This window comes from Polynucleobacter sp. Nonnen-W13 (genome assembly GCF_018881735.1).
Taxonomy (GTDB): Bacteria; Pseudomonadota; Gammaproteobacteria; order Burkholderiales; family Burkholderiaceae; genus Polynucleobacter.
Window position 1 is genome coordinate 456,220 of the sequence record NZ_JACVPU010000002.1, and the last position, 181,116, is coordinate 637,335.

General features: G+C 46.1%; 194 protein-coding genes, 2 tRNA genes, 1 other RNA gene and 1 pseudogene (1 of these 198 only partly in view). 66 read left to right on the forward strand and 132 right to left on the reverse strand.

Features of this window, described 5'->3' with window-relative positions; genetic code table 11:
* Together ICN27_RS07620 and ICN27_RS07625 are read right to left on the reverse strand one after the other, a co-directional pair.
* Positions 1-770: the 5' portion of a homoserine dehydrogenase gene (locus tag ICN27_RS07620; protein WP_215307996.1), read on the reverse strand. 541 nt of this gene lie to the left of the window's left edge; only the first 770 of its 1,311 coding nucleotides appear in the window; its start codon is at positions 768-770; its stop codon lies off the left edge, out of view.
* Positions 767-2,035: an aminotransferase class I/II-fold pyridoxal phosphate-dependent enzyme gene (locus ICN27_RS07625; protein ID WP_216269552.1), complete on the reverse strand. Its 1,269-nt coding sequence runs from the start codon at positions 2,033-2,035 to the stop codon at positions 767-769. The genes ICN27_RS07620 and ICN27_RS07625 overlap by 4 nt, the downstream gene beginning before the upstream one ends.
* A 79-nt stretch (positions 2,036-2,114) precedes the next feature.
* On the opposite strand from ICN27_RS07625, the gene ICN27_RS07630 reads away from it, so the two are divergent.
* The 11 genes from ICN27_RS07630 (at position 2,115) to ICN27_RS07680 (ending at position 12,599) form a co-directional block, all read left to right on the forward strand.
* Entirely contained in the window at positions 2,115-2,492 is a 378-nt protein-coding gene (locus tag ICN27_RS07630; protein ID WP_215307999.1) for an Mth938-like domain-containing protein, read from the forward strand.
* Positions 2,492-4,186, forward strand: a complete 1,695-nt coding sequence (locus ICN27_RS07635) for a glycosyltransferase family 39 protein (RefSeq protein ID WP_216269553.1) — start codon at positions 2,492-2,494, stop codon at positions 4,184-4,186. The genes ICN27_RS07630 and ICN27_RS07635 overlap by 1 nt, the downstream gene beginning before the upstream one ends.
* 16 nt (positions 4,187-4,202) lie before the next feature.
* The gene (locus tag ICN27_RS07640) at positions 4,203-5,375 is read left to right on the forward strand and encodes a DegT/DnrJ/EryC1/StrS aminotransferase family protein (RefSeq protein ID WP_216269554.1); all 1,173 of its coding nucleotides are present in this window, start codon (positions 4,203-4,205) and stop codon (positions 5,373-5,375) included.
* A gap of 31 nt (positions 5,376-5,406) precedes the next feature.
* Positions 5,407-6,378, forward strand: a complete 972-nt coding sequence (locus tag ICN27_RS07645; protein WP_216269555.1) for a glycosyltransferase — start codon at positions 5,407-5,409, stop codon at positions 6,376-6,378.
* Positions 6,379-7,248, forward strand: coding sequence for a formyltransferase (locus tag ICN27_RS07650; RefSeq protein WP_216269556.1), 870 nt, complete (start codon positions 6,379-6,381; stop codon positions 7,246-7,248).
* A gap of 46 nt (positions 7,249-7,294) precedes the next feature.
* On the forward strand, positions 7,295-8,341 hold the full coding sequence (locus tag ICN27_RS07655) for a bifunctional UDP-4-keto-pentose/UDP-xylose synthase (protein ID WP_216269558.1): 1,047 nt from the start codon (positions 7,295-7,297) through the stop codon (positions 8,339-8,341).
* Between the two features lie 22 nt (positions 8,342-8,363).
* Positions 8,364-9,281 carry a polysaccharide deacetylase family protein gene (locus ICN27_RS07660; RefSeq protein ID WP_216269559.1) on the forward strand — a complete coding sequence of 306 codons (918 nt, stop codon included), beginning with the start codon at positions 8,364-8,366 and terminating at the stop codon, positions 9,279-9,281.
* 48 nt (positions 9,282-9,329) lie between these two features.
* Positions 9,330-9,797, forward strand: coding sequence for a peroxiredoxin (locus ICN27_RS07665; RefSeq protein WP_215308013.1), 468 nt, complete (start codon positions 9,330-9,332; stop codon positions 9,795-9,797).
* Positions 9,798-10,031: 234 nt separating this feature from the next.
* The gene (locus ICN27_RS07670; protein WP_215308015.1) at positions 10,032-11,708 is read left to right on the forward strand and encodes a PhoH family protein; all 1,677 of its coding nucleotides are present in this window, start codon (positions 10,032-10,034) and stop codon (positions 11,706-11,708) included.
* Complete coding sequence (locus tag ICN27_RS07675) at positions 11,689-12,219, forward strand: C40 family peptidase (protein ID WP_216269561.1); 531 nt, start codon at positions 11,689-11,691, stop codon at positions 12,217-12,219. Before ICN27_RS07670 ends, ICN27_RS07675 begins: the two co-directional genes overlap by 20 nt.
* A 113-nt stretch (positions 12,220-12,332) precedes the next feature.
* Complete coding sequence (locus ICN27_RS07680) at positions 12,333-12,599, forward strand: hypothetical protein (RefSeq protein ID WP_216269562.1); 267 nt, start codon at positions 12,333-12,335, stop codon at positions 12,597-12,599.
* A gap of 81 nt (positions 12,600-12,680) precedes the next feature.
* On the opposite strand, the gene dnaB is transcribed toward ICN27_RS07680, so the two are convergent.
* From dnaB to ICN27_RS07710, 6 genes are all read right to left on the reverse strand, one after another.
* A complete protein-coding gene (gene dnaB, locus ICN27_RS07685) occupies positions 12,681-15,176 on the reverse strand; it encodes a replicative DNA helicase (RefSeq protein WP_370624495.1) in 2,496 nt (831 codons plus the stop codon).
* A 24-nt stretch (positions 15,177-15,200) separates the two neighbouring features.
* The gene (rplI, locus tag ICN27_RS07690) at positions 15,201-15,653 is read right to left on the reverse strand and encodes a 50S ribosomal protein L9 (protein WP_215308019.1); all 453 of its coding nucleotides are present in this window, start codon (positions 15,651-15,653) and stop codon (positions 15,201-15,203) included.
* A 13-nt stretch (positions 15,654-15,666) separates the two neighbouring features.
* Complete coding sequence (gene rpsR, locus ICN27_RS07695; RefSeq protein WP_011902267.1) at positions 15,667-15,939, reverse strand: 30S ribosomal protein S18; 273 nt, start codon at positions 15,937-15,939, stop codon at positions 15,667-15,669.
* Between the two features lie 13 nt (positions 15,940-15,952).
* Positions 15,953-16,246, reverse strand: a complete 294-nt coding sequence (priB, locus tag ICN27_RS07700; protein WP_215308021.1) for a primosomal replication protein N — start codon at positions 16,244-16,246, stop codon at positions 15,953-15,955.
* A gap of 59 nt (positions 16,247-16,305) precedes the next feature.
* Positions 16,306-16,680: a 30S ribosomal protein S6 gene (gene rpsF / locus ICN27_RS07705; protein ID WP_215304752.1), complete on the reverse strand. Its 375-nt coding sequence runs from the start codon at positions 16,678-16,680 to the stop codon at positions 16,306-16,308.
* Between the two features lie 133 nt (positions 16,681-16,813).
* A complete protein-coding gene (locus ICN27_RS07710) occupies positions 16,814-17,890 on the reverse strand; it encodes an asparaginase (protein WP_216269563.1) in 1,077 nt (358 codons plus the stop codon).
* Positions 17,891-17,951: 61 nt separating this feature from the next.
* Between ICN27_RS07710 and lexA the strand changes: the two genes are divergently transcribed.
* A complete protein-coding gene (gene lexA, locus ICN27_RS07715) occupies positions 17,952-18,671 on the forward strand; it encodes a transcriptional repressor LexA (RefSeq protein WP_215308025.1) in 720 nt (239 codons plus the stop codon).
* Positions 18,672-18,767: 96 nt separating this feature from the next.
* Here lexA and ICN27_RS07720 read toward each other — a convergent pair whose 3' ends face one another.
* The 5 genes from ICN27_RS07720 to uvrC form a co-directional block, all read right to left on the reverse strand.
* Positions 18,768-19,229 carry a hypothetical protein gene (locus ICN27_RS07720; RefSeq protein WP_215308027.1) on the reverse strand — a complete coding sequence of 154 codons (462 nt, stop codon included), beginning with the start codon at positions 19,227-19,229 and terminating at the stop codon, positions 18,768-18,770.
* A gap of 30 nt (positions 19,230-19,259) precedes the next feature.
* Positions 19,260-19,333: transfer RNA gene (locus ICN27_RS07725), tRNA-Cys, on the reverse strand.
* Positions 19,334-19,383: 50 nt separating this feature from the next.
* A tRNA-Gly gene (locus tag ICN27_RS07730) sits at positions 19,384-19,459 on the reverse strand.
* 117 nt (positions 19,460-19,576) lie between these two features.
* Positions 19,577-20,152: a CDP-diacylglycerol--glycerol-3-phosphate 3-phosphatidyltransferase gene (pgsA, locus tag ICN27_RS07735; protein ID WP_215308029.1), complete on the reverse strand. Its 576-nt coding sequence runs from the start codon at positions 20,150-20,152 to the stop codon at positions 19,577-19,579.
* A 36-nt stretch (positions 20,153-20,188) separates the two neighbouring features.
* Entirely contained in the window at positions 20,189-22,129 is a 1,941-nt protein-coding gene (gene uvrC, locus ICN27_RS07740) for an excinuclease ABC subunit UvrC (RefSeq protein WP_216269565.1), read from the reverse strand.
* Between uvrC and earP the strand changes: the two genes are divergently transcribed.
* On the forward strand, positions 22,128-23,207 hold the full coding sequence (gene earP / locus ICN27_RS07745; RefSeq protein WP_216269566.1) for an elongation factor P maturation arginine rhamnosyltransferase EarP: 1,080 nt from the start codon (positions 22,128-22,130) through the stop codon (positions 23,205-23,207). The genes uvrC and earP overlap by 2 nt on opposite strands.
* 87 nt (positions 23,208-23,294) lie before the next feature.
* A complete protein-coding gene (efp, locus tag ICN27_RS07750; protein ID WP_046330550.1) occupies positions 23,295-23,855 on the forward strand; it encodes an elongation factor P in 561 nt (186 codons plus the stop codon).
* A gap of 49 nt (positions 23,856-23,904) precedes the next feature.
* Here efp and nagZ read toward each other — a convergent pair whose 3' ends face one another.
* From nagZ to ICN27_RS07835, 17 genes are all read right to left on the reverse strand, one after another.
* On the reverse strand, positions 23,905-24,981 hold the full coding sequence (gene nagZ, locus ICN27_RS07755) for a beta-N-acetylhexosaminidase (RefSeq protein ID WP_216269567.1): 1,077 nt from the start codon (positions 24,979-24,981) through the stop codon (positions 23,905-23,907).
* Positions 24,982-25,026: 45 nt separating this feature from the next.
* A complete protein-coding gene (gene acpS / locus ICN27_RS07760) occupies positions 25,027-25,419 on the reverse strand; it encodes a holo-ACP synthase (RefSeq protein WP_216269569.1) in 393 nt (130 codons plus the stop codon).
* A gap of 15 nt (positions 25,420-25,434) precedes the next feature.
* The gene (gene pdxJ, locus ICN27_RS07765) at positions 25,435-26,178 is read right to left on the reverse strand and encodes a pyridoxine 5'-phosphate synthase (RefSeq protein ID WP_216269571.1); all 744 of its coding nucleotides are present in this window, start codon (positions 26,176-26,178) and stop codon (positions 25,435-25,437) included.
* A gap of 12 nt (positions 26,179-26,190) precedes the next feature.
* A complete protein-coding gene (gene recO, locus ICN27_RS07770; RefSeq protein WP_215308040.1) occupies positions 26,191-26,925 on the reverse strand; it encodes a DNA repair protein RecO in 735 nt (244 codons plus the stop codon).
* Between the two features lie 6 nt (positions 26,926-26,931).
* Positions 26,932-27,825, reverse strand: a complete 894-nt coding sequence (gene era / locus ICN27_RS07775) for a GTPase Era (protein WP_216861270.1) — start codon at positions 27,823-27,825, stop codon at positions 26,932-26,934.
* 44 nt (positions 27,826-27,869) lie between these two features.
* The gene (gene rnc / locus ICN27_RS07780; RefSeq protein WP_215308043.1) at positions 27,870-28,661 is read right to left on the reverse strand and encodes a ribonuclease III; all 792 of its coding nucleotides are present in this window, start codon (positions 28,659-28,661) and stop codon (positions 27,870-27,872) included.
* 4 nt (positions 28,662-28,665) lie between these two features.
* Positions 28,666-29,472, reverse strand: coding sequence for a signal peptidase I (lepB, locus tag ICN27_RS07785; protein ID WP_215308045.1), 807 nt, complete (start codon positions 29,470-29,472; stop codon positions 28,666-28,668).
* Complete coding sequence (gene lepA / locus ICN27_RS07790) at positions 29,472-31,277, reverse strand: translation elongation factor 4 (RefSeq protein ID WP_215310378.1); 1,806 nt, start codon at positions 31,275-31,277, stop codon at positions 29,472-29,474. Before lepA ends, lepB begins: the two co-directional genes overlap by 1 nt.
* Positions 31,278-31,419: 142 nt before the next feature.
* Complete coding sequence (locus ICN27_RS07795; RefSeq protein ID WP_216269573.1) at positions 31,420-32,868, reverse strand: DegQ family serine endoprotease; 1,449 nt, start codon at positions 32,866-32,868, stop codon at positions 31,420-31,422.
* Between the two features lie 71 nt (positions 32,869-32,939).
* Complete coding sequence (fabF, locus tag ICN27_RS07800; protein WP_216269574.1) at positions 32,940-34,187, reverse strand: beta-ketoacyl-ACP synthase II; 1,248 nt, start codon at positions 34,185-34,187, stop codon at positions 32,940-32,942.
* Between the two features lie 28 nt (positions 34,188-34,215).
* Positions 34,216-34,455, reverse strand: coding sequence for an acyl carrier protein (gene acpP / locus ICN27_RS07805; RefSeq protein ID WP_046330561.1), 240 nt, complete (start codon positions 34,453-34,455; stop codon positions 34,216-34,218).
* Between the two features lie 102 nt (positions 34,456-34,557).
* The gene (gene fabG, locus ICN27_RS07810) at positions 34,558-35,301 is read right to left on the reverse strand and encodes a 3-oxoacyl-ACP reductase FabG (RefSeq protein WP_216269576.1); all 744 of its coding nucleotides are present in this window, start codon (positions 35,299-35,301) and stop codon (positions 34,558-34,560) included.
* A 51-nt stretch (positions 35,302-35,352) separates the two neighbouring features.
* Positions 35,353-36,288 (reverse strand): ACP S-malonyltransferase, encoded by a 936-nt coding sequence (fabD, locus tag ICN27_RS07815; RefSeq protein WP_216269577.1) that lies wholly within the window; start codon positions 36,286-36,288, stop codon positions 35,353-35,355.
* A gap of 41 nt (positions 36,289-36,329) precedes the next feature.
* On the reverse strand, positions 36,330-37,316 hold the full coding sequence (locus tag ICN27_RS07820; protein WP_216269578.1) for a beta-ketoacyl-ACP synthase III: 987 nt from the start codon (positions 37,314-37,316) through the stop codon (positions 36,330-36,332).
* A 2-nt stretch (positions 37,317-37,318) separates the two neighbouring features.
* A complete protein-coding gene (gene plsX / locus ICN27_RS07825) occupies positions 37,319-38,329 on the reverse strand; it encodes a phosphate acyltransferase PlsX (protein WP_216269579.1) in 1,011 nt (336 codons plus the stop codon).
* 84 nt (positions 38,330-38,413) lie between these two features.
* Complete coding sequence (gene rpmF / locus ICN27_RS07830; RefSeq protein WP_011902241.1) at positions 38,414-38,593, reverse strand: 50S ribosomal protein L32; 180 nt, start codon at positions 38,591-38,593, stop codon at positions 38,414-38,416.
* A 105-nt stretch (positions 38,594-38,698) separates the two neighbouring features.
* The gene (locus ICN27_RS07835) at positions 38,699-39,277 is read right to left on the reverse strand and encodes a DUF177 domain-containing protein (protein WP_216269580.1); all 579 of its coding nucleotides are present in this window, start codon (positions 39,275-39,277) and stop codon (positions 38,699-38,701) included.
* A 13-nt stretch (positions 39,278-39,290) separates the two neighbouring features.
* On the opposite strand from ICN27_RS07835, the gene ICN27_RS07840 reads away from it, so the two are divergent.
* The gene (locus tag ICN27_RS07840) at positions 39,291-39,914 is read left to right on the forward strand and encodes a Maf family nucleotide pyrophosphatase (RefSeq protein WP_370624496.1); all 624 of its coding nucleotides are present in this window, start codon (positions 39,291-39,293) and stop codon (positions 39,912-39,914) included.
* Complete coding sequence (locus tag ICN27_RS07845; protein ID WP_216269581.1) at positions 39,914-40,687, forward strand: SAM-dependent methyltransferase; 774 nt, start codon at positions 39,914-39,916, stop codon at positions 40,685-40,687. The genes ICN27_RS07840 and ICN27_RS07845 overlap by 1 nt, the downstream gene beginning before the upstream one ends.
* A 32-nt stretch (positions 40,688-40,719) precedes the next feature.
* Here ICN27_RS07845 and ICN27_RS07850 read toward each other — a convergent pair whose 3' ends face one another.
* Genes ICN27_RS07850 through ICN27_RS07860 form a run of 3 tightly spaced genes read right to left on the reverse strand, consistent with a single transcriptional unit; the run spans position 40,720 to position 43,399 of the window.
* On the reverse strand, positions 40,720-41,679 hold the full coding sequence (locus tag ICN27_RS07850; protein WP_215308058.1) for a S49 family peptidase: 960 nt from the start codon (positions 41,677-41,679) through the stop codon (positions 40,720-40,722).
* A gap of 21 nt (positions 41,680-41,700) precedes the next feature.
* Positions 41,701-42,387: an HAD-IIIA family hydrolase gene (locus ICN27_RS07855; RefSeq protein WP_216269582.1), complete on the reverse strand. Its 687-nt coding sequence runs from the start codon at positions 42,385-42,387 to the stop codon at positions 41,701-41,703.
* Entirely contained in the window at positions 42,380-43,399 is a 1,020-nt protein-coding gene (locus tag ICN27_RS07860; protein ID WP_216269583.1) for an RluA family pseudouridine synthase, read from the reverse strand. Before ICN27_RS07860 ends, ICN27_RS07855 begins: the two co-directional genes overlap by 8 nt.
* Before the next feature lie 460 nt (positions 43,400-43,859).
* Between ICN27_RS07860 and ICN27_RS07865 the strand changes: the two genes are divergently transcribed.
* From ICN27_RS07865 to ICN27_RS07885, 5 genes are all read left to right on the forward strand, one after another.
* Positions 43,860-46,502: an Rne/Rng family ribonuclease gene (locus tag ICN27_RS07865; protein ID WP_216269585.1), complete on the forward strand. Its 2,643-nt coding sequence runs from the start codon at positions 43,860-43,862 to the stop codon at positions 46,500-46,502.
* 82 nt (positions 46,503-46,584) lie between these two features.
* Complete coding sequence (gene moaA, locus ICN27_RS07870) at positions 46,585-47,697, forward strand: GTP 3',8-cyclase MoaA (RefSeq protein WP_216269586.1); 1,113 nt, start codon at positions 46,585-46,587, stop codon at positions 47,695-47,697.
* Complete coding sequence (gene mobA / locus ICN27_RS07875) at positions 47,697-48,302, forward strand: molybdenum cofactor guanylyltransferase MobA (RefSeq protein WP_216269587.1); 606 nt, start codon at positions 47,697-47,699, stop codon at positions 48,300-48,302. The genes moaA and mobA overlap by 1 nt, the downstream gene beginning before the upstream one ends.
* A complete protein-coding gene (gene glp, locus ICN27_RS07880) occupies positions 48,299-49,621 on the forward strand; it encodes a gephyrin-like molybdotransferase Glp (RefSeq protein ID WP_216269589.1) in 1,323 nt (440 codons plus the stop codon). The genes mobA and glp overlap by 4 nt, the downstream gene beginning before the upstream one ends.
* An 11-nt stretch (positions 49,622-49,632) precedes the next feature.
* Complete coding sequence (locus tag ICN27_RS07885; RefSeq protein ID WP_015421612.1) at positions 49,633-49,926, forward strand: hypothetical protein; 294 nt, start codon at positions 49,633-49,635, stop codon at positions 49,924-49,926.
* An 8-nt stretch (positions 49,927-49,934) separates the two neighbouring features.
* Here the strand turns inward: ICN27_RS07885 and ICN27_RS07890 are convergent, their stop codons facing one another.
* Positions 49,935-50,948 carry a D-glycerate dehydrogenase gene (locus ICN27_RS07890; RefSeq protein ID WP_216861260.1) on the reverse strand — a complete coding sequence of 338 codons (1,014 nt, stop codon included), beginning with the start codon at positions 50,946-50,948 and terminating at the stop codon, positions 49,935-49,937.
* Positions 50,949-51,066: 118 nt separating this feature from the next.
* On the opposite strand from ICN27_RS07890, the gene fdxA reads away from it, so the two are divergent.
* Genes fdxA through ICN27_RS07915 form a run of 5 tightly spaced genes read left to right on the forward strand, consistent with a single transcriptional unit; the run spans position 51,067 to position 55,536 of the window.
* Positions 51,067-51,390 (forward strand): ferredoxin FdxA, encoded by a 324-nt coding sequence (fdxA, locus tag ICN27_RS07895; protein WP_216269591.1) that lies wholly within the window; start codon positions 51,067-51,069, stop codon positions 51,388-51,390.
* A gap of 1 nt (position 51,391) precedes the next feature.
* Entirely contained in the window at positions 51,392-52,435 is a 1,044-nt protein-coding gene (locus ICN27_RS07900) for an NAD(P)/FAD-dependent oxidoreductase (RefSeq protein ID WP_216269592.1), read from the forward strand.
* 38 nt (positions 52,436-52,473) lie between these two features.
* Positions 52,474-53,268, forward strand: a complete 795-nt coding sequence (locus ICN27_RS07905; protein ID WP_216269594.1) for a thymidylate synthase — start codon at positions 52,474-52,476, stop codon at positions 53,266-53,268.
* A gap of 14 nt (positions 53,269-53,282) precedes the next feature.
* Positions 53,283-53,780: a dihydrofolate reductase gene (locus ICN27_RS07910; RefSeq protein WP_216269596.1), complete on the forward strand. Its 498-nt coding sequence runs from the start codon at positions 53,283-53,285 to the stop codon at positions 53,778-53,780.
* A 55-nt stretch (positions 53,781-53,835) separates the two neighbouring features.
* Positions 53,836-55,536: an amidohydrolase gene (locus ICN27_RS07915; protein WP_216269597.1), complete on the forward strand. Its 1,701-nt coding sequence runs from the start codon at positions 53,836-53,838 to the stop codon at positions 55,534-55,536.
* A gap of 88 nt (positions 55,537-55,624) precedes the next feature.
* Here ICN27_RS07915 and ICN27_RS07920 read toward each other — a convergent pair whose 3' ends face one another.
* Complete coding sequence (locus tag ICN27_RS07920) at positions 55,625-56,707, reverse strand: TRAP transporter substrate-binding protein (protein WP_216269598.1); 1,083 nt, start codon at positions 56,705-56,707, stop codon at positions 55,625-55,627.
* A gap of 63 nt (positions 56,708-56,770) precedes the next feature.
* Positions 56,771-58,072, reverse strand: coding sequence for a metalloprotease PmbA (gene pmbA / locus ICN27_RS07925; RefSeq protein ID WP_370624500.1), 1,302 nt, complete (start codon positions 58,070-58,072; stop codon positions 56,771-56,773).
* Between the two features lie 71 nt (positions 58,073-58,143).
* Between pmbA and mog the strand changes: the two genes are divergently transcribed.
* On the forward strand, positions 58,144-58,767 hold the full coding sequence (gene mog / locus ICN27_RS07930) for a molybdopterin adenylyltransferase (RefSeq protein WP_216269601.1): 624 nt from the start codon (positions 58,144-58,146) through the stop codon (positions 58,765-58,767).
* A 77-nt stretch (positions 58,768-58,844) separates the two neighbouring features.
* Here the strand turns inward: mog and orn are convergent, their stop codons facing one another.
* Positions 58,845-59,432 (reverse strand): oligoribonuclease, encoded by a 588-nt coding sequence (orn, locus tag ICN27_RS07935; protein WP_215308085.1) that lies wholly within the window; start codon positions 59,430-59,432, stop codon positions 58,845-58,847.
* Positions 59,433-59,447: 15 nt separating this feature from the next.
* Between orn and ICN27_RS07940 the strand changes: the two genes are divergently transcribed.
* Positions 59,448-60,698: a M48 family metallopeptidase gene (locus ICN27_RS07940; protein WP_215308087.1), complete on the forward strand. Its 1,251-nt coding sequence runs from the start codon at positions 59,448-59,450 to the stop codon at positions 60,696-60,698.
* A gap of 22 nt (positions 60,699-60,720) precedes the next feature.
* Positions 60,721-61,734, forward strand: a complete 1,014-nt coding sequence (gene rsgA, locus ICN27_RS07945; protein ID WP_216269603.1) for a ribosome small subunit-dependent GTPase A — start codon at positions 60,721-60,723, stop codon at positions 61,732-61,734.
* Here rsgA and ICN27_RS07950 read toward each other — a convergent pair.
* The 6 genes from ICN27_RS07950 to rpsP all read right to left on the reverse strand — a co-directional run bounded on the left by ICN27_RS07950 (position 61,679) and on the right by rpsP (position 65,636).
* Positions 61,679-62,638, reverse strand: a complete 960-nt coding sequence (locus tag ICN27_RS07950; protein WP_215308091.1) for a CobD/CbiB family protein — start codon at positions 62,636-62,638, stop codon at positions 61,679-61,681. The genes rsgA and ICN27_RS07950 overlap by 56 nt on opposite strands.
* Positions 62,635-63,372 carry a CoA pyrophosphatase gene (locus ICN27_RS07955; RefSeq protein WP_216269604.1) on the reverse strand — a complete coding sequence of 246 codons (738 nt, stop codon included), beginning with the start codon at positions 63,370-63,372 and terminating at the stop codon, positions 62,635-62,637. The genes ICN27_RS07950 and ICN27_RS07955 overlap by 4 nt, the downstream gene beginning before the upstream one ends.
* Positions 63,373-63,438: 66 nt before the next feature.
* The gene (gene rplS / locus ICN27_RS07960; RefSeq protein WP_114653724.1) at positions 63,439-63,837 is read right to left on the reverse strand and encodes a 50S ribosomal protein L19; all 399 of its coding nucleotides are present in this window, start codon (positions 63,835-63,837) and stop codon (positions 63,439-63,441) included.
* A 125-nt stretch (positions 63,838-63,962) separates the two neighbouring features.
* Positions 63,963-64,709: a tRNA (guanosine(37)-N1)-methyltransferase TrmD gene (gene trmD / locus ICN27_RS07965; RefSeq protein ID WP_216269733.1), complete on the reverse strand. Its 747-nt coding sequence runs from the start codon at positions 64,707-64,709 to the stop codon at positions 63,963-63,965.
* 24 nt (positions 64,710-64,733) lie between these two features.
* Complete coding sequence (gene rimM, locus ICN27_RS07970; protein WP_215308099.1) at positions 64,734-65,297, reverse strand: ribosome maturation factor RimM; 564 nt, start codon at positions 65,295-65,297, stop codon at positions 64,734-64,736.
* 93 nt (positions 65,298-65,390) lie between these two features.
* A complete protein-coding gene (gene rpsP, locus ICN27_RS07975) occupies positions 65,391-65,636 on the reverse strand; it encodes a 30S ribosomal protein S16 (RefSeq protein WP_011902362.1) in 246 nt (81 codons plus the stop codon).
* Positions 65,637-65,890: 254 nt separating this feature from the next.
* On the opposite strand from rpsP, the gene ICN27_RS07980 reads away from it, so the two are divergent.
* Positions 65,891-66,415, forward strand: a complete 525-nt coding sequence (locus ICN27_RS07980) for an META domain-containing protein (protein WP_216861261.1) — start codon at positions 65,891-65,893, stop codon at positions 66,413-66,415.
* A gap of 42 nt (positions 66,416-66,457) precedes the next feature.
* Positions 66,458-66,904 (forward strand): hypothetical protein, encoded by a 447-nt coding sequence (locus tag ICN27_RS07985; protein WP_216269606.1) that lies wholly within the window; start codon positions 66,458-66,460, stop codon positions 66,902-66,904.
* A 41-nt stretch (positions 66,905-66,945) separates the two neighbouring features.
* On the opposite strand, the gene ICN27_RS07990 is transcribed toward ICN27_RS07985, so the two are convergent.
* Genes ICN27_RS07990 through ICN27_RS08010 form a run of 5 tightly spaced genes read right to left on the reverse strand, consistent with a single transcriptional unit; the run spans position 66,946 to position 73,151 of the window.
* Complete coding sequence (locus ICN27_RS07990; RefSeq protein ID WP_216269607.1) at positions 66,946-68,733, reverse strand: acyl-CoA dehydrogenase; 1,788 nt, start codon at positions 68,731-68,733, stop codon at positions 66,946-66,948.
* Between the two features lie 53 nt (positions 68,734-68,786).
* The gene (locus tag ICN27_RS07995) at positions 68,787-69,722 is read right to left on the reverse strand and encodes an electron transfer flavoprotein subunit alpha/FixB family protein (RefSeq protein ID WP_215325482.1); all 936 of its coding nucleotides are present in this window, start codon (positions 69,720-69,722) and stop codon (positions 68,787-68,789) included.
* Positions 69,723-70,472, reverse strand: a complete 750-nt coding sequence (locus ICN27_RS08000) for an electron transfer flavoprotein subunit beta/FixA family protein (protein WP_216269608.1) — start codon at positions 70,470-70,472, stop codon at positions 69,723-69,725.
* A gap of 57 nt (positions 70,473-70,529) precedes the next feature.
* Positions 70,530-72,182 carry an acyl-CoA synthetase gene (locus ICN27_RS08005; protein ID WP_216269609.1) on the reverse strand — a complete coding sequence of 551 codons (1,653 nt, stop codon included), beginning with the start codon at positions 72,180-72,182 and terminating at the stop codon, positions 70,530-70,532.
* A 48-nt stretch (positions 72,183-72,230) separates the two neighbouring features.
* Complete coding sequence (locus ICN27_RS08010; protein ID WP_216269610.1) at positions 72,231-73,151, reverse strand: histone deacetylase family protein; 921 nt, start codon at positions 73,149-73,151, stop codon at positions 72,231-72,233.
* A gap of 83 nt (positions 73,152-73,234) precedes the next feature.
* Between ICN27_RS08010 and ICN27_RS08015 the strand changes: the two genes are divergently transcribed.
* A complete protein-coding gene (locus tag ICN27_RS08015) occupies positions 73,235-74,503 on the forward strand; it encodes a lytic transglycosylase domain-containing protein (protein ID WP_216269612.1) in 1,269 nt (422 codons plus the stop codon).
* An 18-nt stretch (positions 74,504-74,521) separates the two neighbouring features.
* Here ICN27_RS08015 and cysM read toward each other — a convergent pair whose 3' ends face one another.
* The 15 genes and pseudogenes from cysM to gyrA form a co-directional block, all read right to left on the reverse strand.
* Positions 74,522-75,433, reverse strand: a complete 912-nt coding sequence (cysM, locus tag ICN27_RS08020) for a cysteine synthase CysM (RefSeq protein ID WP_216269613.1) — start codon at positions 75,431-75,433, stop codon at positions 74,522-74,524.
* A gap of 41 nt (positions 75,434-75,474) precedes the next feature.
* Positions 75,475-75,870 (reverse strand): helix-hairpin-helix domain-containing protein, encoded by a 396-nt coding sequence (locus tag ICN27_RS08025; RefSeq protein ID WP_216269614.1) that lies wholly within the window; start codon positions 75,868-75,870, stop codon positions 75,475-75,477.
* 97 nt (positions 75,871-75,967) lie between these two features.
* Entirely contained in the window at positions 75,968-76,987 is a 1,020-nt protein-coding gene (gene rfaD / locus ICN27_RS08030; RefSeq protein ID WP_216269615.1) for an ADP-glyceromanno-heptose 6-epimerase, read from the reverse strand.
* A complete protein-coding gene (gene rfaE1 / locus ICN27_RS08035; RefSeq protein ID WP_216269616.1) occupies positions 76,984-77,913 on the reverse strand; it encodes a D-glycero-beta-D-manno-heptose-7-phosphate kinase in 930 nt (309 codons plus the stop codon). The genes rfaD and rfaE1 overlap by 4 nt, the downstream gene beginning before the upstream one ends.
* Before the next feature lie 49 nt (positions 77,914-77,962).
* On the reverse strand, positions 77,963-79,327 hold the full coding sequence (locus ICN27_RS08040; protein ID WP_216269617.1) for a UDP-glucose/GDP-mannose dehydrogenase family protein: 1,365 nt from the start codon (positions 79,325-79,327) through the stop codon (positions 77,963-77,965).
* Between the two features lie 46 nt (positions 79,328-79,373).
* Positions 79,374-80,585 (reverse strand): lipopolysaccharide assembly protein LapB, encoded by a 1,212-nt coding sequence (gene lapB, locus ICN27_RS08045; RefSeq protein WP_216269618.1) that lies wholly within the window; start codon positions 80,583-80,585, stop codon positions 79,374-79,376.
* A 108-nt stretch (positions 80,586-80,693) separates the two neighbouring features.
* Positions 80,694-80,990: pseudogene (locus ICN27_RS08050) on the reverse strand (integration host factor subunit beta); the annotation flags it as partial.
* Between the two features lie 52 nt (positions 80,991-81,042).
* Complete coding sequence (rpsA, locus tag ICN27_RS08055) at positions 81,043-82,716, reverse strand: 30S ribosomal protein S1 (RefSeq protein ID WP_215304875.1); 1,674 nt, start codon at positions 82,714-82,716, stop codon at positions 81,043-81,045.
* Between the two features lie 143 nt (positions 82,717-82,859).
* Positions 82,860-83,522 (reverse strand): (d)CMP kinase, encoded by a 663-nt coding sequence (gene cmk / locus ICN27_RS10445; protein WP_255535074.1) that lies wholly within the window; start codon positions 83,520-83,522, stop codon positions 82,860-82,862.
* A gap of 12 nt (positions 83,523-83,534) precedes the next feature.
* A complete protein-coding gene (aroA, locus tag ICN27_RS10450; protein WP_255535096.1) occupies positions 83,535-84,854 on the reverse strand; it encodes a 3-phosphoshikimate 1-carboxyvinyltransferase in 1,320 nt (439 codons plus the stop codon).
* Positions 84,855-84,862: 8 nt separating this feature from the next.
* Complete coding sequence (locus tag ICN27_RS08065) at positions 84,863-85,744, reverse strand: prephenate dehydrogenase/arogenate dehydrogenase family protein (protein ID WP_216269619.1); 882 nt, start codon at positions 85,742-85,744, stop codon at positions 84,863-84,865.
* A gap of 32 nt (positions 85,745-85,776) precedes the next feature.
* Positions 85,777-86,907, reverse strand: a complete 1,131-nt coding sequence (gene hisC / locus ICN27_RS08070; protein ID WP_216269620.1) for a histidinol-phosphate transaminase — start codon at positions 86,905-86,907, stop codon at positions 85,777-85,779.
* Positions 86,904-87,998, reverse strand: a complete 1,095-nt coding sequence (gene pheA, locus ICN27_RS08075) for a prephenate dehydratase (protein WP_216269621.1) — start codon at positions 87,996-87,998, stop codon at positions 86,904-86,906. The genes hisC and pheA overlap by 4 nt, the downstream gene beginning before the upstream one ends.
* On the reverse strand, positions 87,998-89,095 hold the full coding sequence (serC, locus tag ICN27_RS08080) for a 3-phosphoserine/phosphohydroxythreonine transaminase (protein WP_216269622.1): 1,098 nt from the start codon (positions 89,093-89,095) through the stop codon (positions 87,998-88,000). The genes pheA and serC overlap by 1 nt, the downstream gene beginning before the upstream one ends.
* Positions 89,096-89,126: 31 nt before the next feature.
* Positions 89,127-91,850, reverse strand: a complete 2,724-nt coding sequence (gene gyrA / locus ICN27_RS08085) for a DNA gyrase subunit A (RefSeq protein ID WP_216269623.1) — start codon at positions 91,848-91,850, stop codon at positions 89,127-89,129.
* A gap of 160 nt (positions 91,851-92,010) precedes the next feature.
* On the opposite strand from gyrA, the gene ompA reads away from it, so the two are divergent.
* The 8 genes from ompA (at position 92,011) to ICN27_RS08125 (ending at position 98,561) form a co-directional block, all read left to right on the forward strand.
* Entirely contained in the window at positions 92,011-92,592 is a 582-nt protein-coding gene (ompA, locus tag ICN27_RS08090; protein ID WP_216269624.1) for an outer membrane protein OmpA, read from the forward strand.
* A gap of 100 nt (positions 92,593-92,692) precedes the next feature.
* The gene (gene ubiG / locus ICN27_RS08095) at positions 92,693-93,382 is read left to right on the forward strand and encodes a bifunctional 2-polyprenyl-6-hydroxyphenol methylase/3-demethylubiquinol 3-O-methyltransferase UbiG (protein WP_215308134.1); all 690 of its coding nucleotides are present in this window, start codon (positions 92,693-92,695) and stop codon (positions 93,380-93,382) included.
* Positions 93,379-94,056, forward strand: coding sequence for an HAD family hydrolase (locus ICN27_RS08100; RefSeq protein ID WP_216269625.1), 678 nt, complete (start codon positions 93,379-93,381; stop codon positions 94,054-94,056). Before ubiG ends, ICN27_RS08100 begins: the two co-directional genes overlap by 4 nt.
* Before the next feature lie 69 nt (positions 94,057-94,125).
* Positions 94,126-94,484, forward strand: a transfer-messenger RNA (tmRNA) gene (gene ssrA, locus ICN27_RS08105).
* 291 nt (positions 94,485-94,775) lie between these two features.
* Positions 94,776-95,768: a tripartite tricarboxylate transporter substrate binding protein gene (locus tag ICN27_RS08110; protein ID WP_216269626.1), complete on the forward strand. Its 993-nt coding sequence runs from the start codon at positions 94,776-94,778 to the stop codon at positions 95,766-95,768.
* Positions 95,769-95,770: 2 nt separating this feature from the next.
* The gene (locus ICN27_RS08115; protein ID WP_216269627.1) at positions 95,771-96,184 is read left to right on the forward strand and encodes a hypothetical protein; all 414 of its coding nucleotides are present in this window, start codon (positions 95,771-95,773) and stop codon (positions 96,182-96,184) included.
* Positions 96,185-96,350: 166 nt separating this feature from the next.
* Positions 96,351-97,325 carry a tripartite tricarboxylate transporter substrate binding protein gene (locus ICN27_RS08120; protein ID WP_216269628.1) on the forward strand — a complete coding sequence of 325 codons (975 nt, stop codon included), beginning with the start codon at positions 96,351-96,353 and terminating at the stop codon, positions 97,323-97,325.
* A 9-nt stretch (positions 97,326-97,334) separates the two neighbouring features.
* Positions 97,335-98,561, forward strand: coding sequence for a CaiB/BaiF CoA-transferase family protein (locus ICN27_RS08125; protein ID WP_216269629.1), 1,227 nt, complete (start codon positions 97,335-97,337; stop codon positions 98,559-98,561).
* 273 nt (positions 98,562-98,834) lie between these two features.
* On the opposite strand, the gene ICN27_RS08130 is transcribed toward ICN27_RS08125, so the two are convergent.
* A complete protein-coding gene (locus tag ICN27_RS08130; protein ID WP_216269630.1) occupies positions 98,835-100,586 on the reverse strand; it encodes an IlvD/Edd family dehydratase in 1,752 nt (583 codons plus the stop codon).
* Positions 100,587-100,618: 32 nt separating this feature from the next.
* On the reverse strand, positions 100,619-101,608 hold the full coding sequence (locus ICN27_RS08135) for a tripartite tricarboxylate transporter substrate binding protein (protein WP_216269631.1): 990 nt from the start codon (positions 101,606-101,608) through the stop codon (positions 100,619-100,621).
* Positions 101,609-101,715: 107 nt separating this feature from the next.
* Between ICN27_RS08135 and ICN27_RS08140 the strand changes: the two genes are divergently transcribed.
* Positions 101,716-102,138 (forward strand): VOC family protein, encoded by a 423-nt coding sequence (locus tag ICN27_RS08140; protein WP_216269632.1) that lies wholly within the window; start codon positions 101,716-101,718, stop codon positions 102,136-102,138.
* A 41-nt stretch (positions 102,139-102,179) separates the two neighbouring features.
* Here the strand turns inward: ICN27_RS08140 and ICN27_RS08145 are convergent, their stop codons facing one another.
* From ICN27_RS08145 to ICN27_RS08170, 6 genes are all read right to left on the reverse strand, one after another.
* Positions 102,180-104,237 (reverse strand): TonB-dependent receptor domain-containing protein, encoded by a 2,058-nt coding sequence (locus ICN27_RS08145; RefSeq protein WP_216269633.1) that lies wholly within the window; start codon positions 104,235-104,237, stop codon positions 102,180-102,182.
* Positions 104,238-104,330: 93 nt separating this feature from the next.
* Positions 104,331-104,471 (reverse strand): hemin uptake protein HemP, encoded by a 141-nt coding sequence (gene hemP / locus ICN27_RS10470; RefSeq protein WP_216269634.1) that lies wholly within the window; start codon positions 104,469-104,471, stop codon positions 104,331-104,333.
* 37 nt (positions 104,472-104,508) lie between these two features.
* Complete coding sequence (locus ICN27_RS08155) at positions 104,509-105,012, reverse strand: energy transducer TonB (RefSeq protein ID WP_216269635.1); 504 nt, start codon at positions 105,010-105,012, stop codon at positions 104,509-104,511.
* A 205-nt stretch (positions 105,013-105,217) separates the two neighbouring features.
* Entirely contained in the window at positions 105,218-106,417 is a 1,200-nt protein-coding gene (locus tag ICN27_RS08160; RefSeq protein WP_216269636.1) for a class I SAM-dependent methyltransferase, read from the reverse strand.
* A gap of 3 nt (positions 106,418-106,420) precedes the next feature.
* Positions 106,421-106,972 carry a carboxymuconolactone decarboxylase family protein gene (locus ICN27_RS08165; RefSeq protein WP_215308150.1) on the reverse strand — a complete coding sequence of 184 codons (552 nt, stop codon included), beginning with the start codon at positions 106,970-106,972 and terminating at the stop codon, positions 106,421-106,423.
* Between the two features lie 9 nt (positions 106,973-106,981).
* Entirely contained in the window at positions 106,982-107,980 is a 999-nt protein-coding gene (locus ICN27_RS08170; protein WP_216269637.1) for a tripartite tricarboxylate transporter substrate binding protein, read from the reverse strand.
* An 89-nt stretch (positions 107,981-108,069) separates the two neighbouring features.
* Here ICN27_RS08170 and ICN27_RS08175 point away from each other — a divergent pair, with 89 nt between their 5' ends.
* Positions 108,070-108,837 carry a sulfurtransferase gene (locus ICN27_RS08175; RefSeq protein ID WP_216269638.1) on the forward strand — a complete coding sequence of 256 codons (768 nt, stop codon included), beginning with the start codon at positions 108,070-108,072 and terminating at the stop codon, positions 108,835-108,837.
* 12 nt (positions 108,838-108,849) lie between these two features.
* Here ICN27_RS08175 and ICN27_RS08180 read toward each other — a convergent pair whose 3' ends face one another.
* A complete protein-coding gene (locus tag ICN27_RS08180) occupies positions 108,850-109,152 on the reverse strand; it encodes an antibiotic biosynthesis monooxygenase (protein ID WP_216269639.1) in 303 nt (100 codons plus the stop codon).
* A gap of 90 nt (positions 109,153-109,242) precedes the next feature.
* On the opposite strand from ICN27_RS08180, the gene ICN27_RS08185 reads away from it, so the two are divergent.
* From ICN27_RS08185 to ICN27_RS08210, 6 genes are read left to right on the forward strand one after another with little or no spacing between them, the layout of a single operon-like run.
* Positions 109,243-110,244, forward strand: coding sequence for a tripartite tricarboxylate transporter substrate binding protein (locus ICN27_RS08185; protein ID WP_215308157.1), 1,002 nt, complete (start codon positions 109,243-109,245; stop codon positions 110,242-110,244).
* A 52-nt stretch (positions 110,245-110,296) separates the two neighbouring features.
* Positions 110,297-111,670: an MmgE/PrpD family protein gene (locus tag ICN27_RS08190; RefSeq protein ID WP_216269640.1), complete on the forward strand. Its 1,374-nt coding sequence runs from the start codon at positions 110,297-110,299 to the stop codon at positions 111,668-111,670.
* A 26-nt stretch (positions 111,671-111,696) separates the two neighbouring features.
* Positions 111,697-112,671, forward strand: coding sequence for a D-2-hydroxyacid dehydrogenase family protein (locus tag ICN27_RS08195; protein WP_215308161.1), 975 nt, complete (start codon positions 111,697-111,699; stop codon positions 112,669-112,671).
* Positions 112,629-113,213, forward strand: coding sequence for a chromate transporter (locus ICN27_RS08200; protein ID WP_255535077.1), 585 nt, complete (start codon positions 112,629-112,631; stop codon positions 113,211-113,213). Before ICN27_RS08195 ends, ICN27_RS08200 begins: the two co-directional genes overlap by 43 nt.
* Positions 113,213-113,734: a chromate transporter gene (locus ICN27_RS08205; RefSeq protein ID WP_216269641.1), complete on the forward strand. Its 522-nt coding sequence runs from the start codon at positions 113,213-113,215 to the stop codon at positions 113,732-113,734. The genes ICN27_RS08200 and ICN27_RS08205 overlap by 1 nt, the downstream gene beginning before the upstream one ends.
* Positions 113,731-114,720 carry a tripartite tricarboxylate transporter substrate binding protein gene (locus ICN27_RS08210; RefSeq protein ID WP_216269642.1) on the forward strand — a complete coding sequence of 330 codons (990 nt, stop codon included), beginning with the start codon at positions 113,731-113,733 and terminating at the stop codon, positions 114,718-114,720. Before ICN27_RS08205 ends, ICN27_RS08210 begins: the two co-directional genes overlap by 4 nt.
* A 15-nt stretch (positions 114,721-114,735) precedes the next feature.
* On the opposite strand, the gene crcB is transcribed toward ICN27_RS08210, so the two are convergent.
* The 4 genes from crcB to ICN27_RS08230 are packed head-to-tail and all read right to left on the reverse strand — an operon-like array spanning position 114,736 to position 116,261.
* Entirely contained in the window at positions 114,736-115,113 is a 378-nt protein-coding gene (gene crcB, locus ICN27_RS08215) for a fluoride efflux transporter CrcB (RefSeq protein WP_215308168.1), read from the reverse strand.
* 9 nt (positions 115,114-115,122) lie between these two features.
* The gene (gene ygiD / locus ICN27_RS08220) at positions 115,123-115,902 is read right to left on the reverse strand and encodes a 4,5-DOPA dioxygenase extradiol (RefSeq protein WP_216269643.1); all 780 of its coding nucleotides are present in this window, start codon (positions 115,900-115,902) and stop codon (positions 115,123-115,125) included.
* Positions 115,903-115,911: 9 nt separating this feature from the next.
* On the reverse strand, positions 115,912-116,049 hold the full coding sequence (locus ICN27_RS08225) for a hypothetical protein (RefSeq protein ID WP_170217005.1): 138 nt from the start codon (positions 116,047-116,049) through the stop codon (positions 115,912-115,914).
* 44 nt (positions 116,050-116,093) lie between these two features.
* Positions 116,094-116,261: a hypothetical protein gene (locus ICN27_RS08230; protein WP_015421675.1), complete on the reverse strand. Its 168-nt coding sequence runs from the start codon at positions 116,259-116,261 to the stop codon at positions 116,094-116,096.
* Positions 116,262-116,289: 28 nt separating this feature from the next.
* Between ICN27_RS08230 and ICN27_RS08235 the strand changes: the two genes are divergently transcribed.
* Together ICN27_RS08235 and ICN27_RS08240 are read left to right on the forward strand one after the other, a co-directional pair.
* On the forward strand, positions 116,290-116,952 hold the full coding sequence (locus tag ICN27_RS08235) for a site-2 protease family protein (protein ID WP_216269644.1): 663 nt from the start codon (positions 116,290-116,292) through the stop codon (positions 116,950-116,952).
* 59 nt (positions 116,953-117,011) lie between these two features.
* Positions 117,012-117,464: a cytochrome c gene (locus tag ICN27_RS08240; RefSeq protein ID WP_215308174.1), complete on the forward strand. Its 453-nt coding sequence runs from the start codon at positions 117,012-117,014 to the stop codon at positions 117,462-117,464.
* Here the strand turns inward: ICN27_RS08240 and ICN27_RS08245 are convergent, their stop codons facing one another.
* The gene (locus ICN27_RS08245) at positions 117,465-118,145 is read right to left on the reverse strand and encodes a cytochrome b/b6 domain-containing protein (protein WP_216269645.1); all 681 of its coding nucleotides are present in this window, start codon (positions 118,143-118,145) and stop codon (positions 117,465-117,467) included.
* A gap of 44 nt (positions 118,146-118,189) precedes the next feature.
* Between ICN27_RS08245 and ICN27_RS08250 the strand changes: the two genes are divergently transcribed.
* Entirely contained in the window at positions 118,190-119,395 is a 1,206-nt protein-coding gene (locus tag ICN27_RS08250) for an MFS transporter (protein WP_216269646.1), read from the forward strand.
* Positions 119,396-119,412: 17 nt separating this feature from the next.
* Here ICN27_RS08250 and ICN27_RS08255 read toward each other — a convergent pair whose 3' ends face one another.
* Positions 119,413-120,354, reverse strand: a complete 942-nt coding sequence (locus ICN27_RS08255) for a 3-hydroxyacyl-CoA dehydrogenase family protein (RefSeq protein WP_215308180.1) — start codon at positions 120,352-120,354, stop codon at positions 119,413-119,415.
* A gap of 84 nt (positions 120,355-120,438) precedes the next feature.
* Here ICN27_RS08255 and ICN27_RS08260 point away from each other — a divergent pair, with 84 nt between their 5' ends.
* The 4 genes from ICN27_RS08260 (at position 120,439) to ICN27_RS08275 (ending at position 125,375) form a co-directional block, all read left to right on the forward strand.
* A complete protein-coding gene (locus tag ICN27_RS08260) occupies positions 120,439-121,368 on the forward strand; it encodes a 2-hydroxyacid dehydrogenase (protein WP_216269647.1) in 930 nt (309 codons plus the stop codon).
* Between the two features lie 12 nt (positions 121,369-121,380).
* Complete coding sequence (locus ICN27_RS08265; RefSeq protein WP_216269648.1) at positions 121,381-122,307, forward strand: dihydrodipicolinate synthase family protein; 927 nt, start codon at positions 121,381-121,383, stop codon at positions 122,305-122,307.
* Positions 122,308-122,335: 28 nt separating this feature from the next.
* Entirely contained in the window at positions 122,336-123,286 is a 951-nt protein-coding gene (locus ICN27_RS08270; protein ID WP_215308185.1) for a TAXI family TRAP transporter solute-binding subunit, read from the forward strand.
* Between the two features lie 76 nt (positions 123,287-123,362).
* Complete coding sequence (locus tag ICN27_RS08275; RefSeq protein WP_216269649.1) at positions 123,363-125,375, forward strand: TRAP transporter fused permease subunit; 2,013 nt, start codon at positions 123,363-123,365, stop codon at positions 125,373-125,375.
* A gap of 77 nt (positions 125,376-125,452) precedes the next feature.
* On the opposite strand, the gene ICN27_RS08280 is transcribed toward ICN27_RS08275, so the two are convergent.
* The gene (locus ICN27_RS08280) at positions 125,453-126,586 is read right to left on the reverse strand and encodes a mandelate racemase/muconate lactonizing enzyme family protein (RefSeq protein WP_216269650.1); all 1,134 of its coding nucleotides are present in this window, start codon (positions 126,584-126,586) and stop codon (positions 125,453-125,455) included.
* Between the two features lie 131 nt (positions 126,587-126,717).
* Between ICN27_RS08280 and ICN27_RS08285 the strand changes: the two genes are divergently transcribed.
* Positions 126,718-128,151, forward strand: a complete 1,434-nt coding sequence (locus ICN27_RS08285; RefSeq protein WP_370624497.1) for a M23 family metallopeptidase — start codon at positions 126,718-126,720, stop codon at positions 128,149-128,151.
* 62 nt (positions 128,152-128,213) lie between these two features.
* Here ICN27_RS08285 and ICN27_RS08290 read toward each other — a convergent pair whose 3' ends face one another.
* Entirely contained in the window at positions 128,214-128,654 is a 441-nt protein-coding gene (locus tag ICN27_RS08290) for a universal stress protein (RefSeq protein WP_215308189.1), read from the reverse strand.
* An 87-nt stretch (positions 128,655-128,741) separates the two neighbouring features.
* Between ICN27_RS08290 and ICN27_RS08295 the strand changes: the two genes are divergently transcribed.
* Both ICN27_RS08295 and ICN27_RS08300 read left to right on the forward strand, forming a co-directional pair.
* Complete coding sequence (locus ICN27_RS08295) at positions 128,742-129,143, forward strand: DUF2177 family protein (RefSeq protein ID WP_216269651.1); 402 nt, start codon at positions 128,742-128,744, stop codon at positions 129,141-129,143.
* Positions 129,144-129,156: 13 nt separating this feature from the next.
* Positions 129,157-130,794 (forward strand): SulP family inorganic anion transporter, encoded by a 1,638-nt coding sequence (locus ICN27_RS08300; RefSeq protein WP_216269652.1) that lies wholly within the window; start codon positions 129,157-129,159, stop codon positions 130,792-130,794.
* Here the strand turns inward: ICN27_RS08300 and ICN27_RS08305 are convergent.
* Entirely contained in the window at positions 130,791-131,522 is a 732-nt protein-coding gene (locus ICN27_RS08305; RefSeq protein ID WP_215308192.1) for a sulfite exporter TauE/SafE family protein, read from the reverse strand. The genes ICN27_RS08300 and ICN27_RS08305 overlap by 4 nt on opposite strands.
* Positions 131,523-131,587: 65 nt before the next feature.
* Between ICN27_RS08305 and ICN27_RS08310 the strand changes: the two genes are divergently transcribed.
* Complete coding sequence (locus ICN27_RS08310) at positions 131,588-132,343, forward strand: helix-turn-helix domain-containing protein (protein ID WP_215308193.1); 756 nt, start codon at positions 131,588-131,590, stop codon at positions 132,341-132,343.
* A gap of 7 nt (positions 132,344-132,350) precedes the next feature.
* Here ICN27_RS08310 and ICN27_RS08315 read toward each other — a convergent pair whose 3' ends face one another.
* From ICN27_RS08315 to ICN27_RS08370, 12 genes are all read right to left on the reverse strand, one after another.
* Complete coding sequence (locus ICN27_RS08315) at positions 132,351-132,608, reverse strand: hypothetical protein (RefSeq protein WP_215304954.1); 258 nt, start codon at positions 132,606-132,608, stop codon at positions 132,351-132,353.
* The gene (locus ICN27_RS08320; protein WP_215308195.1) at positions 132,605-132,808 is read right to left on the reverse strand and encodes a FixH family protein; all 204 of its coding nucleotides are present in this window, start codon (positions 132,806-132,808) and stop codon (positions 132,605-132,607) included. Before ICN27_RS08320 ends, ICN27_RS08315 begins: the two co-directional genes overlap by 4 nt.
* Positions 132,809-132,840: 32 nt before the next feature.
* Complete coding sequence (gene ccoG / locus ICN27_RS08325) at positions 132,841-134,298, reverse strand: cytochrome c oxidase accessory protein CcoG (protein ID WP_216269653.1); 1,458 nt, start codon at positions 134,296-134,298, stop codon at positions 132,841-132,843.
* A 3-nt stretch (positions 134,299-134,301) separates the two neighbouring features.
* A complete protein-coding gene (gene ccoP, locus ICN27_RS08330; protein ID WP_216269654.1) occupies positions 134,302-135,225 on the reverse strand; it encodes a cytochrome-c oxidase, cbb3-type subunit III in 924 nt (307 codons plus the stop codon).
* A complete protein-coding gene (locus tag ICN27_RS08335; RefSeq protein ID WP_216269655.1) occupies positions 135,222-135,389 on the reverse strand; it encodes a cbb3-type cytochrome c oxidase subunit 3 in 168 nt (55 codons plus the stop codon). Before ICN27_RS08335 ends, ccoP begins: the two co-directional genes overlap by 4 nt.
* 5 nt (positions 135,390-135,394) lie before the next feature.
* On the reverse strand, positions 135,395-136,045 hold the full coding sequence (ccoO, locus tag ICN27_RS08340) for a cytochrome-c oxidase, cbb3-type subunit II (protein ID WP_216269656.1): 651 nt from the start codon (positions 136,043-136,045) through the stop codon (positions 135,395-135,397).
* An 11-nt stretch (positions 136,046-136,056) separates the two neighbouring features.
* Positions 136,057-137,499: a cytochrome-c oxidase, cbb3-type subunit I gene (ccoN, locus tag ICN27_RS08345; protein ID WP_216269657.1), complete on the reverse strand. Its 1,443-nt coding sequence runs from the start codon at positions 137,497-137,499 to the stop codon at positions 136,057-136,059.
* 169 nt (positions 137,500-137,668) lie between these two features.
* Entirely contained in the window at positions 137,669-137,848 is a 180-nt protein-coding gene (gene ccoS / locus ICN27_RS08350; RefSeq protein WP_215304965.1) for a cbb3-type cytochrome oxidase assembly protein CcoS, read from the reverse strand.
* 9 nt (positions 137,849-137,857) lie between these two features.
* On the reverse strand, positions 137,858-140,353 hold the full coding sequence (locus ICN27_RS08355; protein WP_255535080.1) for a heavy metal translocating P-type ATPase: 2,496 nt from the start codon (positions 140,351-140,353) through the stop codon (positions 137,858-137,860).
* Complete coding sequence (locus ICN27_RS08360; RefSeq protein WP_215308201.1) at positions 140,304-141,548, reverse strand: MFS transporter; 1,245 nt, start codon at positions 141,546-141,548, stop codon at positions 140,304-140,306. The genes ICN27_RS08355 and ICN27_RS08360 overlap by 50 nt, the downstream gene beginning before the upstream one ends.
* Positions 141,549-141,554: 6 nt before the next feature.
* Positions 141,555-142,310, reverse strand: coding sequence for a 2OG-Fe dioxygenase family protein (locus tag ICN27_RS08365; RefSeq protein WP_215308203.1), 756 nt, complete (start codon positions 142,308-142,310; stop codon positions 141,555-141,557).
* A gap of 29 nt (positions 142,311-142,339) precedes the next feature.
* Positions 142,340-143,641 (reverse strand): TAXI family TRAP transporter solute-binding subunit, encoded by a 1,302-nt coding sequence (locus tag ICN27_RS08370; protein WP_216269658.1) that lies wholly within the window; start codon positions 143,639-143,641, stop codon positions 142,340-142,342.
* A 115-nt stretch (positions 143,642-143,756) separates the two neighbouring features.
* Here ICN27_RS08370 and ICN27_RS08375 point away from each other — a divergent pair, with 115 nt between their 5' ends.
* Positions 143,757-144,518 carry an SDR family oxidoreductase gene (locus tag ICN27_RS08375; RefSeq protein ID WP_216269659.1) on the forward strand — a complete coding sequence of 254 codons (762 nt, stop codon included), beginning with the start codon at positions 143,757-143,759 and terminating at the stop codon, positions 144,516-144,518.
* Here the strand turns inward: ICN27_RS08375 and ccmI are convergent, their stop codons facing one another.
* The 19 genes from ccmI to ICN27_RS08470 all read right to left on the reverse strand — a co-directional run bounded on the left by ccmI (position 144,519) and on the right by ICN27_RS08470 (position 159,182).
* Complete coding sequence (gene ccmI, locus ICN27_RS08380) at positions 144,519-145,709, reverse strand: c-type cytochrome biogenesis protein CcmI (protein ID WP_216269660.1); 1,191 nt, start codon at positions 145,707-145,709, stop codon at positions 144,519-144,521.
* On the reverse strand, positions 145,702-146,199 hold the full coding sequence (locus tag ICN27_RS08385) for a cytochrome c-type biogenesis protein (RefSeq protein WP_216269661.1): 498 nt from the start codon (positions 146,197-146,199) through the stop codon (positions 145,702-145,704). The genes ccmI and ICN27_RS08385 overlap by 8 nt, the downstream gene beginning before the upstream one ends.
* Positions 146,199-146,723: a DsbE family thiol:disulfide interchange protein gene (locus ICN27_RS08390; RefSeq protein ID WP_215308212.1), complete on the reverse strand. Its 525-nt coding sequence runs from the start codon at positions 146,721-146,723 to the stop codon at positions 146,199-146,201. Before ICN27_RS08390 ends, ICN27_RS08385 begins: the two co-directional genes overlap by 1 nt.
* Complete coding sequence (locus tag ICN27_RS08395) at positions 146,720-148,639, reverse strand: heme lyase CcmF/NrfE family subunit (protein ID WP_216269662.1); 1,920 nt, start codon at positions 148,637-148,639, stop codon at positions 146,720-146,722. The genes ICN27_RS08390 and ICN27_RS08395 overlap by 4 nt, the downstream gene beginning before the upstream one ends.
* The gene (gene ccmE, locus ICN27_RS08400) at positions 148,639-149,070 is read right to left on the reverse strand and encodes a cytochrome c maturation protein CcmE (protein WP_216269663.1); all 432 of its coding nucleotides are present in this window, start codon (positions 149,068-149,070) and stop codon (positions 148,639-148,641) included. The genes ICN27_RS08395 and ccmE overlap by 1 nt, the downstream gene beginning before the upstream one ends.
* Positions 149,067-149,255, reverse strand: coding sequence for a heme exporter protein CcmD (gene ccmD / locus ICN27_RS08405; protein ID WP_215308218.1), 189 nt, complete (start codon positions 149,253-149,255; stop codon positions 149,067-149,069). Before ccmD ends, ccmE begins: the two co-directional genes overlap by 4 nt.
* The gene (ccmC, locus tag ICN27_RS08410) at positions 149,255-150,025 is read right to left on the reverse strand and encodes a heme ABC transporter permease CcmC (RefSeq protein ID WP_216269665.1); all 771 of its coding nucleotides are present in this window, start codon (positions 150,023-150,025) and stop codon (positions 149,255-149,257) included. The genes ccmD and ccmC overlap by 1 nt, the downstream gene beginning before the upstream one ends.
* On the reverse strand, positions 150,022-150,687 hold the full coding sequence (gene ccmB, locus ICN27_RS08415) for a heme exporter protein CcmB (protein WP_216269666.1): 666 nt from the start codon (positions 150,685-150,687) through the stop codon (positions 150,022-150,024). The genes ccmC and ccmB overlap by 4 nt, the downstream gene beginning before the upstream one ends.
* Positions 150,684-151,331 (reverse strand): cytochrome c biogenesis heme-transporting ATPase CcmA, encoded by a 648-nt coding sequence (ccmA, locus tag ICN27_RS08420; RefSeq protein ID WP_215308223.1) that lies wholly within the window; start codon positions 151,329-151,331, stop codon positions 150,684-150,686. The genes ccmB and ccmA overlap by 4 nt, the downstream gene beginning before the upstream one ends.
* A 165-nt stretch (positions 151,332-151,496) precedes the next feature.
* Positions 151,497-152,468 (reverse strand): tripartite tricarboxylate transporter substrate binding protein, encoded by a 972-nt coding sequence (locus ICN27_RS08425; RefSeq protein WP_216269667.1) that lies wholly within the window; start codon positions 152,466-152,468, stop codon positions 151,497-151,499.
* 19 nt (positions 152,469-152,487) lie between these two features.
* On the reverse strand, positions 152,488-153,222 hold the full coding sequence (locus ICN27_RS08430) for a transporter substrate-binding domain-containing protein (protein WP_216269668.1): 735 nt from the start codon (positions 153,220-153,222) through the stop codon (positions 152,488-152,490).
* Positions 153,223-153,253: 31 nt separating this feature from the next.
* Entirely contained in the window at positions 153,254-154,111 is an 858-nt protein-coding gene (locus ICN27_RS08435) for a metal-dependent hydrolase (protein WP_216269670.1), read from the reverse strand.
* 174 nt (positions 154,112-154,285) lie between these two features.
* The gene (locus ICN27_RS08440) at positions 154,286-155,266 is read right to left on the reverse strand and encodes a zinc-binding dehydrogenase (protein ID WP_216269672.1); all 981 of its coding nucleotides are present in this window, start codon (positions 155,264-155,266) and stop codon (positions 154,286-154,288) included.
* A 28-nt stretch (positions 155,267-155,294) separates the two neighbouring features.
* The gene (locus ICN27_RS08445) at positions 155,295-155,747 is read right to left on the reverse strand and encodes a DUF2452 domain-containing protein (protein ID WP_216269674.1); all 453 of its coding nucleotides are present in this window, start codon (positions 155,745-155,747) and stop codon (positions 155,295-155,297) included.
* Positions 155,748-155,835: 88 nt separating this feature from the next.
* Complete coding sequence (locus tag ICN27_RS08450; protein ID WP_216269675.1) at positions 155,836-157,362, reverse strand: cryptochrome/photolyase family protein; 1,527 nt, start codon at positions 157,360-157,362, stop codon at positions 155,836-155,838.
* Between the two features lie 50 nt (positions 157,363-157,412).
* A complete protein-coding gene (locus ICN27_RS08455) occupies positions 157,413-157,967 on the reverse strand; it encodes a DUF3833 domain-containing protein (RefSeq protein WP_216269676.1) in 555 nt (184 codons plus the stop codon).
* Entirely contained in the window at positions 157,968-158,516 is a 549-nt protein-coding gene (locus ICN27_RS08460; RefSeq protein ID WP_216269677.1) for a chalcone isomerase family protein, read from the reverse strand.
* Positions 158,517-158,520: 4 nt separating this feature from the next.
* Positions 158,521-158,907 carry a thiol-disulfide oxidoreductase DCC family protein gene (locus ICN27_RS08465; RefSeq protein ID WP_215308243.1) on the reverse strand — a complete coding sequence of 129 codons (387 nt, stop codon included), beginning with the start codon at positions 158,905-158,907 and terminating at the stop codon, positions 158,521-158,523.
* A 5-nt stretch (positions 158,908-158,912) separates the two neighbouring features.
* On the reverse strand, positions 158,913-159,182 hold the full coding sequence (locus ICN27_RS08470; protein ID WP_215308245.1) for a TIGR03643 family protein: 270 nt from the start codon (positions 159,180-159,182) through the stop codon (positions 158,913-158,915).
* Positions 159,183-159,241: 59 nt separating this feature from the next.
* On the opposite strand from ICN27_RS08470, the gene ICN27_RS08475 reads away from it, so the two are divergent.
* The 3 genes from ICN27_RS08475 to ICN27_RS08485 are packed head-to-tail and all read left to right on the forward strand — an operon-like array spanning position 159,242 to position 160,945.
* Entirely contained in the window at positions 159,242-159,937 is a 696-nt protein-coding gene (locus tag ICN27_RS08475) for an SDR family NAD(P)-dependent oxidoreductase (protein WP_215308247.1), read from the forward strand.
* A gap of 13 nt (positions 159,938-159,950) precedes the next feature.
* A complete protein-coding gene (locus ICN27_RS08480) occupies positions 159,951-160,529 on the forward strand; it encodes a histidine phosphatase family protein (protein ID WP_215308249.1) in 579 nt (192 codons plus the stop codon).
* Positions 160,530-160,564: 35 nt separating this feature from the next.
* The gene (locus ICN27_RS08485) at positions 160,565-160,945 is read left to right on the forward strand and encodes a DUF2237 family protein (protein ID WP_215308251.1); all 381 of its coding nucleotides are present in this window, start codon (positions 160,565-160,567) and stop codon (positions 160,943-160,945) included.
* Here the strand turns inward: ICN27_RS08485 and ICN27_RS08490 are convergent.
* Together ICN27_RS08490 and ICN27_RS08495 are read right to left on the reverse strand one after the other, a co-directional pair.
* A complete protein-coding gene (locus ICN27_RS08490) occupies positions 160,927-162,171 on the reverse strand; it encodes a DASH family cryptochrome (RefSeq protein ID WP_216269678.1) in 1,245 nt (414 codons plus the stop codon). The genes ICN27_RS08485 and ICN27_RS08490 overlap by 19 nt on opposite strands.
* A complete protein-coding gene (locus tag ICN27_RS08495) occupies positions 162,172-162,357 on the reverse strand; it encodes a DUF2256 domain-containing protein (protein ID WP_215308255.1) in 186 nt (61 codons plus the stop codon).
* A gap of 55 nt (positions 162,358-162,412) precedes the next feature.
* Between ICN27_RS08495 and ICN27_RS08500 the strand changes: the two genes are divergently transcribed.
* Both ICN27_RS08500 and ICN27_RS08505 read left to right on the forward strand, forming a co-directional pair.
* The gene (locus ICN27_RS08500) at positions 162,413-163,315 is read left to right on the forward strand and encodes a histone deacetylase (protein WP_216269679.1); all 903 of its coding nucleotides are present in this window, start codon (positions 162,413-162,415) and stop codon (positions 163,313-163,315) included.
* 91 nt (positions 163,316-163,406) lie between these two features.
* The gene (locus ICN27_RS08505; protein WP_216269680.1) at positions 163,407-164,219 is read left to right on the forward strand and encodes a transporter; all 813 of its coding nucleotides are present in this window, start codon (positions 163,407-163,409) and stop codon (positions 164,217-164,219) included.
* Positions 164,220-164,246: 27 nt separating this feature from the next.
* Here the strand turns inward: ICN27_RS08505 and ICN27_RS08510 are convergent, their stop codons facing one another.
* The 10 genes from ICN27_RS08510 to ICN27_RS08555 all read right to left on the reverse strand — a co-directional run bounded on the left by ICN27_RS08510 (position 164,247) and on the right by ICN27_RS08555 (position 171,445).
* Positions 164,247-164,705, reverse strand: a complete 459-nt coding sequence (locus ICN27_RS08510) for an ion channel (protein ID WP_215308260.1) — start codon at positions 164,703-164,705, stop codon at positions 164,247-164,249.
* A gap of 33 nt (positions 164,706-164,738) precedes the next feature.
* Positions 164,739-165,143, reverse strand: a complete 405-nt coding sequence (locus ICN27_RS08515; RefSeq protein ID WP_216269681.1) for a translational machinery protein — start codon at positions 165,141-165,143, stop codon at positions 164,739-164,741.
* 49 nt (positions 165,144-165,192) lie between these two features.
* Positions 165,193-165,459 (reverse strand): DUF1488 family protein, encoded by a 267-nt coding sequence (locus ICN27_RS08520; RefSeq protein WP_216269682.1) that lies wholly within the window; start codon positions 165,457-165,459, stop codon positions 165,193-165,195.
* A 76-nt stretch (positions 165,460-165,535) separates the two neighbouring features.
* A complete protein-coding gene (locus tag ICN27_RS08525) occupies positions 165,536-165,820 on the reverse strand; it encodes a cupin domain-containing protein (protein ID WP_216269683.1) in 285 nt (94 codons plus the stop codon).
* A 9-nt stretch (positions 165,821-165,829) separates the two neighbouring features.
* Positions 165,830-166,222 (reverse strand): VOC family protein, encoded by a 393-nt coding sequence (locus ICN27_RS08530; protein ID WP_216269684.1) that lies wholly within the window; start codon positions 166,220-166,222, stop codon positions 165,830-165,832.
* Between the two features lie 14 nt (positions 166,223-166,236).
* Positions 166,237-167,223: a tripartite tricarboxylate transporter substrate binding protein gene (locus ICN27_RS08535; RefSeq protein ID WP_216269685.1), complete on the reverse strand. Its 987-nt coding sequence runs from the start codon at positions 167,221-167,223 to the stop codon at positions 166,237-166,239.
* A gap of 30 nt (positions 167,224-167,253) precedes the next feature.
* On the reverse strand, positions 167,254-168,180 hold the full coding sequence (locus tag ICN27_RS08540) for a hydroxymethylglutaryl-CoA lyase (RefSeq protein ID WP_216269686.1): 927 nt from the start codon (positions 168,178-168,180) through the stop codon (positions 167,254-167,256).
* A gap of 29 nt (positions 168,181-168,209) precedes the next feature.
* Positions 168,210-169,403 carry a CaiB/BaiF CoA-transferase family protein gene (locus ICN27_RS08545; protein WP_216269687.1) on the reverse strand — a complete coding sequence of 398 codons (1,194 nt, stop codon included), beginning with the start codon at positions 169,401-169,403 and terminating at the stop codon, positions 168,210-168,212.
* A 66-nt stretch (positions 169,404-169,469) separates the two neighbouring features.
* Positions 169,470-170,771 (reverse strand): lipase family protein, encoded by a 1,302-nt coding sequence (locus tag ICN27_RS08550; RefSeq protein WP_216269688.1) that lies wholly within the window; start codon positions 170,769-170,771, stop codon positions 169,470-169,472.
* Positions 170,772-170,791: 20 nt separating this feature from the next.
* On the reverse strand, positions 170,792-171,445 hold the full coding sequence (locus ICN27_RS08555) for a cupin domain-containing protein (protein ID WP_216269689.1): 654 nt from the start codon (positions 171,443-171,445) through the stop codon (positions 170,792-170,794).
* 191 nt (positions 171,446-171,636) lie between these two features.
* On the opposite strand from ICN27_RS08555, the gene ICN27_RS08560 reads away from it, so the two are divergent.
* Positions 171,637-172,554 (forward strand): MBL fold metallo-hydrolase, encoded by a 918-nt coding sequence (locus ICN27_RS08560; RefSeq protein WP_216269690.1) that lies wholly within the window; start codon positions 171,637-171,639, stop codon positions 172,552-172,554.
* Between the two features lie 44 nt (positions 172,555-172,598).
* On the opposite strand, the gene leuD is transcribed toward ICN27_RS08560, so the two are convergent.
* The 8 genes from leuD to ICN27_RS08600 all read right to left on the reverse strand — a co-directional run bounded on the left by leuD (position 172,599) and on the right by ICN27_RS08600 (position 180,873).
* Positions 172,599-173,240, reverse strand: coding sequence for a 3-isopropylmalate dehydratase small subunit (gene leuD, locus ICN27_RS08565; protein ID WP_216269691.1), 642 nt, complete (start codon positions 173,238-173,240; stop codon positions 172,599-172,601).
* A complete protein-coding gene (leuC, locus tag ICN27_RS08570) occupies positions 173,233-174,654 on the reverse strand; it encodes a 3-isopropylmalate dehydratase large subunit (protein ID WP_216269692.1) in 1,422 nt (473 codons plus the stop codon). The genes leuD and leuC overlap by 8 nt, the downstream gene beginning before the upstream one ends.
* Complete coding sequence (locus tag ICN27_RS08575) at positions 174,654-175,553, reverse strand: alpha/beta fold hydrolase (RefSeq protein WP_216269693.1); 900 nt, start codon at positions 175,551-175,553, stop codon at positions 174,654-174,656. Before ICN27_RS08575 ends, leuC begins: the two co-directional genes overlap by 1 nt.
* Before the next feature lie 198 nt (positions 175,554-175,751).
* Complete coding sequence (locus ICN27_RS08580; protein WP_216269694.1) at positions 175,752-177,254, reverse strand: amidohydrolase family protein; 1,503 nt, start codon at positions 177,252-177,254, stop codon at positions 175,752-175,754.
* A gap of 255 nt (positions 177,255-177,509) precedes the next feature.
* On the reverse strand, positions 177,510-178,265 hold the full coding sequence (locus ICN27_RS08585; protein WP_304608942.1) for a hypothetical protein: 756 nt from the start codon (positions 178,263-178,265) through the stop codon (positions 177,510-177,512).
* A 25-nt stretch (positions 178,266-178,290) separates the two neighbouring features.
* On the reverse strand, positions 178,291-179,274 hold the full coding sequence (locus tag ICN27_RS08590; protein WP_215308287.1) for a tripartite tricarboxylate transporter substrate binding protein: 984 nt from the start codon (positions 179,272-179,274) through the stop codon (positions 178,291-178,293).
* Between the two features lie 75 nt (positions 179,275-179,349).
* A complete protein-coding gene (locus ICN27_RS08595) occupies positions 179,350-180,030 on the reverse strand; it encodes an RraA family protein (protein WP_215308289.1) in 681 nt (226 codons plus the stop codon).
* Positions 180,031-180,051: 21 nt separating this feature from the next.
* Entirely contained in the window at positions 180,052-180,873 is an 822-nt protein-coding gene (locus tag ICN27_RS08600) for an aspartate dehydrogenase (protein ID WP_216269696.1), read from the reverse strand.
* Between the last annotated feature and the right edge of the window lie 243 nt (positions 180,874-181,116).

Below are 181,116 nucleotides of genomic sequence, written 5' to 3' on the forward strand. Positions count from 1 at the left end.
GTAGTTGTCTTTTTCGCAATCCCAAGTAACTTAATGCGATAGCCTAACTGCTCAGCATATTGAATATCGATGGCATCTAACTTGGTAATACCCTCAACGTGCGCTTTCTCAAATTGCATGGGAATACCAAATGCAATTGCACTCATGATGGTGGCCTTGTGGGCAGCATCTACACCTTCAATATCAAACGTCGGATCTGCCTCTGCGTAGCCCAAACGCTGCGCTTCTTTCAAGACCGTCGCAAAGTCTAAGCCTTTGTCACGCATCTCAGAAAGAATGAAATTGGTTGTGCCGTTGATGATGCCAGCAATCCACTCAATGCGGTTCGCAGTCAAACCTTCACGAAGTGCTTTGATAATTGGAATACCGCCAGCAACAGCAGCTTCAAATGCAACCATCACGCCCTTTTCGTGGGCAGCTTTAAAAATCTCATTGCCATGCACCGCGATCAAAGCCTTATTGGCTGTAACCACATGCTTGCCAGCTGCGATTGCCTCAAGCACTAAGTCCTTAGCAATACCATAACCACCAATCAACTCAACAACGATATCAATTTCAGGATTGTTAATAACGGCACGAGCATCACTCACAACTTGAGCGCGATCTTTGACTAACTCCTTAGCACGCTCTACATTAAGGTCGGCAACAGTGTTAATACGAATGCCACGACCAGCACGACGGGTAATCTCATCTTGGTTACGTTCGAGAACAGTAAATACACCACCACCTACAGTGCCAATACCTAATAGACCTACTTGAATCGGTTTCATGATGCCTTTGTTGCTGTTGAATTAGTCGAATTAGTTACCTTGCGACTATGTTTTTGACGATAACGCTCCAAGAAGCGTGCCAGACGACCAATGGCCTCCTTCAGCACATCCTCATGAGGTAAGAACACTACACGGAAGTGATCTGACTTGACCCAATTAAAACCAGTGCCTTGCACCAGCAATACTTTTTCTTCTTTCAGAAGATCAGCTACAAATTGCTGATCATCTTCAATTGGGTACATTTCAGAATCGAGTTTTGGGAATAAATACAAAGCGGACTTTGGTTTCACGCAAGTCACACCCGGAATTTCGGTAATGAGTTTCCAGGCGAGATCGCGCTGCTTGGCTAAACGCCCGCCTTCGTTGACCAAATCATTGATGCTTTGATAGCCACCCAAAGCTGTCTGAATAGCATACTGACCTGGCACGTTGGCACACAGGCGCATAGAGGACAACATATTGAGGCCTTCGATGTAATCACGAATCATCTCTTTATCTCCAGACACGACCATCCAGCCAGCACGGTAGCCGCAAGAGCGATAGTTTTTGGATAAACCATTAAAGGTAATTGTCACTACATCAGTAGATAAGGACGCCAATGAGACATGCTTCTCTTTGTCGTACAACATCTTGTCGTAAATCTCGTCGGCAAACAGAATCAAGCCATGTTCACGGGCGATAGAGGTTAACTCTGTCAGTACTTCTTTGGAATAGATGGCACCTGTTGGATTGTTGGGATTAATCACCACAATCGCTTTAGTGCGGGGCGTAATTTTTTTACGTAAATCCGCTAGATCCGGGGCCCACTCTTTCGACTCATCACATAAGTAATGTACTGGGGTACCACCAGACAAGCTGACAGCAGCTGTCCATAATGGGTAGTCAGGTGCCGGCACCAAGACTTCATCACCGTTATTGAGCAATGCATTCATTGCAAGAACGATTAATTCAGAAACCCCATTACCGGTATAGATGTCATCCAAAGTAACACCCTGAATGCCTTTTTCCTGGCAATATTGCATGATGGCCTTACGAGCCGCAAAAATTCCCTTGGAATCAGAGTACGCTGAGGCATTACCCAAATTACGGATCATGTCCAACTGAATCTCTTCTGGAGGATCAAACCCAAAAACACCCACGTTGCCGATGTTGAGTTTGATGATTTTGTGACCCTCTTCTTCCATGCGCTGAGCAAGCTCCAGCACGGGTCCACGAATGTCATAACAGACGTGATTGAGTTTTTCGGACTTTAGGATCGGTTTCACAATGAATTAAAGGATAAGTTCTTGAAATCTAGGAAAAAACAGCTAGCTATAATCACCACAATTATGACAGAGAGTCCATGTGAAGCTTCAATCTGACCCCCATTCCGGAGCCAATACGATCACCGGTTACGGCGATGGCTACATCGAGATCAATAAGATCCCCTATAGTCACGCGGTTTTGCTGAGTTCTGATGGTGAAATCCTGGAATGGGCAATCAAGTCCTTTGAGGAGCTGAGTTCAGCAGATTTCACTCAAATGGCCTCCCTTAAGCCTGAATTAATCATTATTGGCACTGGTAAACGGCAGCGCTTCCCAAGGCCTGAACTTTTAAAAACCTTGATTGAAGCCAAGCTTGGTTTTGAGGTGATGGATTCTCAGGCCGCTTGTCGCACTTACAACATCCTTGTTGGCGAAGGTCGCCAAGTCCTTCTTGCTCTGATTGTGGAGGCCGCCTGATGCAGTTTGACCAAATTCGGCAGTCAAGCACCCTCAAACCAGTAAGTATTCTGATTTTGGTTTTGATCTATGCCTTGATCTGGTTTGGCACCTTAAATTATCGTCACCTCATTCCGTCAGATGAAGGACGTTATGCCGAGATTGCTCGTGAGATGCTCGTCACTGGAGATTGGGTCACACCTCGCTACAACGGGTATAAGTATTTCGAAAAACCCCCTTTACAAATTTGGGCCACCGCTACCGCCTTCAATATATTTGGCATTGGTGATTGGCAAGCGCGCTTGTGGACTGCGCTTACTGGATTTCTAACGATTGTGTTTATCGGATTTACTGGCGCACGTATCTACAGTCCACGAGCAGGCTGGTTAGCTTCAATCGCTTTAGCTTCGAGCCCAATGTGGGTAATTGGTGGACATATCAACTCACTCGATATGGGATTATCAGCATTTTTAGTCGCTGCACTCTGCAGTCTTTTATTGGCCCAAAGCTCCCAAAACTCGAGCGATACCAGGAGGTGGATGTGGGCCTGCTGGGCCTTTATGGCCTTAGCAACGCTATCCAAAGGTGTGATTGGAGTCGCCATCCCCGGAATGGTATTTGCTATTTATTCGATTACTGCGTGGGACTGGAAGATCTGGAAGCGACTACACATCATTAGTGGCGCGATTTTATTTTTAGTCATTACTGCGCCTTGGTTTATTCTGGTGGCGCAACGCAATCCAGAATTTTTGGAGTTCTTCTTTATTCATGAACACTTGCAACGTTTTACACAAACAGCCCACAGCCGCACTGGTCCAGTTTATTACTTCATACCACTGTTAATAATTGGCTTTTTGCCATGGATTGCACAAATTCCCGGAGCTCTTACTCAAGCTTGGCAAGAGCGTAATCGTGAGTTTTCTAGCGGATGGTTACTCACCTGCTGGTTTGCCGTGATCATGGGATTTTTTAGTATCTCTCAATCAAAATTGCCTGGCTACATCATCCCAGTCTTTCCGGCGCTGGCAATGCTTGTTGGCCATTCCGTAGATCGCAATCTGAGCCTTGGTAATGAACTGGGCCTACCCTGGAAATTACAAGCCCTCTTCTTTGCCATCTTAGGTGGCCTTGGATTTTTCTTCTTAGGCGAAGTGAGTAAGCAAGCAAGACCGGATGAAATTGAATCTTATGCTCAATATACTTATTGGATAGTTGCAGCGCTGATTGCATTAATTACATTTAGCCTCCTGTCATTCATACAAAGTAAACGTAATGGCCTAAGTAGCATCACTAGTTTTGCAGTAGGATTTTTTCTCTGCGCAATCATTGCGGGTACGGGCCACGAAACTTTAGGTCGTGCAGTATCCGGCATCGACTTGGTGGAAAAAGTGAAAGCCGGCATTCCTGAAAAAGTGAATTTTTACTCCATCAGAATCCTAGACCACACAGTACCCTTCTATCTCGGCAGAACGATGATCATGGTGGAGTCTCCGGATGAATTGGAATTTGGCGTTAAGCAAGAGCCTGAGTTGTGGATCCCCACCTTTGCTGCTTTTATCGAACGCTGGAAAAAAGATCAGACGGCTTATGCATTGATGGTTCCAGAGCAATATATCGAGCTGCAGAAACTCAATGTACCAATGCAAGAAGTGGGTAGAGATTCTCGGCGCGTCATTGTTAAACATCCGGATTTACAAAGCAGCTCCGCACAATAAGTTTTTAAGGTTCATCATGTCCACTACTGAAAATACCCTTCCCTTCATCCCATTTACGCGCCCACACTTTAATCAAGAAACGATTGATGCAGTTGCCGAGGTTTTGCGTTCAGGTTGGGTTACCTCAGGTCCGAAGCTAGCGGAGTTTGAAGCGACCTTAAGTGACTATTTCGGCGGTCGACCTGTGCGTTGCTTTGCCAACGGCACCGCCACTATGAAAATTGCTTTGCAGGTAGCCGGTATTGGAACTGGGGATGAAGTCATTACCACTCCTATTTCTTGGGTAGCCACCTCGAATGTGATTCTGAGCGTGGGTGCAACACCCGTATTTGTCGATATCGATCCCGTTACACGCAATATTGACTTAAATAAAGTGGCTGCAGCAATTACACCAAAGACGCAGGCCATCATGCCCGTTTATTTGGCTGGGTTGCCTATCAATATGGATCAACTCTATGGCCTGGCTAAGCAATATCAATTACGCGTGATTGAAGATGCAGCGCAAGCTTTTGGGTCGCAGTGGAAGGGTCAAAAAATTGGCAGCATGGGTGATCTCGTGAGCTTTAGCTTTCAGGCCAATAAAAATTTATCAACTGTTGAGGGCGGCTGTCTTGTTCTTAACAATGCTGACGAAGCAAGGCTTGCAGAGAAGTTTCGTCTTCAAGGTCTCACACGCCAAGGTATGGATGGTATGGATGTTGATGTACTAGGTGGCAAAGATAATTTGACTGACGTGAATGCAGTTATCGGCCTGCATCAACTTAAACAATTGCCAGCATTTCAAGCGCGTAGAAGTGCTTTGGCTAAACAGTATTTCGATGCCATTCGCCATGAAATGAAATCAGCGGACCTAGGTAATCTCAATTTAGAATTACCAGTAGAAAACTTCACTGATAGCAACTGGCATATGTTCCAAGTTGTACTGCCGCTTGAGCAATTGAACGTAGATCGTGCGCAGTTGATGCTTGAACTTAAAGAGCTGGGTATTGGTACCGGCGTCCATTACCCGTTGATTACAGGGTTCACGCTTTACCAAAAGCTGGGGTACCAAGCTGAAGCCACTCCCATAGCAAAGCGTATTGGTCGCTCCATTTTGACCCTCCCCCTTTTTCCAGGGATGGCAGATGAAGATATTGGCCGTATAGCCAAGGGTTTGACTGGAATTCTGAAGAAACATCGTAAAAACTAATACCGAGAGCGGAATCAGGCAAAATTGCAGCATGACTGCAAATTTAGCTACCCAAGCCTGCAATCCGACACTCAGCATTGTCATTCCCGTTTACAACGAGGAAGATGGCCTACAAGCCCTCTTTGATCGCTTATATCCTGCGCTAGATGTCATGGCTAATAAGCGCAACATTGCTTATGAAGTGGTGTTTGTGAATGATGGCAGTAAAGATCGCTCCGCCGGTATCCTGGCTAAGCAAGTTGAGCTGCGCCCAGATGTCACACGTGCGGTGTTATTTCATAGCAACTTTGGTCAGCACATGGCGATCATGGCTGGCTTTGAATACTCCCGCGGCGAATACATCATCACCCTCGATGCTGACTTGCAGAATCCCCCGGAAGAAATCGATGCATTGGTAAATGAGTTACTGAAAGGTCATGACTACGTTGGCACTATTCGTGCCGATCGTCGCGATAGCTTCTTCAGAAAATTTGCTTCACGTGCGATGAATCATTTGCGCCAGAAAATTACTCGCATTACGATGACTGATCAAGGATGTATGCTGCGTGGCTATAGCCGACGTATTGTTGATCTCGTACGTCAGTGCGATGAAAGCAACACCTTTATTCCGGCACTGGCTTATACATTCGCATCCAACCCAACTGAAATTACCGTCAAACATGAAGAGCGTTTTGCTGGTGAGTCAAAATACAGCCTCTATCAACTCATTCGTTTGAACTTTGACTTAGTGACCGGCTTTTCCGTCATGCCTTTGCAGATTTTCTCGATCCTGGGCATGTTGCTGGCAATGGCTGCGGGCAGTCTGTTTATCTACCTTCTGGTTCGCCGCTTTGTGCTCGGCGCTGAGGTTGAAGGGGTATTCACCCTCTTCGCTCTCACCTTCTTCCTGATTGGCGTGATGCTATTTGGTCTTGGTCTGCTCGGTGAGTACATCGGCCGTATCTACCAACAAGTTCGCGAGCGTCCACGCTATGTTGTGCAAACTGTTTTAGAGAAAAAATAATTGCACGCAGTCGTCTTTGCTTATCATGATGTTGGCGTTAACTGCCTTAAGGCATTGCTAGGTGCAGGCATTCAGGTTGATCTAGTGATTACCCATCAAGATGATCCTCATGAGAATGTCTGGTTTGGAAGCGTTGCGAAACTGTGTGATGATCAAAAGATTCCTTACATCACTCCAAATGCGAATCAGCTGATGGAGCTCATACCGCAACTTCAAAAACTAACACCTGATTACCTTTTTTCTTTTTACTACCGCCACATGATTCCGGCAGAACTCTTGGCCTGCGCCAAGATTGGTGCCTTGAATATGCACGGCTCATTGCTGCCAAAGTTCCGTGGGCGGGCGCCTGTTAATTGGGCTATCTTGCACGGCGCAACAGAAACAGGCGCAACATTGCACATGATGGAAGTTAAGCCGGATGCGGGTGACATTGTGGGACAGTCAGCCGTTTCGATTGGGCCCAACGAAACTGCCACCGATGTCTTTGGCAAAGTCAGTCGGGCAGCCATCACGGTAATCAACCAGGCTCTACCCGAGCTTATTCAAGGCCGCATCCCTAGAAAACCCAATAATCTGGCTCAGGGAAGCTATTTTGGGGGCCGCAAGCCTGCCGATGGGCAAATTCTGTGGCATCAGACTGCTCAGCAGGTTCATAACCTCGTCAGAGCCGTAGCACCCCCTTATCCAGGCGCTTTTACAGACTGGCAAGGTCAGCGCAGAATTGTGGCTCGGACCAGCCTAGAGGGCCCATTTCCGAGCCAGCTAGATCTTCAGGCTCCCGGCATCCAAGTGGTTGATAATCAGGTATTCGGCGTTTGTGGGGACCAAAAAGCGGTAGCGATACTGGACTGGTTCCCAGCAAATAGCTAACTAATTACCAGTAGCACTCTTTAGATTAAAAAACGAGGCAGTAAAGATGAAAAAAGTACTCATTCTTGGCGTAAACGGCTTTATTGGCCATCACCTTTCAAAGCGCATCCTGGAGACAACCGATTGGCATGTCTATGGCATGGATATGCAGAACGATCGCCTTGGTGATTTAGTAAACCATCCTCGCATGCACTTTTTTGAGGGTGACATCACCATCAATAAAGAATGGGTTGAATATCACATCCGTAAATGCGATGTCATCTTGCCCTTAGTAGCCATTGCAACACCAGCAACTTATGTTCAGCAACCATTAAAAGTATTTGAGCTCGACTTCGAAGCCAATTTACCAATCGTGCGCTCGGCAGTTAAATACAAAAAGCATTTGGTGTTTCCATCTACATCTGAAGTCTATGGCATGTGTGAAGATGGTGAGTTTGATCCCGCGAAGTCGAATATGGTTTATGGCCCAATCAACAAACCACGCTGGATCTATGCTTGCTCTAAACAATTGATGGATCGCGTGATCTGGGGTTACGGCATGGAAGGTTTGCGCTTCACCCTCTTTCGCCCATTTAACTGGATTGGCCCAGGACTAGATAGCATCTACACACCAAAAGAAGGCTCTTCCCGTGTTGTTACTCAGTTCTTGGGTCATATCGTTCGCGGTGAGCCCATCAATGTAGTTGATGGTGGCGCGCAAAAACGTGCCTTTACTTATGTTGATGATGGTATCGACGCCTTAATGCGCATCATCGATAACAAAGATGGCATTGCAAACGGCAAGATCTACAACATCGGTAATCCAAAGAACAACCACTCTATTCGTGAACTCGCCAATCAGATGCTCGATATCGCTCGCAGTATTCCTGAATACGCAAAGACAGCAAATGAAGTGAAGATAGTAGAAACCACTTCCGGTGCTTACTACGGTGAAGGCTATCAGGATGTCCAGAACCGTGTCCCTGCAATTGACAACACGATGACTGAACTGGGCTGGAAGCCAACTATCAATATGAGCGATGCGCTGAAGAATATTTTTGAAGCCTATCGACATGACGTTGAAAACGCACGTCATTTAGTTGATAAAGAATAAGCGAAATTACGTTTAAGGCTTCATGGCTAAGATTGCACTCAAAGTAGATGTTGATACTCTGCGCGGGACCAAAGAAGGTGTCCCCAACCTAGGGCGGACGCTTGAACGCTTTGGCCTGAAAGCCACCTTCCTATTTAGCCTCGGCCCCGACCACACTGGCTGGGCGCTCAAGCGAGTCTTCAAGCCAGGCTTTCTAAAGAAAGTGAGTCGCACTTCCGTTGTTGAACACTACGGCATTAAGACTTTGCTATACGGCGTCCTGCTTCCTGGTCCCGATATTGGCAAACAAGCTGCTACTGAAATGCGCGCCATAGATACAGCTGGTCATGAGACTGGCATCCATACTTGGGATCACGTTGCTTGGCAAGATGCTGTGCGCAATCGCGACGCTCATTGGACCAAAGCGCAGATGCAAAAAAGTTGGGATCGTTTTGTAGAAATATTTGGCCACCCACCAGTCACTTATGGTGCGGCTGGCTGGCAAATGAATGAGGCTGCTTTTGAGCAACTCGACCAATGGGGCATTCAATATTCTTCCGATGGCAGGGCTGAGCCTAACTTAATGCCATATCGTTTTGACCTACCTTCTGGCAAAGCAAAACATGTTCAATATCCAACTACCTTACCGACTTTTGATGAGTTGATTGGAATAGATGATGCTGATGAATTTGGTGCTGTAAAGAAGCTCCTAAAAATCACCCAAAGCAATCCGAATGATCAAGTGTTCACTCTGCATGCAGAGCTTGAAGGTCAGAAGCTTCTACCCGCCTTTGAGCAACTACTAGCAGGCTGGTTAAATCAAGGGCACGATCTCGTTACCATGGGTGAACTTCATCAATCTTGGGCAGCTACTAAGCAACTAGATAAAATAGCGGTACAGCCAGTGACCTGGGGGGAAATACCCAATAGAAGTGGCGAGCTCATTTTGCAAACGGTATAAGTAAGCTCAGAATACGTAATACATCAAGTTAAATAAGAGAGTCCTATCATGACAGTAGAAATTGGTAAACCAATGCCCCAATGTGCAATCCCAGCAACATCAGGATTGACCTTTACCCCAGACTCAGCCAAAGGCAAAAAACTGGTTGTCTACTTTTACCCAAAAGATATGACTCCAGGTTGCACTGCGGAGTCTGGTGAATTTCGGGATAACATTGATGCCTTCACCAAAGCCAATACCTTGATCGTTGGCGTATCTCGGGATAGCATCAAGTCTCACGACAACTTCCGAAGCAAACTGGAATTACCATTCGAACTCGTTGCCGATACCGAAGAGACCTTATGCCAGCTATTTGGCGTCATGAAAATGAAGAATATGTATGGCAAACAAGTTCGCGGCGTAGAACGCAGCACCTTCCTCTTTGACTCTTCAGGCAAGCTAGTAAAAGAGTGGCGTGGCCTTAAGGTTCCCGGACATGTGACAGAGGTATTACAAGCAGCCCAAGCAACTAAATAATTTTTTAATTAATTTAATCTGGGGCACTTGCAAAGCCCAAAATTTGGGGTAAAGTAGTTCTTATGCACCGTAAACGACGGGAAAGTCTCACAATCCGTTTGACTCAACAGCCTGAACACTTAAGAGCAGGCTCGGTAAACAACCCCCGCCGTTTTATAGATCGTTTTACACTCAGTTTCGTTATAAACCGTCAATGCAATCCGCTTGACGGTTTTTTCTTTTAGGAGAGTCTGCATGCCATTGCCCCCAATCCCAACTCAAATTGCTGACCAAGTAAAAATTAGTGGCAAGGACACCCCGAATTTAAAGAAACGTCCTGCACCAGCAAAAACTGTTGTGATGGACCGCCATACTCCAGATTGGGCAACAGATGTAGAGGAAGATCTATCTGCTGCTGAAATAGCGCTTGAGAAAATTAAAAGTGATCACAACCCAGTAGTTGTGCGTAGTGTGCGCAGTGATAACAAAATAGCGAATGTTCCAGAAAAACCAAAGCGGATTATTCGTACTGGTCCTCCGAGTCTATTTGTCTTAGATACCAATGTATTGATGCATGATCCAAGCTCTCTGTTTCGCTTCTCTGAACATGATCTCTTCTTACCAATGACTACTCTTGAGGAATTGGACAATCATAAGAAAGGTATGACGGAGGTTGCTCGTAACGCCCGCACAGTCAGTCGCTCCTTAGATCAATTAGTAGCAGGTACTAGCGGCACATTAGATGAAGGCATCCCCCTAAATAAGCTTGGCAATCAAGATGTGTCTGGTCGACTCTTTTTCCAGACAAAACTGACTACCCAAGCGCTACCAGAGGGCTTACCTGAAGGTAAGGGCGACAACCTCATCTTGGCAGTGGTCAGTGAGCTACAAAAGACGCGTAAAGGCCAAGAAGTTGTTCTGGTATCGAAAGATATCAATATGCGCATCAAGGCTCGTGCCTTAGGTCTGCCTGCTGAAGACTATTTCAATGACCAGGTCTTAGAAGATCGTGACTTAATGTATTCCGGAGTCATGGCATTACCTGCAGACTTTTGGCCAAAGCACGGCAAAGATATGGAGAGCTGGGCGGACGGCAAATCAGGAACGATGTTTTATCGTGTCACTGGCCCCTCAGTCCCCAGCATGTTAGTAAATGAATTTGTCTATCAAGAAAATCCAGATGGATCAACACCGTTCTATGCTCAAGTTAAAGAGATCAATGGCAAGACTGCCCTACTTCAAACCCTGAGGGACTTCTCTCATCAGAAAAATAATGTATGGAGTGTGACAGCACGTAATCGCGAGCAGAACTTTGCCATGAATCTACTCATGAACCCGGATGTAGATTTCATCACATTACTGGGGCAAGCGGGCACTGGTAAAACTCTGCTGGCCTTAGCTGCTGGGTTGGAGCAAGTGTTGGATAGTAAGCGCTACAACGAAATCATTATTACCCGAGCTACAGTTCCTGTAGGTGAGGATATTGGCTTTTTACCAGGCACCGAAGAAGAGAAGATGCAGCCTTGGATGGGTGCATTTGATGACAACCTTGAGGTGCTTCAACGCAACGAAGACGGTAGCGCTGGTGAATGGGGTCGCGCCGCAACCCAGGAATTGATTCGTTCACGCATTAAAGTGAAGAGCATGAACTTCATGCGCGGCAGAACTTTTGTCAGTAAATTTGTGATTATTGATGAAGCGCAAAATTTAACTCCAAAGCAAATGAAAACCTTGGTTACTCGTGCAGGCCCAGGAACCAAGATTATTTGTTTAGGTAATATTGCTCAGATTGATACACCTTACTTAACCGAAGGTTCTTCAGGTCTAACTTATGTGGTGGATCGCTTCAAAGGCTGGCGTCATGGTGGGCATGTGACTCTGGCTCGCGGTGAGCGCTCACGTCTTGCGGATCATGCTGCTGACGCACTCTAAGCAAACTGTCTCATGCCGCACTCTGATGGGGTGCGGCATTTTTATTTGCGCCCTTCTCTTGCTTACGGGGTGTAGCAGTTTTGGCTCAAAAAATAGTGCAGCTAAGCTTACCCAATTCCAACAAGATACTACCGTAGGTACTGAAGATATCTCGATTGCTGCAGTGGGTTTGGTCGGCGTGCCCTATCGCTATGGCGGCAATAATCCCAATGGGGGGTTTGATTGCAGTGGATTAATTGCTTATGTCTACAACAAGTCTGCGAACATCAAGTTACCAAGGACTATTCAAGAGATGAGTAATCGTGGCCAAAGCGTAGACAGTGGTCCGCCTGCACCTGGTGATCTTGTCTTCTTTAATACGACTGGCGCAAAGTATTCACACGCAGGCATCTATGTAGGTCAGGGTAGATTTGTGCATGCCCCAAGCGCAGGCGGGACTGTGCGTCTAGAGTATATTTCTTCACCTTACTGGGCGGCCAGATTTACTGAGGCTAGAAGATTGACGCCTTAACTATTAGCCTTCAGGTGGATAGCATTAACACCGTATTCCCAAAACACTCAATATTGTTTACATTTGTAAGTAGAACAATTGGTTCTTTAGATTACTCATTGGGGGTGGCTCGTATGAAGAAAATCATTATCGCTTTTAGTATTGTATTTAGCCTTGCAATTCCGTCTGTTGCTTTTGCAGATCAAGTAGCTTGTGAAGCTAAGGCAGTTAGCAAAGAAGGTAAACCGCTTTATGGTGCAGCTAAAGATGCCTCAATCAAGAAGTGTATGGGTGATGCCAAGCCCAATGATTGCGAAGCTAAGGCAGTAAGCAAGGATGGCAAGCCGCTTTATGGTGCCGCCAAAGCCGCATCCATTAAGAAATGTGAAGGCGGCAACTAAATACCTTTCCCATCAATTTAAAAAGCCTCGCAATGCGAGGCTTTTTTTACTCTTAATTGCTGCTTATTATTTTCTTTTGAATTAGAACGGCTCGTATCCACCAGAGGAGTAACCTACTGATCCCATCGCCAAGTTGTCGAACTTGGTATATGGACCTTGCCAGCTCAAGCGCACAGTACCAATTGGTCCATTACGTTGCTTGCCAATGATGATCTCCGCCATGCCCTTATCTTGGGTTGTATCTGGGTGATACACCTCATCACGATAGATGAACATAATTAAGTCAGCATCTTGCTCGATCGCGCCCGACTCCCGCAAATCAGACATGATGGGGCGCTTATTAGGGCGCTGTTCTAGTCCACGGTTTAACTGCGACAAAGCAACTACTGGACACTGTAATTCTTTTGCGAGTGACTTGAGTGAGCGCGAGATCTCAGAGATCTCTGTTGCACGGTTCTCAGAACCAGAGCCACTCATCAACTGCAGGTAATCAATCACAACGAGACCAAGCGTTCCGCCAAAGTTACGAGCAATACGACGTGCACGTGCACGCAACTCCAAACTGGAAAGAGCGCCAGTCTCATCAATCAAAATTTGGGTATTACTTAGACGAGCAATCGCATCCGTGACACGTGGCCACTCGTCATCCTGTAGCTTGCCGGTACGCATACGACCTTGATCAACGCGCCCTACTGAACCTAATAAACGGGCCGCCAATTGCTCACCCGACATCTCCATTGAGAAAACAACGACCGGCAAACCTTCAGCTAATGCGACGTTCTCGGCGATATTAAGCGCAAATGCAGTGTTGTGGGTTACTACGTAATCATTAGTTATATAGGTTCTATCTGGGTGACTAACGGAGATACATTGCGCCTCAGTCACTCTGGATGGCTCGATACTCTTAAATGACAGTCTGCGTTGGCGATCCCAGCTCGCTCTGAGTCTTTCTTTCTTTTCAGGCAAAGTAAATGCTTGAAAGCCTGGGCCAAAACTCATATTTAAGACGTAGGCCAAACGACCCTGCTTCTTCTCGCCTTTGTAAGTGTAGCTTGACTGTTTTTGTGCGATTGAGCAAAAGCCGCCTAATGATCTAGCCAAAGTGGCAACATCTTCTGATAACTGTTTACTTGCAGTACAAAAACGAATAGAGCCCCACTTCTCAATCCAGCCATCAGTGTCCATCAAACCCTGAAACAGTGCGAGACGAGAATTCTTATTGGCCTCAAGGTAAGTAGCGGGGATATATTTATCAAAACTTCTGCAGCCTAGAACACCCAAATCCTGCAAGGCAGAGCGGAAATAATTCGTTGGCACAGATTGACGTTGGCCATTAGCCGCAATTCTGGTTTTGGAGACCAATCTCCAGTCATATGCGTTGGCATGAACTAACTCCATCTCATATCCAGCTAGAGCATTCATGCGCTCAATTAGCTCAGGAGATTTGGTGGAGAATGAAACACTTTTATGAGAGAGAGCTAAAGTTCCGTCACCAAGTAATGCACCTAGCACCCAAGGATTTATTGGTAATGTATTTGAATGACCAAAATCCCCTGAAACAGTCTCTATCCACAGACGATTCTGGTATCGAACACAAGAAAGCATTTCAATTAAACGCGCAGTATTAATAACTTTGGGAGCATCCCAGTCGCGGTACATCACCCGCCAGAGATGTTCATCGCAACACTCAGCCTCACGACCATCAGAGAAGGTGACTTTATAAATCTGCTTCATGCCTTGCGGATAGATGCCGGTCACCATGGAATGCTGGCCATCTACAGAGGCAAGGCGATCGCCAAACCGCAAGTCACCCATCAACTTCCAGCCATCAACTGTTTTTACTTTGGCATCCAGCGGTTGCGCTTTACCCATTGAAGGTCTACCAGCAACAATCACCAAGTCACCTTTTTGCAGACCGCTAGTTTGTTTATCTAGATCAATGAATCCAGTTGCAATACCAGTGATGTCACTGCCACCTTGACGGTTATATAACTCGTCAATCCGGGCAACAACGGTTTTAAGTAATGGTTCGATCTCGAGGTAGTCAGCTTTGCGACTACCCTCTTCACCAATTTGTAGAATACGTGACTCCGCTTCATCCAAGAGCGTTCTGACTGAACGGCCCTCTGGAACAAATGCAGAGTTCACAATGTTGTCAGATACTTCGATGAGGCGACGCAGAATGCTACGATCACGAACAATATCGGCATAGCCTTTGATGTTGGCTGCACTTGGAGTGCTTTGCGCTAATGAATTGAGGTAATCAATACCAACTAAGTCACCACCCTGCTCGGACTTAACAGCCTCATGAACAGTAATGACGTCAGCGGGATGATTGTCGCCAACTAAACGCTGAATGACCTTATAGATCAGAGCATGTTCAGGGCGATAGAAATCTTTATCAGTTAATACACCACCTAGGCGATCCCAGGCTGTGTTGTCGATCAATAGACCGCCGAGCAAAGATTGCTCGGCTTCTACAGAATGCGGTGGTACTTTTAAAGCCTGCAAGGCTGCATCCCCAGAACCCATCATGCCAGGACTTGGCATAAGAGAGCGTGAGCGGGATTCAGCCATGAGGCTAGATTACAGATCTAAAACTTACGCTTGCTCGCCAACTACACGGATAGTGATGTCAGCCACTACATCGGTATGAACTGCTACCGCTACAGGGTGATCACCAACCATCTTCAACGGGCCAGTAGGCATGCGTACAGAAGCTTTTTCGATTGCAAAGCCTTTGGCTTTCAAAGCATCAGCGATGTCATGGTTTGTTACAGAACCAAACAAACGACCATCGACACCAGCTTTTTGACCGATTTCGAGAACCAAGTCCTTGAGCTTTGTGCCAACCGCTTCGGCAGCAGCCAATTTCTCAGCAGCCAACTTTTCCAACTCAGCGCGACGTACTGCAAAGTCAGCGATGGCTGTTTCAGTTGCACGACGAGCTTTGCGTTGTGGGATTAGGAAATTACGAGCGTAACCGTCTTTAACACGAACGATGTCACCGAGATTGCCCAGGTTAATTACTTTTTCTAAAAGAATGATTTGCATTGAGGGCTCCCAATTATTTCTTGTGTTGATCGGAGAATGGCAACAAAGCCAAGTAACGAGCACGCTTGATAGCAGTGTCTAACTGACGCTGATATTTAGCTTTTGTGCCTGTCAAACGTGCAGGAGTGATCTTAGCGTTTTCGCCAATAAAGTCCTTCAATGTATCTACGTCTTTGTAATCAATCTGTTCTACGCCAGCAACAGTGAAACGGCAATAACGCTTACGCTTGAACAATGGGTTCTGAGCTGGTTTCTTTTTGAAATCGGGTTTCTTTCCAAACGCCATGATGATTTCCTCTTTAATTTTTCAATTGAATATGGGTAATGTGGAAAACAAGTCTTTGATTACGTAGAGTCTTAGGTGCTAAGAATCCTTCAAACACTGCCTCGGCCCCTAAATCCATTTGCTCTAAGCCCTTTTGTATCGGACCAATTGCTATGGCTTCAACACTCATCTGAATTTTCCTGGCTACTCCTACCTCGTTTACTTCGCCGCTATGCTCTAGCTGGCAATGCATCACCGGTATTCCTGCTGGTGTAAATCGAATCGCGTCTTTAGATACCAAGAATGCAGTTAGGGTGAAATGATTCAACGCCACTCCGTCACTCTGATACGTTTTCTAGTCTGTGTATTCCTCTTCAAATTTCTGACTTAAGCCGCTACTACAGGAGCGTCGGATTGAGCTGATTTGCGCGCTTCTTCACGTTGCACTTCTTTCATCATGATGGAAGGCTCTGTTTCAGCTTTCTTCGTCTTGATGATGAGGTGACGCAAAACAGCATCGTTAAATTTGAATGCGTGCTCGAGCTCGTCCAGAGTTTTCTGGTCGCACTCAATGTTCATGCAAACGTAATGGGCTTTAGCAAGCTTGTCGATCATGTAAGCCATCTGACGACGACCCCAATCTTCCATGCGGTGAATTTTGCCGCCAGCAGCAGCTAATGTCGCTTTGTAGCGATCGATCATCGCAGGCACTTGCTCGCTTTGGTCCGGGTGGACGATAAAGACGATTTCATAATGACGCATCTAACACTCCTTAAGGATAAAGTCACCTGGGCGTCTTGCTAACTTCCGATGGTTTTAAAGTTAGCGCCAGTGTGACAAGGTAGTAACAAATTGTAGGTAAAACTAACTACACATATTTACAGCTTTTAAGTCCTCACCGAATTTCAGGTAAGTCCGCTATTCTAGCAAAAAAATCCTGCCAAGTCAGGGGCTTACCGGCTTTATTTGCCTGTTTTGCCGCATTTAGAGCTAATTGAAGTGCAATTCTGGCCCTAGGGGCGGTTAAGGTGCCTGAAGCTCGGCATCCAAGGGGGTCTAACTCAGGAATATTTGGCAAAGTAGCGCCAGCACCAGTTCTAGTAGTTCTCACCAAAGCAATGCCCTGAACCATCGCCTGATCTAAAGGTTTGACCCAGTCATCATGGAAACCACCATGCCCCGAACCTGCAATAACAAAACCCTGGACAGCGCTACTAAGCCAATTTGCGATGGTTTCAGGGCGAGCACCCGCATGACTAGTCAGAATCTCGACCCAAGGCCACTCACCCTCCCCGGGAATAGGTAAATCTTCACTCCAAGCTGCCTGCACGGCCTTCACGCCAGATAACCACGAGGGGTTAATTAAGCCTACCGAACTGGATGGGGCGTTTTGTAATGGCGCATTCAAAGCCGTAGCGTGGCGCTTAGCTAGATCCATTGCCATACATCCGCGCCCGTCCATCACCGCATAAATGCCACCAGGACAGTTATCAATGGGCGTGGAAGCCCAGCGCATGGCATCCAATAGATTAGAGGGTCCATCAGCTCCAGGTGCATTACTCGGCAGCATGGCCCCAGTCAAAATAACCCTCTTAGACTGAGTCTGCGCTAACTTTCCACAGCTTGCCTGCAAAAATAAGCCCGTTTCCTCAATCGTATCGGTGCCGTGGGTAATCACAACCCCCTTTACAGCAGCGTCTAGCAAGGCCTCTCTTACAGCAAGCCCAAGGCTAGTAAGGTGCGCATCAGTCAGATTGCGACTATTGACATTCGCCATCTGACGAGAAACCAGCTTAACCCCCTCAGGCACTACTGACTGGACCTGCGCGACTAAAGCGTCAACCCCGACTTGGCCAGCTTCGTATTGAAGGGGGCTTTCTTTTGGATTGGGGGCGAGACCTGCAATGGTGCCACCCATACCTAAAACTAGAAGATGGGGTGTATTTTCAGAAATACTGGATTTTGAGCTCATCCCTTCATTATCCGCCTCCAAATTACTTGAATATTCAAAAAGTGCTGTATACAATCCCAGTATGGACATAAATACAGTCGATTTTCCAGAGGAGCTGACTGCCCTCCCTAAACTCACCTCACGTCAAAGTGAGATTTTGGAATTGATTACCAAGGCCATCGATGAAAGCGGCTCTCCCCCTACTCGCGCTGAAATTGCAACGCAACTGGGCTTTGCTTCTGCCAACGCTGCTGAAGAGCACTTACGCGCATTAGCAAAAAAAGGGTATATCGAACTGACACCGGGAACGTCCCGCGGCATTCGTATTCCACAACGATTTAATCAGACACACAATCCCAATAAATATCGTCAGATGTCATTACCTTCTGGCGCGCTTCAGCAACTCACACTGCCACTCATTGGTCGTGTTGCTGCAGGCTCACCGATCATGGCTGTTGAACACATTGAAAAACAAGTGCCAATTGATCCAAGTTTGTTCAGCAAAGGTGCCGATTACTTACTGAAGGTGGTTGGCATGAGTATGCGCGATGCTGGCATTTTGGATGGTGACTATCTTGCAGTACGAAAAACTTCCGAAGTTCGTAACGGCGATATCGTGGTTGCGCGATTGGATGATGAAGTCACAGTAAAACGTTGGAACCAAAAGAAAACTGCGGATGGTATGGTGATTGAATTACAAGCCGAGAATCCAGACTTCAAAAATATCTTGGTAGACAGACGTCAACCAAACTTTGCTGTTGAAGGTCAAGCCGTTGGCTTGATCAGAGCTGGCGGACTCTAGCCCAAGACTGCTGAAACAAAAGGCCTCTATACGAGGCCTTTTTCAATTGCAGAGTGGGGCTAAAGCATTCTTGCCGCTCTATCTTTTTTCTATGATTTATTTTTTACTAGGCGCAACTATATTTGCATTCTTCGGGGATGCAGTAATAGTAATGATTGTCTTTGGACCAGTGAATGGACCCTCATTTAATTCTACTGTTGAGGTACGATCACCTTTCGTGAAAACCAAAATACTGGTTTTTGATTTCACGGCACTCACAGTGGTCCAACCAGCCCTTGGATATTCAGCTTGGAAGAATGCATAAATATCCGTTGGCGTTTGCACACCAGATAAAACAACGCGCCCTACCCAGTTATCACCGCGGCCAATAATCAGTGAATCAGAGCCAATAATTTTTGATGCCGCAGGCAATGGCATATCACCTAAAAGTTGCGATTGAATTTCTTGGACTTCACTTGGCGTACCTGTTGGAGAGTCGCCAGAAGATGCACATGCTGCTAGCAAGATGGATAGCGCTAAGGCTATTGAAAATTGATGGAATCGTTTAAGTTGAATCATGTTCTTGCCCTGGTAATCAATCTACATTACTGGAGGCGCGTGAGGGAATCGAACCCCCGTACGAAGCTTTGCAGGCTCCTGCCTAACCACTCGGCCAACGCGCCATATGCTTGAATCAAAAATGGGAAGCTTTTTTAGGGCTTCCCATCGAACTTGGAGCGGGAAAGGAGGTTCGAACTCCCGACCTATACCTTGGCAAGGTATCGCTCTACCAGCTGAGCTATTCCCGCATAACAGGGCAACAGTTTAGCAAACAATTTGAGAGCGCGCATTATTCGTGAAGAAGACTGCCCATCAGCCGATCTGATGTTTATACCAAGCCCTTATAAGCCATGGGTTTGTGGACATTAGTCGGCTTTTTCAACTAGCTGAGGCAAAGCCTTTTTCATGTAATAAAACATTGACCAAAGTGTCAAAAAAGATGCAATCCAGATTAACCAAGTACCAACTTGTGCGCAATTGAGCCAACCAAAAATGGTGTCGTTCAACAATAAAAACGGAATTGCTACAAGTTGGGCCGTGGTCTTCAGCTTGCCGACCATATGCACAGCAACACTTTTCCCAGCACCTAAGAGCGCCATCCACTCCCTCAGGGCGGAGATGGTAATTTCACGTCCAATGATGATGAGGGCAACCCAAACCTGCACACGGTCCATATTGAGGAGAACCAATAATGCAGCAGCAACAATTAACTTGTCTGCTACAGGATCTAAGAATTGACCAAATGCCGACTCTTGCTTCATTTTGCGAGCTAAGAACCCATCCAACCAATCAGTCACTGCAGCAAAAATAAAAATGACTGTAGCTGTGAGATTCTTATCAAAGGGAGTAAGCCAGCTATCAGGCAAATAGAACACTGCGACGACAAGCGGAATTGCAGCAACGCGCAACCAGGTCAAGGCAATGGGTAAATTAAAAGGCATGGCTCAAGCATAAACTAATGCGAGTGAGCTGGGCAATCAATGGAGTTGCCTATAGATTTGCTCTGCCAATGCAGTTGATATCCCTTCCACGCTGGAGAGTTCTTCGATAGTGGCATTAGAAACGCCACGTAAACCCCCAAAACGGGCGAGTAATTTTTGACGACGTTTCGCTCCGATACCCTCAATCTCTTCTAACTGAGAAACTGTTCTGGCTTTTGCCCGCTTTGCACGCATGCCAGTGATGGCAAAGCGATGTGCCTCATCCCGGATTTGTGCCACCAATAACAAAGCTGCGCTGTCAATGCCTAGTTCGAGGGATTTCCGTCCGTCCGCAAAAATAAGCGTCTCAAGACCTACCTTACGCCCCTCCCCTTTAGCAACACCAACAATCAAACTGATATCCATGCCAAATTCAGAGAGAACTTGTCTTGCCATCTCAACCTGGCCTTTGCCACCGTCAATCAAAATCACTTGTGGCATCTTCTCAACAGGAAGCTCTTGGAAATTTGCATAACGACGCTCTAAGACCTGACGCATGGCAGCATAGTCATCGCCTGGTGTGATGTCATTAATATTAAATCGTCGATATTCACTAGGCTGCATCGCATTTTTTGAATACACCACGCAAGAAGCTTGCGTGGCCTCACCAGAAGTATGGCTAATGTCAAAACACTCAATACGCAACTGCTCAAGACTTTCCAACTCCAAAGCTAAAACATCAGCCAGCGCTCGCGCTCTTGCTAGCTGTCCACCAGTCTCGACCAAACGCTTTGCAATTGCAATCTTGGCATTGCCCTCAGCCATCGCCAACCAATGCCGTCTCTGCCCTTGTGGCTGATGCAGGAAAGTAACGCGCTTACCAGCTTGCGCATTGAGCAAGTCATGCAAACCCTCAGGGGCTGATTGCTCAGGACTATCTTCAGCAGTTTCTTCTGGCGCCGCAATATCATCAACCAACCTTCTTAAAGGGTGATTCAGAATCAATACGGGTGGAATTAAATTGGTAGTCGCCTCACCATCACCCGACTTCTCCTCTAGGTAATGTTGCGCAATAAAGGCTTCTAAAATTTCTGCGGGGGGTGGCAACTCTCCAGAGCTTGAACGCAAACCCTTAGGGAAATATGCTCGATCACCTAAATGGCGTCCACCCCGAATCATTGCCAAATTGACGCAAACCACACCCTCCATTTGAGCGACAGCGATGACGTCGACATCACCTTCACCATCAGCAACGGTATCCATGGACTGCTGCTGCAAGACACTAGAGAGGTCTGCAATTCGATCTCTTAGTACCGCAGCCATTTCAAATTCCATAGCATCGCTATAGGCATGCATCTTTTTTTCAAGCTCAGAGAGCACGCGACTATGATCGCCCTCTAAAAAACGTGTTGCCTGTGCTACGTCCTGCCCATATTGATCTGCGTTCAGACGACCAACACAAGGTGCGCTACAGCGATGAATTTGATGCAATAAACAAGGACGACTACGATTTTTGAATACCGAATCTTCGCAAGTTCTCAGGCGAAAGACTTTCTGCAAAATCTGCACGCTATTGCGTACTGCCCATGAATTAGGAAACGGTCCAAAGTAGTGATTACGCTTATCTGTTTTTCCTCGATAGGAGGCCAGACGTGGAAACTGGTGCCCCGTCAACATCACATAGGGATAGGACTTATCATCTCGGAAGAGAATATTGAATGGAGGAGCTAACTCCTTAATCAAATTGTTCTCTAGAATTAAGGCTTCGGTTTCCGAGCGTGTTACTGTAGTTTCGTAGCGGGCGATTTTTCCCACCATCAGCTCTATCCGTGGTGAAAGCTGAGTTCGCTGGAAGTAACTAGATACCCGCTTTTTGAGGTTGCGCGCTTTGCCGACATACAAAATATGTCCCGCCTCATCAAAGAAGCGATACACCCCCGGCAATCCGGGTAGCCGTTTAACATCCTGCTGAAGGGTTTCAAAAAGCGAATTACTCATGCGTTGGGATATTTTCTGTCAAATCGTAGACAACTATGGTGATGCCGGTGTTTGCTGGCGCCTAGCAAGAAGCTTAACAAGTCTTCATGGCCAAGACGTGCGCATTTTCTGTGACGATCTCCCAACCCTTAATTTACTCGCTTCTGGGGTTGACCCAGAAATCAAGCGTCGCATCGATATCCAGCCCTGGGAAGCAAGTCATAACAATAGCCGTCATCCAGTTGAGGCACCCGATGTGGTGATTGAGGCATTTGGGTGCGATCTACCAGAGCGTTACCTTGCGGGCCTACTGATTGCACCCAAAAAACCTATCATCATTAATCTGGAGTATTTAACTGCCGAGCCCTGGATTGTGGACTTTCATCAGAAAGCATCCCCGCAGGCACACGGTATTCCGAAATATTTTTTCTTTCCTGGATTCCAGGCTAATGCAGGTGGAATTTTGATGGATCCAATTCCTCAAGAGTCATCACTGACAGAACAATGGGTTCCCAAGAGCCTCAGTGTAAGCTGGAGACTCTTGCGAGCTAATGCAAAACGTATCAGCGTCTTTTGCTACCCAGGAGTACCGCTCCTGAAATGGTTGGAGGATCTAGCAACATTAGATGAGAACTTTGACATCGTCCTGACGCATGGTCAGATTGAGCAATTGCAGTTCAGCTCTGGTCATCCAACTAAGGCACTTGTCCTGCCCAACTTGATTCAACTCATCTCAATTCCTTTTGTCTCTCAAGATGAATATGATTGGGCTCTCTCTCAATGCGACTTCAATATTGTTCGGGGCGAGGATTCTTTTGTCCGAGCGCAGTTGGCTGGGAAACCCTTCATCTGGCATATTTACCCACAAGAAGATCACGCGCACGAAACCAAGTTGGCTGCATTTTTAGATCTCTATCTTGAAGATGCATCTCAAGAACTTAAACATGCCGTCATTGCCGCAATGACTTGGGCAATGCCTAGCAAGTGGCACCAATCCATGGATGACTGGAATACGCATTCCAAGGCTTGGCGAGCAGATTTATTAGAAAAACAAGCCGATGGTGGCCTAGCCGCCCGTCTAATGAGCTTTGTAGCCTGATCTTGGGCTAAATATGCCTGCGGGCGGTTACAATCTTGTTTTTGATAAAAACCGCAGAAAAACAGCTCTGCACCCAGGAATAGCAAGATGAAAACAGCACAAGAACTCCGCGTTGGTAACGTAGTCATGATCGGCACTGATGCCATGGTCGTTTTAAAAGCAGAATACAGCCGCTCTGGCCGTAACTCCTCTGTTGTGAAAATGAAATTCAAGAACTTGTTAACTGGCGCGCCTAATGAAGGCGTATTTAAAGCAGATGACAAGTTTGATGTGGTGATCTTGGATAAAAAAGATTGCACCTATTCTTACTTCGCAGATCCAATGTATGTATTTATGGATACCGAGTACAACCAATATGAAGTGGAAGCTGAATTCATGGGCGATGCATTGCATTACCTAGAAGAAAGTATGCCTTGCGAAGTCGTGTTCTACGAAGGTAAAGCACTCTCTGTAGCAATGCCAAACTCGTTGGTTCGTGAAATCATTTACACAGAGCCAGCAGTTAAAGGCGATACCAGCTCAGGCAAAGTCTTGAAGACTGCAAAATTAGCTACCGGCTATGAATTGCAAGTGCCATTGTTTTGCAACACCGGCGACAAAATCGAGATCGATACTCGCACAGGTGAATATCGTAGCCGCGCTAACTAATTAGATCACTCGATATGCAATAGCCCGGTACGCCGGGCTTTTTTATTGCCTAGGCAATAAGCTTCAATTGCTTGAGCAAGCCTTTCGCATGCTGGTATTGCGCTTCGCCTTGTAATTCATCCCAAGTAGGAGCTTCAGCGCTTGGCATCAAGCGATTTAATCGAGTTGCAGATTCAGCCTGTTTTGTTTTGGAAACTTTTAGCTGACTCAGCAATTGATCTGCGAGATCAGGGCGATTGCAAATTAATACTGCATCGCATCCTGCCTCAAGTGCCATATCAGCGCCTTTAACTACAGAACCAGCCACACTGGCGCCTTCCATTGAAAGGTCATCGCTAAAGATCACACCTTCAAATCCCAACTCTTGACGCAAGATGGAGTGCAGCCAAATCTTAGAAAATCCCGCTGGATTTTTATCTACTTGTGGATAAATCACGTGAGCTGGCATTACTGCAGTCAAACTCAAATCTAACCACTCGTAAGGCTTAGCATCGTCATCTAAAATCTTTTGTAGTGAACGCTCATCAACTGGAATGGCCACATGCGAATCTGCCTCTGCCCAGCCATGACCCGGAAAATGCTTGCCACAATTCGCCATACCCGCCAGTCGTAAGCCTTCGTTCAAACTCTTAGCCAATGCAAAGGTGATTTGTGGATCACGACTAAATGCACGATCACCAATTACACCGCTACGACCAAAGTCTAAATCTAGGACAGGAGTAAAGCTAAAATCCACGCCACAAGCCCTTAATTCGGCAGCTAAGATATATCCACAGGCAGTTGCAGCTGCCATAGCGATGGCAGCAGATTGAGCGCTATGGATCGATTTATTTTTAGCACCCCATAGCTCGCCAAGCTTGCGCATAGTAGGCAAATGGGTGAAGCCATCCGTTCTGCAGCGCTGCACTCGTCCACCCTCATGATCAATCGAGATCAACACATCGGAACGGATTTTTTTAATTTCCGAAGTCAGCTTTGTGATTTGCTTGCGATTTACAAAATTTCTACCAAATAAAATCACACCACCAGTAAGTGGGTGCAAGATGCGACGACAATCCTCCGCGTTTAACTCGAGACCAGCAACATCTAAAGTAACAGGGCCTGGTTTCATAGTCGACTTGCTCATGTATTCCTCGAAATTTTTTAGTTTGATATGCTCTTGAGAGTTGTTTTATTTTTGAACTACGATGACGTGGGCTATTGCCATATCTTGCTCATCACTAACAGTGACCTGAGCTTCCCAGTTTTTATCCTGCATAAATTGCGCAAGTGCACCCAAATACGATGTCACTGGTTTCCCGCTAGGCTCATTTAGCGTTTGGAGCGATCTCCAAGTCATTGGCATTCTCATGCCTAAGCCGATTGCTTTGGAAAATGCCTCTTTTGCAGCAAAGCGCGTTGCCAAGAAAGCAATGCCCCGTTTGTGATTTCTGGCTAAGCGATGTTTAAAAATCAGCATCTCATCTGGCCCTAGGATCTTTTCAGCCAGACGGCCATTGGTGCGATCGTAAGCAGCTTGAAGCCGCTCGATTTGCAAGATGTCTGTGCCGATGCCAATGATCATTTGATATTGAATCTTTTAAGCCTTAGCCCTGCCCTGAGCCATCAGAGCTTTCATGTCCGTAATTGCTTTTTGCCAACCCTTAAAGAGCGCTTCAGCAACAATGGCGTGTCCAATATTGAGCTCAGAGAGCTCGGCAATAGCAGCAACTGGAATTACATTGCCCTCGTGCAAACCATGGCCTGCATTGACTCGCATACCAATGCTTTTTCCAAACTGGGCTGCTTTTCTGATGCGCTCGAGCTCTTGCTTCTGTTGATCACCAGCCAGATCTGCGTAACGACCAGTATGCAATTCGACTACTGTTGCACCTACATCTTTAGCCGCCTGGATTTGCCGCTCTTCAGGATCAATGAAAAGTGAAACCCGTATGCCGGCAGCTTTTAATTGTGTAGTTGCCGCCTTCACCACCTCAAAGTGACCTATGACATCTAAACCGCCTTCAGTGGTGACCTCCTCACGCTTTTCAGGAACAAGACAAACATCCTGTGGCTGAATCTGACAGGCGATATTAATCATCTCGGGAGTAACGGCGCACTCTAGGTTCATACGCGTCTGAATCAAAGGACGAAGTGCCATTAAATCTGTATCTTTAATATGGCGACGATCTTCGCGTAAATGCAAGGTAATTAAATCAGCGCCAGCCTCTTCAGCCAAGCGAGCAGCTTTTAATGGGTCGGGGTAGATCGTGCCACGTGCATTACGTAGAGTAGCGACGTGATCGATATTAATGCCTAACTCAAGGGTATTAGGATTACTCATACTGGTAGGTTACTAGATTTTCTTTAGATCAATCAAAATCTGACGAGTGGTCAGTACTTGATCTTGGAGATGTAAGCCCAATAAAAAGCGCATTAACTGCTTACTCTCAGAAAGCGTTTCTGAATCAGAAAAGTCTCCCGCTGCGATAGCTAGCAGGGATTTACCGCTCAAGACAGGCCAGTGACCTGGGTCGTCTCCTTGAGCAGGCCTGACTCCACGTTCTGGCTGATAGACGTACTGCTCATTTGAGATGGGGGCACTATTGGTTTCAACACAGCGATCGAGTGCTGCCGCATAACCCGTTTCTTGCAAGAGTGTTAATTCAAATGGACGCAGAATCTCCTCTAAGCCCTTAGATTCTAATTCGAGATTAGATAGGGCCGAGATGGTATCGGTGTAATGGTCGTAAAGTTTTTCATAGTCGTCTTCACGCGCCAAAAACTTGACTAACAACTCATTGAGATAGAAGCCGCAGAGCAATGCATCGCCCACTAAAGAGGGTGTTCCACCAACCCACTCTGATTTCGTTAAAGTACGGAGCTCAGACTTGCCGCTCCAAGAAACCAATAGCGGTTGAAAACGTTGTAAGACTGGACGTAATACCGAATGTGGACGCTTAGCGCCTTTAGCAATCAGCGCCATGCGGCCATATTGCCGTGTAAACACATCCAGAATTAAGCTGGTTTCCTTATAAGGAATGCTGTGCAATACAAAAGCGGGTTCGTCAGCAACACGAATGGAGGCCATGAATAATTACTCTAGTCCCTGCGCTCGTAATTCAGCACGATCATCTGCCCAGCCGCGCTTGACCTTAACCCAAGTCTCCAAAAAGACTTTGCCATCAAAAAGTTTTTCCATGTCAATGCGTGCATCGGTTGAGATTTTCTTCAGTCGTTCACCCTTAGCGCCAATAATCATCGCTTTATGGCTATCGCGATCAACCAAAATCGTTGCTGCAATTCGGCGCATCTTGCCATCCATCTTGAATTGATCAATGACGACTGTGCTGGTGTAAGGCAACTCCTCACCAGTGAAGCGGAAAACCTTCTCGCGCAAAATCTCAGCGGCCAAGAAGCGCTCACTGCGATCAGTAATGGTATCGCCATCGTAGACTGCCGGCGCTTCAGGTAAATAACCCTCAAGCACATCTAATAATCTTTCAATATCGCCAGGGCTCTTGGCGCTCATCGGTACGATTTCAGCGAACTCGCACTTCTGATCTTCATGGCTACCCAATTCACACCAAGGCTGGCTCATTTCTTTCATGAAATGAAGTAAGGCCTGATCACGCTCAGACGGAGTCTGAAAGCGACTATTAAAGAGATCTAATTTATTTAAAACCAAGACAACGGGTAAGTCATCTGGCAGCAATTTCAAAACCTTCTTGTCATCCTCACCAAAATAACCGGCCTCTACTACAAAGCAAGCCACATTCACATCTTGTAAGGCGGTAGTGACCGTACGATTCAATGCCTTATTGAGGGTATTCATCAAACGCGTCTGAAATCCTGGTGTATCAATAAAAATGAATTGCGCTTCTTCACGATTCTGAATACCTAAAATACGATGACGCGTGGTTTGCGCCTTACGCGAGGTAATACTGATCTTCTGCCCAACTAAGGCATTTAAGAGGGTCGATTTGCCCATATTGGGGCGGCCAACAATGGCAATGGTGCCGCATCTAAACACGATTAGCCCTTCAGCTTAAGATTTAACTGCTCTTCAGTTGCCACTTTTTTTGCTGCTTTCTTTTTGGCCGACCGAGTCTTTTTGGGCTTACCCAGCGCCTGCGGCAAGGCCTTCAGCGCTGAGATGAGCGCTAGCTTTGCTGCCGCTTGCTCTGCCGCACGTCGAGAGGCGCCCTCACCCTTCACGGCAACCTTGAGGTTTGGTATTAAACATTCCACTTCAAACTGCTGATTGTGGGCTGCGCCACTAGTACCAGTGACGTTATAGGTAGGCAGTGGTAACTGATAGCTTTGCAAACACTCCTGCAATAAAGTTTTATCGTCTTTACCGAGAGTTTTAGGATCAACGTTGACTAGGATGATTGAGTAGAGTTTACGCAAACAGGCCTTAGCAGCATCAAACCCGCCATCTAAAAATATTGCACCTGTGACTGCCTCAAGCGTATCAGCCAGAATAGATGGGCGACGAAAACCGCCGCTCTTTAATTCCCCTTCACCCAAGCGCAGGTAGTCTGATAGCGATAATGTTTGAGCAATCTCATAGAGCGCTTGTTGCTTCACCAAGTTAGCACGTACACGAGAAAGATCGCCTTCATCTAGATCAGAATAACGCTCATAGAGCATTTCAGCGACAACGCAATTGAGGATCGAGTCACCCAAGAACTCAAGGCGCTCATTATTTTTCTTGCTGTGACTACGGTGCGTTAGAGCTTGATTAAGCAGCTCTAGTTTTTTAAACGTGTAGCCTAGTTGCGCTTGCAGCGGTGCAGTTTCGATGACGGCGCGGGCGTTCATGATCTTATTCGAAGCCGCCAATACGGCCCAGATTTCCGAGGTTCAACCAAACAAAGAATGCTCTACCAACAATATTCTGATCTGGTACAAATCCCCAGTAACGAGAATCAGCACTGTTATCGCGGTTATCACCCATAGCAAAATAATGCCCCGTAGGCACCTTACAAGTCAGGCCGGCATTAATGTACTGGCAGTTTTCAAACCCAGGAAAACGCTCTGCAGGGAACATGCCGGCAGGGCGATCAGGGTCATTCAAAATCTCATGCCGATTACCGCCTAAGTCTGCAGGAAAAGATTCTGCAAACCGCTTGGCGTAACGCATATTTTCTGGATCTAGATAAGCCTCGCCGCCACTATATTGCAATGGCTGACCATTTACTGTTAAACGTTTGTCTTGATAAGTAATGGTGTCGCCTGGCAAAGCCACAACACGCTTGATGTAATCAATTGATTCATCGCGGGGGTAGCGGAATACCACGACATCGCCTCGTTTTGGAGAACCTAGATCAACGACCTTCTGGTTAATCACCGGCAGACGAATGCCGTAAGTAAATTTATTCACGAGAATAAAGTCACCAATCTGGAGGGTTGGAATCATCGAGCCCGAAGGAATTTTGAAGGGTTCCACAATAAATGAGCGCAATACAAAGACCGCACAAATTACTGGGAAGAAGCCAGCCGTGTATTCCAACCACAATGGCATGCGATCGATGCCTGCTTTACGTCTTTGCGGGGCGAAGTAATAGCGGTCAGCAATCCAAGCAATGCCAGAGACTACTACCAAGATAAAAAGGATGAGGGCAAAGTTCATTAATCGTCTACCTGCAAAATGGCTAAGAAGGCTTCCTGTGGAATCTCCACATTACCCACCTGCTTCATGCGCTTCTTACCTTCTTTTTGTTTCTCTAATAATTTACGCTTACGAGAGATATCACCGCCGTAACACTTAGCCAATACGTTCTTGCGTAGCGCCTTGACGTTTTCACGGGCAACGATGTTGCTACCAATTGCCGCCTGAATAGCCACGTCAAACATTTGACGCGGAATAATGCCGCGCATCTTGGCAACCACTTCACGACCACGATGTTGACTGTTGCTACGGTGAACAATCACCGATAGGGCATCCACTCGCTCACTATTAATGAGGATGTCAACCTTAACCACATCAGCCGGACGATATTCTTTAAACTCGTAATCCATAGATGCATAGCCACGTGAGATCGATTTCATTTTGTCGAAGAAATCCAAAACAATCTCGGCCATGGGTAACTCATATGTAAGTTTTACTTGGCGACCAAGGTAATTCATATCCATCTGAATACCGCGCTTACCAACGCACAGGGTAATAATCGCGCCCACGTACTCTTGCGGCATATACAGATTGACTGTGACGATCGGCTCAAGAATCGTATTGATCTTGCTAGCCTCAGGCATCTTTGATGGGTTATCGACAGATAAGATGCTTCCATCAGATTGCTCTACCTGATACACCACCGTTGGTGCGGTTGTGATGAGATTCATGCCGTACTGGCGCTCTAAGCGCTCTTGCACGATCTCCATGTGAAGTAAACCCAAGAAGCCGCAACGGAAGCCAAAACCAAGCGCTTGTGACACCTCGGGCTCATACAAGAGTGAGGCGTCATTTAACTGCAACTTCTCTAAGGACTCACGCAGTTGATCGTATTCACTTGACTCTACTGGGTATAGTCCAGCAAAGACCTGAGGCTTAACTTCTTTAAAACCCGGAAGTGGTGCTGTTGCAGGAGTGCGGCCTTGCTGTCCTGGGGTATGTGTGACTGTATCACCCACCTTAGCAGCTTTTAACTCCTTGATGCCAGCAATTACAAAGCCCACCTGACCAGCAGACAGCTCTGGACGATCCACAGACTTCGGACTAAATACACCAACATGCTCAACTAAATGACTTGAACCATTGGACATTAAGGTAATTTTTTCTTTTGGCTTGAGAGTGCCATTCACAACACGCACTAACATCACCACACCAACATAGTTATCAAACCAAGAATCAATGATCAAAGCTTGTAAGGGATCTGCGGCATTGCCTTTTGGTGGAGGCACACGAGCGATCATTTCTTCAATGACATCCTGCACACCTAATCCAGTTTTAGCTGAACAAGTCACCGCTTCCGATGCATCAATGCCAATCACATCTTCAATCTCTTGTTTAGCGCGCTCAGGATCAGCCTGTGGCAAATCAATCTTATTGAGGACGGGCACAACTTCTACGCCCAACTCCAGCGCCATATAGCAGTTAGCAACTGTTTGGGCTTCAACGCCTTGACTGGCATCAACCACTAGTAATGCACCTTCGCATGCTGACAAGGAGCGGCTAACCTCATAGGAGAAGTCGACGTGCCCTGGGGTATCAATCAAATTGATGTTGTAGGTTTTGCCGTCTTTGGACTTATAAGTCAGTGCGGCTGTCTGCGCTTTAATAGTAATCCCACGCTCACGCTCGATATCCATCGAATCCAGAACCTGGGCTTCCATTTCACGATCAGAGAGGCCACCACAAAGCTGAATGATGCGATCAGCAAGCGTCGATTTGCCGTGATCGATATGGGCGATGATAGAAAAATTGCGGATTAAATCCATAGCGTCTTTGTAGTCTTCAAAAAACGCCTTGTCAGAACGCACCACGATGATGCGCTGCAAAAAGTCGTCTTAAAGTGATTGTAATGGGTGGCGCCAAATTAGCGCCAAACCCCCTTATTTCATCCAAAAACAAGGTTTTGGCTTATTTTGGCCTTACTGGAATAATCAAGGTGCTATCAGCCCGACGAACAAAAACGGGAACCGACTTATTGGGATCCAAACCCTTCACAAGACCCTCAAACTGCTTTACCCCAGTGATATCGGTATCGGCAATTCGAATGAGGACATCCCCGGGACGCACTCCTGAGCGCGCTAAGGGCCCATCCCCTAAACCAGTAACCTCGACACCCCCGCGGATATTGAGTTCCTTTTTCTTGCTATCGGAGGGCTCAGAAACTGCCACCCCAAGAGAATTGGCATTACTGCTAGATGAACCTGAGTTTTCAGACTTTTTCACGGCAGCTTGACCTGCTTCGGTATCCACTACAGAAACCATCAAATCCTTAGTGGAGCCTTTACGCCAAACCTGTACGTTGGCGCTAGTTCCTGGCTTTGTTTCCCCAACGGCTCTTGGCAGATCAGTAGACTTACCAATATCACGACCATTAAAGCTCAAAATCACATCACCAGACTCAATGCCACCCGCTGCTGCTGGGCCACCTGGCTCCACATTGCGAACATAGGCTCCACGCGGTTTACCCAGTCCCAAACTTTCTGCAATCTCCTTGGTCATCTCCCCCAGAGCAACACCGATGCGACCACGAGTCATTTTTCCATTGGTGCGCAGTTGCTCTGCAACACGCATCGCCTCATCTATTGGAATGGCAAAAGAGATGCCCATATATCCGCCAGAGCGACTAAAGATTTGCGAATTAATACCAATCACTTGTCCAGCGGTATTCAATAAAGGGCCGCCGGAGTTACCAGGATTAACAGCTACGTCAGTTTGAATGAAAGGCAAGTAATCCCCAGTGTCACGACTCTTGGCAGATACGATGCCAGCAGTCACGGTGTTTTCTAAGCCAAATGGGGAGCCAATTGCCAATACCCACTCGCCCACCCTCACTCGAGAAGAGTCACCGAGCGGCAACTTAGGCAAATCACGCGCATCAATTTTGACAACCGCCATGTCGGTTCGCTTATCCATACCCAATAACTTAGCTTTGTACTCACGCTTGTCTGTCAAGGTGACATAAATGGTATTCGCGCCCTCGACTACGTGAGCATTAGTCAAAATTAAGCCATTCGATTCAATAATGAAGCCAGAGCCTACGCCGCGATCAGCCTCTTGAGGTTTGCCAGAATTTGGTTGTGCTTGCTTAGGTCCGCCAGGCAATCCTGGAATAGGCACACCAAAGAAACGACGGAAGAATTCGGCCTGATCCTCGGGCATCCCAGGAATACCGCCCTGAGCTTGCTGCTGCATTACCTTTTCAGTAGTTCGAATATTCACCACCGCAGGACTAGCTCGCTCAACTAAGTCGGCAAAGTCAGGAATAGAGACACGTGGGCTCTGGGCGCAGGCCTGGGGGATAAGCGCGATTTGCCCCAAGCTAAAGATAGCCAAGAGCGCAATAAGATACTTTTTCATAATGCTATAGACCTGCTTGGTAAAAACCAATAAATGAAGAAAAAAGGAAAGGAAACTGCCTAATAAGGATATTAGGTCAATTTGCCAAAAATCAAGGTACCGTTAGTACCCCCAAAGCCAAAGTTGTTTTTCACGGCATGGTCAATCTTCACATCCCGAGCAGTATTGGCGCAGTAGTCCAAATCGCACTCTGGATCCTGATTGAAGATGTTGATTGTTGGTGGAGATTTCTGGTTGTGTAGCGCCAAAATAGTAAAGACGGATTCCAATCCACCAGCACCGCCTAAGAGGTGGCCAGTCATGGATTTGGTGGAGTTAATCAAGGTCTTCTTAGCGTGATCGCCAAGGGCAGCCTTGATGGCGCCGGTTTCGTTCTTGTCACCTAAGGGTGTAGAGGTACCGTGTGCATTGATGTATTGAATTTGATCTGGATTTAAACCGGCATCGCGCATGGCGTTGACCATACAGCGACGTGGTCCATCCATATTTGGGGCGGTCATGTGATACGCATCACCACTCATACCAAAACCCAAGAGCTCACAGTAGATTTTTGCACCACGTGCTTTAGCGTGCTCGTACTCTTCTAACACCACAACACCTGCGCCCTCACCTAGAACGAAACCATCGCGGTCCTTGTCCCATGGGCGTGAAGCTGTTGCAGGATCATCGTTGCGAGTGGATAGCGCACGAGCTGAAGCAAAGCCACCAACACCCAATGCAGAAATCGTAGATTCAGCACCACCAGCAAGCATCACATCGGCATCGCCATACTGAATCAAACGTGCGGCTAATCCAATGCTGTGTAAACCGGTAGTGCAGGCAGTCACCGCAGCGACGTTTGGACCCTTCAGACCAAACAAGATACTGAGATGACCAGAAATCATATTGATGATGGAGCCTGGTACAAAGAATGGGGAGATGCGACGAGGGCCCCGAGCTAACAACTCAGCGCCAGTCTCTTCGATCATTGGCAAACCACCAATGCCTGAACCAACCATGACGCCAATGCGCTCGGCGTTCTCTTCAGTTACCTGTAAACCGCTATCGCGAATTGCTTGCGTACCAGCAGCGATACCGAAATGGATAAAGGTATCCATATGGCGCGCCTCTTTGGCAGAAACATATTCTTCGACATTAAAGTCTTTCACCTCGCCAGCAAAATGCACGCTCAGCGGAGTGTGGTCAAACTTCGTAATGGTAGCGATGCCTGATTTGCCCGCGAGCAGATTAGACCAAGCTACATCAACCGAGTTACCAACTGGTGAAATCAGGCCCAAGCCGGTAACAACAACCCGGCGGCGGCCATTTGATACTGACACAGTGATAGCTTTTAACTAAGCTAGGGAATTAACCCTGAGCTTTTGACTGAGCAAAATCGATAGCGAGCTGAACAGTAGTAATTTTTTCAGCTTCTTCATCCGGAATTTCAATCCCGAACTCATCTTCCAAGGCCATTACCAATTCAACAGTGTCAAGAGAGTCTGCGCCTAAGTCATTCACAAAAGAAGATTCATTCTTGATCTCTGCTTCTGCGACGCCCAATTGCTCAGCGACGATCTTCTTAACGCGTTGTTCGATGTTATCCATTAATTCCCCCAAGGGTTGTAAAAAAACGATGAAAAGGATTTTATCAGCTTGGCAGGCTAAATTAGTAAATCCGCCAAAAAATGATCAATTCCTGCTTTCTGATTAGGCTAAATAGAGCCCGCCATTGACATGCAAGGTATTTCCAGTGATGTATCCGGCTGCTGGAGAGGCTAAAAACGCCACCGCCTGGGCTACATCTTCTGGACTGCCTAGACGCGCCAAAGGAATGTTCGCTTTTAGGGCATTTTGCTGCTCTTCACTCAAAGCACGAGTCATATCTGTGTCGATAAAGCCGGGGGCAACGCAATTCACAGTGATATTGCGGCTACCGATTTCTCGAGCCAAAGCGCGGGTCATCCCTGAAACACCGGACTTAGCAGCAGCGTAATTAGCCTGCCCAGGGTTGCCCATATGGCCAACAATCGAAGTGATATTAATAATGCGGCCAGTACGCGCTTTCATCATGGGGCGCATTACCGCCTGCGATAAACGGAACACCGCGCTTAGATTGGTGTCGATGACATCAGTCCACTCATCGGTTTTCATGCGCATTGCTAGGTTGTCGCGAGTGATGCCTGCGTTGTTCACCAAAATACTGATGCCTCCAAAATCTTTGACAATCAAATCAATGATGTCTTCGCAAGCCTTTGGATCAGTCACGTTTAATAGTTCGCCACGGCCACCGCTCGCATGTAAACGGGTATTGATTGCTTTAGCGCCATCTTCAGAAGTTGCAGTGCCAATTACCTTAGCACCACATTTCACTAACTCATCCGCAATTGCCTGGCCAATACCGCGCGATGCGCCGGTCACTAATGCAATTTGTCCGCTTAAATCGAGATTCATATTTATCTTCCGTCGTTTATTTCGTGTTTCTTCTATTGCTGATTCGTATTGTTACTTTACGGCAGCCAAAGCTTCATTGAGGCTGAGCTCATCGAAGATGGGTAGCCCAACAACATTTTCATTGATTCGCTTAGTCAGCCCAGCCAATACCTTGCCGGGACCGCATTCCACTACTTGAGTAATGCCCTGCTTAGCCATCGCATTAATAGTCTCTTGCCAACGCACGGGCTTTGCGGCTTGACGCACTAGAGCGTCTTTTATGGCTGCTGGATCATTCAATACATTGACATCAACGTTATTAACTACAGAGATGGTCGGAACCTTAAATTCAATATTCGCCAAGTAAGCTTGGAGTTTTTCAGAAGCAGGCTGCAACAATGATGAATGAAATGGCGCAGATACTGGCAATGGCAGAGCGCGTTTTGCGCCAGCTGCTTTTAGCAATTCACAGGCCTTACTCACTGCGTCACTGCCGCCAGCAATAACCACTTGGCCTGGAGCATTGAAGTTCACGGCCTCTACTACACCACCAGAGGCTGTAGCAGCTTGAGCACAAACCGTCTTCACAATCGCATCATCCAAACCCAAGATTGCGGCCATACCGCCAGTACCTACTGGCACAGCAGTTTGCATGGCTTGTGCACGAAAGCGCACTAAAGGTACTGCATCTTTAAAAGAGATTACGCCTGCAGCAACCAAAGCAGAGTACTCACCCAAACTATGGCCAGCCATCATCTGCGGAACGGCGCCACCAGAGGCCAACCAAGCACGATAGAACGCGATCGCCGCAGTCAACATCACAGGTTGCGTATTCGTTGTTAAGGACAATGCTTCAGCAGGGCCTTCAGCAATCAGTTTTGCAACATCTTCACCTAAAGCTTCTGAAGCTTCCTGCAAAGTTGCGCGGACTTCAGGGCGATCAGCAATAGAGTTGAGCATCCCAACAGATTGGGAACCTTGGCCAGGGAATACAAATGCAAATGTCATAGGAATAATCGCTGAAAAATGGTTATTAATGTATTTTTGCTTTAGTACTTAATGACTGCTGCACCCCAAGCAAAGCCACCGCCCACACCCTCTAGCAAGAGATGCTGGCCACGTTGAATTTGACCAGAGCGAACGCCGACATCGAGCGCAAGCGGAATAGATGCAGCAGAGGTATTACCGTGCTCATGGACAGTCACAATGACTTTATCCATTGACATGCCCATCTTGCGAGCCGTGCTCTCCATAATGCGGATATTGGCTTGGTGTGGCACCAACCAATCAATTTGCTCTGGTTTGAGATTGGCTTTTTCTAAAGCCTCATGAGCGACTTGCTCAAGCACTTTAACGGCCAACTTAAATACTGCAGGGCCATCCATGGTTAAGTAGGCAGTTCCCTCAACGCTACCCTGCTTAGCGCGCCCTGGTACACACAGAATATCGCGTTGACTACCATCTGCATGCAAGGCCGTAGCCAAAATACCTGGCTCGGTAGAAGCTTCCAGCACAACTGCTCCAGCGCCATCACCAAACAAAACGGAAGTAGTGCGATCTTGGAAATCCAAAATGCGGGAGAAAGTTTCTGCCCCGAGTACCAATACTTTTTTATAGGTGCCCGTACGAATAAATGCATCTGCAATAGCGAGAGCATAAGTAAATCCGGCACAGACCGCCTGGACATCAAAGGCTGCGCAATTGGTATGAGCGCCTAGCTTGTCTTGCACTACGCAAGCTGTGCTTGGAAAACCGCCCAGATGATCTGGTGTGGATGTTGCCAAAATAATTAAATCAAGATCCTCTGAGGTACAGCCAGCCGCTTCTAATGCTGCTTGAGCAGCTTTGACTGCCAAGTCACTCGTGAGTTGATTTTCTGCAGCAAAGTGACGAGCAGAAATTCCACTACGAGTCACAATCCATTCATCGCTAGTTTCCAGACCAATCTTGGCTAAACGCTCGACCAGGTCCTGGTTGCTTAAGCGCTGCTCTGGAAGGTAACTTCCGGTTCCGGCTATCCGCGAATAGATGCTCATGATTATTTTGTCTCCGCCGCAAAAGCTTGAGCGATACGCTCCACCATGCGATTTTTTGCTGCTTCATATGCGCGCTCGAGCGCAAAACCAAACGCAAAGCGATCCGCTGAACCGTGACTCTTAATCACGCAACCGCGTAAGCCTAATAATACTGCCCCGTTATAGCGACGATGATCTACCCGCTTGCGAACACGCAATAAAGGTACCATGGCGCAGATCGCCATCAGTTTAGTCAGCCATGAATGATTAAATTCTTGTTTAATTAAGCCGCTCATCATCTTTGCCAAGCCTTCGCTTGCCTTAAGGACAACGTTGCCAACAAAACCGTCGCACACCACGATATCCGTAGTGCCCTTAAAAATATCATTGCCTTCTACGTTGCCATAAAAGTTCAGGCTTGTTTGACGCAGCAGCTCGCTGGTCTGCTTCACTACCTCATTACCTTTAATCACTTCTTCACCAATGTTTAGGAGGCCGATGGAAGGATTTTGTGTGCCATCGACCACTTGAACCATCACGTTAGCCATTTGTGCAAATTGCACCAAATGCATGGGCTCGCAATCTGCGTTAGCACCAAGATCCAACATAGTGGTGCCACGCCCTTTTTCATTGGGAATCGCAGTGGCAATTGCGGGACGGTCAACACCATCCAGCGTTTTGAGAATGTAGCGGGAGATCGCCATCAAGGCACCCGTATTGCCAGAAGAAATAATCGCGTCAGCCAAACCGTCCTTAACCTGCTCGATGGCAACGCGCATAGAAGAATCTTTTTTACGACGCAATGCCACCTCAATGGGGTCATCCATCAAGACGACTTCGCTAGCGGAAATAATTTGAATACGCTCCATTGGCGCTTTTGGAATTTGACTCAAGGCTTGCTTGAGCACTTCCAGATTACCAACCAAGGTAATCTTCACATCAGCGTGTTTTTCGAGAAAATCGCAACATGCGGGGACGGTAACAACGACCCCATGATCTCCGCCCATGGCATCGATAGCAAGTGTGACGCTCATAAAATCAAGTATTGCTGCAAGTGATTTTTTTCAAAGAAAAAAGCGGCTTTTATTGGAGCCGCTTCGATCTTTTAGACTAAGAGATTAGTCGTTTTTTGTTTTGACAACTTTACGACCACGGTAGTAGCCGTTTGGTGAAATGTGGTGGCGCAAATGAGCCTCACCAGTTGTGGCTTCAACAGCCGTAGCAGGTGCGGTCAAAAAGTCGTGCGCACGGTGCATGCCACGTTTGGATGGGGATTTTTTATTCTGTTGGACGGCCATATTGAACTCCTAAGCAAGGCGACATTCTAGCATGTAAATTGAGATAAATGCCCGATCAATTGATAAAACGGGTTTGAAATGGCGCTCCAAATCCTTGTGGTCAAATCAATTTTTCTTCATATTTTTCAATATGTTAAAGGGATTTTGAGGTTTTTCAGAGGCATCGGAAGCTTCACCTACTCCACCAAATGAAGAGATATGCGGCTGGCAAGCGCCCTCTGGATGCTTTGGAATTAAGGGTATAGAAAGGAGGATTTCATCCTCAATGAGCCCTAGAAGGTCAAAGTGCTGACTTGCTACCAAGGGCTCTTGTTGGTCATCCTCCATAGGAAAAGTGTCAGCCTCCTCCTCAGTGGCCACGATGACAAATCGACTCTGTTGAGCTAAATCCAGGCCGCAATCCTGCAAACAACTCTGGCAAACCAGGTGAATACGGCCTTTTACGGCTAATTCCAGAATTTGCTGGGGTTCAGAACCTGGAGAATTCGCAAAATGGGTCTTAACCTCCCACTGAAATCCATCCCCCGACTCGATGCAAGAAGCCTCCTCAGCCACCCTTGGCAAGGCTGAAATCTCCAAAAATCCCGCCCCTTGATAGGATTGAGGGGCGCAAAAATCGATCCGGCTCAGGACCTTTGGATCACTAGATAGCTCAACTTGAGGTAAAACTTGATTACGATTCATGACATCAGTCTAAATGAAGGCTTCAGCGAAAGTACAAGTAGTGATGAGTAATTCTGCAAAAAAACTAATCCTGGCATCCACCTCGGTCTACCGCCGGGAACTCTTAGATCGCTTACGCATCCCTTTTAAAGTCATCTCCCCTCAGGTGGATGAAACCCCCCTACCTGGTGAAAGCACTCTAGCTTTAGCTTTGCGCTTAGCCAAAGCGAAAGCTGCCGCAGTTGCGAAAGATCACCCCGAGGCATGGGTTATTGGCTCAGATCAAGTGGCCGATCTGTGTGGTGCCGCTATTGGTAAGCCAGGAAACTTTGAGCGCGCCATGGCACAACTACAACTCATGCGCGGTGCTACCGTGACTTTTCAAACGGCGCTCTGTCTGATGCATGGCGATGTCGAAACAACCATCAATATTCCTACGGAAGTGACCTTTCGAAAACTATCGGATGATGCTCTAGAGGCATACCTCCATGCCGAAGAGCCCTACGACTGTGCTGGTAGCGCCAAGTCTGAAGGCCTGGGAATCTCACTCTTGGAATCCATCAAGAGCGATGACCCCACCGCATTAATTGGCTTGCCATTAATTGCGCTGAGCGGTCTTTTGCGTGAAGCTGGCTTTGTTATGCCAGGTAAAAAATAATGGGCTCAACACTAGGCACCCTCTTTTTAATTCCCAATACTTTGGGTAATGATGCTCGTGTAGAGCAATTGCCTTGGGTTTTACCAAGCGAAACCATTGTCCAAACTGCCAAGCTCATCCATTGGATTGTGGAGGATGCAAAAACAGCTCGTGCTTTTTTAAAAGCGGTCGATAGCGTTTCGCCCTTAGCCTGCACTATTCAAGAAATGCAGATGAGTGAGTGGCGTGGCGTTGCTCGCAATGCCAAGTTTGGTGATGCCGTTAAACCAATGGATTTACTCAAGCCGCTCATCGCCGGTAAAGACATGGGGCTCATGTCAGAGGCAGGTGTTCCCGGTGTTGCAGATCCTGGCGCAGAACTTGTACTGGCAGCACATAAGTTGGGCGCTAAAGTAAAACCTTTAGTAGGTCCAAGCTCCATTTTGCTAGGCCTCATGGCTAGCGGTTTGAATGGTCAGCGCTTTGCCTTTCAGGGCTACATTCCCCATGATGCTCAAGACCGCATCGCACGACTGAAACAGTTGGAAATCGAATCTAGAAAACTACAGCAAACGCAAATTTGGATTGAAACACCGTATCGCAATATTGCAATGCTGATGGCTTGTCTAAATGCATTGTCGCCGCAATCTATGCTTTGTATGGGCATGGACCTCAGCCTGCCAAGCGAAACCATCACCACACTCTCCATTGCTGACTGGCGTAAGCGTTTCCCAAATGAAGCTGCTTGTGCTTCATTGCAAAATAGGCCAGCAGTATTTCTATTGCTGGCCTAAGTGTTTTTTGTGACTTTGTTGATCTATCGTTTTTACTTTAGATCGGGTGTTTTAATTAAAGCCTTACCTGCTGCAGCGCCAACTTCAGCGCCGAAACGCTTAGCAACACGCTCAGCAAAATTCTCTTTCATGGTGTAGTCCAGAATATCCGGCGCCTTAAAGACATCGCGCGCTACAGTCTCTACTGTTCCATAGCCATCTACCAAACCAATTTTGATTGCCTGCTCGCCATTCCAAACGCGGCCCGAGAACATCTCTGGAGTTTCTTTTAGACGATCACCGCGACCTGCTTTCACTACCGCAATAAATTGCTGATGAATCTCATCGATCATAGTTTTAATCATTGCTACTTGTTGTGGATTTTCTTTGGAGAACGGATCCATCATGCCCTTATTTGAGCCCGCGGTAACCATGCGACGAGTCACGCCCAACTTATCCATCAGACCAGTAAAACCAAAGCCCTCCATGATCACCCCAATAGACCCCACCAAGCTGGCCTTATCAACCAAAATTTGATCGCCCGCAACTGCAACATAGTAACCACCTGAGGCACAGATATCCTCCACTACGACATAAAACGGTTTGTTTGGATAGAGTTTGCGTAAGCGATGAATCTCATCATTCATCATGCCAGCCTGAACTGGAGAACCGCCAGGACTATTGATACGCAGGACTACCCCTGCACTGTTTTCATTTTCAAAAGCAGCCGTAAGGGAAGAATTGATATCCAAAGCATTGGCCATCGAACTTGAAGAAATCTCCCCCTCTAGCGTCACTAAAGCAGTGTGTTTCTCCATCCCCATGCCACGCCCAGGTATGTGGAAATCAAATACCGCCAGTATTACGCCGACAAAGACAAGAAGAGTGAGAATGCGAAAGACTGCTTTCCAACGACGGGCCTTGCGGGTCTCCTTGAGATTTTCTAACAACAAATGCTCGAGCGCTTGACGCTCCCAATTTTGATTTGCGTTCTCAGATTGATTGTGATCCATCTTTTAATCCTTGGTTACTAACTAGTTTTTAACAGTGAGATTTTGATTTAGCCAAGTGGCTAACTGTGATACATCATCCACATGAATCAGCGATGGCGCTTCTTTTAAAGTGCTCGGAGGATGCGCGCCATACGTTACCGCTACTGCATCCACACCTGCATTGGCAGCCATATCTAAATCATGAGTAGTGTCCCCAATCATCAGCATGCGACGCATCGGCACTTGCATCACATCTGAGAGCTCTAAGAGCATGCCGGGATGGGGCTTAGAAAAAGATTCATCCGCAGTACGAGTTTCATGGAACATCTGCTCCAACTGATGGTGCTTTAAAGATCGATCCAATCCAACGCGAGATTTACCTGTCGCCACACCTAGCAAATAGCCGTCCTCACGCAAGCTGTGTAGTAATTCACGAATACCTGGAAATAAATCGAGCTCATGATCTTTAGCCAGATAGTGGAATCGAAAGCGCTCCGTTAACTTAGGAAAATGCGCTGGTTCAATCCACGGCACCGCTCTTCTCAGTGAATCCTGAATACCCAAACCAATGACCGAACTAGCCAAAGTGTCGTCAGGCTCCTTGAAACCCAAATCCCGGCAAGCTTGCTGAATACAGTCAACGATTGTCGGCGTGGAATCCATGATGGTTCCATCCCAGTCCCATACGATCAAGTCGTAGCGTCTATCGGGTTTTTGTTCTTCAGGCATTGTTGGACGCTTCAAAAGTTTTTATCATCGCGGTAAATTCAACAGGTAGCGGGGACTCGATACGCATTTTCTCGCCAGTACGCGGATGAGTAAAGCCTGCTAAGTGGGCATGTAAATATAGGCGTTTGGATTTCACAAGCTTGTCCTGATCTTCAAAGCCATATTTATCATCACCTAGAATCGAGTGGCCCAGTTTTTGTAAGTGGACTCGAATTTGGTGAGTTCGTCCCGTTTTAAGTTGAGCCTCGGCTAGAGTAATTGCTACTTCTCCACGTTTCATTACTTTAGAGACACGCAAAGCGGTATGGCTTGGCAGACCATCAGGGTCAACACGAACACGTCGCTCGCCATTGGCTAATAGGTATTTATGTAATGCAAACTTGAGTTGCATCGTGCCTGCGCCCTGAGCAATTTCCCCGTGCGCCAGTAAGTAATAGCGCTTATCTGTTTGCCCTTCGCGAATTTGACGATGCAGTTCCACCAAAGCACTGCGCTTTTTAGCTAATAGCAACACGCCTGATGTGTCGCGATCCAAACGGTGAACCAATTCCAAGAATTTGAGCTCGGGGCGGGTAATGCGCAGAGTTTCAATCACACCAAGCGCAATTCCAGAACCCCCATGAACTGCTAAACCTGCTGGCTTATTCACTATTAATAGCGCTTCATCCTCAAACAAAATGGGCATTTTGTCGGAATACCCCTGCGCGCGAGACTTGGTTTGGGCGGTATTGACTGCTGCCATTTGGGCTGGCTCAGCAATACGCACCGGCGGGACCCTAACCACATCCCCCTCAACGAGGCGCGTGGTCGGCTCAGCTCTTTTCTTATTTACCCGAACCTCGCCAGAGCGAATAATCCGATAAACGTGACTTTTAGGGACCCCTTTTGCCCAACGTAGTAGATAGTTATCGAGTCTTTGGCCAGCCTCTTCTGGACCAATAGTCTGGAGGTGAACTGCGACTGGAGGACTGGTTTTGACCTGCGAAGGCTTGAAAATGGGTTCGGATTTCATGATTTATCTCTCTTGCCACCCCGACGGGGGTCGACAAGGGACTTAACAATACCCCATTGTCCTTCAACTTGTGCCGTATAATCAACGCTCTAGCCAATTTATTGGCCCGAGACTGACCTGATTCAGGTTTGGATCGTGGAGCTTGGAGTCGCCCTTAATAGACTCCCGGGGTTGCCCCTCCCCCGTTGTAATGAGGCGCAGGGTTGGTGTGCCGTATGCCGCGACCCGCGATTAGAAGACAGTTTTCAGGCGCGCGCCTGCATTGATGACCTAAAGGAGGTCTCTGCGGCGATCGTCAAGTGTGGCACCGGTTTGACAACCTTGAACCTGGTGTACTAGGCAGTAAATGCCTAGATTTGCTTGATCCACACTCCAAAGCCGCCAATGGGCTATGCTCCAAGCGGTATCTAACTTGTCCCTAACGCAGCGCGCAACGACACATTCCCAATAGGAGAGTGTTATGAAACGCATGTTATTTAATGCAACTCAACAAGAAGAGTTGCGAGTTGCCATCGTCGATGGTCAAAAACTCATTGATATTGATATCGAAGCTGCCGGTCGTGAACAACGCAAAGGCAATATTTACAAAGGTGTTATTACCCGCATTGAGCCTTCGCTCGAAGCGTGCTTTGTAAATTACGGCGAAGAACGCCATGGCTTCCTGCCATTTAAAGAAGTTGCGCGCACCTACTTTAAAGAGGGTATTGACGTACGTAATGCCTCTATTAAAGATGCCCTACGCGAAGGCCAAGAAATCATTGTTCAGGTAGAAAAAGAAGAGCGCGGCCAAAAAGGCGCTGCCCTTACCTCTTTCGTCTCATTAGCAGGTCGCTATTTAGTATTAATGCCAAACAACCCTCGTGGAGGCGGTGTTTCTCGTCGTATTGAAGGTGAGGACCGTCAAGAACTCCGTGAGGCGATGTCTCAATTAGAGGTGCCAGATGGCATGAGCATCATTGCTCGTACCGCCGGTATCGGCCGCGACGCTACTGAATTGCAATGGGATTTAAGTTATCTCATGCAGTTGTGGACAGCAATTGATGAAGCCGCTAAAGGCAATTCAGCACCACTATTAATCTATCTCGAATCTAGCTTAGTGATTCGGGCGATTCGTGATTACTTCCAGCCAGATATTGGCGAGATTCTCATCGATACCGATGACATCTATGAACAAGCTGCCGCATTTATGTCGGTAGTGATGCCGGATAACTTGCCAAGAGTGAAGCGTTACCAGGATGATGTTCCATTGTTCTCCCGTTTCCAAATTGAGCATCAGATTGAAACTGCATACTCACGTACCGTGCCACTACCTTCAGGCGGCGCGATTGTGATTGACCATACCGAAGCTTTGGTTTCAGTCGACGTCAACTCCGCACGTGCAACCCGTGGCTCTGATATTGAAGAGACCGCCACTCGCACCAACTTAGAAGCTGCCGATGAAATCGCCCGTCAAGCGCGTTTACGTGACTTGGGCGGTTTGATCGTGATCGACTTCATTGATATGGAATCAAGTAAGGCGCAGAAGGATGTGGAGAATCGCTTACGCGATGCTCTGCGTCATGACCGTGCTCGCGTTCAGATGGGCAAGATCTCCAAGTTTGGTTTGATGGAAATGTCCCGTCAGCGTTTACGTCCCGCTCTCTCTGAAGGTAGTCACGTCACCTGTCCACGTTGTAATGGTACTGGTCATATTCGCGATACCGAATCTTCTGCTTTGCAAGTCTTGCGCATCATCCAAGAAGAGGCAATGAAAGAAAATACTGCTGCTATTCATACGCAAGTTCCAGTTGAAGTGGCCGCATTCTTACTCAATGAGAAACGCGCTGAAGTAATCAAGATTGAGTCACGCTTCAAAGTAAATGTCTTGATGGTTCCGAATAAGCATTTAGAAACACCCCATTACAAGCTTGAGCGTTTACGTCATGATGATCCACGTCTTGACGATCAAAAAGCCAGCTACGTGATGGCCGAAGAAGCTGCGCGTGAACTCGAAACAGATACTGCTGTTAGCCGTAAAGATGCTGACGTTAAAGTTCGCCCTGAAGCTGCTGTCAAAGGCATTACGCCCAATGCACCAGCGCCTGTAAGTCAGCCACGTCCCGCACGTACTGAAAAGGCAACTACAGAAACTGCTAGCACTGGTGGATTCTTCGGATTCATTAAGAACCTATTTTCTTCAGCACCTAAACCAGAAGCACAGCCTGCTCCTAGCGCACCACGTGGTCGCAATCCAAACAATCGCAACGGCAATAACCGCAATCGCGGTCGTCGTGGCGAGCGCAACGATCGTGCTGAGCGTCCAACTGAAGGTGCGGCAAGTGCCGAAGGTACAAATGCACCACGCGAGGCAGGTTCAGGTAGGGGCCGTCAAGATGGTCGTAACCGTAATGGCAATAGCAATAACCGCAACCAAAACAATCTAAAACCAGAAAATCAAGCTGCGGTAACTCCAGCTACGGAAGCTGCTCCTGGAACTGACATCACTCCTAGCGCAGATGGCGAGGAGCGTCGTGGTCGTGGCCGCAACCGTCGTGGTCGTGGTCGCGGTCAACGTGGCGAGCGCACTGAGTCCAATGGCGATGCAGCAATTGCTTCAGTTGTTGCAGTAGCAACTTCATTCTCAGGTCCTCCAGTAGGTATGGCGGGAGCGTCTGCTTCAATGCCGATTCAGAACCTTGCCCAAAGCTTTGGACATACGACTGCGCCTGTAGCTTCTAACGAAGTGAAAGAGCGGGCACCACGTGCACCTAGAGAACCAAGGGAGCAACGTGCACCACGTCAAAGTAATCGTACTGATCAGGCTGCTCCTGTAGCTACTCCAGTAACTGCACCAGCACCAGCAATGGAAGTGATTGCTAAACCGATGCCTGAGCTACCTAAGGTAGCCTTCCAGGCACTTGAAGAGACTCCATTGCACAGCGTAGTTCAGTCTGCCGGTATGGTCTGGGTTGCAACGGACTCCAGTAAGCATCAAGAAGCACAATCACAAATCAAAGCAGAGCCAGAAATTTTGCCAACAGGCAGAACTCCTAAAGCACCTGTTAGCTTGCAAAATGGTCCAATGGTTTTAGTTGAAACCGGCGGCCAAGAAAAAACGGTTTAATCCAATTTCTCCAGACTGCTATTTATCCCATAAGGATATTTGGCAGTTTGGCAGAAACACGGTTTCACAGCCATAATTACGCATGGTTGAAAAAGTCATCCCCATACGTTTAGATGAAGGTAAAGGCCTTACGCCGTCTATACCGGGACAGCTCTTGGCTGCGAGAACATCAACCAAAGATACCCGCGGACGCCCACTACGAGATTTACGCATCTCCGTTACTGATCGCTGTAATTTCCGCTGTACCTATTGCATGCCCAAGGAAATCTTCGACAAAGACTATCCCTATCTCTCGCATCATGAATTACTCAGCTTTGAAGAGATCACCCGTTTAACAACTATTTTCGCTTCACTGGGAGTAGAAAAAATTCGTCTCACTGGTGGTGAGCCTTTGCTTCGCAAAAATCTCGAAGTGCTAATTGAGATGCTAGCTAAGATTCGCACCACGGCAGATCAAGCCCTTGATCTCACCCTGACTACTAATGGCAGTATTTTGCGTAAGAAGGCAGCTGCATTAAAAGCGGCAGGCTTGCATCGCCTAACCATTAGCCTTGATGGCCTGAATGATGACATCTTCAAAAAAATGAATGATGTCGACTTTCCAGTCACGGATGTACTTGATGGTATTGCAGCAGCTCAAGAGGCTGGCTTTACTAATCTCAAAGTAAATATGGTTGTTAAGAAAGGCACAAACGACCAAGAGATTATTGGTATGGCTAAGCACTTCAAAGGCACTGGCGTGACACTGCGCTTTATTGAATTTATGGATGTCGGCAGCTCTAACGGCTGGGATATGTCTCAGGTACTTCCCTCTCAGGAAGTTGCCAATCGCATTCATGCTGTCTTTCCGATAGAAGCTATTGAGGCTAACTATCCTGGTGAAGTGGCTCAGCGTTGGCGTTATGTTGATGGCTCGGGTGAAATTGGCTTTATTTCTAGCGTCACACAAACTTTTTGTCATGAATGCACGCGTGCGCGTATCTCCACAGACGGTCAGCTGTATCTTTGCCTTTTTGCAAACGAAGGTTTTGATTTCAAAACGCTATTGCGTTCTGGTAGAAGTGATTTAGAAATTGCCAACGCCATTATGTCGACATGGTCAGGACGTAATGATCACTACTCAGAGATTCGAGGATCTAACACTGTTGAATCGAATTGTGCTCGCAAAGTAGAAATGTCTTACATCGGCGGCTAATGATTACCTCAGAACACATTACTGGACTCATTTTGGCAGGGGGACGCGCCCAAAGAATGGGCGGTATTGATAAGGGGTTCATTGCTTTTCATGGCAAGCCTCTCATTGAATCTGCCATCAGCCGACTCAAGCCCCAAGTCAGCACTATCCTAATTAATGCTAACCGTAGCATTACGAAGTATTCACACTATGGCTATCCAGTTCTCATGGATGAAACTCCTGACTTCTCCGGACCATTGGCTGGCTTCGCAGTTGGACTGAAGCATTGCAAAACGCCCTACTTGCTGACATCGCCTTGCGACTCTCCTTTGTTCCCAACTGACCTTGCTGAAAAAATGGCAATCGAACTGGAGGGTAATCATTTAGAGCTCGTCTTTGCTTCTTCAAAAGAAGATGACGGCAAGATTTGGTCGCAACCCGTCTTCTGTTTAATGAAAAGTAATTTGCAAGATTCTTTGCATGCCTTTTTAAGCAAAGGGGACTTGAAGATTGATCGCTGGTTTAAAGAATTACGATCTGGCACCGTGGTGTTTGAACACTCCCAAGCATTTGCCAATGTGAATACTCCGGAAGAGCTGGCTGCCTTAGAAAAAGTATCGTCATGACAGACTCAATCAAGCACTCTCCAAATAACCCCATTCTCTTGACTGCCTCACTCCATGTGGATGAAGCACGCAAGGCGATCTCAGACCTAGTCAATGAATTACTTCAAGAGTCACGCAAACTGAATAATGCAAGCGATATTGAGTTAGTCTCTCTAGATCAAGCAATCAACCGCATTCTGGCACAAGATTTACTTTCCCCGATTGATGTCCCTGCTGCCGATAACTCCGCCATGGATGGCTTCGCCTTTAATGGCGATTGCCTGGGAAATAGCGAAGCCATAGCCACCTTGAAGATTATTGGCACCGCTTATGCTGGCAAGCCTTATGAAGGGCTTGTTGGCCCAGGTGAATGCCTCAAGATCATGACTGGCGCCCTCATGCCCAATGGCTGCGATACCGTCATTCCTCAGGAATTTACAGAATCCGCAAGTGAGTCAACCGTAGGTTTTAAACAAAACCAAGTAAAGCGTGGAGAGAATCGCCGCTTACGTGGCGAAGATTTACAAAGCGGTAAAGCGGCTATTGCTGCTGGTCGCTTGTTGCGACCGTCAGATCTTGGTCTAGCCGCATCACTAGGCATTGACAGACTCAAGGTGCATCGCAAACTCAAGGTTGCCATCCTCTCTTCTGGAGATGAATTGCGCCCTATTGGGCAAGCTCTTGATGCGGGTAGTATTTATGACAGTAATCGCTATAGCCTGACAGGTCTACTCAATCGACTGAATATAGAGATCGTGGATTGCGGGATTGTCCGTGATGATCCTGCCTCACTGAAAGCCGCCTTCCTAGATGCAGCCTCTAAAGCAGATGTTCTGATCTCTTCTGGCGGAGTCTCGATAGGTGAGGCAGACTTTACCAAGCAAATCATGCAAGAACTGGGCGATGTAGGCTTTTGGAAGATTGCCATGCGTCCAGGTCGCCCTATGGCCTTTGGAATGCTTAAGCCAGTTAATGGGTCAAGCCGCAAAACCCTTTTCTTTGGCCTGCCCGGCAACCCTGTAGCCGTTATGGTGACTTTCTACCAATTTGTTCGCTCCGCTTTGTTACAACTGAATGGTGCAAGCCAGACTGAGCAGTTAATGACCCAAGCGATTGCCGAAGCACCGATTCGGAAAAAACCAGGTCGGACAGAATTTCAGCGTGCCGTTATGGGGCGTGGTCCCGATGGGAAGCCTATGGTCAAGCTGACCGGCAGCCAAGGCGCTGGAATTTTGCGATCGATGAGTGAGGCAAACTGCTTTGTAATCCTCTCACATGACCAAGGAAATGTGGCGGCTGGTGACTGGGTAGATGTGGCGCTTTTCGACGGACTGCTTTAAGATTGCACCTCATGAAACTCACCAAAAAAGAAATTGCCTTCGTAGACCCAATGCATACCGCCAAAACTCTGGTTTTGGTTTATCTCTGCTTCTCCGTTCCAATCGTTTTGCTAGCCTTATTTGTAGCTTTTATTCGTGACGGCGCCATTCCTGGATTTACCGTACTCTCTGCATTAATTCTGAATGCACTACTTGGCTTTGCTTTACTGTGGATTGCTTGTAAGGTCTACAACTGGGTCGCAGGTAAATTCGGTGGAATCGAACTTGCGCTTCGCGAGCTCCCAGAAGAAATTGAAGCAGATTAAGTTTTTAGCTAAGCTTTAAATACTTCTGCATTAATCAGGCTTGGTGGTTTCTTACCATCCAGCGCGGCTCGCAAATTTTCCACCGCAAGATCCACCATTGCTCTACGTGTTTTTTCTGTAGCACTGGCAATGTGCGGAGCCAACACAATATTGCTGCACTTGAGCAACTCTGAATGTACCTGTGGCTCGCCTTCAAAAACATCCAATCCTGCCGCAAAGATCTTGCCACTTTGCAAGGCTTTTGCTAAGGCCGCATCATCCACAATACCGCCACGAGCAATATTGATCAGGGTTGCAGTCGGTTTCATCATGGCGATTTCGGCGGCGCCAATCGTGTGGTGATTTTGCGCGGTGTAAGGCAGCACCAACACCACATGGTCGGCAGTTCGCAGTAATTCCTCTTTGGAAACGTAAGTAGCACCGCAAGATTTTTCATCGGCATCCGAGAGGTGGCTGCGGTTGTGATAAATCACTTTCATACCAAAACCTAAAGCACGTTTTGCAATGCCCTGACCAATGCGACCCATGCCAATAATGCCTACGGTACTGTGGTGTAGATCCATACCCAATGGGTTATTCACAATCGACCATTGATCCCACTTGCCCGCTCGCACCCAATGCTCGGATTCTGTAATACGCCTAGCAGTTGCCATTAACAAGGCAAAGCCAAAATCCGCCGTTGTATCCGTAAGAACATCAGGGGTATTTGTTGCCATGACGCCAGCAGCAGTCATCGCTGGAATGTCAAAGTTGTTGTAGCCAACAGAGATATTGGCCACCACCTTTAAATCTTTGGCTTGAGCTAAGGCGGAAGCGTCAATTCGCTCGCTTCCTACCACTAGGGCACCCTGCACTTCTGAAAGCGCTTTTTGCAACTCTTCCGAGCTTAATATTTTGTCAGACTGGTTGGAACGAACCTCATAGGATTCCTCTAATTTGGCTAGCGCCTCAGGAAAAATGGCCCTTGCGACCAAAATTTTGGGTTTTGAGATACTTTTGGAGGTGTTTGCTGGAGTGTTCATAACATGACTTTACCTCAAGTAAATTGAGGCTTTTGCCTGAAAAATAAGCTGATTCGGCTAAAATGGGCTTTTATAACTTGGCAGTCCATTCACCCGGACCCTTACCTAAAAAACCATCATGACTTACGTTGTTACCGAAGCTTGTATCCGCTGTAAATACACTGATTGCGTTGATGTCTGCCCAGTCGACTGTTTTCGCGAAGGTCCTAACTTTTTAGTAATCGATCCAGATGAATGTATCGATTGCGCAGTCTGCGTACCAGAGTGCCCAGTCAATGCCATTTATGCGGAAGATGATGTGCCGGGAGATCAACAGTCTTTCATCAAATTAAATGCGGATCTTTCTCCAGGATGGACATCTATCACCAAATCCAAAGCCGCCCTTCTAGATGCGGATGAGTGGAAAGACGTTAAAAATAAAATTGATCAACTGGTAAAGTAAATTGCACCCCCCCATTGAAACCGATGCAGTCATTATTGGCGCTGGTCCGGTGGGGCTCTTCCAAGTATTTGAGCTTGGTCTTTTAGAAATTAAAGCGCATGTCATTGACTCCCTACCTGAAGTGGGAGGTCAATGTATCGAGCTCTACCCAGATAAACCCATCTATGACATCCCAGCAATTCCGGTTTGCACTGGTCGTGAGCTAGTCAGCAATCTACTAAAACAAATTGAGCCATTCAAACCACAGTTTCACTTAAATCAAGAGGTCTCCACCCTTGAGAAACAAGCTGATGGTCGTTTTCTGATTCGCACATCCCAAGATCAGCATTTTTTGAGCAAGGTAATTTTTGTTGCTGCTGGCGTTGGTGCATTTCAACCGCGCACGCTTAACCTAGATGGCATTGAAGCTTTTGTCGATAAACAAGTTTTCTATCGTGTCAGAAATCCTGAGCAATTTATAGGCAAGCGCATGGTGATTTGTGGTGGCGGAGATTCCGCACTGGATTGGGCATTGCATTTTGCCGATCAAGCTATCAATGTAACACTCATACATCGCCGAGATGAATTCAAAGCAGCCCCTCAGTCAGTTGCTAAGATCCGAGCTCTTTGCGCTGCCGGCAAGATGCAACTTCTCATTGGACAAATTACGGGCATTGAATCCACTAATGACAAACTGACTGAAATTGCCGTCACCAATATTGATGGCGTAGTTCAGATAATTGCATTAGATGCACTCTTACTCTTTTATGGTCTTTCCCCTAAATTAGGCCCTATCACCGACTGGGGCTTAGATATCGACCGTAAGCAAATTGCCGTGGATACTGCCTGCTTTCAGACTAGCACTCCCGGCATATACGCCGTGGGGGATATCAATATCTACCCGGGCAAGAAAAAACTGATTTTGTCAGGCTTTCATGAAGCAGCCTTGGCGGCCTTTGCAGCAGCCGCCTATCTAGCCCCAGAAAAGCAGATTCAACTCCAATACACCACCACATCCCCAAAGCTTCATAAGGCGCTTGGGGTAAGCCCATCGACATTCGAGTAAGCTCCTAACATCACTGAATTATTTGACTGAATAAACCTATGCGTCAATATCACAATCTCATGAAGGAAGTCCTTGAAAAGGGCGTCCAAAAATCCGATAGAACCGGAACTGGAACTATCTCCATCTTTGGCCATCAGATGCGCTTTAATTTGGCCGAAGGCTTTCCGATGGTGACGACGAAGAAGTTGCATCTGAAGTCCATTATTTTGGAACTGCTCTGGTTTCTGAAAGGCAGTACTGACAACAACTGGCTTAAAGAGCGAGGTGTTTCCATTTGGAATGAATGGGCAGCCCCAGATGGTGACCTTGGCCCGATTTACGGCTATCAGTGGCGCTCATGGCCGGCACCGAATGGTGGGCATATTGACCAGATCGCTGAAGTTGTAGAAACCCTAAAAAAGAATCCAGACTCTCGTCGCATGATTGTTTCTGCTTGGAACGTAGCCGATATTCCTCGTATGGCTTTGGCACCTTGCCACGCTTTCTTTCAGTTTTACGTTGCTGATGGCAAGCTATCTTGCCAACTCTATCAACGTAGTGCGGATATCTTCTTGGGTGTACCCTTCAATATTGCTAGCTATGCCCTACTAACCCACATGCTGGCGCAGCAGTGTAATTTAGAAGTTGGTGACTTTGTGTGGACTGGTGGTGACTGTCATCTTTACAGCAATCATTTAGAACAAGTCGATCTTCAGCTCTCAAGAGACTTCTTCCCGCTACCTAAGCTCAATATTTTGCGCAAGCCAGACTCAATCTTTGATTACGAGTTCGAAGATTTTGAAATCGCCGGCTATGAATCCCACCCCGCTATTAAAGCTCCTGTAGCTGTTTAAGAAATTAGATCCTCATGACCGTAGCTAAAAACCCTGCCATCTCCATGATTGTTGCCCGCTCACGCAATCACGTGATTGGCAAAGACAACCAAATGCCTTGGAAGATTTCTGCTGATCTGCAATTCTTCAAAAAGGTAACGATGGGACACCCTGTCATCATGGGCCGCAAGACTTGGGAGTCTATTGGCCGCCCTCTTCCGGGACGTCGCAATATTGTGGTGAGTCGCAATACTGAACTCAAGTTAACTGGTGCGGAAGTAGTTCACTCTCTTGATGCAGCTCTCTCTACACTGAAGGAATTTCCTCGGGTATTTGTGATTGGTGGAGAGCAGCTTTTTACTCAGGCCTTTCCCAAAGCAGATCGCCTTTTCATCACCGAAATTGATATTGACGTAGATGGTGGTGATACCTTCTTTGAAGTTCCCAATCAATCCGCATGGAAAGAAGTAGAACGCACTCCAGCCTCTGAGGGTGAAATTAGATTTAATTTTATTACGCTTGAGCGCACATAAAGATACCGCTCCACCCACTCTTTGTCTTTAACCGGTTTTTAAAAAGGAAGTGCCCATGAAATTTTCGTCAAAATTACTTTCTGCTCTACTGATGGCCCAATGTGCTTTTGTTTTTGCGAAAGGCGATGCAGATGCTATTTTTTATGGTGGTGACATAGTCACTATGAATAAATCCCAACCTACCGCTGAGGCTGTAGCAATTCAGAATGGGAAAATTATTCAGGTTGGCCCTCTGTCTAAGCTCAAGACTTTACAAGGGCAAGGTACGAAGCTGATTAACTTGAATGGTCAGACTTTAATGCCTGGTTTAGTTGAGCCACATGTACATATTATGGGAACGGCATTTTCAGAGGAGATCTTTCTCAATCTCTCCAACTTCACGATGCCCCATGACACCTTAGATAGTTTGGTGGCGAAGCTAACTGCATACAGTAAAAACTTTAAAGACGGTGAATGGATTAATGCCTTTGGTGTTGACCCATCTAGAACAGAACCATTTATGTCTGAATTAACTGCAGACATATTAGACAAGGTATCCACCACCAAGCCCATCTTTGTTATGAATCAAAGTATGCATATTGCATACGTGAATCATAAGGCACTAGAAATGGCAGGGTTAACTGATTCCAGCCCAGATCCCAAAGGTGGTAAGTTACTTAAAGATAGCAAGGGGCGCTTAACTGGTGTAGTTTATGAAGCGCCAGCTTTTTATCTGTTCCTGGATAAGATGCCGCCGCCCACTCAAGAGGTGGTAGAACAAGCTGTTGCTAAAGTTGGTCAACGACTAGTCAGCAAGGGCGTTACTACTTCAGCAGAAATCACTGTTGGCGGGTACCTTGGTGTTGATAAAGAATATGCCCTGTTTAATGCAATGACCCATAGTGGCAAGCTGCCAGTTCGAGTGAGGGGTTATATGTATTCAAATGCATACCCAACTACGAATAAGAGCTATAAACCAGGGCAAGGTGATGACACCTTTAAATTAATTGGCGTCAAAATTGTGGCTGATGGCTCCAATCAAGGCTTGACTGGTGCGATGAGTAAGCCATACGACTACCCAGCCGGCACAAGTAATACCGGCACCCTCAACTTCACTGAGCAAGAACTTTATGATCTTGCAAAACCCAGATTTGATGAGGGCTGGCAACTTTCTGTTCACTCAAATGGTGATAAGTCGATTGAGCAGACTTTGAATGTTTTTGCGAAGTTGGTCACAAAACCAGCTGATACTAAAACCAGATTAAGAATTGAGCACTTCACTGTTCCAACTGAAGCACAGATTGATAGAGCAGCAAAGCTTGGGGTTGTTGCCGGTTTTACCATTGGGCACACCGACTATTGGGGTGAGGCATTTCATAACCATCTCCTAGGAGCCGAAAGAGCAGATCGAATTGATCCCAGTGCCAGCTTGATTAAAAGAGGTATGCGTTTTGCATACCATAGCGACTCCCCCGTATCACCGATTCATCCACTCAAGTACGCCTCCGAAGGTGCTGCTCGCTTATGGCAAGTCTCACCCCAAAAGGTGCTTAATCCGAGCCAGAAGATTTCCATCAATCATGCTCTAAAAGCCGTCACGATTGATGCTGCTTATCAGTTGAAGATGGATGACAAGATTGGATCGATTCAAGAGGGAAAATATGCGGACTTCGCCATCGTTAATCAGAATCCGATGAAAACAGATGCCTACAAAATTCGAGATATTGAAGTGAATGAAACCTGGGTTAATGGAAAACAGGTATTTAAGAGACAGTAAATATTTTTATATCACCTCAAACAAAGAAAGCCACCCAAGGGTGGCTTTCTTTATCTGCAGAGGGAATGCTATTCCCAGAGTCTCGGTTTTAAAGCTTCTTAGCAAAACTATATTGTGAGAACGCTTGCTCGGCGACATTGAACCACTGAGCTTCCATGTTTCTGAACACCCGATAGTCTTCGAAGATTTTCTTGAATTGGGGGTTCTTGGCAGACTCTTCGGCATACGTTTCTTGGCTTGCCTTAAAGCAGGCATCCATTACAGAGTTATTGAACTTACGCAATACCGCACCACCTTGGACTAAGCGTTGTAGCGCTGGTGGATTTAAGGCATCGTACTTGGCACACATATCAACATGCGCTTCAAAGCATGCCGCTTCCCATGCAGCTTGGTATGAAGGTGGCAGTGCATCCCACTGCCTCTTATTCACCAAGAATGAGAGTCCAGCCGCACCCTCCCAAAATGCAGGGTAGTAATAATTTTTTGCTACCTTGGCTAAACCCAACTTCTCATCATCATAGGGCCCAACAAATTCAGCGGCATCAATCGTACCTTTTTCTAGTGCTGAGTAAATTTCACCAGCAGCTAACTGTTGGGGCACCACACCTAACTTTGCAAGCACTTGCCCTGCAAAACCAGCGATACGGAATTTAAGTCCCTTGAGATCTTCTGGAGATTTAATTTCTTTACGAAACCAACCACCCATTTGAGTACCAGTTTGTCCGCCTAAGAAATTAACAATGTTGTAGCTGGCATAGAGCTCACGCATCAGCTTCATCCCATTGCCGTGCAACATCCAGGCAGTTTGCTGGCGAGCTGTCATGCCAAAAGGTGCTGCCGTATCAAAAATAAATGCACTGTTCTTACCCAGGTAGTAATAGCTTGCGGTATGGCCGCACTCTACTGTGCCGTTTTGTACCGCATCCAATACCTGCAATGCTGGAACTACTTCACCAGCGGCAAATACTTTGACATTGAACTTACCATCAGTGGCTTTGCGTAAGGCGCTAGCAAAAACTTCTGGGGTACCAAATAAAGTATCTAAAGATTTAGGAAAGCTAGAGACCAAACGCCAATTCAGCGTGGGTAGACTCTGAGCAATCGATGGAGCAGCTAGCGCTGCTGCACCTGCACCGATAGTGGCTTTCTTTAAAAAGGAACGTCTTTGCATCGTCTTCTCCTCCAAAATAGTTTTTCTTATTTATGTTCTCTGTATTTTTATGATGTTGTTGTTTTATTTTCCACCAACAGTCATTGACCCAATCAGAATGGAACCTGTTTCCTTGGTACCCCGAATCAGTGTATCGCTACCAATCATCTGAATATCCATCAACATATCTCGCAAGTTACTGGCAATCGTAATACCCTCAACCGGATATTGAATCTCTCCGTTCTCTACCCAGTAACCAAAGGCACCGCGAGAGTAATCCCCAGTGACGTAGTTCACACCCTGCCCCATGAGTTCTGTAACCAGTAAACCCGTGCCCATCTCTTGAAGGAGTGCAGGTAATCCACCCTTCGGCGTCTTACGACTTTGTAATGTCAGATGATGAGAGCCGCCCGCATTACCAGTCGTCTTCATTCCGAGTTTTCTGGCGGAATAAGTAGATAAGAAGTAACCTTGCAAAATTCCTTTTTCAACCACAGTTCTCGCCGATGTCTTCACACCTTCTTCGTCAAAAGGTACACTTCCCGTCATTGCCTTGAGGTGAGGGTTTTCAAAAAGGCTGACATGCTTTGGTAATACTTGTTTACCTAAACTATCCAATAAAAAACTAGAGCGGCGGTATAGAGCACCGCCAGACACCGCTTGTACTAATCCGCCCAATAGGCCAGCAGCTAAGGGGGCTTCGAAAATGACTGGGCAACGGCGAGTTGTGAGCGATCTTGCCTTAAGGCGTGAAAGTGCACGCTCTGCAGCGTATTTACCAATGGCAGCTGGATTAGCCAACTCTCCAGGAATCCGTGAACTGGAATACCAATCATCTCTTTGCATAAGCGACTTTTTGCCACCCTCATTTGCAATGGGTGCGCAAGAAATATAGTGGCGTGAGAATGGGTAGCCACCCATAAATCCGTGACTAGTTCCCATCATAAAATGCGCATGATGTGCCGATACCGAAGCGCCATCACTATTTTGAATTTGCTTGCTGACAGCAAAGGCAGCGCCTTCAGCAGCGCGCGCAATCTCGATTGCTGTTGCCGAGTCCAAATCCCACGGATGAAATAACTCGAGATCTAGCGGATGTTTTTCGAGCAGCTCTTTTTCAGCAGGGCCGGCACATAAGTCTTCCGCCGTATGCTGAGCGATATGATACGCAGCCTCAACGGTTGCTCTTAAAGAATCCTTGGAAAAATCGCTAGTACTGGCATTACCTCGACGATGACCTAAATATACCGTTACGCCCACCTGCTTATCCAAGCTTTGCTCAATTGTCTCGACCTCGCCCTTGCGAACAGTAACCGAGAGACCTTGGCCTTCAGAAACTTCAGCCACGGCATCTGAGGCGCCCCGTCTTTTGGCTTCTGTGAGCATGAAATCGATGATTTCTTGAAACTGGTTTGATGAGTGTGTAAACATGCCTTAATAATAGCTAGAATAGAAACATGAAGCATACCGAAGCTCGAAAAAGATCCTCTCCCAACGAAATCAAAATTGGCTTAATATCGATCTCCGATAGAGCTAGTAAGGGCGTTTATACCGATGAGGGTATTCCTGCCCTGCAATTGTGGCTACAGACCGCCGTTAGCACCCCCTGCGTCTTTCATGAACGCCTGATCGCGGATGAGCGGGAGGTTATTACCGAAACGATCGTAGAGCTGACCGATGATCTCGGTTGCGATTTAGTCCTCACCACGGGTGGGACAGGCCCCTCCCGAAGAGATGTCACCCCTGAGGCCACAATTGATGCTGGAACCCGGGAAATGCCCGGATTTGGCGAGCAAATGCGCCAAATTAGCCTGCGCTTTGTACCAACGGCAATTTTGTCACGCCAGACCGCAGTTTTACGAGAAATCGAGGGGCATACCGCCCTCATCATCAATTTGCCAGGTCAACCCAAATCCATCAGAGAAACCCTTGAAGGATTGAAAGATGCCGAGGGTAAATCTATCATTCCAGGCATCTTTGCTGCCGTACCCTATTGCATCGACCTGATTGGCGGCCCTTACATCGAGACCAATGAAACCATCGTGAAAGCCTTTAGGCCTAAGAGCGCAATCAAGAAATAAGCTGCCAATCATTTTAAGGAAAGCAAAAGGGTCTGTTACTAGACCCTTTTTTCATCACTTATTAATTGATTGCAGAATTACTCTGGCAAAGGCACGATGAACTTTTCTCGGTAGTACTTGAGCTCTTCAATAGACTCCTCAATATCAGCCAAGGCGGTGTGTGCTTGCTTTTTGGTGAAACCCTTAACTAACTCAGGATGCCAACGCTTACATAGCTCCTTGAGTGTTGAAACATCAATATTTCGATAATGAAAGAACGCCTCTAGTTTTGGCATGTACTTCGCCATAAAGCGTCGATCCTGACCAATCGTATTGCCACACATTGGCGCAATACCGGGCTTAATATATTTTTTCAAAAAGGCAATGCATTCTGCTTCGGCGGTGGCTTCATCCGTGGTTGAGGCTTTGACCTTGTCAATGAGGCCAGAGCGGCCATGAGTACCCTTATTCCAGGCATCCATCGCATCCAATAAAGCGTCCTCTTGGCGGATCACCCAAACAGGAGCCGTAGCGATGGTATTGAGGTGCGCATCAGTCACGATCACGGCGATTTCCAAAATACGCTCTTTTTCAGGATCTAGGCCTGACATCTCCATATCTACCCAAATCAGGTGCTCATTGGCTGGCGGCGCCTTTGGTGCTGGAGTACTTGTTTTTTCACTCATATCTATAATCATCTCATGACATTCACAATTGTTTTTCTAATCGCCTTCATCGCCAGCTTTGGTCTACGCCACTGGTTATCCCAACGCCAAATTCGGCACGTCGCTATCAACCGCGATGTGGTACCCGCTGAGTTTTCATCTCAGATTTCTTTGGCAGAACATCAAAAGGCTGCAGACTACACGATCGCCAAGTTGCGCCTAGGTATCTTAGAAAATGGCGTCAGTGCAATTATCCTCATCGGCTTCACGCTCTTGGGTGGTTTACAGATTTTAAATCTATCGCTTCTGCAGCTCTTGGGCGAGGGCATTGCTCAGCAGATGGCCCTACTGATATCTATTGTCTTGATCTCCGGAATTCTTGATTTGCCTTTCTCTTGGTACAAACAGTTTTACCTAGAAGAGCGCTTCGGTTTTAATCGCATGAATGCCAAACTCTTTTTTAGCGATATGTTTAAGGGTTTAGGTGTTGGTGGCGCAATTGGCGTTCCCCTCCTCTGGGTCATCCTTAGCCTGATGGCTCAAGCAGGTGACTTTTGGTGGCTGTGGGCTTGGGGCGTACTCACGGCATTTAGCCTATTAATGCAGTGGATATTTCCGACCTTTATTGCACCGATCTTTAATAAGTTTCAAGCGCTGGAAGAAGGGCCACTGAAGACCCAAATCGAAGCCTTGTTAAGCCGCTGTGATTTTGCCAGCCAAGGTTTATTTGTGATGGATGGTAGCAAGCGCAGTGCGCACGGTAATGCATTTTTTGCAGGCATGGGCAAAGCCAAGCGTATTGTCTTTTTTGATACCTTGATTGAGAAGCTCAATCCTGGCGAAGTAGAGGCGGTCCTAGCCCATGAACTGGGTCACTACAAGTGCAACCATATCCGTAAGCGTTTACTAGTCTCCTTTGCCATGAGCTTTCTAACATTTGCTCTCTTGGGGTGGATTAGCACTCAGCCATGGTTCTACAGCGATCTGGGTGTAATGCCCAATCTAAATGGCTATAACGGTGGTTTGGCTTTGGCACTCTTCATGCTCGTTGCACCAGTATTTAGCTTCTTCCTGACGCCGCTATCTAGCCTAGCATCACGCAAACACGAATATGAGGCAGACGGTTTTGCTGCAGACAAATCTTCTGCAAGCGATTTGATTTCTGCCTTAGTCAAGCTCTATCAAGACAATGCATCAACCCTAACGCCAGATCCGATCTATACCGCTTTTTATAGCTCGCATCCACCTGCTCCATTGCGTATTGCCAATCTCAAGCGATTTAACTAAGCAATCTGGAATTGTTTAATTAATGGAACAATTTCATGCGCTACTGACTGCCTCCTATGGAAGGCATTATTTAGCGCAGCGCTTAGTTAAAGACGGGCATGGAAATGAATCCCCTGTCGGTGAATTGCTTCAAGTCAGTACCCCAGCAAAGCAGCACGTTGGCGCCGTAGGTGATCGCATGTTGTTGGAGATGACCTCAGTTGATCAAGCACGCATTATCCGCATTGAGCCTCGAGAAAATTTACTCTATCGATCCGACGCTTTTAAAAGTAAACTCATTGCCTCCAATGTCGATCAAATTTTAGTCGTGCTAGCTACGCAACCAGCTTTCTCTCCCGATCTTTTGGGAAGAGCAGTTGTTGCTGCAGAGACCAATCAAATTGGTTTGCATATCTTGCTAAATAAGTGCGACCTAAAAGATAAGTTAGAACACGCACGCAAAATCGTGGCGCCTTATGCTCGTATGAGCTACCCCGTTACTGAGGTTTCCGCCAAATTTGATGAGGCCTCCATAGAGGCATTGCGCCCTGCCATTAGCGGCAAAGTTTCCGTATTCGTAGGTCAATCTGGTATGGGCAAATCCAGCCTCCTGAATGCCTGGGTTCCTAATGCGGCTGCTATTACTCAAGAGTATTCAGTTCGACTAGATACCGGCAAACACACCACAACTGCTTGCCGATACTTTGAGCTCCCGGAAGCTTGGGGGCGTGATGCTAGCGGCAAATTAGGCGCTTTAATTGATTCGCCTGGCTTTCAGGAGTTTGGTTTGGCACATATGTCGGTTAGTGAGCTAGAGCATGCCTTTAGGGAGTTCCATGACCTGCTAGGCAAGTGTCGCTTTCATAACTGTGCGCATCAATCAGAGCCAGATTGCGCAATACGAGAAGCTGTCGACAAAAATGAAATAGCACCAGAAAGACTGGCGCTATTTAGGCAATTGCGTTCTGACTCAAAAACTGCTGATACGCAGATTCAAGGCATTAGCCAAGCCAAAGAGCGATGGTCAGCATTAGCAATAAAGCCATCCAAGCGATAACTAAACGCCATACCAAGCCAACAGCGGAACGCATAGTGCGCTCATTTGGCTCTAGACCTACTTCGTAAAAAACAGGCTCACCAGCTTCGGCCATACGCAAAGCTTCGTCGCTATCAGGTTCGCTCATGGGTTCGCCCAAGCGAACACCCAAGGCACCGCTTCCAGATGCCAAGATCACTGCTGACAGAGAGTCAGACCATTTGCCAGTCAGGTGACGCCATGCATAGACAGCACCTTCGAAGTTCCCCACAATCGCAAAGCCCATTGCAGTGATGCGTGCAGGTACCCAATCTAATACATAAAAGAAATGGCGCGCTGCCTCACTCAAATTAAAGTCGCCTTTTTCTGACCAGCGCTGAGCGGCAGTATCAGCTAGACGATACAACACTACACCTGCAGGACCCATGGGCATCAAGAACCAGAACAAGACACCGAATACATGATGGTGCGAACCAATGATGGCGCGCTCTAGTGCAAGTGAAATCACTTCAGTCTCAGTGAGCTCAGAAGCATCTAATTCAGGGCCATACCACTGCGCCAGCGCTAAGCGAGCTGCTGGCAAATCATGATTTGCAATAGCCTCATGCACTAGCGTGAAGGAATGACTAAATTGGCGAAAGCCAAAGAATAAATAAGCAATTAATACGTTCCATAGGAATCCCAGAATAGGGAAAGTCACCATGAAGACAACATACAGCAAGAAGACCAGGAATGTTGGCAGAATAAACGCCACCAAGCAGGCCATGCGGGCACCTACAGGACTTGCACCTTCTTCAGTCTTGCTACCGAATTCACCGGCAACCCAATCAAGCCAGCGAGCACTGATGCGTGCGATCCAATGATTCGAGGTTACTGGGCGATATTGCTCAGCAATGAGTGCGAAGAGAATAGAAAAGAAAGTCATACTTTTAATAAATGATAAAGGTTACGCAACATTCCAGCAGTAGCACCCCAGATAAAACGATTCTCATAGGGCATTGAATAAAACCGACGACTACCCTGATCACTCTCCCAGACCCGCACTTGATGATTTGCAGGATCCATCAAAAAATGTAAAGGCACCTCAAAAACATCCGCCACTTCAAATGCATCTAAAGCATATTCTGCCTGAGGTTTTACCAAGCCCACAACCGGCGTCACACTATAGCCCGAAACCGTTAAATATTGAGGTAAATGCCCAATGACCTCAACCCCCTGCGGATTCAAACCGATTTCCTCTTCACTTTCCCGTAAAGCGGTGTGATTAGGATCGAAATCACTCGGATCCATCCGCCCGCCTGGGAAGCTAATTTGACCGGCATGGTCATGTAAATGATCTGTTCTTTGGGTAAGCAGCACAGATAGCCCATCCTTCTTCATAAGCAAGGGAATTAACACCGCTGCCCGGGTCACTTTTCCAGCGGCCTGACGCTTAGAGATAATATCTGCAGCGATAACATGTCGATTCTCATCGGTAATCTCCGGCTGCCAAACGGGGGGATTCTGAAAGCGATGCTTTAGGATGGATGGATCCAAATGACGTGCAAGCACTTTGGGCTGATCCGTACAAACCTCATGAATTGGAATCGCCTGCGCATCAAAATTCAATGGCGTAGTGATACTCAATTCTGTCTCTTGGGGTTTGAAATTCTTTGGCATCTGTTTTTATTTTAGGGCAATAAAAAAGGCAGCCTAGGCCGCCTTCTTTTTGGATTAAAGCAAACCTTATTCCGCTGCTGTCTCAGCAACTGCCTTGACTTTGCGAGCAGGAAGCTTTTCTTTAATACGCGCAGACTTACCTGAACGATCGCGCAAATAGTACAGCTTCGCACGACGTACATCACCGCGACGCTTCACTTCAATACTAGCGATCAATGGTGAGTAAGTTTGGAATGTACGCTCTACGCCTTCGCCAGATGAAATCTTGCGAACGATAAAGCTGGAATTCAGTCCGCGATTGCGCTTCGCAATCACAACACCTTCAAAGGCCTGAGTACGCTTACGTGTACCTTCAACTACGTTTACACCAACAACGACTGTGTCGCCAGGAGCAAAAGTGGGAAGCACTTTGTTAGCACTTAAGCGAGCAATTTCTTCTTGCTCAATTTTTTCGATCAAATTCATTATTAATCCTTAAACATCTTGTCAGCGTTTATCCCGAGACTTTCATCAACGGACCAGACAGAGGATGCAGTTAAAACCATTTCACTAAATCAAAACACAAACACTTCGTTCAAAACCATAATTACTTACAGCGTTTGAAGAAATTGCTCATCTTCCTTACTTAGCAACCCATTAGCTCTTGCTGATTTAATTAAATCAGGCCGAAGCCTTAACGTCAGCTCTAAAGACTTCTGCCGACGCCAATCCGCTATTTTAGCGTGATGTCCGCCTAAAAGCACGTCCGGAACAGATAAATTTTCATATATTTCAGGGCGGGTGTAGTGCGGATAGTCCAAAAGGCCATTAATAAAGCTGTCTTGGACAGCAGATTCACCATCCCCCAATGCCCCTGGAATAAGGCGAATGACCGCATCCATCATGGTCATAGCAGGCAATTCCCCGCCAGAAACCACAAAATCCCCAATTGAAAGCTGTAAATCGACGTTTCGATCAATGAAACGCTGGTCAACGGCCTCATAGCGACCGCAAATCAAGGTTGCATTGCCATGGTTCAGAATATCTGTCGCCATCTTCTGAGAAAAGACCTCTCCTTGTGGAGCAAGGAGGCAGATTGGGCCAGAAACGACGTTTTGGGACTGGTGAGCCGCTTTAACAACCGATATCGTATCTTCCAAGGGTTTTGCCATCATGACCATGCCAGGGCCGCCACCATACGCCCGATCATCCACCGTCTTGCGAGGGTCAGCGCAGTAATCCCGAGGATTCCAGAGGTTCACACTGGCAAGATCTTGTTCACAAGCGCGCCCAGTAATACCCCACTGCGTTAAAGCAGAGAACATTTCAGGGAATAAGGTGACTACATCAAAACGCATATGGGAGATCAATGACTTTTCTAATTACCAGTCGGGTTGCCAGTCTAAGGTAATCAGTCTATTTGGCAAGTCAACATTTTGCACCGCTTCTTTTACGAAAGGCACTAACTGTTTTACTGTTTTGGTTTGCGCATCGCCAAGCGCAATGATTCCATGAGCACCATTATCGTTGACCTCAAGTACTTCACCCAGACTTTCGCCCTGAAGATTGATAGCCTTACAACCGATTAGGTCAACCCAGTAGTAACTATCGCTATCCGTCTTGGGAAATACCTCACGCGCCACTAAGATTCGAGCACCTTTTAAGGCTTCGGCCTGATCGCGGTCGGAAATACCATCCAAGGAAATGACTACAGTGCCGCTATGCATCTTGGCTTGCTTCACCTGATACAAAGTTAATGAAGCTTGCTCATGCGATGCAGCAACACCGGCACTCCGACGAGGAATGAGGGACAACCAAAGTTCTTTGCTAGATAAGAGCGCTACGGGATCGGAGGAATGAGGGCGAACCTTAATCTGACCCTGTAAGCCTTGAGCGTCTTGGACTGCACCGAGCTCAATCAAATCATTTAGGGAGGGTGTATTCATATCGAAGTCACCTCAATTCCCCAAATAACACTACTAGTAAATTCTGCTACCAAAGACTTCATCAACAAGAGAAAGTCTTTGGATTTTGAAGGTTTAAACCGCAGGATTATTTTTGATCAAGCGAACTACAGTTGGAGAGATCTGCGCGCCAACACCAGTCCAATAGGTCAAACGATCTTGAGCAATACGCATTGCTTGCTCTGTCGCTGCCGCCTGTGGATTGAAGTAACCAATACGCTCGATAAAGTTCGAGTCGCGACGATTGCGCTTGTCTGTAGCCACGATGCTATAAAAAGGGCGCTTCTTTGAACCGCCGCGTGCCAGTCGAATGACGACCATACTTATTCCTTAAAATCTAAAATGAAAACAGGTTGATTACAACCCAATGAAATTACTACAAAAATCTTGGGCTCCAACTAACTGAGCAAATTAACAAAACAAATGCACGGTATAGCGGAAAACCTCATATTCTAGACGAAAACCCCTACTTGATCCACCTATTTAAGCGAACGCCTCCTTAGCTTCGACAGTAGAATAGAACCCAGCAATTTATAAAATAATCATTAAAAACAATAACTTACAGAAATATTACTATGAGAATAGCCACTTTTAGACCCTCTAAAGGCCCTATAAAGCGCTTTTTTCTCATTCTTTCATTCCTCGGTTTAGGCTTTTTGACGGCTTGCGCCAATGTCATCCCGCCCTGCACTGCTAAAACCAGCCCTCCAAGTAGCGAGTTTCGCAACACGAAATGGGAGCTCGTTCGTTGGAATCTCGCACCCAACAGCAAAGGTGAAGTGCGCGCTCGGCAAATCCCCCAAGGCGACAATAGCAACCCCATCCAAATCACTTTTGATGCCAATGGTGAGCGCGTGAGCGGATCAACTGGCTGCAATCGCTTTACTGCACGCATTACCGAAGATGCCAGAGGCTTTACGCTCGATCAAATCGCTAGTACAAAGATGGCTTGTACCCCTCAGCGCATGGAATTAGAAAATGATTTCCTTTATGAATTAAATGATTACCGCTCGATTGTGCGCAACGGCGACCAACTACTGATGATTGGGGCGGATCGCGAGGTTTTAAGTTTTATCCAAAAAAGTAATTCATCGAAATAAAAAATAGTTCACCATTGCAATAGCTTATTACTGAAAGTCTGAATGAAAAAATACAAACTCCTATTCTGCTCACTTGGATTATTTTTTCCTGGAACCGGCTTGAACTGTTTTTATTTACAAGGATTGAAATCCTTCTGGGGCTGGGCACAACTATTCTCTTTTATCGGCGGTATCGCTGGTTGGTTAATTCTCAAAGATACACACTTCCACTCTGCACCAGGTTGGGTGCTCATCACCTTCGGCTTCATCACCCTTGAAGCCAGTTGGTTGACCACCATCACTTATGGATTACGTGCTGATGAAAAGTGGGATGCCCAATTTAATCCAGGTTTAGAGCCCAGCAGGGCAACTCAGTCTGGTTGGCCAGTCGTACTAACTGTCATCTTTTCTTTAGTCTTTGGTGCCGGTGTGATGATGACCTTCTTGGCCATTGCGTTTGAACAATTTTTCATCTCCCAACTTCAAGAAGCAAGAAAGCTATCCCAGTAATACGGATAGCTTTTTGATGGGCAACAATAGTTATTGAAAGCTTAAAACTGCTCCGCTGTCAGTGCATTAGTAGATTGTCCACTCTCTAAGATGGAGGTGGCGAGAGCTTGAGATTGTGGCAATAGATTTTCTGCAAAGAATCGTGCGGTAGCAATCTTGGCATCATAGAAATTCGGGTCTCCTGCACGCAACTCTTGTGCAGCCAGTAAAGCACGTGCCATTTGCCATGCCCCTAATACCAAGCCACACAATCGCAAGTACGCAAAACTACCTGCATATACTGCCTTGATGTCTGTTTTAGCATTCGCCACAATGTAATCTACCGAAGCATCAAACGCTTCTCGCGCTGGAGTTAACTGCTTCAATACCGCCTTTGCATCTGCGCTGCCGCTAATTGCTAAATCTTTTTCAGTTTGCTGGATTCTGCCTGAGAACAGCTTCGCAGTTGCGCCACTATCCCGCACCGTCTTTCTACCAATCAAATCATTTGCTTGAATAGCTGTAGTGCCTTCATAGATGGTCAGGATACGAGCATCACGATAATGTTGTGCTGCACCAGTCTCCTCAATAAAGCCCATACCACCGTGCACTTGAACGCCCAAACTCGCAACATCAATCGACATCTCAGTCGAAAAGCCTTTCACAATTGGCACCAAGAATTCATATACCGCTTGATTCTGCTTGCGAGCTATTTCATCAGGGGATGCATGTTGCGCATCATAAGCAGCTGCCGCGTAATACGCTAAGGCTCTAGATGCCTCAATATAGCCGCGCATAGTCATCAACATCCGCTTCACGTCAGGCTGATGAATAATTGCTACAGGGCCTGGGGAGCCAGCTAGATCACGACTCTGAACTCGGTCTTTAGCGTATTGCACTGCTTTTTGATATGCTCGCTCTGCAACTGCAATACCCTGCATACCGACCGCAAAGCGGGCAGCATTCATCATGACGAACATGTATTCCAGGCCACGATTTTCTTCGCCCACCAAGTAGCCGGTTGCACCACCGTGATCGCCAAACTGTAAGACTGCAGTTGGGCTGGCCTTAATGCCCAGCTTGTGCTCAATCGAAACGCAGTGCACATCATTACGCTCACCAAGCGTACCATCTGCGTTTACCAAACACTTCGGAACTACAAACAAGGAAATACCCTTCACGCCCTCTGGTGCATCTGGTGTTCTAGCTAGTACGAGATGGACAATATTTTTTGCCATATCGTGCTCACCATAGGTGATGTAGATCTTGGTCCCAAAAATTTTATATATGCCATCGGCTTCAGGTACAGCGCGAGAACGCACCATCGATAGGTCGGAACCTGCCTGAGGCTCTGTGAGGCACATGGAACCAGTCCATTCCCCAGAAATCATCTTGGGCACATAGCGCTCTTGCAACTCAGGGCTTGCTGCAGTCAATAAAGCCTCAATCGCACCATCAGTCAGCATGGGGCATAAAGCAAAAGACAAGCTAGCCGAGTGAACCATCTCAAAGCATGCCGTAGCAATCAGTTTTGGCAAACCTTGACCACCAAACTCTATGGGGTGCACAACACCCTGCCAACCTGCTGCAGCAAATTGCTCAAAAGCCTCTTTAAAGCCAAGGGTAGTAGTGACTACGCCATTCTTGAGTGAGCTAGGGTTTTGATCGCTAGGCCAGTTGAGAGGCGCTACAACATCTTGATTAAATTTGGCAGACTCTTCTAGAATCGCCGGGGCTAAATCTACATCAGCGCCCGCCTCAGTATAGGAGGGGTAGGCAACAATCTCAGCTAGCCCCGCTAATTCGTTCATCACAAATAGCATGTCTTTTACTGGGGCTACATACGGCATACGTACTCCTATAGATCGGGTGTGAAGGCAGTTAAAGCGAGCTCTTAAATGCCTTAAGTAAGTAAGTTAGTTAATTCAGGGACGGCGGTATTAAGGTCTGCAACTAAACCATAATCAGCAACACTAAAGATTGGCGCCTCAGGATCTTTATTAATCGCTACGATCACCTTAGAGTCCTTCATGCCAGCTAAATGCTGAATCGCACCAGAGATGCCAACGGCAATATACAACTGCGGTGCAACGATCTTACCGGTCTGACCCACTTGATAATCGTTTGGAACATAACCTGCATCAACTGCAGCACGTGAGGCACCCAGAGCGGCGCCAAGCTTGTCAGCCAAGGGCGCAATAATTTCTTGATACTTCTCACCAGAACCTAAACCACGACCACCAGACACAATGATTTTGGCGGCAGTAAGTTCAGGACGATCTGACTTAGTGAGTTCACGACCAACGAAAGATGATTTACCAGAAACCTCAGTAGCCGCTTGCTTTTCTACTGCAGCGGATCCACCACTTGCGGCAACAGGATCAAAACCGGTTGTGCGAACCGTAATTACTTTAATTGAGTCAGAAGATTGCACGGTAGCAATCGCATTGCCTGCATAAATTGGACGCTCGAAAGTATCTGCAGAGATCACTTTAGTAATGTCAGATAACTGAGCCATATCTAACTTAGCGGCAACACGTGGCAAGACATTCTTACCATTGGCAGTTGCTGGCGCCAAAATATGACTATAGCTATTAGCAATAGATAAAATTTGAGCGGCTAAGGGTTCGGCGAGCTGATCAGCTAACGATGCTGCATCTACCTGAATGACCTTACGTACTCCAGCAATTTGTGCCGCAGCAGTAGCAGCGGCATCGGTACCACTACCGGCTACCAACACATCCACCTCAGGGGAGCACTGCAAAGCAGCAGCTACCGCATTGAGCGTTGCTGCTTTTAAGGATTGATTGTCGTGTTCAGCAATAACAAGTGCGGCCATTTAAATCACCTTCGCTTCATTTTTAAGTTTATCTACTAAAGCTGCTACATCAGCCACCATCACACCAGCAGAGCGCTTTGGTGGCTCCTCTACTTTGAGAGTTTTGAGACGCGGGGTAATGTCAACACCAAGCTCTTCAGGCTTCAGGATTTCCAAAGTTTTCTTTTTAGCTTTCATGATGTTTGGCAAAGTCACATAACGTGGCTCATTCAAACGCAAGTCAGTTGTGATGACTGCGGGCAAAGTAATTGCAATTGTTTCTAAGCCGCCATCCACCTCGCGAGTCACAAGCGCTTTACCATCGGCAACTATTACTTTGGAGGCAAAAGTTGCTTGGGGAATATCCATCAAGCTAGCTAGCATCTGTCCCGTCTGATTACTATCGTCATCAATCGCCTGCTTACCCAAGATGACGATCTGCGCTTGCTCTTTCTCAGAAAGCGCTTTGAGAATTTTTGCAACAGCTAAGGGCTGTAATTCAGTATCGGTTTCTACTAAGATGGCACGATCCGCACCAATCGCTAAGGCAGTACGCAGCGTTTCTTGACATTGAGTGGGGCCAGCAGAAACCACCACTATCTCAGTAGCAACACCAGCTTCTTTTAACCGAACCGCCTCTTCTACTGCAATCTCATCAAATGGATTCATACTCATTTTGACGTTTGCCAGATCGACACCGGAGTGATCTGATTTCACCCGAATTTTGACGTTGTAATCAACAACCCGTTTTACTGCCACTAAGATTTTCATGCTGGATCTCTATTTTTGAGTAACTTTTCTATTTTATCCGCCTAGCCCCAATTAGAGCTAGACATCGATTGCTGAAGCCGAGCCCGCCTGCTTGCGAAGTTCGAACTTCTGAATCTTGCCAGTAGAGGTCTTGGGTAACTCACAAAACACAATGGCTTTGGGCACCTTAAAGCCAGCTAGATGCTGCTTGCAATGGGCAATGATGTCAGCAGGTGTAACCTCCATTCCAGGCTTAATTTCCAAGAAGGCGCAAGGCGTTTCTCCCCACTTAGGGTCTGGCTTCGCAACCACTGCAGCAGCCATAACAGCTGGGTGGCGATACAGAACATCTTCAACCTCCACGGAGGAAATATTTTCGCCACCAGAGATGATGATGTCTTTGCTACGATCCTTCATCTTCACATAGCCGTCGGGGTTCATCACTGCCAAATCACCCGAATGAAACCAACCACCCTCAAAAGCCTCTTTACTTGCCTTCTCATTTTTAAGGTAGCCCTTCATGGCAATATTGCCCTTAAACATAATCTCACCCATCGTTTCGCCATCAGCAGGAACAGGCTCGAGAGTTTCGGGATCAAGAACGGCAATCGCCTGCTGCAGGTGATACCGAACACCTTGTCGCGCATTGAGGCGAGCCCTCTCACCAATATCAAGGTCATTCCATTCATCTTGCTTGACACATACCGCTGCTGGTCCGTAGGTCTCCGTTAATCCATAGACATGCGTTAGATCAAAGCCCAGTTGCTCCATTCCCTCAATGATGGATGCAGGAGGTGCAGCGCCTGCAATTAAGCCTTTGACGCCTGCCGGAACTCCTGCTTTTAATTCGTCAGGAGCATTAACTAACAGGTTATGCACAATTGGAGCGGCGCAGTAATGGGTTACACCGTGATCTTTAATAGCGGCAAATATATGTTGCGCATCCACGCGACGTAGGCAAACATTAATGCCGGCGCGTGCCGCTACCGTCCACGGAAAGCACCAGCCATTGCAATGGAACATCGGTAGCGTCCAGAGATAGGTGGGGTGCTTACTAATATCCCAGTCCAAAATATTCGAGATAGCATTGATCGCTGCGCCACGATGGTGATACACCACCCCCTTTGGATTACCAGTAGTACCGGAGGTGTAGTTCAAGCAAATAGCTTGCCATTCATCTGCAGGGACTTGCCAAGCGAATTGAGGATCGCCTTCAGACAAGAACTTTTCATACGTGAGTTTGCCGAGCTTTTCACCAGGAACATCAAACTCTTTTTCCTCGACATCAATCACTAGAAACTCGCGACCACTTGCTTTCTTGGCTATCTCAAGCGCTTTTTTCATCACCCCCGAAAACTCGGGATCTACGATCACGACTTTTGCTTCACCATGATTGAGCATAAAAGCTATGGACTCGGGATCAAGGCGAGTATTTAAGGCATTTAATACTGCCCCAGACATCGGAATCCCAAAATGCGCCTCAACCATTGGTGGCGTATTGGGCAACATGACAGCTACAGTATCACCCAAGCCAATGCCCTGCTTTTGCAAGGCGCTTGCTAAGCGACGACAACGCTCATACGTCTGACTCCAGGTCTGACGTAATTTGCCATGAATGATTGCCAAGCGATCTGGATATACTTCGGCAGTTCGCTCAAGAAACAATAGCGGTGTGATCGGGGTGAAGTTTGCTGGGTTACGCTCCAAACCCTGCTCAAAAATATTAGCCATGTATTCCTTGAATATTGATCTTTTTTGATTCTAGATTGCAGACTTCGCTTAAATATCAGCAAGCGCTTTGACATGCGCCACCACGCTACGACCTAGGGCGGAAAGGTTATAGCCACCCTCGAGACAGCTAACGATACGGCCTTGAGCGTATTGATTTGCAATCCTTTTAAGCTGCTTAGTAATCCACGCATAGTCGTCTTCCACTAAACCCATTTGCCCTAAATCATCCTCACGGTGAGCATCAAAGCCTGCAGAGATAATGATGAGTTCTGGCTCAAAATCCCTTAGACGTGGCAACCATTGCTCTTCGACGATTGAGCGGACCACATCTCCTCGAGTAGACGCTGGCAAGGGAACATTCACCATATTGTTTGCCCCGTCTAATCCGCTATAGGGATAAAACGGATGTTGAAAGAAACTACACATGAGCACATTGGGGTCATTAAAAAATGCTGCTTCAGTCCCATTACCGTGATGCACATCAAAATCAATAATGGCTACCCGTGCAATACCGTACTCTTCCATAGCGTAACGCGCAGCAACAGCAACATTATCAAAGACACAAAATCCCATTGAGCGGGTTGGCTCTGCATGGTGCCCCGGAGGGCGAACCGCACAAAACACATTTTCAACTTCACCCTTCATTACCGCATCAACGCCCGCAATGGCAGCACCGGCTGCACGTAATGCAGCACTCCAAGTATGGGGGTTCATAATGGTGTCACCATCGAGCATAAAGTAACCGCTCGCTGGTGAACGCTCTTTTACAAAAGCAATGTGATCTGGGCTATGCACTAACTCTAGTTGTTCTTCAGTTGCCAAGGGGGCATCTAGGTGATGCAGAAAGCGATCGATACCACTACGAATTAACTGATCATTGATTGCCTGAATCCGCTCCGGGCACTCAGGATGATGGCTGCCCATCTCATGTTTTAGAAAATCTGGATGAGTTATGTATCCTGTTGTCATTACTAGAAATCCTCAATAGCAATACTGTAGTTTTTATAATCTAATTTAATTTGCCAACTCTTCAAAAACCCATCCTCATATCCATGAATTTTTGCTTCTCCTATCTTGCTTCAACACTATTAGTAGCACTATTACTTAGCGCCTGCTCCAGCACACGTGTTCAGCAAGTTAGCCCTACAGAGACTATCGTAAACCAGTCTGAGGATGATGTGACAGAAGCCCGTTTTAGCCAAAACCTCAACCAATTAATCGCTCAAATTGCTCAAACCCAGGGAATCCCTCAGGCAAGCCTTGAATCAGGCTTCTCAGATGCTAAAACGATTCCCTCTATTCGAAAATTGGTGTTACCCCCATCGGGCAGCTTTAAAAAGAATTGGGTAGCCTATCGCAAGCGCTTTATTGAGCCTTTTCGCCTGAAGGCCGGCAAGGCTTTTTGGGAACAAAACCAAGTATTCCTTAGTAAGGTTGAGCAAGAATCTGGCGTTCCGGCTGAAGTCATTGTGTCCATTATTGGAATTGAAACCATCTATGGCCGTCAAACCGGAAATTTTCGAGTAAAGGATGTGCTTTCTACGCTAGCCTTCAGCTATCCCGATACCCCCAATAAAGCGAGCAGAGAGCAACTCTTTAAAGATCAGCTTCAAGAACTCATCCTCATGTGCTGGACTGAGAGCGGTGCTAGCCTCCCCGCAAGGAACGGTAGTCAAGGGATGAACTCGGTACGCTTTAATGCCTGCCTTAATCAAAACAGCTCCTATGCAGGTGCCATTGGTTTACCGCAATTTATGCCTGGCAGCATCCGTAACTTTGCAGTGGATGGCGATGGAGATGGTCGGATTGACCTTAAGCAAAGTCCCAAAGACGCCATTGCTAGCGTTGCCAATTTTATGAAAAAGCATGGCTGGCAAGCTGGCATGCCAATTTACTTCCCTGTGCAAGAGGGGGCAATTAGCGAAGCAAGAGTCCTGGCTGATGGTGAGCCACAACTCAAATACTCTGTTCAAGAACTCATCACTAAAGGTATCCTCACTCAAGAGCAAGGCGACCTTCAGGCAGGTGGCGTTGAGCCCCAAAGCAAAGCGCTCATTGTTGATCTCCCCTATCCAGACAAAGATGATAACGATCAAGTTCGCTACGTAGTGGGCTTAAATAATTTCTTGACGATTGTGCAATACAACCGTAGTTACTTTTATGCACAAAGTGTTGCAGAGTTTGCGGAAGCCCTGGGTTACAAGAATCAAAGCGTGTTGGCGGTCAGCACACCTAAAGCAAAGTCTGAAACAAAGGCAAGCGAACCAGCTAAATCTAAATCCAAGAAAACTGCTAATAAGAAAAAATCGAAGCAGACTTAATGCTGTGGTTTAAATATCTTAAGCTGGAAAAACCCCAGTAGATAGATAGCGATCACCGCGGTCACAGACGATAAAGACAATCGTGGCATTTTCAACCTGACGAGCGATTCGCAAGGCAACCACTAAAGCACCGCCCGCAGAAATGCCACAAAAGATACCCTCTTCAGCCGCAAGGCGACGAGCCATCTCTTCAGCATCTGCTTGGCTGACATACTCAATACGATCAACCTTATCACCTTGGTAAATCTTAGGCAGATACTCTGGAGCCCATTTACGAATACCTGGAATTTGCGAACCCTCTTCAGGTTGAGCACCAATAATCTGAATATTGGGGTTCATCGTTTTTAAGTAAGTAGAGACTCCGGTAATGGTTCCAGTGGTACCCATCGATGAGACAAAGTGCGTCACCTGGCCGTCGGTATCACGCCAGATTTCTGGGCCAGTTGTCTCAATGTGAGCACGTGGGTTATCAGGATTCGCAAATTGATCTAACAATCTACCGCGACCCTCCTTCTGTAATTGCAATGCATAGTCACGCGCAAACTCCATGCCACCAGAGGCTGCTGTCAGAATGAGCTCCGCTCCATAGGCAGCCATACTTTGTCGACGCTCAATACTCTGGTTCTCAGGCATCACTAAAACCATCTTGTAGCCTAACATCGCAGCAGTCATCGCTAAAGCGATACCAGTGTTGCCGCTAGTAGCCTCAATCAGCGTATCACCAGGTTTAATTTCGCCGCGCTCTTGTGCGCGTAGGATCATCGACAGCGCAGGTCGGTCTTTAACCGACCCCGCTGGATTGTTACCCTCCAACTTTCCTAAGATCAGATTATTTTTGGAATCGTTTTCAGCACCAGGAATACGTTGCAAACGAACCAGGGGTGTATTACCCACGGTCTGAGAAATAGTTAAGTAAGAAGGTGTATTCATGAAACCATTTTAGCCATAAGCTAGGCTAGACGTAAAAGGGCTTAATTTCGGCGACTTGGTTCCGTACGATCCGTATGATGGCGAGAACCACTTTGACCGCGTGAGCCACGTCTGCTAGCCTTGGAGCCCTCTTTATTGGTGCGACCATGTGGCTCACGAAAAGAACTTGGCGCCTCGATAGTTAAGCCGTTATCCACCATCTTTTCCACAGATTTCATACCAATTCCACGAACACGCTTTTGCAGGTCATTGGCATCCTGAAAGTGTCCACCGTCTAAGCGCTCAGCAATAATTGTCTTGGCTTTAGAGGGTCCAATCCCCTTAATACTCTCAAGCTCAGACTGAGTAGCGGTATTGACATTAATTGGCGAGGCGGCAGCTAAACCTGAGACAGCTACAAATACTGAAAATACTAAAGACTTTAATAATTGACTCATTTAATCTCCATTAGTTAATAAAAAATCCACCTACACAAAGTGCAAGTGGATTAGTTACAACGAATCAAGATTTAGTCGGTTGACTGCTTTTAGCTTGCTAGAGTGGACTTGCCAAGAAATCCGCATTAGCTGATAACCAGGCAATATAACGACCGACACCCTGCTCCACATTGAGGAAGGGTTCTGAGTATCCAGCGGCACGCAGCTTAGTTAAATCTGCTTGTGTAAAACACTGGTACTTTCCTTTGAGCGCATCCGGGAATGGAATGTACTCAATCGCCTTTTCTTTGACCAACTCTTCTAGGCTGGCAGGGTTAGCTTTATCGATTTTTCGCATAGCATTGGCAACTGCATGAGCAACATCATTAAATGGTTGTGCGCGGCCACTGCCGAGATTAAAGATACCGCTGATTTCTGGATGATCCAAGAAATATAGGTTCACCTTCACTACGTCTCCAACTGATACAAAATCACGACTTTGCTCACCAGCACCATAGCCACCATACTCACCAAACAGCTTAACTTTGCCATTCAATTTGTATTGGTGATACTGGTGAAATGCCACTGAAGCCATACGACCCTTGTGTGATTCACGTGGACCATAAACATTGAAGTAACGGAAACCAACGACCTGGGCAGTATTGGCTTTTTCAGAAAAGCGCTTGCGCATCACTTGATCAAATAAGAACTTGGAGTAGCCATAAATGTTCAGTGGCTTTTCATGCTCACGACTCTCTATGAATACATCAGAACCACCATAGGTCGCCGCTGAAGAGGCGTAGAGTAGTTGCACTTTTTGTTCTGTGCAGATATCGAGTAAATCCATGGTGTATCGGAAATTATTCGCCATCATGAAGATGCCATCAGTCTCCATCGTATCGGAGCAGGCCCCTTCATGAAAGACTGCTCTTACCTTACCAAAGCGACCACCTCTAAATGCCTCTAGGAACTCGTCTTTATCTAGGTAATCAATAATGTCTAAATCCGCAAGATTGCGATACTTATCGGCTGGGCGCAAATCATCGACTGCAATAATATTTTTCTCGCCACGGGCATTGAGCGCTTGAACAATATTGGCGCCAATAAACCCAGCTGCGCCGGTCACGATAATCGTCATTGCAATTCCTCAGAAGTAACGGTGGCTGTACCTAACTTACCAACCACAATACCACCAGCCCGATTAGCTAAAGCCATCGCTCTTTCCAGTGGCCAGCCAGCTGCCAATGCCACTGCTAACGTTCCAATAACAGTATCACCCGCACCTGATACATCAAACACTTCGCGCGCCTGTGCCTTCACATGACTCACGCCCGCATCGGTAAATAAGCTCATGCCCTCCTCGGAACGGGTGAGGAGAAGCGCCTCGAGGTTTAATGACTTTCTGAGATCTTGTGCTTTCTTAGTTAGATCATCTTCATTGGCCCACTTACCAACTACTTGACGCAGCTCGCTTCGGTTAGGCGTCAGTACAGTGGCACCGCGATACTTAGCATAATCATCACCCTTAGGATCGACTAGGATCATTTTCTTTTGAGCACGTGCCTGCTCAATCATCAAAGCTACTTGACCTAAGGCGCCTTTACCATAGTCAGACAAAATGACCACGTCAGCATCACCAAGCAACTTCTCGTAACGCTCCAACTTGTGAGCTAAAGCTGCCTCACTAGGGGCCTCCTCGAAATCCAAGCGAATGAGTTGCTGCTGTCTTGCAATGACGCGCAACTTCACAGTAGTCGGCACTTTGCCATCAATCTCTAATTGACTGTTAACACCACTGGATTTCAGGAGATCAGTAACGCGTCGTCCTGGCTCATCATCACCAATCACACCCAAAATCGTTGTCTTCGCACCAAGAGCCGCAACGTTACGTGCCACGTTGGCAGCACCACCTAAACGCTCATCAATCTTGCCTACTTGAACAACTGGCACTGGTGCCTCAGGAGAAATCCGATTCGTATCACCAAACCAATAGCGATCAAGCATGACATCACCCACCACCAATAGGCGGGCTTTAGAAAACTGTTCTCGGTTAGCTTTTTCCACGATGTAACTAATCCCTCTAATCTTTTTAATGGATTCTTTTTTACTGGTATTAATTATGACGACCAATGCCTTGGTACTCAATACCTAATTCTTGCATAGCTTGTGGCTCATACAGATTACGGCCATCAAAGATAATGGGATTTTTCAGTTTAGCTTTAAGCAGATCAAAATCTGGGCTTCGGAAGGCCTTCCACTCGGTCACGATGACAAGAGCGTCAGCATCTTGGATAGCCGCCATTGGATCATCTACCAAAGTGACTTGCTTGAGACCTTCTGGGTTAGCTTTGAAGTCTATCTCGAGGCAATGCTTAGTTTCTGGCATCGCTACTGGGTCATGAGCGACAACTTGAGCGCCACGTTTAACTAGCTCCTGGATGATGACTCGGCTTGGTGCTTCGCGCATATCGTCGGTATTCGGTTTAAATGCTAAGCCCCACATAGCGAACTTCTTGCCATTCAGGTCAGAACCAAAGCGTTTTTCAATTTTTTCTACCAAGATATATTTTTGAGCTTCGTTTACCGCTTCGACAGCATCTAGAATCTTCAGATCGCGACCATACTCAATCGCAGTCTTTGATAGGGCTGAGACGTCTTTCGGAAAGCAAGAACCGCCATAACCTGTACCGGAGTACAGAAATCCATAACCAATACGCGAGTCTGAGCCAATACCTTGACGCACTGCTTCAATATCAGCGCCGACTAAATCAGCAAGATTGGCTAGCTCATTCATGAAGGAGATACGAGTCGCCAACATCGCATTGGCTGCGTATTTAGTAAGTTCAGCACTCTTCACATCCATGTAATAGGTACGCTCATGGTGGCGATTAAATGGAGCATAGAGTTTGCGCATTTGCTCTTTAGCACGCAGGCCTGCTGGGGTATTTTGTGTACCGATCACAATGCGATCTGGACGCATAAAGTCTTCTACCGCTGCGCCCTCTTTAAGGAATTCTGGATTAGAGACTACGGAACACAGTTCTGGTGAGAGGCTTCTTTTGGTCAACTCCTCGCTGATGGCAGCAGATACTTTGTCAGCGGTGCCCACTGGAACAGTGGATTTATCAACGATCACCTTAGCACTGGTCATATGGCGACCAATATTGCGAGCAGCCGCTACAACGTATTGCAAATCTGCAGAGCCATCCTCATCAGGAGGTGTTCCAACAGCAATAAATTGAATATCACCATGTGCTACGGAAGCGGCAATATCAGTAGAAAACTGCAGGCGACCAGCAGCGCGATTACGCTCAATCATCTCTTTTAAACCTGGCTCATAAATAGGCACGCCGCCAGAATTAAGGATCTCAATCTTTTTAGAATCTACATCCACACAAAAGACATTATTGCCCTGCTCTGCTAAGCATGCGCCAGTAACAAGACCAACGTAACCGCTGCCGATGATGGTGACTTTCAAAATATCTCCAAGTAATTCAGTATTAGTTCATTCATTACAAATCAGACTACATTGAAGGGCCGCTAGGAACGGATCCCTCACTGCGTCTTGGGGAGTAAGCCTCCCAGTGATTACAGCCCGGGCACTGCCAGTAAAAACGACGCGCACGGAAACCACAGTTACCACAAGTGTAGCGAGCCAAACTGGTGGTACGTTGCTTTAATAAATTAAGTGTTGCCTGTAAATCAGATACGCGCTCTGGCGTACCATTGCTCTCAGCCAATGCCAAACGTGTTTCCGCTAATTTCGAGAGAGCGCTTAAGCTTGGTGAGTGCTGCATCACCTCAACCAGCATCACTTCAGCTGCTTGAGCTCCACGAATGTGGGTTATATGCTTTTGCACAATGTCGAGCAACTCACCAGATGCTTGGGTTTTTAATAACTCGCAAAGCGCACTTAAACCTTCTTCCGCTTTATTTAGCACAGTATGTGCTGCCATCCACCGATCTGCGAGAAGATGCATATAGGCGGGATGCGTTTTAGCGATCACCGCCCATACCTCGATTGCCTGGGCTGGTCGATCCATAGCTATCAAATAATCACCCTGCAGAATGAGTGCGCGTGCGTGATGCGGAACTGCTTGTAATGCCAATTGAATGGATTGCTCAACTGCCGGTAAATCTTTCCGACGCAATGCTTCTTGACCAAGCTCACAATGAAACTGTGCGATCTCGGTGTGATGTGATTTTCCTTGTAAAGCCTCGAGTTCGCTAGCCGCAATGATGGCTTTTTTCCAGTCCCGCTCAATTTGATACATCTCGAGCAAACTCTCTTTTGCTGGGGCAGCAAACTTACCTTCACCTACGCGATTTAATGATGCTTCAGCGCGATCTAATAGACCGGCACGTAGAAAATCGCGCCCTAATTCATAGGCAGCATGATCTCGATCACGCGGCTTTAAGTCGTCGCGATTGGCCAGATGCTGGTGAACTCGAATTGCACGCTCAGTTTCGCCACGGCGACGGAATAAATTACCTAAAGCAAAGTGAAGATCGATTGTTTCGGGATCAAGCTGAGCGATCTTGACCAAGGTTTCAATTGCCTGATCAGGCTGCTCATTTAATAAGAGACTTAATCCTTTAAAGGTTGAACGCTGCTGACGCATCCGCTCTCGCTCATCCATGCGATTTTCAAGGCGTAAATCCCAACGACTAGCTAACCAACCAATGCCAAACATAACTGGTATTAACAGCAGCCAGGAGGTAGCAATCTGAATCATTTCGTGCAGAACTTAAATAAAAAAATGGTCCGAATGGACCACTGGATATGCGCTATGTGACTAGGCACCGGAACCCTCTTTAGGGCTCACCTGCTTCAGAGGCTTGTAATCAACACGCTCACGTAATTCTTTACCTGGCTTGAAATGGGGAACACGCTTTTCTGGGATCAATACTTTCTCACCAGATTTTGGGTTTCGACCAGTACGCGCAGGACGATGATGCAAAACAAAACTACCAACACCACGCAACTCAATCCGCTTGCCTTCGGCTAATGCGTGAGTCATCGTGTCTAGCAAAGTTTTTACAGCTAACTCCACATCTCTTGGAAGTAGCTGGGGAAACTGCTCCGCCAAACTCTCCACGAGCTCGGAACGAGTAATTGCTTGTTGCTCTTGATCTGACATATCTATCAATAAAAAAACCGCCGCCCTCCTAGTGGAAGACGGCGATATTGATTTAGCCTTGATTGTCCATCTTTGCTTTTAACAAGGCGCCCAAGTTGGTTGTGCCAGACTGCGCATCACCTTGGAGCTTGCTCATAGCATCTTGTTGGTCAGAGCTGTCTTTAGCTTTGATTGAAAGATTGATGGCACGTGACTTGCGATCAATGTTGATGATCATTGCAGTTACGCTATCGCCTTCTTTCAATACATTACGTGCATCTTCAACACGATCTGTTGAAATCTCAGAGGCACGTAAGTAAGCTTCAACTTCATCAGCTAAGTGAATGGTTGCACCCTTAGCATCAACAGCCTTCACAGTACCAGTTACAAGGCTACCCTTGTCGCTTACGGATGTGTAGTTATTGAATGGGTCACCAGACAACTGTTTGATACCAAGAGAGATACGCTCTTTCTCAACATCAATAGCCAATACAGTAGCTTCCACTTCGTCGCCTTTTTTGTATTTCTTAACAGCTTCTTCGCCAGGCTCATTCCAAGAAATGTCTGAGAGGTGAACCAAACCATCGATACCGCCAGGCAAACCAATGAACACACCAAAGTCAGTAATAGACTTGATTGCACCAGTCAACTTGTCGCCTTTTTGTTGGCCACGTGAAAACTCTTCCCATGGGTTTGCTTTGCACTGCTTGATGCCCAAGCTGATACGACGCTTGTCTTCATCAATATCCAGAACCATCACTTCAACTTCGGTTCCTAATGCAGTAGCTTTACTTGGAGCAACGTTCTTATTAGTCCAGTCCATCTCAGAAACGTGTACCAAACCTTCGATACCAGATTCGATTTCTACGAATGCGCCGTAGTCAGTCAGGTTAGTTACCTTACCGAATAAACGGGTATTTGGTGGGTAGCGACGAGCGATACCAACCCATGGATCATCACCAAGCTGTTTCACGCCGAGTGAAACACGGTTCTTCTCTTGATCGAACTTCAAAATCTTCGCGGTAACTTCTTGACCAACGGTCAACATCTCGCTTGGGTGACGTACACGACGCCACGCCAAATCGGTAATGTGCAAGAGACCGTCAATACCACCGAGGTCCACGAACGCACCGTAGTCAGTAATATTTTTAACGATACCTTGAACAACGCTACCTTCTTTGAGGTTAGACATCAACTTCGCGCGCTCTTCACCTTGGCTAGCTTCAACAACTGCACGACGTGACAACACTACGTTGTTACGCTTGCGGTCAAGCTTGATAACCTTAAACTCCATCGTCTTACCTTCGTAAGGGCTGGTGTCTTTGATTGGGCGTGTGTCAACGAGTGATCCAGGCAAGAATGCGCGGATACCGTTAACCATGACTGTCAAGCCGCCTTTAACCTTACCGGTAACAGTACCAGTAACGATCTCAGCTTGCTCAAGCGCTTTTTCCAAGTTCATCCATGATGCCAAGCGTTTCGCTTTGTCACGGGAAAGGATTGTGTCGCCATAGCCGTTCTCTAGAGCGTCAATAGCAACAGAAACGAAATCGCCAGGAGCTACTTCAATCTCGCCAGCGTCGTTATGGAATTCTTCAACAGGAATAAACGCTTCGGATTTCAATCCAGCGTTAACAACGACGAAGTTATGGTCGATGCGAAGTACTTCAGCCGAAATAACTTGGCCGGTCTTCATATTCGATCGGGTTAATGATTCTTCAAATAGTTCTGCAAATGATTCAGACATTTATATATTCACTTTGTGCCGCCAGAAGGCCTGACGGGTTAGGTTAAAAAAGCCCCAAGAAACACGCTCAATTAGATAATCGCGTTGTAGAGTTTCTTAAGACGCCAAAACAACTTCTACTACTGTTTACTGCCCACCCAAAACTAAGCTGTTGTTGATTGATACCAATCTAAAACCGTCTTAACTGCTTGATCTATCGATAATTCCGATGTTTCTAGCACTTTGGCGCCGTCTGCGACTAACAAAGGAGCGGCACCTCGACTACTATCTCTGGCATCGCGCTCTTGCAAATCATGCAGCAAGTCCTCTAGTTTAGCAGAAATTCCCTTAGCTATCAATTGCTTATACCGTCGTTCAGCCCTAGCTTGGGCTGTCGCTGTTAGGAAAATCTTCAAAACAGCATCGGGAAATATCACACTTGCCATATCGCGACCATCAGCAACCAAGCCCGGAGCCTGCCTAAAACCATGCTGAACACCTACTAAAGCCTGCCTGACTTCTGGGTGCACCGCTATTGCAGAAGCACGCAAACCAATGCTTTCTGTCCGAATGGCATCGGTCACATCTTCGGAATTGAGCAAAATTTGACCATTTTTGAATGAAATCACCAGTTTTTTGGCCAAAATACCCAGTTCCGGGCCATTTTGAGGATCAACACATGCTTTTTGACTCCCCAAAGCGACGAGTCGGTAGAGTGCACCACTGTCCAAATAATGAAAGCCCAGCCTCTCGGCCACAAGGGAGGCAACCGTACCTTTACCAGAAGCGGTAGGTCCATCAATGGCGATGACTGGCGGTAAATTCATTAAAAGCGACTTCTAGGAGACGATCTTTGCAAACTCTGCAAAGTAAGTTGGGAAGGTTTTAGCAACGCAATTGGGATCGTTGATCTTGAGCGCATTGGGACCAAAAGCAGCTAGCGAGAAGCACATGGCCATACGATGGTCATCATAAGTATCAATACCTTCATCCGGAGACTTCCAATCAGAAATAGACGGCGGCGCTTGAACTACGATGTAATCAGCACCCTCTTGAACAATAGCGCCCACCTTTTTTAATTCTTTAGCCATTGCCGCAATACGATCAGTTTCCTTCACACGCCAGCTCGCAATATTATTCAAGCGCGTAGGGCCTTCAGCAAACAGTGCGGCAACAGCCAAGGTCATCGCCGCATCCGGAATCTCTGTGCAATCGATCGTAATACCATTGAGCTTGCCGTTGGCATTTTGAACGCCAGCAACTTCAATCCAATCCTCGCCCGACGAAATCTTCGCGCCCATTAAGGCTAAGGCATCAGCAAAAGCAACATCACCCTGAATACTTTGACTACCAACGCCTAAGACGCGCACTGGTCCACCACCAATCGCACCAAGTGCTAAGAAGTAAGAAGCAGACGATGCGTCACCTTCAACAGACAGCACTCCAGGACTTTGATATACCGCCTCAGAAGTTTTGGCAGGAATCACAAACGACTGGGCATCAGGGCAAGCTACTTTGACGCCAAAGCGCGCCATCAGCTTGAGCGTGATGTCAATATAAGGACGAGAAATCAATTCACCGATCACTTCAATCTTGACGGGCTCTTTTGCAACTAAAGGCAAGGCCATCAACAAAGCAGTCAGGAATTGGCTTGAGACATCGCCCCGCACCTTCACCACGTCTTTCATTTCAATATCAGCGGCAATGATCTTAATGGGTGGATAGCCTTCTTGTAATTCATAGTCAATCTTTGCGCCCACTTGGCGCAGACCATCCACTAAATCTCGAATGGGTCTTTCATGCATACGAGGCACACCAGATAAACGGTAGTGACCGCCTTGCATAGCAAGAGCCGCTGTTAATGGACGAATTGCTGTACCTGCATTACCCATAAAGAGATCAGCATTTTGCACCGGGAACTTCCCGCTGCAACCTTCAAGCACACAAACTTTGTCACCTTGATCACTTACCGATAAACCCAGCTGGCGAAGTGCATTACGCATCACCTGAGTATCGTCAGCATCTAGTAGATTTTTAAGTGTTGTAGTGCCTGACGATAGGGCGGCCAACAACAGGGCGCGATTGGAAATGCTTTTTGATCCAGGTAAGACAATCGAACCCTGCGCTCGCTTGAATGGTCCAATTTTGATATCCGGCAATCTACTCATCAAAGCCCATCCAAATCTTGGCGCGCTTTGCTGGCCTTGTTGAATAACTTCTCCAAGCCTGCACCATCATTCTCAGCAATCAATTTACGCATGTGACTCACGATGAGCAAATATTGATCAAGCTCCTTAAGAACTGCAGTGCGATTACCCAGGCAAATATCACGCCACATCTCTGGGCTCGAAGCTGCAATACGCGTGAAATCTTTAAAGCCTGCGCCCACATGACTGAGTTTTTGATCGGCATCTTCTGAGTTCACAACACTAGCCATTAATGCATAAGACAATAGATGCGGTAAATGAGAGACTGCTGCATAAATCGCATCATGCTGAACACAAGAAATCCTTTTAACAACGGAGCCAACTGACTGCCAAAAGCCTTCGATTAAATCTGTATCTTGTGGAGAGTTTTCCTGTAAGGGACAAAGAATAGTTTGCTTACCTGCAAATAAATCTGCTTTCGCAGCACTAGCACCATGTTGTGCACCACCAGCAATCGGGTGCGCCGGCACAAACTGACAAGCTTTTTTACCCAACACTTCTTTAGCAGCCAAAATCACATCGCCCTTAGTGCTGCCCGCATCTGTAATCATTGTTCTAGGCTCGAGATGAGGTTCAATGGTTTCAAAGGCTGCGCGCATTTGCGCTACTGGCATACACAACACAATCACGTCAGATTGCTTAGCCGCCTCAGCCAGATCAACTACAGCATCTATAGCGCCCATTTTGAGGGCTTGATCTAGATTAGGGGCGCTACGGCCGACACCTAAGACCTGATTGACCACGCCCGCTTTTTTTAATGCAAGGCCTAAGGAAGCACCAATGAGACCAACGCCAACAATCGCGACGGTACCGTAATTACTGGATGGGTTAATGATGGCCATTGGCTTATGAAATTTGTCTAATTGGCGTTGAATTAACGTTGCGCCAAAATATCTTTAAGGGCATCAATAAAAGCTGCATTCTCTTCAGGCAAGCCAATGGAAATACGTAACCATTGTGGCAAACCGTAATTGCCAACTGGACGAACAATAATGCCACGCTTAAGCAACTCTAAATTAATGCGAGCACCAGCACTATCATCCTCGCCAACCTTCACCAATACAAAGTTACCTGCTGATGGAAGATAAGTTAAGCCAAGCGCATCAAATGCTTGAGTAAGTTGAACTAAACCAGTGCGATTCAATTCAAAGCCTTGCTGTAAGAAAGCAGAATCTTGGAACGCTGCGATCGCTGCGGCTTGTGCAAGACTATTAACGTTAAATGGCTGACGGATGCGATTGAGTAAATCCGTTAAGGCAGGCTGAGCCACACCATATCCGATTCGTAAACCTGCCAAACCATATGCCTTAGAAAAGCTTCGCGACAAAATCATATTGGGAAAACGCTTCACCCAAGCAATTGCGTCATAGCGCTGTTCTGGGGCAAGGTACTCGTTATAAGCTTCATCCAATACGACCACCACATGAGCAGGAACAGCCATTAAGAAATCCTCGATCTCTTTAGCGCTTAAGTAGCTACCAGTCGGATTATTTGGGTTGGCCACAAACACCAACTTAGCTTTATCACCTGAGGCTTTAACTGCTTGCAAGATAGCAGGCAGGTCATGACCATACATTGCAGTTGCAGCCACTTCAATCGCCTTAGCACCAACTGCTTGTGTTGCCAATGGATATACCGCAAAGGCATGTTTGGAGAAAACTACCTCATCGCCAGCTTGAGCTACTGCACGTGCAGCTAACTCCAAAATATCATTACTGCCATTGCCTAAGGTAATCCAATCCGCTGGAACGCCTAAACGTAATGACAAAACATTCTTTAATTCAAAACCATTAGAGTCTGGATAGCGACCTAAGTCACTCGCAGCCTTGAGCATCGCGTCTTGCGCCGACTTTGGCATGCCTAATGGATTTTCATTGGAAGCCAATTTCACAATCTTGTTTTCATCAAGGCCGTACTCACGCGCGACCTCACTGATAGGTCTTCCGCCAACATAGGGCGCTATCGCATGGATATGCTTTAAACCGATATTAAATTTTGATGTCATGCTGAATGAGGATATGAGCCGAGGTTTTTATAAAAAGCAGCTGTCGTTTTTAAGTCTTCCAAGGCTTTGGCTACTTTCGTATCTTCAGCATGTCCTGCTACATCAATATAGAAGTGGTACTCCCAAGTTCCCTTGCGAGCAGGGCGAGACTCAAAGCGGTTCATGGAAACGCCATGCTTAGCTAAAGGCTCTAATAAACGATGTACTGCACCTGGTTGGTTATCCACTGATAGCACCAGAGATGTTTGATCTTTGCCGGTAGGCTGACACTCATAAGTTCCGACCACTACAAAACGGGTACGGTTGTGTGGATCATCCTGAATCTGCGCAGCCACAGCCTGCAATCCATAAGCTTCTTGCGCAGGGTCTCCAGCAATTGCTGCCAAGCTGGGGTCCAGAGAGGCCATACGCGCTGCCTCAGCGTTGCTACTGACTGCCTGGCGCTTCAATTGAGGCGCATGCACACTCAACCATTGCTGACATTGCGCTAAAGCTTGGGCGTGAGCGCAAACCGTGGTCACGCCATCTAAGTTACCGCTATTAGTTAGCAGATGGTGACGAATAGGTAGCACCACTTCACCGCTAATCCGCATGGGTGAATCTAGAAGCAAGTCCAAGGTTCTTGAAATCGCACCCTCACTAGAATTTTCTACAGGCACAACTCCAAACTGCGCTGCACCCTTCTCCACCGCTTTAAATACTTCATCCAAACTATTGCAAGGAAGACCCGCAATCGAGTGGCCAAAATAGGTTTGAGCCGCTTGCTCTGAAAATGTTCCTACTGGTCCGAGATAGGCAATCGTCTGACGAGCCTCTAAGGCACGGCAAGCCGACATCACCTCACGCCAAATTGCCACAATACCATCAGGTAACAAGGGGCCCTTGCTGAGCTCTTGTAGGCGCGCAACAACCTGACGCTCACGCTCAGGCCTAAATACTGGTGACGAAAACCCACCTTTTATGTGGCCAACCTCTTGAGCAGCTTTTGCGCGCTGTGATAACAAATCTAAAATCTGCGCATCCAGTGCATCGATTTTGTCGCGAATTGGCGCTAGTCGCTGTTCTTCTGTACTTGGGTCTTTGGAGCTCATTAGGCACGCCTTTCAAAGTCACGCATAAATTCCACCAAGGCCTTGACGCCCTCTAGTGGCATTGCGTTGTAAATACTGGCGCGCATACCGCCTGCCGCCTTGTGGCCGCGCAAGGCAACTAAGCCTGCCACATTAGATTGCTCGAGAAACTGGGCGTTTAAATTTTCATCCTTTAGGAAGAAGGTGACATTCATACGAGAGCGATATTCTTTAGGAATGCGATTTTCGTAAAGACTGCTTTGATCCAAGAAGTTGTATAGCAAATCCGCTTTTTCTTGATTGCGGCTCTCAATCGCTTTTACACCACCCTGCTTCAGTAACCACTTAAAGCCTAGTCCAGCCATATAAATCGAGAAAGTAGGCGGCGTGTTTAACATGGAGTCAGTTGCCGCTTGTTTAGACCAATCCCAAATCGATGGCGTAATTTTCATACTGTGACCCATCAAGTCTTTGCGTACGATCACAATCGTTACACCCGATGGGCCAATATTTTTTTGTGCGCCACCAAACCAGACGCCACATTTTGTGACATCGATTTCTCTAGATAGGATATTGCTAGAAATATCAGCAACCAAGAGCTTGCCGTTGACATCAGGCACATCTGGAAACTCTACGCCACCAATAGTCTCATTCGCACAGTAATGAACGTAAGCAGCATCCTCTGATAGTTGCCAAGTACATCTTGCAGGAATCGTATTGAATTTTTCAGCTGCAGAAGAGGCTGCTAAATGAGCAACACCATACTTATCCGCTTCTTTATAAGACTTTTCCGACCAAATGCCAGTTACTAAAAAATCTGCCTTTGGGCCATTCTTGGCTAAGGGCATCAGGTTCATGGGGATGGCAGCATTCTGACCCAATCCGCCACCTTGAAGCATCAATATTTCATAGGAATCCGGAATGCCCATGAGGGTGCGTAAGTCTTGCAATACCTCCTCATACAGGGCCATGAACTCTTTGCCCCGATGGCTCACTTCCATGACGCTTGCACCCAAGCCCTGCCAATTCAACATCTCTGCAGCAGCCTGCTTCAATACCTCTTCAGGCAAGGTAGCAGGTCCCGCAGCGAAATTGAAAATGCGGCGGTCAAACGTCATGATGGGTTAATTAACCTTGAATGGATGCCAATTAGGCATCGCCAGCTTGATCAGAATTGGAATCAAGCGCTGGATCGGCGGAAATATCTCCACTTTCACCGTCTTCAACATCATCCAAATCATTCTCATCATCAGAATCGCTTTCAGCAATACGCTGCAAGCCAGACAAACGCGTACCTTCATCAACGTTGATCAAAGTGACGCCTTGTGTTGCGCGCCCCATTTCACGAATCTCTGAAACACGAGTGCGCACCAAAATGCCGCCAGTAGTAATCAGCATAATTTGATCTTCAGGAGATACCAAAGCAGCGGCAACGACTTTTCCGTTTCGCTCAGTTGTCTGAATCGCAATCATGCCTTTGGTACCGCGACCATGACGGGTGTATTCACCAATCGGAGTGCGCTTACCAAAACCATTTTCTGTTGCAGTGAGTACGCTACTCGGAATTGCGAGACCATTCGCATCAACAACAGCCACTTCGGCACCTTCAGCAGCTTCAGCTGGAGCAACCAACATAGCAATTACTTGATGACCTTCACCCAAGTTCATACCGCGCACACCGCGCGCCGTACGACCCATTGGACGCACATCATTCTCATCAAAGCGCACTGCTTTACCAGCATCGGAGAACAACATCACATCATGCTGACCGTCAGTGATCGCTGCGCCAACTAAGAAGTCGTTTTCATTTAAATCGACAGCAATAATTCCGGCCTTACGTGGATTAGAGAAGTCAGACAAACGCGTCTTCTTCACTGTACCCAAGCTTGTTGCCATGAATACGTAATGATCATCTTGATACCCCTTAATCGGGAGAATCACCGTAATCTTTTCGCCTTCAATCAAGGGGAACATATTAACGATTGGCTTGCCGCGTGAATTACGGCTTCCTTGTGGAACTTCCCATACTTTGAGCCAATACATACGGCCACGATCGGAGAAGCACAAAATGATGTCATGTGTATTCGCAACGAAGAGCGTCTCAATCCAATCTTCGTTCTTGGTAGCTGCAGCTTGTTTGCCACGACCACCTCGTTTTTGCGCACGGTATTCACTCAGAGGCTGGCTCTTCATGTAACCAGTGTTAGAAAGTGTGACCACCATATCTTGCGGAGTGATCAGGTCTTCTGTGAACAACTCGGTTGCATTCATTTCAATAAATGAACGACGACCAGAGTCACCACCAGCAATACCAAATTCCGCTTGAACTTCTTTCAACTCGGATTCAATGACTTGAGTGACACGTTCTGGCCTGGCGAGTAAGTCGAGCAAATCCGAAATCTCCGCCATCACATCTTTGTACTCATTCACAATCTTGTCTTGCTCAAGGCCAGTCAAACGTTGCAAACGCATCTGTAAAATTTCTTGTGCTTGGCTATCAGACAAACGATACAGGCCAGTAGTTTGCATACCGTACTCCGGTAACAAACCTTCAGGGCGGTAGGCATTGCGGCCGCCCGGGGTATCCGTCTCCGCACGCGCCAACATCTCGCGCACCATGGAGGAGTCCCAAGCCTTACTCATCAACTCTTGCTTAGCAACCACTGGGTTTGCAGCAGCTTTAATGATGGCAATAAATTCATCAATATTTGCCAATGCAACTGCCAAACCTTCTAAGACGTGGCCACGCTCACGCGCCTTGCGCAATTCAAAAATCGTACGACGCGTCACTACTTCGCGACGGTGTTGCAAGAAGTACTCCAGCATTTGCTTCAGATTCAATAGGCGTGGCTGGTTATCCACCAGGGCCACCATATTCATACCGAAGTTATCTTGCAGTTGAGTGCTCTTATATAAATTATTGAGAACCACTTCAGGCACTTCGCCGCGCTTGAGCTCAATGACTACGCGCATACCTGACTTGTCAGACTCATCTCGGAGATCAGAGATGCCCTCTACTTTTTTCTCATTCACCAACTCAGCAATACGCTCGAGCAAGTTCTTTTTATTGACTTGGTATGGCAACTCATCCACGATGATGGCCTGACGAGCGCCCTTGTCGAGATCTTCAAAGTGGGTCTTTGCGCGCATCACCACACGGCCACGGCCAGTGCGATAGCCCTCACGAACCCCTTGAACACCATAAATAATTCCGGCAGTTGGGAAATCCGGGGCAGGAATGATCTCAATCAACTCATCAATCGAGCATTCTGGGTTGTGCAATACGTGTAAACAGGCTGTAACTACCTCATCTAGGTTATGAGGAGGGATATTGGTCGCCATCCCCACGGCAATGCCAGAACTGCCGTTAATCAGCAAATTAGGCACTTTTGCAGGAAGGATCAGGGGTTCTTTCTCACTACCGTCGTAATTTGGCCCGAAATCCACGGTTTCCTTGTCCAAATCGGCCAATAACTCATGGGCAATCTTACGAAGACGGATCTCGGTATAACGCATTGCAGCAGCGTTATCACCGTCTACGGAGCCAAAGTTGCCCTGTCCGTCAACCAGCATATAGCGCAGAGAGAAGTCCTGGGCCATGCGAACAATGGTGTCATACACCGCAGAATCGCCATGTGGATGGTATTTACCGATCACATCGCCAACTATACGGGCAGATTTTTTGTAAGCGCGGTTCCAATCGTTGTTTAATTCATACATCGCGAATAAGACCCGGCGATGAACCGGTTTGAGGCCGTCACGTACGTCTGGCAGGGCTCTGCCGACAATGACGCTCATTGCGTAGTCCAAATAGGACCGCCGCATTTCGTCTTCTAGGGATATTGGTAGTGTTTCTTTAGCGGCTTGTTCCATTTAGAAATAATATCATTTTGATGACTGATAGCCCCTATGCTAAGATTCTGTCAGTTTGTACGAAATTGAGATGTGTCGCTTTGCGGTTTTTTGCTTCAAAGTAGGGCGAATTACATTTAAGTTTGACTTTAATTAAAAAAGAGATTTTTGAGGACTAAAAATGAACAAAACCCTAAAACTGGTACTTGCTGGCGTAATCACTGTTGCTGCTACTGCTACTTCCGCTCAAAACGTTGACAACTGGGTCAACTCAAATGGCTTAGCCTGGAAAAACGGCGACGGCGCATTGTGCTGGCGCGATAGCAGCTGGACTCCTGCTACTGCAGCTGCCGGTTGTGACGGCTTTCTAGCACCAAGAGCTGCTGCTACATCTGGCGTTAGCCAAAGCAAGATCACTTTGCAAGCTGACACACTCTATGACTTCGACAAAGCAACATTGAAGGCAGAAGGTCAAGCAACTTTAGACAAAATCGCTAAAGATTTAAGCAAAATCAAATTAGAAGTAATTATTGCTGTTGGTAACACTGATAGCGTTGGTACTGATGCTTACAACATGGCTCTCGGCCAGCGTCGTGCTCAGTCAGTTAAAGCTTACTTAGTAAGCAAAGGTGTTGACGGTAGCCGTATTTACACAGAATCAAAAGGCAAGAGCAATCCAGTTGCAAGCAATGCAACTGCTGAAGGCCGCGCTAAGAACCGCCGCACCGACATCGAAGTTGTTGGTACAGCTGCAGTTAAGTAATTCTTTTTACTTGTAAAAAAGCCCGGTTCTGCCGGGCTTTTTTATTTCCGCTATATTCGTAATTCACTTATCTCAACGCGCTTCCTGCGCTTTTATTCCTATGAACGTCGATCAATCTGAAATCGCTAAATTTAGCGCCCTAGCCCATCGCTGGTGGGATCCCCACAGCGAATTCAAGCCTCTGCATGCCATTAACCCCTTACGCCTTAATTGGATCAAGTCGTTTGTTGACCTTCAAGGCAAGAAGGTTCTAGATGTCGGTTGTGGTGGCGGAATTCTGGCGGAGTCGATTGCGCAGTCAGGGGCTGATACCTGTGGCATCGACCTATCCGAAAAAGCCCTCAAAGTCGCTGAGTTACATGCACTGGAAGTGGGCGCCACCCTCAAATACCGCTCTATTTCAGCTGAAGCACTAGCCGAGGAAGAGCCAGAACAGTACGACGTTGTGACCTGTATGGAGATGCTAGAGCATGTTCCAGACCCAGCCTCTGTGGTTCGAGCTTGTGCAAATCTCTGTAAGCCGGGCGGCACCCTCTTTTTTAGCACCCTGAACCGCAACCCTAAGTCTTACTTATTTGCCATTATTGGTGCTGAATACATCCTGCGATTACTCCCCAAGGGCACTCACGAATACGCCAAATTCATCAAACCCTCTGAATTAGTTGCATTTACTCGTCACGCCGGATTAGACATGCTCGGCATGAAGGGAATGACATACAACCCCATCACTCAGGTCTATAGCCTTGGTGATGATGTTGATGTGAACTATATGATTGCCGTGCGTAAATGAGTAGCAGGTTAGTAAGTCCTTACAAGGGCATCTTTTTTGATCTAGATGGCACCCTTGCTGACACAGCTCCAGACCTTGTTGCAGCCGCAAACCAGCTCCTCATCGCACGCAATCTTCCACCCATGCAATATGAGGTATTGCGTCCCCGTGCTTCTGCAGGGGCTCGTGGACTGATTAGAGGAGCATTTGGGATTGAGACCGATCACCCCGATTTCATTCCACTTCGAGATGAGTTTTTCTCAAACTATGAAAAAGCGCTCATGGTCAATAGTGTCATTTTTGATGGTGTCGATCACTTGCTTAATCAATTGGATGGCGCAAAACTACCTTGGGGCATTGTTACCAATAAAAGCGAGCGCTTTACCAATCCCTTAACTGAGTTAATGGGCTTGAGACAAAGAGCAGTATCAACAGTTTCTGGCGATACCACTCCTCACTCAAAACCCCATCCTGAGCCCATCTTGCACGCAGCTAGACTCGCCAATGTAGACCCGACCAAATCGGTATATGTCGGCGATGACATCAGAGACATCGTGGCAGGCAAGGCAGCGGGTATGAAGACGATTGCAGCAGCTTATGGATATTGTGGCTGTGAGGAGCCTCCAGAGGCCTGGGGTGCGGATTATCTCGTGCACCACCCAAAAGAACTCCTGGAAATCATCTTCCCGCAGTAGGGAGATAAAAAGATAACAAGCAATTTAGGGGTAAGCACCTTAAAATAGAGTTTCCTATGCAAGAACTCCGGGGTCGACATGGTTTCGACGTGGATTACAAAGCATCAAGGGCATACCGAGGACCCGTTATCTCGTAAATCAATGGGAATGTAATAACTGCAAACGACGAACGTTTCGCACTAGCCGCTTAATTGCGGTTGCCCCTGAACTGATTCTCTCTTGGGTCAGCTAGCGAAAGCTAGATCAGGGTCATTTACAAGAGATAAGATCATTTCATGTCACGGGGAATGATTCGAAAACTTAGTGAATCGCCAGCGTGGAACATGTCAGTCTGTGACTAGCTAGCTAAATTAAATGATATGACTAAGTATGTAGAACTTGTTGTAGAGGATTTGCGGACGCGGGTTCGATTCCCGCCGACTCCACCATTTTGTAGTACGTAACAGACTAACGCCACCGACTAGGGTGGCGTTTTTCTTTGTAGATCAGGGGCTGTACGACCAGCCGTAGAAGTTTTCAGGGTAAATTCAAAGGCTAACGAAATAACTCTAATTAAAAACTTGGAAGGCGACTTACGCACTAACTATTCAGCTGCGACTCCAGAATAAATATGCTCTGCGAAGGAAAAACTTACGCACTTTACCCAAAAGATAGAAGCTAGTATCCTAAGATTCAAGATTTAAACAATAGCCTTTTATAAAAGTCATACAGGGACAAAAATGCCACAGATTCAACTCAAAAGCTTTATAAAGCTGTCACTCTTAATCATCTCTTTGTGCACTGTAAGCTTTTCATTCTCCCAAACTGTAGATAGCTACCCCAAAGGGCCAATTAAGATTGTTGTCCCCTATTCTGCTGGCGCAGTAACTGATGCACTGGGTCGCATCATTGCAATGGGTCTGAGTGAAAGTTTTGGCGTCAGTGTCATAGTTGAAAATAAAGTAGGTGCTGGCGGAACAATTGGCAGCGAACAAGTGGCGCTCTCTTCACCTGATGGATACACCTTACTACTGGGAGCAACTGGTCCTGTTTCAGTGGGTAAAGCACTGTACCCACAGCTTCGCTACGACCCCGCAAAAGACTTAACGGCGCTTGCCATCATCACACGGGTACCATTTGTAGTTGTAGTCCACCCAGACCAGCCATATAAAAATATAGCGGACTTAATTACTGCTGCCAAAGCAAAACCCAATACGATAGCCTATGGTTCAGCAGGCAATGGAACACCCCAACACATTATTGGAGAGATGTTCAAGCAATCAGCTAATGTACAGTTAATGCATGTCCCCTATAAAGGATCGGCACCAGCAACTACCGATCTACTCGGAAATCAAGTTCCCTTGATGTTTGACAATCCGGGACCACTGATGCAGCACATCCGTACTGGCAAATTACGCGTTTTAGCCCAAACCGGCGATCGTCGCTCTGCAGCCTTATCGGATGTACCTACTATGCGTGAAGTAGGGGTTGCTGGTTTAGTCGCAGCCCCATGGTACGGAATCATGGGTCCAGGCAATATGCCTCCAGCAATCGCTGAAAAACTTAATAAAGAAATCAATACTGTTCTTCGTCGTCCTGACGTAATTACTCGCATGCAAGAAATGGGATTAACTGCAACGCCCATGTCATTGGTAGAAGCAAAGCAATTTTTGACCAATGAAGCAAAAGTTTGGGGCGATGCTACACGTAAATCAAATGCTACTATCGACTAAAAATGCCTCACATCACCATTGAATCCCCGTCAGTTCTCACGAAACAAGTTAATTGGAAAGAGTTTTTTCAAAAAGTACACATTAGATTATCAAGTGCAGGTTATGGCCGCTTAGATGACTTCAAGAGCCGCGTTATCAATCTTGATTATTGGCAAGTTGCCGATAAAAATGAAGATGCACTATTTTTGTTTGCCACATTGGAAACCATGAATCCCCGCACCCCTGAAATGATCAGAGCAATGGGATCTGTGATTACAGAGGAATTGGAGATCATTGCGAAAAAAATTGCTAATGATCGCTGGCTACAAGTCTGCGTTAGAGTTAGGGGCACTCCAGTTGAGGATTATTTTAAAGTCCACATCAATGCTCCAGATCTGAAGTCAGGAAATTTCAAGGTAGGGGAAACTACTCAGTAGTGTTAAGTAGATTGGTCGACTTTTAGCAAATATCATTCAAAGTCCATCTGAATATATCCCCAACCGACCCGCTAAATTAAAAATAAATCAGTGAAAAGATCAGCTACTATTTTGTAAGTAATTTTGTGATGCGATACATCACAATCAAAAGCATAGGAAACCAGTTATGAAACGTAGAGACTTCATCAAAGCAACTTCGATAATTGGACTTCATCCTTTTGCCGCTTGGAGTCAATCGAGCTTTCCAAACAAGTCAATCAAGGCAGTATCTGCCTACGCCGCAGGCGGCGGTCCAGATGTTCAATTACGGCAGGCAGCGCCCTTTATTGGTGAGGCCCTTAAGCAAACTATTGTTGTTGAGAACAAAGTGGGTGCCGGAGGGGTCTTGGCTACGCAGTTTGTTGCACAAGCCAATCCAGATGGATACACCTTATTGCTAGGCTCAAATATTCAGCTGATTCAGAAAATACTGAAACCAGAGCTTTCAATTAGCCCAATGACTGACTTTGTTCCAATCAGCAACATGTACTCCTCGCCCACGATCATGATCGTAAGCGCTGACTCTCCTTATAAAACAGTTGAAGATGTTATTGCAGCAGCAAAATCGAATCCGGGGGCAATGAACTATGGCTCAGGCGGAATTGGCACATCTGCTCATATTGCCGGCGCTACGTTTGTAGCCTTAAACAATCTTAAAACAACTCACATCCCATTAAAAGGCTCTGTTGAAATTCTTGCATCCCTTGTTAGAGGAGATACTCAATTTGCATTTCCAATAGCAGGTACTGGGGTCCCCTTAGTTAAGGGTGGTAAGGTGAGAGCTCTTGCTGTAACGAGTAAATCACGCCTTACTCAGCTCCCCAATATTCCCACTTTAAATGAAATTATGAAAAATGAACTTACCATTCAAGAATCCTGGTTTGGCATGTGGGCGCCAGCAAAGACTCCGACGGAAATTATCAACACTCTGTTCTCCGGAATATCAACTGCATTATCCAACCCATCACTCGCAACAAGTTATGAAGCTGCCGGCAATATTATTACCCGCAGTCAAAGCCCTCAGGCTTTTGCAGCCTATATGGTTAGCGAGAATAAAAAATGGGCTGAAATTATCAGGCTAACGGGCATCACTGCAGAATAGCGAATGAAGATGGCTCAACTATTTGAAGGGGTTCGAGTTATAGACATGTCACATGTCATAGCTGGGCCTCTTACTTCGCTCTACCTCGCCCAACTAGGTGCGGAAGTTTATAAAATTGAAAAGCCTGAAATTGGCGATGTGATGAGGGCTAATAAAGAATTAATTCCAACTGATACCCCGACTGGCTTTTGCGCCTTAAATGCAGGAAAAAAGTCTTTATCTATAGATATTCGAACCGAAGAGGGAGCAAACATCATTCGCTCGCTTGCAAAAGAGTGTGATGTATTTATAGAGAACTTTCGCCCTGGTGTTGTCAAGAAGTATGGTCTTGACTATGAATCCATTAAAAAAATTAATCCAAAAATAATTTATTGCTCTATCTCGGGATATGGTCAAAAAGGTTTATGGTCGAGCCGAGGTGGGTATGATCAAGTAATACAAGCCCTTACTGGCATGATGATGATGTCAGGTCCTGAAAATGATAGCGATCCCACAAAGGTTGGATTTCCAGTGATTGATGTTGCTGTTGGTATGCTTGGAGCCCTTTCAATTGCATCTGCACTTTATCGCCAAGAAAAAGACGGTGTTGGGCAGCACATTGAAACCTCGCTTGTTCAAGCTTCATTGATGTTGATGTATCCGTACACTACGGACTACCTTACCGATAAAAAAACACATAAACGCTTGGGGAATAAGGGCTATAGCGGTAGTCCTGCATCTGATGCATTTCGATGTAAGGATGGATGGATCTCTACTGCTGCAAATACGCCAACTCAGTTCAAGAAAATGATGAATGTGCTTGGTCTTGAATCAATTTGTAGTGACCCAAACGCTTTAGATCTTGATGCTTTTAATGCAGTGAATGAGGGATTTGTTGTAGCAAAAGACCCCTCTTTGGTTAAAGAAAAAATCCAAAGTGTCCTATTGACTAAATCTGCTTTTCAGATGGAAATTGAACTCAATAGCGTTGGAGTGCCTGCAGCAAAAGTGAGGACGCTTGGAGAATTTCTTGAGGAAGCATCGTCAGGAGTAAATATAAATATTCCTCTTCATGAAATCAAAAATAACAACAAACTTATTAAAACATCTGGTCTTGGTTTTATTCTTGAAGAGCATACTCAAAAGCAGGAAATTAAAGCCCCAAAGCTAGGGGAGCATACCGCCGAAATACTTCAGAAAATTGGGCTTACAAATGAGCAAATTGAGGGCATTATCAAGGCTGGCATCTTAAAATAAGCTTAAGGCAATCCCGCCTGCTCGTTTCAATTTGAGTTAGAGACACTCCTCGCCTGTATTACCCCATACCCAATCGCATCCCAAGCAAGATTTTCTGGATCAGCAACCAGTTTTTCAGGTTGGCAAGATCTTGAACCTGTATTCAGTTAGTAGTCTGATTATTTTTTGGGGACACTCTTTGAAATTCGCACCTTTATGGTGGCATGTACCAGTTCAACGCCACCCACTAGGATGGCGTTTTTCTTTACTGCAATTTTTCTTCGTTTAATTAGCTCAACGCTTTGGGGTCTTACCCACTATCTTCACTGCCCTCAAGAAATCAAAGTCAACGCCCTTGTCTGCTTGCGTAACAGTGTCTAAGAATAGCTTTAGGTAGCCACGCTCTGCAGTGGGCTCTATTACTGGGTTCTCTTTTGCGCGCTTAGCCAACTCGTCATCAGAGACCAATAAACTAATTTCACGATTCTTCACGCTCAAGCGGATGCGGTCTCCATTATTTACAAATGCCAATGGCCCACCTACTGCGGCCTCTGGAGTCACGTGCAACACAATGGTTCCGAACGCTGTACCACTCATGCGTCCATCGGAAATTCGCACAATATCTTTTACGCCAGCACGAGCAAGCTTCATTGGAATCGGAATATACCCAGCTTCAGGCATACCAGGCGCGCCTTTCGGGCCAATATTCTTCAGTACCAAAATATCATCTGCCGTCACATCTAAGTCTGGACTATCAATACGATTGGCAAGGTCTTCACTATTTTCAAAAACAACAGCGCGACCCTCATGCTCCATGAGTTTTTCATTAGCTGCTGATTGTTTAATGATGGCACCGCCGGGCGCTAAGTTGCCATGCAAGACCGCAATACTGCCACGTGGATAAATCGGATTATCGAACTTGCGCACTACCTCTTGCTTAAAGCTTGGCGGGGCTGCATCAATCTCTTCACCTAAAGTGCGACCCGTTACCGTCATGGCATCTAATTTTAATAAAGGCTTAAGCTCACGTAGCAGCGTGGTCATACCACCAGCATCATGGAAGTTCTCCATGTAGTGATCACCAGAGGGCTTCAAATCCACCAGTACTGGCGTCTCATCACCCATCTTATCGAGCGCATCCAAGTCAATCTCTAGGCCCATGCGACCAGCGATAGCAGCTAAATGTACGATGCCATTAGTCGAGCCGCCAATCGCTAATAAAACACGCATCGCGTTTTCAAAAGCATCTGCTGTTAATACCTTATCAATCGTTAAGCCATCTTTTGCCATTTGAACAGCACGAGTACCAGTCTCTTCTGCAATCCGTATGCGATCCGCAGTGACGGCAGGTGGTGTTGCTCCACCAGGCACAGTCATGCCGAGGGCTTCAGAGATGCAGGCCATCGTACTAGCAGTGCCCATCACTGAGCAGGTCCCTACACTAGCTACCAATTGGTCATTCACTTCATCTTTTTCAGCTTCATCAATTTCGCCAGCGCGGAATTTTCCCCAATAACGACGACAGTCAGTGCATGCACCCACACGCTCACTACGATGGGAGCCCGTCAACATCGAACCCGTGATCAACTGAATTGCCGGGAGACCCGCAGAAGCAGCGCCCATCATTTGCGCCGGTACAGTTTTATCGCAACCACCAATCATCACCACCGCATCCATTGGCTGAGCCCGCAACATCTCTTCCGTATCCATTGACATCAGGTTGCGCAAATACATACTAGTAGGAGCGGCAAAGCTTTCATGAATCGAGATGATGGGGAAATCCATCGGTAAGCCACCAGCCAACATCACGCCACGTTTTACAGCCTCAATCAGTTGCGGCATATTCCCGTGACAGGGGTTATAAGCACTGCCAGTATTAATAATGCCAATAACGGGGCGATCTAAGGCGCTATTGGTGTAGCCAGCGCCCTTAATAAATGCCTTACGCAAAAACAAGGAGAAGCCTTTATCGCCATAACTGGTTAAGCCCTTACGCAAGCCACTTTCTGTAGGCTGCTTTTTTTCTTGATTAGCATTACTTGTCATAAATCATTCTTTAACTTAAAAATAAATGGTGCTTACTCAGCTTTGATATCAGCTTCTCTAATAACTTTTTCCCAACGCTTGACTTCAGCAGCTAGCAACTCGGCTGATTTCTTAGGCTTAGATGGTGCTGCAGCATAAACACCCTGCTTTAGGAACGCTTCCTTCACCTCAGGATTGAGTAATAGTTTAGCGATAGCGCTATTCAACTGATCAACGATAGGCATGGGTGTACCGACTGGCGCCAAAACACCAAAGGTAGAACTCACTTCCAGTGCAGGCATACCAGATTCAGCGGTCGTAGGAACATCAGGCAGCATTGAAATGCGTTTTGCCGTTGTCACCGCTAAGGGACGCAATTGCCCAGCATTGATAAACGGTAATGCAGCTGGAACAGTTTCTACCATCATGTTGACTTGTCCTGCAACTAAATCGGTCATAGCTGGACCACTACCCTTGTAGGGGACATGCGTGATTTTGAGACCCGCTTCTTTTTGGAAAATTTCTGCACCCATTCGCTGCGGTGCGCCTGCACCAGAGGAGGCGTAATTTAATTTATCTGGATTGGCTTTTGCGTAATCTACCAAGCCCTTTAAGGTTCTTACAGGAACATTGGGGTTAACTACCACCACCAAAGGTACTGAACCCACAATCATGACTGGAGTGAAATCCTTCAGAAGATCGTAACGAAGCTTGCCCTTTTCAAGCGTAGCCATAGTGGAATGTGAGGTGACTGCGCCCATTAGCAAGGTATAACCATCTGGATTAGCCTTAGCTACCGCTTCTGCACCGATATTGCCACCAGCTCCACCGCGATTCTCAACCAATACTTGCTGACCCAAAGATTCGCCTAAATTCTTAGCTAGAATTCGTCCAATCACATCAGTAGCTCCACCAGGAGGATAGGGCACGATGAGTTTGATTGGCCTGTCCGGATAAGCGGCATGCACCAAACCAGAAAAACTCAGGATGAGCGTTGCCTGGGCAATAGAACGGCAAAGCTTACCTAATTGAAAAGTGATCATTTTTATCTCCGTGCCACAGTTTTATATTTATGCTCAATATACTAAACTTTGTCATCACATCCATTTAAGCTTACTGAGTTCAATTCCACATCTTGCCAAGGACCGCTATGTCAAATATTCAACCTTTTCACCTGGCTTTTCCCGTAGATAACCTGGAAGCAGCTCGCACTTTTTACGGCAGCACCTTAGGTTGCGCGGAAGGTCGCAGCTCTGATGAATGGATTGATTTTGACTTCTTTGGACACCAATTAGTTGCCCACCTTGCACCTGAAGAATGCAGTCATGCAGCCTCAAATGAGGTTGACGGACATCAAGTTCCTGTAAAACACTTTGGGGTGGTGCTGACAATGCCAGATTGGCATGCATTGGCGAATAGATTAAGCAGCAGTGGCATGAAGTTCATCATCGAGCCACAGATTCGCTTTAAAGGAAAAGTGGGGGAGCAGGCAACCATGTTCTTTCTCGATCCTGCCGGTAATGCCTTGGAGTTCAAGGCATTTGAGGATCCCAGCCAGCTATTTGCTAAATAATTGGCTGAGATAGAAAAACTGAGTACAAGTTATCTACTACATCAGAAGAACTGGTAACTCATTCCCGCCTGAAAATTGATGGGTGCGCCAGCAAAAATCCCGTCAGGACTTCTGCTGGAAATATAACGCCTGTTCAACAAGTTGTTCACCACACCAAATACTTTCAAACTTTTATTGATCGCATAATTTGCACTCCAATTCATAGTTGTAATGGCAGGGATTTCTCCTAGAGTACCAATGGAGTTTGGCAAAGCAGTATTTGCTGAATCAGCAAATTGAGGTGATAAGTAATTTAGACTGACTAAGGTGTTGAGGCCATTTTTCTGATAGCTGACACCCAAATTCGATACCAATTCTGATGTGTATGGGATACGGTTTCCATCCCTCCCCATAGATGAGTTGCCAACGAATTTAGCAACTGGAATATAAGTCAGATTTCCACTCAGACCCCATCCAGATTCAAATCCATACCCTAAAGATAATTCCATACCCTGATGCAAGCTCTTACCGCCGTTAGCTTTGCTAATCCCCGCAGCAAGACTTTGATTAACAATTTGATTGCTAAAGTTCATGCTAAATATCGCCGCATCATAGCTAAAGCCATGATTGACACCCCGTAGACCAAACTCAAAATTGGTTGATCTCTCAGGGTCCAATTGCTGATCCACACCCTTTTCACTAATGGCAGTTGCTAATTGAGCGGGCGCAAATCCTTTATATACGCTCGAATAAAGCTGTAATTCTGGAATCAGTTGCCAGCTTGCTCCAATTTGTGGAACAGTTTCTAAATTCTTGGCGCTCCCTGATTTTTCAGTTAGCACATTATTTCGAGACTGGTTATAGCTTTCAACACGCACCCCAGGGGTAACTGCAAAGTCTTTTGATAGCAAAAATCTATTTTGCGCAAAGAGAGCTACTGAATTGGCTTTATTTTCCTCATGCCCGGACACTCTTCCGGACTTCGCCAAGCTTCGCGATGCCACCAACTGATTTGATTGCGTCTCAGTATGTAAGCGTAGTCCGAATTCAAACTCATTACTTATACCCATTGCCTCATAGGCATGAGTCATTCGCGAATCTACTCCGAGCATTTGAAATTCACGATTTCGCCCAAACATACAATCATTATCACCATTGCAGGGAGTAAAACTCGTTTTATCCGAAGTACGACCACTGACGACTTGACGCCAGTAATCTCGATCTAAGCGACTCCAGTACAGCAATGTGTTCAGTTTTGTCCCAGTGCCGAGCTCCCAAGAGTGATTCAGGTCAACGGCATTTCTCTGTGTAACAAAATAATCATTGGGAGCAGGATTTCCTGAAATTCGGGCGTCATATTGATTTGGTCTCAAGCCGACATAGGAGGTATTAATATTGTTGTCATAGTGGGTATATTTAAGGCTAAGCCATTGATTTTGATCAATCGCTACACCGCCCTTAAACAGAATGTCGTACATCTTAAAGCCATTGCCTTGGTATCCATCACTCTCAGACTTAATGATGTTGATACCTGCGATAGCTCCATTGCTTTCCGACTTTCCGCCAGCTTCAATTTGAGCAAATTGATAACCATAATTACCTGCTTTACCGGAAAGCTTAAAGCCTTCCTCTGGAGTCTTAGTTAGGTAATTAATAACCCCACCAATATTGGACGGGCCATATTGCAAGCCTGATGCCCCCTTTAATACTTCAATGCCGCTCATACGATCCACAGGTGGACTGTAATAAGAGGCGCTAGAAATAAATAGGCTGGGATGAATAGGTGCCCCATCCTCTAGTAATAGCACTTTCTGACTACGACTGGGATTGAGTCCTCGAATACCAATATTCGGAATGGAGCCTAAGCCACCTTCATCACCTCGGATGTTAATACCCGGAATAGTCTTAAGAGCATCTTGAATAGACAGGGGCTGAAGTAAATCCAACTGCTTTTGATTAATCACATCGACCGTACCCGGAATTTTCGAACGCGCATTTTCCTCGCTGCCGACAATATCTATTCTTGGTAAATCTATTTCCTTAGCCTGAATACCTGAGCTTAAGAAACACCCGCAAACTAAGGCCAAGCGTAAAGCCCAAGCCAATTTTTTCTGCTTCATATGCAATCTCCAGAGATAAAAACATCCAATCGCTGGCTAATCGCATATCAAAATACTTTTGCTGGCTAATAAATTAGGCTAATTAGCCCATCACTATTTAGTCAAAATGAGCTTCTTTAATTTAGTAATTCTTAAAATATATCTTTCGCCATCATGGATGATGACAACAGTTTTCTCTTTACCAAATAAATTCGTACTGGCAATCACCTTATTTAAACTCAGTTGAGAACTCACGAAATCATCTCTTGAGTTATTGAACTCTGATTTCAATTTAAGTCTCTAACCTGAAGTGGACTGGAAGATGGTAGCAGTGCGATAAGGCCTGATCCTGAGATTCTAGAGCAGAAAATTTCCACTCTCTGACGCCTTCCATGGCGGATCTATCTAGTTTTTCATAGCCAGAACTTTTGACCAACTGAACATTTTCCACGCGCCCTCGATCATCAATACATAACTTGAGTTGAACAGCGCCTTGCTCACGCATACGCCTACTTAATAGGGGGTAAATGGGTTTTGGATTGAAAAATATGTCTCTATCACGAAAGGTTTTTACTGGCGGAGATGGCATGGCTGATTCATGATGACTTGAGTTCCTCGCAATCGTTGATGCAGGGGGGCTATGAGCTACCTTGATGTCCTGAGTTTGTTTTGATACTTTGGCTATGGCGCGATGCTCAAGTGAGTCCCTCAAGCTGAGAGTTAGCCTCTCTGGTGCAAAAGTTTGTGGAGTCCTATCTTGAAATACTCCCATTCCAACAATGATGGAAATATGCATCCCAATCACCCAAAAAGGAATAAGTCTAGATGCACTAATCTGTAATTTTTTTCCAATCAAGAAACAAAGCCCTTACTTACATCAACTCAAAAATGAAAGATGATAATCATTCTCATTAATTTTATTGGATGTTTTACGCACCAACAACCCTTTAGATGAAAGGCCTGCATGCTCCAAGGGTATTGGGATAGCTAACTAGATGAGATTAATACTTCTGGTGAATTTGTAAGCGCCAAAGTGAAGTGATTTCGGCTGCTCTTGCAAAATAAAGAGAGTCTGAGTCATCGAATGTCTTCGGATGTTTTGGTTTGGTATCCATGCGGTCAAGAACAACTAATCCGGCATCTTCAATCCAAGATAGCAGCTCTTGTCGGGATCTGAGCTCAAGGTGTTCGGCTAAATCAGACAGAATCAGCCAGCCCTCACCTTGGGGTAACAAATGATCTTTCAATCCCGCTAAAAACCCTTTGAGCATCTGACTCTCTGGATCGTAAACCGCATGTTCCAAAGTAGAGCTAGGTCTTGCAGGCACCCATGGTGGATTGCAGACAATTAATGAAGCCTTTCCTATTGGAAATAAATTAGCTTTCATAATTTCTACTTGAGAAGCCAAGCCTAAGAGTGCAATATTTTCTTTGGCACACTGAAGCGCTCGATCATCTTGATCAGTAGCAACAATTTTTTGGACATCCCGCATTGCCAAAATAATCGACAGAACTCCAGTACCAACCCCAATATCAAAAGCTGTGGATGCCCCATTAAGGGATTTGGGCAAAGGGGCGCTACAAACTAACTCAATGTACTCGCCGCGAACGGGTGAGAAAACGCCGTAATGTGGATGAACGTAAATTGGCTCGCCATTTTCATCGGCCAAAATAGGCAAACCATTTTTGCGCCACTCATGAGCGCTCACTACGCCCAAGAGTTCACGCAAAGAAACTACATAAGATTGTGTGACGGTACCGTATGCCTCAATACACGCCTGGGAAATATCGGGCGCTCGGCGCAATGAAATTGTATGATCCGCATTACATTGAATTAACAACATCCCCAATATACGAGCTCGCTGAGATTGAATCAGGCGATGTTGATTAAAAATATCTTTTGCTGACTTCTGGATAACAGGCTCACCTGACTTATCCAACCTCTTGCCTGAACGCTTCGATTTTTTTGATGGTTTATCGATACGTCGAACCAAAGCCTGCAAGAGCTGTCGGGCATTTTGAAAATCCCCCTTCCAGAGGATAGCGGTACCTTCGCATGCCAAGCGATAGGCATCGTCCGCCGTTAATGTATCGTCAGCAATCACCACTTTTTTATGTGCTGCTATGCCATTTTCAGAATGCCAAACAGCTGAACAGGTCTGGTGACCCTCTTCCCAGTGAATCGAACTACCCTGGCTCATGAATTACTCAGGAGGATGTTCCTCTGGATTAACATCCAAGGCGATCAAAAACCGAGAGACCATGTTGTAAGCTGCCACTACAGTGACAAGCTCAACGGTATCAGTATTTCCCAGAGCCGCCTGCAAGCGCTTCATCAGAGCGCCATCAACCTGAATATTGCGCGTCATCTGAAACGTAAGCTCTACGGCATCATTTTCAATAGTAGAGAATAAGGCGCTAGGAAAACTTGGCTGACCAATTAAACGCAGTGCTTGCACTTGCTCTTCAGTGCCGCCTGCTTTGATGAATGGTGGGGCGTGGTGAAAAAACTCATATTCGGCGCCATTCAGAACAGCTACTCCACACATCGCAAGCTCGCGCAGCTTTGGATCTAAGGAGAGGTTATTACGGATCTCGCCGACAAAATGATTCCAGCCCTCAGCAATAGGGGTGCTGTGTAAAAGCATGCGATCCAAATTAATGAACTGACCACCGCGTCTTTTACGAATAGCTGCCACCAACTCAGCAGGCTCAGCCAAGTCCATCGGCTGATAGGGAATTAAACGCTCACTCATATCAATTCCTTATTGTGTTTCTTTAATATTATTTTCAATCACAAACTTACCCCACACCGCAATTTGCTTGCCGATAAAGTCGCGGAGAGTTTCTGGGTTACCAGCGACAATTTCAATACCTTGTGACTTTAATTTAGATGCGACTGCAGGCGTCTTGAGCGCTTTCGTGACAGCCTGGTTCATGGCATTGACGATGGCAGGTGGAGTTTTGCCTGGAGCCAAAACTGCCCACCATGCTGGTGCATTAAATCCAGGGAAACCACTTTCAGCAATCGTTGGCACATTCGGTAACTCAGGAGATCTTTTAGCGGTAGTAATTACCAAGGGAATGACGCCGCCACTATCGACATGGGGTTTGACTAAGAATTCTGAGCCAACAGCCAGTGGAACTTGACCACCAAGTACATCCTGCATCAAGGGGCCTCCACCACGATAAGGTACGTGATTCCAATCAAAGCCTGCTTGTTTAGCCAAACGCGCCATGGCCAAATGACCCAAGCTACCAATTCCAATAGATCCATAGCTAAATTGTTTGCCAGTCTTGGACTGGTCTACCAACTGCTTAAAACTGGTGATCCCAGAATTCTTACTGGCGACTAATACCATCGGTGATGTACCAATTAAGTTTACAGGCGCTATATCTTTAATCGTGTCGTAGGGCAGCTTATCTTTGAGGATCGGATTTACACCGTGCGTGTCAAATACCACCGCAAAGGTATAACCATCAGGATCTGACCTTGTCATGGCAGCAGTTCCAATGACACCGGATGCCCCGCCAATATTTTCAACAATGACGTTTTGCTTTAATTCTGCTTGTAAAGCTGGGGCCAAGGTACGTGCCACTTGATCCACAGAACCACCTGGCGGGAAAACAGCAATCAGGCGAATCGGCTTTTGGGTTGGCCATGCGCCCACACCGGCAGTTTGAGCGCTAGCAAAAGAACCCGCAAACATCATCAATAAGCCCAATAAAAGGGCTTTTTTAGTTATTTTCAAGAAAATCGGCATACATCATCTCCCTCGATTAAGACTGCAAGATTACCACCCATCCTGGCCGCTTGTTTGATAATGGATACCGGAGCAAGATGAGATTAACGATGAAACCAATTTTGAACATAGCTGCCTACTTATTTGTCAGTCTAGATAATTTAACTGAGCTACGCGCCAAGATCTTAGATGAGTGCAATTCTAGCGAGTTAAAGGGCACCATTCTCTTAACTGGCGAAGGCATCAATATGTTTTTAGCTGGTAGCGAACCTAAATTGCGTGGCTTTATAAATGACTTGCGCCAGGATCCACGCTTCGCACCCCTGCAAACTAAAGATAGTTGGTCCGAAACGCAGCCCTTTAAGAAGATGCTGGTCAAAATTAAGAATGAAATTATTCGGATGAATCATCCGGCGATTCGCCCGGAAGAGGGGCGCGCAAACTTCATCACACCAAAAAAATTACAAGAGTGGCTTGATCGCGGGACAGATGACTTGGGTCGCCCCGTTGTCATGGTGGATACACGCAATGCTTTTGAGGTCGAATACGGGACTTTTGAAAATGCACTGCATTTCAATATCGAGAAATTTACAGAATTTCCTGATGCCATTTCAGCTCATAAGGACGAGCTAGCTGATAAAACTTTGGTGAGCTTTTGTACCGGTGGAATTCGTTGTGAAAAGTCTGGGCTCTACATGCGCGAAATTGGCATGCAACACAGCTATCAGCTAGAGGGTGGCATCCTCAAGTACTTTGAAGAGGTTGGCTCTGCACACTATACCGGCAGCTGCTTCGTATTTGATGAGCGGGAAGCGCTAGAACCTAATCTAGACACCATCCCACTTGAGCGCTCAATCCGAAAAAAACAAATCGCTTAAAGACCGAAATGATTAGTTTGATTTACCCACCAAAGTCATGTGCTCAACAAAAGGTGGCTTTACGAAGAATGGTCCAACAATAGCTCGCCAATCAGCGAAGGCATCAGAACCCCTAAAGTCGACCGTATGGTTATCCAGGGTATCCCAGTAAATCAACAATAAATAACGAGCAGGACTTTCAATGCTGTGATTAACCTTGAATCCACGAAATCCCTTAGCCTGGGCGATGACGGTATTGACACCTCGCAAAATGGCCTCCTCAAACTCAGCACCCTTAGTTGGGTCAATTTCTATATCGCAGTGCTCTAAAATCATGATGCTCCCTTTTTAAAAAGTATTTTTATATCAATAGTAAAATTCATTTATAAAAGAAGCTTAATTCAAAAAAATATCTAGGCTCGAGACATGTCTAATACCCTCCGTCGGCAAATGCCGATTTTTTTATCTGCCCTGATTTTTTCTAGCATCAGCTCAGTGGCTAGTTTTAATGCTGCAGCGCAATCAATACAAAACTATCCCGTTAAGCCAATTAAGTTGATTGCCCCAGTAGCAGCTGGAGGTGGTCTAGACAATATTGCCCGCTCGCTTGCTGAAAAAATGTCCAAGTCGATTGGTCAAACCATTGTTGTGGAAAATATTGGCGGAGGTGGAGGCACCATTGCCTCGCAATCAGTCGCAAAAGCAACTCCAGATGGCTATACCTTAATGGTTGCCTATGTTGGCTCGCACGGAACCAATCCAGCGGTTCGCAAGCTACCCTACGACGCCATAAAAGATTTCACGGCGATTGGCATGATAGGAGCAACACCAAATGCTCTGGTGATCAATCCCGAGTTACCGATCAAAAATTTTAAAGAATTTATTGATTACGCTAAGAAGAATCCAGACAAAATAAGTTACGGCTCAGCTGGCCCAGGAACCTTGACCCATTTAGGAATGGAGCAATTAAAACTGGCCGCAGGAATTTCTATGGTTCATGTCCCTTATCGTGGTGTAGGGCCAGCCTATACGGATTTGTTAGCAGGTCAAACTCAAGCAATGCTTCCAACCCTCTTTGCCGCCATGCCCTATTTAAATACCAATCGAGTTCGTGGCTTAGCTATCACTGGCGCTAAGCGTAATCCTGCTGCGCCCAACATTCCCACCTTTAAGGAACTTGGCTACAACGGCTTTGATGGGCAGCAGTGGTATGGAATTGTTGGCCCCGCCAACCTTCCGCCCGCCATTGTTAAGAAACTCAACTCAGAACTCAATAAAGCATTGGCACTGCCGGATTTCTCGGAAAAAATGACCAGTGAGGCAATGACATTAATGCCAATGTCTCCACAACAATTTGAAAACTACATTAAAGAAGATATTGCTCGCTGGGTTAAGGTTGCTAAAGAGCGCAGCATTGAGTTGGAATAAATTTCCTACCCATTCTTATCAAATTCAATACTTACAAAAAACAGGAAATAACATGTCCCACGCCATCCAAGCAGCAGCCGATCTGAATGCACCACCAGTCACTAAAATATTAGCTGAGTTTGTTACTTCACACGCCAGTCAAGGCTGGAGTGCTGAGGTGGACCATGAGGCACATCGCACCTTTTTAAATTGGCTTGGATGCGCAATTGGCGCAGCTAATCATGAGAGCGTTGAATCCTCATTAGCTGCTATCCGTGAATTTCAACCAGCACCTCAGGCGAGTATTCTTGGCCGAAAGGATCGTGTTGACATGGGTGGCGCAGCTCTCATCAACGGCATTAGCTCACATACTTTTGACTTTGATGACACACACCTGAAAACAGTGATTCACCCGGCAGGGCCTGTTGCTTCTGCCATTCTGGCTTTGGGTGAACATACTAATGTCACAGGCCGTCAAATAATTGATTCACTCGTTTTAGGAATTGATGTTGCTTGCCGCATTGGTAATGCCATGTACCCAGACCACTACCATCGTGGCTGGCATATCACTGGTTCTACTGGCATGCTGGGTTCTGCTGCAGCTTGCTCACGCCTCATGGGACTAGACACCCAAAAAACAACTATGGCATTAGGCATCGCAGCATCGCAGCCGGTGGGTATGCGCGAGCAGTTTGGCACCATGACAAAACCCTTTCATCCGGGAGGTGCGGCACGTGCAGGACAACTTTCCGCCCTATTGGCCAAGCATGGCTTTACTGCTAGCCCTAAAGCTCTAGAAGCGGGCCGCGGTTATATGCAAACCGTTTCAACTAAATGCGACTGGTCAGAGATTGATCGAGAGCTTGGAAAATCATTTGAGATTTCATTAAATACTTACAAACCATTCGCCTGTGGAATTGTGATCCATCCGGCTATTGACGCATGCGCGCAACTCAAAGCACAAGGCGTTAAAGCAGAAGAAGTTGAACGCATTGAATTACGCGTCCATCCACTCGTTCTTGAATTAACTGGTAAGAAAACACCTCAAGATGGTCTTGAAGGTAAATTCAGCGTCTACCATGGCTGTGCCGTAGGCTTAATTTTCGGTCAAGCAGGTGAAGGTGAGTACGCTGATGATATTGTCAATCGCCCTGATGTAGTCGCCTTGCGCGCCAAAGTAAACGCCACAACTGATACCTCTATCAGCGAGGCATCGGTGGACGTCAAAGCGATTCTGAAGGACGGTAGGGAAGTTCATATCTTCGTTAAAAATGCAATTGGATCTGTTGAGAACCCAATGAGCGACCTTAATTTAGAACAAAAGTTCTCTAGCTTGACTGAGCCAGTAATTGGCAAGGAAAAAACTGGTCAACTCATTGCAGCATTATGGAATCTAGGAAGTGCGCCTGATCTCAAGAAAATATTGAGTCTTTGTACTCCCGACTAACCCACCTGAAAGAAAAAACCAGTCACATGGCCAAGCAACCGAATATCGTCATCTTAGGAGATTACGAGCGCGCTCTGCGTCGCTTCTCTCAATGGGATCGCATAGAGCAAAATTCAAACCTCATAATCCATCACGAGCCATTACGAGATGAGGCCTTGTATGAGGCAGTCAAAGATGCTGATGTGATTGCTATCGTGCGCGACCGATCCCCCTTTAACGAAGCCATGATTGCAAGGTTGCCAAAGCTCAAATTATTGATGTTCACAGGCAAGAGAAATGGCACGCTAGATAGCGCCGCCCTTCTTTCTCGTAATATTCCGATTGCCTGCACGCCAGGAGGTCCTTCGAAAGAGACTACTGCCGAGTTAACCTGGGCATTAATTTTGGGCGCTTCAAAACAATTGGTTCGCCAAAATAATCTAGTGAGCACTGGTGGCTGGCGCGATGAACTCTCCGTTCTGCCCATGCTCTCCGGCGAGCGTTTGGGCGTTATTGGTCTTGGTGCTATCGGCAGCGCTGTTGCTCGCGTTGGTAAGGCATTCGGTATGGAGATTGTTACTTGGAGTCCGAACATGACTCCAGAACGCGCTGCAATTGAAAATGCAACTTCAGTTAGTCTGGATGAATTACTACGCACATCAAAAGTAGTTACCATGCACTTAGTAGCGGGACCAGGCACCAAAGGAATCATCAGCGCTGATCAACTTGCTTTAATGCGCCCGGACTCCCTTCTGGTCAATACCTCGCGCTCTGCATTAATTAATATGCCCGACTTATGCGCTGCTCTCAAAAAAGGTTGCCCCGGCCAGGCTGCTATCGACGTATTTGATATTGAACCACTACCATCTCACGATCCCTTACGCAGCACCCCAAATTTATTAGCAACGCCCCACCTGGGCTTTATTGCGGAGCCTGTATTTAAAATGTTCTCGCAAGGGATTACTGAAACTCTGGAAGCATGGTTGGATCAAAAACCAGTACCCCATCCATATCAGCCTTAACGCCTTTGAAAACACTCACTCCAACAGAATTATTTATTACCTTTAGCAAGATCGGTATGTCTGGTTTTGGTGGGGTCCTACCTTGGGCTCGCCGCACTCTGGTAGAACAAGACAAGGTGCTTAGCTCAGAAGAGTTCAGCGCCATTCTTGGAATATGCCAAATTGTTCCAGGGCCCAATATTCTGAATCTTGCCGTCTGCATTGGCTCACGTCTTTGTGGGGCTAAGGGCGCCTTTGCCGCAGCGCTTGGCCTGACTCTTGGGCCTATCTGCATTGTGATGTTGCTAGCAGTCTTGTATCAGCATTACAGCAACTTAGAAAGTGTTCAAGGCCTACTTAGAGGCATCTCTGCAGTGGGCGTGGGATTAATTGCCTCTACGGGCATCAAAATGTTGCGTGATGAGTTTAAATACCCGGCCATGCTTTTGGTCGTAGCCCTGACAGTGACTGCCGCAAGTTACTTCCATCTAGGCCTTGGCTGGGTTGTTCTCCTTATATCTCCGCTTGCTTTGCTATTAGCCTTCAAGAAGGCTCGTAAGTGATGGGCATACTTCTCAGTCTATTTTTAAAGCTTTCTGCTTTTTCTCTGATTGCCTTCGGCGGAATCAATGCGCTACTTCCCAGCCTCTTGGAGCTATCGGTTTATCAAGAGCGGTGGATTGACCTACAAACTTTTGCTGATTACTTTGCGATTGCGCAAGCTGCTCCTGGCCCGAATTTCATGACGGTCACCCTGATCGGCTGGCATGTTGGAGGAGTCCTGGGAGCACTACTAGCCACCTTGGCTATTGCGTGGCCATCATCTATTTTGGTGTACTTTGTACAGCGGCTGATTCTGGGTATGAATGATGAGCAAAGAAAGAAGGCAATTCAGTATGCTGCTGCCGCACTGGCAATTGGCTTAGTGCTTTCTTCTGCGTGGCAGATTGCACTGCAAATCAATCATAGCTATGCTGCATATGGATTGACTCTACTCACTATTGGATTGACGGTATTTACCCGCTGGCATCCTTTATATTTGATCGCACTGGGCGCAGCCCTCGGAATCATGGGATTGATATGAAACTCTCTTCACTTCTTCGTACCTTACTTCATACTTTAATTACCGGCTTAGTGCTATGGTTAGCGCTGACTGCGCAGGCTCAAAACACATACCCAAACAAATCTATTAATTTAGTAGTGCCTTATGGTGCAGGCGGCAGCGCAGATTCTCGGAGCAGACAACTGGCTCAGAAAATGAGTGTCATTCTGAAGCAAGCCATTGTGATTGATAACAAGCCAGGTGCTGGTGGAAATATCGGCACTGAGTTTGTCGCAAGATCCGCCCCAGATGGCTACACCATTGGTATGGGAAACTTTGCCCCAATGGCGGTAAACAAAACGCTTTTCGGGAATTTACGCTACGACCCAGAAACCGCTCTTACCCCTATCATCCTGATAGAAAAGGGTCCGCTAATCCTGGTAGTAAATCCAAATTCGCCATACAAAACCATTCAAGATATTGTTACAGCAGCTAAGGCAAAACCAGGAACCCTGACATTTTCTTCAGGAGGAATCGGCGGTAGCCATCAACTCTCCGCTGAGCTATTTATGCAAAATGCCGGCATTCAAATGATTCATGTACCTTACAAGAGTGGTTCTGCTGCGTTGACTGATTTGATGGCAGGCAACGTCGACATGATGTTTGATCAAATGTACTCTGCAGTCCCCAACATCAGGGCAGATAAACTGCGTCCTATCGCCATCACCAGCAAAAAGAGATCGCCACTCTTTCCGAGCGTGCCTAGTTTTGCAGAGCTTGCTTACCCTAAGGTGGAAGTGCTCAATTGGCAAGGATTTATTGCACCTGCTGGCACACCTAAATCGATTATCGACACATTAAATAAAGCTGCTAATGAGGCGCTGAAAGATCCACAGCTTAGAGAGTTAATGCTCTCTCAAGGAAATGAAATTGGTGGTGGTAGCCCTGCTGATTTTGCAGCCCTCATTAAATCAGAGGCTGCAAAATGGAGTGCCGTAGTCAAGGCTGGAAATATTAAACCCGAGTAAGCTAGATGCGCAAACTTACTTCAGCGCTTGGTAAGTCAGGATACCTAAAAAAGTAAGACCAAGTGAACCAACTAAATGTAAAAACGCAGTGCCTAGCGCCCAACTGACTTCACCACGTTGCATAAAACCGACTACTTCAGCAGAGAAGCTGGAGAAGGTGGTGAGACCTCCCAGAAAACCTGTAATCACGAACAACTTCCATTCGGGGGAGAGGCTTTGATTATTGCCAAAAAAGGCTACGGCAATTCCGACGAAATATCCGCCAACCATATTGGAAATAAAAGTTCCCAATGGCAGAGTTGAGGCAAGGCTGACTGTTACGAGATTAAAGCCCGCTCTTAGTAAAGCACCGAGACCAGCACCACAAAAAATTGCAAAAATAGATAGCCACATATTCGGTATTTATTGGATTGAGAAAGTGAGCATGCTAATGGAGCCCATTTCTACTCCATCAATTAATATCTTAGGGGTCTCACCTTGCTCTTGTAGAGCAAGTACATACAACGCTGGCCAATAGTGCTCAGGCGTTGGGATAGATAAATGCGCGGCATCACCGCACTGCTCCCAATGAATTAAATTGTCGTGATGGTTTGCATGCATCTCCGAAACAAAAAAATCATTGAACTCTCTAGCCCATGGATAAGGTGTTGCGCCCTCCTCCCAATGAATAGTGCGCAAGTTATGCACAACATTACCGCTAGCCAGAATCAAGATATTCTCGTCACGCAAAGGGCGTAATTTTTTAGCAAGCTCGTAATGCTTACTCGCAGACATGGAACCATCTAGACTCAATTGCACTACCGGTACATCTGCGTGTGGATAGAGATATGTCAGAACAGACCAGGCGCCATGATCAATACCCCACTCGTTCTCTTCAAGTACAACGGGGATATCCAACAATTCTTTTACGCGATCTGCCAGTGCAGGACTACCGGGTGCTGGATATTGAATATCAAAGAGGGCTTGCGGAAATCCCCCAAAGTCATGAATAGTTTTAGGTTTAGCCATTGCAGTAACCCACACTCCGCGTGTTACCCAATGTGCCGAGATGACTAAGATGGCATCTGGCCGTTTAAGTGATTTACCAAGATTAGCCCAAGCGGCTGTATAGCGATTGGGTTCAAGGGCGTACATCGGACTGCCATGACCAACAAATACTGCGGGTTGGCGATGGCTAGTCATTACTGCAGATTAGCCGAATACGTAGCCAGTGTGAGCCGCAACCAATGCAAACAAAATGGCTAAGCTAGTAGCAGCTGCCAACATGACGATCAAGGTGATGATTTTCTTATTAACTTCTTCTTTTGACTCTTTATGCCATTCGTTCATGCTAAATCCCTATTAAACACATTATTTGATAGTGCAATTATCCACTATCGGCCGCGGCCAGCCTTGCGCATCATGGCTTTTCCGCCCCCAAAGCCAGCCTGAGGCCTGCCGCCAGGCCCGGATGGGCCTTTTGGGGCTGGTGGACGGGCTACTGGCTTAGCTGCTACGGGCTTAGCGGGGGTTTTTGATTCAGGTTTTTTATCGTCAGTCACTTTTTGCTCCTATAGATATCATATTGCCATGATTACTGACTATTCTATCCAAGCTGTAGCCATTAATGCGATTCCTTTGATTTTCGCTATCACCATTCATGAGGCTGCCCATGGCTATGCGGCCCGTCAATTTGGCGACAATACCGCTTATATGCTCGGGAAAGTGAGCCTTAACCCCATTAAACACATAGATCCGGTGGGCACTATCCTTATTCCCCTACTGTTGATTCTGAGTGGCTCTCCTTTTTTGGTGGGCTATGCCAAGCCAGTACCAGTCAATTTTGGGCGTCTACGTAATCCCCGCATTGACTCTATCTGGGTAGCCTTAGCTGGACCTGGATCCAATTTCATCCAAGCCCTCATTTGGGCCATCTTTTTGATTTCTCTCTATGGTTTTGGCGTGAATGAGCGCTTTCTCTTAGCCGTGGCTCAAGCGGGGATCACCTGGAACCTAGTTTTACTGGTATTTAACCTCTTCCCCCTGCCTCCACTAGATGGTGGTCGCATTCTGGCGAGCTTATTACCAGCAAGACAATCCATCGCCTTCGGAAAACTAGAGCCCTACGGATTCTTTATTGTTTTGGCCCTCGTCTTTACAGGCCTCATTGGCAGCTTTTGGATGGAGCCCTTGACGGCCTTTTTTAAGAGTGTTGTTTACTTTGTCACACTTCCCCTGCAAATGCTTTTCTGAAGTATTCTCAAAATTTGAACGCATTAGTAATAACTCACTGACCTCACTGGAGCTTAACTATGAAACTGAAACATTTGATTTTTGCCGCCATTGCCCCTGCACTAGTCGCCGGAACAGGCATTGCTTATGCGCAATTTAAAAAACCAGAGGACGCCATTAAGTATCGTCAAAGTGCTTTTACTGTGATGGCCAATTCTTTTGGAAAAATTGGTGCAGTTGTTAAAGGCGAAGCACCATTCAATAAAGATGAAGTGGCGAAGAACGCAGCAGTCGTTGCCATGATATCGACCTTGCCATGGCAAGCGTTTGGTCCAGGTACAGAGGGTGGCAATGCACTCCCAGTGGTATGGTCAGATAACGCTAAATTTAAAGCTGCTGGAGAAAAAATGCAGTTAGCTGTTGCTAGCCTCAATACCGCTGCGCAGTCAGGTGATCAAGAAGCAATTAAAAAAGCTTTTGGTGCAGCAGGCGCTACCTGCAAAGGTTGCCATGATGACTTTAAGAAAAAGTAATTACCTAGAGATGAAGTAACCCAGAGTTAGCGCAATAAGGCTGAGCAGCAATAGCGCAAAGCCTCTTTGCAAACTTCCATCCTTGGAAGCATGACCCAAGTCTGCAGAGAGATTCATTTCTGTTTCGCTTGGGTCAATTTCTTTATCGCCCACTAACATGGGCTTAATCAAATTCTCACCTTTGAATTTCTGGTAATAGAAGATTGCACATAAATGCAGCGCAATCAAAATCATTAAGACTGTTTCATTCTGACGATGGATTGAAGTAAGGAGCTCAACTGCTCCACTAGAAATATATTTTGCAAAAGGTCCCTCAAAGGCAATATCGTCATTTGCAAAAAGACCAGTTATCGCTTGAAGACCAACTGAAAAAAGTAAGGCCAAAACAGACAAAGCGCCTAAGGGATTGTGACCAAGCCCCGCTTTAGCTTTACCTCTTAGAAAATGTATTAAACCCTTTGGACTCGGCACAAAATGAATAAATCGAGCATGGTAAGAGCCGACAAAGCCCCATATGATTCTGAAGATAATCAAACTAAGCACGCAGTAACCAGATAGCGCATGCCAACTCATGGCATTGCCACCGATCTTGACAGTGACAAAACTCAAAACAATGCCAGCAAGCAAGAGCCAGTGAAAGAGGCGAATTGGCAAATCCCAAACACGGATGATTTTTTTCATATCTAAAGAATAAATCACTACCCCCTTTAGAATAAGAAAAATTCATGAAAACTAGCCAAGCCTTTAAAACTCTGCTGCTCTATCGTATAGGCGCAACCCTAAGCTATCAAATCATGATGGTCGCAGTAGGTTGGCATATCTATGAAATCACCAATAGTGTCATTTCCCTTGGACTGATTGGTCTTGCGGAGCTGATTCCCTACTTTGTATTAGCTCTCTATGCTGGCCATGCAGTAGATCGCCATTCTCGAAAATGGATCGCTGCGATTGCCTGCATCTTTCATATTGCCGTTGCCTTGTTTCTAGTTGCAATAGCCCTTGACTGGTTGGCGCCGCCCGTTCCCTTGATTTATTCAGCAGTAGCTTTTTTAGGCTTAGCTCGCGCACTATTGCGCCCTTCTTATCAGGCCATCTTTGGACACATTATTCCCCGAGATCAAATGCCGCGCTATACCGCTTATGCATCCTCTGCATTTCAGATTTGCGTTGTAGCTGGACCGGGTTTGGGCGGCCTCATGATTGGACTTGCTGGGCTCGAGTGGACCTATGCCCTCGCTGCATTGAGTGGCGCTATCGGTCTATATGGAGTGAGCTTCATTCGCATCAAACATGAAAAGTCAGAAGGCGTGAGCCATGATTTCTTAAACAGCTTTTTGGAAGGCTTTCATTACGTACGAAAACACGAGCTGATTGTTAGCATCATGCTGCTAGATATGTTTGCCGTGCTATTCGGTGGCGCAGTATCCATACTCCCCGCATTTGTTAAAGAGGTTCTCAACGCTGGTCCCGAAACCTTAGGAATTCTCAGGGCAGCGCCAGCAGCTGGAGCTGTCATTACAGGCCTTTACTTGGCACGTCGACCCTTGCTAGAAGATTCTGGAAGACATTTATTGTTATCAGTCGGCGGCTTTGGGATTGCCATTATTGCCTTTGGACTGTCTAACAATCTTTGGCTTTGCGCACTTTTCTTATTTATTTCCGGTTGCTTTGACTCTATCTCAGTAGTCATCCGTGGCAGCATTATGCAATTGACAACCCCTGATCAAATGCGAGGCAGGATCAGTGCAATCAATGGGATATTTATTGGCTCCTCCAATGAATTGGGGGCGCTTGAGTCTGGAATTGCAGCTAGTCTTATGGGGCTTGTTCCATCCATCATATTTGGTGGAGGTGCAACCTTGCTAGTTGTCTTGCTGACCTACAAACTTGCACCCCAACTCAGAAAACTCAATCTCAAAGATCTAACCTAAAACTGACTTAGTTCATCTTAGTGAATCTTGGGCAAATCTTTTTGAATAATCTTGAGACCTTCGCGTAAAGCCTCCTGGTAGCGCTCTCGCTCCGCCTTCATCGTCTCTGCAGTCCAAGAATAAAAACCTTCACCGGTTTTCATGCCCAGTTTGCCACTAGCGATGCGATCACTTAAGCATTTGGCAATATCTGGGGAGTTATTAAGAGTCGGATAAATCGTTGCACCACCAGCGCCATGCACATCCAATCCCGCATGATCTCTCTGCATTGCAGGCCCTGCAGCGATATAACGAAAGCCAAAGCCAAAACGTACGGCCTTATCGATATCTTCTAAGCTAGCAATACCAGCGTCGACCATGGCAAAGGCTTCGCGCGATAAGGCATGCTGTAGGCGATTTGCCAAGAAGCCTGGCAAATCTTTTTTTACGGTAACGGGAACCATGCCGCAAGCCGTCATCAAACGAGAAAGACTTTCACCCACCATTGGCGAAGTCTTTGCACCATAGACTACTTCTACGCAAGGCACTAGGTGTGCAGGCATGAAAAAATGCAAGCCAATCATCCGTGCAGCTGTTTTTAATCCTGCTGAAATATCGCTGATTGGAAAGCTGGTGCTATTACTCGCCAAGACCGCTTCTGGCTTTGCATATTGCTCTAGCTTGGCAAATAACTCTTGCTTGATATCCAAGCGTTCAGGCACGCACTCGATCACCAAGTCGATTTCTGACCAATCTATTTCTTCCAAGGAGCCGGCTGTCGAGAGTAAATGTAAGCGGTGCTCATACCCAAGCTCAATCATCGTATTGGCAAAGTAATCCGGTAAAAGTGCACGGCGCTCGGTAGTAGGCTCTAGCACCTGAACTGCACAACCCCCGCGCGCGCAAACAGCGGCTACATCAGCACCCATAGTGCCGCCACCAACGATGACGACTTTAGTTTCAGATGGGGTAAATAACATCTCAATTTCTCCTTCAGGGGCAAGATAAGGATCACAAATCCTCTTACAATGCCTTCATTATTCCAATAAAAAAGTAAGTGAGACATGATCCCAGTCAATTCAGTGCTGCAGGTCGGACAATTTCCTGAGGTAATGCAAGCGGCAATTGACCGTCGCATTATCCCGGTGCGCTTTCCCGACCTGAATGCCAATCTACCGTCAGGCTCTTTTGAGAGTATTTTGATTCGCTCAAACACTCAGCTACCCGCCCAGTTACTTGAGAAGCTCCCTACGGTAAAGATGGTGGCTACTTGTGGCGTAGGCTATGACAATTTACCCTTAGACTATCTCAAGGCCAATGGAATCAAGGCCAGCAATACCCCGGGCGTTTTGAATGACGCCGTTTGCGAGCTGGCCATTGGTATGCTCTTCGGCCTATTACGTCGCATTCCTCAGGCGCATGAGTTTGTTAAAAGCTCTGCCTGGTCCAAGGGTTTATTTACCGTCACCACTACTCTTGCCGGCAAACAGGTCGGGATTGCAGGGATGGGTCGCATTGGACAAGATCTGGCAAGGCGCTTGGAGCCCTTTAAGGTTCATTTAGCCTACACCGGACCGACACGCAAAGATCTGCCTTACGAGTATTTTCCCGATCTCCAATCTTTAGCAAGGGCATCTGACATCCTTTTTCTTGCTTGCCCTGCCACCCCCAAAACAGAAAAAATGATCAATGCCGAGGTTCTAAAAGCTTTGGGTCCCCAGGGTTATCTCATTAATATTGCACGCGGTAGCGTAGTGGATGAGGCTGCACTTTTAGTTGCACTGCAGCAAAAATGGATTGCAGGAGCAGCACTCGACGTATTTGAAAATGAACCTAATCCAAACCCAGAGTTCTTAAATATTGATAATGTTCTATTAACTCCGCATATTGGAAGCGCCACTTCCGAAACGCGACAATTAATGACAAATTTAGCAATAGATAATTTAGAAGCTTTCTATAATAAAAAACCACTTCTGACTGAAGTAAAAAATTAAAACGGAGCAAGTATGACAATTACCCTACACCCCTCAACACTTCCTGCGGTGCTCTCGCCTGTATTGACTCCGTTTAAAGATGACGGCAGTCCTGATGCACAAAAATTGCTCAAGCAGTGCCAATGGCTCGAAGCCAATGGTGTTGGCCAAGCAATCTTTGGCACAAATTCTGAAGCCAATTCTATTTCTGCTCCACAAAAAATGGATACGCTAACAGCCCTCATCAAAGGTGGCTTGAACCCTGCCCATATGATGCCTGGTACTGGTGCTACCTCAATTGATGCAACTGTCACGATGACCCGTCATGCAGTTCAACACAAATGTGCTGGCGTGTTGATGTTGCCCCCGTTCTATTACAAAGACGTCACCGATGATGGCCTGTTCGCTTTTTACTCAGAAGTCATCCAAAAAGTAGGTGACGCTGGTTTACAAATTTATATTTACAACATTCCACCAGTTACTAAGATTAATTTAAGTCTCTCTTTATTAGAGCGCCTTGCAAAAGCCTATCCAAAAACAATTGTTGGTATGAAAGATAGTTCTGGTGATTGGGCCTATACAGAATCCGTTATTAAACTCTTGGCTCCCTCCGGTTTCCGCGTTTATGCTGGTAGCGAAGTCTTTCTCATGCGTACCTTGCGCGCTGGTGGTGTTGGCTGCATCTCCGCCACGGCTAACGTAAACCCTAGGGCAATCGCTCAATTAGCAGCCCATTGGCAAGAATCTGATGCAGATCAACACCAAACTGCTCTAGATCAAGTACGCTCCATTTTTGCTCAATATCAAATGATTGCTGGCATGAAAACTGCAGTTGCGCATTACAGTAAGGATTCGGAGTGGTTGCGCGTACGCCCCCCACTCATGCAACTGAGCGCAGACCAGCAAGCAAAGTTATTGGGCGAGCTACAAAAGATTAATTTCAGCATGCCGGGCCTTTAATTTCATAGATGCAAAACAGGAGACAAAAATGAAGCTTATAAAAACAATTGCCATATCTATCACGATGTTTTTCGGTGCTGCACAAGCGCAAAACATTTCCATCGCAACCGGTGGTACTGGTGGCGTTTACTACCCAATGGGTGGTGGTTTAGCCTCAGTTTTATCTAAGCATGTACCAGGAATGTCAGCAACTGCTGAGGTTACAGGTGGCTCGGTCGATAACTTAAAACTCGTTGGCACTGGTAAACCTTACGTTGGTTTCTCAATGGCTGATGCCGCTAAAGATGCTAAAGATGGTGAGGATAAATTCAAGGATAAGCCAGTTGATTTACGCAACTTACTCATACTGTATCCAAACCTCATGCACGTTGCTACCGTCGAATCGACTGGTATTAAAACCATGAAAGATCTCAAAGGTAAGCGCATCAGCACAGGCTCACCAGGAAGTGCTACTGAAGTAATGGCTTTTCGCTTGTTAGAGGCTGCAGGTTTGGATAAAGACAAAGATGTCAAGCGTGAGCGCTTGAGCGTTGCAGAATCTGTCAATGCTGTAAAAGACCGCAAGATTGACGCCTTCTTTTGGGTAGGTGGGTTACCAACTGCTGCTGTTACCGATTTAGCAAACAGTCCTGGTATGAAAATTGTCATGATCGACACTACCGCTGAAGTTCCCGCCATGAATAAAAAATATGGCAATCTTTATTTCCCATCCGTAATTACCAAGCAAACTTATAGCGGCATGGAGAAAGACAATAAAGTTGCAGCGGTTGCCAATCTTTTGGTTGTAAACGCTTCTATGTCTGATGCAGAGGCATACAAAATTGTTAAAGCTATTTTTGATAATCAACTTGAACTTGTCCGCTCACATGCTGAGTACAGAAATATCAAGCTAGAGAACCAAAAAGCGAATGCCTCACCAATTGCTTATCATCCAGGCGCTTTAAAGTACTTTAAAGAAAAAGGTGTCAAAGTAAACTAAGCCATATCGGGGTGAGTTAATCTCACCCCTTCTGCTTTAAAGCCATACCTAAATATAAAAATAGATTGATTAAGACATGAATCAAAATGTAATTGATAACGAAACCCAAGAAAAATTAGATGCCTTCATTAAGCAAGAAGAGGGTGACTCTAATGACTACAAAGGTCTACTGGCCATATTCATCACGCTAGTAGCAATAGGTATGTCTTTATTTCATTTATATGCAGCCTACTCGATTGTTCCAACGCATCAGCTCAGAGTCATTCACGTTGCCCTAGTCTTGTTTTTAGTGTTCCTGAGCTTTCCTATTGCCGCTCGTTTTAAAAATCAGTTGAAGTTTTGGGATGTTTTATTTGCCATAGGCTCAGTTGCCATAGGCTATTACATTCTGGCCGGCGGCGATGGACTCATGGACAGAAATACTGCCCCAAATTCTACTGACGTCATGGTTGGTATTGCGCTCATCCTACTCATTCTAGAGAGTGTGAGAAGAACTAATGGCATGGTGCTCGTCACCGTTACAGTGCTTTTCTTGCTCTATGCCTTCTTTGGTAACTACCTTCCGGCTCCATGGACTCACAAAGGCTATGACTTAGATCGGCTCGTGGGTTATATGTACATGAGTCTTGAGGGCATCTATGGCACTGCAGTCGACGTCTCTGCAACCCTGATTATTCTTTTCACTATCTTTGGCGCCTTTTTACAATTTACTGGTGCGGGAAAATTCTTCATCGACTTCTCTTTTGCCGCAATGGGCGGAAAATCATCTGGGGTGGGAAGAACGATTGTCTTGTCCTCCTTCCTCATGGGTGGCCCATCAGGATCCGGTGTGGCAACTACCGTTACAGTTGGCTCTGTAGCTGCACCTATGCTTGATAAAGTAGGTTACGAAAAAAATGCCGCAGGTGGTCTTTTGGCTGCAGGCGGACTTGGTGCGATCATCTCACCACCGGTATTAGGAGCGGCCGCCTTTCTGATTGCTGACTTCCTCAAAATCTCCTACTTGGATGTGTTGCTCATGGCAACGATCCCCACGATTCTGTTCTACCTTGGCTTGTTTGTCATGGTTGAAATCGACGTACGTAAGTACGGCATGAAAAATATTCACTTTCCATCTGCAGAAAGTGCCTGGCAGTTAACTAAAAAATACTGGTTTCATTTTTTCTCTTTGATTTCTATTGTAGTTTTTATGATGTTTGGCTTCTCGCCAGTGATGTCAGTCTTTTGGGCTACCGTTGTTTCTGCGCTATCTAGTATGTTGCGCGAAGATACCGCAATCATTCCATGGGCTTGGTTTAAAGGTAAAGAACCGATACTCTCTGGTCTTTACAATTCCAGTTTATCGAAGGCACTCTCGTCTGGCTCTACAGGCGTATTAGCGATTGCAGCAACGTGTGCGGGTGCAGGCCTCATCGTTGGTACCGTTACCCTCACTGGCTTAGGTCTCAAATTTAGCTCTATCGTGATTCAATATGCGGGAGGCTCATTGCTGCTAACAGCCATTTTTACAGCATTGATTGTGTGGATCGTTGGCCTCGCGGTACCAGTTACCGCCTCTTATATTATTTGTGCTGTGATCGCTGCGCCGGCACTCATTAACTTAGGTGTGCCTGCATTTGCTGCGCACATGTTCATCTTCTATTACGCCGTACTTTCTGAGGTCTCGCCCCCAACAGCTTTATCTCCATTTGCTGCAGCTGCAATTTGTAAAGGCAATCCTTATAGAACCACTTTACAAACCTGGAAATACGTTGCTCCTGCAATTTTGGTGCCGTTTATGTTTGTCCTCGATAAATCAGGTGTGAGCTTGCTCCTGATGGGATCTACCAGCGCTCTAGAGCAAGCCGACTGGACACAGATTGCATGGATTTCATTTACTGCGGTAGTTGGCATCATTTGTTTAGCCGGCGGCTTACAAGGTTGGTTTATTGAAAAAACCAAAGTATTTGAGCGCGTGATCATGGTGATCTCTGGGGTGGCTTTAGCCTATCCCTCCACGGAAGCTGATCTCATTGGTTTTGTTGGATTTGCTTTGGTACTCATCACCCAACTCATGACCCACTACAAACTCAATCCTAAATCCACCTGAACACATTTAAGTAGTTCAAGATCATAAAAAATCCCGCCTCTTGAGCGGGATTTTTTATTACCGTGTATTTCAATACATTAAATAATCTTCGTCCAAGCAGCCTTACCAGCATATTTTTTAACAGCAGTTTCATCAAACTCAAATCCTAAGCCTGGTGTCTTATGTAAGATCAAATCGCCATTCTTGAAGGTGAGCTGCTGATTGATCAATCTACGGAAATTCAAGACCTGATCATCCAAGAAGAATTCCACAAAACGCGCATTTGGCGTTGCTGCCACTAAAGGAGCGTGCAGATCATGCATCCAATGTGGGCAAACAATCACTCCCTTTAAATCCGCATAAGCAGAAATACGACGCCACTCCGTAATGCCGCCACAGACTGCCGCATCAGACTGCAAAATAGCAACGCCACCAGCTTCAATTAGCTCCCTAAAACGCCAGCGTCCTGCCTCCATCTCACCGGTAGCAACATTGATCTTAGTCTGACGGGCCAGAGCTGCATGCAGATCAATCGCATCTGGGGAAAATGGCTCTTCGATCCAATAGGGGTTGTAAGCCTCAAAGCGACGAACGTATTCAAGTGCAGTCGGTAGATCACGCCAGGCATTGTTAGCATCTAAAGTCAGCAAAACATCCTCACCTACGGCCTTACGAGCAGCTTTAACCCGTGCCTCCTCTTCTCTTGGAGATAAGCGCCCTACTTTCATTTTGACAGCCTTAAAACCTTTTTTTACATAAGACTCCATTTCTTTCCCCAACATGGCGGGCGTTTTACCATCAAGGTAGTAGCCACCGCTAGCATAGGCTGGGACGCGATCATCGACAACTGATCCTAGGTATTGATGAAGGGGCAATTTCGCAGCACGCGCATTTAAGTCCCAAAGGGCGGTATCGAGGATGGAGATGCCACGCATCACTGCGCCGGCACGCCCTTGCAAAATAGACTCGTTATACATATCCATCCACAGACCTTCGCTGCGATGACTATTTTGACCAATCAGTTTTGGGGCTAGTAATTGCTCAACGGCAATCTTGGCAATATCTCCACCCGCACTGCCGACATAGCAAAATCCAATACCCTCATTACCATCCTTGCCCCGTACTTTAACCAAGCAATAATGCCGCTCTGAAACCGTTCGAGTGGAAAAGGAGGTGACCTTATCTAGAGGCACGGCTACTGCAGCAACTAATACAGATTCAATAATGGGCATGAAGATTCCTTTAACGAAAAATTGATTGTATCTACAACTTTTGCCACTTTCCTTGACCAACTTCAACAGAAAATTGCTGCACTACAACATAAAAAACGGGGAGCTTGGCAACAATATTGGATAATTGAGCGGTGAAAAAAATAGCTGGCCAATTACCTTACTTATTGAGAAACGTCATCAGTGTTGTTGGACTCTCTCTGATAGTACTTAGTTCAAGCGCGCAAGCACAACCAGCCAGTCAAACAAGTCCGGCTAGCAAAACCCCTCAGATAAAACAAAAAGCTGCCAGCACTAGTGCTAAGCAGGCCGGCATTCAGCTCAAAGACAATTCGCTTAATCGCTCTAGCAAAAGTATGAACTTAAATCCTGAATTATTTAAACGGATTGAGAGCACATACAACAATGAAAGCGGCGCGAATCTGGACTATCGCGTACAGCGCGGTTGCCTACGTCGTAGCTTTAACGAGGAGAATCTTCCAGCTAGTCTGGGCGTGGACAATCGAGAATTCAATGAGTTCTTCAAATCTCAAACTAAAGGTTTTTTTAATCGAATGCGGGGCAATTGCATTCCTTATGCATTGGCTTTGGGTAACCGTAACCGCTTCGAATCCTTAAGCATAATGAATGGCCCGATACAGGATGTGAAGACTGAGATTTGGACTTTTACGCCATCAGCAGCGGGCAACTTTTTAGTTCAGCAAGACTACCTTAGAGATGAGTCCAAGCGCTTTACGGAAATCCAATTGCCCTTGAGCGCTGTTTTATATGACCCCAAAAAAGTGGGCGATAAATTACCCGTTGAACTGGTTTGGGAGCTGAACTCTATCATCAAACAAATTTACCCCGAAGAAAATAATGCGCTTGAAAATACCAATAGCATTGTTCGTCTGATTGTGGACTTTGGTGATAAGGAACGCTGGGCTCAAATTTGGGCAGTGGAAATTATTGAACCGTCCTCTAGTGAAGTATTTGCCAGCGCTTTTTGGGTCGAAAGAAGTGACATCCCAGGAGGCTTTTATACTTCCAGCGGTGAATCGATTGAGCGTACTTTCTGGACCAACCCCCTGAGCTATCGACGTATCTCCCGCGGGGTTGGCAGTGTTAGAGCATCCAGTAAAAAAGTTGCGCCTCCCAAGAACGGCAGTGCTACTGCTCCTAAACAAAGATATCGCACCCATATGGGCATTGATTATTCGGCGCCAATTGGAACGCCAATCTTTAGTGTGGCTACAGGCAAAGTAGTGCATTTGGGCTATAGCGGCGCGTTTGGCAACCTCATCATTCTTGAGCATCCCGGTAACTACCGCACCTACTATGCCCACTTGAGCGGCTACAACGCTGAGCTAGAGGTGGGCAATGAAGTACGGCGTGGTCTTGAGATTGGCTATGTCGGATCGACTGGACGCTCCACAGGCCCCCATCTCCATTTTGAATTGAGAAAGGATGGGGTCTATGTTGATCCCTATGCAGTCAAAACCCAGCTGGATTTGTGGAATATGCGCGATAGCGATAGTGGATTGCTCACTCGAGAAATTCTATTGCTGGGTTCGCCACCCATGAATTAGGAGATGCAAATCAGTAATTGAAAGGGGCCCATAAGGCCCCTTTATTTTTTTATGCTGAGGTATTAACCAAGCACCAATACTGGTATCTTGGAATGCACAATCACCTCGTGCGTTTCGCTTCCCAATAAGACGCTCTTAATACCAGTACGCTTGTGTGAGGCCATCACAATCACATCAGCCTTGGATTTCTTAGCAGCATCCAAAATACCCTCTGATAAATTGCTATTAGGGATATGAAGAGTACCTGCTTTTACACTGGCGCCCAATAAAAGAGAGGCCTTTTTAAAGACATCTTTGGCGTAAGCCTCGCAGACCTTCTTATGGTCTTTTTGAGAAATTCCGTAACCCATCGAGCTATCGGAATACACCATCGGCGGCATTGGATCAGAAACATAAACCAATGTCACGGCAGCTTTATCGGCCTTTGCAAGCTCAGCTACCTTTTTTAAGGACTTTTTACTCACATCTGAACCATCCACTGGTACTAATAAATGCTTGAACATATTGACTCCTGTTAAATTAACCCTAATACCTTTCATTCCATCATAATCTTTATTGCTCAACTGTAAAAGCATAAAAAGGAAACTAAATTGCTCAAGTACTTTGCAGTGTATTTTTCGTTTCTAGTGACACTGATCATCATCGATTTAATTTGGCTTCTTGGCATCGCCAGGAACCTCTATCGTGACGAGATGGGATCCCTCATGGCCAGCGAGCCAAAATTGTGGGCAGGACTGGCTTTTTATCTCTTATACGCACTTGGGGCATCGATTTTCGTGATCTTTCCAGCGATTTCAAAACAGTCTTGGGTATACGCAGCGCAGTATGGGGTCTTATTTGGCTTCTTTTGTTATATGACTTACGATCTCACCAATCTTGCAGTGATTCGTGACTTTCCCATGCGCTTAGCATTTGTAGACATTGCCTGGGGATCTGCTGTTACCGCACTATCGGCGACTATCGCCTACTGGGTAGGCAATCGGATAGCTTAAGAGCCTATCGCATATGCGTTTTTTTCACCCCAAACTACTCGACTCCCTGAAGGGCTATAACGGCGCCCTGTTAAGTAAAGATATATTGGCAGGCATCACGGTTGGGGTAGTTGCACTACCTTTAGCAATGGCATTTGCGATTGCCAGCGGACTCAAACCAGAAGCAGGTATCTTTACTGCAATCATTGCCGGCGGATTCATTTCCATCTTAGGCGGCAGTCGTGTGCAAATTGGCGGGCCAGCTGGCGCATTCATTGTCATTGTTTACGGCATTATTGAGCACTACGGCCTTGCCAACTTACTCCTAGCAACCGTCATGTCTGGGATATTTTTATTTCTCATGGGGCTCTTTCGGCTAGGGACATTAATTCGCTTTATTCCAGTAGCAGTCATTATTGGTTTTACCAACGGCATCGCTGTACTGATTGGACTATCTCAAGTAAAAGAATTTTTTGGTCTTCAAATTACTAAGATGCCTGCTGAGTTTTTTCAAGCAGTCCAAACTCTGTATGCTGCTGCAGACACTATTAATCCTATCGCTTTGATGTTGTCGATCGGAACCCTCACCTTTCTGATTGTTTGGCGAGTGTTTCAAAAACAGTTGGGCTATCTTAAGCACCTCCCAGGAACTGTCATGGCTATGGCTACGGCTACCATAGTAACAAGCGTACTCAATCTTCCAGTAGACACCATTGGCAGTCGTTTTGGCGGCATTCCCTCTGGTCTACCTAGCTTTGAATGGATCCCCATTAGCTGGGGTACCGCTCAATTTGTCATTGCACCTGCCATTACTCTTGCCCTACTTGGGGCGATTGAATCACTGTTATGCGCCCGGATTGCTGATGGGCTGATTCATGATCGTCACGACTCCAATCAAGAGCTAATGGCTCAAGGCGTTGCCAATGTAGTCACTCCATTCTTTGGTGGCATGCCAGCCACAGGAACTATTGCTAGAACGGTGACCAATATACAAAGCGGAGGAAGCACCCCAATTGCCGGGGTTGTTCACTCGGCAACCTTGCTGGTGATTATTTTATTTGGAGCACCACTAGCAAAAAATATTCCTCTAGCAAGCCTCGCTGCCATCCTCATGTTTGTTGCCTGGAATATGGGCGAGTGGAGAAAGTTTGCAGACCTCAAGCAATTTCGCCTGCCTTATCGCTTAACGATGTTGAGTGTATTTGTTCTGACCATCGTGCTAGATCTCACTATCGCAATACAAGTAGGCTTGCTGCTTGCTTTCGTCACTTTCATTTATCGCATCTCCAGTTTGTCACGCTATGAACCGGTCAATCTCGCCGATTTTCCAGAGCTAAAGCAGCATCAGGGAAGGATTGCTGTATTCAGAATTTATGGCGCCATCTTTTTCGGCGCAGTCAAAATTCTGGAGAACATTGAAAACGAATTGCCCTCACAAGTATTGATTCTTGACCTTAAGAACGTGATCTACATCGATGTTTCTGGTATGGACGCTGTACTTGAACTTGAAACAGTTTGTAAAAATCGGAATATCAAACTCATCATTTGTGGTCTAGCACATCAACCCTACGAGATGGCCACTCGAGCAGGCCTCTTAGAGCGTCTGCCTGTGGATTGCATCTATCCAGACCTACAGCAGGGCACTGCTAGAGCAATCAGTCAATCCCATTAACTGATACAGAAACCGCCTTTCAGTAAAGCGTCCGGCAAATACCAGGCACGATAAAGTCCAAATAGAGCGGCTGACAACAAAAGACCTGCAGCGATGTATCTCACCACAGCATATTGACTAAGTTGTGTCAGGGCTGCTGAAAATTTTGAAATCAACAATAGATTTGGCAAGGTGCCTAAACCAAATGCCAGCATTAGCGCTGCACCCGTTAAGACATCTCCCGATAAAAAAGCGAGCGGCAAAACACTATAGACCAAACCACAGGGAACCAGACCCCATATCATCCCACTAAACCAGCGAGATGAACGACCCGTGAAGCCCCCTAAATATTGAGCCCAATAAGCGGCCATTCGTGCACCAAGCCACTTGCCAAACAATGGAGAGCCATTTGGTCTTGGACGCAGTAGACGTAAACCCATTAGCAATAAAATAAGTGATGTAATGGCAAACAAAGGGCGCTGAATGGGTACAAAATTTTGCTGCCAAAGAACTGCGCCAGACCAAGCAGCCAAGGCGCCGAGTAAAACATAGGTCATTAAACGACCCGCATGCATGATGATCTGAAGATAAAACAGCTCGGACTTGCTTTGCAATGGAATGTAGTTTTCTCCATTGGAGCTACCTTGACGCTCAACTGCGGCAGCAATACCGCCACACATCAAAGCGCAGTGCCACCCACTAACTAGAGCGCCCAAGAAGACCGCCAACAGAAGACTGGCAGTCAGCATTCGCGAGAAATATTAAAATTGCACATTATCCGAGTAGAATAAACCGATCTGGTAAATGATCTAATATGAATTACACCAACTCAGATGTCCCCAGCGGCAAATGCTCGGTCTGTGTACTGGGGCAGTTTTGCTTGCCCGTGGGAATTAGCCAATCTGATATTGCCAAGATTGATACCCTCGTCAAAGAGCGGGTTCACCTACAAAAAGGTGAAAGCCTTTACCGTCACGGTGACCCACTATCTGCGGTCTACAGCATTCGTTTTGGCACCCTCAAGACCGAGTATGGTTTAGAGGATGGTCGTCAACAAGTGATTGGCTTTCATCTACCCGGTGAGATCTTAGGGCTTGATGGTATCGGTGAAGGTAGCTATCAATCTGAAGCGATTGCCCTAGAAGAGAGCGAGGTTTGCATTATTCGCTATGAGGCATTTGAGGATTTGGCACTGCAAATTCCGGCACTGCAAAAGCAATTTCACCGTATTTTGAGCCGTGAACTCACACAAGATCAACGTCACCTACTCTCACTCGGTAGTTTGCGTGCTGAGGAGCGTTTAGCAAGCTTTCTGCTCAATCTTTCTCAACGTCTGGCTGCACGAGGCTATCTCAATAATGAATTTGATTTGCGCATGAGTCGCGTAGAAATTGGCAGCTATCTTGGGATTCAGATTGAAACGGTCAGCCGAATGCTCTCACGCTTTGCAGAATCAGGACTTATTCAAATTAAACAACGTCATATCAAACTCATTGACATGGACGGACTGCATGAACTGGCAGGCACCCCAAACCCTGAACGCACAGTTCAGATCAAACCTTGTATCTAGTTAAAGCCTATATCAAACTTTTATCCGAGCCCTTAGCATCAGCATGAATTCCCGGAAGAATATAGGCTGTCAGGGCACTCGAAAATGAGCAAAAGATCCAAATAACAAAAAATCCGATAGTGTAAATACCTTCATCAGAGATATTGGGGTGATGACCAAAAAATAATATCTCAGCAGGATGCACAATGCTAAAGAGGAGGCCTTCGGCCAAGATAGAAACCAAGAATGAAGGCCACATAATCCAGATGAATAGGCGGTACTTCATTTGCGGTCCTGCTCCACTTTAAGCTGCTCCACTTTGAGTCCACGCTTCACCACACCATCTCGTACTGGCTTATCTGAGTAGAGATTGACCGCCAAATAAATAGTAATCACACATCCAATGGCAGCAACTGCTGGACCACTAATCAGCAGCCAAGGCCAAAGCTGTTTAAACCAAGGCTTATTCGCTTCATGTTCTGACATACTTTGCCTCTCTCTATCTATCGCTATATAGCTTAGCGGGGAATAATAAAACTAGATTTTTCATCGCGCGTCCTGATAATCAACTCGCTACCAGATAGCTCTTGACCAATGACATCAAAGTAAATTGGGTAATTACCAGACTCATGCGCACCTACAGTAGTACTTACTTTAATCGGAATCAAAAGATTACTGGCTGGCCCTACCGCAACCTCCGTAAGCAACTCTCCCTGAGAATTAAGTATTCTTAAATCCGATAGGCCACTTGCCTTGAGCTGTACATTCATCTTATTTTCTGATGCATTCATGATCTGAATACGGTAAATATTTTCAATACGGACACCATCCACTTCGCGAGCCAATGCTCCACGATCACGCATGACATCAACCCTTAAGGGATTTCGGGTCAGCAATGAGATCAAGAAGGCACTGGTAAGTACAGCAATAAAAGCGATGTAGATCAAAACACGTGGTCGTAAGATATGACGTAGTGCATTTTGATTGGTTTCTTTTTCTTCAATGGCTCGCTCGGTTGTATACCGAATCAAGCCTTTTGGATAATCCACTTTTTCCATTACTTGATCACAAGCATCAATACAGGCGCCACATCCAATACACATGTATTGCAGGCCATCTCGGATGTCAATGCCGGTTGGGCAGACTTGCACACAAATACTGCAATCTACGCAATCACCTAGACCCAGAGTTGTATGATCTGCTGACTTGTTACGGCTACCCCGTGGCTCACCCCGAACCTTATCGTAGGTGACCAAGAAAGTATCTTTGTCTACCATCACACTTTGGAAGCGTGCATATGGACACATATATTTACACACTTGCTCGCGCATGAAGCCCGCATTACCCCAGGTTGCAAAGCTATAAAAACACAACCAAAAGGTTTGCCATGGTCCCAAAGAAAGATGCAAGATGGAGGTGCTGAGGGTTTCAATTGGAGTGAAATAGCCAATAAAAGTAAAACCAGTCCAAAAAGCAATCAAGAACCACAGGAAATGCTTAGTAATTTTGAGGCGCCACTTACGAATACCCCAAGGCCATTCTTCACCGTCTAAGCGAATCCGCGCAAAACGATCGCCTTCAACCTTACGCTCGATCCACATAAAAATTTCGGTATAGACCGTTTGGGGACAAGCGTAGCCACAAAATAATCGACCCGCAATCGCCGTGAATAAAAAGAGAGCTAAGGCAGAGAGAATTAACAGGAGCGTGAGATAAATGACATCCTGTGGCCACAGCACGAGACCGAAGATATAAAACTTACGCTGAATTAAATCAAAGAGTACTGCTTGACGATCATTCCAGCTAATCCAAGGCAGACCATAAAACAATAATTGCGTTGCAAATACTAAGATGAGACGCCAGCGAGCAAATAAGCCACTAACAGATCGTGGGTAAATCTTTCGCCGGATCTCGTAAAGAGATTGCTCAATCACATCTATCGGAATAGGCTTGCCTACCGGCGAATGATCTGACACTGATTACTTAGCTGCAGCCGTCTTGTTATTGGACAAACCCCAAACATAAGCCGTCAAAAGATGAATTTTTTCAGGGCTCAACACTTTATCTTGAGACGGCATCATAGCCATGCGGCCTTTAGTGAGAGTCTCCACTATGGTTGCCTCTGATCCACCATATAGCCATGTCTTATCAGTTAGGTTAGGTGCTCCCATGGCAATATTGCCTTTACCCTCCACACCATGACAAGCCACGCAATTCGATTTAAATAATTCTGCGCTACGAGCGACTTTTGTATCGTCAGCAGGTAGACCAGATAAGCTTCGAACATAGTTGGCTAAATCTACAATCTGCGCAGCCTCGAGATGTCCATATGCAGGCATCACTCCATTACGTCCATTAATGAGAGTCGTCTTAATATTTTCTGGGGAACCGCCATAGAGCCAATCTCCATCGGTCAAATTCGGGAAGCCCTTGGCACCGCCTGCATCTGAACCATGGCACTGAGCACAGGAGTTTAAAAATAAACGCTGACCCATTTGACGTGCCTTGGGATCTGCAGCAACTTCCTCAATATCCATCTTCACGTATTTAGCGTATACAGGCTTTAACTCATCATTTGCCTCTGTCATTGAACTCATTAAAGCGCCGTCAGTGGTGTAGCCAACTACTCCTGGGAATGAACCCAAACCCGGGAACAAAACGAGGTAGACCAAAGCAAAGATGCAAGAAAGTAAGAACATCCACGCCCACCAGCGTGGCAATGGATTATTGAGTTCGCGCAAATCGCCATCCCAAACATGACCCGTATCGGCTACTGCACCGTCTGCTGTATGGATTACCTTGGCTTTACGTTGTGAAGCTAGAAGCCAAATACACCAAACAATACCGACTAATGAAACTAGCGCAATGTAATTACTCCAACCGCTATTAAAAAAGTCACTCATGATTTGTCCTTACTAAATTCATCTGGGAGATCAAATGGCAGTTCGGCTGATTCTTCATTGGCAGACTTTCTACCTGGAGACCAAGCCCACCAAACAATCCCTACAAAAAACGCGAGTCCAATGAGGGTAGAAAAAGCGGAGAGGTAAGCGGCAATCTGTTCCATTTGATTTATTTCGCAACAACTTCATCAACCATGATGTAGCGACGATTGATACCTAAACCTTGAAGGTAGGCAATCAAAGCATCCTCTTCAGTCTTGCCTTCTAATTCCTTAGGGGCTTCTGCAATCATGTCATCAGTGTAAGGAACACCCAAACGGCGCATTGCCACCATATGAGCCTGAATCGAGGAAGCGTCGGCAGCACTCTTCTGTAACCAAGGATATCCAGGCATATTGGACTCGGGAACTACATCACGCGGGTTACGTAAGTGGATGCGATGCCAATCATCGGAGTAACGAGCACCAACCCGAGCCAAGTCAGGACCTGTACGTTTACTACCCCATAAGAAAGGATGGTCAAATACTGATTCGCCAGCCAAAGAGTAAGGGCCATAACGCTCAACCTCTGAGCGTAATGTACGGATCTGCTGCGAGTGACAGCCAACACAACCTTCACGCTGGTAGATATCGCGGCCAGCCAAACGTAATGCTGTGTATGGTGCTACACCAGGGCTTGGTTCAGTTGTTGTGTGCTGAAAAAATAGCGGAACAATTTGCACTAAACCAGCAATCGACACCACAACGATGGTGGCAATAATTAACCAACCAACATTTTTTTCAAGCGTTCCGTGGGAAAATAATTTATTTTCACTAGACATTTTTCTTCCCCTTAGTGAGCAGTTACAGAAGTTTGCGGAATAGGGGCATTGACGAATGCTTTACCAACCACTGTCCTATAAACGTTATATGCCATTAAGAACATACCGCTTAAGTAACAGAGGCCGCCCAACAAACGAATCACATAGAAAGGATAGGTTGCTTTTACGGACTCAACAAAGCTGTAAGTTAATGTGCCATCTGGTTCAAATGCTCTCCACATCAAACCTTGCATTACTCCAGCAATCCACATGGCAGCGATATAAAGAACCACACCGATCGTAGCGATCCAGAAGTGCACCTCAATTAAGCGGGTGCTATACATGTCTTTCTGTCCAACTAAACGGGGAATCAGGTAGTACAGGGAACCAATTGTAATCATGGCAACCCACCCGAGGGCACCTGAGTGAACGTGGCCAATAGTCCAGTCGGTGTAATGCGACAAGCTATTGACAGTCTTGATAGACATCATTGAACCCTCAAACGTAGACATACCGTAGAAAGACAATGCCACTACCAAGAATTTCAAAATCGGATCGGTGCGCAATTTAAACCAAGCGCCAGACAAAGTCATGATGCCGTTGATCATGCCGCCCCATGATGGAGCCAGTAGAATAATTGAGAACACTGTTCCAAGGGACTGTGTCCAGTCAGGCAAGGACGTGTGCTGTAAATGATGGGGACCTGCCCACATATAGGTAAAGTTCAAAGCCCAGAAGTGGACGATGGATAAGCGATACGAATAGATTGGGCGCTCTGCTTGCTTAGGAATGAAGTAATACATCATGCCCAAGAAACTAGTGGTTAAGAAAAAGCCAACTGCATTGTGGCCATACCACCACTGCACCATAGCATCCTGCACACCAGCATATGCGGAATAGGATTTCCACATACTTGCTGGCATTTCTAAATTGTTAAAAATATGCAAAATGGCTATCGTCAGGATATACGCGCCAAAGAACCAATTAGAAACATAAATATGTTTGGTTTTGCGCTTCATGATGGTGCCAAAAAACACCACAGCATAGGCAACCCAAACCAAGGTGATCAGGATATCAATTGGCCACTCTAGCTCTGCGTACTCTTTAGAAGTTGAAATACCCAACGGCAAGGTTACTGCTGCCATCACAATCACAGCCTGCCAACCCCAAAAGGTAAAAGCCGCTAGTTTGTCGCAAAAGAGTCTAGCCTGGCATGTGCGCTGCACGATGTAATAAGACGTCGCAAATAAGGCCGACCCACCGAATGCAAAAATGACTGCATTGGTATGTAATGGTCGTAAGCGGCCATAGCTTAACCAAGGAATATTAAAAGTGATATCTGGCCAAATTAGCTGAGCAGCAAGGACAACTCCCACGAGCATACCCACAATTCCCCAAAGCACCGTAACGATGGCAAATTGGCTGACAACCTTGTAATTGAAGGTATCTTGATTGCTCCCCACGGTAAGTCCCATGGTTTCTCCTTTTTTGTGACCCAGCAGCGACATAATTCAAATAGACTGAAGTCATTATCAAAGTAAGCCTCATGGGGCGTTTTGATCTATGTCAAAAAGGATGCCTGCATTTAGGCATCCTGCAACTCGAATGAGGTGCTTGTACTACCTAAGTACTTAAAAAATAGAGTTATTTTTTATAGTGATCACTTATATTCTTGGATTTAGGCGTATCGTCATCCATCAAAATTGCTTCCCCTGGGCCCTCAAGATCATCAAATTGACCTGCCTTCACAGACCAAAAGAAAATCCAAGCCAAGAGGCCGATCAACAGCAAGGAAATAGGAATTAATAGAAAAAGGCTTTCCATACCTCTAGTCTAGGCCTTTCTGAGGCGCCAGGCGTTTAATGTGACGGCCAAGGAGGATAGAGACATACCAATACCAGCAACCCAAGGGTTGACCCACCCCATCATCGCCACTGGAATGGCCAGCAAGTTATAGGCCAGCGCCCAAATCAAGTTTTCTTTAATCACTCGCTGCGTTTTATCAGCCAGCAGTAGCGATTGGGCTAAAGGAGCTAAGGAGTTTGCAGTCAAGATCGCATCCGCACCCGCTGTAGCGAGGGGTGCACCCGCTCCGACCGCAATAGAAACATCCGCTCGCGCCAATAAAGGGGCATCGTTAATACCATCACCAATTGCCCAAACAACCCGATCCTTTTTTTGCAGGCTCACAATATAGCGATATTTATCTTCTGGAGAGCACGCACCTTTAAACCGATCGATACCAACATGGTGCGCCCACCATGCCACCGTCACTTCATCATCCCCTGAAACTAAATGGACCGCAATCTTGCGAGACCTCGCTGCAGTTAATAACTTTTCTAATCCCGCTCTTGGAGTATCTAAGAATAGAAAGCTTGCAATCAACCCCTGGTCATCTGCTAGATGTACTTGCCCATATTGACCGTCTTGCGCAATCTGCTGAGCACCCACCCACGCAGCACTTCCCAGTCGATAAACACCCGAGCTCAGGCCTTTGCCTAATTGATTAATCACTGCCTCAGGCAAGGTGCTGAGCGAAAGATTGTCAGCTTCTGCAGCACGCAATAGTGATAGCGCAAGAGGATGTTTTTGACCTGCCTCCATGGACGCAGCAATTTTCAATGCATCTACTCGAGAAAAATCTGAGCGGGCAACTAGGACTTCTTGTAATTCTGGTTGACCCATAGTGAGAGTGCCAGTTTTGTCCAGCACTAAATCCGTCGCTTTGACCAAACCTTCGAGTACATGACCGCGCACAATCAACACACCGAGTTTTGTTACGGCGCCCTGGGCTGCAGCCATCGCCGTCGGTAAGGCTAGAGATAGGGCGCAAGGGCAACTAGCAACCAGCACAGAGACCAAAACAGTCCAAGCCCTACTCGGGTCGACGTAGTACCAAATTGCTGAAGATAAAAAAGCAACCATCAACAGAAGACCTACAAAATACCCAGCCCACTTTTCTGCGAGACTGACCATGACAGGCTTCGCTTGCAGTGCCTGATCAAGTAATGAAGCAATACCTGCAATACGAGTAGATTGGCCTACAGCGTCGATTCTGATCAATACGGGATTAAGAATATTGTGCGTACCTGCATATACTCGATCACCAATCTTCTTATCAATCGGCTTGGACTCACCAGTAAGCAGTGACTCATCTAAAGAGCTCTCAGACTCAATCAAAACTCCGTCAGCTGGAACCACATCACCTGGAGGAACACGAATCACTTCACCAGGGTTACAGCGAACCACTGGAACAATTTCAACCTGCAAAGATGTTGGATAGCTCGACACTCGCTCACATGTAGCGGGCAATTGTTTTGCCAAAGCCTCTGCCCCACCTTGAGCATCTTGTCGTGCCAATAACTCTACATAGCGTGCCGCCAAAATAAAGGCAACAAACATGGTGATGGAATCAAAATAGCCTTGACCTGAGCCTGTTACGAGATTTACGGTGCCCGCACTAAATGCTAGGGCTAGAGCCAAAGCAATTGGCACATCCATACCCAACATATGCGTTTGCCGAAACGAAGCAACACTCCTCCAGGCTGCCTGGAAAATCGGGCCAGCTGAATAAGTCATCACTGGAACCGTGAGAATCCAGCTAGTCCAGCCCAAAAGCAGGTCATATTCCACCGCAATATCACTATCACCAACATAGCTTGGCCAGGCATACATCATGACTTGCATCATGCCTAGTAATGCAACCCCCAGTCTAGTAAGTAATTGCCGACGTTCTTTTTTAGATCTCTCAATGGAGAGTGAGGGCTCAAAAGGCCACGCCTCGTAACCAATGCGTTCTATCTCAAAGAGTAAGCGAGCAAGACTGGTTTTCTCAGGTGAAAATTCCACCTTGACCTTTTGACTTACGTAGTTAATCTGCACTTCTTTGACACCAGGCATACGTCGTAGGTGCTGCTCGCATAACCACACACAAGCAGCACAGCGAATCTTCTCTAATCGTAGAGTAGTCTCTAAATCAGACCCATCACCACTAGGCCGAGTATATCTACCGAGCAAAGAAGGATCATCGTATGGAGTCAGACTGTTAGGAATTTTACTGGAAGCAAGATAGGCTGCTGGCTTATCGCTTGACTGTGCGCGGCGTACATAGAATACCTCTAGCCCTTCACCATGAATCGTTTGCGCAATTGCCATACATCCAGCGCAACAGAATTTTCTATGGACACCAGCAAGCTCAAGCTCATAAGAATCATTTGGAAGAATAAAGCTGCCACAGTGATAACAGCTATTACTTGGCAAGCTAGGGCTCATGAATAAATCATGACTTACGGGCGATAGACCCACTCGCCCAGCCATTACGACGCTCATAGAGCACAAACAGAACACCCCAAACTACCACTGCAGCATAGGCCCAGACCCAAGATATTTGTGAGGCACGCGAGCCTGTTAAGTCAAGGACAAAACCAAAGATAGCGGGGCCCAACAACCCGCCTCCAAAGCCCATTAAAGAATGGAGCCCCATTGCGGCACCTTTAATATTTTCTTTAGCACTAATAACTAAGCCCGCAGTTAAGGTGGCGGAGTCAGCCATGATAAAAATCGTGTGCCCCACTGCTAGGGCAATAATCAACCACCAAGACTGTCCTGTTGATAAAGCGAGTGCCACTCCAAATGCTGCACTAGATAGCATGACAAAGAAAATCCATTTTTGACGTCCTATTCTTAAGGCAATTTCATTCCCGATGATAGATGCAGGAACCCCAAAGAAATTAATCACACCTGCAAGAGTCGTTGCAGTTAATAAAAAGGAATCACCTGTCAGAATGGCACAGAAACCAAAAAAGGCTACGATCCAACTGCGGGAGGCAAATAACTCGATTGAGTGGGCGGTATAGCCAAAGATAAATCCTGAGGCTGTTTTATCTTGCAGTACTAAGCGCCACTTATCAAGCGGAAAAATATCACGCAAGTGAATGCGTATTGGACCGTGCCACTTTTCATGGGTGAGTGCGGGAATAAATAAGAGCACAATCAACAATGCAGTAAATGGGCCTAAGGCAATGATTCCAAAAACATAGCGCCAGCCCAAGCTATTTAAGATCCAACCAGAGCATAGATAAGAGAAGCCAGTACCAATCCCAAAGAATGCGGTGTAGAAGGCAATATGGCGGGTCAGTTCGCCGGTTTTAATGCGATCTGACAGAATTTTTAAGCCGGGCATATAAGTGCCCGCTAGACCAATTCCATTGAGCGCCATAAATATCAAGGCAGTCCAAAAGTTATAGGCAAAGAGACCCATGCCGAGTAATCCACAGCTTGCTGAAAGACCGCCTACGAGATAGACTTTTTTGGCATCAACGCGATCGGTGAGAGCCGTTGCCAATGGGACCATCAGCATGTAACCAAAAAAGAAGGCGCTAGCAATAAGACCAGACTGTAAATTGCTGAGATGCCATTCATCTTGTAATGTTGTTAATACCACTGCGTAACAAGCAAAACCCAATAGCGCACAAGTTTGCGCCATCAGCATCAGGGGTGTGTAACCAGTGGGTTTCAAACGCATAAGAACTTACTGCTGACTACTGTTAGGGGAATCCTGAAAACCATTCGAACGGAAAGTGAGGACCAAAGTATCTCTATAGCCGTGCTGTCCCAAGGGCTGAATCGGGGTAGATTCATGAATCATTCTTTCATCATTCATCAGCAATAAAGACCAAGGCTCGGTGAGAGTAAATCGCAAACCAGTAGAACCGGTTGCACTAAAAATTCGGGTCTCGCCACCCTTGACATCAACTCGATTGAGTAAAAAGACGGCTACAAAATCAACGCCGTCACGATGGGCACCCTCAGGTGTTGGCCGCCCAATCCCATCAGTCGTATCAATTCGAAATTGGTGAGCCTCAATAAACCAAGTATTGACCTTCTTCAGGCCATTCAGAATCTGTGCCAAACCCAGCAAAAGAGAATGCCATGCAGGATTACTAGTGAGCTCAGCTTGCGAAGGCTCAAACCAACGCTCGATACCGCCATGCAAAGCGTTGTAATCAACAGACTGCCAGTGGGCTCGATGTGGCACGCTCGCCAGAGATTCGCCCCTGATCTCAAAGCTTGAGTGGCGGCGAAAACGATACCGTCCACCATCCTTCAGGTACGGGTCCCGAGGCAAGTCCTCCCAAAATTGATTGAGATTGAGTAGCTGAGCAAGATCAACATGTGCAATTTGCGCCACATCCTGAGCAGAGACGACTGCAAAACCATCTTCTCGTAAAGATTGAACCAGCTCCCTGGCGGGTGTTAGTGGAGGTAAAAGGCTGGAAAGAGTCATGGGTTTATTTTAGGCGCATACCAACCGACTTAGGAATACAGATTCAAGCGGTTGCGCACCTCCCCCACGTGGCCTTTTAGGTCATACAACTCTTTTGCATCCAACATAGATACTTTGATATTGCCCACCCTTCGCTCAATATTCTCCAAATCCTTGAGATTCTTTTCTTTTAAATCTGGATTAGATGCATTTCTTTCTACCACTTTAAGCTCCTCATACACCTGAGATAACTTGAGGCGCAGGAGTAAATTTTTAGCTGCAGGAATATAGGTAAATAAGGGAATCAAAATTACCAGAAGTGGGATCACAATTTTTGCAAAGCGTCCAATCCATACCGCTGTCCAAAAAGGCAAGTGACGATGCAAGAAAGACGGACCATCCTTTAAGTAGATTTCAGCATCAACATGTAAAGGAAAATCAAGGCCAGTACCCGATGGAAACTCTCCCGGCTTTTGTAAATATGCATAAGTTTTTAAAATATCGTAGGTAGCGCCAAGCAACAGTGTTACCAAAGCAGGACTAACATCATTCTTACCTACTAAGGTAGCTGTTGCGGCCAATACCTGAATGTCTTGACGCGGAAGATCATAGGCAATGCTAACGACACCTCGGGGCACTGTTACCTTTGAGAGAAAAGGGAATAAGTGAACATAAGCTTCAGCCTGCTCAAAGCTCATTAAGCGAATGCCAGGAGTTTCATAAAAATTTTTGACTAAAGGAGCCTCCGCAGCACTTACTAAAAATACAGCATCTAACTCCCCTTTTTTGAACTTCTCCAACGCATCAAGTGGCTTTAATTTTTCAGCACGAATATCGCCAAGACTCAATCCACTTGCAGAAAGTAATTGAGAGGCTAGGGACAGCGTGCCACTACCTTCATTGCCAATGGATACTCGCTTACCTTTTAGCTGACTCAATAAACCCAATCGTCCTGATTCATTTTGAAAGCTGGACTCCCTGTACCACACCCATACCGGCTCATAAAACACACCGGCGATAGAAATAAAATCAGGGTACTTAGATAAATCTGCTACGCCACCCTGAACCATTGCAAAGTCAACGCCAGAGTGTGGATCCTTTAATAGGGCTAAATTATCGTTTGTTCCACCCGTGGTTTTTAACTTGAGAGAGATGCCCTCCTGGGCAAGCTCACTTTGGAGCTTTGTACCAAATTGCTGATAAAGGCCGGCTGGGAAACCCGTTGCCAACTCAATCGACCTAGGTGGAGGCGGCACCAACACCCAGAGTGTGGCAAATAGTATGACAACCAGAATCAAAAAGGCGATGGCAACTGCCACAGGGTTATAGATATTTTTGCGTATGAAGTTCATAAAAATTCTGCTTGTTTTTGTCATTATGCCCCGAGCCCAAGGATCTAGAGCGGAATGAATTGATTCGAATTATTTCAGGATAAGATGGGGGTTTTCAAGAGCCATTAGGACAATAATGAATTCAGCTGCCAACAAAGTAGCCCTGGTCACAGGGGCCGGAACGGGTATCGGAAAAGCTGCAGCAAAAGCACTGTTGCAAGGTGGATTTAGAGTCGTTCTAACCGGTAGAAATCTGGAGAAGCTCAATTTAGCCATTCACGATATTGGTGGGAATAGCCAAAACTGCCTCGCAGTGAGCTGTGATGTTGGCAAACCAGAACAAGTAAAGAAGTTATTTTCAGTAATCCAAAAACAGTTTGGCCGCATAGATGTGCTCTTTAATAATGCCGGCATGGGAGCGCCTGCAATCCCGATGGAAGAGCTGAGTTATGAACAGTGGATGAATGTCGTCAATACTAATCTCTGCGGGGCTTTCCTTTGCTCGCAAGAGGCCATCCGCATGATGAAGACTCAGTCTCCGCAAGGTGGCCGAATTATTAATAATGGCTCAATCTCTGCGCATGCGCCCCGCCCGATGTCTGCTCCATATACCGCCACTAAACATGCTATGACTGGATTAACTAAATCGATTGCATTGGATGGTCGTCCATTTAATATTACCTGCGGTCAGATCGATATAGGTAATGCCGGCACTGAAATGACAATCCCTATGGCTGCTGGCATTTTGCAGCCAGATGGCTCAAAAAAGGTTGAGCCACTCATGGATGTAGATCATGTTGGGCAAGCCGTTCTGCAGATGGCTCAACTGCCTTTAGAAAGCAATATTCTCTCGATGACCATCATGGCAAGCAATATGCCATTTGTTGGTCGGGGCTAATTAAGGCCTAATCTGTCCGATGATAAGACGAGCATTAGTCGTGCCCACCTTGATCGTTTGCGGCGTAGATATCAAGTCACCGGCTTCTGGCATTGCCATTCCTGTTTTTGAAATGCGCACCTCAACTGATACTTCAGGTATTTGAGAAATCAATGCATTAGGGCTCATTGCCAAAGCATCATTCAAAACAAAGCTGATTGGGAATGCAGTAACCGGGGTTTTGAGAACAGCCACTGGCATACGCTCACCAGGCTTACGGGCGATCACCATCAATACATCACCTACTTTAATTTTAGGCTTCAGTTCTGGTGCAATATCTACCTGCCCGCTCACGCCTTGATTACTGATTACAGGTGCGCTAACTGACGCAAGGCCACCCTTGCTACGCGCCTCCGCAATAGAAGCAGCGATCGCGCGCGCCTCATCAGACTCACCGGGCAATTGCTTTGCTAACTTCTCCCAGGACTGCACTGCAGCTTTATAGTTCTGTACATTAAAAGCGGCAGTTCCAGAAAGCCAAAGAGCTAACAAATTATTCGGGTCCTGGGCTAGCGCCTTATTAATGAGTTGCTGCGGCTTACCAGCAAAATTACCATTTGCATTTGCCGCCAATACATCAGCATAGTCAGCCAATAATTGCGGGTCCGAATCAATAAAAGAGCCTGCACGAGCATAGGCATTTGCAGCCTCGGTATTGCGACCCAAAATCCGATAGGAGCGAGCTAGCATAGCCCAACCCTTGAGATTGTCAGGCTCTTTATCCATCTTAGCGGCAAACTCGTCAACCATCTTTTCAACCGACTCTTGAGTCATCGGCCTCTCAGTGCTCTTCTGGGCAATCTGAGCAGCATCACCAAGGTAGAAATAGAAACCCGCTGAAAGTATTACTACAAAAAGACAAATTCCTATGATGGTTTTCTTCGGAGAGCCTAGTACCGCGAAATCATCCGCTTCATCCGTATCCTGAAAAAGCCGCTGACGCATTTCTGCATGAGTCTGCTCATAGCTATAGCTATCCACAGTACCCGCCATACGATCAGCCTCGAGCTTATCAAGCTCTTCCCGATAGATGGCTGCATTCATCTGACGACGTGAGGTTGCGGATTCTTTTGCGGGAAAAAATAATGGGCGCAATAGGAGTACCAAGACCAGGACCAATAACAGGAGAGCGGATATTACAAAACTAGTCATGTGTATTTTCTATTGAACGGGACTTAGCATCCTGAAGTAGTGCATCAATACGACGATTATCCGCATCAGATAGCGTGGCACTAGGCACAGCCTGATTTCTACGACGCAGATACACCATTAAACCAATAATTCCGGCGAGCAAGATGACAAAAGGGCCTATCCATAGGAGCCAGGTGATCGGCTTTACAGGCGGGCGATATAAAACGAAGTCGCCATAACGCTCCACCATAAAATTCCGAATTTGCTCATCCGTCTTACCCTCATTGATCAGAATACGAATTTCTCGGCGTAAGTCATTTGCTAAATCAGAGCGTGAGCCGGCAAGGGATTCATTCTGACAAACTAAGCAGCGCATTTCTTCTGAAATCACAATCAGACGCTGCTCGGTGACCGGGTCATCAGCTAACGGGACTGCATCCTTAGCGGTTGCACCGATAGAACACAACACGGTAAAAGTGAGCAAGAGGGATTGAAGCGTCTTTCTCAACATTATTTGAGCTCATCTAATAAAGGAATGATCTTCTTACGAAGTAATTCCATCGTGATCGGTCCAATATGTTTAAACCGAATAACGCCAGCTTTGTCAATAACGTAGGTCTCTGGAACGCCATAGACGCCATAATCAATACCTACTCGACCATTGGCATCAAAAGCTGATAATAAATACGGATTGCCTTGACGGGCAAGCATGGCCATTGCATCGTCACGTTTGTCTTTGTAATCCAATCCAATAATTGGTGCCACTTGCAATTTACCCAGCTCAACCAGAACGGGGTGCTCCTCACGGCAAGCAACACACCAAGAAGCCCAGACATTCAAAATCCAAGGCTTGCCTTTCATACTCTCTGGTGAAAAGGTTTTTTGAGGATCTGCTAGCTGAGGCAATTCAAAGGCAGGCGCCTGCTTACCAATCAGTGGCGAGGGTATTTCCTGTGGGTCACGATTTAAGCCTACCGCTAAAAATCCAACCAAAATGACAAACAAAATCAGTGGAATTAAAAACTTGGCTTTCATGCTGCTGCCTTCTTCAACTTCATGCGATAGCGCTTATCAGACATTGCCAGCAAACCACCTAGAGCCATCAATACACAACCACCCCAAATCCAATCAACAAAAGGCTTGTAATAAACTCGGACCGCCCATGCTTTATCCTCCAACTCTTCGCCCAATGAAACATAGATATCCCGAGTGAGTCCTGCATCAATTGCTGCTTCGGTCATGGGCATCGTTGATGAAAAATAACTGCGCTTTTCTGGGTACATCGTTGCCTCTAGCTTCCCATTGCGAGTTAATAAGAAAGTACCTTGCATCGCTTTATAGTTCGGGCCAGGAACAGGGCTAACACCCTGCAGCTGAATATCATAGCCACCGACACTTACGCTTTCACCGGCGAGCATACGCACATCTTTTTCCTCTTGATAGGCGCCCACCATAGTGACGCCAATCGTAAAGACTGCTATCCCTAAATGCGCTACCTGCATACCAATAAATGAACGCGTTGGTTTACCTGCTTTCGCTTGGCGAATAATTTGTAGTACGCCAGATGAAATCACCCAGAAAGCCAATAAGAAACCAAGGCTACTAAGCCAAGTAAATTGACCCATGGCAAATGGAATTAAAGCCGCCGCAATCACTGCAACCAGGGCTGCAATCCACAAGCGCTTGATCACATCCAAAAGATTCGAGTTTTTCCAGCTTGTCCAAGGTCCAATTCCCATCAGCACTAACAAGGGGATCATGATGGGCACGAAAACGCTATTGAAATATGGAGGCCCTACTGAGATCTTTCCTAAATGAAGAGCATCAATCAGTAAAGGGTAAAGAGTGCCCAAGAGTACTGATGCAGCAGACACCACCAAGAAAACGTTGCCAAGCAAGATGAAGGTCTCACGTGATGTTAAGCTGAACTTACCACCAAGGGTACTCTTGGGAGCACGCCAAGCGTAAAGTGCCAAGGAGGAACCCACCACCAGCACCAAGAAAATCAAGATAAAGACGCCGCGTGTAGGGTCAGTCGCAAATGCATGCACTGAAGTCAGCACTCCAGACCGAACTAAGAAGGTTCCCAAAAGCGATAGTGAGAAAGCGGTAATCGCTAACAACACTGTCCAACTCTTAAAACCGCCGCGCTTCTCAGTGACTGCAAGCGAGTGGAGCAAAGCAGTGCCAACTAGCCAAGGGATGAATGATGCATTCTCCACGGGATCCCAGAACCACCAGCCACCCCAACCTAATTCGTAATAAGCCCACCAAGAACCCAGGGCAATACCGAGAGTGAGAAATACCCAAGCAGCCGTTGTCCATGGACGCGACCAACGCGCCCAAGCAGCATCTAAACGCCCTGACAACAAAGATGCAATCGCAAATGCAAAAGCTACTGAGAAGCCAACGTATCCCATGTATAACATCGGCGGATGAAATACTAAACCTGGATCCTGAAGAAGTGGATTAAGAGATCGTCCATCCTGAGCAGCTGGTAGCAGTCTCTCGAAAGGATTGGAGGTAGCGATCACGAACAATAGTAGGCCAGTAGTCACCAAACCTAATACACCAATCACACGCGCCACCATAAATTCATCTAGCGCCTTCGAAAGCTGAGCTACTAAAAAAGTCCAGGTTGATAGTAAGAAAACCCAGAGTAAAAGAGAGCCTTCATGACCACCCCATACCGCACCCAAGCGGTAAATGACGGGCATTTGTGAATTTGAATGCTCTGCTACATAAAGAACAGAAAAATCATTTGAGTAAAAGCTCCAGGCCAAAATCACAAATGCAATACCGAGCAATAGAAAAACAGTTTGCGCCGCTGGTCTTGCTAACAAAATCCATTCACGGCGACTTTGATGTGCACCGACCAATGGAAGTGTCCCTTGAATGATGGCGATACATAAGGCTAGTATTAGTGCGTAATGCCCAAATTCAGGAATCATTATTTATTTCCATTTTTTTGAGCCTGCTCTAGAGCATGCTTTGCCTCTGGAGGCATATAGTTCTCATCATGCTTAGCTAATACTTCACTCGCAACAAATTGTCCGCTTGGATCAAGGCGACCTTGAATCACGGCGCCCTTACCCTCTTTAAATAAATCCGGAAGAATGCCCGTGTATGCCACCGGAATATCTTTCACCATATCGGTAATCACAAAGTTCACTGTTAAACCATCTCGCTTAACTGATCCATCCTTGACCATGCCGCCAATACGAAAGACTTGACCAGCCGGTGACTTACCAGCAGCTACTTCACTCGGGGTGACATAGAGGGCAATATTACTATTGAGGGCATTCAAAATTAATACTGCCGCGATGCAAATGGCAATCAGTGCGCCAACAATAATGGCAGCTCGCTTATATCTTGGTTTCACTTGCCACCCTGTTGATCAAACTGTTCAGCCAAAACTTCACGTTGCAATCTACGTATGATTGCCTGATGGCGTGCACGAACAGTGAGGGGCTCTAATAAGAACACCACGGCACAGGCGCCAAAGCTACACCATACATATAGGGCATAGCCACCCATGGCAAAGAATTCAGCCGAACTATTCCACATTAATGCTTCACCTCATTTAATTGTCTAACCCAATCAGTATGAGCCTCACGCTCCAAAATGATGGCGCGCACACGCATTAACCCTACTGCAATTGAGTACATCCATAAGCATAAAGCCATCAACAACATACCCCAAAGCATAGTCTGAGCCATGGCTGGTGCTTTGGTTAGCGAAACGGAGGCGCCTTGATGCAAGGTATTCCACCATTTCACTGAAAAATAAATAATAGGTACATTCACCACACCTACTAAGGCCAAGATCGCGCCGGCTTTATCGGCACGGCGGACATTATCAATAGAGGCCTGCAAAGCGATAAAACCAAGATACAAAAAGAGTAGGATTAATTCTGAGGTTAGGCGGGCGTCCCATACCCACCAAGCACCCCACATAGGTTTACCCCAAAATGCACCAGTCCACAGAGATAAGAAAGCCATCCAGGCACCGATCGGGGCCAAGGCCTGAGCCATCATGGCCGATAGGCGAGTATTCAATATCAGACCTAATCCGGCCCATGTAGCCATCACCACATAGATAAACATTGACATCCAAGAGACCGGTACATGAACAAAAATAATGCGGTAACCCTGACCTTGCACTGCATCTACCGGTGCCACAAAGAAACTTACCCACAAGCCGGCAGATCCAAAAATAACGGTGAGGGCCCAGAACCAAGGAATCATTTTTCCGGCTAGTGGATAAAAGGCACTCGGACTCGAAAATTTGAACCAGCTCATTACGTGACTAGAAGATAAATTATTTACATTACTCATTCGATAGCAATCTTTACAGCGCTTGCACTGACCCAAGGTACAAATGCTAATGCCAAAATCAATAAAGCGCCCAACAGTGAAAAATGCCCCGTGATATCCAGCCCGACACTGCTGGCGTATACGGCGCCCGCCCCAAAGATTAGTACAGGAATATAGAGCGGCAAGATCAGGAGGCTCATCAATACGCTGCCACCCCTTACCCCAAGCGTGAGGGCCGCCCCAACCGAGCCTAGCAATGATAAAACAGGTGTTCCGAGTAATAAGGCTGCCATCAGCACCTTTAAAGACTGGGTATCTAAGTCAAACTGAATGCCGATCACTGGTGCTAACAAAACCAAGGGTAGCCCACATACCAGCCAATGGGCAACGATCTTGCCAAATACTAAGGCGGTAAATGAATTTGGGGACAAGACCAGTTGCTCTAAGGTGCCGTCTGCGTAATCAGCTGCAAACATCCGCTGCAAACCAAGTAAGGTCGAGAGTAAGGCCGCAACCCAAATCACACCAGGAGCAATCTTTCTCAATAAGGCAGTATCAGCACCAATTCCCAGCGGGAATAAACTTGTCACAATGACAAAGAAAAACAATGCAGTGAGAACCTCGCTCTTGCGACGCATTACCAACAATAGATCGCGATAGACGATAGCGGTAAAAGCGTTCATAGATCCAGTACTCGCAGACCAGAAATAGTCAAAGGCTGATGACTAGTCAGCACCACTAAACCATTGCCCTGAAGATGCTCGACGATCAAATCTTGCAACTCCCCGACGGCATGGGTGTCTAAGGCATTAAAGGGCTCATCCAAAATCCATACTTGCGCTCGTCGCGTTAGCATGCGCGCCATCAAAACTCGTTTTTTCTGCCCCGCCGATAAACAATGAATAGGCAGGTCTTCGCGCCCCTTCAGGCCAAATCGCCGTAAGCTAGCAAAAGCATCTTGCTCGGAAAGCGCAATACCATCGATAGCTGCATACATGCGCAAATTCTCAATAGCACTGAGGTCTTCTTTTAGTGCATCGCGATGACCTAAAAACAAAAGTTTGCTGCGATATTCCGAGGCTTGTTTTTGAATAGCATGGCCACACCAATACACCTCTCCAGACTCAGGAGAAGCCAAGCCGGTGAGCAAGCGCAAGAGGCTTGTTTTACCAACGCCATTCTCGCCACGAATATGGAGGCACTGCCCGGCAAATAACTGTAAATCTAGACCTGAAAACAGCGCTCTATCACCGCGCACGCAAGTGATTTTCCGAGCTTCGAGGGCTGCGGTTGCAGATGCTGGGAAGGAAGAATTGGTCGTTGTCATCGGAGGTAATGGCTTGAATCAAACCACCTCAGGCATTGTCCAAGACCCACTGGGGGCTGTCAAACTACCTAAAACAGCATTTAAAGAATAAATTTCTTTTAATTCAAGCGCTTAGACAATTATATGCGGAGTGAGGGGGAAGCACCTCTCACTTGAATCATGATGCTATTCAGGCTTAATCCCGGCACTTTTAATGATCTTGCCCCAGCGGACTGATTCTTTCTTCTGAAATGACCCAAAAGCCTCGGGTGACATGGCGTAATACTTCGCTCCCTCTGACTCTAACTTTTTCTGAACTGCAGGCTGTTGCATAATTTTTCCCACTTCCGCATTGAGCTTCTTCACAATGGCAGGCGGAGTGCCGGCAGGAGCAAATAAGCCAATCCAATTTTTGACATCGAATCCAGGCAGCGTCTCACTAATACTCGGCAAATCCGGCATAGAAGGATCTCTAGTGGCACCTGTTACCGCCAAGCCACGCAATTTATCGCTCTTTACATAAGGCAGAATTGTAGGCATCGTGGCAAACATTAATTGAGTTTGGCCACCAATCAAATCAGTAATTGCTAATGCATTTCCCTTGTAAGGGATATGTGTCATATCAACCTTTGCGGTGAGAACGAAAAGTTCTCCTGCCAAATGACTAGCGGTACCAATACCACCCGACCCATAAGATACTTTTCCTGGGTTAGCTTTGATGTAGGTAATGAGCTCGCTGACATTTTTTACTGGGACGCTAGGATTAACAGCTAACAAACCTTCAGCATCAAGCACAAAAGCTACCGGTACAAAATCCTTAAATGGATCATAGGGCATGCTCTTCACCAAGTAGGGGTTTACTGCATGCGTACCAATACTGCCCATAATTAAGGTGTAGCCATCTGCCGGCGATTTGGCCACGAAATCAGCCCCAATATTACCTCCGCCACCCGTTTTGTTTTCCACTACCACTGGCTGACCATAAGCCTCGCTTAATCCCTGAGCAATGATTCGTGAAAAACCATCAGCGATACCACCGGTAGCAAATGGGGAGATGATTTTAATTTGATGATTTGGGTAAGTGGCCACTTGAGCCATCGCAGCATGATGAGTAAAGAAGCTTGAGCCCAAAATGAGGGTCAGGAGTAACTTTTGCATATTATTTTTCTGAGGATATTTAGGGGAGCGCTGCAACTGATAGACCTTGCACCTGATATTGACTAATGAGATCAGCAACCAAGCCAGATCTAATAAATTCTTCTACACAAGCATTCAAAAATTCAATCGACTCTAGGTGTGTTTTTTGTGTGGCAATCGCCTGCTGTATTCCAGTAAATTGCCCATCCAGAATTCTGGCGCCAGGAATATTTTGAGAAGCAGTCACTAGGCCAGTTTTTAAGCCTGCCAAAACATCTAATTTCTCGCTGACGAATAATTCATTACTCGCTTGCACACTATCAGCATGGACTAAGCTGGCATGTTTGAGATTACGCTGTAGCCATAAGTCATAAGCACTTTTGTAAAAAGATGCAATCCTCACCCCTGGCTGATCTACCTGAGACAACTCAGTTATGGGGGAGTTGGCGGGAACCAGGTAACTAGCCTCAAGCTCAACATAGGCAGGAGTAAAAGTAAGCTTCTGAGCACGAGCAGGATCGGAGCCCAATAAGGAGATGCCACATCTTCCACTGACGACGGCATCGACAACCTCATCTTGCGTATTAAAACCTATCAAACTTAACTCCACACCTAAACGCTTTGCAATAGCGCGGCAGATATCTGGTGAGATACCAGTGGGCTCTCCAGAAGATGATCGACCCGTAACCAATAAGAAGTTGCCTAAATACACCGCAGCAGATAGAACGCCATTAGGCGCGAGTTGCATTCTGACTTCAGGCGAAATAGAGTCCATAAAATTCCTATTGAACAGCGTGTTCCATTAATTAGAACTGAACTGTCTGCCCCTCAGTCATGGGAATAATCTTAATTGTGCTGCCCTTCATGGCCTCTTGGAATTCAGCCAAGGTTCCCTTCGCCAATGGATTGGAGTTGTAGTGCATTGGTATCACCATTTTTGGCTTTACCCAGGTTCGCAAAGCGAAGGCAGCATCGTCCGGCGCCATAGTGAAATTACCACCAATAGGGATCATTACCAAATCTGGCTTGTAGTGCTCGCCAATAAATTTCATATCGCCAAAAAGCCCTGTATCGCCCATGTGCCAAATTTTGAAGCCATTCTCAAGTTCAATGATGTAGCCCATCGCTTCACCTGCCGCATGAGACTCCATCTTTTCAGTTGCCGGATTCTTCCATACTAGTAAAGAGGAGTGCTCAGCCTGCACAGCCGTAACCTTGATACCAGGCAATGGTGTAACACGACCAGTTTTATTGAAGCGATGACCAAGATCGGCAGGCAATATTCCCAGAGTAATTAATGGGGTCACCATATCTGCAGGTCCATACAACTTAGTGTTATTCATTTTTGCAAGCACAGGTGCATCGCCAATGTGATCGACGTGAGCATGTGTTACCAATAACAAATCTATCGGGCCAATAGCAGACAGATCATTCTTATAAATAGCGGGAGTTTTCGGACCGCCAGTAATCCATGGATCGATCAAGATCGCCTTGCCGCTAGGACTTTTGATGCGAAATCCAGCCTGACCTAACCACAGAACCTCTGTTGCAGGCTGCGCACTAGATTTGCTAGGCGCTTGAGCTTGGGCAAGTAATGAGGAACCCATTAAGAATGCAGCAGCCATTCCCATTAAAAAAGTGTCCAACACAATATATCTACGCATCACTGCCTCCGAGTTTTTATCTTCTCAAACTATAGCGGAGAAAGCGGAACTTGGCTTAATATCGCGCTGCATCAATTTATAGAGATTGTATTTCTCCAAAAAAAACTAACCATTGCTACGGAACGCCAATAAAAAAACCCCGCCGAAGCGGGGCTCTCATAATTCAACATTTATTTACGGCGTAATTACGATCGCACCTGAAACTTTTCTACCTTCTGCAGCTTTATGAGCATCAGCAGCTTGCTCGAGCTTGAACTTCGCACCGATCTGTACTTTGACGCGACCTTGTGCAATCGCATCAAATACTGCACGAGCATTTTCTTGAAGTAATTCCGGTGTTGCGTTGTGCGGGAATACAGAAGGTCTGGTTAGGAAAAGGCAACCCTTCTTATTTAGAATCTCAGGCTGAATCTCTGGAGCAGGTCCAGAGGCGGCACCAAATAAAGCCACCGTGCCAAATGGTGCAGCACAATCGAGTGATCCCAAGAAAGTAGTCTTAGCAACCGAGTCATAAACTACATTTGCTTTACGACCGCCTGTTGCCTTCATAAACTCTTCAACCCAATTTGGTTTTGAATAGTCCACCACGGCATCGCAGCCTGCTTCTTTAGCTGCGGCAAACTTAGCTTCAGATCCTACTGTGCCCACTACAAAAGCACCTAAGGACTTTGCCCATCCTGATAGGATTTGGCCAACACCACCAGCGGCAGCGTGGACCAAGACGACATCCCCAGATTTCACCTTGTAGGTTTTTTGAACTAAGTATTGGGCAGTCATTGCCTTGAAAAACACAGCAGCAGCAATTTCATCGGATACATTGTCTGGCACTGCAACCAATTTATCCACTGCAACATTGCGTGCACTGGCATAAGCACCGATACCAGCATTCATGTACGTCACACGATCGCCTAGCTTGAATCGCGTAACACCTTCACCAAGCGCCTCAACTACACCGACCGCCTCATGGCCTAAACCTGTTGGTAGCTCCAAGGGGTAAACGCCAGAGCGCTGGTACACATCAATAAAGTTAAAACCAATCGCGGTTTGACGAAGTTGCACTTCCCCTTTGCCTGGAGCTGGAAGCTCTTTATCGATTAATTGAATCACATCGGCGCTACCGAGTTCTGAAAGACTAACAATTCGAGCAGTTGTCACAAGTCACCTTATTATTTTTATAAAAAAATTATCTTACTGCAAGCGAGGATGAGACAGACTCATCCTCCTCAACGATAGCCCAGGTGCTATCCCCAAGCTTTTTGACTGCCATCGAATAAGTCCAGGCATCCGGAATGCCACAACTCCACTGATCAGGTCCATTTTGAATCAATACATTGCTGCCAATGCGGCTATCGAAGTAGAGATGGTAGGTTTTTCCATGGAGGGGATTAAAACTAAATTTGGCACTATGGACCATTTCTGTAGCATCCAAACGAGCCTGAAGTGAACGTGCTTGCTTCATTAATACTTCAGCCTGCTCCATGATGCGATCGTATTCAAGCTTTGCATTCTGGCGTGCGACATTGACTGCCTTGTCTTTTTCTTCTAAGACCTTAATCGGTGCAAATACAGGCGCACCCACTTCCATGGGATATTCAATGCCAGCATGCCGTGCTGGATCGGTATCTTCAATTCTCATGACTTTTTTAACCTACTGATTTATATAGTGAAAGTGTGACACAAATTCACAAAATGCGTTTTTTCCAGCTATAAATATGGTGAGCCCCTTACAAGGAGCTTAAATCCCCTAGAAGGCTTTTGGCATGGAGTGCGATTGCCTGCTGATCTGTATCGCTGATGCGGGATAAGTTCGCAGTCATCAGGCGGGTACGTGGGCTAGCCTCAAATTGGACGCGATGCTTAATGAGAAAGTTCCAATAGAGGTTGGTCATTGGGCAAGCACCCTCCCCAAACCGAATATCGGGCTTGTATTGGCAGGAGCCACAATAGTTGCTCATTCTCTTGATATAGGCGCCACTGGCAATATAAGGCTTGCTAGTAAAACGGCCACCACTCGCAAATAAGGCCATGCCCGCTGTATTGGGCAACTCTACCCACTCAATCGCATCAACATAGACTGCCAAATACCAGTCACAAACGTCTTTAGGTAAGATTTCTGCAAGCAATGCAAAGTTGCCGGTCACCATCAGGCGTTGAATATGGTGGGCATAACCATACTCCAGGGTTTGGCCTATCGCCTCTTGCATACACTTCATTTTTGTTTTGCCAGTCCAGTACCAAGCAGGCAATGGATTTTGGTGATCATAAAAATTATCTAAAGCCATTTGCGGCATATCAAGGTAGTACATGCCTCGCACAAATTCTCGCCAACCTAGGATTTGACGAATAAACCCTTCTACCGTCGCCAATTCCAAATCGTGTTTTTTCCAGGCAACCAAAACAGCATCAATGACTTCCCTGGGGTTGAGCAACTTTAAGTTCAGCGAACTCGACAGCAGCGAGTGCCAACCAAACGGTGTATCAGTCCACATCGCATCTTCGTAAATACCAAATGTTGCTAAGCGGTGCTCAACAAATCCTGCCAGAGCTTGAAGCGCATGTTGACGGGTTACTGGCCACTGAAAATGCGCCAGCGATCCAGGATGATCTGGGTAGCGCCCCTCTACTTCAGCAAAAACTCTTTTGGTAATAGCATCAGGTGCAAATAATTCTGGAGGTGGAATTAAGCCGGGACCCTTCTTTGGAAAGGGTTTGCGATTATCTCGATCGAAGTTCCACTGCCCGCCCTCAGGATTACCCTCTTGATCAATTAAGATCCCATGGGTTTTACGCATGAGTCTATAAAAGTATTCCAGTCGCAACTCTTTTTTATTGGCAACCCATTCCTTGAATTCTGTATGAGTGCAATAAAAATGAGTGTCTTGCCGCATCTCTAAAACAATGTTGAGCCCCAAGGCCAAAGCCTCAATCGATTGCTTTAGACGCCATTCCCCAGGCTCCACACAAACTAGATGCGTAAATTTCCCGCTACCAATCTTTTTACTGAGCTCTTCAACAATGGTCTTGGGCGAATGTTGAATATAAGTGAGAGTAAAACCCAAATCTTTTAGATGCTCAGCAAAATGACGCATTGCTGATAAAAATAAAGCAATCCGCGCTTTGTGAGACCAAACATGTTGCGCTTCATTGGCAGACTCCACCATCAGCACTTCATCCGACTTGGGGTTGATGTCCTTTAAGGCAGCACTATCGATATCTAATTGATCGCCTAAGATTAGTATGAGCTTTTTCAAGCCGGCATTCCTTGCCGTAGCATAAATAAGAAAATTTGATAAGACATCAATTAGCGCTTATAAAAACTCAAAGTCACTTCACCCAAGTCAATTCCAAATTTGCTCATCTTGGCTTTATTGAGCATGACCTTAGGCGTTACCAAGTACATCCAATCATTAAATTGCACGTGATAAATTGTGCCGTCTACGGGCAAGGCTAAGGTGTAAGCCCAATTGAGCGCATTACCAGCCGATTCGCCCAGCGCATCCCCCACCACATCATCTGCCCTACCAATATATTTACCAGGAGCAGTTTCAGTCAAAGTCCAGATACGCTTTTGCTTCGTACCATCGGAATATTCAAAGCTTTCATCGAGAGTACCCACTTTCTTACCATCAACCACTTTCCACTGCGCTACCAACAGAACGGTAAATCGTTTTTTGACCTCGCCACTACGATCAGTGAATATTCCATAAGCATCTATCGTGCCGTTGAAGTACTCACTTAAATCAAGATTGGGCTTCTCATTGGCGTACTGCGTTACCGAAGGTGATGAGCAGGCAAATAAACCTGTGATTACTAAACCCAAGAATGTCCATTTTGCAGCGATAAAAGTTTTATGCATTTAGCATGCTCCTGAAATAAGTTGTGGTGGACAACCTTGCCCTAATAAGTCCACCCTGAGTTTGGGTGCACTCGTCTTTGAATCAAGCCAAATACCAAAAAAAGCTTTTGCAAAATCAGTGCCCTGAATTTGGGATATTTTTTTGCCTTCATAAAAGAAACTGGTTCCCTGCTTCGGGGTATAAACGGCAGAAATTGTCTGACCAGGCTCCACATTAGGAAGAATGCTTGCTAGCTCCTTCCCCCAAGCTGATGCCTGAGAATCAGCTACACCTAAATTTTTCATCTCTTGTGCCGTACGGTTGGCAATTGCCTCGCCGGAGAAGGCTCTCTGGTATTGCAGCTCAAGAGCAAACTCTTGAGAATCCTTGGTTGCACCTCGATATAAATTGGCATCGTAAACATGAAATCCCCAAAAGTTCAGTCTACCCAAACCTTGTAATTGGACTTGACCCATCATGCTTTTAATATGTGGCGGCTCCTTAGCAAGGCTCATTGAAGTTAGCGTGCCAAGAGCTAAAGTAATCACTAATTTATCAACCAGTTTCATATCCTTACCCTTTTTTATTAACGAGACGCAGAGCAAAAGGACCTAAGAGCGCTGAAATCGTATGGCGATGCTTTGCAAAGAATCGATAAGCTGCATTCCAAAATGGCTTGAGTAAAGGTCTAGAAAAAAGCCATGCAAGCTTTGGCAGATTAGCTCGACGATAGGCTTCTGAAAATACATCCACACCCTCAAGTAGTTCACCATCATCATATTGCGCGCACATGTAGGCTAAGGCTTGCGTGCAAGAGACCCCTACGCGTTCTGGAGAATACAAATCAGAATTGATATCAACAAAGCTCAGCAGTCCTGCTTCATTTCGCCCTGAAAGAAATTGAATTTCTGCCTGACATAAAGGGCAAAGACCGTCATAGAACATAGTGAGCTTTTTCATGACGTTTATTTTTGTTTGTACTGAGTTGAGCAGTAGGCGCGGTTTACCAATTTACTTCGCAGAGCGATATGCTTAGTTGATCTACCGGTGACTCGCTTACGCCATAATTCAAAAGAACTGCGTTTGAGATTTTTTCTCATCAAAGCAATCACTTGAGGCTCAGAATATCCAAAAGTAGCTTCAATGGCTTCAAAAGGAGTGCGATCCTCCCAGGCCATCTCAATCAACCTGGAAAGGTCTGCTTCTGAAAGCGCTTGGGGTAGGCGAGTTGTCATCAAGCAAGTTTAAGACTTATTCAATAAACTGGCTGAGACCCTACTCATTGCAAGTTTTTATGCCACTTATCCCCACACCCTTCCGCGCACTCGTGATTGGTTCCTCCGGAACCATCGGTGCCGCCTTTGAGGAGTTACTGGAGAATCATCCAGCATGTACTGAGGTGGTCGGCATACATCGCTCATCTCCTAGTCCAATTGATTATCAAGATCTCAGTACGATTGAAGAGGCAGCTAAGTCTTTCGCTGGAAAAGCGCCCTTTCAGCTGATGATTAATACCATTGGGATATTGCATTCTGCGGATTGGATGCCAGAGAAAAAACTAGATGACCTGAATGCTGAACAACTAGAAGCAATGCTACAGATCAATGCAATTGGTCCAGGCCTAACCATGAGGCACTTTTCCAAGCTACTAGATCCATCAGGATCTGTCATGGCAACCCTCTCAGCCAAAGTAGGTAGTATTGAAGACAATCGTCTCGGAGGTTGGTACAGCTATCGAGCCTCTAAGGCAGCACTCAATATGCTGATTAAGACGACTGCCATTGAACTTGCACGAACCAAACCGAATGCCGCACTCATAGCATTACATCCCGGAACAGTAAACTCTCGCCTATCAAAACCCTTTAAAGGTCAGCAAATTGGTCGGCCTCCCCTCGATGCCGCGCAAGATATGCTGAATGTCTTGCTCTCACTAGATAGGGAAGATTCAGGGACTTTTATTAGTTACTCTGGAGAACGCTTACCTTGGTAGGCTATCTATTTTTATGAAACTACGTTTATTCTTTTTCTTTATCACCTGTACCTTAGTTTTTACTCAGAGTAAATTGGCTACAGCGCAGAGTGAGTTAGCTAACAAGCTAAATGACGGTACGCATATTCTCTTAATGAGACATGCTGATGCGCCTGGCTATGGGGACCCAAAGAACTATCAAATCGGGCAATGCTCCACTCAGCGCAACCTTGGAGATCAAGGGCGAAAACAGGCTAAGAATACTGGTGACTGGCTATCGAGCCAAGGAATTGGACAGGCGAAGGTTTACAGCAGCCCCTGGTGTCGTTGTATTGATACGGCCACCCTGTTGAACAAGGGGGATGTAAAAAAAGAGGTAGCCTTAGGTTCATTTTTTGATGACATGAGTCAGGCAAAAAAGCAGACCGACGAACTCACAAAATTCATTGCAGCTGAGCGAAAACAGTTTCTAGGCACACCAATCATCATGGTGACACACCACGTCAATATTCAATCTTATGTTGGCGTGGTTATTAACTCAGGCGATATGGTCTTAGTGAAAGTTGATCCTACTGGAAAGCCTCTATCTTTCAAGCTATATCCAAGCCCCTAAAACCAGTCTATTTTTTCTCAAAGTAAAGAGTCTTTATGCAAGATACCGTCACCTTAAATGTATTGGGCCAACCTTTGGTACCCTGCTCCTTTGATCCTTTGACAGGATTTTTTAGAGATGGTTGCTGTAAAACTAATGAGCAAGATTTAGGTAGTCATTTGGTATGCGCTATTGTGACAAATGACTTTTTACAATTTAGCCTTAAAAGAGGGAATGATCTCATCACCCCACGCCCTGAATATCAGTTCCCAGGCCTCATAGCAGGCGATCAGTGGTGCCTTTGTCTTAACCGCTGGATCGAAGCCTTAGAGGCGAACTGTGCTCCCACAATTCAATTAGAAAGCACTCACGCTAGGGTCTTGGATAAGGTATCAATGGAGGTCTTACTCCAATACTCTCAGAGCCAGAGTCTTTGATATTCCCCTCGGGGATCGTGATCTTGTTCTTGCTTGGCGATATTGAAACGCCTGCCACCCCGCGGATCAGTTCCTAGTCCAGCCAAATACAACCAGTTACCTTGATTGCTATAGACGTCATAGTCAATCAGCTGAGACTCAAACCAAGCGGCGCCTAAACGCCAGTCTCCCTGTAAATCGTAGATCCAGTAACTGGCAACTATCTGACGCATTCGATTAGATAAGTAACCGGTTTTGAGTAGCTCTCGCATTCCGGCATCTATCAGTGATTTACCAGTGCTACCAGTGCGCCAAGACTCGAAGTGCTGGTAGCCGCCTTTCGAGATCGGAGTTCCGCTCAAACCTGCTTCTCGATATAGTTGTATACCGTATTTAAAGTGTAGAAAACGGAAATAATCTCGCCATAGCAGCTCAAACCAAAGCCAGTAGATGCCATCGTTTGCACCGTGAGTTTGTTCATAAACATCTAATTTAGCAACAATTGTCCTTGCAGAAACGCAACCCAAGGCTAAGTAAGGAGAAAACTTACTTGAATAGTCTTGTCCAATAAGTTGATTACGAGTTTCTTTATAGGTATCCGGCAAGCGTCTTGCAAGGTATTGTTTCAAGTGTTCTAGGGCGTTGCGCTCGCCACCCAAAAACTGATGCATCGAGTTATCTAATTCCTGAGAACTCTGCATTAGGGGTATCTGTGCAAGCTCTGGCAAGGCAGGAATTTTGGAAGGCGCTATCACTGGTGGTGAAAACTTCAAGCCGGCGTACTCTACTTTTTTACGAAACTGGGTAAACATATCCGGCATATCTTGAGCAGTAAAGGGTAAGCTGTCTGGCGACAACATGCTCGACTGCCAGAACTCCTGAAGTGTAATTCCCCGCCCTAGAATCTCTTGGCTCCGTCGGATTTCTTCTGGGGCTTCGATACGCTCACAATACACCGCATTGGCATGCGTATCTTGAGCTAACTGCGCAAGGATATCCGCCGGTTCGCCAGCATATTCCAGCAGATCGGATCCTAAAGCACGTAGCTGTACCCTTAAATCTTTCAAGGACTCCCTTAAAAAAGCCTTGCGATGAAATCCCTCTCTCGGAAAACCAAAAACATGAGCAGCTTGCGGGAGATGAATATAGATGGGTAGCAAACGGTCAGCACGATTACATGCCTCTAGCAAGGCAGGATTATCTATCAGCCTTAAATCATTTTTGAACCAATAAATCAGCGTACTCATTTACTTCATCCCAAGAGTGGCTGATGAAGATTTATTGGCTCGGCAAGTATCAGAGCAGTACTTAATAGACTCCCAATTTTTAGCCCAAGATTTACGCCAAGTCATTTCTTTGCCACAAGTGACGCATAACTTGCTCGGTAAATAGGATTTGTTTCCCTTAAATCCTGATTTTTCTATCTTGCTCATACCCACCTATTTAAAAACGAATAGACTTATCAACAAAATCACAAAAGAGAATGTATTGAAAGCTTTTTACGCAGATCATTATGTTTTACCACTTCCAGCCGGACACCGCTTTCCGATGGAAAAGTATGCACAATTGCGTGATCTAGTATCACAACTGGAAGGCATCAAGCTTGAGAATGCCCCCGCAATTACCGACACTCAAATACTCTACGCTCACGATCCAGGTTATCTGATCAAAGTCTTGCAAGGCAAGCTCAGCACCCAAGAACAACAAGAAATTGGTTTTCCTTGGAGTACACAGATGGTGGAACGCTCTCGGAGATCTGCAGGGGCAACTTTAGCAGCTGCGCAATCTGCACTTACAGAAGGAATAGCTGCCAATTTGGCTGGGGGAACACACCACGCTTACCGTAATAAGGGTAGTGGATTCTGCGTCTTTAATGACTCTGCCATTGCGGCTCGAGCACTCCAGAGAGAAATCAGTGCCAACTTGCAAGTAGCCATTATTGATCTAGATGTTCATCAGGGTAACGGTACTGCCTCTATTTTAGAAAATGACACTTCTATATTTACACTGTCGATTCACGGGGAAAATAACTTTCCTTTTACAAAAGAGCGTAGCGATCTTGATGTTGGCTTACCAGACAAAACGGGGGATGATGCCTATTTAGCGACGCTGCATCAAAGCCTAGAAATATTAGATGCGCGCTTTAAGCCCAATTGCATTATTTACTTAGCTGGAGCCGATCCCCACGAAGGGGACCGATTAGGAAAGCTTAGCTTGACTAAAGAAGGCATACGACAGCGAGATGAGGTTATTTTTCAGTATGGCTTAGATCGCCAAATTCCAATTGCCTTTAGTATGGCGGGCGGATATGGCAGAGAAATTCAGTCAACTGTAGATATTCATTTTCAGACTATCCAAACTGCACTTCAGTTTCAACAGCAATACAGTTGAATTACCCTACAATACGCTTGCCATGATTTGCATTCGAGCCGCCATACTGTTATTGATCTTAACCAGACCAGTTCTATCATGGGCAATAGATTTGCAACCTAACGATATTGTTGCGCCACTACCCAATAAAAATTATGTCACGGTGAGTTACCTAAATACCGAGAACAACACGCTCTACCGAAATGGAAGCGCTGCATTAAGCAGCCCTATCATTGATACCCAGAGTGCAATTTTTCGTGGTACCAGAACGTATGATCTTGGCAACCTGCCAGCAGTCAGCTTTATTCAACTACCCTACGGATCTATTCAACCAGGGGGCTCACTAGCAAGTCAAGCAGGTAATACTGGGGTTGGTGATCTTACTATTGCAACAGCAATATGGCCGTATCACAACAGAGTCACCAGAACCTATCTTGGCCTAGCGGGATACCTTATTAGCCCAACGGGCAGCTATTCCAGTCAGCGAGCCTTTAATGTTGGTGAGAATCGCTTTCGCACGGACTTGCAGATGGGCTTTCAAACGCCGATCATCTCTAATGTAGATGGCATGATTGCGGTTGACACCATGTGGTTTGGTGGCAATAGTGAATGTGCTGCTGCATGTGGCTTAACTACCAACGGATCTTTGACTCAAAAGCCACTGACTACTACTCAGCTGGGCCCCATCTACCGTATCAATCAAATCTTTACCGTAGCAGCCTCTTACTTTTACGTTGCTGGAGGTGCAACCTCAATTAATAATAACTATCAAAATAATGTTGCCAATACGCAAAGATTCTTATTAAGTGGGCAAGCCCACACACCGATTGGAAGAATCTCTTTGCAATACGGACGTGATACAGAAATCAAAAACGGCTTTGTTCAAACGCGCTTGCTTGCCATCAGAATCATGAAAGAGTTTTAACCACAAATTCACGCTGATTGGCATTAGTCAATACCGATTAGCTTTGTAAGTAGTCCAGTATTTCTGCATCTCAATAAATAGAAATGAAGCAGACCAAGTAATTAAGATGAAGCCGGTCAGCGCTTCCACTCCAGTCAAATAGCGAAGGTAGCCTTGCGCCACAATCTCGCCGTAACCTAAAGTTGTGAAGGTCACAAAAGATAGGTAGGCGCAATCCAACAAAATGCCATGACCTGAAAGCTCACCAACGAGACCGCCCATGACAGGGAACTGCAAGGTAAAGAAGTAGCCTAAGGCAAACAGCCAGATCTCCACTACATGCGCCATGAAGATGGCACCAACGCCAACGAATACCCGAAAACGCGGTGCAATGTGAGCTATTTTGGGCAGCAGCTTATCAAGCTGAAAAAGAGCCTCATAATGCAATAGGATCGCAATAAGTGCCAAAGATCCATTGATGATGAAGGCAGTGATGAGCAACATCATTAAATTATCCCCCATTTTCAGGGGGATAAATAATCAACCAGTAATAACGGTATCGCCTTTTAAGGCATCTACTTTGGCAAAGTACTTTTTAGCATATGCCAATAACTGACCATCACTCGGATGATCAACAGTCTCAATACCAACTATTTTTTCAGCAATGCCATGATCATGTTTAGTAGCATGCTTCATCAAATCCAATTTTGCAGAGCCTGGCCCCACTATCAAAATCTCTTTAGATTCCATCACCGCTTGAATAACTTCATGCAAGTAATGTTGATCTGGTTCAGCACGCGCGCCACTAACAGAGCCACTTTTGTGATGGACGTTTTTATGGGTAGATCTGGTCTTAATGACTTCGCTCTCACTAGCGGTGGGATTGAAATAAATAACATGCGCTTCTTGATGGTCAATCCAAATGACTGAGTGATTAAATGACATATATTTTCTTTCTAATTAATGCAACGGGATACAAAATTAATAAAAACAATTAATCTAAAATGAGATCATGGCTAAATAGGTGCACAGCTCCATCTACAGCATGACCATTCAGAATCTTTTGCTCAGCTATCGAGAGTAGCTTTAATTGATGCGTTTTAAATAATTGCAAAGCATTTTTTTCAACACCCTCAGGGTCTAAGTCCTGAAGAGCTTCATAACTAAAACTACATTTAAAAGCTTTGCCATCCAAGATGGCTGGATAAGAGATATCACCAGTTTCTAAAAGGGATGCAGGACCAACAAATTCAAGCTTCATATAGACTCACCTTATTAAGAGTAATCAAACAACCCTAATAGTCTGAACCTAATTAGGGAAGTGTACTTGATATAAATCAAATAACCTCAGCACTATTTTTCCTGCTTGCCAAGTATTGAACGCCATTGCTACCATAGCGCTCAGTATGAACTTGATTTTCTAATAGGCGAAACACTTCGCCAGAAATATAAGCCGTCCTGACGCCATCAACCACAAGGTCAATTTGCCCAGAAAGCACAAAGGCCTGGACCTCGAATGGATGTGTATGAGCATCCAAAAATCCGCCCGCCTCTCGCTGCACCAAGGTTGGCTCAGGAAATCCATCCAAGACCAACATGCTCATAAATTGCTCTTTAGTCATCTGAGAAATCTAAACAAGTTCACTGATTTCAATCAGATTTTGGTCAGGGTCACGCACATACACTGAATTAATTTTTGAGGTAGCGCCAGTCCGAATGATGGGCCCCTCAATAATGGGCCAACTCTCTTTATTTAGTTTTTCAATCACTTGCACCAAAGGTCTATCAGCAATAAAACATAAATCCAAGGAACCCGGTGTCGGAGTATCCGCTTTAGGCTCAAACTCCTTGCCCTTAATATGCAAATTAATTTTTTGATTGCCAAACTTAAATGCTTTGCGTTCAACTGGTGGCGTGCCACCAATAAAACTCTCTAATTTCATTCCTAAAACTCGGGTATAAAAATCTACGCACTCACCCTCATTGGCGGTAGTTAATACCAAGTGGTCAACATGATCAATCATCTCATTTAACCCTCTCAATCAGCTTCAATCCTGGCGGTCTTCACCACTGAGGTCCATCTGATGTTTTCAGTCTTAATAAACTCATCTAACTGCCTAGGATTCATATAGACAGCCTCAGCACCCATCTCTACTGCCTTTTGTTTGAATGCCGGTTCGGCCATTACTTTAGCGATTTCAGTTGTCAGTTGATTCACAATAGATGCAGGTGTATTGATTGGGGCAAAAACTGCAAACCATGATGTCGCATCCAGTTTTGGTAAGCCTGCCTCGGCAGCCGTAGGAACATCAGGCAAGCTCTGCAAACGCTTCTTGCCTGTTGTTGCTAATGCGCGTAGTTTGCCAGTTTGGATGTGGGGAATAAATGGTGGAGGCGTTCCAAATGTTAAATCAACCTGGCCGCCTAATAAATCAGCTAATGCCGGACCGGTACCTTTGTAAGGAATATGGGTCATTTTGATACCAGCCTGCTGCTCCAACATCGCGCCAGTAACATGTTGTAGGGAGCCATTGCCTGAGGATGCGTAATTCAACTTCCCAGGATTTGCTTTTGCATAGGAGATGAGTTCTTTCATCGTCTTAAATGGCAAGTCTGCACGTACCACCACAATTTGCGGTGCTGAGATCACATTCGCTACAGGCTGAAAATCTTTCAGCTCCCATGGCAAAGGATTTTTACTAACCAAAGGCGTAATCACGTGATAGCCAGAATACTGAACCAGCAAAGTGTAGCCATCAGGATCAGCCTTCTTCACGGCTGTAGCTGCAATTGCACCAGATGCTCCTGCTTTGTTTTCAACCACAATCGTTTGACCCAAAGCGGTCCCAAGAGGAAGAGCCAACACCCTAGCTGTGAAATCTGTTGTACCACCCGGAGCAGAAGAAGCAATAAATGTAATCGGACGATTCGGATACTTCCCCGAATCCTGACCGTAGCTAGAAAGTGATACTTGACTCAACACAATCAAGACCAATATGTTGATCTGAGAAAAATAGGTGCGCATTGGATTAACTTTCAATTTAAGTAGATCAAATTAACGTAAATCTTCAACATAAGCAGGGGTGGGATGTAAATCACAGATACCGCCAGCCTTAGCAACCTGCCCTGGAACAGGATGGCCAACAATCAAAGGCAGTTCACGAGCCAAGCTCAGTAATTTAGGGATATTGATGCCCGTGTCGTAACCCATGGCATCAAGCATATGAATAGCGTCTTCACTAGAGATATTGCCACTAGCGCCCGGCGCATAGGGACATCCGCCCAAGCCGCCAAGAGAACCATCAAACCGAGTGATGCCTGACTGAACTGCTGCAAGCACGTTTGCTAAGCCCATTCCTCGTGTATTGTGAAAATGAAAAGTCAACTGCAAGTTACCAAACTGCTTTTGCAAATCAACTGCTATTTTTGCAACCTGAGCAGGATGCGCCATTCCGGTGGTATCGCAAATAGTGACGCCACGTACGCCCAGATCTGCAAATCGTTGAACAAATTCTTCTACTACGCTTTGTGGTACATCACCTTCCATAGGGCAACCAAATGCAGTAGATAGGGATACATTGATTGGGGTTCTACCGTTTACATAACGGATTACCTCAGCCAATCCAGAAAAACTTTTTTCTCGACTCATTCGCAAATTAGCCAAGTTATGGGTTTCAGAAGTCGACATGACGAGATTGAATTCATCTGCGCCTGATTCAAAAGCGCGCTCTGCACCACGTAGATTAGGAACTAGGACGGTGTATTCAACACCAGATATACGCGAAATTCTGCCCATGACTTCTTCTGCATCACGCAGCATAGGAATAGCTTTAGGCGAGGTAAATGAGGTCACCTCAATCTTGGCGAATCCACACTGGCTAAGCTCATCTACCAGCTTAACCTTGTCATCCGTCGGAATGAAATTGGGCTCAATCTGAAATCCGTCCCTAGTCACAACGTCATTGAAATAAATTCTAGTCATAAGATTGAACCATTTGCTTAAATTGCTGGTTATTTAGTGAATGCAATGCCGCGTTCTTTTAAAGATGCTACCTGAGCCTCTGTTAAACCAATACTTTGCAAAATTTCATCAGTATTCTCTCCAATATCCGGAGCCAGAGTTTTAATTGATCCAGGAGTACGCGAGAGCTTTGGCAGCACGCTTGGCACATCCAATCTAGTTCCATCGCGCATCTGAATATGCTCAATATTGCCACGGGCTTTGTAATGCGGGTCGCTGGCAATATCTGCTACGGTATATATTTTCCCCGCAGGAACGGCCACCGTGTCGAGCAACTCTAGAGCTTGATCAGTCGTCATTGTTTGCGCCCAAACGCCAATGGCCTGATCCAATTCTGCAACACGAGCAACTCTGCCATCATTATTTTCAAGCGCTGGGTCATTCGCTAAATCTGCTCGGCCAATCAAGTTCATCAGACGCTTAAAGATACTATCGCCGTTCCCAGCAACCAGTACATAGCCGCCATCGGCACAAAGGTAGGCATTACTTGGGGCAATGCCAGGTAAGGCACTGCCGCCCGCCTGTCTAACTTCACCAAAGGCACTGTATTCGGGTATCAAGCTTTCCATGCAATTAAAGACTGCTTCATATAAAGCAATATCAATTACTTGACCTTTACCACTCTGATGACGCTCTTGAAGTGCTAACAAAATTCCGATCACACCGTGCAGCGATGCTAATGTATCGCCAATGCTAATGCCGACACGAACAGGCACCCTTCCTGGCTCAGCAGTTAAATGTCGCAAACCACCCATCGCCTCTGCCACTACACCAAATCCTGGCTTATCTCGATAAGGGCCAGTTTGACCATAGCCACTAATTCTCAAAACAATCAGCCTAGGGTTGAGTTCAAGCAATTTCTCTGGATCAAGGCCCCAACCCTCTAGCGTACCTGGCCGAAAATTCTCGATCAGGACATCCGCTTCTGTAATTAAGGTACGAACAATTTCCTGAGCTTCAGCTTGCTTTAAATCTAACGAAAGAGAGCGCTTGTTGCGCGATTGAACTTGCCACCAGACTGAAGTGCCATCTTTTAGCAAACGCCATTTGCGTAGAGCATCGCCTGTATTCGGCGGCTCAATCTTGATGACATCAGCACCAAAATCACCCAGTGTTTTTGCAGCAAATGGACCAGCGATTAGCTGGCCCATCTCAATCACTTTTAACTTAGCTAATGGCTCCATATTTATCCTCAAATAAGCTATGTTTTAAATTATGCTCTTTTAGCCTACTTGGAATTGAGTGCCGATCTAATTTGCTGGACATCCATTTACTAACTGTTTTCCAGCAATGCGATCTTTAATCCAAGCAAGATACATCGGAGCTGAGACACCGGGAGTAGAAAAGTGAGTTTGCTCTCCTGGTAACTGAATTCTCTGAACATTTGCACCCATAGCGCACATCTGCTTTTGATATAGCTCATGCTCAATTGGGGGAACTGCAGTATCTTTGGTGCCCCAGTAAATAACGACTGGCGCTAAAGGCTTTACTGGCTTCACACTCCCATCAATTAATGCCTTCACCCAAGCCAAGGAGTTGCTGGGCTGCGGCTTCAATAAAGACTTGTACTTGTCTCCATAAGCATAATTAAAAGAATCCGCCATCACATGGACGCATTTATTGCCAGCCAATTTATCTACAAACCTTGCACCTTCATCAGTCAGAATGTCTGTTAACTTGAGATGTGGATATGCAGCTTGAGTACCCCAAAGACCCATTACATAGTGGGCGAATAAAAATATATTCGGGACATTGGCTTGAGTAAATTCATTTATCAACTTATTCGCACCAGCCTCATCAGTCGGCGGGTTACGGAGCATCGCTGCTTGATCATCCGGCGCCAAGCCAACAAATCCAAGGTATTGAAGGTTATCGGCAGCTGTACCTTGAAGCGCTTGGTAGCCAGGCAAACTTGCAGCAGCAATAATTGCCCCTCCACCCTGTGACCAGCCATAAGCAATTGCTTTCTTGCCAGCACCAAGTTCCTTCATTGAGCTTGCCGCTCTTACAGAATTAATCACATCTCTACCATTAGTAGCTGCAACAGCATATTGATGCTTACCGCCACCACCTAGCCCCTGATAATCCGTAGCAATGATCACATACCCTTCCTTGATAAATTGCTCAACATTCGGAATACCGTAGTCAGTCCAAGAGTTACCATCCGCCAAGAAATATTCATTTAAAGGAGCAGTTGGGTCAATAATCTGGGAAGGGCCACAATTTTGAGCTGAGCCTGTAGTGCCATGCGCCCAAGCCAAAATAGGTCTACCTTCTTTTGGGGGAGTCCCCAAAGGGGCAATAGCAACACCGGTGGCAATGGTCTTACGCTCACCGACATCAGAGGAAATATAAGCAACTCTCCAGGCTTGTGCGCCATTGACTGATGTTTTAATTTTTTCTTGCTTTACGATTTGCCCCAATTTCCCTTCGGGACTCATTTTTATTACAGCATCATAAAAAGGAGGAAGCGGTGGAACTGCTTGTGCGCACGAGGGAGTTAAGCCAATAAAAAATACTGGCAATAAAAATACTTTGAATAAATTTTTCATAAAAAATCCTGTAAACACAATCAATCTAACAAATGCCCAGTCTTAACAAATATGGTGCATCCCTCTTTACTGAAAGGCTGATGCAAACTCAGGTGAGGACTTCTGATCCATGATCCAGCAGGATAGCGTCCATGCTCATCTTCAAATACACCATCGACTACAAAAATTTCTTCACCACCATAGTGCTTATGTGGATTGAAATAGGTTTGGGGAGCCCATCGAACTAAAGTTGAGCCATTACCCTGCCGCATGAGCGGCATCACATGAAGGCCAGGCACCATGCCTTGATGCCAAGGAGCTGATTTTGTATCAATGAGCTCTCGCTCGACATGCTCAACTCCAAGATGTCGCAGTTTCACAAAAAGAGTGCAGCCAGTTTTACTATGAGGCGCATGAGAAGATCCAGGAGGATTCATGATGTAGGTGCCAGCAGGATAATCACCGGTTTCATCACTAAATACCCCATCCAGCACCAATATTTCTTCACCAAATTTATGACTGTGCGTTGGAAAATGAGAATTGGGTAAATACCGAACGATCGAAGTTGCCTTTGCGATTTCATCGCCAATTCGATCAAGCATGCGTCTCTCAATACCCGCCTCAGGGCTAGGAATCCAAGGTAGATCATGATGATTAATCACGACTCTCTTACTGTAGTCGGAGTTGATATTCATTTATTAGATTCAGATATTTAAAAAGATGACTAAGCATAGCAAGCAATTTTAATGGATGCCGATAATCCCAGAACTCCGACTCCGAATAGATAGGGCGCAAGCAAATAATCCTTCATAAGGGTATTTACCAAATCTTCATGAGGATATGTCACTTGATATCAGCTTAGACTGTACTTAACTGAGGAGGAATTATGCATCGCCGTCAAATACTAAAAATATTGGTCGCATCAGGCGTGATTTCTGTGCCGGGGTTTCTACTTGCACAGAATAGTAAGCCAGCACAAATAACGATTATTTATGATGCCTTTGGGAAACCCTCCGACCTGGGTCGTGGCTGGGGATATGCTGCACTTATCGAGTATGGCGGAAAACGGATTCTGTTTGATACTGGCGGGCAATATAAAGTTTTTGCGGAAAATGTAAAAAAGCTAAAAATTAACCTGAAGAAGCTGGACTTTGTTGTACTCTCTCACAGACATGGTGACCACACATCGGGACTCCAATTTGTTTTAGAGCAAAACCCCAAGGTTCAGTTTTACGCTCCCACTGAACCAGGTTCATTTGGCAATCCGATCAACGGCGCTAGCCCGCTTGGAAAATTAATATCCAGGAAAGTGGATGATGTTCCGCATGACCTACATTACTTTGACGGTAAGTACGAGGATAAATACAAAGTTGACTCAGCTTGGCCAACAGCAAACATCACGTTAATCGATAAGCCGACCGAAATAATGCCAGGATTCTATCTTTTTAAGACCATATCCGAGAATAAAGGCACTATGGAGTTGAATGAACTTTCATTGGCCATTAAAACCCCCAAGGGACTCGCAGTCATCGTGGGATGCTCTCATCCAGGCATTGAGAAAATACTAGCAGTCGCCTCTGAAATTGACCCCAAAATTTATACCTTAGCTGGAGGCCTTCATCTAGTGGATGTCAGCGACCAACAGATTACTCAAATCGTTTCTAACTTTAAGAATAAATGGGGTATCGAAAGAGTGGCTGCAGGTCATTGCTCTGGAGAATTTGCTCAAGCTGAATTCAGCCGTAGTTATGGTGATAAGCATGATCACTCCGGCGTCGGAGAAATTATTCTTCTGCCAAAATAGTTTGCAAAACTACCAATGATTTAAGAGATAGGGGCTTAGTAAGCTTAATTTAGTCTCTCGATTGTTTTTCTTGCAACATCCTTTACCCAAGGTTGATTATTCCAATGCTTTTGGGCAAAAGTATCAATTTCTGCCTTGTATTTCAAGGTAAGGCCAATCACATCCAATCCCTCCAAGAACATTCGGCGATGTCTTCCTGACATGGGAAATGTGAACTCATGATGGGTAGTGCGAACCTTTAGGTTTTCAATATCAATATCCACGCTTATTGGCGCACCCTTATCATCAGCCTCTTTCATGAGAGCTTGCACTTGATCTTCAGGCAACACAACCAACAATAGGCCGTTCCCCATTGCATTGGAGTAGAAAATCTCTGCAAAGCTAGAAGCAATGACCGCCTTAAATCCAAACTGCTGCATTCCCCAAACAGCATGTTCACGACTAGAGCCACAGCCATAGTTGGGGCCGGCAAGCAAAATATCCGTTTTTGCATAAGCTGGCTGGTTTAAAAAGAAGTTTTGTTTTGGCTCCCCACGCTCATCAAAGCGCAGATCATAAAATAAGCCCTGCGCTAAGCCAGCCTTATCAATACCGCGTAAAAATTGCTTTGGCATGACTTGGTCTGTATCAAAATTGGCAATGCGCAATGCGGCGGCATACCCATGAATTTTAGATAGCTTATGCATTGACAGCTCCTTGTAATTTACGCACATCTGTAATCTTGCCTGTAACTGCGGCGGCGGCGGCCATAGCAGGACTCATCAAATGGGTAATGGCGCCTCTACCTTGACGACCTTCAAAGTTGCGATTGGTTGTGGAGGCACAGCGTATGCCAGCAGCCAGAACATCATCGTTCATGGCAAGACACATAGAACAACCAGGCTTACGCCATTCAAAACCAGCAGCAATAAGCTTGTCAGCAATCCCCTCTTTTTCAGCCTGGGCTTTAACGGCGCCAGAGCCTGGCACAACCATTGCTCGAACACCAGCCGCTACTTTGCGATCACCGATTGCAGTAAGCACATTCCGTAGATCTTCAATGCGGCCATTAGTACATGAGCCGATAAATACGTGGTCAATTGGTGTGCCCTCTAAGGTTTGACCATCACATAACTGGGTATATCTCAATGCTTGTTCAAGACTCAACTTATCAAGCGGATCCTCAAAAGAATCCTTGGTCGGAATAGCGGCGTTAATCGCAATGGCCTGGTCTGGACTGGTTCCCCAAGTTACAAAGGGCGCCATATTACTTGCATCAAATGCATATTCTTTTTCAAAATGCGCATCTTTATCTGAATATAAGCTTGCCCAATACGCTAGTGCACGCTCTTTCATCTCACCCGTAATATCAGGACATCTTGCTAACACGTAATCAATAGCTGTTTTATCTGGTGCAATCAAGGCCCCTCGAGCACCTGCCTCCACTGCCATATTGCATAAGGTAAAGCGTGCCTCAGTACTCAAGTCTATTAATGCAGATCCACTGAACTCGACTACGTAGCCAATTGCACCTTTAGCACCAATTTGACTAATGATGTTCAATATCATGTCTTTAGAGGTAGTACCAACTGGTAATGTGCCGTTGATCTTGATGTGCATATTTTTAGCTAAGCGGTATACCAAAGTTTGGGTGGCTAGAACATGCTCAACTTCGGATGTGCCAATACCAAAACCTAAGGCTCCTAAGGCTCCGTAGGTAGTAGTGTGACTATCGCCACAAATGATCACCATACCCGGACGTACCATGCCATGCTCGGGGGATACGACATGCTCAATGCCTTGCAATGGATGATTGGTATCAAACAAAGGAATATTGTGCTTCAAACAATTTTTCTTCAGGTTGAGGGCTTGCAAAGAAGAGGCTGGATCAGCAATCTTTCTAGGCATTTCATTATGGGTGGGGATGATGTGACTAACAACAGAGATGTTTTGCCCTGGCATCAGCACTCCACGATCTTTTTCATCCAGACCTGAAAATGCTTGTGGACTGGTGTATTCATTCATCAAATGTAAATCGCAGAAGAGCAGTACATTCTCCTCATCTAAGCTTGCTACCGTATGTGAATCTACTATTTTTTGATACAGAGTTTTAGCGCTCATCAACTATCCCGATTTAAAAATGTCAGTACTTTTTCCAGCAGAATATCGGGCGCCTCCTCTGGAAGGTAGTGCCCGCAAGGCAGGGTCTCACCAATCACACTTCGACAAATCGCCTGCCACTCCTGGAGGGGCTTGAAGCATTTATCAACTACTCCGTCTGCACCCCAAAGTACCATTGTTGGCATCTCCAACTTCCTGCCAGCTGCAATATCTTCGCGATCGTGGATTAAATCAATTCCAGCTGCGGCGCGGTAATCCTCACACATGCCATGAGCTGCTCCAGGCAGGGCAATACAACGCATATATTCAGCTAAAGCCCTAGGGTCAAAGGGTTTTAGTCCGGCATGACGCCTACCCATTAAATCCCGAATATAAGCCGCAGGATCCGCCTCAATGAGTCGCTCCGGTAATGGAGAGGGTTGTATTAAAAAGAACCAGTGCCAGTAGGCTTTGGCAAATGCATCATTGGTTTTTTCATACATAGAGAGGGTTGGAGCAATATCGAGCATGATCAAGCTTCTGACTGAGGCTGCATAATCCATCGCTAAACGATGGGCAACCCGTGCGCCACGATCGTGCGCCAGCACATCAAAACGATTAAAACCAAGTTGCTGCATGACTTCTACCTGATCCTGTGCCATCACTCTCTTTGAATAATTGCTATGGTCACTGGTGCCTTGTGGTTTAGAAGAGTCCCCGTAACCCCGCAGATCCGTCATTACTAATGTATGACTCTTCATAAGCTCTGGCGCAACCTTGTGCCAAATGGCGTGGGTTTGGGGATGCCCATGTAATAGCAATAGTGGTGAGCCAGCCCCGCCCACATGGCCGGTAATTTGAACCCCATTTACCTCAAAAACACGCGCCTGAAATCCTGGAAATAATGCATCTAATGACATAAGTACCATTCGTCTATTGATTTAACCTACAGCAATACTAAGCTGATTTATCTTTACCTTTAAGCTGGATGAAATATAAAAAAGTACCAGTCTTAGATTTTTGTTATTTCTGCTGAGCTACTAGGAATTGAACTAAAGATTAAAAGATTGCGGTTTGCATATCTTTCACTACTACTGCATTTTCCTTTTGCGGCTAACTTAAGCTTGCATATAGCCATATCTTAAGTTTGTTCTTCCATCGCCATGCTGGTCATAATTCATCTTTGCTAAAGCAACCTTATCAGTCATTAAAGCTGCTCGTTGTGCAGCGGTAAAGTTATAGAGCCGCGCAGAATTCTCACCGAAGATCGCCCGCTTGACTGGCCCATCTGCAGCCCCCAGTGGATTAAAACCATATCTTTTCTGCATATCCTCAGGAATTTCTAATCTGCGCAAGGCCTCAATTTGCCACTGAGGAGAGCCAGTCCAAATGGCGTCAGTACCCCAAACAACATGATCTGCTCCCAAGCCTTGAATTAGCTGACCCAACATCGCAGCACATAGTCTTGGCTCCGCAATAGTGCTTTGAGCAAAAATTTGACCTAAGTCGCCATAGATATTTGTGACGCCAGTTTTTTGTGGGATTTGAGCTAAATCTGTCACCCAATCAATTCGACCAGATTGTCTAAATTGCTCCCAACCTATATCCCAAGTGCCGCCCGTATAACGAAATGCTGAATGATAAATAATAAAATTTAATTGAGGCCAATCTTTAGCAGCTTTCGCAACATCATCTACTTTTGCATAAGCTAATAGGTGAGGATATTGCTGCGTGATAGATGGCGGATAAAGGCCCTTATGAACACAGACATTCGCTAAGCTTGGCTTGTCTTTACTCCATTTTGCTAACTTTTCATAAAAAGGATAGAGTAATTTTTCATCATCAAGACGCCAAGGATGTTTTGAAAGCTGCTTATTTGTGTTGTCACCGATGGTGTAACCCTTAAAAGAATCTGGCTTTAAATTTTCATGATCCGCTTCGGCCTTTTCTAACCAACCTGACATTCCCGGCATGAAAATTGCGTGCGAGAACATTCTTTTGGTGCCGGATTCTTGATTGACCGATTGACGAGCCTGCGCCTTCATGGCGTTAGTTAAAAACCAATCTCGAGGATCCTCGGATCCAGAACCAGAAATCAATGCCACTTTAGTATCGCTATCTAAGTAAACCTCTTTAAAGTAATTCGCGAACTTCAAGTCATCCAATGTTTGTGGCTTGCCTACCAAAGCAGGATTCCATGAGGCTTTGCCAACGGCCTCACGAGATCTTACAAAGCCTTCTAACCTAGTATCGTCACGTAGGAAATGGGTATGCATATCCATGATGAACTGATCTTTTAATATGAGAGCCCTTTCATTGGCCAGCTCTGGTGTTGCCGCCTCTGCATGGCTAACGCTATATAGCGGACCAAAAGTGTCATTCATTGCAAGAAAAGCTGCTGCCATTCCTGCAGCACTTTGAAAAAATCGGCGGCGAGGTATTCCCTGATTCTTCGCAAGCGTTGTACCAATATCCTTAATACGACTTTCAAATTCTTTTTGCTTAGGCGTCTGCGGACCAGGCAAAAACTCGTCACTTGAAATTGCCTGGGTAGGTATTGGTGAGCGAAAGTGCGCTCTTTCTGCTGGAATTAATCTTGCAATTTCATCAGGACTCATCATAGCTTAAGCTTCCTTTAGTTAAATTAAAGCAATACACATTGATGCTTTTAATTCAGTCAAACTATTATTCACTGTTATTTCATATTTTTCTTATTTGGTTTTCAAAATCAAAAATTTGGGGGCAATGTACTAAGCACCTCGTTACTCCAAAGTACTTTTAAATAATGTTATTGGTGTGTTACCTTAATTAATGCTTGTTCAATTAATCACATCTCAGGATCAACAAACAACATTTTTAATTACTTCTATTTATGTTCATATAAAAATTTGATCCACAAAACCCCGAAGATCCATCTCAAAATCAAGACCAGCGACAGGTGGTCTAGCAAAGTGCCAATTGAGACCACTATGCAAATATCCTTGCTTAGCAAACACCTCTTCCACTAAACCACCTATGTTGTGAACTGAGTATGCTTGAGCACTAGTCACATCACTCCAATCAAATCCAAGACTTTTTAGGCGCTTAGTCATTTCATTGGAAACAAATTCCATTTTCAATTTCAAGCCTGAGTTAGAGGTATCGCCGTAAGCAATAATCCTGTCTCGGTAAGGTTCAGAACCTGATCTAGCATCTCCGCCACCAGATAAAATAAAACCGCCAGGAGATTTACTACTTGTCGGTACAGTATAGGCAAATGAATACATTGCGACCTCAGTTGGCCCAAAATATTCAGGGCAAACATTGGTTCTAGCCACCGGGCTTATAAAAGAATGTTCCTTTGACTCCGCTTGATAAATTCCCCATTGTTCAAGAGTATTTACATACTTTCTATTGAAATCAATAAATCCTTGATCATCAAACTGCTTCGGGGACCTGAGTTCACAATGTGCAAATGCAGTTAATGGACGACCTATTTTTTTCAGATGATTCGCTATGCAAATGAATGCCTCGTTCATGGGAAGCAATGATTTAAATCTAGCTTGAATTAACTGAAAACCTGGTTCGGCAGCAATGCCGGCAGAATACTGAAAGACACTTGGAAGGTAGCGATATCCACCCTCTTTAAACACAGCCATGGAATACATAATTACCCCGTCAGTCAGACTGCATTTTTGTAGATTTCACAATTCGCTCGTATTTTAGGATTTCAGATTGAATATGCTCTTGGAACTTAGCGGGGCTACCGCCAATAACTTCAATCCCTCTGTCGCTAAAGTTCTTTTTTACAGCAGGATCCTGCAAAGCCTTATTAATGGCTAGATTCATTCTATCCACAGCATCCTTTGTCATACTACTTGGCGCAACAATGCCATACCAGGAGTCTGTTTCAAATGTGGGAAATCCTTGTTCAGCAATAGTGGGGATTTCAGGAGCAAGAGGTGCTCGAGTTAAATAGGTAGTCCCGATTGCCTTAATTTTTCCAGATTTAATATACGGCAGAAAATCCGGTAAGTTTCCAAACATCAAATCCACATTACCGGCAATCAAATCAGTTAATGCTGGACCTTGCCCGCGATAAGGAATATGCACTACATAAATTCCGGCCATGGATTTCAGCATCTCGCCTGCGAAATGAGCTGTTGTGCCATTGCCAAATGAAGCGTAAGAAAGTTTTCCTGGGTTTTTCTTTGCGTAATCAATCAGCTCTTTTAAATTATTCACAGGCAAACTAGACTTCACGGCCAAGACATTCGCCGTACGTGCCATCAAAACGACTGGTTGCAAATCTTTTGTAGTGTTATAGGGCAGAGTTTTAAGCAAAGATTGGTTTACTGTAAAACTATTAGCAACACCTCCAACAGTCAGATTGTCTGTCGCCTTAGCGGTTGCATCCACGCCAATTACTGTTCCTGCACCTGGCTTGTTGTCCACGATTACAGGTGAGCCTAAAGACTTAGAGATTTCCGGGGTAACTGTTCGAACCACAGAATCTAATGTACTGGCTCCACCCGGGAAAGGAACAATGACTCTAACGGTGTGCCCATTTGGCCAGTTCGTCTGCGCCGATGACCCAAAAGAAATTGCCCAAAATAAAACTGCAATACTACGAATCAGAAGTGCTCGTTCAATCGTTAGCATGAGTAATCCTATTGAATATCGGTGAGGAGATAAAAATCAGGAAAAAATATTAGTCAAAAAAACTTACATCGATCATTAAACGTGGCCATACTTTTTTAATGCATCTGCAAGACTTAAACCATTGGCAATATCGATCCGAATATTCTTTTCAATTGCGGTTAATCGTTCTGATTCAACCAAAACAGATTCGACATGCTCCATTGGGATCACAATCGCACCATCGTCGTCACACAAAATAAAGTCGCCCGGTCTAACAATGACATTGCCGCCATCATGCCCACGCATATAAACAGGCACCTGACTGGCAGTGACCTTCCAGCGTCCAATAGATTGAACCGGGGTTCGATAGCAAGCAAAAACTGGGAACTGATGCTCACCAATCCATCGAACATCTCGTATACCTCCGTCAAGCAATGCCCCAACCGAACCACGCTCTTTCATGCCAAGGGCAATTAATTCTCCAAAATAACAAATTCCGTTGCCATCTCCACTCCACACACTAATTTCACCTGAAGAGATCCCTTGGCAAGCAGTCATTTTGTCAGCATCACCCCCCTGTGGATAGGGTGTCATTTGTCCGCGAATCGTATAAGCCCACCCTGCCATTCTTTTTGTTGTGTCTGGAAAAGGTGAAAATTGCGAGGATAGGCCTTGTTGTAGAAGGTTCATATTATCCAAGACGTCAGCAACATTAGAGGTATCAACCTCTAGATAACGAAGGCGTATCTCTTCTTTTTTGGCCGCTGTAAAAGTCATTAATCTTCCTTTATTTTATTTTTAGGTTCCAACTTGGAATGTTGACAACATCTTACGCAGCATGGCAACTACACTTTGCGCAACGATACGTCCAGTTTTAGGATTTTCTGAGGGGATATTCTCCATTTTCATGGAAAATTTTGCAGAATCTGACTCAACTGTAATCGTATGCGTATTTCTTACTACAGTAGGGTCTGCCCAAATTTCTAAATGAGTTTTCTCGGGGCCAATACCCGCCAAAGCTAAAGCCACCACTACATTCAGGTTCGCAGGAAAACCTTTAGCAGCTTCCCTTGCATTCCCTGAAAATACTTTTAATGGCTCAGTAAGCCCATCTACTGAAATATTATTCTCAATTAAATGAGGGGCACCCTTCAATCCTAAAGGAGGCTTATTAGTTACCATTTTGACTGAAAATATTTCTCCTTCAGCCGCAGCGATCATTGCATCCAAACCAATTAGAGCGCCTGTTGGCACCATGATAGTTCCACCTGTAGTTTTTGCCAGTTCAATTAATTCAGGTTTAAATAGAATGGCACCAACGGATAAAACTATGGCTTTTTTCTTGGCGCGCAAAAAGGGACTAATGATATCCCCCAATAATTCTGCTGGCGCACATTCAACCACTACATCAGCCTCTGGCTCTAAGTCTGAAATCGAAAGCACCTTAACCGGATAAGCAAGCGTATTTACAAAATCTTTTGCCTTGTCATGATTTTTTGCTGATACTGCTGTTAACACCACCCCCGGAATACTCCCGCTAGTTAAACTGCTGGCCAAGGATTTTCCAATTGCCCCCAATCCAGCAATCGCCACTCTAAGTGGTTTAGTTGTAGTCTCCATAGGTACTCTCTGATTTAGTTTTTATATTTGAATTAGGATACCTAATAATTAAAAAAAAATATAGTGAAATGGCTATCCACAAAAGACAAAACCCTCACCATTGCTGATGAGGGTTTTGTACGACTCGACACATAGTTAACACTTTATACCGGACACATACTTTACAGTTTTTGGCATAGGAGGGACCACTCTATGCCGTGGAATGAAAGTACGAAGATGGATGAAAAGCTACGTTTTGTGTCT

Coding starts and splice junctions, on each gene's coding strand:
- ICN27_RS07635 (WP_216269553.1), top strand. CDS start 2,492: ATGCAGTTTGACCAAATTCGGCAGTCAAGCACCCTCAAACCAGTAAGT.
- ICN27_RS07640 (WP_216269554.1), top strand. CDS start 4,203: ATGTCCACTACTGAAAATACCCTTCCCTTCATCCCATTTACGCGCCCA.
- ICN27_RS07645 (WP_216269555.1), top strand. CDS start 5,407: ATGACTGCAAATTTAGCTACCCAAGCCTGCAATCCGACACTCAGCATT.
- ICN27_RS07655 (WP_216269558.1), top strand. CDS start 7,295: ATGAAAAAAGTACTCATTCTTGGCGTAAACGGCTTTATTGGCCATCAC.
- ICN27_RS07660 (WP_216269559.1), top strand. CDS start 8,364: ATGGCTAAGATTGCACTCAAAGTAGATGTTGATACTCTGCGCGGGACC.
- ICN27_RS07665 (WP_215308013.1), top strand. CDS start 9,330: ATGACAGTAGAAATTGGTAAACCAATGCCCCAATGTGCAATCCCAGCA.
- ICN27_RS07670 (WP_215308015.1), top strand. CDS start 10,032: ATGCCATTGCCCCCAATCCCAACTCAAATTGCTGACCAAGTAAAAATT.
- ICN27_RS07675 (WP_216269561.1), top strand. CDS start 11,689: ATGCTGCTGACGCACTCTAAGCAAACTGTCTCATGCCGCACTCTGATG.
- ICN27_RS07680 (WP_216269562.1), top strand. CDS start 12,333: ATGAAGAAAATCATTATCGCTTTTAGTATTGTATTTAGCCTTGCAATT.
- dnaB (WP_370624495.1), bottom strand. CDS start 15,176: ATGGCTGAATCCCGCTCACGCTCTCTTATGCCAAGTCCTGGCATGATG.
- rplI (WP_215308019.1), bottom strand. CDS start 15,653: ATGCAAATCATTCTTTTAGAAAAAGTAATTAACCTGGGCAATCTCGGT.
- rpsR (WP_011902267.1), bottom strand. CDS start 15,939: ATGGCGTTTGGAAAGAAACCCGATTTCAAAAAGAAACCAGCTCAGAAC.
- rpsF (WP_215304752.1), bottom strand. CDS start 16,680: ATGCGTCATTATGAAATCGTCTTTATCGTCCACCCGGACCAAAGCGAG.
- ICN27_RS07710 (WP_216269563.1), bottom strand. CDS start 17,890: ATGAGCTCAAAATCCAGTATTTCTGAAAATACACCCCATCTTCTAGTT.
- lexA (WP_215308025.1), top strand. CDS start 17,952: ATGGACATAAATACAGTCGATTTTCCAGAGGAGCTGACTGCCCTCCCT.
- ICN27_RS07720 (WP_215308027.1), bottom strand. CDS start 19,229: ATGATTCAACTTAAACGATTCCATCAATTTTCAATAGCCTTAGCGCTA.
- pgsA (WP_215308029.1), bottom strand. CDS start 20,152: ATGCCTTTTAATTTACCCATTGCCTTGACCTGGTTGCGCGTTGCTGCA.
- earP (WP_216269566.1), top strand. CDS start 22,128: ATGCGTTGGGATATTTTCTGTCAAATCGTAGACAACTATGGTGATGCC.
- uvrC (WP_216269565.1), bottom strand. CDS start 22,129: ATGAGTAATTCGCTTTTTGAAACCCTTCAGCAGGATGTTAAACGGCTA.
- efp (WP_046330550.1), top strand. CDS start 23,295: ATGAAAACAGCACAAGAACTCCGCGTTGGTAACGTAGTCATGATCGGC.
- nagZ (WP_216269567.1), bottom strand. CDS start 24,981: ATGAGCAAGTCGACTATGAAACCAGGCCCTGTTACTTTAGATGTTGCT.
- acpS (WP_216269569.1), bottom strand. CDS start 25,419: ATGATCATTGGCATCGGCACAGACATCTTGCAAATCGAGCGGCTTCAA.
- pdxJ (WP_216269571.1), bottom strand. CDS start 26,178: ATGAGTAATCCTAATACCCTTGAGTTAGGCATTAATATCGATCACGTC.
- recO (WP_215308040.1), bottom strand. CDS start 26,925: ATGGCCTCCATTCGTGTTGCTGACGAACCCGCTTTTGTATTGCACAGC.
- era (WP_216861270.1), bottom strand. CDS start 27,825: ATGGGCAAATCGACCCTCTTAAATGCCTTAGTTGGGCAGAAGATCAGT.
- rnc (WP_215308043.1), bottom strand. CDS start 28,661: ATGAACGCCCGCGCCGTCATCGAAACTGCACCGCTGCAAGCGCAACTA.
- lepB (WP_215308045.1), bottom strand. CDS start 29,472: ATGAACTTTGCCCTCATCCTTTTTATCTTGGTAGTAGTCTCTGGCATT.
- lepA (WP_215310378.1), bottom strand. CDS start 31,277: ATGGATTTAATCCGCAATTTTTCTATCATCGCCCATATCGATCACGGC.
- ICN27_RS07795 (WP_216269573.1), bottom strand. CDS start 32,868: ATGAAAAAGTATCTTATTGCGCTCTTGGCTATCTTTAGCTTGGGGCAA.
- acpP (WP_046330561.1), bottom strand. CDS start 34,455: ATGGATAACATCGAACAACGCGTTAAGAAGATCGTCGCTGAGCAATTG.
- fabG (WP_216269576.1), bottom strand. CDS start 35,301: ATGAATCTCGATTTAAGCGGACAAATTGCATTAGTGACCGGCGCATCG.
- fabD (WP_216269577.1), bottom strand. CDS start 36,288: ATGACATTTGCATTTGTATTCCCTGGCCAAGGTTCCCAATCTGTTGGG.
- ICN27_RS07820 (WP_216269578.1), bottom strand. CDS start 37,316: ATGAGCATCTATTCGCGGATAGCCGGAACCGGAAGTTACCTTCCAGAG.
- plsX (WP_216269579.1), bottom strand. CDS start 38,329: ATGAGCGTCACACTTGCTATCGATGCCATGGGCGGAGATCATGGGGTC.
- rpmF (WP_011902241.1), bottom strand. CDS start 38,593: ATGGCCGTCCAACAGAATAAAAAATCCCCATCCAAACGTGGCATGCAC.
- ICN27_RS07835 (WP_216269580.1), bottom strand. CDS start 39,277: ATGAATCGTAATCAAGTTTTACCTCAAGTTGAGCTATCTAGTGATCCA.
- ICN27_RS07840 (WP_370624496.1), top strand. CDS start 39,291: ATGAAGGCTTCAGCGAAAGTACAAGTAGTGATGAGTAATTCTGCAAAA.
- ICN27_RS07845 (WP_216269581.1), top strand. CDS start 39,914: ATGGGCTCAACACTAGGCACCCTCTTTTTAATTCCCAATACTTTGGGT.
- ICN27_RS07850 (WP_215308058.1), bottom strand. CDS start 41,679: ATGGATCACAATCAATCTGAGAACGCAAATCAAAATTGGGAGCGTCAA.
- ICN27_RS07855 (WP_216269582.1), bottom strand. CDS start 42,387: ATGCCTGAAGAACAAAAACCCGATAGACGCTACGACTTGATCGTATGG.
- ICN27_RS07860 (WP_216269583.1), bottom strand. CDS start 43,399: ATGAAATCCGAACCCATTTTCAAGCCTTCGCAGGTCAAAACCAGTCCT.
- ICN27_RS07865 (WP_216269585.1), top strand. CDS start 43,860: ATGAAACGCATGTTATTTAATGCAACTCAACAAGAAGAGTTGCGAGTT.
- moaA (WP_216269586.1), top strand. CDS start 46,585: ATGGTTGAAAAAGTCATCCCCATACGTTTAGATGAAGGTAAAGGCCTT.
- mobA (WP_216269587.1), top strand. CDS start 47,697: ATGATTACCTCAGAACACATTACTGGACTCATTTTGGCAGGGGGACGC.
- glp (WP_216269589.1), top strand. CDS start 48,299: ATGACAGACTCAATCAAGCACTCTCCAAATAACCCCATTCTCTTGACT.
- ICN27_RS07885 (WP_015421612.1), top strand. CDS start 49,633: ATGAAACTCACCAAAAAAGAAATTGCCTTCGTAGACCCAATGCATACC.
- ICN27_RS07890 (WP_216861260.1), bottom strand. CDS start 50,948: ATGAACACTCCAGCAAACACCTCCAAAAGTATCTCAAAACCCAAAATT.
- fdxA (WP_216269591.1), top strand. CDS start 51,067: ATGACTTACGTTGTTACCGAAGCTTGTATCCGCTGTAAATACACTGAT.
- ICN27_RS07905 (WP_216269594.1), top strand. CDS start 52,474: ATGCGTCAATATCACAATCTCATGAAGGAAGTCCTTGAAAAGGGCGTC.
- ICN27_RS07910 (WP_216269596.1), top strand. CDS start 53,283: ATGACCGTAGCTAAAAACCCTGCCATCTCCATGATTGTTGCCCGCTCA.
- ICN27_RS07915 (WP_216269597.1), top strand. CDS start 53,836: ATGAAATTTTCGTCAAAATTACTTTCTGCTCTACTGATGGCCCAATGT.
- ICN27_RS07920 (WP_216269598.1), bottom strand. CDS start 56,707: ATGCAAAGACGTTCCTTTTTAAAGAAAGCCACTATCGGTGCAGGTGCA.
- pmbA (WP_370624500.1), bottom strand. CDS start 58,072: ATGCTCACAGAAGCCAAAAGACGGGGCGCCTCAGATGCCGTGGCTGAA.
- mog (WP_216269601.1), top strand. CDS start 58,144: ATGAAGCATACCGAAGCTCGAAAAAGATCCTCTCCCAACGAAATCAAA.
- orn (WP_215308085.1), bottom strand. CDS start 59,432: ATGAGTGAAAAAACAAGTACTCCAGCACCAAAGGCGCCGCCAGCCAAT.
- ICN27_RS07940 (WP_215308087.1), top strand. CDS start 59,448: ATGACATTCACAATTGTTTTTCTAATCGCCTTCATCGCCAGCTTTGGT.
- rsgA (WP_216269603.1), top strand. CDS start 60,721: ATGGAACAATTTCATGCGCTACTGACTGCCTCCTATGGAAGGCATTAT.
- ICN27_RS07950 (WP_215308091.1), bottom strand. CDS start 62,638: ATGACTTTCTTTTCTATTCTCTTCGCACTCATTGCTGAGCAATATCGC.
- ICN27_RS07955 (WP_216269604.1), bottom strand. CDS start 63,372: ATGCCAAAGAATTTCAAACCCCAAGAGACAGAATTGAGTATCACTACG.
- rplS (WP_114653724.1), bottom strand. CDS start 63,837: ATGAATTTGATCGAAAAAATTGAGCAAGAAGAAATTGCTCGCTTAAGT.
- trmD (WP_216269733.1), bottom strand. CDS start 64,709: ATGCGTTTTGATGTAGTCACCTTATTCCCTGAAATGTTCTCTGCTTTA.
- rimM (WP_215308099.1), bottom strand. CDS start 65,297: ATGAATACACCCTCCCTAAATGATTTGATTGAGCTCGGTGCAGTCCAA.
- rpsP (WP_011902362.1), bottom strand. CDS start 65,636: ATGGTCGTCATTCGACTGGCACGCGGCGGTTCAAAGAAGCGCCCTTTT.
- ICN27_RS07980 (WP_216861261.1), top strand. CDS start 65,891: ATGAGAATAGCCACTTTTAGACCCTCTAAAGGCCCTATAAAGCGCTTT.
- ICN27_RS07985 (WP_216269606.1), top strand. CDS start 66,458: ATGAAAAAATACAAACTCCTATTCTGCTCACTTGGATTATTTTTTCCT.
- ICN27_RS07990 (WP_216269607.1), bottom strand. CDS start 68,733: ATGCCGTATGTAGCCCCAGTAAAAGACATGCTATTTGTGATGAACGAA.
- ICN27_RS07995 (WP_215325482.1), bottom strand. CDS start 69,722: ATGGCCGCACTTGTTATTGCTGAACACGACAATCAATCCTTAAAAGCA.
- ICN27_RS08000 (WP_216269608.1), bottom strand. CDS start 70,472: ATGAAAATCTTAGTGGCAGTAAAACGGGTTGTTGATTACAACGTCAAA.
- ICN27_RS08005 (WP_216269609.1), bottom strand. CDS start 72,182: ATGGCTAATATTTTTGAGCAGGGTTTGGAGCGTAACCCAGCAAACTTC.
- ICN27_RS08010 (WP_216269610.1), bottom strand. CDS start 73,151: ATGACAACAGGATACATAACTCATCCAGATTTTCTAAAACATGAGATG.
- ICN27_RS08015 (WP_216269612.1), top strand. CDS start 73,235: ATGAATTTTTGCTTCTCCTATCTTGCTTCAACACTATTAGTAGCACTA.
- cysM (WP_216269613.1), bottom strand. CDS start 75,433: ATGAATACACCTTCTTACTTAACTATTTCTCAGACCGTGGGTAATACA.
- ICN27_RS08025 (WP_216269614.1), bottom strand. CDS start 75,870: ATGAGTCAATTATTAAAGTCTTTAGTATTTTCAGTATTTGTAGCTGTC.
- rfaD (WP_216269615.1), bottom strand. CDS start 76,987: ATGACGATTATCGTGACCGGCGCAGCTGGGTTTATTGGCGCCAATATT.
- lapB (WP_216269618.1), bottom strand. CDS start 80,585: ATGATTCAGATTGCTACCTCCTGGCTGCTGTTAATACCAGTTATGTTT.
- rpsA (WP_215304875.1), bottom strand. CDS start 82,716: ATGTCTGAATCATTTGCAGAACTATTTGAAGAATCATTAACCCGATCG.
- cmk (WP_255535074.1), bottom strand. CDS start 83,522: ATGAATTTACCGCCAGTCATCGCCATTGATGGACCTACCGCTTCTGGT.
- ICN27_RS08065 (WP_216269619.1), bottom strand. CDS start 85,744: ATGGCCATCATTAACCCATCCAGTAATTACGGTACCGTCGCGATTGTT.
- hisC (WP_216269620.1), bottom strand. CDS start 86,907: ATGACATCAAAATTTAATATCGGTTTAAAGCATATCCATGCGATAGCG.
- pheA (WP_216269621.1), bottom strand. CDS start 87,998: ATGAGCTCCAAAGACCCAAGTACAGAAGAACAGCGACTAGCGCCAATT.
- serC (WP_216269622.1), bottom strand. CDS start 89,095: ATGACGTTTGACCGCCGCATTTTCAATTTCGCTGCGGGACCTGCTACC.
- gyrA (WP_216269623.1), bottom strand. CDS start 91,850: ATGGAACAAGCCGCTAAAGAAACACTACCAATATCCCTAGAAGACGAA.
- ompA (WP_216269624.1), top strand. CDS start 92,011: ATGAACAAAACCCTAAAACTGGTACTTGCTGGCGTAATCACTGTTGCT.
- ubiG (WP_215308134.1), top strand. CDS start 92,693: ATGAACGTCGATCAATCTGAAATCGCTAAATTTAGCGCCCTAGCCCAT.
- ICN27_RS08100 (WP_216269625.1), top strand. CDS start 93,379: ATGAGTAGCAGGTTAGTAAGTCCTTACAAGGGCATCTTTTTTGATCTA.
- ICN27_RS08110 (WP_216269626.1), top strand. CDS start 94,776: ATGCCACAGATTCAACTCAAAAGCTTTATAAAGCTGTCACTCTTAATC.
- ICN27_RS08115 (WP_216269627.1), top strand. CDS start 95,771: ATGCCTCACATCACCATTGAATCCCCGTCAGTTCTCACGAAACAAGTT.
- ICN27_RS08120 (WP_216269628.1), top strand. CDS start 96,351: ATGAAACGTAGAGACTTCATCAAAGCAACTTCGATAATTGGACTTCAT.
- ICN27_RS08125 (WP_216269629.1), top strand. CDS start 97,335: ATGGCTCAACTATTTGAAGGGGTTCGAGTTATAGACATGTCACATGTC.
- ICN27_RS08130 (WP_216269630.1), bottom strand. CDS start 100,586: ATGACAAGTAATGCTAATCAAGAAAAAAAGCAGCCTACAGAAAGTGGC.
- ICN27_RS08135 (WP_216269631.1), bottom strand. CDS start 101,608: ATGATCACTTTTCAATTAGGTAAGCTTTGCCGTTCTATTGCCCAGGCA.
- ICN27_RS08140 (WP_216269632.1), top strand. CDS start 101,716: ATGTCAAATATTCAACCTTTTCACCTGGCTTTTCCCGTAGATAACCTG.
- ICN27_RS08145 (WP_216269633.1), bottom strand. CDS start 104,237: ATGAAGCAGAAAAAATTGGCTTGGGCTTTACGCTTGGCCTTAGTTTGC.
- ICN27_RS08155 (WP_216269635.1), bottom strand. CDS start 105,012: ATGCATATTTCCATCATTGTTGGAATGGGAGTATTTCAAGATAGGACT.
- ICN27_RS08160 (WP_216269636.1), bottom strand. CDS start 106,417: ATGAGCCAGGGTAGTTCGATTCACTGGGAAGAGGGTCACCAGACCTGT.
- ICN27_RS08165 (WP_215308150.1), bottom strand. CDS start 106,972: ATGAGTGAGCGTTTAATTCCCTATCAGCCGATGGACTTGGCTGAGCCT.
- ICN27_RS08170 (WP_216269637.1), bottom strand. CDS start 107,980: ATGCCGATTTTCTTGAAAATAACTAAAAAAGCCCTTTTATTGGGCTTA.
- ICN27_RS08175 (WP_216269638.1), top strand. CDS start 108,070: ATGAAACCAATTTTGAACATAGCTGCCTACTTATTTGTCAGTCTAGAT.
- ICN27_RS08180 (WP_216269639.1), bottom strand. CDS start 109,152: ATGATTTTAGAGCACTGCGATATAGAAATTGACCCAACTAAGGGTGCT.
- ICN27_RS08185 (WP_215308157.1), top strand. CDS start 109,243: ATGTCTAATACCCTCCGTCGGCAAATGCCGATTTTTTTATCTGCCCTG.
- ICN27_RS08190 (WP_216269640.1), top strand. CDS start 110,297: ATGTCCCACGCCATCCAAGCAGCAGCCGATCTGAATGCACCACCAGTC.
- ICN27_RS08195 (WP_215308161.1), top strand. CDS start 111,697: ATGGCCAAGCAACCGAATATCGTCATCTTAGGAGATTACGAGCGCGCT.
- ICN27_RS08200 (WP_255535077.1), top strand. CDS start 112,629: ATGGTTGGATCAAAAACCAGTACCCCATCCATATCAGCCTTAACGCCT.
- ICN27_RS08205 (WP_216269641.1), top strand. CDS start 113,213: ATGGGCATACTTCTCAGTCTATTTTTAAAGCTTTCTGCTTTTTCTCTG.
- ICN27_RS08210 (WP_216269642.1), top strand. CDS start 113,731: ATGAAACTCTCTTCACTTCTTCGTACCTTACTTCATACTTTAATTACC.
- crcB (WP_215308168.1), bottom strand. CDS start 115,113: ATGTGGCTATCTATTTTTGCAATTTTTTGTGGTGCTGGTCTCGGTGCT.
- ygiD (WP_216269643.1), bottom strand. CDS start 115,902: ATGACTAGCCATCGCCAACCCGCAGTATTTGTTGGTCATGGCAGTCCG.
- ICN27_RS08225 (WP_170217005.1), bottom strand. CDS start 116,049: ATGAACGAATGGCATAAAGAGTCAAAAGAAGAAGTTAATAAGAAAATC.
- ICN27_RS08235 (WP_216269644.1), top strand. CDS start 116,290: ATGATTACTGACTATTCTATCCAAGCTGTAGCCATTAATGCGATTCCT.
- ICN27_RS08240 (WP_215308174.1), top strand. CDS start 117,012: ATGAAACTGAAACATTTGATTTTTGCCGCCATTGCCCCTGCACTAGTC.
- ICN27_RS08245 (WP_216269645.1), bottom strand. CDS start 118,145: ATGAAAAAAATCATCCGTGTTTGGGATTTGCCAATTCGCCTCTTTCAC.
- ICN27_RS08250 (WP_216269646.1), top strand. CDS start 118,190: ATGAAAACTAGCCAAGCCTTTAAAACTCTGCTGCTCTATCGTATAGGC.
- ICN27_RS08255 (WP_215308180.1), bottom strand. CDS start 120,354: ATGTTATTTACCCCATCTGAAACTAAAGTCGTCATCGTTGGTGGCGGC.
- ICN27_RS08260 (WP_216269647.1), top strand. CDS start 120,439: ATGATCCCAGTCAATTCAGTGCTGCAGGTCGGACAATTTCCTGAGGTA.
- ICN27_RS08265 (WP_216269648.1), top strand. CDS start 121,381: ATGACAATTACCCTACACCCCTCAACACTTCCTGCGGTGCTCTCGCCT.
- ICN27_RS08270 (WP_215308185.1), top strand. CDS start 122,336: ATGAAGCTTATAAAAACAATTGCCATATCTATCACGATGTTTTTCGGT.
- ICN27_RS08275 (WP_216269649.1), top strand. CDS start 123,363: ATGAATCAAAATGTAATTGATAACGAAACCCAAGAAAAATTAGATGCC.
- ICN27_RS08280 (WP_216269650.1), bottom strand. CDS start 126,586: ATGCCCATTATTGAATCTGTATTAGTTGCTGCAGTAGCCGTGCCTCTA.
- ICN27_RS08290 (WP_215308189.1), bottom strand. CDS start 128,654: ATGTTCAAGCATTTATTAGTACCAGTGGATGGTTCAGATGTGAGTAAA.
- ICN27_RS08300 (WP_216269652.1), top strand. CDS start 129,157: ATGCGTTTTTTTCACCCCAAACTACTCGACTCCCTGAAGGGCTATAAC.
- ICN27_RS08305 (WP_215308192.1), bottom strand. CDS start 131,522: ATGCTGACTGCCAGTCTTCTGTTGGCGGTCTTCTTGGGCGCTCTAGTT.
- ICN27_RS08310 (WP_215308193.1), top strand. CDS start 131,588: ATGAATTACACCAACTCAGATGTCCCCAGCGGCAAATGCTCGGTCTGT.
- ICN27_RS08315 (WP_215304954.1), bottom strand. CDS start 132,608: ATGAAGTACCGCCTATTCATCTGGATTATGTGGCCTTCATTCTTGGTT.
- ICN27_RS08320 (WP_215308195.1), bottom strand. CDS start 132,808: ATGTCAGAACATGAAGCGAATAAGCCTTGGTTTAAACAGCTTTGGCCT.
- ccoP (WP_216269654.1), bottom strand. CDS start 135,225: ATGAGTGACTTTTTTAATAGCGGTTGGAGTAATTACATTGCGCTAGTT.
- ICN27_RS08335 (WP_216269655.1), bottom strand. CDS start 135,389: ATGGAACAGATTGCCGCTTACCTCTCCGCTTTTTCTACCCTCATTGGA.
- ccoO (WP_216269656.1), bottom strand. CDS start 136,045: ATGTCTAGTGAAAATAAATTATTTTCCCACGGAACGCTTGAAAAAAAT.
- ccoN (WP_216269657.1), bottom strand. CDS start 137,499: ATGGGACTTACCGTGGGGAGCAATCAAGATACCTTCAATTACAAGGTT.
- ccoS (WP_215304965.1), bottom strand. CDS start 137,848: ATGGAAAGCCTTTTTCTATTAATTCCTATTTCCTTGCTGTTGATCGGC.
- ICN27_RS08355 (WP_255535080.1), bottom strand. CDS start 140,353: ATGAGCGTCGTAATGGCTGGGCGAGTGGGTCTATCGCCCGTAAGTCAT.
- ICN27_RS08360 (WP_215308201.1), bottom strand. CDS start 141,548: ATGCGTTTGAAACCCACTGGTTACACACCCCTGATGCTGATGGCGCAA.
- ICN27_RS08365 (WP_215308203.1), bottom strand. CDS start 142,310: ATGACTCTTTCCAGCCTTTTACCTCCACTAACACCCGCCAGGGAGCTG.
- ICN27_RS08370 (WP_216269658.1), bottom strand. CDS start 143,641: ATGAACTTCATACGCAAAAATATCTATAACCCTGTGGCAGTTGCCATC.
- ICN27_RS08375 (WP_216269659.1), top strand. CDS start 143,757: ATGAATTCAGCTGCCAACAAAGTAGCCCTGGTCACAGGGGCCGGAACG.
- ccmI (WP_216269660.1), bottom strand. CDS start 145,709: ATGACTAGTTTTGTAATATCCGCTCTCCTGTTATTGGTCCTGGTCTTG.
- ICN27_RS08385 (WP_216269661.1), bottom strand. CDS start 146,199: ATGTTGAGAAAGACGCTTCAATCCCTCTTGCTCACTTTTACCGTGTTG.
- ICN27_RS08390 (WP_215308212.1), bottom strand. CDS start 146,723: ATGAAAGCCAAGTTTTTAATTCCACTGATTTTGTTTGTCATTTTGGTT.
- ICN27_RS08395 (WP_216269662.1), bottom strand. CDS start 148,639: ATGATTCCTGAATTTGGGCATTACGCACTAATACTAGCCTTATGTATC.
- ccmD (WP_215308218.1), bottom strand. CDS start 149,255: ATGTGGAATAGTTCGGCTGAATTCTTTGCCATGGGTGGCTATGCCCTA.
- ccmC (WP_216269665.1), bottom strand. CDS start 150,025: ATGAGTAATGTAAATAATTTATCTTCTAGTCACGTAATGAGCTGGTTC.
- ccmB (WP_216269666.1), bottom strand. CDS start 150,687: ATGAACGCTTTTACCGCTATCGTCTATCGCGATCTATTGTTGGTAATG.
- ccmA (WP_215308223.1), bottom strand. CDS start 151,331: ATGACAACGACCAATTCTTCCTTCCCAGCATCTGCAACCGCAGCCCTC.
- ICN27_RS08425 (WP_216269667.1), bottom strand. CDS start 152,468: ATGCAAAAGTTACTCCTGACCCTCATTTTGGGCTCAAGCTTCTTTACT.
- ICN27_RS08430 (WP_216269668.1), bottom strand. CDS start 153,222: ATGGACTCTATTTCGCCTGAAGTCAGAATGCAACTCGCGCCTAATGGC.
- ICN27_RS08435 (WP_216269670.1), bottom strand. CDS start 154,111: ATGCGTAGATATATTGTGTTGGACACTTTTTTAATGGGAATGGCTGCT.
- ICN27_RS08445 (WP_216269674.1), bottom strand. CDS start 155,747: ATGAGAATTGAAGATACCGATCCAGCACGGCATGCTGGCATTGAATAT.
- ICN27_RS08455 (WP_216269676.1), bottom strand. CDS start 157,967: ATGCATAAAACTTTTATCGCTGCAAAATGGACATTCTTGGGTTTAGTA.
- ICN27_RS08460 (WP_216269677.1), bottom strand. CDS start 158,516: ATGAAACTGGTTGATAAATTAGTGATTACTTTAGCTCTTGGCACGCTA.
- ICN27_RS08465 (WP_215308243.1), bottom strand. CDS start 158,907: ATGAAAAAGCTCACTATGTTCTATGACGGTCTTTGCCCTTTATGTCAG.
- ICN27_RS08470 (WP_215308245.1), bottom strand. CDS start 159,182: ATGACAACTCGCCTACCCCAAGCGCTTTCAGAAGCAGACCTTTCCAGG.
- ICN27_RS08475 (WP_215308247.1), top strand. CDS start 159,242: ATGCCACTTATCCCCACACCCTTCCGCGCACTCGTGATTGGTTCCTCC.
- ICN27_RS08480 (WP_215308249.1), top strand. CDS start 159,951: ATGAAACTACGTTTATTCTTTTTCTTTATCACCTGTACCTTAGTTTTT.
- ICN27_RS08485 (WP_215308251.1), top strand. CDS start 160,565: ATGCAAGATACCGTCACCTTAAATGTATTGGGCCAACCTTTGGTACCC.
- ICN27_RS08490 (WP_216269678.1), bottom strand. CDS start 162,171: ATGAGTACGCTGATTTATTGGTTCAAAAATGATTTAAGGCTGATAGAT.
- ICN27_RS08495 (WP_215308255.1), bottom strand. CDS start 162,357: ATGAGCAAGATAGAAAAATCAGGATTTAAGGGAAACAAATCCTATTTA.
- ICN27_RS08510 (WP_215308260.1), bottom strand. CDS start 164,705: ATGATGTTGCTCATCACTGCCTTCATCATCAATGGATCTTTGGCACTT.
- ICN27_RS08515 (WP_216269681.1), bottom strand. CDS start 165,143: ATGTCATTTAATCACTCAGTCATTTGGATTGACCATCAAGAAGCGCAT.
- ICN27_RS08520 (WP_216269682.1), bottom strand. CDS start 165,459: ATGAAGCTTGAATTTGTTGGTCCTGCATCCCTTTTAGAAACTGGTGAT.
- ICN27_RS08525 (WP_216269683.1), bottom strand. CDS start 165,820: ATGACTAAAGAGCAATTTATGAGCATGTTGGTCTTGGATGGATTTCCT.
- ICN27_RS08530 (WP_216269684.1), bottom strand. CDS start 166,222: ATGATTGATCATGTTGACCACTTGGTATTAACTACCGCCAATGAGGGT.
- ICN27_RS08535 (WP_216269685.1), bottom strand. CDS start 167,223: ATGCGCACCTATTTTTCTCAGATCAACATATTGGTCTTGATTGTGTTG.
- ICN27_RS08540 (WP_216269686.1), bottom strand. CDS start 168,180: ATGACTAGAATTTATTTCAATGACGTTGTGACTAGGGACGGATTTCAG.
- ICN27_RS08545 (WP_216269687.1), bottom strand. CDS start 169,403: ATGGAGCCATTAGCTAAGTTAAAAGTGATTGAGATGGGCCAGCTAATC.
- ICN27_RS08550 (WP_216269688.1), bottom strand. CDS start 170,771: ATGAAAAATTTATTCAAAGTATTTTTATTGCCAGTATTTTTTATTGGC.
- ICN27_RS08555 (WP_216269689.1), bottom strand. CDS start 171,445: ATGAATATCAACTCCGACTACAGTAAGAGAGTCGTGATTAATCATCAT.
- ICN27_RS08560 (WP_216269690.1), top strand. CDS start 171,637: ATGCATCGCCGTCAAATACTAAAAATATTGGTCGCATCAGGCGTGATT.
- leuD (WP_216269691.1), bottom strand. CDS start 173,240: ATGCATAAGCTATCTAAAATTCATGGGTATGCCGCCGCATTGCGCATT.
- leuC (WP_216269692.1), bottom strand. CDS start 174,654: ATGAGCGCTAAAACTCTGTATCAAAAAATAGTAGATTCACATACGGTA.
- ICN27_RS08575 (WP_216269693.1), bottom strand. CDS start 175,553: ATGTCATTAGATGCATTATTTCCAGGATTTCAGGCGCGTGTTTTTGAG.
- ICN27_RS08580 (WP_216269694.1), bottom strand. CDS start 177,254: ATGATGAGTCCTGATGAAATTGCAAGATTAATTCCAGCAGAAAGAGCG.
- ICN27_RS08590 (WP_215308287.1), bottom strand. CDS start 179,274: ATGCTAACGATTGAACGAGCACTTCTGATTCGTAGTATTGCAGTTTTA.
- ICN27_RS08595 (WP_215308289.1), bottom strand. CDS start 180,030: ATGACTTTTACAGCGGCCAAAAAAGAAGAGATACGCCTTCGTTATCTA.
- ICN27_RS08600 (WP_216269696.1), bottom strand. CDS start 180,873: ATGGAGACTACAACTAAACCACTTAGAGTGGCGATTGCTGGATTGGGG.